Genomic DNA, 172716 nt, shown 5'->3' with positions numbered 1-172716 from the left:
GGGGGGGGTTGTTTGGGGGGGGGGGGGGGGGGGGTGGGTTGTTGGGGGGGGGGGGGGGGGGGGGGGGGCCCGGCGGGCCCGCCCCCCCCCACCCCGGCACGGGTCACATCGGTCGGACGTTGTCCGCCTGCGGCCCCTTCTGTCCCTGGGTCACGTCGAACTCGACCTTCTGGCCCTCGGTCAGCTCCCGGTAGCCACTGCTCGCGATGGCCGAGTAGTGGACGAAGACGTCCGGGCCCCCACCATCCTGTTCGATGAAGCCGAAGCCCTTTTCCGAGTTGAACCACTTCACGGTGCCGGTTGCCATGCGTTCTCTCTCCCTGTTCCAGGCGGGCGACCGCCGGCTCCACGCCGGTGGCCGCCCGATACCTTCCCGACAGTAACCGGTGAATAGCGGATTTGCCGGGCGAAGCGCCTCAGGGAGTGGCGGCGGAACGATCCGGGCGGTGCGGAGACGGCTCAGGGATGACCCGGAGCAGACCGCGCGCAGTGTGGGGAGAATCCCGATGTCCACACCGGCGGTCAGGCAATAGCGTACGAGGCATGGCAAACCAGTTGGCCCAGGTCGGAGAACTTCCCGTCGCCCTGTTGATGGCGGTGCTCGGGGTGGTCATGGTCTTCGACGCGGTCCCGCTGTTCGGCGTCCTCGTCCCCGGTGACGTGGCGATCCTGGCCGCTGTGGCGGTCGGCACTCCCCGTACCGGGCTGGCGACCTTCGTCGCCGTGGTCGTCGGGTGCCTGGCCGGATGGTCCCTGACCTTCCTCGTGGGCCGGCGGTGGGGCGCGGTTCTGCGCCGCAGCCGCGTCGGCGGTTGGGTCGGGGAGACCCGCTGGGCCACCGCGGAGGGCATCCTGCGCCGCAACGGCGGCCGGCTGGTGCTGGTCGCCCCGTTCCTGCCGGTGTTCAACGCGCTGCTGCCGCTCGCGGCCGGCGGCCTGAACATGTCCTACCCGCGCTTCCTCGGCTTCGCCTCGCTCGGTGCGGGCGCGTGGGCCGGGCTCTACCTGGCGGTGGGCACCGCGTCGCGGTCGCTGGCCGGGCTGCTGCCCGGTGGCGCCAGCCCGATGCTGATCACGATGGCCGGCGGCCTGGTGCTGGCCGCCCTGGTGCTGCTCGGCGTGCGGCGCCGGCTGCGTGAGGTCACACCCTGACCGTGCGGACACCGGTCCGGAGCGCCACGCGTTGTCGGATCCGTGCGGGGTGCGCCAGGCGCGGGCCCGGCGCACCCACGAGGGGCATCGCCGTGATCCGCGCCCGGCGGCGCGATCTGCCCCGGCCTCACCAGCCCCGGGCGCGCCACTCGGCCAGGTGCGGGCGTTCCGCGCCGAGCGTCGAGTCCCGGCCGTGGCCCGGATAGAACCAGGTTTCGTCCGGCAGCCGGCCGAACAGCTTGTGCTCCACGTCGTCGATGAGCGCCGCGAAGCGCTCGGGATCCTGGTCGGTGTTGCCGATGCCACCCGGGAAGAGACTGTCGCCGGTGAAGAGGTGCGGGGTGCCGGCCGGGTCGCGGTAGAGCAGCGCCACCGAACCCGGGGTGTGCCCCTTGATGTGGATGACCTCCAGCGTGCAGTCACCCACGGGCACGGTGTCCCCGTCGGCGAGGGTCTGCGCCTCGATCGGCAGCCCCTCCGCGTCGTCGGCGTGCACCAGCGCGCGGGCCCCGGTCTTGGCGACGACCTCCTCCAGCCCCACCCAGTGGTCCATGTGCTGGTGGGTGGTGACCACGGTGCGCAGCCCGCCGTCACCGACCAGCTCCAGCAGTCGGGGCGCTTCGTTGGCGGCGTCGATCAGCACCTGTTCGCCGGTGTGCCGACAGCGCAGCAGGTACGCGTTGTTGTCCATCGGGCCGACCGACACCTTGGTGATGGTCAGGGCGTCGAGTTCGCGTACGGCCGGCGGGCCGCCGGGGGTGACATCTCCGCTGTAGGTCATCGTCTTCCTAGATCCATTCCGGTGGGCGGGGCAGGTCACCGTCGGGGCTGACGGTCAGGGCGGTGCCGGTGCTGCGGCCGGTGAGCCAGGCGGCGAGTTCCGCTGCCGGACCGGTGACGACGGGCGCCCCCGCGCGCTCGCCCACCACCAGTTCGTGGCCGGCGCCGTCGAAGCGCAGCACCATCGATGGCGCGTCGTCGCGGTCGCCGAAGCCGGTGGCCACCTCGTGCAGCAGCCGGTGGCCGAAGGTCGGCGACCAGTCCGCCGGCCGGTAAGCGGCGGCCAGGTCGACGTGGTGGATCTCCAGCTCCCGGAGCCGTCCCCAGACCAGTAGCGCGGCCGGCCAGGGACCCCGTCGGGTCTCGACGGTGGCCGCCCAGGCCGACACCGGCATCGCCGCCACCGCCTCGGCGAACCGGTCCGCGCTGCGACGCAGGTCGTCCAGGTGCTCCTCGGGCGGGCGGGGCGCGCCGGCCTCGATGTCGGCGTCGCGGGCCTGCGCGCTGGCGTACATCGGGATCTGCTCGCCGGTGCGTGCCGAGGTGAGCAGGTTGGCGAAACCGTCGGCGTTGCGACACAGGTGGGCCAGGACGTGGCCGCGTGTCCAGCCGGGCAGCAGCGACGGCGCGGCCAGGTCGGTGGCGTCGAAACCGGCAGCCGTACGCACCAGCCGGGCGGTGGCGTCGGTCACGTCACCGGTGAGGAGAAGGGGGTCTGTCGGCACGTTCCGACCCTAGCCCTCCGGGCGTGCCGCGTCGCCGGGGAATTCACTTCCGGCCGGGCGCCGCCGGGCCTACCGTCTGCGGTGGTCGCGGCGCCGGAGTGGAGGAGGTGGCGTCGAGCATGAGCATCACGTTGACCGCCCTGGGCTGGGACGCCGAGCGGGCGGCGCATCTGCGACGTATCCGTACCGATCACCGTCCGGGTCGGGTGGCCCGGGTCGACCGTGGGGTCTGCACCGTGCTGACCGAGGCGGGGCCGGTGCGTGCCACCTCGGGCGGGGCGGTGCTGGTCGCCGCCGCGGGTGACCCCACCCGGCTGCCCGGGGTGGGGGACTGGGTGCTGCTCGGGCGCTGGCCCGACGCCCGGATCACCGTGGAGGCGGTGCTGCCCCGGCGTACCGCGTTGGTGCGGCGCACCGCCGGCAAGGACGCCGCCGGTCACCTGCTCGCCGCCAACCTGGACGTGGCGGCCGTGGTGGAGGCGGTGCACCCGGCGCCCGACGCCGCCCGCGTCGAGCGGCTGCTGGCGCTGGCCCACGAGTCCGGCGCCCGTCCGCTGGTGGTGCTGACCAAGACCGACCTGGCGGCCGACCCGGTCGCGGTGGCGCGGCAGCTCGCGGCGCTGGCTCCCGGCGTGCCGGTGCTGCCGGTCAGCGCCGAGCGCGGCACCGGGCTGGACCCGCTGCGCGCCGAGGTCGGCCCCGGCCGCACCCTCGGTCTGCTGGGACCCTCCGGTGCGGGCAAGTCGAGCCTGGTCAACCCGCTGGCCGGGGCGACGGTGATGCCCACCCAGGCGATCCGGCGGGTGGACGGCAAGGGCCGGCACACCACCACCTGGCGGGCGTTGGTGCCGCTGCCCGGCGGTGGGGCGGTGGTGGACACCCCCGGCGTCCGGGCGGTCGGTCTGCTCGACGGCGCGACCGGGCTCGACCGGGCCTTCGGCGACATCGCCGCGCTGGCGGTCGAGTGCCGCTACGGCGACTGCGGGCACGAGGCCGAGCCGGGGTGCGCCGTCCAGGATGCGCTGCGGACAGGTGAGCTGACCGCCCGGCGCTGGGAGAACTGGCGACGGCTGCACCGCGAGATCGCTCACGAGACCGGGCGGCGCGCCGCCCGCCGGCCCCGCCGTCGGGGCAGATTGTCGTAGGGCGGGTCTACAGTTGCCGGGGCGCTTTTCCGCGCCGGCACAACCGCTGGGGCGTACCCCGAAAATCGGGTTCGCCCAGAAAGCCGGGTTTGCCCGAAAGGTCGGGTTCATCCCTGAAAGCGGACAGATCTTCCTTCGTCATCCTCACCCGGGAGTACACGGACCGTGGCCGACCGTTTGATCATTCGTGGCGCACGCGAGCACAACCTGCGTGACGTCAGTCTCGACCTGCCCCGGGACGCCCTGATCGTGTTCACCGGGCTGTCCGGCTCGGGCAAGTCGAGCCTGGCCTTCGACACGATCTTCGCCGAGGGGCAGCGCCGCTACGTGGAGTCGCTGTCGTCGTACGCGCGGCAGTTCCTCGGCCAGATGGACAAGCCGGACGTCGACTTCATCGAGGGGTTGAGCCCGGCTGTCTCGATCGACCAGAAGTCGACCTCGCGCAACCCGCGCTCGACCGTCGGCACCATCACCGAGGTCTATGACTACCTGCGACTGCTCTTCGCCCGGGTCGGCGTGCCGCACTGCCCGGTCTGCGGCGAGCGGATCTCCAAGCAGAGCCCGCAGCAGATCGTCGACCGGGTCCTGGCGATGGCCGAGGGCACCCGTTTCATGGTGCTCGCCCCGGTGGTGCGCGGCCGCAAGGGCGAGTACGTCGACCTCTTCGCCGAGCTCCAGTCCAAGGGGTACGCCCGGGCCCGGGTCGACGGGGTGGTGCACCAGCTCACCGACCCGCCGAAGCTCAAGAAGCAGGAGAAGCACACCATCGAGGTGGTGATCGACCGGCTCAGCGTCAAGGCCGGCGCCAAGCAGCGGCTGACCGACTCGGTCGAGGCGGCGCTCGGGCTCTCCGGCGGTCTGGTGCTGCTGGACTTCGTCGACCTGGCCGAGGACGACCCGGACCGGGAACGCCGCTACTCCGAGCACCTGGCCTGCCCCAACGACCACCCGCTGGCGATCGAGGACCTGGAGCCCCGGGTCTTCTCCTTCAACGCGCCGTACGGCGCCTGCCCCGAGTGCACCGGCCTGGGCACCAAGAAGGAGGTCGACCCGGAGCTGGTCGTCCCGGACCCGGAGCGCAGCCTGCGCGAGGGTGCGATCCAGCCCTGGGCGACCGGGCACAACCTGGAGTACTTCCTGCGGTTGTTGGAGGCGCTGGGCGAGGCCGAGCACTTCACCGTCGACACGCCGTGGCGGGCGCTGCCGTCGCGGGCGCAGAAGACGATCCTGCACGGTTCCGACGACCAGGTGCACGTGCGCTACCGCAACAAGTACGGCCGGGAGCGCTCGTACTACACCGGCTTCGAGGGCGTGGTGCAGTGGATCGAGCGCCGGCACTCCGACACCGAGTCGGAGTGGTCCCGGGACAAGTACGAGGGGTACATGCGTGACGTGCCCTGTGCGGCCTGCGGCGGTGCCCGGCTCAAGCCCGAGGTGCTCGCCGTCACGCTGGCCGGGCGCAGCATCGCCGAGGTGTGCAACCTGTCCGTCGGCGAGTGCGCCGACCTGCTGGCCGGCATCGAGCTGACCGACCGGCAGAAGCTGATCGCCGAGCGGGTGCTCAAGGAGATCAACGCTCGGCTGCGCTTCCTGCTCGACGTCGGTCTGGACTACCTCTCCCTGGACCGGGCCGCCGGCACCCTCTCCGGTGGCGAGGCGCAGCGCATCCGGCTCGCCACCCAGATCGGGTCCGGCCTGGTCGGCGTGCTCTACGTGCTGGACGAGCCGTCGATCGGGCTGCACCAGCGCGACAACCACCGGCTGATCGAGACCCTGGTCCGGCTGCGCGGGCTGGGCAACACGCTGATCGTGGTCGAGCACGACGAGGACACCATCCGCACCGCCGACTGGATCGTGGACATCGGGCCCGGCGCGGGGGAGCACGGTGGGCAGATCGTGCACAGCGGCTCGGTGCCGGAGCTGCTGACGAACCCGGAGTCGATGACCGGGGCGTACCTCTCCGGACGTCGGGAGATCCCGCTCCCGGCCGGGCGCCGCCCGCAGACGCCGGGTCGGGAACTGGTGGTGCACGGTGCCCGCGAGCACAACCTGCGCAATCTCACGGTGAACTTCCCGCTGGGCCAGTTGATCGCCGTCACCGGCGTCAGCGGGTCGGGCAAGTCGACCCTGGTCAACGACATCCTCTACGCGGTGCTGGCCAACCAGATCAACGGCGCCCGGCTGGTGCCCGGCCGGCACACCCGCGTCGGCGGGCTGGAGCACGTGGACAAGGTCGTCGGGGTCGACCAGTCACCGATCGGTCGGACGCCGCGCTCGAACCCGGCGACCTACACCGGCGTCTGGGACCACGTGCGCAAGCTGTTCGCCGAGACCACCGAGGCCAAGGTCCGGGGGTACGGGCCGGGCCGGTTCTCGTTCAACGTCAAGGGCGGACGCTGCGAGGCGTGCTCCGGTGACGGCACCATCAAGATCGAGATGAACTTCCTGCCCGACGTGTACGTGCCGTGCGAGGTCTGCAAGGGCGCCCGGTACAACCGGGAGACCCTGGAGGTGCACTACAAGGGCAAGACCGTCTCTGACGTGCTGGAGATGCCGATCGAGGAGGCGGCGGAGTTCTTCTCCGCCATCCCGGCCATCCACCGGCACCTCAAGACGCTCGTCGACGTGGGCCTGGGCTACGTCCGGCTGGGCCAGCCGGCGCCGACCCTCTCCGGCGGTGAGGCGCAGCGGGTCAAGCTCGCCTCCGAGCTGCAGAAGCGGTCCACCGGGCGGACGGTGTACGTGCTCGACGAGCCCACCACCGGCCTGCACTTCGAGGACATCCGCAAGCTGCTGCTGGTGCTGGAGGGGCTGGTCGACAAGGGCAACACGGTGATCACCATCGAGCACAACCTCGACGTGATCAAGAGTGCCGACTGGCTGATCGACATGGGCCCGGAGGGCGGTCACCGGGGCGGCACGGTGCTCGCGACCGGCACCCCGGAGGAGGTCGCCGAGGTTACCGAGAGTCACACCGGGCAGTTCCTGCGGACCGTGCTCAAGCTCGACGGCACGGCCAAGGGCGCGACGGCGGCCACCGCCCGGGCCGCCAAGGCCAACGGTGCCAAGTCCACCGCCGCGAAGGCCACCGGGGCCAAGACGCGCGGTCGCAAGGCGGCCGCCGCCCGCTGATCCGCGAGGCCCGGCCGTCGCCCGTGGCGGCGGCCGGGCCCACCCGTTGGGGTACGCCCGAGTGGCCGATCGGGTGAACCACCGGGCAGAGTGGTGCGTGTCGAGAGACGTAGCCACGGATCATGCACGGTGGTAGCCGAAGAGAGAAGCGAGGCGGCATGAGTGACGATCAGGTGCTGGCCGGACCGGACACGCGTACCCGACGGAGCCTGCTGACCGGCGTGGGCGCGGTCGGCGCGGCGGTGGTGCTGGCCGGGTGCGGCGGCGGTGACGACTCCGGTGACGGCGCGGCCCCGACCAGCGGCGGACCTCAGGTCACCAACACCGGTGACCCCGGCGGCGGGGACCGTGAGGGGGCGCAGTCACTGGCCAGGACCGCCGACATCCCGGTCGGCGGCGGTGCGGTCTTCGCCGCGCAGGGCGTGGTGATCACCCAGCCCAGCGCCGGGGAGTTCAAGGGGTTCGACCCGATCTGCACGCACCAGGGCTGCCCGGTGTCGAACGTCGACGGCGGGACGATCAACTGCACCTGTCACGGCAGCAAGTTCTCCATCGAGGACGGCTCGGTCAAGGCCGGGCCGGCGACCACCGGCCTGCCGGCCAAGGAGGTCAAGGTCGACGGGGACCAGATCTCGCTGGCCTGACAGCGGGGCACACGGATACGGGCGCGACCGGGGCGAACTCGCCTCCGGCCGCGCCCGTCCGCGTCACTGCGCGTACGCGGACAGCTCCCACAGCGAGAAGCCGTACGTGGTGGCCCGGGTGAGCCCGTACACCCGCACGTAGCGGGCCTGTTGCGGGGCGAAGGTCAGCACGTCGGTGCCGCCGTCGCCGGCCGTGGTCGACCAGACCGTCCGCCAGGTGGCGCCGTCGTCGGAGACCTCGACGCGATACGACCGGGCGTACGCGGACTCCCAGGCCAGGGCCACCCGGCCGACCTGCCGCACCGAGCCCAGGTCCACCCGCAGCCACTGGTTGTCCGACCAGGAGCTGGCCCAGCGGGTGTTCAGGTCACCGTCGACGGCGCGGGCGGCGCCGTTGCCGAGCTGGCTGCTGGAGGCGGTCACCGGACGGCCGGTCGCCAGGTTGGTCACCGCGTCACCACGTCGGGCCGGGAACGACACCACCTGCTGGTAGGTGGGGCGGTTCTGCCAGGCGATGGTGGCGTGCTTGATACCGCCCAGCGGCGACTGGACGATCGCGTCCGCGCACCACTGGTCACCGGCGGCGCAGGTGGCGTCGCCCGGGTACGTCTGGGCGGCCGGGGTCGTCGACGCGGTGCGCAGCGTGTCCAGCAGCACCTGACGGCACGTACCCAGGTTGCCGGCGCCGCAGAAGGTCCGTCCGGGGCCGCCGGCGACCGGGTCACCGAGCACCGCCCGCAGGTCCTTGTCGACGTAGCCCCACCAGCCGTACTGGAACGCCGAGCCCTTGTGGGTCTGCGCGCTGTTCGCCGAGGACGGCAGGTTCGACACGTCGCCCTGTTGCAGGCCGGACGGGGACTCGTTGATCTGCATCGCGTTGATCACGGACTGGTAGAGGTCCGTGCCGAGCTGGTCGCGGAACATGCCCCGCACCAGCAGCGGCCACCAGGCGTCGAAGGTACGGATCGCCTCGGTGTGCTGGTACACCTTGGAGCCCTTGGCGGTCTCCACCCGCAGCGCGCCCGCCTGTCGCCAGGCCTTGAGCCGGGTGATCTCGGTGGCCAGGGCGCTGTCGGTGACCGGCTGGCTCTCCAGCACCCGGATCAGCTCGCCGAGCACCTCTGCGCCGCGCAGGTCGGTCAGCCCGGCCCGCTGCACCAGTTCGGTCAGCGAGGCCCGGTCGAACTTGCGGCCCGCCGAGATGGCCGCCTTCATCGGCTTGTCCAGCAGGTCACCCCGGTGTACGGCACCGAAGCTGAAGTTGCCGTCGGCGGCACCGAAGTCCTTGGCCTGCTTGTTGTTCCAGCTGATGTAGTAGTCCTGGTTGATCGACTGCGGGTGGGCCGAGCGCGGCGCGTACCGCGCGGTGCCGGTCGCCGGGTCGAAGTCCTGCCACTCGTAGGCCCGTTCGGCCTTCATCGGCAGATTCGGGTTGCTGCCGGCGGCCCGCACCGGGTTGAGCCCGGAGTTGAAGTACGCCGACTGGGTGGAGTTGACGTAGAACCAGTTGAAGGCGTACTCGACGTTGTTGGCGGAGGTGAGGAACGCCTCGGCGGAACCCATCTGGGTCGGGTCGTTGAACATCTGGAAGCCGATGGCCGAGTCGGCCTCACGACCGTAGGTGGAGCGCAGTTGGGTGAACGCGTGCGGCACCCCGCCCACCGTGCCGCGCCAGCCCACCAGGCCCAGCTTGGTACGCCAGGCGACCAGCTTGTACGACCCGGCCGCGGTGCCGTCGGCGACGGTCGGGGTCCACCGGTTGACCCGGGACAGCTCCTCCATCGCCAGGCACTGGCCCCGGAAGAGGTAGTGGTTGCTGGCCGGCGTCGGCGTTCCGCCGCCGGGCACGCAGAGCGGCACCGCGTACGTGTCGGTGATGTCGTGGATCGAGGAGGTGGCGCTCCACGCGTAGTCCTGGCCCCGGCCGAGCAGGACATAGAGGTTGAGTCCGGCGAAGGCGGCGCCCCGGGCGCTGATGCCCGGGCCCTGCAACTCCTGCACCATCAGCAGTTGCGGGGAGAAGTAGCCGGTCTGCGGCCCGAAGACGGCGATCGGATGTCCGGTGGCCGAGTGGGCGGCGGAGACCACGGCCGCGTTGGACATGCCCCGGTGCGCCGGGTCGATGGTCAGCCCGGAGAGCGCGGCGGCCAGTTCCGAGCTGCGGTTCGAGGTCGTGGCGGTGGTGGCGGAGCCGGTCTGGTCGGTGACGATCGGCTCGACCCGGGCCGACCCGGCGTCCGGCAGCACCACGCTGGGCGCGTTCGGCGCGGCGTCACCGTACGGGAAGCTCTGCCCGTCGTGCAGGGTCAGCACGGTCTCCGGGTCGTTCTGCCCCCGGAAGGCGTTCCACACCCGGTCGCCGTCGGTCGGACCGAACTTGGCCCGGGCCGCGATGCGGACCAGCGCCGACTGCATCTCGGTGCCGCCACCGCCGCCGAACAGGCCGCCGACGACCCCGGCGATGGCGATCAGGTCGGTCATCACGAAGGGCTTCGGTCCACCGGCGTTCGTGATCGCGTCGAGGTGACCGGTCAGCACGTACTCGCCGGGGCAGTTGCGGTTGGCCATGCAGGTCTGGATGTAGGCGTTGACCCCGGCGACGTACTCCTGCACGTCGGCGTAGAGCTGCTCGCCGCGTGTCCCACCCTTGCCGCGCAGGGCGTTCACCTGGGCCTGCAGGTCCGCCTCCGTGTACGGGGAGGTGCGCCACACGCTCTGCTCCAGCGCCCGGTTGCCCGGTGCGCCCCCGGCGAACGGGGTCAGCGTGCCCCGACCGACGTGCCGCAGCAGGTCCATCGTGAAGAGTCGGTCCTCGGCTCCGGCGTACCCGGCGCCGTACATGGTGCCGCCCCGGGTGGTGCCGGTGATGTGCGGGACACCGTTGGTCCGGTCGCGCACGATCCGCACGTCGGAACGCGGGGAGTAGTCGCGTTCGACCTGGCCGGGGGCGACGCCGAAGGAGGCGTCCCGGAAGAACGTGCTGACCTGGTCCTCGCGCAGCCCGGCGTAGCCGTAGACCAGGTTGGCGTACGTGTCGAGCTGGTCGGCGGAGTGCCGGGGCAGCGTGCCGAACGCCTGGTTGCCCAGGACCTCGACGAGGGTGGCGTTGCCGTTCTGGCCGGGCGGCAGGATCTCGGAGCACTCGCCGAGGCAGTAGTCGTTGCCGGCGAAGGCGCTGGCGACGTTCACGGCGAGGGTGGCGTCGGGGAGGGGGGTGGCGGTGGCGGGGGAGGACACGCCGACGAGCGCGGTGGCGACCGCGAGGGCGGCGGTCGCACCGGCGAGCAGCCGGCGGGTGGCGGGGTGAGCAGGCATGGCGATCCTCTGTGGACGGGGGACCATCGGGCGGGATCATTACGTGAAGAACATTCGGTTACTGGATGGTAGGGGTCGGCGCCCGAGATTGGAAGGCATCAATCACGACTCCCCGGTACGCCGACCCCGGACGGGCGGAGAAAGGGGCGAGTGGGGATGATCAGGGCTGTCGGGGGTGGCGACTAGTCTCGGAGTGTGGCTGATCCGTCGACCTACCGTCCCGCGCCGGGCACCATCCCCGAGGCGCCGGGGGTCTACCGCTTCTACGACGGCACCGGCCGGGTGATCTACGTCGGTAAGGCGCGGAGCCTACGCAGCCGGCTCAACTCCTACTTCGGCGACCTGTGGGGGCTGCACCAGCGCACCCAGCAGATGGTCACCACCGCCGAGTCGGTCGACTGGGTCACCGTCGGCACCGAGGTCGAGGCGCTCCAGCTCGAATACCTCTGGATCAAGCAGTACGACCCGAGGTTCAACGTCCGCTACCGCGACGACAAGTCGTACCCGTACCTGGCGGTCACCCTCGACGAGGAGTACCCACGGCTACAGGTGATGCGGGGCAGCAAGCGCAAGGGGGTGCGCTACTTCGGGCCGTACTCGCACGCCTGGGCGATCCGCGAGACCCTCGACCTGCTGCTACGGGTCTTCCCGGCGCGGACCTGCTCCGCCGGGGTGTTCAAACGGGCCGGGCAGGTGGGCCGTCCCTGCCTGCTCGGGTACATCGGCAAGTGTTCGGCGCCCTGCGTCGGCAGCGTCACCGCCGAACGGCACCGCGAGATCGTCGACGACTTCTGCGACTTCATGGCCGGTCGCACCGACTCCATGGTCCGCAAGCTGGAACGCGAGATGACCGAGGCCAGCGAGGCGCTGGAGTTCGAGCGGGCGGCCCGGCTGCGCGACGACGTCGCCGCCTTGCGCCGGGCGATGGAGAAGCAGACCGTGGTGCTCGGCGACGGCACCGACGCCGACGTGGTCGCGTTCGCCGACGACCCGCTGGAAGCCGCCGTGCAGGTCTTCCACGTACGCGGCGGCCGGGTACGCGGCCAGCGCGGCTGGGTGGTGGAGAAGACCGAGGACCTCAGCACCGGAGACCTGGTGCACCACTTCTGCACTCAGGTCTACGGCGGTGAGCAGGGCGAGACCGACGTCCCCCGTGAGCTGCTGGTGCCGGAGCTGCCCGCCGACGCCGAGGCCCTCGCCGACTGGCTCTCGCACCATCGGGGCAGCCGCGTGACCCTGCGGGTGCCGCAGCGCGGCGACAAGCGCACCCTGATGGAGACGGTCGAGCGCAACGCGAAGGACGCGTTGGCCCGGCACAAGCTCAAGCGGGCCGGCGACCTCACCACGCGGGGCAAAGCGCTCGACGAGATCAGTGACGCGCTCGCCATGCGGACCGCGCCGTTGCGCATCGAGTGCTTCGACATCTCGCAGATCCAGGGCACCGACGTGGTGGCCAGCATGGTCGTCTTCGAGGACGGCCTGCCCCGCAAGAGCGAGTACCGCCGCTTCATCATCCGGGGCGCCACCGACGACCTCTCCGCGATGTCCGAGGTGCTGCGCCGCCGTTTCGCCCGCTACCTCGACGCCCGCGCCGAGACCGGCGAGGCGGGTGCGGAGTCCGCCGTTGACCTTCCCGCCTCCGCTGAGGCGACGCGCGACGGGGCGGACCTGGGCGAGGCCGAGCCGGGGGTGGGTGTGTTGGTCGACCCGACGACCGGGCGGCCGCGCAGGTTCGCGTACCCGCCGCAGTTGGTGGTGGTCGACGGCGGCGCGCCGCAGGTGGCCGCCGCCGCCCAGGCCCTGGCCGAGATGGGCATCGACGACGTGGCGCTGTGCGGCCTGGCCAAGCGGCTGGAGGAGGTCTGGCTGCCCGACGACGACTTCCCGGTCATCCTGCCGCGCACCTCCGAGGGGCTGTACCTGCTCCAACGGGTACGCGACGAGGCGCACCGCTTCGCCATCACCTTCCACCGGCAGCGCCGCTCCAAGCGGATGACCACCTCCGCACTGGACAGTGTCCCCGGCCTCGGCGAAGTCCGTCGCAAGGCGCTGCTGCGCCACTTCGGCTCGCTCAAGCGACTCTCGGCCGCCACCGTGGACGAGATCACCGAGGTCCCCGGCGTCGGCCGCCGCACCGCCGAGGCGATCCTCACCGCCCTCGGTGCCACCGACAGTCAGGCCGGCACTGACTGATCCTCGCGGTCAGGTCCGACGCGACCGTCCCATCGAACCCCGCGCGGCAACCTCGTCGCCTCGCCGCCTTGTCGGCTCGGTGTGATCGAGGTCGAGGGCAGTTTCCGCCCGAACCTGTCGAGCACCAGGCTGGTCGCCCGCGTCGGTCGACGACCCGACCTTGCCGACGTGGTTCGGCACCGTAGCGCGTCGTCGTCGGCCTTGCCAGGTGAGGTCTCACGACTATCGAGCTGACTGCACCGACGGGTCACCCCTTCCGAGGGTGTGCACCGACGTGTCACCACTCCCGGCGGCGTGAGTGGTTCACCTCCGGTCCCCGCGTCCGACAGCAAGAACGGGTCAGCTCGAAAGGCGCCGACCTGGTCAGGCAGGAGAAGCTGCCGCACGCCAGGGAGGCAGGCTCACCGCTCCCGCCGACTGCCGAACAGTAGGCGCGTGAACAGCGGCGCGTTCAAGAGCGGCGAGCAGCGGGCGGGCGGCGGATCAGGTCGGGTCGGCCAGCACCGAGAGGATCTGCTCGCCGTACTTGGCCAGCTTGTTCTCGCCGACACCGCTGATCCGGGACAGCTCGTCCAGCGAGGACGGGGCGTCGGCGGCGATCTGCCGCAACGTGGCGTCGTGGAAGATGACGTAGGCGGGTACGCCCTGCTCCTTGGCACTGGTCGCGCGCCAGGCGCGCAGGCGCTCGAACTTACCGGCGGCCTCGGCCGGCAGTTCCGCGACCACGGTGGCCGCGCCCCGGGGCTTGGCCGTCTTCGCCGGCCGGGCCGGCTCCCGACGCATCATCACGGTACGTCGACGGCCGAGCACCTCGGCGCTGGCGTCGGTGAGCGCCAGGGTGCCGTAGTCGCCCTCGACGGCGAGCAGGCCCTCGGCGAGCAACTGGCGTACCACGCCCCGCCACGCCGCCTCGCTCAGATCGTCGCCGATGCCGAAGACGGTGAGCGAGTCGTGCCGGTGCTGGACGATCTTGTCGGTGCTCTTGCCCAGCAGGATGTCGACGCAGTGTCCGGCACCGAACCGCTGGTTGCGCTCCCGGTCCAGCCGGAACACCGTGGAGAGCAGCTTCTGCGCGGCGACCGTCCCGTCCCAGGACTCCGGCGGGGCCAGGCAGGTGTCACAGTTGCCGCAGTCACCGTCCAGGCGCTGCCCGAAGTAGTCGAGCAACTGCACCCGGCGGCAGCGGACCGTCTCGCAGAGCGCCAGCATCGCGTCGAGGTGCGCGGCGAGGTTACGTCGGTGGGCCAGGTCGCCCTCGGAGGTGTCGATCATCTTGCGTTGCTGGACGACGTCCTGGAGCCCGTACGCCAGCCAGGCGGTCGACGGCAGTCCGTCCCGGCCGGCGCGACCGGTCTCCTGGTAGTAGCCCTCCACCGACTTGGGCAGGTCGAGGTGGGCGACGAAGCGGACGTCCGGCTTGTCGATGCCCATGCCGAAGGCGATCGTCGCCACCATCACCACGCCGTCGGCGCGCAGGAACCGCTGCTGGTTGGCGGCGCGGGTCGCCGCGTCCAGACCGGCGTGGTACGGCAGTGCGTCGATGCCGTTGGCGGTGAGGAACTCGGCCGTCTTCTCCACCGAGGCGCGCGACAGGCAGTAGACGATGCCGGCCTCGCCCGGGTGCTCGTCGCGCAGCAGGGCGAGCAGTTGCTTGCGTGCCTCCCGCTTGGGCACGATCCGGTACTGGATGTTGGGCCGGTCGAAGCTGGCCACGAAGTGCCGCGCCTCGGTCAGGTTGAGCCGGGTGGCGATCTCCGTGCGGGTGGCACTGGTCGCGGTGGCGGTCAGCGCGATACGGGGTACGCCCGGCCAGCGCTCGTGCAGCATCGACAGGTTGAGGTAGTCCGGCCGGAAGTCGTGCCCCCACTGCGACACGCAGTGCGCCTCGTCGATGGCGAAGAGGCTGATCCGGCCCCGCTCCAGCAGGCTCAGCGTGGCCCGGCTGGCCAGCGCCTCCGGCGCGAGGTAGAGCAGGTCGATCTCCCCGGCGACGAACTCCGCCTCGACCAGTCGGCGGGTGTCCAGATCCAGCGTGGAGTTCAGGAACCCGGCCCGGACCCCGACGGCGGTCAACGCGTCGACCTGGTCCTGCATCAACGCGATCAACGGCGAGATCACCACCGCGACACCGTCCCGGACCAGCGCCGGAATCTGGTAGCAGAGCGACTTGCCGCCGCCGGTCGGCATCAGCACCAGCGCGTCCCCGCCGGCCACCACGTGCTCGATGACCTCCTGCTGGAAGCCGCGGAACGCGTCGTACCCGAAGACCCGCCGCAGCACGTCGAGCGTCGCTGTCACCTTTTCGCTGATGGGCGCGTCGGAGGTGGCCAGTTCGGTGACGCTCACGTCGGCGGGGGAGACCATCCGAGGATTCTACGAGCCACACCGCCTGCGGTACGGACCGCCGTTCCCCCGCCGACGTCGCGCGACTGGCCGGGCAGCACCCGGATCGTGGCAGTGCAGCTGGTCTCGCCCCGGCGTGTCGGCTAGCTGCGGTGCCACGTTGACGGCTGATGGGCTCAGTAGCTCGGGGGGACGGGGACGCGTTTGGCCCAGCGGACCTCGCCGTCGTCGTCGACGTGGCAGAAGGCCACCACCAGGCGGGTCGGGTCCTCCAGCGGCAGCGCGCGGGGTTCGAGACGGTACACCGCGATCAGGCTGCCGTCGCCGGTCGCGCGGGTGCCGATGGCGCCGACGTGCGGTGCGCTTCCCTGCGTACCGTCCGGCTCCTCGCGGGCGGCGGTGTCGGCCAGCCAGTCGTACCGGGCGGCCAGCACCTCGTACTCGGTGGACCAGCCGAATCCGGCGTCGCCGGCGGCGTCGTAGCCGCCCTCGGGGCGCAGCACCCGGGGCGGTGACTGTCGATCGTCCAGCAGCAAGACCTGGTAGGAGCCCTTGCGGGGCGGCCCGGACCAGCGCAGCCGCAGCACCACCGACTGCCGGTCGGGATCGCCGTGGACGCGGTCGGTCGCATGCGGCCAGCCGAGCGCGGCGGCGGCGCGTGCCACCCGGTCCGGTTCCGGCAGGCGGGCCTCGACGGTCACCGCGACCTGGTCACCGCCGTGTGCCCACTCACGTTCCCGTTCGACGAAACGATCCACCGTGGCCAGCACCGCGATCGTGACCGAGACAAGGGCCACCACCCAGCGCAGCCGCGCCCCGTGCCTCCCCATTTCCGGAGGATAACGGTCCCGGACGTCACGTGCCGTCAGTCAGCCGACACGAGCCGTGAAAGGAAGGGACCCTTTCTAACGCCTCGTGTATAGCAGGGGACCCCTCCTTACACTCCCGGGCCGGCGGCGGCGGTGCTGGTGGGACGGGTGCGGCGGTGCGCTCCGTCGGGTCGGGACCGGCGAGCTAGAGTCGGCGCTTGACCATGCCCGGTCGGCTCCGACCGCGGCGCCACGGCTTGGGGGTTGATGGGTGGGCGAGGCGCACACGACCGGTCACCACGGCGGCGTACCCGGTGAGCAGTCCGGGAGGGTGGCCGGCGATACGGACACCACCCTGGTCGTGGTCACCGGCCTCTCCGGTGGCGGGCGCAGCACCGTGGCCCGGGCCCTGGAGAACGTCGGCTTCTACGTGGTGGACAACCTGCCGCAGGCACTGCTGCTGGACATGGCCGAGCTGGCGGTGAAGGCCGGTGGCGCGGCCCGACGCACGGCGATGGTGCTGGACGTCCGCTCGCGTGCCTTCTCCACCGATCTGGCCGAGGCGATCCGGGAGTTGAAGGAGCGTGGCTACGCCCCCCGGGTGGTCTTCGTCGACGCCGACGACGAGGTGCTGATCCGGCGCTTCGAGAGCGTGCGGCGCTCACATCCGTTGCAGGGTGACGGGCGGCTCGCCGACGGCATCGCCGTCGAGCGGGGCCTGCTGGAGGAGGCCCGCGACCAGGCCGACGTGATCATCGACACCAGCCACCTCAACGTCAACCAGCTCCGCCGACGCATCGAGGAGCTGTTCGGCGGGGAGGACGCGCGGCGACTGCGGCTGACCGTGATCTCGTTCGGCTTCAAGTACGGCCTGCCGCCGGACGCCGACTTCGTGATGGACGCCCGGTTCCTGCCCAACCCGTACTGGGTGCCGGAGCTGCGTGAGCACACCGGGCGGGAGGAGGCGGTCAGCGCGTACGTGCTGAGCCAGGTGGGCGCCGACGCGTTCGTTGACGGGTACGCGGACCTGGTCGGCGCCACCACCGCCGGTTTCGAGCGGGAGGGCAAGCGGTACCTGACCGTGGCGGTCGGCTGCACCGGCGGCAAGCACCGGAGTGTGGCGATCGCCGAGGAACTGGCGGCCCGGCTGCGTCGTGCCGGGCTGGCCGCCAACGCACAGCATCGGGATCTGGGGCGCGAATGACGGTCCGGGTGGTGGCCTTCGGGGGCGGGCACGGCCTGTCCGTGTCGTTACGGGCGTTACGTCGCTGCGCCCCTGGGCTCGACCTCGACATCACGGCGGTGGTGACCGTCGGCGACGACGGCGGCTCCAGCGGACGGCTGCGCGCCGAGCGGGGCGGGTTGCCCCCCGGTGACCTGCGGCAGGCGCTGGTCGCGCTGGCCGGCGACCATCCGGCCACCCGACGCAGCGCCGGGCTCTTCCAGCACCGGTTCGGCCCGGCGACGCGCGGCCTGCCCGGTAAGGGTGACGGGTTGGGTGGACACGCGGTCGGCAACCTGGTGATCGCCGGGTTGATGGAGCAGCTCGGCGACCCGGTGGCGGCACTGGAGCACGCCGGGGCGATGCTCGGCGCGGTCGGGCGGGTGCTGCCGATGTCCTGCCAGCCGGTCGACATCGAGGCCCGGGTACGCGCCGCGGACCCCGGCCGCCCGGACGAGGTGTGCACGGTACGCGGCCAGCACCAGGTGGCGATCACCACGGGCCGGGTCGAGTCGGTGCGACTGACCCCGCAGGCGCCGGCGGCGTGCCCGCAGGCGGTCGCCGCGATCGGTGCCGCCGACTGGTTGATCTTCGGGCCGGGCAGCTGGTACACCAGCGTCCTGCCGCACCTGCTGGTGCCGCAGTTGGCCGCGGCGATCCTGGCCAGCCCGGCCCGACGCCTGGTCACGCTCAACCTGGCCGCCGAGAAGGAGACGCTCGGTCTCTCCGTCGCCGATCACCTGGCGGCGCTGCGCTGGTATCTGCCGGAGTTGACGGTCGACGTGGTGCTCGCCGACGCCAAGGCGGTCGGTGCCCCCGAGCCGGTCGACCGTGCGGCAGAATCCCTGGGAGCCCGATTGGTCCTCGCTCCCGTCGCGGTCGATGACGGCACTCCCCGGCATGATCCGGCCGCCCTGGGCGCCGCCCTGGTGCCCGTACTGGGCGCCGATCGTTAGACACGTACGTAATCTCCGGCGACACGCCGGAACGGGTCCGTGAGGGGACGCACAATGGCGATGACGGCTGCGGTCAAGGACGAGCTGAGTCGGGTCGACGTGCCCAAGCCCTGCTGCCGGCGGGCGGAGATGGCCGCGCTGTTGCGGTTCGCCGGTGGGCTGCACATCGTCTCCGGGCGGGTGGTGGTGGAGGCGGAACTCGACACCGGCGCGGTGGCCCGTCGGTTGCGGCGGGAGATCGCCGAGGTCTACGGCTATTCGAGCGAGATCCACGTACTGGCCTCCGGCGGGCTGCGCAAGGGCAGCCACTTCATCGTCCGGGTGGTCAAGGACGGCGAGGCCCTGGCCCGGCAGACCGGCCTGCTGGACGTGCGGGGTCGGCCGGTGCGCGGGTTGCCGCCGCACGTGGTCGCCGCCAACGTCTGCTGCGCGGTGTCCGCGTGGCGGGGTGCCTTCATGGCGCACGGCTCGCTGACCGAGCCGGGCCGCTCCAGCGCCCTGGAGATCACCTGTCCGGGGCCGGAGTCGGCGTTGGCGCTGGTCGGCGCCGCCCGCCGGATCGGCATCACCGCCAAACAGCGGGAGGTACGCGGCGTCGACCGGGTGGTGGTCAAGGACGGTGACGCGATCGCCGCGCTGCTCACCCGGGTCGGTGCCCACTCCAGTGTGCTGGCCTGGGAGGAGCGTCGGGTCCGCCGCGAGGTGCGGGCCACCGCCAACCGGCTGGCCAACTTCGACGACGCCAACCTGCGGCGCTCGGCGCGGGCTGCGGTGGCGGCGGCGGCCCGGGTGACCCGGGCCCTGGAGATCCTCGCCGAGGATGCGCCCGAGCACCTGACGTCGGCCGGTCGGCTGCGGTTGGAGCACCGGCAGGCGTCGCTGGAGGAGTTGGGCGCGTTGGCCGACCCGCCGTTGACCAAGGACGCCATCGCCGGGCGGATCCGCCGGCTGCTGGCGCTGGCCGACAAGCGGGCCCGTGACCTGGGCATCCCGGATACCGAAGCGGCCGTCACGCCCGACATGCTCGTGGTCTGATAGGACGGTGGGTCGTCCCGGCGCGGGCGGGCCGGCGAGGCGCGCCCTCGTCGCCGCGCGTCGTCGAGGCGGTACGGCGTCCGGCGGTGCGGGTGAGGGCAACCACCCGGCGCGGCACGGCTCGCCGCGCTCGGATATGGTCGCTGCGTACGGCAAGGGGGCCGGCACCGGCGCTCCCCGCCGAACCCACCGCCTCGGGGCGGTCAGGTCCCTCGGACCGCGGCGGGGTGGCCGAGATGAACCGTCAACGGCCGGCTCCAACGGTCGGCGCACATCACTTCGCCGGCCGAGGGTCTCCACGCCGGCGAACCAGAACGCGAGGAGATGGGACCTGTGACCATCCGGGTTGGCATCAACGGCTTCGGCCGGATCGGCCGTAACTTCTTCCGGGCAGTGCTGGCGTCCGGCGCTGACGTCGAGGTCGTGGCCGTCAACGACCTGACCGACAACGCGACGCTCGCTCACCTGCTCAAGTACGACAGCATTCTGGGTCGCCTCCCGCACGAGGTCAAGGCCACCGCTGACGAGATCACCGTCGGCGGCAAGACCATCAAGGCGTACGCCGAGCGTGACCCGGCCGCGCTGCCGTGGGGCGACCTGAACGTCGACGTCGTCATCGAGTCGACCGGCTTCTTCACCGACGCCACCAAGGCGAAGGCGCACGTCGACGGTGGGGCCAAGAAGGTCATCATCTCGGCGCCGGCCAAGAACGAAGACGTCACCGTGGTGATGGGTGTCAACCAGGACCAGTACGACCCGGCCAAGCACACCATCATCTCGAACGCCTCCTGCACCACGAACTGCCTCGCGCCGATGGCGAAGGTGCTGCACGACACGTTCGGCATCGAGCAGGGTCTGATGACCACGATCCACGCGTACACCCAGGACCAGAACCTGCAGGACGCGCCCCACTCCGACCTGCGTCGGGCCCGGGCCGCCGCGCTGAACATCGTGCCGACCTCGACCGGTGCCGCGAAGGCGATCGGCCTGGTGCTGCCGGAGCTCAAGGGCAAGCTGGACGGGTACGCGCTGCGGGTGCCGATCCCCACCGGCTCGGCCACCGACCTCACCGTGACCGTCGGTCGGGAGACCACGGTGGACGAGGTCAACGCCGCGCTGAAGGCCGCTGCCGAGGGTCCGCTCAAGGGCATCCTGGTCTACAACGAGGACCCGATCGTGTCGGCCGACATCGTCACCGACCCGGCGTCCTGCATCTTCGACGCGCCGCTGACCAAGGTGATCGGCAACCAGGTCAAGGTCGTCGGCTGGTACGACAACGAGTGGGGCTACTCGAACCGTCTGGTCGACCTGGTCAAGCTGGTCGGCAAGTCGCTGTGAGTGCGACCATCCGCAACCTCGACGACCTGCTCGCCGAGGGGGTGTCGGGTCGGCGCGTGCTGGTGCGCGCCGACCTGAACGTCCCGCTCGACAAGCAGACCGGTGAGATCACCGACGACGGTCGGATCCGGGCGGTGCTGCCGACGCTGGGCGCGCTGGTCTCCGCCGGCGCGAAGGTGGTCGTCTGCTCGCACCTGGGTCGGCCGAAGGGCGCACCGGACCCGCAGTTCAGCCTCACCCCGGTCGCCGGCCGGCTCGGTGAGCTGCTCGGCGCGCCGGTGCACTTCGCCGCCGACACGGTCGGCGAGTCGGCCCAGGCCACCGTGGCGGCGCTCGCCGACGGCGAGGTCGCGCTGCTGGAGAACCTGCGCTTCAACAAGGGTGAGACCAGCAAGGACGACGCCGAGCGCGGTGCCTTCGCCGACCAGCTCGCCGCGTTGGGCGACGCGTACGTCGACGACGCCTTCGGTGCGGTGCACCGCAAGCACGCCAGCGTGTACGACGTACCGGCGCGGCTGCCGCACGTCGCGGGTCGCCTGGTGCTGCGCGAGGTGGAGGTGCTCTCCACGCTCACCGGGTCGCCGGAGCGGCCGTACGTGGTGGTGCTGGGCGGTTCCAAGGTCTCCGACAAGCTCGCCGTGATCGAGGCGCTGCTGCCGACCGTGGACCGGCTGCTCATCGGTGGCGGCATGTGCTTCACGTTCCTCAAGGCGCAGGGTCACGAGGTGGGTACCTCGCTGCTCGAGAAGGACATGGTCGACACCTGCCGCAACCTGCTGGAGCGCGGCGAGGGCAAGATCATGCTCCCGGTCGACGTGGTGGCCGCGGACGCCTTCGCCCCGGACGCGGCGCACGACGTGGTGCCGGCCGACGGCATCCCCAGCCACCGGGTCGGGCTCGACATCGGTCCGGAGACCGTGGCCGGCTTCGCCGCGGCGCTGCGTACCGGTGCCCGGACGATCTTCTGGAACGGCCCGATGGGCGTGTTCGAGATGGCCGCGTTCGCGGGCGGCACCCGGGGGGTCGCCGAGGCGATCGCCGAGTCCGAGGCGTTCAGCGTGGTCGGTGGCGGTGACTCGGCGGCGGCGGTGCGGTCGCTCGGCCTGGACGAGAAGTCCTTCGGCCACATCTCCACCGGCGGCGGCGCCTCCCTGGAGTACCTGGAGGGCAAGACCCTCCCCGGCATCGCGGCCCTGGAGAACTGACTGATGGCAAGTGCTCCCCGCCGGCCGCTGATGGCCGGCAACTGGAAGATGAACCTCAACCACCTTGAGGCGAACCTGCTGGTGCAGAAGCTGGCGGCCAGCCTCAATGAGAAGCAGCTGACCGACGTGGAGACGGTGGTCCTGCCGCCCTTCACCGACCTGCGCACGGTGCAGACCGTGGTGGAGGGCGACAAGCTGCTCATCGGCTACGGCGCGCAGGATCTCTCGGCGCACGCCTCCGGCGCGTACACCGGTGAGATCGCCGGGTCGATGCTGGCGAAGCTGGGCTGCACCTACGTGGCGATCGGGCACTCCGAGCGGCGTGCCTACCACGACGAGGACGACGCCCTGGTCAACGCCAAGGTGCAGGCCGCGCTGGCCAACGGGCTCACCCCGATCCTCTGCGTGGGGGAGGGGCTGGACGTCCGCGAGCAGGGCGGGCACGTGGCGCACTGCGCCGACCAGCTCGACGCGGCTCTGAAGGGGCTCACCGCCGAGCAGGTCACCAAGGTCGTCGTCGCGTACGAGCCGGTCTGGGCGATCGGCACCGGCAAGACGGCGACCCCCGAGGATGCCCAGGAGGTGTGCGGCGCGGTGCGGTCCCGGCTCGCCGAGACCTTCGACCAGGCCACCGCGGACCAGGTCAGGGTCCTCTACGGCGGCTCGGTGAAGTCGTCGAACGTGGCCGCGATCATGGCGCAGCCGGACGTGGACGGTGCCCTGGTGGGTGGCGCCAGCCTGGACGCCGAGGAGTTCGCGAAGATCTGCCGGTTCCCGGAGCACATCACCGGCTGATCGCTCGCTATCCTTGACTCCGCCCGTCCGCCGGTCGGTGCCGCCGTGCCCGACCTGTCCGGGCGAGGATCGTAACGAGAGGACTGACCCCCGCCATGCCGATCTGGTTCGCCTACACGTTGATCGTGTTGCTGGTCATCACGAGCGTTCTGCTCGTCCTGCTGATTCTGCTGCACCGGGGCAAGGGCGGTGGGATGTCCAGCATGTTCGGCGGTGGGGTCAGTTCCAGCCTGGCCGGGTCGTCGGTGGCGGAGAAGAACCTCGATCGCTACACCGTCCTGGTGGGCATCGTCTGGTTCGCCTGCATCGTCGGGCTCGGGCTCTGGCTCCGGCTCGAAGTCGGCACGGGGGTCTGAGCCGCCTCTCCAGTCGTACAATCTGCGCGCGGTCCGTCACTCGACGGGCCGCGCGCAGTCCGTTACACCCGCTGCACCGCGTCGCCCGCCGTCCACCCCTCGACGGCGGTCCCCTCCGACGACAGGAGCGAGCGCCGTGTCGAACGGCCATGTCATCCGGGGCGCCCGGGTCGGGTCCGCGCCCCCACGCCATTCCGAACGCCATCAGCCGGTCCCGTGCCGGTCGGTGAGCTACTGGTGCCGTAACGGGCACCGCACCGACATCCGTCTCGTGGCCGAGGTGCAGGCGCCGCCGACCTGGGACTGCCCGCGCTGCGGGTTGCCGGCGGGGACGGACGCCCACGACCCGCCCGGCCGGGTACGCGCCGAGCCCTACAAGAGCCACCTGGCGTACGTGAAGGAGCGGCGTACCGAGGCGGAGGGGGAGGCGATCCTCGCCGAGGCCCTCGCGGCGCTGCGTCGCCGACGCGGCGCCCGCTGAATCCCGCTGTCTGCCGCAGGCACGGGGCTCGCGCTGAAAGTGTGAGGAAGGGTCCCCTGCTATGCACCAGGCGTTAGCAGGGGACCCTTCCTTGCACGCGTCAGCGCAGGCTGCGGAAGCGGGCGGGGAGATCGGCGGCGGCGGCGCGGTCCAGCAGCCAGAGGGTGCGGCTGGTGCCCTGGACACCGGCCGCCGGCACCTGCACCGGCCCGGCACCGGCCAGCGCCATGCCGACCGCCTGGGCCTTGTCGGAGCCACCGGCCACCAGCCACACCTCTTCGGCGGTGTTGATGGTCGGCAGGGTCAGGGTGGTCCGCACCGGCGGCGGCTTGGGGCTGCCCCGCACCGCGCTGACCGGACGGCTCTCGTAGTGCACCGGGTGCTCGGGGAAGACCGAGGCGACGTGCCCGTCCTCGCCCACGCCGAGCATCAGCACGTCGAAGTGGGGCAGGGCGGCGGTGCCGGGCCGGGCGGCCCGGGCCAGCTCGGCCGCGTAGCGGGCGGCGGCCTCCTCCGGGTCGGCGCCCGCGTCCGACGACGGCATCGGGTGGATCCGGTCCGGGTCGAGAGGCAGCGCGTCGAGGAGGGCCGCGCGGGCCTGCGTCTCGTTGCGGTCCGGGTCGCCGGCCGGCAGGAACCGTTCGTCGCCCCACCAGAAGTCCACCCGGGACCAGTCCACCGCGTCCTTGGCCGGCAGGGCGCCGACCGCCCGGTAGACCGCCGCCGCGATCCGCCCGCCGGTGAGCACCACCGCCGCCTGGCCCCGTTCGGCCTGCGCGTCGAGCAGCTTCACCACCAACCGTGCCGCGACGGCCTGCGCCAGCAGATCCGCGTCGGCGTGTACGGCGACACTCGCCTCAGTCATGCTGTCCTTCCGCGACCGCACCGGCGGTCGGTGTCGTGGTGGGGTATCCGGGCCGGACGGTCAGGAATCGGTGCTGGTGGAGCTGTGCGCGGTGACGCCCGCCTCGGCCCGCCGTGCGGTGCTCGGGTCCTTCCAGACGTGCACGCGTTGACCGGAGCGCCGGTCCAGGTTGGTCAGCCCGGCGAAGGCGCCGAGCGCCTCGGCGTACACCTGGTCGGAGCCGAGCCGGCGCAACTCCTCGGCCAGTTCGTCGCCGAGCGGCCGACGCACCAGCGGCAGCACCCGGTCCTCCTGGCCGGTCCGCCGGAAGACGGCCATGCTGTCGTCCCGGGTCAGCGTCAGCTCGTCGCCGTTGGCGCAGCGCAGCTGCACCTCGCGCATCCGGGGGAACTCCTTGGTCCGCTCCCAGCGCGGCTTGATGCCGAGTCGGCTGCGGAGCCAGCCCCGCATCAGCGCGGCCGTCGGGTCGGTCGGCGGTGCGACCACCGCCGCCTCGGTGAGCTGCGCCTCGGTGGTGTCGAAGGCACCGGCGACCAGGGTGCGCCACGGGGTGATCCGGGTCCAGGCGAGGTCGGTGTCGCCGGGGGCGTAGTCGCGCGCCCGCAGCCGCAGCGCCTCGATCGGGTCGGCGGCCTGGGCGGAGTCGGTGATCCGCCGGTCCGCGACCACACCGAGGAAGTCGGTGGCGATCTCGTCCGGCGGCTCGCCGTGCCACCAGGTGACCACCGGTACGTCCGGCACCAGCAGCGGCATCACGACGGACTCGGCGTGCAGCGCGAGGCGGCCGTACATCCGCATCACCACGGCCTCGCACGGGCCCAACCGGCCACCGACGACGATCTCCGCGTCGAGGCGGTTGCGGTCCCGGTCGACGTCGGAGCGGACCACCACGAGCAGCCGGCACGGGTGCGCGGCGGCGGCGATGGTGGCCGCCGCCTCGGCCTCGCGGACCCGCTTCTCGTCCACCACCACGATCAGGGTCAGGGCCATGCCGCTGGCCACGCCACCGGCACTGCGTCGTTCGGCGGCGAGCGCCTTCACCACCTCGTTGCCGGTGGTGTCCCACAATCCGATCAACGGAGCCTCCAGGTTCGCTCGCGGTGCCCGGTCACGCCCGCCGCCAGGCGCGGCCTTCGCGGGCCAGCATCTCGTCGGAGGCCCGGGGACCCCACTCACCGGACCGGTACGGCTCGGGCTTGCTGCCCTCCCAGGCGGCCACCAGCGGGTCCACCACGGCCCAGCTCTGTTCCACCTCGGCGGCGTCCGGGAAGAGCGTGCGGTCGCCGATCAGTACGTCCAGGACCAGACGCTCGTACGCCTCCGGGCTGGACTCGGTGAACGCCTCGCCGTACTGGAAGTCCATCGCGATGTCGCGGACCTCCATGGTGGTCCCCGGCACCTTGGAGCCGAACTTGAGCACCACGCCCTCGTCCGGTTGGACCCGGATGACGAGCTGGTTGTTGCCGAGCATCTCCATGTCGGCCGCGGTGAACGGCAGGTGCGGGGCCCGCTTGAACATCACCGCGACCTCGGTGACCCGTCGGGGCAGCCGCTTGCCGGCCCGGATGTAGAACGGCACCTCGGCCCAGCGGCGGTTCTGGATGCCCAGCCGCACCGCGACGTACGTCTCGGTGGTCGACGTCTGCGGGACGCCGTCCTCCTCCAGGTATCCCTTGGCCCGCTGGCCGCCGACCCAGCCGGGCAGGTACTGCCCGCGTACGGTGCCGTCGGCGACGTCGTGCGGCAGGGTGATCGCCTTGAGCACCTTGAGCTTCTCGGCCCGGATCTCGTCGGCGTCGAAGCTGGTCGGCTCCTCCATCGCGACCAGGGCGAGCAGTTGCAGCAGGTGGTTCTGCAGCACGTCGCGGGCGGTGCCGACGGAGTCGTAGAAGCCGGCCCGGGAGCCGATGCCGACGTCCTCGGCCATGGTGATCTGCACCGAGTCGACGTACTGCGAGTTCCACAGTGGCTCGAAGAGGCTGTTCGCGAACCGCAGCGCGAGGATGTTCTGGACCGTCTCCTTGCCCAGGTAGTGGTCGATGCGGAAGACGTCCTTGCGGGTGAACACGTCGTCGACCAGGTCGTTGAGCGCCTTGGCCGAGGGCAGGTCGTGCCCGAACGGCTTCTCCACCACGACCCGCCGCCAGCCGCCGCACTTCTCGTTGTCGGCCATGCCGGTGCGGGCGAGTTGCTTGAGCACCACCGGGAAGGCCGCCGGGGGGATGGAGAAGTAGAACGCCGCGTTGCCGTGGATGCCGTGGCTGTCGCGCAGCCCCTCCAGGCAGGAGGCGAGGTTGTCGAACGCGGTGTCGTCGTCGAACGAGCCGCCGACGAACTTGATGTTGTGCTCCAGCCGGGACCAGACCTCCTCCCGCCACGGGGTGCGGGAGTGTGCCTTGGCCGCCTCGCGGGCCAGCGAGGCGAAGTCGCCGTCGCGCCAGTCCCGCCGGGCGAAGCCGACGACCACGAAACCGGGCGGCAGCAGCCCCCGGTTGGCGAGGTCGTAGACCGCGGGCAGCAGCTTCTTCTGGGCCAGGTCACCGGTGACTCCGAAGATCACCAGAGCGCAGGGCTCCGGGATCCGCGGCAGCCGCCGGTCCTGCGGGTCGCGCAGCGGGTTCACGCCGCCTCCTCGCTCCGCTCGTCCACGTCGTCCATCGTCATGCCCGCAGCGACCCGACCGCGTCGATCAACCGGGTCAGGCCCGCCGACCGCTCGGTCAGGTGCAGGTGCAGTAGCGGGCGTCCACGACCGGCCAGGGCGCGCCGGTCGCCGGCGGCCTGCGCCGCCTGTCGTTCCCCGAAGGTGTACGGCTTGCCGGGTACCGGCAGATCAACTGTGACCGTACCGGTTATCTGAAGAAAGCTACCCGCCTGCGGGCCGCCCTTGTGGTATTGCCCGGTGGACTGCAGGTAACGGGGTCCCCAACCGAAGGTCACCGGTCGTCGGGTCAGTGCGGCCAGCAGTGGGCGCAGCCGTGCGGCGGCGGCCTCGGCGTGCGGGTCGAGGAAGGCGGTGACCGCCAGGTAGCCGTGGTCGCCGAGACCGGCGAGCAGGTGGCGCAGGGCGTCGGACAGGTCGTCCGGGGTGCCGGTCGGGGCGTACACCTGGATCGCGTCGGTGCTGGACGACGGCGTCGGCGTCGGGTCGGCCAGGGCCGCCTCGGTGTGCCGGGCGGACTCGGCGGCGTCGGGCCGGTCGGCCGGGTCGACACCGAGCACGGTGGCGGCGACGGCAGCGGCGTACTCCCAGGCCAGGAAGTGCGCGCCGAGGGGGCCGTTGACCGCCACGTCGGATGTGGTGCCACCGGTGGGCACCGCCGGAGCGGCGAGCGCGCCGCCGTAGCTGACGGTGAGCACGCCCGGCCCGGTCAGGCCGGGTTCGTCCGGGGACCCGACCGCCACCGGCAGGATGCCCTGGCCGTCCTTGCCGGTGGCACCGGCGAGCAGGTGCTCCACCCAGTCGCCCAGTCCCTCGACGCCGGTGCCGTCGGCGACCAGCGCGACCGTGTCCCGCCCCGTCGTCGCGGCGGCGGCCAGCGCGGCACCGAGCGTCAGGGCGGGGTTGTCCTGTGGGCGCGACAGCGAGGCCGCGAACGTGTCGGCCTGGTCGAGCAGGTCGGCCACCGGGACGCCGGCCAGCGCGCAGGGCACCAACCCGTACGCGCTCAGCGCCGAGGAGCCTCCGCTCACCGGCGGGTCGGCGGGCACGGTGATCGCCTCCCACTCGGCGGCGGCTGCCGCCAGCGGTGAACCCGGCTCGGTGACCACCACGACGTGTCGACCCGCCTCGGCCTCGCTCAGCCCCGCGTCGAGGAACGCCTGCCGGTAGGCGCGTCGGAGATCGTCCACCTCCGGCGTCGCCTCGGCGGCGCCGGTCAGGACCACGACGGTGCGGGCGAGCCGGTCGTCCAGGGCGGCCCGGATCCGGCCGGGGTCGGTGGTGTCGAGCACGGTCAGCGGGTGACCGGTGGTACGGGCGACGGCCTGCGCCGCGAGCGCGGTGCCGTCCATGCCGAGCAGCACCACGTGGTCGAGGTCGGCCAGTTCCGCCGCCAGTTCGGCGAGGCGGGGGAGCAGATCGGCCCCGCCGTCGCCCCGGCCGGCCGCCGCCCGGGGATCCCACAGGGGTGGGTCCTGGGCGGCCAGCCGGCCCGGGACGTCGGCGTCGACCAGAGCCTGCCGGGTCGAGGCCGGGGTGCTGCCGTCCACGGCCCGTGCGCCGTGCACGGTGAGACCTCCCGCCGACTCGGCGGGTGCGGCCAGCAGGTCACCCACGCCGCCACCCGGACGGGGCGGCGGCGCGGGGGACTTCTGGTCGCAGGGTCACGCATTGCCTCCGGCGCGCACGGCGGCGTCGGCGTTGTCGCTGGCGGCGTCGCTCGGGTGGCCGCTGCCCCGCCCGGCGGCGTCGAGCGACTTGCGGACACCGTCGAGCAGTTCGTTCCAGCTCGTCTCGAACTTCTCGACGCCCTCGCGCTCCAGCGTGTCGATCACGTCGGCCAGGTCCACACCGACCTCACCGAGGTCGGCGAAGACCTGCCGGGCGTCGTCGTACGCGCCGGTGACCGTGTCCGGCCGGGTCTCCCCGTGCTCGGCGTACGCGTGGACGACCGACTCCGGCATGGTGTTGACCGTGCCCGGCGCGATCAGTTCCTCGACGTAGATGACGTCCCGGTAGTCCGGGTTCTTCGTCGAGGTGGAAGCCCACAGCGGACGCTGCGGGTGCGCCCCGGCGGCGGCCAGCGCCTGCCACCGGTCACCGGAGAAGACCTCGGCGTACCGCTCGTAGGCCAGTCGGGCGTTGGCCACGGCCGCCTTGCCGCGCAGGGCCTTGGCCTGCTCCGAGCCGATCTTCTCCAGCCGCTTGTCCACCTCGCTGTCGACCCGGGAGACGAAGAACGAGGCCACCGACGTGATCGTGGACAGGTCGTGCCCGTTCGCCTTCGCCTGCTCCAGACCGGCGAGGAACGCCTCCATCACCTGCGAGTAGCGGTCCAACCCGAAGATCAGCGTCACGTTCACGCTGATCCCCTCGGCGAGCGCGGCGGTGATCGCCGGCAGGCCGGCCTCGGTCGCCGGGATCTTGATGAAGAGGTTGGGCCGGTCGACCAGCCACCACAGCGCCTTGGCCTCGGCGACCGTCTTCGCGCTCTCGTGGGCCAGGCGCGGGTCCACCTCGATGGAGACCCGGCCGTCGACGCCACCGCTGGCGTCGTACGACGGGCGCATCACGTCACAGGCCCACCGCACGTCGTACGTGGTGAGCATGCGGACGGCCTCTTCCACCTCGACGCCCCGGGTGGCCAGGTCACGAAGCTGCCAGTCGTACTCGTCGGCGTCGCTCAACGCCTTCGCGAAGATCGTCGGGTTGGTGGTCACCCCGACGACGTGCTTCTCCCGGCGGAGCTGGTCGAGCCCGCCGGAGCTCAGTCGTACCCGGGAAAGGTCGTCGAGCCACACCGCCACCTGCGCGGCGGAGAGCTCACCCAGCCTGTCGGTCGTCATTCACGCGCCTCCCTCAGTTGCCGGTCGTGAAACCGGTGATGTCACCGACCCGGGTCAGCGCCGCGTGCGCGGCGGCGACGATCCGGTCGGGGGTGAAGCCGAACTGTTCGAAGAGCACGGAGTGCGGGGCGCTCGCGCCGTAGTGCTCCAGGCTGACGCTCTCGCCGCAGTCACCGACGATGGCCCGCCAGGACATCGCGATGCCCGCCTCCACGCTCACCCGGGCCTTTACCCCGCGCGGCAGCACCGACTCCCGGTACGCCTCGTCCTGCGCGAAGAACCACTCCTGGCAGGGCATCGAGACGACCCGGGTGGGGGTGCCGTCGGCCTCCAGCCGCTCCCGCGCGGTCAGGCAGAGCTGCACCTCGGAACCGGTACCGACGATGATCACCTGAGGCTTGCCGTTGGACGCCTCGGCCAGCACGTAGCCGCCCTTGGCGGTCCCCTCGGCCCCGGCGACCTGCGTCCGGTCCAGCGTGGGCAGCGCCTGCCGGCTCAGTGCCAGCGCGGTGGGCCGGTCGGTGTGCTCCAGGGCCTGCCGCCAGGCCCACGCCGTCTCGTTGGCGTCGGCCGGCCGGACCACGTCCAGGCCGGGGATGGCCCGCAGCGCGGTCAGGTGCTCCACCGGCTGGTGGGTCGGTCCGTCCTCGCCGAGACCGATCGAGTCGTGCGTCCAGACGTAGACCACCGGCAGCTTCATCAGCGCGGCCAGCCGCACGGCGGGACGCATGTAGTCGCTGAAGACCAGGAACGTGCCGCCGTACGGGCGGGTGCCGCCGTGCAGGGCGATGCCGTTGAGGATGGCGCCCATGGCGTGCTCGCGGATGCCGAAGTGCAGCGTCCGGCCGTACTCGTGACCGGGGAACTCCTTGGTCGCGAACTGGCTGGGCACGAAGGAGGGCTCGCCCTTCATCGTGGTGTTGTTGCTCTCCGCCAGGTCGGCGGAGCCGCCCCAGAGCTCGGGCAGCACCGGCGCGAGCGCGGCGAGGACCTTGCCGGAGGCGGCCCGGGTGGCGATGCCCTTGGCGTCGGCGGGGAACTCCGGCAGCGCCTCGGTCCAGCCGTCGGGCAGGATCCGCCCGGCCAGCCGGTCGTAGAGGGCGCGGCGCTCGGGGTTGGCCTCGGACCAGGTGCCGAAGGCGGTGGTCCATTCCTGCTGGGCGGCGTCGCCGCGGGCGAGCGTCTTACGGGTGTGGGCGAGCAGTTCCTCGGTGACCTCGAACGATCCGGCCGGGTCGAAGCCGAGGATCTCCTTGGTGGCGGCCACCTCGTCGGCGCCCAACGCCGAGCCGTGGATCTTGCCGGTGTTCTGCTTGTTCGGCGCGGGCCAGCCGATGATGGTGCGCAGCCGCACGAACGACGGGCGGCCGGTCTCGGCCTTGGCGGCCAGCAGCGCCTGGTAAAGCTCGTCGACGTTCTCGTGGTAGTCGCCCTGGTCGGCGTCGCCGGTGCGCCAGTCGACCGTCTGCACGTGCCAGCCGTACGCCTCGTAGCGGGCCGCGACGTCCTCGCTCAGCGCGATCCGGGTGTCGTCCTCGATCGAGATCTCGTTGTCGTCGTAGATCACGCAGAGGTTGCCCAGCTGCTGGTGCCCCGCGAGCGCGCTGGCCTCGTGGGTGATGCCCTCCTCGATGTCACCGTCGGAGGCGATGCACCAGATGTGGTGGTCGAAGGCGGACTCGCCCGCCTCGGCCTCCGGGTCGAACAGGCCGCGCTCCCGGCGCGCCGCCATCGCCATGCCGACGGCGTTGCCCAGGCCCTGCCCGAGCGGGCCGGTGGTGGTCTCCACACCCGGGGTGTGCCCGTGCTCGGGGTGACCCGGAGTGAGCGAGCCCCACTGCCGCAGCGACTTGAGGTCCTCCAGGCTCAGCGGGTAGCCGGCGAGGAAGAGCTGGATGTAGAGCGTCAGGCTGGAGTGACCGGCGGAGAGCACGAAGCGGTCCCGGCCGGGCCAGTTCGGGTCGGCGGGATTGTGTCGCATCACCCGGTTGAACAGCAGGTACGCCGCGGGGGCGAGACTCATCGCGGTGCCCGGGTGGCCGTTGCCGGATTTCTCCACGGCGTCCATGGCCAGGACGCGGACGGTGTCCACGGCACGGCGGTCGAGGTCGGACCAGTCAAGTGCGGGGTGCGCAGGTCGGTTGGCAGCCACGGTGGTTTGTGCTCCTCGGCGAGATGGGCGGAACCCTCACAGGTGACCCTATCGAGCGCGGCTAAACGTGCGCCCGAGGATCTCAGCATGCTGGTCTGTACGTTTCCGTTCCGCCCGGCGGTTCAGTCGCGGGTGTGACGGCCCGCACCGTTACCGGGTCGCCCGGGCAGCCAAAACGACAACGCGTAGTGTGTGGGTCGGTGTGTGGACCCGAGACGGGTCCCCGCCGTCGTGACCTCCCCTGCCGAAGCCGGAAGGTGGCAATCCGTGAGCATGATCACCGAGCGCCCCGTCAGCAACCCTGCCGGGCAGACGCCGGTGCGCGTCACGGAGGAGGTGCCGGTCCGTTCGCGTGACCTGCGGACGGTGGTGGCGGCGTACGTGACGCTGACCAAGCCGCGGATCGTGGAGCTGCTGCTGGTCACCACGGTGCCGGCGATGATGCTCGCGCACGGCGGCATGCCGTCGCTGTGGCTGGTCGCGGTGGTGCTGGTCGGCGGGTCGCTCGCCGCGGGTGCGGCCAGCGTCCTGAACTGCTACATCGACCGGGACATCGACCAGGTGATGCGGCGCACCAAGCGTCGCCCGCTGCCGGCGCACACGGTGACGCCGCGTAACGCGCTGGTCTTCGGTCTGGTGCTGGCGGTGGTCTCGGTCGCGCTGATGGCGGCCTTCACCAACCTGCTCGCCGCCGGGCTGACGCTGGCGGCCATCGTCTACTACGACGTGGTCTACACGCTCTGGCTCAAGCGGACCACCACGGCGAACACCTTCTGGGGCGGCGCGTGCGGGGCGGCTCCGGTGCTGATCGGTTGGGCGGCGGTCACCGGGTCGCTGTCGCCGATCGCCTGGGCGTTGTTCGCGGTGGTCTTCTTCTGGCAGATGCCGCACTTCTATCCGCTGGCCATGAAGTACAAGGACGACTACGCCCGGGCGGGTATCCCGATGCTGCCGGTGGTGGCGTCGGTGCGGCGGGTCAACACCGAGATCGTGTTGTTCGCCTGGCTCACGGTGCTCACCTCGCTGGCCGTCTGGGCGCTGGGCCTGAGCCCGATCTACGGCGTGCCGACGCTGGTGGTGGGCGCGATCTTCCTGGTCGAGTCGCACAAGCTGGCCGGTCGGGCCAGCCGGGGCGAGCCGGTCAAGCCGATGCGGCTGTTCCACTGGTCCACCACGTACCTGACGATCGTCTTCGCCGCCGCCGCGCTCGACGCCCTGATCTGATGCAAGGAAGGGACTCTTCCTAACGCCTCGCGTATAGGAAGGGTCCCTTCCTAACAATCGGGCAAGGGCGAGCGAATGCGATTTGTCTGCTTTGTCGGACTATTGACAGCGACTTCGGTATCAATCTCGTCCGCCCGCGAGCGAGGGCATTGATGGCGATCTGCGGCGTCGATTAGGGCGTTTTGGCCGGATAAATTAGGTCAAAACTCCTGGGTGCTGTCGTAAACCAGCAGGTAATCGGTATCACAAAAGCCCGCCGGTTCTCGCACTTTCGCTTGCCTCTCTGCTTAGGCTTCGCGTTATGGCAGATGGTTCCGATACGACGCTGACGGCTGATCAGACCGCCTCCGGCGCGGCCCCGAGCGGGCTGGTCGCGGGTATCAAGTCGTTCGCCGCCGGACACGGCGGGGCGAAGGCGGTCATCGAGTACGTCGGCAAGCGTGGGGCGCGGATCGTCCTGGTGGGTTCGGACGGTGCGTGGGGCGACCAGTTCGCGGAGGACACCGGCGTCGCCCGGGATGCCTGCGCGGCGGCCGGCGTCGACGTGGAGAATGCCTGGGAGCGGGAGCTGATGGACCAGATGCGGCCCAGCAACGACCTCTGGCGTTCGATGGCCCGCCGCACCATGGCCCGCTAGATCAATCCGCACCAGAGACAGATAGAGATAGAGACAGATTGACTAACCACCACCAGTCGACCCGGGGGAAACCCCGGGTCGCTCTCGTCACCTGCACCGAACTGGCGGATCTGGAGCCGGACGACCGCCTCGTGGTCGGCCCGCTCGCCGCCCGTGGGGTCACCGCCGAGCCGGTCGTCTGGGACGACCCGGCCGTCGACTGGTCCGACTACGACCTGGCGATGCTCCGCTCGCCCTGGGACTACATGTCCCGCCGCGACGAGTTCGTCGCCTGGGCGACCCGGGTGCCCCGGCTGGCCAACCCGGCCGACGTGGTGCGCTGGAACACCGACAAGCGCTACCTCGACGAGCTGTCCGCCGCCGGTGTGCCGACGGTGCCCACCGCCTGGGTGCTCCCCGGCGAGCAGTGGCGACCGCCCGCCGACACGGGGGAGTACGTGATCAAGCCCTCGGTCAGCGCGGGCAGCCAGGACACCGGCCGCTACGACCTGGCCGACCCGGAACACCGGGACCTCGCCGTGGCCCACGTGCGCCGACTGGGCGCGGCCGGCCGGGTCGCCATGATCCAGCCGTACCTGCGCGCGGTGGACTCGGCCGGCGAGACCGCGCTGCTCTACTTCGCCGGTCCGGACGGGCCGGCGTTCAGCCACGCCATCCGCAAGGGCCCGATGCTCGCCGGGCCCGACCTCGGGGTGGGCGGCCTGTACCGGGCCGAGGAGATCAGCCCGCGTACCGCCGGACCCGACGAACTCGCGGTGGCGCAGCGGACCCTCGCGGCCGTGCCCGGTGGCCCGGAGCGCCTGCTCTACGCCCGGGTGGACCTGATCCCGGGCCCGGACGGCGCACCGGTGCTGGTGGAGTTGGAGTTGACCGAGCCGTCGCTGTTCCTCGGGCACGCCGAGGGTGCCGCCGAGCGGCTCGCGGAGGCGATCATCGCCCGGATGGGCTGATCGTCGGGTTCCGGCCGGTGACCTGTCGGCCGGAACCGGTGGGTCGTCGCCTCAGGCGTGCGCGGAGACCGGCTGCGCGGCCGGGACGGCGCTCTCGTCCGGCGCCGGGTCCACCGGGCGGCGCTCCCGGATCGACCAGAGCACCGCCAACGTCGACAGCCAGACCAGGCAGGAACCGAGCATGTGCGCGCCGACGAGCAGCACCGGCAGGTTGGTCAGGTACTGCACGATGCCGATCACGCCCTGCGCCAGTTCGACGGCGAGCAGCACCCCGGCGGCCCGCACGGCGCGGGCCGGCGCGCCGACCGCGCGGAGCGCCAGCCAGAGGCCGACGGTGAGACCGATCAGCAGGAAGACCAGGTCGGCGTGCACCTGGGAGATGGTCTGCGGATCGAGGCCGTTGCGGACGGCGTTCGCGTCGCCCGCGTGCGGGCCGCTACCGGTGACCGCCACGCCGACCACGATCACCGCCGCACTGACCACCACGGTCAGCCAGGTCAGGGTGCGCAGCGCGGAGGGCACGACCGGCACCTTCGGCCCGTCCGGCTCGGTCACCCGACGCCAGAGGGCGTACGCGACGAGCAGCAGCGCCATCGAGACCACGAAGTGGATGCCGACGACCGAGGGGTGCAACTGGGTGCGGACGGTGATCCCGCCGATCACCGCCTGCGCCACGATCCCGAGGACCACCGCCAGGGCCAGCGGCACCACCCCTCGGCGACGCGGCCGGTGCGCCAGCGCGGCCAGCAGCATGGCGCCCGCGATCAGCACCAGCACGAACGTGAGCAGCCGGTTGCCGAACTCGATCACCCCGTGCACGCCCATCTCGGCGGTGGTGGTGTACGAGTCGTCGGTGCACCGGGGCCAGGTGGGGCAGCCTAGTCCCGAGGCGGTGAGCCGGACCGCCCCGCCGGTGACGACGATCACCGTGTTCGCGACGATGTTGGCGTACGCGAGTCGGCGCAGCAGGGTGGTGGAGACCGAGAACCGGGCGGGTCGCTTCACGGAGCGAATCCTACGCACCGTAGTTGACGCTGATCGGGTGACTCCGCCCGCTCGGTGGCTCGGATCACCGGACCCCGCGTTTGCAGGCGTCTGGCGAATTACGTAACGTGGGCGTTGTGAAAAAGGCGGCAGGGTTCCCCGGGTACCCGCCGACGGCCGGTTCGGCCGCCGGTGGCCCGGTGCCGCCTGCCACGGAACTTCCGCCCAGCTCGGAAGTGGCGCCCGCCGCCGACCTGTCGACCCGGGACCGGGTCACCCAGTTGCTGCTGGAGCGTCGCGCCGCCACCGCCGCCCAACTCGGCGACGCGCTGGGGCTCAGCCCGGCGGCGATCCGTCGGCACCTGGACGCGATGCTCGCCGACGGCGACGTGGTCGCCCGTGAGCAGACCGTCCGCGGCCACCGGGGGCGGGGTCGCCCGGCCAAGGTGTTCCTGCTGACCGACGCCGCCCGCAGCCGCTGCGGCACCCACCACTACGACAACATGGCCACCGCGGCGCTGCGGTGGATCGCCCGTACCGGCGGCTCCCGCGCGGTGGAGGACTTCGCCGCCGAGCAGGTGGCCGCGCTGGAGGCGCGCTGTCAGGCCGCCCTGAGCGACGCCGGGGACGATCCGATGGCGCGTGCCGAGGCACTCGCCGCGGCGTTGACCGCCGAGGGATACGCTGCCAGTGCGTCCACGATCGCTTCCGGCGGCCAGCTCTGCCAGCACCACTGCCCGGTGGCGCACGTGGCCGCCGAGTTCCCTGCGTTGTGCGAGGCCGAGACCACGGTGATCTCTCGCCTGGTCGGCACCCACGTGCAGCGCCTGGCCACCATCGCGCACGGCGACGGGGTGTGCACCACGCACATTCCGGGCTCGTCGCCTGCCCAGTCCGGTAAGACCGTCACCACTGTGAGGACAGATAGATGACCGAGCAGATCGTCCAGCCCCTGACCCAGGAGGAGCAGCTCGCCGCCCTGGGCAACTACGAGTACGGCTGGGCCGACCCGGACGTCGCCGGGGCGGTCGCCCAGCGTGGCCTCAGCGAGGCGGTGGTGCGGGACATCTCGGCCAAGAAGAACGAGCCCGCGTGGATGCTCGACCTGCGGCTGAAGGGTCTGCGGCTGTTCGGGCGCAAGCCGATGCCGGCCTGGGGCGCCGACCTCACCGGGATCGACTTCGACAACATCAAGTACTTCGTGCGTTCCACCGAGAAGCAGGCCGCCAGCTGGGAGGACCTGCCGGAGGACATCAAGAACACCTACGACAAGCTGGGCATCCCGGAGGCGGAGAAGCAGCGTCTCGTCGCCGGTGTGGCCGCCCAGTACGAGTCCGAGGTGGTCTACCACAAGATCCGTGAGGACCTGGAGGAGCAGGGTGTCCTCTTCCTGGACACCGACACCGCCCTCAAGGAGCACGAGGACGTCTTCAAGGAGTACTTCGGCACGGTGATCCCGGTCGGCGACAACAAGTTCGCCGCCCTGAACACCTCCGTGTGGTCCGGCGGCTCGTTCATCTACGTGCCGAAGGGCGTGCACGTGGAGATCCCGCTGCAGGCGTACTTCCGGATCAACACCGAGAACATGGGCCAGTTCGAGCGGACGCTGATCATCGTCGACGAGGGCGCGTACGTGCACTACGTCGAGGGTTGCACCGCGCCGATCTACTCCTCGGACTCGCTGCACAGCGCCGTGGTGGAGATCATCGTCAAGAAGAACGCCCGGTGCCGTTACACGACCATCCAGAACTGGTCGAACAACGTCTACAACCTGGTCACCAAGCGCGCGGTCTGCCACGAGGGCGCGACCATGGAGTGGATCGACGGCAACATCGGCTCCAAGGTGACCATGAAGTACCCGGCGGTCTACATGACCGGCGAGCACGCCAAGGGCGAGGTGCTCTCGGTGGCCATGGCCGGCGAGGGCCAGCACCAGGACGCCGGCGCCAAGATGGTGCACGCCGCGCCGCACACCAGCAGCACGATCGTGTCGAAGTCCATCGCCCGGGGCGGCGGCCGGACCTCCTACCGGGGTCTGGTGCAGGTCCTGGAGGGCTCGCACAGCAGCGCCAGCACGGTCAAGTGCGACGCCCTGCTGGTGGACACCATCTCCCGCTCCGACACCTATCCGTACGTCGACATCCGCGAGGACGACGTGTCGATGGGGCACGAGGCGACCGTCTCCAAGGTCAGCGAGGACCAGCTCTTCTACCTGATGAGCCGGGGCCTGAGCGAGGACGAGGCGATGGCGATGATCGTGCGCGGCTTCATCGAGCCGATCGCCAAGGAACTGCCGATGGAGTACGCCCTGGAGCTCAACCGCCTGATCGAGCTGCAGATGGAGGGCGCGGTCGGCTGACCCGCCCACCGGCGGGCCGGCTCGCGTCGGCCCGCCACCCTCGCACCACAGACCGTCGTCGTGAGAACAGACCAAGGACGAGATGACTACCCAGGCTTCCGCGCCGCCGCCGAGCACCAAGTCGCAGGCGCTGCGCTCGTACGACGTCGCCGACTTCCCGGCCCTGACCGGCCTGGAGGAGGAATGGCGTTTCACCCCGCTCAAGCGGTTGCGCGGGCTGGTCGGTGACGGCCGCACCGCGACCGGCACGGTCCGGCACGAGTACGCCGACCTGCCCGAGGGCGTGACGGTGGAGCGCGTCGACCGGGACGACGAGCGGGTCGGCAGCGTGCTGACCCCGTTCGACCGGATCAGCGCGCTGGCGTACGGCGGTGCCGGCCAGGCGCTGCTGGTGCGGGTCGCCCGGGAGGCCGTCCCGGCCGGGCCGGTGACCGTACGGGTGGTCGGCGAGAGCGCCGAGGGGGTGGCCTTCGGGCACACCGTCGTGCAGGTGGAGCGCTTCGCCGAGGCGACCCTGGTGCTGGAGCACGTCGGTTCGGCGACGCTTGCCGACAACGTCGAGGTGACCGTGGCCGACGGCGCGAAGCTGACGCTGGTCACCGTCTCCGACTGGGCCGACGACGCGGTGCAGGCGCAGCACCTCAAGGTGAAGCTGGGCCGGGACGCCCGTGTGGTGCACGTCCAGGCCACGCTCGGCGGCGACCTGGTGCGCCAGTTCACCACCGTCGAGTACACCGACCGGGGCGGCGAGGCCGAGCTGTACGGCGTCTACTTCGCCGACTCCGGCCAGCACCTGGAGCACCGCCAGCTGGTCGACCACACCGTGCCGGACTGCCGCAGCTACGTCGGCTACCGGGGCGCGTTGCAGGGTGACAGCGCCCGGACGGTCTGGGTCGGCGACGTGCTGATCCGCGCCGAGGCGACCGGCACCGACACGTACGAGATCAACCGGAACCTGCTGCTCAGCGACGGTGCCCGGGCCGACTCCGTGCCGAACCTGGAGATCGAGACCGGCGAGATCGCCGGTGCCGGGCACGCGAGCGCCACCGGCCGCTTCGACGACGAGCAGCTGTTCTACCTGATGGCCCGGGGCATCCCGGCGGCCGAGGCCCGTCGCCTGGTGGTGCGCGGCTTCTTCGCCGAGCTGCTCAACAAGATCCCGGTCGAGGAGCTGCGCGAGCGGCTCGGGGAGACGATCGAGGCCCGCCTGACCAAGGCCGGCGCCTGATGATCCGTGTCTGCGCCGTCGAGGACGTGCCGAAGGGCACCGCGGTCAGCGCCGACGTCGACGGCACCGCGATCGCGCTCGTGCACGCCGAGGACGACGTGTTCTACGCCGTGCACGACGAGTGCTCGCACGCCGCGGTGGCCCTCTCCGAGGGGGAGGTGTCCGGCTGCACCCTGGAGTGCTGGCTGCACGGCTCCCGCTTCGACCTGCGTACCGGTGAGCCGAGCGGGCTGCCGGCGACCGAACCCGTACCCGTCTATCCCGTCGAAGTCCGCGACGGCGACATCTACGTCAGCCTGACGCCGAGTAATGGAGTGACCCGATAATGAGCACCTTGGAGATCCGTGACCTGCAGGTGTCGGTCAAGCTGCCCGAGGGTGAGCTCAAGCCGATCCTGGCCGGTGTCGACCTGACCGTGCGCTCCGGTGAGACGCACGCGATCATGGGCCCGAACGGCTCCGGCAAGTCGACCCTGGCGTACTCGATCGCCGGTCACCCGAAGTACGAGATCACCGGCGGGTCGGTCACCCTCGACGGCGTCGACGTGCTGGAACTCTCGGTCGACGAGCGGGCCCGCGCCGGTCTGTTCCTCGCCATGCAGTACCCGGTCGAGGTGCCCGGCGTGTCGGTGGCGAACTTCCTGCGGACGGCCAAGACCGCGCTGGACGGCGAGGCGCCGAAGCTGCGTACCTGGGGTGGCGAGCTGCGCGGTGCCATGGAGCGTCTGCACATGGACCCGGCCTTCGCCCAGCGCAACGTCAACGAGGGCTTCTCCGGCGGTGAGAAGAAGCGGCACGAGATCGTGCAGCTCGAACTGCTCAAGCCGAAGATCGCCATCCTCGACGAGACCGACTCCGGCCTCGACGTGGACGCGCTGCGCGTGGTGAGCGAGGGCGTCAACCGGGTCCGCGACACCGGTGACACCGGCCTGCTGCTGATCACCCACTACACCCGCATCCTGCGCTACATCAAGCCCGACTACGTGCACGTCTTCGTGGCCGGCCGGATCGTCGAGGAAGGCGGCCCGGAGCTGGCCGACAAGCTCGAGGAAGAGGGCTACGAGCGGTACGTCGCCGGGGCCGGGTCGGCGCGGGCCTGAGCCGAGGGAAGGGCCGGTCACCACGATGACCACCATCGCGATCCCGTCCGGGATGCCGCAGTACGACGACGTGCCCGGCTACGACGTGGCGGCGGTACGCGCCGACTTCCCGATCCTCGATCGGGAGGTCAACGGGCATCCGCTGGTCTACCTGGACAGCGCCAACACCTCGCACAAGCCGCGCCAGGTGCTCGCCGTGCTGGACGAGCACTACCGCCGGCACAACGCCAACGTGTCCCGGTCGGTGCACACCCTGGGCACCGAGGCGACCGAGGCGTACGAGGGGGCCCGGGCGAGGATCGCCGCGTTCGTCAACGCGCCGAGCGTGGACGAGGTGGTGTTCACCAAGAACTCCACCGAGGCGATCAACATCGTGGCGTACGCCTTCTCCAACGCCTCGCTGCGCGCCGACGGCGACCCGCGGTTCCGGCTCGGGCCCGGTGACGAGGTGGTGATCTCCGAGATGGAGCACCACTCGAACATCGTGCCGTGGCAGTTGCTCTGCGAGCGGACCGGTGCGACGCTGCGCTGGTTCCCGGTCACCGACAACGGCCGGCTGGACGAGTCGGGGCTGGCGGACCTGGTCAACGAGCGGACGAAGATCGTCTCGCTGGTGCACATGTCCAACATCCTCGGCACGGTCAACGCCACCTCGCGGATCACCGCGCGGGTGCGCGAGGTGGGTGCGCTGCTGATGCTGGACTGCTCGCAGTCGGTGCCGCACATGCCGATCGACGTGGTCGACCTGGACGCCGACTTCATCGTCTTCACCGGGCACAAGATGTGCGGCCCGACCGGCATCGGGGTGCTGTGGGGACGGGCCGAGCTGCTGGCGGCGATGCCGCCGGTCTTCGGTGGCGGTTCGATGATCGAGACGGTGTCGATGGAGGGCTCGACGTACGCGCCGCCGCCGGCCCGCTTCGAGGCGGGTACGCCGCCGATCGCCGAGGCGGTGGCGCTCGGTGCGGCCGTGGACTACCTGACCGGCCTCGGCATGCGGGCGATCCAGTGGCACGAGAAGCGGCTGACCGCGTACGCGTTGGACGCTCTGGCCACCGTGCCGGGCCTGCGGATCTTCGGTCCGGAGGTGCCGGTGGGTCGGGGTGGCACGATCTCGTTCGACCTGGCCGACGTGCACCCGCACGACGTGGGGCAGGTGCTCGACTCGCTCGGCGTGCAGGTGCGGGTCGGTCACCACTGCGCCCGCCCGGTCTGCCGGCGCTTCGGGGTGCCGGCGACGACGCGGGCCTCGTTCTACCTGTACACCACCACCGAGGAGATCGACGCCCTGGTCGCGGGTCTGGAACAGGTGCGGACGGTGTTCCGGTGAGCCGGGCCACGCCGGGCGAGTCGACGGGAGGTCGGCCCGATGCAGCTTGAGTCGCTCTACCAGGAGATCATCCTGGATCACTACAAGCACCCGCACGGCCGTGGCCTGCGGGACGCCGCCGACCCGGCGGCGCAGGTCGGCGAGGCGCACCACGTCAACCCGACCTGCGGCGACGAGGTGACCGTCCGGGTGGCCACCGACGGCACCGTGCTGCACGACGTGTCGTACGACGGCATGGGCTGCTCGATCAGCCAGGCGTCGGCGAGCGTGCTGCACGAGCTGCTGACCGGCCGCGACGCGGCGGCGGCGTTCGAGGTGCACGAGGCGTTCGTGGCGTTGGTGTCCGGCCGTGGCCAGGTCACGGCGGACGAGGAGGTGCTCGGCGACGGGGTGGCGTTCGAGGGTGTCGCCCGCTATCCCGCCCGGGTCAAGTGCGCGCTGTTGCCGTGGATGGCGTTCAAGGACGCCGCGGCACGCGCCGGTGTGGGCGCGAGCCCGACGGAGGTGAAGGCATGACCGAGGAAACCAGCACGCCGGAGAACGGGGGCGTGGCCACCGAGGCTGCCGCGCCGGTCGCGGCGACCGGCGGCAAGGCCGCCGCCGCCGACATCGAGGAGGCGATGAAGGACGTCGTCGACCCGGAGTTGGGCATCAACGTGGTCGACCTGGGCCTGGTGTACGGCGTCCACGTCGACGACGACAACGTCGCGACCCTGGACATGACGTTGACCTCGGCGGCCTGCCCGCTCACGGACGTGATCGAGGACCAGACCCGCCAGGCGCTGACCACCGGTCCGGGTGGTGGCCTGGTCAACGACATCCGGATCAACTGGGTCTGGCTGCCCCCGTGGGGGCCGGACAAGATCACCGACGAGGGGCGCGACCAGCTCCGCTCGCTCGGCTTCAACGTCTGACCTGACGACACGGCGCCCGGAGCCCGGCCGATGGCCGGAACTCCGGGCGCTGTCGTGTGTGCGCCGTGCCTTCTGTGGTGTCGGGCGGTGTGACCCGCCCGACGCGACAGTCAGGTCACAGGCTCAGCGTCCAACTGTCCAGGTAGCCGGTGTCGGCGCTGGCGGAGTCCTGGACCCGGAGCTTCCAGGCGCCGTCGGCGGCCTTGCCGGACAGGTCGCGGGTGTAGGTCTGGAAGATGTTGTCGGCGCTGCTGCCGGTGCGGTTGTGCAGCACGTACGCGGTGCCGTCCGGGGCGATCAGCGAGACGGTCAGGTCACCGATCCAGGTGTGGAAGATGCGCACCTCGACCGTGCTGGCCGCGCTGGCGGCGCGTCCGCACCCGTGGATGACGATCGTGCTCTCCACGGTGCTGTTGTCGTTGATCGGGTAGTCGGTGGCGTTGCCCTGGGTGCAGCCGGGCGGGCCGTTGACGGTGAGCGTGAAGGTGGCGCCCTGGGTGGTCTCCGGCCCGGTGCCCAGCACGGTCACCGTGTAGAGGCCGGGCACGGTGCCGGCGGCGGCGCTCAGGGTCAACGTGGCGGTGTCGCCGGAGGTGACCGTGGTCGGGCTGAAGCTCGCGGTCACTCCGGCCGGCAGGCCGCTGACGCCGAGCGCGATGCTGTGCGGAGTACCGACCGTGGTGGTGGTGCCGACCGTGGTCGTGGTGGAGCTGCCCGGGTCGACGGCACCGGCCGCCGGGGTGAGGGTGAGGGCGAAGTCCTGGGTGGGCGGCACGATGTTGCCGGTGTAGAGCAGCTTGTTCGGGGAGCCGACGCCCGGGTTGGTGACCACGTTGTCGGTGGCGTCGGCGACCAGCAGGTCGCGGATCTGCTGCGGGCTGTAGCCGGGGTTGGCGGCCACGGCCAGGGCGGCGGCGCCGGCCACGTGCGGGGAGGCCATCGAGGTGCCGTTGATGGTGTTGGTGGCGGTGTCGCTGCCGATCCAGGCCGAGGTGATCGTGCTGCCGGGGGCGAAGACGTCCAGGCAGGTGCCGAAGTTGGAGTAGCTGGCGCGGGCGTCGGTGCTGGTGGTCGCGCCGACGGTGATCGCCTCGGGGGTGCTGGCCGGCGAGTAGTTGCAGGCGTTGGCGCCGCTGTTGCCGGCGGCGACGGCGTACACCACGCCGTCGGCGATGGAGCGGGCGACCGCGTCGTTGGTGGCCTGGTCGCGGCCACCGCCGAGGCTCATGTTCGCCACCGCCGGCTCGCCCGGCTGGTGATCCGCGGTGACCCAGTCGATGCCGGCGATGACCTGCGCGTAGGTGCCGCCGCCGCCGTTGTCCAGCACCCGTACGCCGACCAGGGTCACGCCCTTGGCCACGCCGTACGCGGTGCCGCCGACCGTGCCGGCGACGTGGGTGCCGTGACCGTTGCCGTCGTCGGCGCTGCCGCCGTCGATGGCGTCGAAGCCGGAGACGGCACGCCCGCCGAAGTCGGTGTGGGAGAAGCGGATGCCGGTGTCGATGATGTACGCGGTGACGCCGGTGCCGTCGTTGGGGTAGGCGTAGCTGTTGTTCAGCGGCAGCGAGCGCTGGTCGATGCGGTCCAGTCCCCAGGACGGGGTGGGGGACTGGGTGCCGGCGATGCTGACGGTGCGGTTCTGCTGGACGTACTCGACGGACGGGTGGGCCGCCAGCCGCTTGGCCGCTCGTTCGGTCAGTCGGGCCTCGAAGCCGCGCAGGGCGTCCTGGTAGGTGCGGGCGATGCTGCCGCCGTGCCGCCCGGCGAGGGTCTTGGCGGTGGCCCCGACCTGTGCCCGGCTCACCGCCGAGTCCTTGAGCACGACGATGTACGAGTCGGCGACGGCGGCGGCGTCGCCGGCGTGCACGATCGCACCCTCCGCGGGGGCGGCCTGGGCAGGTGCGGCGACCGCCACCAGGGCGAGTGTGGCCGCGGCGGTGAGGGCGAGGCGCCAGGGACGCCGGGACGGCTGGGAGAGGAGCATCTCCCGCCTCCTTTCGATGCGCAGCCGGACCGTTTGTGACGGGCCGACCGGTGACCGTGGAACGGACTGACACAGATGGTAGGACCTCAACGCATCGAAGTTGAGAGATATAATTCGTCCCGCGAATCGCGTAGCATGGTGGATTTCAGCATCCACGATCTTGAATCATTTACCCGAAACAAGCCGGAAACGTCGGTCATTGGTGGGTGGCAGGGCTTGTCCGTTGTGGATGGTCTTCGACGTTCCGTGGTCAGGACTTGTTCCGGTTGGCGAGTCGGGTGTGTCCGCTACTGATCCACATGATTCGACCAGGAACGATTGTCGGGCGGCAATTCGTCGCGGGGGATGTTCGCAATTCGGTCCCATTGACGAGACGCGTGGATAGATGGCCGTGACGCGTCGGCCGGGACACCCGGTGGGAGCCGCCCGTAAATGCGTGGCACCCGTCGGGCGGGGGACGCAGGATGGCGGCGTGCGAACGTACCCGATGATGCCCCGCCCGGTTGCCGTGCCCGTCGCCACGGGCCGACAGCCGGTCGCGCCCGGGTCCCCGCCACCTGATCCGCTGTCGTGACCGGCGCGTTCCTGGCCGGCGTGGTCGCCGGCTACGGCGTCGCCATTCCGGTCGGCGCCATCGCGGTGCTCATCGTGGGGCTCACCGCCCGCACCTCGTTCCGGGTCGGTGCCTCCGCCGCGCTCGGGGTGGCCAGCGCCGACGGCCTCTACGCCGCGCTCGCGGCGTTCGGTGGCGCGGTCGTGGTCGGCTGGCTCGCCCCGCTCGCCACACCACTGCGGCTGGTCGCCGTCGCGGTGCTGCTCGCCCTCGCCGCACACGGCGCGTGGCAGGCGCTGCGCCCCACCGGCCCGACCCGGCCCGCCGTGGACGCCGACGACCGTCCGGCCCCCGGTGCCGTGCGGCGAGGGCTGGACACCCCACTGCGGGCGTACGCCGGCATCCTCGCGCTGACCCTGCTCAACCCGGCCACCGTCGTCTACTTCACCGCACTGGTGCTCGGTCGCGGCGGCCGGTACGGGTCCGGGGCCGGCGCGGCGACCCTCTTCACCCTCGGGGTGTTCCTGGCCTCGGCCAGTTGGCAACTGGTGATCGCGGCCGGTGGCACGCTGCTCGGCCGGACGCTCACCGGTGCGCGGGGACGCCTGGTCACGGCCCTGCTGTCGAGCGCCATCATCGCGGCACTCGCCGTCGCCCTGCTGATCGGCGGCTGACCCTCCGAACGGGACGGTCGACGGTGTGACGATCCGGTGACAGTCGCGTTGCGACCGGCGGCGGCGGTTCCCTTCCAGAGGATCTTCCCCTGTTCGGCTGATGTTCGTCCTCCGCCGTCCGGTTAGGGTCTGGCCCATCCATCGATCACTCGCGCTGCCCGTCGACCCGGACGGCGCGATGGGTCGCACCCCTCATCACCAGGGAGACGAGTTGAGGCGCTTCCGCACCCCTCGACCGGGCGGACGGTCCGGACACACCCGGTCACACCGACCCCGCCTGGCCGCCGTGCTGGCCATGGCATTGGTGGCGACGATGTCACCGATCCTGCTGACCTCCACCCCGGCCGCCGCCGCCCCCTCGGCCGACGGCCCGTGGCGCAAGGTGGACGGCACACCCGCCGCCACCAAAGCAGGCCGTCCGGCCGCCATCGAGGCGGCGCACCTGTCCGCCTACACACTGGACCGGGGCGGCATGCAGCGCCTGCTGGAGAGGGCACCGGCGGAGCAGCGCCGCGCGGCGGGCCAGCCCCAGCAGGTGGTGTCCCTGCCCGCCCCCGACGGGACCTTCCAGCGTTTCGCGCTGACGGAGTCGCCGGTGATGGAGCCGGAACTGGCCGCCGCCCACCCGGAGATCAGCACGTACGCCGGTACGGGCCTGGACGACCCGACCGCGACGATCCGCGCCGATCTCACTCCGCTCGGCTTCCACGCCTCGGTCCGGTCCGCTGACGGCGCGTGGTACATCGACCCCTACTACCACCGCGACCAGAGCCTGTACGCGAGCTACTTCGCCCGCGACCTGACGAACCAGAACGGTGAGTTCGTGGAGCGGGAGGACGTCGAGTCGGCGGCGCACCACCTGCACGACGAGATCGAGGAGGCGCACGACGAGCCGGTGGTCGGCCCACTGGTGACGCTGCGCACCTACCGTCTCGCGTTCGTCACCGACCCGTCGTACGCCACCTTCTTCGGCGTGGAGAACGTGACGGCCGCGAAGGTCACGCTGATCAACCGGGTGAACCAGATCTACGAGGACGAGACCGCGATCCGGCTCGTCCTGGTCAACGACACCGAGAAGACGAACCTGAACACCCCGGCGCTGGCCACCGAGCCGAACGGCCCCTGTGGCAGCGCCGGCTGCTACACCCCGGCGCAGCTGACCGGGTGCAGCAGCGGGCTGCTCAACCGCAACCGGATCGTGCTCGGCCAACTCGTCGGCGCGGGCAACTACGACGTCGGCCACATCGGTCTCGGACTGAGCGGCGGCGGCATCGCCGGCCTCGGCGTGGTCGGCGGTGACGGCAAGGCGCGCGGCTGCACCGGCCTGCCCAACCCGGTCGGCGACTACTTCGCCGTCGACTACGTGGCACACGAGATCGGGCACCAGTTCGCCGGCAACCACACCTTCAACGGCAACCAGTGGAACTGCTCGGGCGGCAACCGCAGCGCGGCCAACTCGTACGAGCCGGGCAGCGGTTCGTCGATCATGGCGTACGCGGGCATCTGCCAGCAGGACAACCTCCAGCCGCACACCGACCCGTACTGGTCGCACCGGACCTTCACCGAGATCACGAACTTCGTCACGTCGAGCCGGCCGGCGATCAACGAGGTGCAGACCGTCTCGTTGCGCGACTTCGACACCGCCGGTGACTCGTTCACCCTCGGCTACGGCGACGCGACCTCGGCGCCGATCGTGCGCGGGGCCAACTACACCACCGCCGGGATCAAGGCCGCCGTCGAGTCGATCGCGGGCTGGCCGGCCGGCGCGACGGTCACCGTGGCCGCCTTCGGGGGCAGCGGCACGCTCAACGACACCGGATTCCAGGTCACCTTCGGCGGCACCCTGGCCGCCACCGACGTGGCCCCGCTGACCCTGGGCGATCTCACCGGGGCCACCGGCTTCGTCGGCGAGACCGCCAAGGGCGGTGCCGTCGACAACGGCGGCCACCTGGTCGAGCAGACCACCAACCACGCCCCGGTGGTCACCGTGCCGGACGGTCTGACCATCCCGGTGCGTACGCCGTTCGCGCTCACCGGCAGCGCCACCGACGTCGACGGCGACACGCTGACCTACCTGTGGGAGCAGAACGACCGGGGTGGCAGCGCCGGCACCGCGCTGGTGAACAACACCAAGACCAACGGGCCGCTGTTCCGGGTCTTCGGCGAACCGGCGTGGGTGTCGCCCGAGGACGCCCTGAAGTACCACTCGCCGGGTCAGAACGCCGTCACCACCGACTCCACCCGGGTCTTCCCGGACCTCGCGCAGGTGCTGGTCGGCAACACCAACGCCCGTACGGGTGCCTGCCCCACCCCGCCGGCACCCCCGGCCAGCGGCAGCGCCTCCAACGTCCCGCCGGAGATCCTGGACTGCTACTCGGAGTTCCTGCCCACCCGGGACTGGGTCGGTGTGAACAACGACCGGACCCTGAACTTCAAGCTCACCGCCCGGGACGGTCGGCCGGGCGGGGGCGGGATCGGTAGTGCCGACGTCGCGCTGCGGCTGGCCCCGGACGCCGGACCGTTCCTGGTCACCTCGCAGGCCGAGGCCGCCGTGCTCGACGGTGGTACGGCCCAGACCGTCACCTGGGACGTCGCCGGCACCGACGTGGCGCCGGTGAACGTCGGCCACGTGAAGATCACGCTCTCGGTCAACGGTGGCGGGACCTTCCCGTACGTGCTGGCCCAGAGCACGCCGAACACCGGTAGTGCGACGGTGACCCTGCCGAACGTGGCGACCGACGAGGCACGGATCAGGATCGAGGCGGTCGGCAACGTCTTCTTCGCCGTCAACGACGCCGAGTTCGGCGTCCGCGCCGCCCCCGAGGTCTCCACCGACGCCCCGGCGGCGGGAGTCGACGTGCAGTACAGCGACGCCCTCTCGCCGACGGTGACCGTCCGGGCGACCGACGCCGACGGCGCCGGGTCGACGCTGACCGCGACCGCCACCGGTCTGCCGGCCGGTCTGGCGCTCACCGTCGCGGGCACCTCCGGAGCGGACACCCGCCCCGGCACCCGGAGCTGGACCGTCACCGGCACCACGTCGGCAGCCCCGGGCACGTATCCGGTCACCGTCACGGTGACCGACGGCACCGGGCTGGTCGGCAGCACCACGTTCACCGTCACCGTCAGCCCGGAGAACGCGGCCCTGACCTGGGCCGGTGACACCCTGGTCAGCACCGCGACCGCCGGTGCCGCCGGTCGGGCCCTGCTGCGGGCCGTGGTGCGGGACAGCTCCGTGCTGCCGTCGTCGGCCGACACCACCGGCGGCGACCTGCGTACCGCCACGGTGACCTTCACCGCGGGTGGGGCCACGCTCTGCACCGCCCGCGTGGACCTGGTCGCCCCGGCCACCACCACCGGTACGGCGGCCTGCACGGCGACCCTGCCGGCGGGCGCGCACACGGTGACCGCCACGGTCGGCGGCACCTACACCGGTGGCACCACCGCCACGGTGACGGTCGCGCGGTCCGACGGCGGATTCCTCACCGGGGGCGGCCACCTGACCGCCACCCGGTCGGCCGGCACCCACCCGGCGGACCGGGCGTCGAAGGTCTCGGTGAACCTGAACGCGAAGCCGGCCACCGCGAAGAAGGCGGCGTCGGGCCACGCGGAGATCACGTACCGCTCCGGCGGCACCGACTACAAGGTCCGGACCACCGCCGTCGACGGTCTCGGCATCACCTCGGCCGGTAGGTCGGCGTCGGTGCGCTACCAGGCCGGTCTCTACGACGGCCGGGGCAAGCTGGTGGCCGCCGGGCTGACGCTGGCGGTGATGGTGACCGACCGGGGCGCGCCGGGACGTCACGACACCGTCGGCATCACCCTCTGGCAGGGCGGCACCCTGGTCTTTTCGTCCGACTGGACGGGAGGCGGGACCGGCGAGGTGGCGCTGACCGGCGGCAACCTCACCGTGCACTGACCGGCGGGCAGGCCGGGGAGGCCCGTCCTCCCCGGCCTGTCGTCCGTCGATGGCTACCCCCGCAAGCGGCGGGTGAGCTCCACCACTCGCCGAAATATCCGCAGGTCGGGGCCGTATTGTCGCGAAGGTAATCCCGATTGCCAAGATAGGGAATCCCGGCGACAGGAGGACTCATGGCACGCACCCTCGACCTGCCCACCCCGCTCGTGTCCACCGAGTGGCTCGCCCAGCACCTCGACCACCCGGACCTGCGGATCCTCGACGCGACCGTGCACCTGGCCCCGCCGAGCGAGGCCGGTCAGGACTGGTCCCAGACGTCCGGTCGCCCCGAGTACCTGACCGCGCACATCCCGTCGGCGGCGTTCGCCGACATCATCGACGACCTCTCCGAGCCGGACGGCGGCTGGTTCACCAAGCCCTCTCCGGAGCGCTTCGCCGCGGCGGCGGGCCGACTGGGCATCGGCCCGGACACGGCGGTCGTGGTCTACGCGGCCAACGTCTTCTGGGCCACCCGGGTGTGGTGGCTGCTGCTCGCGAACGGCTTCGACAACGTGGCCGTCCTCGACGGCGGGTTCGGCAAGTGGACCGCCGAGGGCCGGCCGACCCGCGACGGCGAGGAGAGCTACCCGCCCGCGCAGTTCGTCGGCACGCCCCGGCCGGAACTCTTCGCCGATCTGGACGAGGTCAAGCAGGTGGTGGAGAACGTCAGCGGAGCCTGCCTGATCAACTCGCTGTCGCCCGAGGACCACCACGCCACCGAGACGATCAACTACGCCCGCCCCGGCCGGATCCCCGGCAGCCGCAACGTCTTCGTCGCCGCGCTGCTCGACCCGGCCGACGGGACCTTCCGGCCGGTGCCGGAGCTGCGGGAGATCTTCCAGGAGGTGCAGGCCCAGCCGGGCCGGAAGGTCACCTACTGCGGCGGAGGCATCGCGGCCACCGGCGACGCCCTGGCACTGCGCCTGATCGGGGAGACCGACGTGGCCGTGTACGACGGCTCCCTGCGCGAGTGGACCAGCGACCCGTCGCTGCCCGTCGAGGTCGGCTGAGCGCGTCCCACCCCCGTACGCCTTCCGGCCCGCCAGCGCGACAGCGCGGCGGGCCGGAGGGCTGTACGGCGTCTGACACGTCCCGGCTCAGCGGGACGGTGCCGACTGGTCCCGGCTCAGCGGGACGGTGTCGCCACGATCTGCCGCAGGGCGGCGCGCACGCCGCCGGTCCGGATCAGTCGCAGGGCCTCGACGTAGGCCTCGACGAACCGGGGGGAGTCCGCGAGAGCGCCGAAGAGCGACCGGTCCGCGATGAAGGCGGTCGGGTCGTCCCCGTTGCGCCGCGCGGCGGCCATCAGGCTGTCCCGACGCGGATCCACCACGTCGATCGGCTGGCCCTGCTCGTCGGTGCCCTCGGCGTACCGCGCCCAGGCCGCCACGACGGCGGCGCAGATGCCCACCGGCCCGCCGTCGGCGAGCTGCGCGGTCACCACGGGCAGCAGGAACTTCGGGATCCGGTCCGAGGTGTCGGCGCAGATCCGGGTCAACGGATCCTGGATCTCCGGGTTGCCGAAGCGCGCGACCACCGTGCGGCCGTACGCCCGGAAGTCGACCCCGGCGATCGGCTTGAGCGTCGGTACGGCCTCCTCGTCGATGTACCGCAGCAGCAGCGCCTGGACGTCCGGGTCGGTGATGGCCTCGTGCACGTACCGGTGCCCCAGCAGGAAACCGAAGTAGCAGAGCGCCTGGTGGGTGCCGTTCGCCAACCGCAGCTTCATCAGCTCGTACGGCTCGACGTCCCCGACGATGTCCACGCCGACGTCCTCCAGCGGTGGGCGGCCGGCGACGAAGGTGTCCTCCAGCACCCACTGGTGGAACGGCTCGGCGGTGACCGGCCAGCGGTCCCGGTAGCCGAAGGTCCGCTCCAGGTACGCCCGGTCGGCGTCCACGGTCGCCGGGGTCACCCGGTCCACCATCGAGTTCGGGAAGGAGACCTCCTGCGCCATCCACCGGGCCAGCTCGGGGTCCTTCATCCCGGCGAAGCCGAGGAACGCGGCGCGGGACACCACGCCGTTCTCCTGGATGTTGTCGCAGGACATCACGGTCAGCCCGCCCAGGCCCCGGGCGCGCCGCAGGCGCATCGCCTGGAGCACCAACCCGAACGGTGTCGCGTTCGGCACGTCGGCGTCCAGGTCCGCGCGGATCGGGGCGGAGTCGCCGGTGAACTCGCCGGTCACCTGGTCGATGCCGTACCCGCCCTCGGTGATGGTCAGCGACACCACGCGGGTGGCCGGGTCGGCGATGCGCTCCACGACGCCGGTCGGGTCCTGCGGGGCGTACCCGGTGCTCAGCAGCGAGCCGATCACCCGGTTGCGTCGGCTGCCGTCCGGCTCCTTCACCGTCAGCGTGTAGAGATGGTCCTGCGCGGCGAGCCGGTTGCGGGTGCCCTCGTCGGCGGGGCGGACGCCCACGCCGTGCACCGCCCAGTCCATGCCCTGCCCCCGGCGCATGAGTTCGTCGAGATACATCGCCTGGTGCGAGCGGTGGAAGTGCCCGACACCGAAGTGCACGATCCCGCCGCGCAGTGCCGCCCGGTCGTAGCGGGGCGCCTCGACCTCGCTGGGCAGCGAGGTCAGGCTCGCGTTGCTCAGTTCCCTCATCGCTCTTTCCGTCCTGTGGGCCGCAGCGCGGCCAGGTTGCCGCCGGAGATCCGGCAGATGTCGGCCGCGAGGTCCATCGCCTCGCGGGCAAGATCGCGCCACCGCGCCGCGTCCAGGTCGACGCCGTCCTCGGCGACGCCGCACACCAGGCGGGCGAGGGCGGCGTCGCCCGCGCCCATCGTGTCGACGACGGGTCCGGGTCGGTCCGGCACGGGTGCGGTCGCCACGACCCCGTCAGCCGTGTGCACCGACACGCCGTCGGCGGCCCGGGTCAGCACGACCACCCGTACCCCCGATCGCAGCAGCTCGGCCACGAACTGCTCGGGGTCCTCGACGTGCAGGTCGGCGATGTCCTGCAGGCTCAGCTTGACCACGTCGGCGACGGTGGCGAGCCGGCGGAGTCCCGACCGGTACGCCGGGACGTCCCGCACCAGCGTGGGCCGCACGTTGGGGTCGACGACGAAGGTCCGTCCGGTCCGGCGGACGACGTCGACGAGCGCCTGCACCTGGCCTAGGTCGTCCATCGGGTACGAGTTGACGACCAGGACGGCACCGCTGCCCATGGCCGCGACCTCCGCCTCCGGGTACGCGTACCGCCGGTTCTGGATCGCCTCGGAGAACTCGTAGGCCGGCTCTCCCGCCACCCGCCGGGACGTCGCTGTTCCGGTCGGCAGCGCGCAGGTCAGTGGCACCAGGGCGACGTCCTCGGCGGTGACCGCGTCCCGCAACCACGCGCCGAGGCGGTCGGCGGAGACCGGTGACACCAGTGCCGCCGGTGTCCCGAGCCGCCGTACGCCGACGGCGAGGTTGAGCCCGGCACCGCCGGGGTGGCGGGTACGGGTCCCGTCCTCGTGCTCGATGATGTCGGCGAGGAGGTCGCCCACCACGACCACGCCGGAGGGCGCCACCCCGGCTCCGGTCGACGCGGTCACTGGAGATTGGTGTGGTGGTAGCTCATCGTGGCGTCCGGGTCCGGCAGCGCCCGCATCAGCTCCAGCACCACGGAGTCGAGCAGGATCAGCGCCGACTGCTCGAAGAGCGTGCCGCCGAACTGTCGGCTGGCGTCCGCCGGCAGGACGATGGAACCGTCCGCGAGATCCCGCAGCGGGCTCTCCCGTTGGTGGGTCACCAGCAGCACCTTCGCGCCCTCCGCGCGGGCGATCCGTGCGAAGCCGACACTGACGGGGGTCTGCCCGCTGCCGGACACGATCACCAACGTGTCGCCCGACCGCACCGACGGCGCGGTGGCCTCGCCGACGACGTGCGCCGCCAGGCCGAGGTGCATGAAACGCATCGCGGCCATCTGCGCGGCGAGCCCGGAGCGGCCCTGCCCGGAGAAGAAGAGGCGGCCCTCGGCCACGCCGTCGAAGCAGGAGACGAACCGGTCGTACTCCTCGACGGGCAGCGCCGCGAGCACCGACCTCAGTTCGGTGCCGCTCAGGTGCCAGGAGTCGACAGGTCGACCTGTGCCCTGATCCATGCCGCTTCTCCTTCCGGGTCGGTGGCCTCGGTGACTCCCGAGCCGATCACGACGATGTCGGGGGCGACCTCCAGGGCGCGGGCCAGGTTGGCGCGCCCGATGCCGCCGGCCAGGGAGACGCGGAATCCGCGCGCCCGGCGCTGGGCCACCCGGTCGATGTGGTCCTCGTTGCCGAGACCGGCCCGCCGGGCGTCGGACGGGGAGTGCAGGGCCAGCCAGACGTCCTGCGGTGCGCGGCCGTCCAGCAGCGGCTCCACGTCCAGTTCGCCGTCGAGGATGGTGTCGAGCACCACCTCCCGCCCGTACCGTCGGGCCACCTCGTCGGTGTCGCGTCGGGTGGCGGGGGAGGCGTGCGCGAGCACGGTCATCATGGCGGCCCCGGCGGCGAAGACCATCTCGGCCTCCAGGCTGCCGCCGTCGGCCGTCTTGGTGTCGGCGAGCACCGGTGTGTCCGCGCCGAGTTCCCGGACGGTGCTGATGGCGGCGAGCCCGAAGCGCTTGAGCACGGGCGTGCCGACCTCGATGATGTCGAAATACCGGCCGACGCGCGGGATGAGCGCGAAGTGCTCCGGCGCGTCGATGGCGAGTTGCAGACGGACCGCCACGCCTAGCTCCTCGGCTCGGGAGTGTGCAGACCGGTGATCACCTTCAGCAGCGAGTCCGGGGTGAACGACGACGTCGGCTCGTCGGCCACGACCCGGCCGAGGCGCAGCACGACGATGCGGTCGGTCACCTGGAGCACGTGCGGCAGCGTGTGCGAGATGAAGATGACGCCCAGACCCCGTTCCCGGGCTCCCGCGATCACCTTCAGCACCTCGCCCGACTGCCGGGCGCCGAGGTGGTTGGTGGGCTCGTCCAGGATGATCACCTTGCGGGCCCAGGCGACGGCGCGGCCGATGGCGACGGCCTGCCGCTGCCCACCGGAGAGCTGGTTGACGTTGCGCCGTACGCCGGTGGTCAGGCCGATCCCGGCCCGCTCCAACTCCTCGTGCGCGACGCGGGCCATGGCCTTGTTGTCGAGGAATCCGAGCTTGCCGAGCAGCCCCGGCCGACGGCGTTCCCGGCCGAGGAAGACGTTGCCGCTGATGGTGAGGTCGGGGCAGAGGCCGGAGTCCTGGTACAGCGTCTCGATGCCGGCCTGGAGCGCGTCGTGCGGCGACTTCCACTCCTGTGCCACGCCGTCGAGATACACGCCGCCGGTGTCCGGCCGGTGCACGCCGGAGAGCACCTTCACCAGCGTCGACTTGCCGGCCCCGTTGTCGCCGACCAGACCGATGATCTCTCCGGCCCGCAGGGACAGGTTGACGTCGGTCAGCGCCCGGACGCTGCCGTAGGACTTGGTGACCTCGCGGGCCTCGTAGATGGGTGCGTCAGCCACGGCCGGCTCCCCTCCTGGTACGGATGTTGATCTGCTGGACCCCGACCGCGACGGCGATCAGGACGCCGATGACGACCTGCTGCCAGTTCGGTGCGACGCCGATCAGGATCAGGCCGCTGAGGACCGCCGTCGTGATGAGTGCGCCGAGCACGGTGCCGGACATCCGCCCGACGCCGCCCGCCAGGCTGGTGCCGCCGATGACCGCCGCGGCGATCGCCGCCAGCTCCTGGCCCTGGCCGGAGGTGGGCGAGCCCGAGCCGAGCCGGAAGTAGACGAACAACCCGGCCAGGCCGGCCATCAACCCGGCCAGCATGTACACCTTCAGCAGGTGCCGTTCGACGTTGATCCCGGCACCCCGCGCGGCGAATCCGTTCGACCCCACCGCGTACGTCCAGCGGCCGAACCGGGTGAAACTGAGCGTCAGCCACGCGACCGCCAGCACACCGAGCACGATGATCAGTGGGACGGTCAGCAGGTTGAGGTACTGCGTGTTGCCGAGCCGGATCACCTCGGCCGGGCCGCCGGCGATCTGGACGCCGCCGGTCAGCACCAGCGTCAGACCGGCGGCGGCACCCATGGTGGCCAGCGTGGCGATGAAGGGCGCCAACTTGGCCCGGGTGATCAGCAGCCCGTTGACCAGGCCGACCGCGAGACCGGTGGCGAGGGCCACCACCACGCCGACGGCGATGGTCGTGGCGGTGGCCGTTCCACCCTCGTTCAGGGATCTCATCGTCATCGCACAGGCCACGCCGCTCAATCCGAGCGTGGATCCGACCGACAGGTCGATGCCGCCGGTGATGATGACGTACGTCTGCCCGATCGCCAACAGCATGACCGGGGCCCAGTCCTGCAGGATGTTGGCGAAGGCGAACCGGCTGAAGAACAGCGGGTTCATCGCCGTGAAGAAGACCACCATGACGATGAGGACGCCGAGCAGGATCACGTCCTGCCGTAGCAGTGTCGCCATCAGGCGGCTGGCGCGCGTCTCGCTCGCCGCCTGTGTGGTGTCGGCCGTCATGGTGCTCCTCCTCCTGAGATCCGCATTCCCCTGATCGCCGCCGACTACTGGGTCGGGTACTGGTACTGCTCGGTCTCGGCCAGGTTGTCGTTGGTCATCACGACGTTCGTCATCACGACGTCCTTCTCGATGCTGTCGACGTTCTGGCCGCGGATCGTGTCCACCAGGTTCTGCAGGGCGAGCGCGGCCTGGTCGCCGGGCTTCTGGGCGACGAGAGCGCTGTAGATGCCGGCCTTGAGGTCGGCCACCTGGTTGTCGTACGCGTCGTAGCCGATGAGCTTGACCTGCTCGGCCTTGCCCGCGTTGCGCAGCGCCGCCACGGTGCCGGAGCCGGAGGTGCCGTCCACGGCGAAGATGCCCTTGAGGTTCGGGTGCTTCAGCAGGATCGTGTTGACCGCCGAGGTCGCCCTGGCCGGCTGGCTGTTGGCGTACTCCTTGCCGACGAGGGTGATGCCCGGGTACTTCTTCAGCTCCTCGGTGAAGCCCTCCTCGCGGAGCTGGTTGGTGGTCGCCGTCGGCGAGCCGGACATCAGGAAGACCTCTCCGGACTCCCCGATCTGCTCGGCCAGGGTCTGGGCCGCCTGCCGGCCGCCCTCACGGTTGTCACCGGTGATCGCCGAGGTGAGGTAGCTCTGGTCGGTGACCGTGGTGTCGACGGTGACGACCGGGATGTTCGCCGACTGCGCCTTGGTGACGCTGGGCTGCAGCGCGTCCGGGTCGGTGGGGACGAGGACGAGCCCGTCCACCTGCTGGGTGAGCATCGAGTCGACGAACGGGATCTGCGACTGGGGCGAGTACTCGTCCGGAGCGCCCTGCCACAGCAGCCTGATGCCCAGCTCCTGGGCCTTCGCCTCGGCGCCGACCTGCATCGCGCGGAAGAAGGGGTCGGAGGCGATGCCCGGGACGAACCCGATGGTCAACTGCTCCTCGCCGCCCTCCGCGGCGGAGTCGTTGCCACAGGCGGCCACCGAGAAGGCGAGCGCGCCGGCCATGGCTACACCGATTACTGTCCGGAATGTCCTCTTCATGCCACCAGATCCTTGTCGACTAGTCAGACCACATCAGGGGAGTTCCGCCTACCGTCGTCCTGCCGGGCCGTGTTGCGTCGTCGGGCATCCCCACCAGCACTTCATCAGATGCGCAACCGCTTGCGTACCGTGAAGATGGCGGAACTTTACCCCCGCGCAACCGCTTGCGCAAGGGCTTGCTTTTGGTTAGATTGAGCTCCTTCTCGCCGTGGTCCCGGCAGCCGTAGGACAGGTGGCGAGCCGGGGGAAAGGGTGCAAAACGAGTGGCGACGATGGCCGAGGTAGCACGGATCGCCGGAGTGTCGACGACGACCGTGTCGCACGTGCTCAACAAGACGCGCAAGGTCGCCCCGGAGACCGAGGAACTCGTGCGCAAGGCGCTGGAGTCGACCGGTTACCGGCACAACCTCGCCGCCCGGGCCCTGGCCACGCAGTCCACGGACACCATCGGGCTGGCGATGTCCGTGGTCACCAACCCGTACTTCGCCGCGCTCATCCGGGACATCGAGCGGCACCTGCGACGGGCCGGGTACACCCTGATCCTGGCCGACACCAACGACGACCCCGAGGTCGAGTTGGACGTGATCAACCACCTGCTGGCGCGGCGGGTGAGCGGCCTGATCGTGAATCCGCTCGAAGGCCACGGCGAACTCACCCAGTGCCTGCAGAAGCTGCTCGACGAACAGTTGCCGACGATCTTCCTCGACCGCCGGTCGACCCTGCCGGGCGACCAGGTCTACTCCGAGTGCCTGGATTCGATCCACCACCTCACGGCCCACCTGGCGGCGCAGGGGCACCACCGGATCGGCTACGTCCGGGGCGCCATGCGGGAGATGTCGGCCCAGGACCGGCTCGCCGGATACCAACGGGCCGTCGCAGAACTGGGGCTGGCGGACGACCCGGGGCTGGTCATCGCCGGTGAGTCCGACGAACGCACCACGGAGCAGCGCCTCGTCGAGCACCTCGCCTCGGACGAACCGGCCACCGCCCTGGTCGTCTCGAACAACCAGATGACCCTGGGCGCGCTCCGCGCCATCCGGCGTACCGGGTTGAAGGTGCCGCACGACATCGCCCTGGTCTGCTACGACGACTTCGAATGGGCCGACCTGTTCGACCCGCAGATCTCGGCGATGGCGCAGGACGCCGCCCGACTCGCCTCGACCGCCGTCGAACTCCTGCTCGCCCGGATCCGGCGACCGGACCGCGCCCCGCAGTCCGTGGTGGTGCCGGCCACCTTCCGGCACCGGGACTCGTGCGGCTGCGGCGCCGTGCCGCACCAGACACAGGGGAGCGTGGACAGTGTCCTGGCCGCCGGCTGACACCCTGACGCTCGGCGGACTCGCCGACCGCGCCCGGGCGATGTCGGCGGGCGTCGCCCGTACGCTCATCGGGATCGTCGGGCCGCCCGGCGCGGGCAAGAGCACCGTCGCGGAGGCCCTTGTCCGGCAGCTCGGCCCGGACGCCGTCCTGGTGCCGATGGACGGCTTCCACCTGAGCAACGAGGTCCTCGGCGCACTCGGCCGCGCCGACCGCAAGGGCGCTGCGGACACCTTCGACGCGGACGGCTACCTCGCCCTGCTCCGCCGGCTACGCGACCAGACCGACGAGGTCGTCTACGCGCCGACGTTCCGCCGCGACATCGAGGAGCCGATCGGTTCCAGCATCCCGGTGCCCCGCAGCACCCCGATCGTGGTCACCGAGGGCAACTACCTGCTGCTCGACTCGCATCCGTGGAAGTTCGTCCGCGACCTGCTCGACACCACCTGGTATCTGGAGGTGGCCGAGGAGGTCCGCCTCGACCGGCTCGTCGCCCGCCACGTCGCCTTCGGCAGGACACCCGACGCGGCCCGCGCCTGGGCACAGGGCAGCGACCAGGCCAACGCGGCGGTCATCGCCGAATCGCGCCGCTGCGCCGACCTGCTGGTCCACCTCGCGCCGAGCGACTGAGGGACCCGGCGCCGCCGATCCGCTTCCGCCGGACGGTACCGCCCCGTCCGTCTGCCGTAAGGTCGGGTGATGAGCAGCCGACCCGCCGCCGGGGGAGGCCGGTGGGTCGAGATCGACCCGGCCCGGACCGAACGCTGGGTGGCCGGCTTCGCCGACCGGCACGGTCCACCCACCACCACCGCGCAGGAGTACGGACTCCTGCTCACCGCCCCGGACGGTGCCACCGCCGAACTGCACACCCCACCGGGCTCGCCGGCCACCGCAGACCTGGACACCTTCGCGGCGGAGGCCGTCGTGTCCCGCCGGATCGGACTGCTGCTGGCGCGCAAGGGCGCGGTGGCGGTCGGCGTCGCGGAGGGGGAGAAGCTGCCGGTGCACAAGGTCGACACACGGTACGTGCAGGGGCGCACCGCCGCCGGTGGCTGGTCCCAGCAGCGGTTCGCCCGGCGGCGCGACAACCAGGCCAAGGCCGCCCTCGCCGACGCCGTCGACCTGGCGGCCCGGCTGCTGCTGCCGCAGGCCGAGCGGTTGGACGCGGTGGTCGCCGGTGGCGACCGGCGGGCCGTGGACACCGTGCTCGCCGAGCGCCGACTCGCCCCACTGGCCGCACTGCGTGCCGACCGGCTGCTCGACGTACCCGAGCCCCGGTACGCGGTGCTGCTGGCCGCGATCACCGCCGCCCGCGCCGTGCACATCCTGATCCGCGATCCTGCCTGAGCCGTCGTCACGTCGGACACGGACGGCCCCGGTCGACGCCCTTCCAGGCGTCGACCGGGGCCCGTCCGCACCGCGTCAGATCGCGCCGCTGAAGGTGTCGCAGGAGGCCGGGGTGCCGGACTCGTAGCCACGGTTGAACCAGCGCTTGCGGTCGGCCGAGGAGCCGTGCGTGAACTCCTCCGGGTTCACCGGCCGGTCGGCGCGCCGGGAGATGGCGTCGTCGCCGATGGCCTCGGCGGTGTCGATGGCCTCGGCGATGTCCTGCTCGGTGATGCTGGTGAAGATCTTCTGGCCGCGGTCGTCGGCGGTGCCGGTGGCGTTCTTGGCCCAGGCGCCGGCGAAGCAGTCGGCCTGCAACTCCAGGCGGACCGACAGGTCGTTGGCGTTGCCCGGGTCCCGCTGCTGCTGGCGGCGGACCTGCTCGTTGGTGCCGAGCAGGTTCTGCACGTGGTGACCGTACTCGTGGGCCAGCACGTACGGCTGGGCGAACTCACCGGTGGCGCCGAGCTGCGTGGCGAGCACCTCGTAGAAGGAGAGGTCGATGTAGACCAGCGAGTCGGCCGGGCAGTAGAACGGGCCGACGCCCGAGTCGGCCTGGCCGCACGCGGTGTTGACGGCCTGGTCGAAGAAGACGGTACGGGTCGGCCGGTACTGCTCGCCGAACGCCTCCGGTAGGGCGGTCCGCCAGTACGCCTGGATCGAGTTGACGTAGAGGCTGTTGCGGCAGTCGAGCTGCTCCAGGGCGTCCGGGGCCTCGCAGCGCTGCTCCAACGCGGTGTTGTCGCCCTGCTCGCCGCCGGTCATGGCGTTCAGCCCGAAGCCGCCGCCCACGAGCGCCACCAGCACGGCGATGACGATTCCGACGATGCCGCCGCGACCACCGCCGATCGGGATGGGGATGCCCAGCCCGCCGCCCCCTCCACCACCACCTCGCCGGTCCTCCACCTGGCTGGTGTCGATCCGCGCATTCTCGTTCAGCTCCATGATGACCCCGATCAGTCGGTGGCTCGCGGGCCGGAACCGGTCCGGACGGCGAATCGGTACCCGACGATCTTGGTCGGTAATCCGCGTTCGCCGTTCACCGGGGCCCGGTACAATCGACCCGTGCTGCTCTGCGAAGGCTGAACGCCCCGCGCCGACGGGTCACCATGATCCGCCGGCGCTTTCGTGTGCCCTGAGTCAGCCCTGCGGATCCCGAGAGCGAGTACCCCGACATGATCACTGCCAGCGGCCTGGAACTGCGCGCCGGCGCCCGGATCCTGCTGTCCGACACCACGCTGCGGGTGCAGCCGGGCGACCGGATCGGCCTGGTCGGCCGCAACGGTGCCGGCAAGACCACCACCCTCAAGGTGCTCGCCGGTGAGGGACAGCCGTACGCCGGACAGATCGACCGGCGCAGCGCCGTCGGCTACCTGCCACAGGACCCGCGTACCGGCGACCTGGAGGTCACCGGCCGCGACCGGGTGCTCTCCGCCCGGGGCCTGGACAAGTTGATGGCCGGGATGAAGGACCTGGAGGAGAAGCTCGCCGACGGCGGTGACGAGAAGCTGGTCCGTCGGTACGGCGCGCTGGAGGACCAGTTCGCCGCGCTCGGCGGGTACGCGGCCGAGGCCGAGGCGGCCCGGATCTGCGCGAACCTGGGGCTGCCCGACCGGGCGCTCGCCCAGACCATCGGCACCCTCTCCGGCGGTCAACGTCGGCGCATCGAGCTGGCCCGGATCCTGTTCCGCGACGCGGCCGACAACGGCGGCGGGATCCTGCTGCTCGACGAGCCCACCAACCACCTCGACGCCGACTCGATCACCTGGCTGCGCGGTTTCCTCGCCAACCACAAGGGCGGGCTGGTGGTGATCTCGCACGACGGGTCGCTGCTGGAGTCGGTGGTCAACAAGGTCTGGTTCCTCGACGCCACCCGGTCCGTGGTCGACGTCTACAACCTGGGCTGGAAGGCGTACCTGGAGGCGCGGGAGACCGACGAGCGGCGGCGGCGCCGGGAGCGGGCCAACGCCGAGAAGAAGGCCGGCGCCCTGATGGCCCAGGCGGACAAGATGCGGGCAAAGGCCACCAAGACGGTGGCCGCGCAGAACATGGCCCGGCGGGCCGAACGCCTGATGTCGGGCCTGGATGAGGTCCGCGTCGGCGACAAGGTGGCCAAGGTGCGTTTCCCCGCCCCGGCGCCGTGCGGCAAGACTCCGCTGACCGCGTCCGGCCTCTCCAAGTCGTACGGGTCGTTGGAGATCTTCACGGACGTGAACGTGGCGGTGGACCGGGGTTCCCGGGTGGCCATCCTCGGGCTCAACGGTGCCGGCAAGACCACGTTGCTGCGGATGCTCGGCGGGCTGTTGGAGCCGGACACCGGCGAGGTGCGGCCCGGCCACGGGCTGCGGCTGGGCTACTACGCGCAGGAGCACGAGACGCTGGACATCGAGCGGACCGTGCTGGAGAACATGCGGGCCGCCTCGACCGAGCAGACCGACACCGAGCTGCGCAAGATCCTCGGTGCGTTCCTCTTCTCCGGCGAGGACGTGGACAAGCCCGCCGGGGTGCTCTCCGGTGGCGAGAAGACCCGGCTGGCGCTGTCGACCCTGGTCTGCTCCGGCGCGAACGTGCTGCTGCTGGACGAGCCGACCAACAACCTCGACCCGGTCAGCCGCGAGCAGGTGCTCGACGCGATCGCCAACTACCCGGGCGCGATCGTCCTGGTCACCCACGACCCGGGCGCGGTGCTGGCGCTCAAGCCGGACCGGGCCATCCTGCTGCCCGACGGCGACGAGGACGCCTGGAGCGACGACCTGCTCGAACTGGTCGAGCTGGCCTGACCATTTGCACCGGGTGTAAGGAAGGGCCCCCTACTAACGCCTGATGTATAGGAAGGGTCCCCTCCTAACACGCGCGCCGACGTCAGCGGGCGAGGTCGAGCAGGTGACCGACGACGCCGGAGCTGGCCAGGATGACCACGCCGACGCCGATGAAGATCGCCGGCACCAGCCAGTGGCCGTTTCGTTCGACCAGCCGGGTCACCCTCGGGTGGCCGCCGGCGACGGTCGCGGTGCCGAGCAGGTCGAGCATGGCCGGCAGCGTACGGGCACCGGGCCGACCGGAGCATCACGGAGGCCGAGGGCGACTCCGGTGGCGGGCGGTGGCCGCCATCTATACCGGCGGTGAGGATCGGTGGCGGACGGTGGTGTCGGCGGCACCGTGCGTGTGGGTGGCGGCGGTTCGTCGAGGGCCAGCTCCGGGCCGGTCCGACGCGGTGTTCCGCAGTCGGGTCCCGGATGTCGTCACCTATCGGGAAGCTGACATTGCATAGCGTGTCGGTTGGCGAATAGTTGATATCTGGCGCATGATCGTTCGAGGCGGTCTAATAGGTGGGACCGTATCCGAACCGCACAGTCTGGGACGTGAGGACACAGCATGGCAGCCACTGGCACAGCCACCAGCACTGAGAAGGGTCGCCGGATCGTCGGAGCCGAGCGTCAGACGCTCGCCAAGGACCTCGTCAAGCGGTACACCGGAGGAGAGAGCATCCGTGCTCTCGCGGCCTCGACCGGCCGATCCTACGGGTTCATCCACCGCGTGCTCACCGAGTCCGGGGTGCAGCTGCGGCAGCGCGGCGGCGCCCGGCGCCGCAAGAAGGCGTGACCCGCCCGTCAGCGTCGTACACCACCACCGTGACCCGGGCCGCCCGGTGACCACCGAGGCGACCGGGGTCCGGCTGGAGTGTGACGGGCCGATCGCCACGGTCACGCTGTGTCGGCCCGAGGTGCTCAACGCGCAGACCCCGTCGATGTGGCGCGCGATGAGTGATTTCTCCCGAGACCTGCCCGGTGACGTACGTGTCGTGGTCGTCCGGGGTGAGGGGCGGGCGTTCTCCGCCGGCCTCGACCTGGCGGTCGTGAGCGCCACCGGGCCGGGCTCGTTCGCCGAGCTGGCCGCACTGCCGGAAGCGGAGTGCGCCGACCGGATCGCCGCCCTGCAGGGCGGCTTCACCTGGCTGCACCGACCGGACATCATCTCCGTCGCGGCCGTGCAGGGGCATGCCATGGGCGCCGGGTTCCAACTCGCCCTCGCCTGCGACCTGCGGGTGTTGGCGCAGGACGCGAAGCTGTCCATGGCCGAGGTCACGCTGGGTCTGGTGCCCGACCTGGCCGGCACGAAGCGTCTGGTCGAGTTGGTCGGCTACGCCCGTGCGCTGGAGATCTGCACCACCGCCCGGCGGATGGACGCCGCCGAGGCGGACCGGCTCGGCCTGGCCACCCTGGTGGTGCCGAACGCGGAGCTGGACGACGCGGTGCGCGACCTCACCGCCGGGCTGGTCGCCCACCAGCGCGACGCGGTGGTGGAGATCAAGGCACTACTCGCCGGTGCCTCCGGGCGGACCCACGCCGAGCAGCAGCGGGCCGAGCGGGAAGCACAGACCCGGCGGATCCGCGATCTCGCCGGGTACGCAGAATAGTAAGGACCGTTCGGGAAGATCCGGGTTACTCACGAGGTTGTCGTAGCTGTCGGGAGAATTGACCCGACGGCATCCTGAGGCCCTTTCCCGGAGGTGAGCGTGTCGAACCCGATGGCCGCCGGCGGCATGGGCGGTTGGAGCATGCTGCGGTCGATGCGCAACGGTGACGAGATCTCCAGTCACCGGTTGCAGCGCGGTGTCGCCCGGCGGATCGTGGCGTTCGCCCGGCCGTACCGTCGCGACATCGTCGTGTTCCTGCTGACCGTGGTCGTCGCGGCGGTGATCGGGGTGGCCACCCCGTTGCTCGCCGGCCAGGTCATCGACGCGATCACCCGGGGCGGCGACGAGGCCGGCGCACTGGTGATCCGGCTGGCGTTCTTCATCGCCGGCCTGGCCGTCGCCGACGCGATGCTCTCCCTCGCCCAGCGGTGGTATTCGGCACGCATCGGCGAGGGCATCATCCTCGACCTGCGCACCCGGGTCTACGACCACGTGCAGCGGATGCCGTTGCAGTTCTTCACCCGCACCCAGACCGGTGCGCTGGTCAGCCGGCTCAACAACGACGTGATGGGGGCCCAGCGGGCCTTCACCTCGACGCTCTCCGGCGTGGTCAGCAACGTGATCCAACTGCTGCTCACCGCCGCCGTGATGCTCACCCTCTCCTGGCAGATCACCGCGCTGTCGCTGGTACTGCTGCCGGTGTTCATCATCCCGGCCCGGCGGGTCGGCCGGCGGCTGGCCGAGATCACCCGCGAGTCGTACAACCTCGACGCCAAGATGAACGCGACCATGACGGAACGGTTCGGGGTCGCGGGCGCCCTGCTGGTGAAGCTCTTCGGTCGCCCCGATGCCGAGGCCGGCCGGTTCGCCGCTCGCGCCGAGCGGGTCCGCGACATCGGCATCACCTCCGCGATGTACTCGCGGACGTTCTTCGTGGCGATGCTGCTGGTCGCCTCGCTGGCCCAGGCGCTCACCTACGGGCTCGGCGGTTGGCTGGCGGTCACCGGCGAGGTCAGCGCCGGCACGGTCGTGACGCTCGCGTTGCTGCTCACCCGGCTCTACGGTCCGCTCACCGCGCTGAGCAACGTCCGGGTCGACGTGATGAGCGCGCTGGTCTCGTTCGACCGGGTCTTCGAGGTGCTCGACCTCGATCCGGCGATCAAGGAGCGGTCCGACGCGGTCCCGGTGCCCCGGGACGCGGGCCGGGTCGAGTTCCGCGACGTGCGCTTCCGTTACCCGAGCGCCGCCGAGATCTCCCTCGCGTCGCTGGAGGAGGTCGCCACGCTGGACCGTACGGTCAACGAGCCGGTGCTCAAGGGCGTCTCCTTCCGGGTCGATCCCGGGCAGATGGTCGCCCTGGTCGGGCCCTCCGGCGCGGGCAAGTCCACGCTGTCCATGCTGATCTCCCGCATCTACGACGTCACCGACGGTCAGGTGCTGGTCGGCGGTGTCGACGTCCGGGACGCCACCCTCGAATCGCTGCGGGACGAGATCGGTGTGGTCACCCAGGATTCGCACCTGTTCCACGAGACGATCGCCGAGAACCTGCGGTACGCCAAGCCGGACGCCACCGACGACCAACTCTGGGCGGCACTGGCCGGTGCACAGGTCGCCGATCTGGTCCGGTCGCTGCCCGACGGGCTCGACACCACCGTCGGCGAGCGCGGCTACCGCTTCTCCGGCGGTGAGAAGCAGCGCATCGCGATCGCCCGGCTGCTGCTCAAGGCACCGTCGATCGTGATCCTCGACGAGGCGACCGCGCACCTCGACTCGGAGAGCGAGGCGGCGGTGCAACGGGCGCTGTCGGTGGCGTTGACCGGGCGTACCGCCTTGGTGATCGCGCACCGGCTCTCCACGGTCCGCGACGCCGACCAGATCCTCGTCCTCGACGAGGGGCGCATCGTCGAGCGCGGTCGGCACGATGAACTGGTCGCCGTCGGTGGCCTCTACGCCGAGCTGTACCGCACCCAGTTCGCGGTGGCCGACTCGCCGACCCCGCACACCGACCAGGCCATGGTGGAGCCGGTGATCATCCCGTCGCGGGAGTACCTCGCCGACGAGGCGATGCCGCCCGCCGCCGCCAACTGACGGCGGTCACTCCCGGGTCGTCGCCTCGCGCAGTTCGGCGAAGGCGGCACCCAGCGTCTGCGGGGTGTAGTGCGCGTTCAGGCCGCTGGGGTTCGGCAGGACCCAGAGGTGGGCGCCGCCCAGCGGCTCGGGCTGCCGGCCGAAGGTGGCCTTCGGCCGCGCGAACCCGATCCGGTACGCGGTCACCCCGACGACCGCCACCCAGCGCGGCCGGTACGCGGCGACCTTGCCGGTCAGCTCCCGTGCCCCGTCGACCTGTTCGGCGGCGGACAGTTCGTCGGCGCGGGCGCTGGCCCGGGCCACCACGTTGGTGATGCCCAGTCCCAGTCCGGGCAGTTCGTCCTGCTCGCTGGGGTGCATCAGGCGTGGGGTGAACCCGCCCCGGTGCAGTGCCGGCCAGAACCGGTTGCCGGGGCGGGCGAAGTGCCATCCGGTCGCGGCCGACCAGAGCCCGGGGTTGATCCCGACGAACAGGACGTCCAATCCGGGGGCGACGACGTCCGGCAGCAGCCGGTCCACGGCCGCCGCCATCTCCTCCCGGGTCGGCCGGTACCCCCGATCCACGCTGTCGGTCCGCGCGGCGGGTCCGGGACCCGGCACCGCCGCGCCACGGACGCTTCGCGCCGGGCCGCCCTCTGCTTGCCCGTTCACCGGCCGCGCAGCGCCGCCTTCCGGTCGCCCGGTCTCCGGACGGGCGGGGCTGCCTTCCGGTCGCCTGGTCGCCGGACGGTCAGCGCCGCCCTTCGGTTGCCTGGTCACAGGCCGCGTAGCGCGCCGCCGTCGACCGGGATGGTGACCCCGGTCAGGTAGCTCGCGGCCGGGGAGAGCACGAACGCGGCCACCTTCCCGAACTCGTCGGGGTCACCGATGCGGCGCAGCGGGATGCCGGCCTCGGCTTCGGCGCGGGCATGTTCGGGGTCGCCGCTGGCGGCGAAGAGCTCCCGGTTGCGGTCGGTCATGATCCGCCCCGGCAGCAGCCCGACCACCCGTACGCCCCGGGGGCCGTACTCGTCGGCGACGTCCTTGGCCACCCCGGCCAGGCCGGGGCGCAGCCCGTTGGAGATGCCCAGCCCGGTGACCGGTCCTCGTACCGAGGTGGACAGCACCAGCGCGATGGCGCCTCCGTCGGGCAGCGCCCCGGCCACTGTCCGCACCGTCCGTACGCTGCCCAGGAAGATGGTCTCGAAGGCACGTCGCCACTGCTCGTCGTCGACCGAGGCGGCGCTGCCGGGGGTCGGTCCGCCCACCGAGACCAGCGCGCCGTCGAGTCGGCCGAAGTGCTCGTGGGCGGCGTGCACCAGCCGTTCGGGCGTGTCCGGGTCGGTGAGGTCGGCGGTGATGCCGACGGCGTGCTCCGGGCCGCCGAGATCGGCTGTGGCGGCGGCCACGGTGTCGGCGTTCCGGGCCGAGAGCACGACTCGGGCGCCGTCGGCGACCAGGCACCGCGCCGTGGCGTGACCGAGGCCGCGCGAGGCGCCGGTGAGCACGTACACCCGGTCGGTGAGTCCTAGATCCATGCCACCGATCCTGCCGCAGCCGGTGCGGGTCCGGCATCCCCGGGTCCGTCCGCTCGGCCGACCGCTGATGTTAGGAGGGGACCCCTGCTCTACCGCAGGCGTTAACAAGGTGCCCTTCCTTACCTCCGCAGGAGGTGTGTGCGGCCGGCGAGTTGGATCGCTACGGCGCCGTCGACGTAGGCGAGCGCGGGGGACCGGCGGGGGCGTGGCGCCCGGCGGCCGTCGTAGCGCAGGCTGACTTCGCGCACGGCGAGTTCCTCGGCGCCCAGCGGCGGCAGTTCGGCGCGGTCGCGGAGCGCGCGGGCCAGATCCCAGCCGTCGCGCAGGCCGCCGCCGGTGGGCCGGTCGGCGGCCCAGGTGAGGAAGGCCGACGGCCAGTGTGGGCCGAGTGCGGCGGTGAGCAGCGGCCAGTGTCGGGCGACCTCGCCGGCCCGCTTGCGGAGCAACGCCGCGCGGGCGGCGGCCAGCGGTGCGGGCGCGAACCCCGGTGGCGGTGCGCCACCGGCCACCAGCGCGGCCACCAGTCGTGCCTGCCGCTCGGCCAGCGTGCCACCCGGCGCGGGTGGCTCGGGGGCGTCGGTGCTCACGTCACCACCGGCAAGCCGCTGGCGGTGGCGATGGCGTCCAACTCGGCGCGCAGGTCGGCGGCGGGCGGGTAGTGCCCGTCGCGTTCCAGCATGACCGCCGGTGGCCGGTGTCGCGCGCACAGCTCGGCGAGCAGGTCGAGGACGTCCTGGCTGACCGGGTCGGTGTGGGTGTCGTGGTAGAAGCCGCCGTGGTCGGCGCCGCCGGCGACGTGTACGTACGCGACGCGGCCCAACGGCAGTCGGTCCAGCAGGGCGAGCGGGTCGGTGCCCCGGTTACGGGCGTTGGCGTGCACGTTGGCGATGTCGAGCAGCAGCAGGGCGTCGGTGCGGTCCAGGATCTCGGTGAGGAAGGTGGCCTCGTCGAGTTCGTCGTCCGGCCAGTCGAACAGCGCGGCGATCGGCTCCAGCGCGATCGGCACCGGCAGGTCGGCCCGGGCCCGGGCGACGTTGGCACAGACCACGTCGACCGCCTCGCGGGTACGGGGCAGCGGCAGCAGGTGTCCGGCCTCCAGCCCACCGGCCCGGACGAAGGCGATGTGCTCGCTGACCAGGGGTGCCGCCAGCAGTTCGGCGACCGCCGCCAGGTGGCCGACCCGGGCCGGCTCGACCGGATCGGTGCCGCCGAGGGAGAGCCGTACCCCGTGCGGCACCACGGTCACGCCGCGCCGTCGCAGCTCGACCAGCCCGTCCGGTGGGTCGGTGGGGGACACGCCCTCCGCGACCACCTCGACGAAGCGCAGGCCGGGCAGCTCCGCGACGAATCCGGCGATCTCCGGTCGCCAGCCGATGCCGACCCCGTACGGGCCGGTCATCCGCCGCACCCACCGCCGCCGCCACATCCGCCGCCGCCTCCACCACCGCAGCCACCGCCACTGTCGCTGGCGCCTGCGGTGCTGCCGCCGCCACAGGCGGTGGTGCCGCCGGTGCTGGTGGCCGCCTGGCGCTGGAGTTCGGCCTGCTGGGCGAAGGTGGGGTCCATGGCCCAGATCGTGGCGCTGCCGTAGAGGGCCACCGCCATGGCGGTGCCGGCAGCGCCGTAGGTGGCGTACGACGGGTTGCTGTGGGGCGCCAGGTGGTGGTTGCGCATGCGGAGGAGCCTCAGCGCCGCGTCGGCGGCCCGGGTCCGTCGGGGCACCAGGGCGAACAGCAGCGTGGTCACCACCAGGAGCCCGAGTACGACGGCCACGAGATACCAGACGGGCCGCCCGTTGGCCACGCCGGCGAAGATGCGCGCGATCCCGACCGCCGCCAGCACGGCCATCAGCAGCGGGCCGATCCGTAGGGCCGCCCGCTGCTCCGGGGTGACCAGCAACCCGTGCCGGTCCAGCCCCTCCCGGAGTTCGGTGAGCGCCCGGCTCACACACTCGGTCGTGATGACCTGGCGGGCGGGGCAGCGCTGGCTGGCGGCGTGGTGGACGGCGCGGTCGAGCGGGGTCGCGCCGGGCGGAAGGGGGGCGTCGACGGTCAGCCGGTGGTGCTGGTCCACCCCGATGACACCCTGGCCGCGCAGAGCGCCGATGGCGGTCCAGACCGCCAGGTTCTCGCCGCCGTTGAGGTAGGCGACCTGCTGCGGGCCGAGCTGGGCGGCGGGGGGCGCGGAGCGGCCGGACAGCAGCGCCCGGCGTTGGATCAGGGTGCCGACGACGAGGACGAGCGCCGCCGCCAGGTAGAGAAACAGGAAGGTACGGCTGGGAATGCCCCAGGTGTGGAAGTCCGCCACGGGATCCTTCATGGCCTGCTCCTGTCGCGCGAAGGGGACGCGTACTCATTGTGGAGCGCGGCTGCCACCGTGCCGAGGCCGGGGCGGTGGGGTTACCAGGCCGTTACCGATCGTTCAGGGGCGGCGCACGGCTTCCTCGACCAGGTCCAGGACGGGCCCGAGGTCACCGGCGGGTCGCCCCATGGCCAGGTGCAGGACCAGGCCGTCGTAGGCGAGTTCGAGGAAGCGGGCCAGCACGTCGATGGGTACGTCCTCGCGCAGCACCCCGGCCTCGCGTTGCCGGGACAGGCGGTCGCGGGTGGCCTCGGCGATGGCCGCCGACCGCTCGGCCCACCGTCTGGCGAAGGCCGGATCGGTGCGCAGGCGTCGGGAGACCTCCAGTTGACTGCCGAGCCATCCGGTGGTGTCCGGGGAGACCGCGCGGGCGAGCAGGTCCCGCATGACCTGGACCAGACCGTTGCGGGCGACCGTCTCCACCATCACCGCCGCGTCGTCCTCGGCGACGGCCAGGAAGAGCGAGTCCTTGTCCCGGAAGTGGTGGAAGATGGCCCCTCGGGACAGCCCGGTCGCCTCTTCGAGCCGGCGCACGGTGGCGCCCTCGTAGCCGTGCCGGGCGAAGCAGGCACGCGCGGCGGTGAGGATCTCGTGTCGGCGAGCGTCGAGCTGGTCCTGACTTACTCTGGGCACGTCTCGATCGTGTCAGCTCACCCGGGGTAACGCAAACCGTACGTACGGCTTGGATATGTGGTTCCGGTCGGGGCCAGTGCCGGTACGACATCACCGCGTAACCTCCGGCCCTGTCGGGCGGGTACCGAATTCCCGTAAGGTGCCCGAGTGCCGCTGCTCCTGCTGGATCTGGACAACACCCTGCTCGATCGAGCCGGGCCGTTCCGTACCTGGGCAGAGCGCTTCCTCGACGGCATCGGCGCGCCCGCGCATGACATCGAGTGGCTCTTGTCGATAGACGCCGACGGGTTGACCGACCGGTGGGACGTCGCGGACGCCATCCGGGACCGCTACCGGCTGCGGATCCCCTCCATCGACCTGGTCGAGGAGTTGCACGACGGCGTCGTGGAGTTCACCCGGCTCGATCCACTGGTCGCCTGCGCGCTGCGGATCGCCGACGACGCCGGCTGGATGCCGGTGGTGGTCACCAACGGTGCGGTCCGCCAGCAGGACACCAAGATCCGGCGGACCGGCCTGGACCGGTACGTGGCCGACTGGGTGATCTCCGAGGAGGCCGGGGTCAGCAAGCCCAACCCGCGGATCTTCGCGCTGGCCGCGCAGCGGGCCCGGATGCCGCTGCGCGGAGCCTGGGTGATCGGCGACGGCCCGGAGGCCGACATCGGTGGCGCCACCGCGGTCGGCCTGCCCAGCATCTGGCTGCATCGGGGCCGGCCGTGGACGGACGCCCGGTTCGCCCCGACGGTCACCGTCGACACCGTGATCGCCGCCATCGCCGCGATCATGGGTGCCACGGGTGGCGCTGCGGGGCGTACCCGCGCCTGACGCGGAAAACCGGTTGCCGCGCCGCGCCGACGCGACCAACATGGTCCGCGCATCGTGCTGCCGGGCCTGGGTCCGGTCGAGGAGAGGAGGTCGGTCATGGCCGTCTTCGCAGGTCAACTCCTGCCTCCATCCGCCTCGAACAAGGGACGACCAGCGCAGTGCGCGATCACGACTTCTCGGTGCCGGAGCATCGAGCCCGCGGCAAACGCCGCTTCGACGACGACGAACCACACTTCCTGAAGCGGGGGCGGCCGTCCGGCCCCGCCCCGACCGACCCGGACGACGGGCCCGACCCGGTGACCGGCGAGGTCTGGTCCTCCTGGGACGACGCGCTCCACGGTCCGCAACCCCACCCGGCGTGGCTGGTCACCGACCTGGCCGCGAAGGACACCGAACTCGGGGTGCTCAAGACCGGCAAGGAGGCCGACGTCCACCTGGTCCGCCGGGCCGTGCCGGAGACCGGCCGGTCCTGCCTGCTGGCCGCGAAGCGCTACCGCGATCCCCGGCACCGGCTCTTCCACCGCGACGCCGGATACCTCGAAGGCCGTCGGGTCCGCCGTTCCCGGGAGATGCGGGCGATGACCGGGCGGACCGCGTTCGGCCGGCAGATGATCGCCGGGCAGTGGGCGGCCGCCGAGTTCGCCGCCCTGGCCCGGCTCTGGGAGATCGGCGAACGGTACGGCACCGTCGCCGTGCCGTACCCGGTGCAGTTGCGCGGCACCGAGCTGATGCTGGAGTTCCTCGGTGACCCCGACCAGGGGCAGGCCGCGCCCCGGCTGGCCGAGCTGCGTCCCGAGTCGGGTGAGCTGCGCAGGCTGTGGGAGCAACTCGTCGACGCCCTGGTGGTGCTGGCCCGCGCCGGGTACGCCCACGGCGACCTGTCGCCGTACAACCTGTTGGTGCACGAGGGGCGGCTGGTCCTGATCGACCTGCCGCAGGTGGTCGACGTGGTGGCCAACCCGCAGGGGCGGGACTTCCTGGCCCGGGACGTCCGGGTCGTCGCCACCTGGTTCACCGCCCGTGGCCTGCCCTCGGAACCGGACGCCCTGACCGACATGCTGGCCCGCGAGGCCGGCCTGCGTTGACGGTCCGAACCCGGCCGTCGGCCGGGACGGACGACGGACTCCGGGTGGCGGTCCCGCCGCCACCCGGAGCCCGACAGGTGCCCTACTGGAGGTACCGCTCGACCTCGGGCACCGGGCGTGCGCCCTGGGCGTCGGGGTCGCCGTGTGCCTGCCGCGCGGCGCGCCGACGGCGGAGCAGGTCCCAGCACTGGTCGAGGGACTCCTCCAGCTCACGCAGCCGGGTACGGGCATCGTCGTCGGTGCCCGCCTCGTGGGCCTGCGCCTCGGCGCGCAGCCGGTGTTCCTCGTCGACCAGATCGGAGATCCGGCTCAGGATCGTCGTGTCGTCCATGCCCCTGAGCCTGGCACAGCGAGACGGGTCGTGCCCGCATTCTCCGGGCGGAGTCCGTCGGTGCGGTGCGGCCGATCGTCGCGCCCGCCGGCGACGCGTCGCCCGGTCACCGGACGGTCGCGCTCGGCTTTCTCACGAGGTCAGGCCGTCATGACAAAGATCACCTGGCAGACCGGCGGCCCGCCGACGCGTGGGATGAGCCGGTAGGTCTGTCGGCTGCCTCGCCCGGTCGGCAGAACCCCTTGTGGGCAGGGACGATGTGCCGTCAGTCGACGTCGGACGCCGACCCGTCGCGGACCGGGCCGGCTGTGGTCGGGCCGGACCACGATGTGCCCGGCCGCGATCTTCTTTGTGGACGGCGGGAATGCCGGCCATGAAGATTTCTCGTTGCGTGACTAGTACGGAGCGCTACGGCAATGTCATGCTCATCGCAATCGTGGCATTTCGAAGAGTAACGCCCCTCACCCCCGGGGCCCGTGCAACTGGGAGCCGACGACGTGAACTGCGCCCGAACCCGGAGACCGGCATCGATTCCCTTGCGGCACACGTTACCTAGTCTGCTGCGTGATCCGGCGAGCGCCCTCGTCGAGTTCGGCGAACGCTCGGCAGGTGAGGTGGTCCGGCTCAATCTCGGTTCGCTGCGCCCGTACCTGGTCACCCATCCTGAGCACCTGCAACGGGTCCTGCGCGAACGGTCCGACAACTACGTGCGCGCCGGCGACGGTCTGCAGTGGCGCCCGCTGAAACGCCTCTTCGGCGAGGGCATCCTCAGCGACGGCGAGTACTGGGCCGACAGCCGACAGATCCTCCAGCCGCTGTTCACCGCCCGTCGCATCGACGCGATGGTCGACCGTCTCGCCGTGGCGATCGAGGAGGCTGTCGACGAACTGGCGGAGCCGGCACGCACCGGTCGACCCGTGAACATGGGCACCGTACAGGCCCGAATCGTCTGCTCCGCGATCATGCGGGTCTTCTTCGCCGACCGGATCTCGGTGCCCGATGCGATGCGGATCATGCAGGCACAGGACGACATCGCCCGGTCGGTGATGCCGAGGATCCTGATGCCCTGGGCGCCGCTCGCCGCGCCCATGCCGGGTGACCGGACGTTCCGTCGGGCCGTGCAACTCATCGACGACCTGCTGTTGCCGACCGTGCGGGCCGCCCGCCACGAGACCGCCGACGACGCCGACGACATCATCAGCACGTTGTGGCGGGGCCGCACCGAGGGCGGTGGCCGACTCGACGAGCAGCAGGTCCGCAACGACACGGTGGCGATGGTGGCCACCACCACCGAGACCACGATCAGTGTGCTGACCTGGCTGTGGCCGCACATCGAGCGCAACCCCGAGATCGCTGCCCGGCTCTACGCCGAGATCGACGAGGTGGTCGGCGGCCAGCCGGTACGCCAGGAGCACCTGCGCGACCTGCGGTACACCCGGCAGGTGCTGGACGAGTTGCTCCGGCTCTATCCGATCGGCTGGCTCTTCCCCCGCAACGCGGTCGAGGAAGACGTCATCGGTGGGGTCCGGATCCCGGCCGGTTCCACTGTGGTGGTCAGCCCGCTGATCACCCACCGCATGTCGATGTTCTGGGAGCGACCCGAGGTCTTCGACCCGGACCGGTTCCGGCCGGAGCAGGCCCAGCAGCGGCACCGGTACACGCACTTCCCGTTCGGTGGTGGCCCCCACCAGTGCCTGGGCATGCACCTGTTCTATCTGGAGGCGATGCTGATCGTGGCCAGCCTGCTGAGCCGGTTCCGGTTCCGGCTGTGCCGGCCGGCCGTACCCGGCATCAAGGTGGCCGCCGCGTTGCGTCCCCTGGAGCCGGTCGAGGTGGTCCTGCGCCCCGTACAGGGTGTCGCGGCATGAGCTACCGGACCGAGGTGTCGCCGGGCGGCCCCGGGGACCAGATGACCGACGCCGCAGAACAGGGCCGGATCTGTGCCCTCGCTGCGAAGGGCCAGCGTGACCTGGCGGCGGTCGCCGCCGCGTACCCCGAACTGTTCCCGCCCCGGCCCTTCGACGCCACCCTGTTCGGCACCGTGGCCATGGCGATTGCCTTCGGCGCGCCGTGGTGCGACCTCGACCGGCTCCGGGTCACCAACCGGGCGGTGCTGTGGGGCTTCGCCATCGACTGGCTCGTCGACCACGAGGCCCACTCGCGCGACGAGATCGACCGGCTGACCGCCCGCTGCCTGGCGGTTGTCGACGGCGGTACGCCGGAGGAGGGCGACCAACTCGGTGCCTTCCTCGCCGAGTTGCGCGACGAACTCGCCGCCGTGCCGGCCTTCGCGCCGCACCGCGAGCGCTGGCGGGAGGAGACCCGCAAGGTGCTCGCCGCGATGGCCCGGGAGTGGGACTGGAAGCAGACGCCGGACACACTGCCCGGGTTCGCGGAGTACCTGGACAACGCCGCCAACCTGGCCTGCACCGTGGTCAACGTCGTGCACTGGATCCACGCCGACGACCCAGCGACCCTGGCGCACCTGGACGCGCTGCTCGCCGCGAGCGACCAGGTGCAGCGGATCCTGCGCCTGGTCAACGACCTCGGCAGCTACGAACGCGACCTGCGTTGGGGGGACCTCAACGCACTGCTGCTGGTGTCCCGCGCCGAGGTGGAGAAGCGGATCGCCGAGTTGGTCGCCGAGGCCCGGGACCAGCTCGCGGCGCTGCGCGTCGACTGCCCGGTGGCGGCCGACTACCTGTCCCGGCAGATCGGCTTCAGCAGCGGCTTCTACCGGTCCACCGACTTCTGGGGTACGCCGTGACGGCCGCCGGCGTGACCGCGTTGCCCGAGACGGCGCAGACCGTCGCCGACGCCGCCGCCGACCTGGTCGTGGACCTTGAGCGGGAACCGGCCGGGCGGGTGAGCGCCTCGGTCTACGAGACGGGTCGCCTGGTCGCCGACGCGCCGTGGCTCGGCGGTCATGGCCGGCGACTGACCTACCTGCTCGGCGAGCAGGGACCGGACGGCGCCTGGGGTCTGCCCGGTGGGTACGGCCTGGTGCCGACGGCGAGCGCGGTGGAGGCCATGGTCACCGTCCTCGGCCGGGACGAGCCGGCCGACCTCACCGGCCCACCACGGTCCACTCTGGAGGCCGCCGCCGCTCGAGGGCTGACCGCGCTGGCCCGGGGGCTGGGGGCCGGCGCGCCGTTGCCGGACACCCCGGCGGCCGATCTGATCGTGCCGGCGTTGACCGGTCGCATCGACACGCACCTGGCCCGGCTCCGCGACCGGGACACCCCGACACTGCTCGCCACCCATCCGCTGCCCCGGGTGGACCGGCGGCGCCTCGACGCGGTCTCCGCGCTGCTCGCCACCGACCGTCCGATGCCGCGCAAGCTCTGGCACGCCTACGAGGTGCTCGGACCGAACGCCGCCACCCGGGACGAGGTAGGTCCCGTCGACGGTGCGGTGGGCGCCTCGCCCGCCGCCACGGCCCGGTGGCTCAACCATCGGCGAACGCCGGACCGGGCCGCGCGGGCGTACCTGGACGAGGTGGTGGCCCGGTACGAGGGCCCGGTGCCGTGTTGCACCCCGATCACCGTGTTCGAACGGTCCTGGACGCTCGGCACGCTCATCCGGGCGGGCGTGCCGGTCCGACCGTCGCCCGCGCTGGTGGCCGGACTGGTCGCCGCGCTCGGCCCGGACGGTGCGGCGACCGGACCGGGGCTACCGGCCGACGCGGACACCACCTCGGCCACTCTGTACGCCCTGGCCCGGCTGGGCCGGCCGGTCGACCCGGCGAGTCTGTTCCGCTACGACCTCGGCAGCCACTTCTGCACCTGGCGCGGGGAGGACGGCGACTCGGTCACCACGAACGCGCACGTGCTGGAGGCGCTGGGCTGGCACGCCCGGCACACCCGTGAGGGAGCGAACCGGTACGGCGCCCGGGTCGCGGCCCTCGGTGGCTGGTTGCGCGAGGTGCAGCAGTCGGACGGTCACTGGACGGACCGCTGGCACGCCTCGCCCTACTACGCCACCTCCTGCGCCGCCCTGGCGCTGGCCGGGCACGCACCGCCGGAGGTCGCCGCGGAAGCCGTCGACCGGGCCGTCGGGTGGGTGCTCGCCACCCAGCGCGACGACGGGGGCTGGGGGCGATGGTCGACCACCACGGAGGAGACGGCGTACGCGGTGCACGTGCTGCTCGGCGCAGGCGGTCGGCGGCGGCCCGAGGCGGTGGCGGCGGCCGGTCTGGCGCTGCCACACCTGCAGGTCGGCGTCACCACCGACCCTCCACTGTGGCATGACAAGGACCTCTACACGCCGCTCCTCGTGGTGCGCGCGGCGGTCCTCGCGGCGCGGCGTCTGGCGCTCACCGAGGGCGCGGCACGCCGTGGCGGTAAGGGCCCCGCGGCCCCCCACCAGGGCATGATCACGAGCGCTTGAGTTGCAACGGTGACGCTGTTAGCGTGCGCCGGGGTCGGTGCGTGTGTCGCCCGCCTGACTGACCGATCAACTCGCTCCGGGCCAGGGACGGTGTAATGGGTTCCCGCAGTTCGAATCTGCGTACCAAGGTCGTGGCCCTGTTGGCCTCGCTGGTGGCACTCTGGAGCTTCACCGCCTGGGTGACCATCCGGGAGGGTGTCAACCTCGTCGGCGTGCAGGCCCTCGACGTCCGGGTGTTCGACCCCACCGAGCCGCTGCTGTTGCAGTTGCAGTTGGAACGCCGGACCTCGCTGGCCTACCTCGGGCGGCCCGAGGACCGCAGGCGCGGCGAACTCGTGCAGGTGCGTCAGCGTACCGACGAACTGGCCGCCGAGTTCGAGGAGTCGGCCGGGCACTGGCAGGTCGGCCTGCTCGGCAGCGACGCCCTGCAGCAACGGATCAGTGACCTGAACCGTAGGATCGCCGCGCTGTCGGACACCCGGGCCGCCGTGGACGACCGCAACATCGGCCGCAGCGAGGCCGGCGGTGCGTTCACCCGGGTGATCGAGTCGATCTATCAGGTCTACGACGAGTTGGGCAACCTCGACGACGACCAGGTCGCCGAGGACACCACCCAACTCATTCAGCTCAACCGGGCCCGGGAACTGCTGTCCCAGGAGGACGCCCTGCTCGCCGGGGTGCTGGCCGCCGGCCGGATCACCGTGAGCGAGCGCGCGGAGTTCACCCGGATCGTCGGTGCCCGCCACTTCGTCGCCGAGCAGGCGGTCGTCCGGCTGCCGCAGGCGGATCAGGCCCGTTACCAGCAGATGTCCTCCGGGCCCAACTTCCGCCGGCTGGCCGACCTGGAGAACCAGGTGATGCTGGCCGGCAACAACACGCGGCTGCCGTTCAGCGTCGAGGGGTGGACCGACGCCACCGGGCCGGCGCTGATCGAGATCGGCGACGTCGTGCTGGCCGGTGGTGACGACGTGGTCGAACGGGCCACCCCTGTGGCCGTCGGCGTCATCATCCGGTTGGTGCTCGCCGCCGGTCTCGGCCTGCTCGCCGTCATCGCCTCGGTGATCGTCTCGGTCACCACCGCGCGTGCCCTGGTGCAGCAACTGCAACGCCTGCGGGACGCCGCGTTCCAGCTCGCCAACGAACGACTGCCCGATGTGGTGGATCGGCTCGGCCGGGGCGAGCAGGTGGACGTGGCCAAGGAGGCGCCGCCGCTGCAGTTCGGTGACGACGAGATCGGCCAGGTGGGCAAGGCGTTCACCGTGGTGCAGGAGACGGCCATCCGGACCGCGGTGGAGCAGGCGGAACTGCGCCGCGCGGTACGCGACGTCTTCCTGAGCCTGGCCCGGCGTACCCAGGCCCTGGTGCACCGGCAGCTCACCCTGCTGGACTCGATGGAGCGCCGGGAGCAGGACGCGGAGGAACTGGAGGACCTGTTCCGCGTCGACCACCTGGCCACCCGGATGCGGCGTAACGCGGAGAACCTGATCGTGCTCTCCGGTTCCACGCCCGGCCGGGCCTGGCGCCGCAGCGTGCCGATGGTCGACGTGGTCCGTGGCGCGGTCGGTGAGGTCGAGGACTACACCCGCGTCCAGGTGCTTCCGATCAGCGGGGTGTCGCTGGCCGGGCGGGCCGTCGGTGACGTCATCCACCTGCTCGCCGAGCTGATCGAGAACGGGCTGTCGTTCTCGCCACCGCACACCACGGTGGAGGTGCGCGGGCAGCTGGTCGGCAACGGGTTCGCCCTCGAGATCGAGGACCGAGGACTCGGCATGACCGAGGAGGACCTGGCCGCCGCCAACCACCGCATCGTGGACCGCTCCGAGCTCAACCTCGCCGACGCGTCCCGGCTGGGCCTCTACGTGGTGAGCCGGCTGACCGATCGGCACGGGGTGCGGGTACACCTCAAGGAGTCGCCGTACGGCGGGACGACCGCCGTGGTGCTGATCCCGGGTGACCTGATCATCGTGGACGGCGCACAGCCGGCGGTGTCGCAGTCGACCACCCGGAGCAAGACCCCGGAACTGCCCGCCGACGCGGCCCCCACCCCGGACGAGCGGTCACCCGCACCGGTGGCGGTGGCGGCACCCACCGCACCCCGGACGGAGACCCGGGCGGCCGAACCGCTCGCGTCGTCCTCGGCGGAGCCCGCCGAGGAGAGCACGGGCCTGCCGACCAGGTCCCGCCGCCGGCCCGGTCAGTCCGCCCTGGACGGACCGACCATCCCGATCGAGGTGCCGGTGACCTCGGCACCGGGTGAGAGCCCGGCCCGGCCGCCACACCCGCCGGCCGACGGCGCGGTCGCGCCCGGTACGCCGGCGGGCCCGCCCGAGACGGCGGCGACCCCGCCCGAGCCGGGTACGTCGACGACGGCCGAGTCCGACCTGGGGCGTACCGAGTCGGGCCTGCCGGTCCGGGTACGGCAGGCCAGTCTCGCCCCGGCGCTGCGCGACGAGCCCGGGGCGGCCGACGCCGGCGAGGACGTGATCCGCGAACCAGAACAGGTTCGCCGCATGATGAGTTCGTACCAGACGGGCACCCGGCGCGGACGCTCCGACGCCGCTAGGTTGCTCGATGGGGGCCGGCGTGCCGAGGACGGGTCCGACGGCGCCGACCAACAGGCGACCTGATCCGTGTCGCTGGCCCGTCATACCAGGTCAGCGCTGATCAGGCCCAGATGAGCACGGCGAAGAGCCGGGGAGAAGAGGACGACGAAGTGGCGCAGAAGACGGCTTCGAGTGCCGACCTGACGTGGTTGCTGGACGACCTCGTCGGCCGGGTCAAGCAGGCCGAACATGCGGTGGCGCTGTCCGCCGACGGTCTGCTGATGGCCTCGTCGCAGGGGCTCAGCCGCGACGACGGCGAGCACCTGGCGGCGATGGCGGCCGGCATCCAGAGCCTGGCCCGCGGCGCGGGCAAGCGGTTCGGTGGCGGGCAGGTCCAGCAGACAATCATCGAGATGCAGTCGTCCTTCCTGTTCGTCACAGCCGCCGGCCGCAACGCCTGTCTCGCGGTGCTGGCCACCGAGGACGCCGACGTGGGTCTGATCGCCTACGAGATGGCGATGCTGGTCACCAGGGTCGGCAAGTACGTCGCGTCGCCGTCGCGGTCCGTCGAACAGACCGGCGGGGAGAAGTAACCCGGATGACGGTGCAGGGAGAGTCCGCGGACCACCAGTGGGTGGACGACCACGCCGGTCCGGTTGTCCGTCCGTACGCGGTGACCGGCGGCCGGGCCCGTCCGGTCACCGGCACGTTCGACCTGATCTCCCTGGTGACGGCGACCCGCACGGACGTCTCCCCGGAGATCGGGCTCGGCCCGGAACACCTGGCGATCGTCGGCCTGTGTCAGCGGATTCAGTCCGTGGCCGAGATCGCGGCACACCTGGACCTGCCGGTGGGCACCGTGCGGGTCCTGCTCGGCGATCTGGTGGCGCGCAGCCTGGTGCGGATTCGCGAGCCGCACACCACCGTCGGCATACCCGATCACAGCATTTTCGAGGCGGTTATCAATGGACTACGGGCACTCTGAGCGGCCGCCGGGAGCGGTCGCCCTGCCCACAGCGATCAAGATCCTGGTCGCCGGCGGCTTCGGGGTCGGCAAGACCACGCTGGTCGGGGCGGTCAGCGAGACGCGCCCGCTGCGGACCGAGGAGGTCCTGACCGAGACGGGGGTCGGCATCGACGACCTCTCCGGCGTCGAGGCGAAGCAGACCACCACGGTGGCGATGGACTTCGGCCGGATCACGGTCAGCGAGGACCTGGTGCTGTACCTGTTCGGCACACCGGGTCAGGACCGGTTCTGGTTCGTCTGGGACGAACTGGCGCTCGGTGCCATCGGCGCGGTGGTGCTGGCGGACACCCGCCGGCTGGCCGACTGCTTCCCCTCCATCGACTACTTCGAGGGGCGGGGTACGCCGTTCCTGGTCGCGGTGAACTGCTTCGAGGGGTCGCGCTCGTACCGCCTCGACGAGGTGCAGGCCGCGCTGAACCTCGATCCCGAGGTGCCGGTGCTGCTCTGCGACGCCCGCAACCGGGAGTCGGTCAAGGAGGTGCTGATCACCGTGGTGGAGCACGCGATGAAGATCCGGGAGGCCCGTGGTCGCGCCGTCGGGTGACGGCGGGCCCAGCGCCCTCGGTCGGACAAACGAAGGGCTCCCTCCCCGACGGGGAGGGAGCCCTTCGACGTTCGTCGCCTAGCTGGCGATCATGCGCCGCAGCACGTACTGCAGGATGCCGCCGTGCCGGTAGTAGTCCGCCTCACCCGGGGTGTCGATCCGCACCACCGCGTCGAACTCCACGCCGCTGTCGGTGGAGACCCGCACGGTACGCGGAGTCGAGCCGTCGTTGAGCGCGGTGACACCGGTGATGGTGAACGTCTCGGTGCCGCTCAGCCCCAGCGACTCGGCGCTCTCGCCGGTCGGGAACTGCAACGGCAGCACCCCCATGCCGATCAGGTTCGAGCGGTGGATCCGCTCGTACGACTCGGCGATGACCGCCTTGACGCCCAGCAGCATGGTGCCCTTGGCCGCCCAGTCCCGGGACGAGCCCGAGCCGTACTCCTTGCCGGCCAGGATGACCAGCGGGATGCCGGCCTCCTGGTAGGCCACCGAGGCGTCGTAGATCGAGGTCTGCTCGCCGGTGAGGTGGTTGACGGTGAAGCCGCCCTCCACCCCTGGGACGAGTTGGTTACGCAGCCGGATGTTGGCGAAGGTGCCCCGGATCATCACCTCGTGGTTGCCCCGGCGCGAGCCGTACGAGTTGAACTCGTGGCGCGGCACGCCGTGCCCGGCCAGGTACTCGCCGGCGGGGGAGTCGGCCTTGATGGAGCCGGCCGGGGAGATGTGGTCGGTGGTCACCGAGTCACCCAGCTTGGCCAGCACCCTGGCCGGACCGATGTCGGAGACCGTCTGCGGCTGCGGCGCCATCCCCTCGAAGTACGGGGGCTTGCGCACGTAGGTGGACTCGCCGTCCCAGGCGAAGGTGTCCCCGGTCGGGGTCGGCAGTGACTGCCAGCGCTCGTCACCGGCGAAGACGTCGGCGTACGCGGAGCTGAACCCGCCGGCACCGATCGCCGAGGCGATGACGTCCTGGATCTCGGCGCTGCTCGGCCAGATGTCGCGCAGGTAGACCGGCTGGCCCGTGTTGTCCTCGCCGATCGGCTCGTTGGCCAGGTCGATGTCCATCGTGCCGGCGAGGGCGTACGCCACCACCAGCGGCGGGGACGCCAGGTAGTTCATCTTGACGTCGGGGTTGATCCGGCCCTCGAAGTTGCGGTTGCCGGAGAGCACCGACACCACGGCCAGGTCGGCCTCGTTCACCGCTGCGGAGACCTCCTCCGGCAGCGGACCGGAGTTGCCGATGCAGGTGGTGCAGCCGTAGCCGACCAGGTGGAAGCCGAGCTTCTCCAGGTACGGCGTGAGGCCGGCCCGCTCGTAGTAGTCCATGACGACCTTCGAGCCCGGCGCGAGGGTGGTCTTCACCCACGGCTTGCGGTTCAGGCCCTTGTCCACCGCGTTGCGGGCGAGCAGCGCCGCCCCGATCATCACCTGCGGGTTGGAGGTGTTGGTGCAGGAGGTGATGGCGGCGATCACGACCGCGCCGTGGTCCAGCTCGTACTCGTTGCCGTCGGCGCCGGTGACCCGGATCGGGTTGCTGGCCCGCCCGCCGGAGCCGACCGCGGCGGTCGCCAGGTCACGCGGGGCATCGGCCGGGTCGTTGACCGCGTTGGCCGGGGCGTCGCTGGCCGGGAAGGACTCGGCGCTGGCCTCGTCCGCCGGGCCCGCCGTGCCGAAGGGCTTGTCCTGCTGCGGCACGCCGGGGCGGCGGCCCGGGTCGCCACCGGTCTCGTCGGCCGCGACGTAGTCGGTGAGCGCGGCGCGGAACAGCGTCTTGGCGCTGCCCAGCGGCACCCGGTCCTGGGGACGCTTGGGTCCGGCGAGCGAGGGCTCGATGGTGCCCAGGTCCAGCTCCAGCTGCTCGGAGTAGTGCGGCTCGGCAGACGGGTCGTGCCAGATGCCCTGCTCCTTGGCGTACGCCTCGACCAGCGCGACCTGCTGCGGGTCCCGGCCGGTCAGCTCCAGGTAGCGGATGGTCTCCGCGTCGATCGGGAAGATCGCTACGGTGGAGCCGTACTCCGGGGACATGTTGCCGATGGTGGCCCGGTTGGCCAGCGGCACGGCGCTCACGCCGGGGCCGTAGAACTCGACGAACTTGCCGACCACGCCGTGCTTGCGCAGCATCTCGGTGATGGTCAGCACCAGGTCGGTGGCGGTGGTGCCGGCCGGCATCTCGCCGGAGAGCTTGAAGCCCACCACGCGGGGGATCAGCATGCTGACCGGCTGGCCCAGCATGGCCGCCTCGGCCTCGATGCCGCCGACGCCCCAGCCGAGCACGCCCAGGCCGTTGACCATGGTGGTGTGCGAGTCGGTGCCGACGACGGTGTCCGGGTACGCCTGGCCACCGCGTTCCATGATCGTGCGTGCCAGGTACTCGATGTTGACCTGGTGCACGATGCCGGTGCCGGGCGGCACCACCTTGAACTCGTTGAACGCGCTCTGCCCCCAGCGCAGGAACTGGTAGCGCTCCTTGTTACGCGAGTACTCCAGCTCGACGTTGCGCTCGAAGGCGTCCTCACGGCCGAACAGGTCGGCGATGACCGAGTGGTCGATGACCAACTCGGCGGGGGCGAGCGGGTTCACCTTGGTGGGGTCGCCGCCGAGGTCCCGGACGGCCTCACGCATGGTGGCCAGGTCGACCACGCACGGTACGCCGGTGAAGTCCTGCATCAGCACCCGGGCCGGGGTGAACTGGATCTCGACGTTGGGGTCCGCGGTCGGGTCCCACGAACCGAGCTGACGGATGTGGTCGGCGGTGATGTTCGCGCCGTCCTCGGTCCGCAGCAGGTTCTCCAGCAGGATCTTCAGGCTGTAGGGGAGCCGTTCGTGGCCCTCCACCTGGCTGATCTTGAAAATCTCGTAGCTCGCGTCTCCGACGCGTAGCTGGGTCTTCGCACCGAAGGTGTCGAGGCTCGCCACGTCGTACTCCTTCACACCAGCGACCGTGAGTAGTCCTGAGCAGTCTGTCGCACCGGCCGGAGGGCCGCCGTGGTTAGGCAACACTTACCGCCGAATACGCGCTGTCAACAAAACCGTACGTCCGTCTTGCTATGAGTGCAACCCGTCGATCACGGAGTGGACGTTAGGAAGGGCCCCCTGCTATGCGCGAGGCGTTAGCAGGGGGCCCGTGCTTGCACCAGTGGCCGGCCCCCGTGTGGGGGGCCGGCCGTTGGGGTGTCAGTGGGTGGTGGCGTAGCCGCGGGTGGCGATCCAGTTGGCGAGGTCGTTGATGTGGAGGTCGTAGCGGGCGTGGTCGGGGTTGGCGGAGTCGGCGATGGTGACGGTGTTGCCGTTGTCGGTGTAGCCGGTGACGCTGATGTAGTGGCCGCCTTCGAAGCTGTGGGTGGTGCCGGTGGTGTCGGTGGTGGTGCCGGCGATGTTGGCGACGACGGCGCGGCCTTCGTCGATGGTGCGGACGATGTCGTCGCGGAGCTTGTCGGTCTGGTGGTTGTCGGCGGTGGGGGTGTTGATTTCGACGGACTTGTAGGCGTCCTTGCCGGTTTCGCGGTTGAGGACGGGGGTGATGTCGTTGATGCTGTCGGTGCCGTTCTCGGTGGTGCCCATCTGCGTGGCCATGGTGTGGACGTCGATGTTCTTGCCTTGGACGCTGAGGGCGTTGCGGGCGGCGGCGGGGCCGCAGTAGTAGAAGTTGGGCTGGGCTTCGTAGCGGACGTCGAGTTGACGTTCGCTGTGGCCCTTGCGGTCGGCCTGCACGACGGCGGCGGGCTGACCGGCCGGCGCGGCGTACGCGGTGGTGATGGGGCCGGCGATGGCGCCGCCGGTGAAGGCGAGGCCGGCAGCGGTCAGGGCGGCCTTGCGGAAGATAGCGGTACGCATGATGATCTGAACCTTTCGTCGGGGGTGCGCGCGGCCCACGTGGGGGTGTGCCGGGGCCGTGCGAAAGGGGGGATGTGCGGATCGGAACCGTCGGGGGCCGGGGGCCGCTCACGACGTCCGAGCCAGGTGTAACGCCGGGGGGTGCGGGGTCATTCCGACCCGGGTCCCGGGGGGTGCGGCGCCGGGGGAGGCGTCGCGGTCATGCCATGTACAACCCCCGGCCCGGCCCGATGATTCCGCGATCGCCGCGGCCACGGCCACCCGGCGGGCGGCCGGCAAACCGGACACGCGGGTACGAACCTCCGGGTCGGCCGCCCTGGCCCGCGCCGGCCCGCCCGACGTCCCGCACAGAGGGCGCGTTTCCGGCACATCGGAGCGGGAAAGCGCCCGGCTCGCGAGGAGGCCGTCGACTTTCAGGGGGAGCGCGTCGTGTGGCAGGAGAGCCGGTACATCGCCACCCGGGAGCGGCTGTCCCCGGTCGCCGGGGCGCCGCTCTGGTGCGACGCGCACGAATTCGGCCTCCGAGGTGACGGTGTCACCAATGACCAACCCGCGTTGTCCGCCCTGGTCGACCGGCTCGGCGAGGGGTACGCCGCCGACGGCCGGGCCCGGGTCATCTACTGCCCGCCGGGGATCTACTCGATCCGGGACGCGGGCACCGTCTGGCGCAGCGGTGTCTCACTGATCGGAGCCGGGCCGGGCGCGACCCGGTTCCTGCTGAGCAACGAGGGCAACCGGGCGGACCCGACGCCGTTGGCCTTCTGGACCACCGTGCAGCACGGTGCGGACCGGGACCGGCACATCGCCGACTGCACCTTCGCCGACTTCGAGATCGACGGCTCGGGTGTGGCCATGGCCGAGTACAGCTACCTCGCCAAGGGACTCGGTCTCCAGTACGTGGTGCGGGGCGTGTTCCGCAACCTCTACATCCACCACACCGGCGCCACCGGCCTGGGGTGCGACTTCCTGCAGGACAGCCTGATCGACGGTGTGGTGGTGGTCGGCTGCGGCCGGCTGGACAACGGCGAGGAGATGGGCGGCGCGGGCATCGGCATCGGCATCGGCGGCTGGGGCGAGGTGGAACGCTGCACGATCGCCAACTGCACCACCCTCGGCAACGGCACCAACGGGATCTTCCTGGAGTTGCAGAAGCCGTACTGGACGCCCCCGCGCGGCTACCGCATCATCGGCTGCCACAGCCAGGCCAACCGGTTCGGCATCTCCGACTGGGGTGCCGACGGGTTGATCGTCTCGGCCTGCACCATCACCGGCAACCTGGAGGCCGGCTTCGACGTCTCCGCCAACGGCACGGCGGGCATCGCCGGCCGGGGCGGCATCCTCAGCAACTGCGTGATCGACCGCAACGTCCGCGACGGGATCAGCATGGGAAACACCCCCGGGCCGTACGCCATCCGGGGCAACCGGATCAGTGGCAACGGCTGGTACGGCTATCACCAGCACGATCTGGGCGCCGGCTATCAGGGCCCGTCGTCGGACGTGGTGATCAGCGACAACGAGTTCTGGGACAACGGCCTGGACGCGATCCGGATCGACCGGCCGATGGTCGACGCGGCCGTCCTGGACAACCGGATCCGCAACAACGGCCGGCAGTGCGCCCCGGCGTCGACCGGCTCCGGCGAGTCGGTGCGCTACGCCCGTCGGGCGATGACCGACCGGTCGGCGAACTGGCCGACGAACGGGCACCGGGGCAAGGTGCTGCGGGTGGGCTCCCGGGTGGCGGTGGTGGTCGGCAACAGCGACACCGACCTGGACCTGGCCGAGCTGCGACCGGACGCGGCCACCGCGTGGAACGAGGACGTCCCGGAGCCGGGTACGGCGTACGAGTTGTCGGCGGCGGCTCCGGTGCGCGCCGGCATCGTCGTCAACGCGCATTTCGACTCCGCCTCGGTGCGCGGGAACCGGATCTGGGACAACCGTGAGGAGCCGACGCAGACGCACGGCCTGTGGATCACCGAGCGGGGCTCCTGCGTGTCCTGCCGGGTCGAGGAGAACGACCTCGCCGGCAATGCCGAGAGCGCGCTGCGGTTGGACAGCCCGCCGGTGGGCGGTCGATGGGACCGCAACCACGTGGAGATCGACTGAGCGGGTCTCAGGCCGCGTCGTCGGGTGCTGCGGCCTCGGCGTGGCGGTCACGCAGCCGGGCCCGGATCTCCTCGGGGGTGTACGCGCGCCGTCGCCGTTCCGCCCGGGCGATGACCACGCCGGAGGCCGCCACCCCGGCCAGTCCGGCCATCCCGAGGACCTTCCACCACCGCATTCCTTGCCGCATCCGCTTAGGGTAGTCCCCCATGAGCATCAGCCTGGACGAGGCGGTGGAGCTGACGCGTACCGGTGACGTGTGGGTCTTCCGCGGCCGCAGCGTGCCCGACCGTGCCATCCAGTCGATCACCAACAGCCCGGTCAACCACGTGGGTATGGCGGTCGTGCTGGACGACATGCCGCCGTTGATGTGGCACGCCGAGTTGGGCCGGTCGCTGCCGGACATGTGGACCGGCACCCACCAGCGCGGGGTGCAGTTGCACGACCTGCGCGACGCGGTCTGCGTCTGGGCCAACCGGTACGGCCAGCGGGCCTGGCTGCGTCAGCTCGACCCACCGGCGGACGCCGAGATGGAGGGGTCGGTGCTGCGGACCATCGCCCGGCTGGACGGCACGCCGTTCCCGTCGACCGCGCAGCTCGCCTGGCGGTGGGTGCGGGGACGGGTACCGGCGGTGCGGTTGCCGGCGGTGCGGTTGCCGGTGCCGCAGCGGCAGCGGGCGACCACCGCCCGCGAGCGGACCGTGGAGCGCGATCGGACACTGGAGACGGCGTACTGCGCCGAGGTCGTGGCGGTCACCTACGAGGCGATGGGCCTGCTGTCCCCGGGAAAGCGGCCGAACTGGTACGACCCGGGTCGGTTCTGGAGCGGTGACGACCTCGGCCTGCAGGGCGGTGCCCAGTTGGGCAGCGAGATCGAGGTACGCATCCCGACGCGCTGAGGTTTCGCCGACCGGCGCGGCGGCAATTGCATGCGACGTGAATGCTTCCACCGATCTCGACACGCTCACCGAGTTCTTCGACCGGTACGGCGTGGCCCTGACCGTCGGCGACCTGCCCGCGATCGCCGGTTGCTACGCACTGCCGGGGTTGGTGGTCGCCGACACGTACAGCTTCTCGTTCACCTCGCCGGCGGCGGTGGCGTTGTCCTTCGTGGGCGCCGCCCCCGACTACGCCGAGCGTGAGCTGGTGGCCGCGCACGCCGACATCGAGGAGGTGCAGCAGGTCTCCGCGCTGCTGACCGAGGTGGCGGTGCGCTGGGAGTTCCTGGACAGCCAGGGTCGGCAGGTGCCCGGTGAGCGATACCGCTATCTGCTGCGGGCCGCCGCGGAGGGTCCGGTCATCTGCACGGTCATCCGTACCGGCTGACCCGGGGTGCGGCGCGGTCGCCCGGTGCTCGGCCGTCCCGGGGACCGATCCGGCGGGTCGGACGATCCGCCCCCACCCGTTTCGTCCCCGCCTCCGTCGTGACTAGGCTGTCGCGTCGGTGCGACGAGGGGGGACCTCAATGGCAGTGCGGCCGTCGGGTGCCGAGACCACGGAGACGGCCCGTCGACGGGCGCTCCCTCGGATGATCGCCTCGGCCCCCTGGGTCGTGGTCTCGGTCGGTGTCGCGGTGCTGGCGGTGCTGCTGGTGGTCGCGGCGCTGGCCTTTCGTGGCCCGGAGCAGCCGTCGGCGTGGAAGCCGGGGCCGGCGATGACGCTGCCGGCACCGTCCACCTCGGATTCGGTCACGTCGGTCCCGTCCGCTCCGGAGCGGCTCAGCCCGGCGCCGGGCGGCTCCGCCACGTCCGCGTCACCCGCAGCGTCGGTGCTGCCGTCCCCGTCGTCGCGGACCGCGTCCCCGGCCGGACGGTCGGAGGCCAGCCGAGCGCCGGACCGACCGACGTCCGCCCCGCCGGGACCGCCCGTCGCCCAGGGAGCGCTCACCGCCACCTATCGGGTCAGCGGCGCGGTTGAACCGGATTCGTTCCGGGCGCAAATGGTGGTGCGCAACGGCACCGCCGAGTCGCGTGACTGGCAGGTCGAGTTGCGCTTCACCGGAGACGTCACCGGCATCCGGGCCTCCAGCGGGCCGGGCGTGTCGGTGAGCATCAAGGGTGGTGGATGGTACCTGCTCAGCGGGACGGTGCCGCTTGCCGCCGGGGCACAGCAGGCGGTGGATCTGCGGTTCAGCCGCACCGGTGGCGGTGAGTACCCCGCCCACTGTGTGGTCAACGGTTCCTCGTGCGCCCTGTGAGGACCGTACTGTTAGGACGGTTCGGTGTTTCCCTGGGGACTTTTCCCTTTCGCTAAAGATCGTTACGCTTGCCCGGCTGCCCGCTGAGGAGATTCATGTCCGGTATGCGTCGCGCTCCGCGTCATCTTTCATCCCCTGGCCCCGCCGTCGCGTCCTCTCCCTGGGTCCTGATGTCGATCGGCCTGCTCGCGATGGTGATGCTGTTCGTCATCGCGATCGGCGCGTACCGGGGGCCGGGTCCGGAGTTCGATCCCGTGCCGCCGGGAGCGGCCGCCGCCCCGCCCATTCCCGAGCGCGCGTCGTCGGCCGGGCGGGAGGCCGCGAGCCCACCGGCGCCGGCGGTGCCCGGGCTCTCGCCGCGCAAGACCGACCCGCCGAGCGAGGCCGGTACCCCCTCGCCGGTGCCGTCACGGCCGGGTCCGGCGACGCCGGAGCCGCCGCCGGTCGCGTCGGCGCCGCCGCGAAGCAGTGCGCCACCGGCGGCCAAGCCCGCGCCGTTGGAGGCGCGGTACCGGGTGATGGACACCTTCCAGGGTGGCTTCATCGCCGAGGTGCTGATCCGCAACACCTCGCGCGGCGATCTGGAATGGGTGGCGCGGGTGGAGTACGCGGGCGGCCGGGTGGTGACCGCGTGGCTGGAAGGGGTTCCGCAGGGCACGTTCACCGGGCGCCGGGGCACGTTGACCTATAGAAGTGGTCCCGACCTGTCGGCGGGTGCCTCGGTGGCGCTGCGCTTCCACATCGAGTACGCCGATTCGTCGCCGAGGAGCTGCTCCGTCTCGGGGCGTGCCTGTAGCCGTCGGTGACGTCCGGTCCGCCGATCGCGGACCGTCCTCGACCTCATCCTTGCGCAAGAGACTGCTCTGTTGCCGCCATGTTTGCAAGGCATTGCAGAATGTTTCGGCAAGGGCTAGCGTGCGGGCCAATCAGCAGCCAGAGGAAGGCCGTCGATGAAACCCCCGCCGTTGTCGCGTAAGGCCCTGCTCGCATTCGTCTTCCTGCTCACCCTGACGCTGGCCGGCGCGCCGGTCGCGGTTCCCGAGAGCGCCGCCGCCGGTCGGTCGGCGGCCGGGGCGCCCGGCGCCACCGGCGCCGTCACCTGGCCCACCGAGCCGTCCGCCGCCGCCCTGTTGACGGCGGGCACCGACGAGCGGGCGAGGGCGGAGCAGTTCTACTTCGTCCTGCCGGACCGGTTCGCCAACGGAGACCCGCGCAACGACCGGGGCGGTCTGACCGGCGACCGTCTGCGCACCGGTTACGACCCGACGGACAAGGGCTTCTACCAGGGCGGTGACCTCAAAGGACTGATCGACCGGCTCGACTACATCGAGGGGCTGGGCACCACCGCCATCTGGCTCGCACCGGTCTTCGCCAACCGCCCGGTGCAGGGCGAGGGCGACGACGCGTCGGCCGGCTACCACGGCTACTGGATCACCGACTTCACCCAGGTCGACCCGCACTTCGGCACCGCCGCCGACCTCAAGCGTCTGGTCCAGTCGGCGCACCGACGCGGCATCAAGGTCTACCTCGACGTGATCGTCAACCACACCGCGGACGTCATCAGCTACGCCGAGAACCGGCAGACCTACGTGGACAAGGCCACCACGCCGTACCGGGACGCGCAGGGTCGGCCGTTCGAGGACGCCAACTTCGCCGACGGCACCCGTCCCTTCCCCGAGGTGAACAGCCGGTCCTTCCCGTACACGCCGACGTTCCGCACCCCGGCGGACGCGACGGTCAAGGTGCCCTCCTGGCTCAACGACCCGACCATGTACCACAACCGGGGCGACTCCACCTTCGTCGGCGAGAACAGCGAGTACGGCGACTTCGTCGGTCTGGACGACCTGTGGACCGAGCGACCCGAGGTGGTCCGGGGCATGACCAAGATCTATGCCGACTGGGTGCGCTCCACTGGTGTGGACGGCTTCCGGCTGGACACCGTCAAGCACGTCAACATGGACTTCTGGCCGCAGTTCAGCCAGGGCGTCACCCAGGCCGCCGCCCGCGCCGGCAAGCCGGACTTCTTCATGTTCGGCGAGGTGTACAGCGCCGACCCGGAGATCGCCTCCCGCTACGTCCGACAGGGCGGCCTGCCGGCCACCCTGGACTTCGGCTTCCAGGAGGCGGCGCGTGGCTTCACCGCCGACGACGGCCCCGCCACGGCACTGGCCGACCTGTACGCCCGCGACGACCTGTACGCCGCCCGCAACACCGACGCCGGCCGGCTGCCCACCTTCCTCGGCAACCACGACATGGGCCGGATCGGCTCGTTCATCGCCGGCGGCGACACCGACCCCGCCACCCACCTGCGCCGCGACCAGCTCGCCCACGAACTGATGTTCCTCACCCGAGGCCAGCCCGTCGTCTACTCCGGCGACGAACAGGGCTTCACCGGCGCGGGCGGGGACAAGGACGCCCGACAGCCGATGTTCGCCTCCCGCACCGCCGACTACCTCGACGACGACCTGCTGGGCACCGACCGCACCCACGCCCAGGACCAGTTCGACCCGGCGCATCCGCTGTACCGGACCATCGCCGGGCTGGGCCAGCTGCGCCGGGCACACCCGGCGCTGCGCGACGGTGTACAGGTGACGCGCCACGCCGCCGACGGCCCGGGCGTCTTCGCCTTCTCCCGGTTCGACCCGCGTGACCGCACCGAGTACGTCGTCGCGGTCAACAATGCGCGGACCACGCAGACTGTCACCGTGGACACCTGGTCGGCCGGCACCCCCTTCACCGCGATCTACGGCGCATCCGGTCGGCGGGCCGCCGCCGCTGACGGCACGCTGACCCTGACCGTGCCCCCGCTCTCGGCGGTGGTGCACCGGGCCGGTCGGCCGGTCGCGGTGCCCGCCGCGAAGCCGGGTCTGACCATCACCACCCCGACGGGTACGCCGGTGGCCACCCGGGCCGAGGTGACCGCGCAGGTCAGCGGGGACCCGCTGGCCACCGTCACGACGGCGGCCCGGGTGGCGGGCGGCAGGTGGACACTGCTCGGCTCGGCGCACCGGGCGCCGTACACCGTGCACCACGACCTGACCGGGCTGGCCGCCGGCACGAGGATCGAGTACAAGGCGGCGGTCCGGGACGGCCGGGGCCGCACCGCCACCGCCCGCTCCACCGCCACCGTCGGCACCCCGCCGACCGGGTCGTCCCGCGACTGGCTGGTGGTGCACCACCACCGCCCGGACGGCGACTACGGCGACTGGGGCCTGTACGCCTGGGGCGACATCGATCCGGCGTACGCCACCGAGTGGCCGCAGGGCCGCCCGTTCGACGGCACCGACTCGTACGGGCGGTTCGCCTGGGTGAAGCTGAAGCCGGGGGCGAAGTCGGTCGGTTTCCTGGTGGTCGACGCGGACGGCAACAAGGACGTCGACAACGACCGGACGGTGGACGTGACGCGCACCGGGGAGGTCTGGGTCAAACAGGGTGATCCGGCCACCTACCCGAGCCGGGAGGAGGCCGCCGGCGCACCGGCACCCCCGGTCGAGGAGGGTGTGGCGGCGATCCACTACCACCGGCCGGACGGCGACTACGACGGCTGGGGACTGCACCTGTGGGACGGCGCGGCCACGCCCACCGACTGGGCCCGACCGTTGCCGCCGACCCGCGTCGACTCGTACGGCGCCGAGTTCCGGGTGCCGTTGGCCGAGGGCGCGACCGGGCTGAGCTACATCATCCACTCCGGGGACACCAAGGACCTGCCACAGGACCAGCGGCTCGACTTCGCCGAGTCCGGTCGGGAGGTCTGGCTGCTCGCGGCGACACCGGGGCGGCTGCTGCCGGCGACGACCACCGGCGACAGCGGCGGTGACACCGACATCACCCGGCAGGCGGCGCACTGGATCGACCGCAGCACCGTCGCCTGGCGGACCGGTCCCACCGACGGTCGGGCGTACGCGTTGGTGACCGCACCCGCCGGTGGGGTGCGCGTGGTCGACGGCGAACTGGTCGGCACGTACACCTCGGTGCCGTTGACCGCGCGCCGCAACGGGCTCACCGAGGCGCAGCGTGATCGGTTCCCGCACCTGTGGGACCGGCACGCCTTCACCCTGGATCAGCGGGACCTGGCGACGGTGCCGGCGGCGCTGCGCGGGCAGGTGCTGGTGACCGAGCGGGCCGCCGACGGCACTCTGCTCGGTGCCACCGGTGTGCAGCTGCCGGGGGTGCTCGACGACGTCTACGCCCCGGCCACCACCGCCCGCCTGGGCGCCACCTTCACCGGCGGCGTGCCCTCCCTGGCGGTCTGGGCACCGACCGCGCGGACGGTGTCGCTGGAGCTGTTCGACTCGCCGACCGCCACACCGCGCGTGGTGACGATGCGCCGCGACGACCGCACCGGGGTCTGGTCGGTGCGCGGGGCGCGGGACTGGGCCGGCCGCTACTACCGGTACCGGGTGCAGGCGTGGCAGCCGGCCGCCCAGCAGGTGGTGACCGCCTCGGTCACCGACCCGTACTCGGTGGCCCTGGCGGCGGACTCCACACACAGCCAGATCGCCGACCTGACCGACCCGAAGCTGGCGCCGACGGGTTGGTCGAGCCTGCGCAAACCGAGTGCGGTGGCCCCGGCCAAGGTGCAGATCTCCGAGCTGTCGGTGCGGGACTTCTCGATCGCCGACAGCACCGTGCCGGCCGACCGTCGCGGCACCTTCCTCGCCTTCACCGACCCGGGCACCGCCGGGATGCGGCACCTCAGGTCGATCGCCGCCGCCGGGGTGACCCACCTGCACCTGCTGCCGGTCTTCGACTTCGCCACCATCCCCGAGCGGCGTGCCGACCAGCGCCGCCCCGACTGCGACCTGGCCGCCGCGCCGCCGGACTCCGAACGGCAGCAGGAGTGCGTCGCGGCGGTGAAGGACACCGACGGCTACAACTGGGGCTACGACCCGCTGCACTACACCGTCCCGGAGGGCGGGTACGCCGTGGACCCGGACGGCACGCGCCGGACCGTGGAGTTCCGGCAGATGGTGGCCGGGGTCAACGGTGCGGGCCTGCGGGTGGTGCTGGACGTGGTCTACAACCACACCTCGGCCGCCGGCACCGACCCGCGCTCGGTGCTCGACCAGATCGTCCCGGGCTACTACCACCGGTTGCTCGACGACGGCGCGGTGGCCAATTCCACCTGCTGCGCGAACACGGCGCCCGAGCACGCCATGATGGGCAAGCTGGTGGTCGACTCGCTGGTCACCTGGGCCCGGGAGTACAAGGTCGACGGGTTCCGCTTCGACCTGATGGGCCACCACCCCAAGGCGAACATCCTGGCCGTCCGCGCCGCGCTCGACCGGCTGACCGTGGCCCGCGACGGTGTGGACGGCAGGAAGATCCTGCTCTACGGCGAGGGCTGGAACTTCGGCGAGGTGGCCGACGGCGCGCGGTTCGTGCAGGCGACCCAGGCGAACATGGCCGGCACCGGGATCGGCACGTTCAACGACCGGCTGCGTGACGCGGTGCGCGGTGGCGGCCCGTTCGACGAGAACCCGCGCCACCAGGGCTTCGCCTCCGGTCTGTTCACCGACCCCAACGGCGACCCGGTCAACGGCTCGGCGGCCGAGCAGCGTACCCGGCTGCTGCACCAGCACGACCTGGTCAAGGTCGGGCTGACCGGCAACCTGCGCGGCTACCGGTTCACCGACACCGGCGGCCGGGAGGTGACCGGGGCACAGGTGGACTACAACGGCTCGCCGGCCGGGTACACCGACGCGCCGGGTGAGGCGATCACGTACGTCGACGCGCACGACAACGAGATCCTGTACGACGCGTTGGCCTACAAGCTGCCGCAGGGCACCTCCGCCCCGGACCGGGCCCGGATGCAGGTGCTGGCGTTGAGCACGGTGGTGATGGGGCAGGGTGCCGGGTTCGTGACCACCGGCACCGAGCGGCTGCGATCGAAGTCGCTGGACCGCAACTCGTACAACTCGGGGGACTGGTTCAACCAGATCCGGTGGGACTGCACCCAGGGCAACGGGTTCGGCATCGGGTTGCCGCCGGCCGAGGACAACCGGGACAAGTGGCCGTACGCGCGGCCGCTGTTGGCCGATCCGGCGCTGGTGCCGGACTGCGCGGCGATCGCGCTGACCGACGCCCGGTACGCCGAACTGCTGCGGATCCGGTCCTCCACGCCGGTCTTCGGGCTGCCCACCGCGCAGGAGGTGCAACGACGGGTCGCCTTCCCGCTCTCCGGTCCGCAGGAGACGCCGGGGGTGCTCACCATGACCCTGGACGCGCGTGGTCTGGGCGGGGCGTGGCGGTCGGTGACGGTGGTCTTCAACGGCACACCGCAGGAGGCGACGCAGCGGGTCGACGCCCTGCGCGGGGCGGACGTGTCCCTGCACCCGGTGCTGCGGTCCTCGGCCGATCCGGTGCTGCGGAGCGCGGCGTTCGAGCGGAACAGCGGCACGTTCCGGGTGCCGGCGCGCAGCGTGGCGGTGTTCGTCACGCGGTGACACGTGGTCCGGCCCCGCCGGTCCGATCCGTGGATCGGTCCGACGGGGCCGGGTCGTCACCTCGGCGTGAGGATCAGCCGAAGCAGTTCGGAATCGCGGTGATGCTGCCGGCGCAGTTGGTCGGCTTGTTGGCGGTGATCGCGGACTTGTCGTCCACGTTGACCACGCCGATGAAGCTGAACACGCCGCCCGGCGCGAGGGTGGCGAAGTTGTGCGACACCTTCGTCCGCTCCAGGTCGATCTCGCCGGAGACGGTGAAGACGCCTCCACCGACACCCAGCGGGCCGACGGCCCGGTTGCCACTGATCTCGCTGTTGCGGAAGGTCGCCTCGCCGGTGCCGTTGAAGACACCGCCACCGAAGAAGCCGGCCTTGTTCTCGACGATCTTGCTGTCCGTGACGTTGGCGATGGCGGTGAAGCCGAGCGCCAGGCCGCCGCCGACACCGACGGTGGTGTTCTTGGCGACCTCGACGTGCGCCAGCTCCAGGGTGCTGTCGTCGCCCGCAGCGGCCACACCGGCACCGGCCAGGACCGCCGTGTTGTTGACGACCTTCGAGTGCTGCACGGTGGTGTTGCCCTCGATGTCGAGCAGGCCGCCGCCGAAGCCGAGCACCTCGTTGCCGGTGATCTCGGTCTTCTCGATCAGTGCGGTGCCGCCGTCGATGTCCTCGCGGAAGATGAAGGCGGCACCGTTGGCGACGCCGCCGCCGCCGATGATGGCGTCGTTGTTGACGATCCTCGACTCGGCCACCCGCAGCACGCTGGCGTTGAAGATGCCGCCGCCGTACAGGAACGCGGTGTTGTCGGCGACCGTGGTGTGGTGCAGGTCGGCCTTGCCGAAGTTGGCCAGGCCCCCACCGACTCCACCGGCCTGGTTGGCGACGATGTGCGTCTCGGAGAACGAGGCGGTGCCGCCGGGCTGCACGAGCACGCCGCCACCGTCGTTGGACTCCGGCTCCAGCAGCACCGAGGGAGCCGCCTTGGCCTGGGCGGCCTTGAGCGCGGCACCCTTCGGCGCGGCCTGCAGCAGCGGCAGGTACGCCTTCTTGGCCTCGGCGGCCTTGGTCGCCTCCACCGAGTTGGAGAATCGCGACCACACCGCCTCGGGGGTGTCCCCGCCGACGGGCAGTGCCCGGGTCTGGCCGTTCTTGATGGTCAGGCCCTTGACGGTCAGGTTTCCGCCGCGGCCCACGTTGAGGATGCGGAACTCCTCGGCCGTGGCGTCCCGGACGATCTTGGTGTCGTGCCCCTTGAGGACGACGTTCTCGGTGATGACCGGCAGGCCGTTGGGGCCGGTGCCGTCACCCAGGTCGGAACGGGTCAGTGTGTAGGTGCACCCCTTGGCGAGGTTGAGCACGCCGCCGTGGTTGTCGTTGGCGAAGACCAACGCCTGGATCAGCTTGTCGGAGTCGCAGGGCACCTCCTTCTCGCGGTCCTTGCGGTCGTCGCCACCACGGTCCTTGTCGTGGCCACCGCGGTCGTCGCGCTGGTCGCCACCGCGGTCCCGCTTCTTGCCCTCGTGCCCCTCGGCGGCGTCCGGGCCCCGGTCACTGTCGGAGCTGACCTGCTGGGCGGTGGACCAACGCAGACCGTCGGCGCTGACCGCGCCGGCGCCGATACCGACGGCGGCGATGCTGACCACGCCGGTGAGACCGGCGACGCCACTGGCGAGCCAGAAGGCGCGACGCCGCTTCGGCGCCACCTCCGGCTCCGCGGCGTTGTTCTTAGCTTGGTAGTTGGACATCGGAGCTCTCTGCCCTCTCGTCGTACCAGACAGGGTCGTCACACGCGGGTGAGCTTCCCCTGCTACAAATCGGTTGTAGCTCCCACATGCACCGTATGAGAGTGTTCCTCGCTTCGCGCCCATATCCGAGATAACCCCACATTGGGTACGGGCTGCGCGGGAGTGGTGCAAGCGCACTGAAGGGTGCAATCCGGGCCAAGTCCGTGGCGATCGGCCGCCGACGCCCGTCGGGGCGGGGACGCGACCCGGGCTCCTCCGCACGCGGCGGAGGAGCCCGTCTATGTGGTCGTGCTCTGGAATCACCCGTACGCAGAAGGAACGATCAGCCGAAGCAGCGCTCCGGCACGACCGGGCTGCCGGAGCAGTTGGTCGGTCGGTTGGCGGTCACCGCGGAGCTGCGGTCGATCCGCACGCCGTCGTTGGTGGTGTAGATGCCGCCGGGCGGCAGCACCGAGAAGTTGGCCTGGACCGTGGAGCGTTCCAACCGGACCTGGCCGCCGTCGTTGTAGATGCCGCCGGCCACCGAGTTCTGGCCGACCACCCGGTTGGCCACGATCGCGGTGTCCCGCACGACGGCGGTGCCCCCGTAGGTGGCCAGTCCGCCACCGTTGCGCTCGGCGACGTTGTCGGTGATCTCGCTCTGCGCGATCACCGCCGTACTCTCGGGTCCCACGCCCAGCCCGCCGGACGTGTCGTCGGCGGAGTTGCGGGCCACCAGGACCTTCTCCAACGCGAGCTGGCCGTCGCCCAGGGCGAGCAGGCCACCGCCGTCCTCGCCGCTGTGGTTGCCGACGACCCTGCTCTGGGTCAGCGTCGCGGTGCCCCGATAGGTGAGGACGCCACCGGCGTTGTCGGTGGCCCGGTTGTGCTCGATGGTGCTCTTCCAGACCCAGAGCGTGCCACCGGCGCCGGGGAGCCCGAGGCCGGGCACGCCGTTGCCGATGCCGCCGCCGGCGACCGCGCTGTTGTCCGTGATCGAGGATTCCTCGAGCCGGAACACCCCGGCGTTGAACACGCCGCCGCCGACACCACCGGCGCTGCTGGTCGCCACCCGGCTGTGGGCGACCCGTGCGGTGCCGAAGTTGGCGATCGCGCCGCCGTTGCCGCCGGCGTGGTGCAGCAGGAACTCGCTGTGCTCGACGTCGGCGCGGCCGCCCCGCTGCACGAGCAGGCCGGCGCCGTCGCCCGGCGCGACGTCGACGAGTGTGGCGTCGCCACCGGCACCCCGGGCGGCCTCGGTGGCCGAGGCACCCGTGGCGGCGGGGACCTTCGCGGCGGCCTTGGCGGCGGGGGCCTTCGTCGGCGTGGCCGCCTTCGCGCCCGCCTTCGCGCCCGCCTTCGCGTTCGTGCCGGCTCCTGCCTTCGCCGGCTTCGCGGCGGCCTTCGCGGAGAGCTCGACCTTCGCCCTCGACGCCGCGATCGGGTCAGCCTGGGTCAGCCCACCCTTGACGACGACGTTCTTCAGGGTCAGGTGACCGCTGCGGCCCACGTTGAGAATCCGGAACGGCTCGGCGTTCGCCGCCCGGACGATCGTGGTGTCGCGCCCGGCGAGCGTGACCGCCTGGGTGATCACCGGCAACCCGTTGGGGCCGGTGCCGTCGCCCACGTCGGAGCGGGTCAGCTCGTAGGTGCACCCCTTGGCCAGCTCCAGCGTGCCGCCGCGGTTGTCGTTGGCGTGCTCGATGGCCTGGATCAGTTTGTCGCTGTCGCAGGGCACCTCGTGTCCCCGCTCCTTGTCGTCGCGACGCTGCTCGCCGGAGGACGCCTCGCGGCCCTTGTGCTCCGCGCCGGTCCGGGCGGCCTTGTCATCGCCCCGACCGGCCTCCTCGTCGCCCCGGCCGTTCTCCCCGGTGGTCGGGCCGGGAGCCTCCGATTTCGGCGCGGCCGCGGGTTGGGCGTCCGAGGCGTTGTTGCGGTCCCCGGACTTCTGGTCCCGAGCGGCCACGCCGCCCAGGGCGGCCAGTCCGACCACCCCGGTGAGGCCGGCGACTCCGGCGGCCACCCATATCTTGCGTCGTCGTCGACCTGGCGGGACCGGAGGCGGCCCACCGTACGAAGTCAACTCGTCATTGGACATCAGAGCCTTCCGCCCTTTCCTCCTACCAGACTGACCCGCACCCGTACGAAGCAGCGCGAGTAGCTACAAACAGCCTGTAGCTTCTGATGACCACCGTATGAGAAGCATCTTCGCGAGGATGACTAATACGAAAAAACCCCATAACTGCCTCAGTTCGGGCGTGCGGCTGCCAATCGGGGGGAGTGGCACCGAAAGCGCCGGACAACCCGGGACATGACGAAGGGCGGGCCCTCCGCAGCGGCGAGCGTCCGCCACTGGAAAGGCCCGCCCTTCGGCGGGTCGTACGGGTCAGCCCGGCAGGCGGGGGCCCGCCTCGCGCTGCTCGGCCAGCCAGGTCTCCACCTCGTCGGCCCGGCGCGGCAGGCCGGCCGACAGGTTCACCGCACCGGCCGAGGTGACCAGGATGTCGTCCTCGATCCGGATGCCGACACCCCGCAGCTCCTCCGGCACCAGCTCGTCCTCCGGCTGGAAGTACAGCCCCGGCTCGACGGTGAGCACATACCCCTCGCCCAGCTCCCCGTCCCGGTACTTCTCCTTGCGCGCGTGGGAGCAGTCGTGCACGTCGATGCCGAGCATGTGCCCGAAGCCGTGCAGCGTCCACCGCCGGTACACGGTCGACGACTCGTCCATCGCCTCGTCCACACTCACCGGCAGCAGCCCCAGCTCGGCCAACCCCTCGGCGAGCACCCGCATGCAGGTCAGGTGGACGTCCTTGAACTTCACGCCCGGCTTGATGACGTCGATGCCGGCCTGCTGAGAGGCGTACACGATGTCGTAGACCTGGCGCTGCAACGGGGTGAACCGGCCGTCGACCGGGAGTACCCGGGTCACGTCGGCGGTGTAGAGGTGGTTCCCCTCCACGCCCATGTCCATCAGCAGCAGCTCACCCGGACGGGTGACACCGTGGTTGTGCACCCAGTGCAGGATCGTGGCGTGCTCGCCGGAGCCGACGATCGAGCCGTACCCGACGTCGTTGCCGTCGTGCCGGGCGCGTAGCGCGAAGACGCCCTCCAGCAGCCGCTCCGAGACGCCCCGGTCGGCCGGCAGCACCCGGGCCACGTCCTCGAAGCCGCGTACCGTCGCGTCGATCGCGTCCTGGAGCTGGGCGATCTCCCACTCGTCCTTGACCAGCTTCAACTCCGCCACGGCGATCGCGAGCTCCCGGTCGCGGGCCGGCTGACCGTCGGCCCGCGACCCGTCGTACGGGCGCACGGCCGAGTCCACCGAGGCGTCGAACCCGCGCAGCACCCGGGTCCGCGCCGGGGCCAGGTCGCCCAGCGTCGCCTCCAGCTCCGTCAGGTCGGCGGTGGGGAGCCCCAGCTCGGTCGACTTCTCCGCCAGCGTGTGCCGGCGGCCCACCCACAGCTCACCGTGGCGGCTGCGGAAGAACTCGTCGGTCTCGCGTGAGGAGCGGGGACGCATGAACAGGGTGGCGTCGTGCCCGGAGCCGTCGGGCCGCAGCACCAGGACCCCGTCCGGGTCGTAGTCCCCGGTCAGGTACGCGAAGTCGCTGCCCGGACGGAACCGGTACTCGGTGTCGTTGGCGCGGACCTTCTCGCCGCCGGTGGGGATCACCAGCGTCTCGCCGGGGAAGGCCGCGGAGAGCGCCGCGCGACGCTTGGCGTAGTTCGGTACCTCCGGTCGGGGGCCGACCGGCAGCCCGGTGTCCCGCCACCCCTGCCGCATGAACGACAGGAACGCCGGTGGGAAGTCCGGGTCGTGAGACTCCGTGCCGTCGGCCGGCTTGCCGTCGGTGCGCTCCTCGGTCATTCCCCGCTCCCTTCGCCGCATCGCTGGTGCCGACGGTACCCCGAAACCCGTTCCGGTCCAGAGGCCGGCAGTGCCGCGCCGCCCGATCCGGACGCGTGGAAAGATGACGGCCATGTGCGGACTCCTGGCCTTTTTCAGTGCCCGCGGCGACGCCGCCGCCCACCGCGACAACATCGCCGCAGCGCTGGAATGCCTGCACCACCGTGGCCCGGACGAGACCGGCGTCGAGGTGGTCGGGGACGCCTCCGGCCGGTACGCGGACGGGGTGTTCGCCCACAAACGGCTCGCGATCATCGACGTGGCGCTCAGCCACGAGCCGCTGCCCTACGCCGACGGCCGTTACCTGCTCACCTTCAACGGCGAGATCTACAACTACATCGAGCTGCGCGAGGAGCTGATCCGCGACTACGGGGCCCGGTTCGCCACCAACGGTGACGGCGAGGTGATCGTCGCCGGCTACCACTACTGGGGCGAGCAGGTGCTCACCCGGTTGCGTGGCATGTTCGCCTTCGTCATCTGGGACCGGCAGGAGCGCCGGGCGTTCGGCGCCCGCGACTACTACGGCATCAAGCCGCTGCACTACCTGGAGACCGCCGACGGGCTCTACCTCGCCTCGGAGAAGAAGGCCCTGCTGCCGTTCGCGCAGTCCGCGTACGCCGGGGACGCCGGGGTGGATACCGCGAACCTGAGCCACTACCTGACCCTGCAGTACGTCCCCGAGCCGGGCACCCTGCACCGGGGGATCAGCCGGATCGGCTCGGGTGAGTACCTCACCTGGACCCCGGGTGGCCGGATCGACGTGCGGCGCTGGTACCGGCCGGTGTTCCGGCCCGGCCCGGTCGCCGACGAGCAGAAGCTCTACCACGAGATCCGTGAGACGCTGCGCGAGAGCGTCCGCATGCACATGCGTTCGGACGTGCCGGTCGGGTCGTTCCTGTCCAGCGGCATCGACTCCACCGCCGTGGTGGCGTTGGCCCGCGAGTTCAACCCGAACATCCTCACCTTCACCGTCGGCTACGACGTGCCCGGATACTCGGAGATCGACGTCGCCCAGGAGTCGGCCCGCCACCTCGACGTGACCACGATCCCGACGAAGATCGGGCCGCAGGACATGATCGACGCGCTGCCGAAGATCGTCTGGCACCTGGACGACCCGGTCGCCGACCCGGCGCTGGTGCCGCTCTACTTCGTCGCCAAGAAGGCCGCCGAGCACGTCACCGTGGTGCTCTCCGGCGAGGGCGCGGACGAGTTCTTCGGCGGGTACACGATCTATCGTGAGCCGCTGTCGCTCAGCGGCGTCAACGGGCTGCCCGGCGGGGTCCAGAAGGGTCTGCGGGCGGTCTCCAAGGCCATCCCGCAGGGCGTCAAGGGTAAGAGCTTCCTGGAGCGCGGCACCACCCCGATCGAGGAGCGCTACTACGGCAACGCGCGGATGTTCACCGAGGAGGAGAAGCAGCACCTGCTGCGTCGCTACGACCCCTCGGTGCGCTACACCGACGTGACCGCGCCGATCTACGCCGAGTGCGCCGAGCTGGACGACGTCACCAAGATGCAGTACGTCGACCTCTACACCTGGCTGCGCGGGGACATCCTGGTCAAGGCCGACCGGATCTCCATGGCGCACTCGCTGGAGGTGCGGGTGCCCTTCCTCGACCGGGACGTGTTCGAGGTCGCGGCGAAGATCCCGGTCGACCTCAAGCTGCCGCCCCGCTCGGACGCCACCAAGTACGCCATGCGCCAGGCGTTGCAGGGTGTGGTGCCGCCGGCCATCGTCAACCGCAAGAAGTTGGGCTTCCCGACCCCGACCCGGGTCTGGCTGCGCGGCGAGATGTACGAGTGGGCCCGGCACGTGTTGAGCACCTCCGGCGCCGGAGACCTGCTCGACCTGTCGTACGCGCTGCGTCTGCTCGACGAGCACAAGCGCGAGGAGGCCGACCACTCCCGCAAGGTGTGGACGGTCCTGATCTTCTGCGTCTGGCACGCCATCTTCGTGGCCAAGACGCTGGACCCGGGCATCCAGCGCAACCAGTCCGCGCTGCTCACCAAGCCCGTCGTCGGCTCCATGGTGCGCTGACCCCGGACACGAACGAGCCCCCCTGCGGACATCCGCAGGGGGGCCGTTTCGCGTTCGACCGCGTCAGCGGGCGGAGCAGGTGGCCGTCGGTAGCGAGGTACTGCTACCGCTGGCCAGGAAGCCGAACGTCGTGCTGCCGTTGACGCCGAGACTTCCGTTGTAGGCGACGTTCGTCGCGGACACCGTCGACCCGGACGAGGTCTGGGTCGCGTTCCAGACCTGGCTGATCTGCTGGCCGCTCGGCCAGGTCCAGCTCGCGGTCCAGCCGTTGAGCGCCGCGGTGCCGTTGTTCCGAACCTCGACCTCGCCCTGGAAACCACCGGACCAGGTGCTGGTCACCCGCAGGGTGGCAGCGCAGCCACCGGTGCCGGGCGGCGGGGTGGTGGGCGGCGGCGTGGTGGGCGGCGGGGTGGTCGGCGGAGGCGTGGTGGGCGGCGGGGTGGTGGGCGGCGGGGTCGTGCCGCCACCGATCCCGGTCACCTCACCGTTGCCACCGTCGAAGGCCACGTCGGAGCAGCCGAAGAAGTTCTCCTGGCTGTCCGAGCGGACCCACCGCGAGTAGATGATGTGTCGGCCGGTCTTGTTGGCCGGCAGGGTCCCGGTGAAGTAGTAGTGGCCGTCGTTGGTGCCGACCGCGCCGCGCTGCGGCGGGTTGGTCACCGTCAGGAACGGCTGCTCCTCCAGGTCGCTCCAGGCCAGCGCCCGGGTCGGGCTCCAGCTGTTCTTGGTCACGTAGAAGTAGAACGTGCCCGGGTGGTGCGCCCAGTTGCTGTACCGGAACTCGATGGACCGGCCGGCGGTCAGGTGGGTGATCGGCCAGTCGTTACGGGCCAGGTCGAAGCCGCGGAAGCCGGTGGCGCCGCCGCTGCAGAGCTGGCCGTCGGGGATGAAGCCGGTGGTCCGCCCGTTGGCGTCCGAGCGCAGCACGCTGAACCAGTTGTACAGCGAGTTGGCACCGGACTGGGCGACCGCGGCGGAACAGGCCGGGTTCTGCGGCCGGATCTCCCCGGTGGGGGAGAGGCCGTCGCGCCAGCACAGGAACGTGCGGGCGCCCGGCGTCATCGCCGCGCCGTGCGCGGCGGCCGGGTCGGGGCTGGCCGTCACGGCGACGACCGCGCTCGCGGCGAGGGTGACGGCCGCGAAGAACATCGCGGCCAGACGAGGTCGGTGCACAGGTTCTCCTGACTCGCGGGGCACACCGTGCGGGGTGGCCCCGCCGAAGCGCGCGGGAGGATGAAAGCTCGCTCCCGCAGCTAGGGGCGAATGCGACGAAGCGGCGACGTGTGCACGGGGTCTATGCCCTCCCGGCACGATGCCGCCGGTGATATGTCGACGCGTACGTATGCCCTCGCGTCCATGACCCGGCGCCGATGACGCGCAGCCCCCGCGCCATCCGGCACCACCATCCCAGCACGCCGACGCGGTCGACGCAATAGCTGTTCCTCGATGTGCACGACGTCGGTTCGCGTCGGCCGGTACGCGCCAATACCGTGGCGTGCATGCCCGGCGGCGGATCGCTGTGCCAGCCTGGGCGGCAGCGGACGGCCGACGGAAGGGACCGGGATGGGATACGCAGTGGTGCTCGGTGAGGCGCTCGTCGACCTGCTCGACACCGAGAGCGAGGGTGGCCGCGTCTTCCGGCAGGCCGTCGGCGGCGGCCCGCTGAACGTCGCCGTCGGCGTCGCCCGCCTCGGCGGCGCGGTGCAGTTCGTCGGCTCGCTCGGCGACGACGTGCTCGCCGGGCGGATCCGCGACCTGCTGGCCGCCGAGCGGGTCGGCACGGCCGGGACGCTCACCGCCCCGGTGCCGACCACGTTGGCGGTCACCACCTTCTCCGGTCCGGAACCGGACTTCCGCTTCTACGGCGATCCGCCCTCCTACGCGGTGCTGACCGCCGACGACGTCGATGCGACCCTGGTCGAGGACGCCGACGTGCTCTACTGCGGGTCGATCGTGCTGCTGGCGCCGACCACCCTGGCCGCCGCCCGCCGGGCCTGGTCGCTGGCGCCCGGGCTGCGGGTGTTCGACCCCAACGTCCGTCCGCGACTGCTGGACGGCCCGCAGGCACTGGCCGAACTGCGCGGGGTGGTCGCCGAGTTCGCCGCCGGTGCGCACCTGGTCAAGTTGAGCACCGCCGACGCGGAACTGCTCTACCCCGGCCAGCCGGTGGAGTCGGTGGCGGCGTACCTGCGCGAGGTGGGCGCGGGCACCGTCGTGGTCACCCTGGGCCCCGAGGGCGCGGTGGTCGCCGCCGCCGGCGCCGATCCGGTACGCGTACCCGCGCCCAGGGTGCACGCGGTCGACGCCACCGGCGCGGGCGACTCGGTGATGGCCGCGCTCGTCGCCGACCTGCTCGTCGACGGCGAGCCCGCCGAGCCGGGCGGCTGGACCGAGCGGGTGGCCTTCGCGTTGCGCGTCGCCGGTCTCGTCTGCGAACGGCCGGGCGGGGCCGTGGCCATGCCGACCCGGGCGCAGGTCCGCGAGCGCTTCACCGGCTGAGAGCGCCGGGTCCACGGATCAGGCGGTGCCGTCCAGCTCGGCGTAGCCACGGCGGGCCGCGATCAGCGCCGGGCGGGCCGGGAAGGGTGCCTCGGCGGCGACCCGCTCCGGCGGTGCCCCGCCGGTGTGCCCGGCCCGGATCAGCCAGGCCATCTCGGCCAGCTGGGTGTGCTGTGCCCGGACGAACTCGGCGTCGACCGGCTCACCGTGCCCGGGCACCACGACCGTCGCCGGGGTGGTCCACCGCAGCAACTCGGCCACCGCGTCGGGCCACTGCAACGGGAAGGAGTCCTCGAACGCCGGTGGGCCGGACTGCTCCACCAGGTCCCCGGCGACCAGCACGTCGGCGTCGGGCACCTGCACCACCAGGTCGGCGTCGGTGTGGCCGTGCCCCGGATGCCGCAGCACCACCCGTCGGCCGCCGACGTCGAGGGTCGCCTCGGTCCGGACCGTACGGGTGGGTGCCAGCAGCGGCGTGTCGGCCAACTCGGCGGCCAGCCCCGCATGCGCGTCGCGCAGTTCCGCGTACGCCTGGCGGCGCAGCTCGTCCGGATCGCCGCTCATCACCTCGGCGGCGCGGTCGTGCGCCCACACCGGGCGGGGCGGGTCGGCGGCGAACGTGGCGTTGCCGAACCAGTGGTCGTAGTGGTGGTGGGTGTTGACGATCGTCAGCGGGTCACCGGTGACCGCCCGTACGGCGGCGGCCAACTCGGCGGCCTGCCGCGCGCTGGAGAGCGTGTCGACCAGCAGCGCCGCGCCGTCGCCGCACACCAGCGTGACGTTGACCGCGAGCAGGGGCTCGCACAGCACGTGCACCCGGTCGGCGACCTCGACGAAGCGGACCGTCACGACGGTCGGCCGGCGCGTTCGACGAACCGCTGCCGGTCGACCACGACCCGTTCCACCCGGCCCTCGGCCACCCGCTGCCCACCCTCGGTCACCTCGACGTCGAAGACCAGCCGGCGCCGGTCGACCGTGGTCAGGGTGGCCTGCGCCACCACCGTCCGGCCCACCGGCGTGGCGGCCAGGTGCGTCAACTCGACCCGGGTGCCCACGCTGGTCGCACCGGCGGGCAGGTGCGGCGCGCTCGCCGCCACCGTGGCCGCCTCGACCAGCGCCAGCACCCGGGGGGTGCCGAGCACCGGTACGTCACCGGAGCCGACCGCCTCGGCGGTGTCGGCGTCGGTGACGGTCAACTCGACCCGGGCGGACAGACCCGGCGTCAGGGCGAGATCCGACTGCACCTGCATGGCCACAGCGTAGGGGCTCGCCGCGCCCTCGGCGACGCGTGCCGTCGGATGGCCCCCGTCCGGCTCGGCCCGCAGCGCCGTGGGCGGCTCCGACACGGTGGCGCGGCACGCAGGTGGTCCTGCGTGGGGCGGCCCAGGGTACGCCGTTAACCTTGTCCGCGATGTCTGCCGTGACCGACCCCCAGCCCCCGGCCCCGACCGAGCCGTCCGCCTCACCCGACGGCGGTCGCCGCCGCGTGATCGCGATGTCGCTGTGGAGCGTCGCCTTCGTGGCGGGCTGGCTCGTCATCGGCCTGCCCACCGACCCGCTGTACGCGTTCTTCTGGATCTGGGCGGGGACCATCGCCTGGAACTCCGCCCGCCCGTGGCGCAGTCACCTGCGCTTCGCCCGGGACTGGGTGCCGGTGGTGCTGCTGCTGGTCGCCTACAACCTGTCCCGGGGCTTCGCCTACCACGACGGGACGGTGCCGCACGCGTACGAGCTGATCCTGGCGGACCGGTTGATGTTCGGCTGGGCCATGGACGGCCAGGTGCCCACCGTCTGGTTGCAGCAGCACCTGTACCACCCCGAGGTGCGGTGGTGGGACGTCCTGGTCAGCTGGGTGTACTTCTCGCACTTCGTGGCGGCACTGGCCGCCGCCACCGTGCTCTGGATGCGTGAGCGCAGCCGGTGGGCGGCCTTCATGCGGCGCTGGTTCTTCCTCTGCGCCACCGGCCTGGTCACCTATTTCCTGTACCCGGCCGCGCCGCCGTGGTGGGCGGCGCAGAACGGGCTGATCGAGGAGGTCGCCCGGATCTCCACCCGGGGCTGGCGGGCGTTCGGCATGCACGGCGCCGGCAACCTGCTCAACGCCGGGCAGCTCGCCTCGAACCCGGTGGCCGCGATGCCGTCGCTGCACACCGCGTTCGCGCTGTTCGTGGTGCTGTTCTTCATGAACACCGTGCGACGCCGGTGGTGGCCGCTGCTGCTGTCGTACCCGCTGGCGATGACCTTCACCCTGGTCTACAGCGGCGAGCACTACGTGATCGACGTGCTGGTCGGCTGGGCGTACGTCGGGATCACCTTCCTGGCGGTCGGCGCGGCCGAGCGGTGGTGGTCGCGCCGCAAGGCCCGCCGGGCCGCCGCCACCGACCCACCTCCGGACGACCGGGACGCACCGGCCGCACCACCGGTGGTCCCGGCCACCCACTGACCGGTCGTCGCGCGGGCCCGCGCCGGCCGCCCTAGGGGCCTGTGTCGAAGTCCCTGGCCGCCTCGGCTCGACCGAGGACTTCGACACAGGCCCTAGCCGCGACGGGCGGCCCGACCCCGGGCGGTCAGCTCCGCCGCCAGCGCCCAGGCGTCGGCGAGGTCACGGTCGACCGCCGCCGCGCCGGCCCCACCGGCGGTGTCCACGTGCACGGTCGCCAGGCCGAGCAGCCGCTGGATCGGGCCCTGCACCACCCGGACGCTCTGGAACCGGGCGTACGGCACCATCGTCAGTTGGCGGGTGAGCAGCCCGGACCGGACGGCGAAGACCTCGTCGGTCAGCCCCGCGCCGAGCACCTGACGGCTCAGCGGGTTCACCCAGCGGGCCCGGGTCGGCGGCGGGACCAGCGGCAACGACGCCAGGGTGACCCCAGGCAGCACCTCGGCGAGGATGATCTCGCCGGTCGCCAGGTCCCCCACGGGCAGCAGACGGTCCGGTCGGTTGCGCTGGTCGGCCTCGCCCGCGGCGTAGCCCGCCACCTCCAGGCGCATCCGCAGCCAGCCCTTCATCCGCCAGAGCAACGGCCAGGTCATCCCGACCGTCTGCACCCGGTGCAGCGGCACCGTCTGCACCCGCGTCTCCAGCAGGCCGTTGCGGATGCGCAGCCGGTCGGCGTCCCGCGCGAGCTGGAACCGCCAGTCGTCGAGCACCCGACGCACGGGTTGCAGCAGGATGCCCGCCATCGCGGTCAGCGTGCTCGCCACCGCGATGAACGACCACGATCCCTCGGACAGGAACTGCACGGTGACGAAGGCCACGCCGATCGGCAGCAGGAACGCCTGCGGGGTCAGCAACTGGCTGATCAGCAGGTCCCGGTTCTCGACCGCGTGCAACGGGCGTCCCGGCGGCGGGCCGGCCGTCCCGTCGTCCGCCGGTGCCGTCTCCTGGTCCGCCGACTCGCCCGACGCCACCGCGTCCGGACGGGCCGGGGCGACGGCCGGCCCGCCCGCGAGCGCCAGCAACCGCTGCCGCAACGCGGACGCCTCCGCGACGCTGAGGTACGCCAGCGGCGCCTCCGTCTTGCCGCCCCCGACCACCTCCAGCCGCAGTTCGGCCAGGCCGGTGAGCTGCGCCAGCAGCGGGCGGACCACCTCGACGGCCTGGAGCCGTTCCAGCGGAATGGCCCGGGTCCGTCGCCAGAGCAGCCCCTCGTGGATACGCAGTTCCCGGCCCACCACCTGGTAGCCCGTGTAGTACCAACTGATCACGGCCAGCACGGTCGCGCCGAGCGCGAGCACGATCACCATGGTCACGAACCACCCGAACCCGACCCGGGACAGCGTCGACCAGGACAGCCCGGCGATGACCACGGCCAGCGACTTCGCGCCGTGCAGCGCCGGGCTCAGCGGGTGCAGCCGCTGCCGCGCCTGCGCCGTGTCCGGCGCACCGCCGGGATACGGCGGGTAGGGCCCGCCGTGCGGGTAGGGCCCCCCGTGCGGGTACGGCGCCCCCTGCGGGGAGGACGCGCCCGGCTGGTGGGGCGTCCCGGGCGGATATGGCGGATATGGCGGGTACGGCTGGTGGGGCGTCGCGTGCGGGTACGGCGCACCGGCGACGACCGGTGGGGCAGGTGTCTCGGGCCGTGCCGGCGGCCCGCCCAGGGACTGCTCCGGCGGCGGCGCCGTGGGGGTGCCGGGCGGTCCCGGATGGGCGACCGGTGGCGCCACGTCGCCCGTACGGGGCTCGGGCCGGTCCGGTGCCGACCCGACCGGGCCCGTCACAGCCCTTCCGCCCGGTCCTCGCCCAGCGCGGTGAGCCGGTCACGCAGCCGGGACGCCTCGGCCGGCCGCAGACCCGGCACGCGGGCGTCACTGGCGGCCGCCGCAGTGTGCAACTGCACGGTCGCCAGGTCGAACGCGCGCTCCAACGGACCGGCGCTGACGTCGACGAACTGCATCCGGGAGTACGGCACGATGGACAGGCGGCGCACCAGCAGCCCGTGCCGGACCAGGAGATCGTCCTCACGTTCGGCGTAGCCCCAGGCGCGTACCGCGCGGACGATGGTCACCGCCCGCCAGACCGCGAACAGCAGCACGGCACCGAGCGCCGCGCCGAACGGCCAGGTGCCGCTGAGCGCCCAGCCGATGCCGATGCCCGCCGAGACGACGACCACCACGGCGGACAGCCGCAGCAGCTCCACCCAGATCAGGTCGGACGAGATCGACTGCCACCGTACGGTGTCCGGCCAGGGTTCGAGCGGCCCGGCCGATGCCGGGGCGTTCGGGGCGTCATCGCTCACTGAGCACGTCTTTCGTTCGCGACTGCGGGGCTCGCAAGCTCACTCCTCGCGCTCACCGAGCCGACCTTTCGTTCGCGACTGCGGGGCTCGCAAGCTCACTCCTCGCGCTCACCATCAAGTAGCCGTTGTACGCGTTCACTCTTCGAGCGTAGGCGATCCCGGGAGCGGGGTGACCTCGCGCAGGAAGCCCCGCGCGGTGAGGAAGTCGCCGAGTGAGGGACGGTGGAGGTCACAGGCGAGCCACGTCTTGCGTCGCTCGGGCGTGTGCAGGCGTGGGTTGTTCCAGCGCAGTGCCCACCCGGCGGAGGCGCGACATCCACGGGCCGAACAGATCAGAGCCTCGGCGGAGGTGTCGGAATCGTCCATCGCACCCAGTCTAGGGCGACGGGAATGAGTGAGCGCCGGGCGGCCACGGGGGAAGCCGCCCGGCGACGGAAGAATGGTACACACGCGGGGGCGGCATCTGTCCACTGGCGATCGGCGATTCGCCTGGCGGGCAACGGCGTGGCGGAAATCGGTCGCTCCCACAGTCGGTACTCAGTCGGGCATGCGAGGCTTGGTGACGCACACGCCGCTACGACCGAGCACGCTGTGGAGGACCGGTGGCCCAGCCGACCACGCCCGACGCTCCGACGCCGAACGGGGCAACGCCCCCGGCGGTCTCGCCGCCGACCACTCCGGCCCAGGACGCCACGCTGCTGGAGCGGGCGCTGTTCGAGATCAAGCGGGTGATCGTCGGGCAGGACCGGATGGTCGAACGGATGTTCGTGGCGCTGCTGGCCCGGGGACACTGCCTGCTGGAGGGCGTACCCGGAGTGGCCAAGACGCTCGCGGTGGAGACGCTCGCCCGCGTGGTCGGCGGGTCGTTCGCCCGGGTGCAGTTCACCCCGGACCTGGTGCCGGCCGACATCATGGGTACCCGGATCTATCGGCAGTCCAGCGAGAAGTTCGACGTCGAGCTGGGGCCGGTGTTCGTCAACTTCCTGCTCGCCGACGAGATCAACCGGGCGCCGGCGAAGGTGCAGTCGGCGCTGCTGGAGGTGATGAGCGAGCGTCAGGTCTCGATCGGCGGCGAGACGCACCGGGTGCCCAATCCGTTCCTGGTGATGGCGACGCAGAACCCGATCGAGCAGGAGGGCGTCTACCCGCTGCCGGAGGCGCAGCGGGACCGGTTCCTCATGAAGATCGTGGTGGGCTATCCCACCGACGCCGAGGAGCGGGAGATCGTCTACCGGATGGGGGTGTCCCCGCCCGAACCCACCGCCGTCTTCGACACCGCCGACCTGATCGCCCTGCAACAGAAGGCGGACCAGGTCTTCGTGCACAACGCGTTGGTCGACTACGCGGTCCGGCTGGTGCTGGCCACGCGTACGCCGGCCGAGCACGGCATGCCCGACGTGGCGCAACTGATTCAGTACGGTGCCAGCCCACGGGCCTCGCTCGGGTTGGTCCGGGCGACCCGGGCGCTGGCGCTGCTGCGGGGCCGGGACTACGCCCTGCCGCAGGACGTGCAGGACATCGCGCCGGACATCCTGCGTCACCGCCTGGTGCTCAGCTACGACGCGCTCGCCGACGACGTGCCCGCCGACCACGTGGTGCACCGGGTGATGTCGACCATCCCGCTGCCGTCGGTCGCGCCCCGGCAGCAGGCCACGCCACCGGGTGCGGTGGCGCCGACCTCGGGGTGGCCCGGGCAGCGGCCGTGACCCCGAGCACCCCTCCATCCCAGCAGCCACCGAACGTGGCGGACAACCGCTCCGGCGCGGTGCTGTCCCGCTTGCAGTTGATGGTCACCCGGAAGCTGGACGGGCTGTTGCAGGGCGACTACGCCGGTCTGCTGCCCGGCCCGGGCAGCGAGGCGGGGGAGTCGCGGGAGTACCGGCCCGGTGACGACGTCCGGCGGATGGACTGGCCGGTGACCGCGCGGACCACCACGGCGCACGTGCGGCGTACGGTGGCCGACCGGGAGTTGGAGACGTGGCTGGCGGTGGACCTCTCGGCCAGCCTGGACTTCGGCACCGGCCGGTGGCTCAAACGGGACGTGGTGGTGGCCGCCGTGGCGGCGATCACGCACCTGACCGTGCGGGGCGGCAACCGGATCGGTGCGGTGGTGGGCAGCGGCGGTGAGCGTCCCGCCGCCCGGCGGGGCTGGCGGGCGACGCCCGAGCCGGCCGGGCCGGGGCGTCTGGTCCGGCTGCCCGCCCGGTCCGGGCGCAAGGAGGCACAGGGCATGCTGCGCGCCATCGCCGGCACCCCGATCCAGCCGGGTCGGGGCGATCTCGGTGCGCTGATCGACATGCTCAACCGCCCGCCGCGGCGACGCGGTGTCGCGGTGGTCGTCTCCGACTTCCTCGCCCCGCCGGCCCAGTGGGCCCGGCCGCTGCGCAAGCTGCGGGTACGCCACGACGTGCTGGCGATCGAGGTGGTCGACCCGCGTGAGCTGGAACTGCCGGACGTGGGGGTGTTGCCGGTGGTGGACCCGGAGACCGGGGAACTGCACGAGGTGCAGACCGCCGACCCGAGCCTGCGGCACCGCTACGCGGCGGCCGCTGCCGCCCAGCGGGCGGAGATCTCCGCCGCGATGCGCGCGGCCGGCGCCGCGCACCTGCGACTTCGTACGGACCGAGACTGGCTGCTGGACATGGTGCGTTTCGTGGCCGCCCAGCGGCACGCCCGCACCCGGGGGACGACACGATGATCCGACTGCTCCAACCGTGGTGGCTGCTGGCGGTGCTGCCGGTGCTGGCCCTCGCCGCGTTGTACGTGTGGCGGCAGTTCCGCCGCCGCGAGTACGCGATGCGGTTCACCAACGTCGACCTGCTGCGGACCGTGGCGCCGAAGGGGTTGGGCTGGCGTCGGCACGTACCCGCGACCGCGTTCCTGCTGGCCCTGCTGGTGCTGGCCGGTGCGCTGGCCCGTCCGGCGATGGACACCCGGGAGCCGCTGGAGCGGGCCACGATCATGCTGGCCATCGACGTGTCGCTGTCGATGCAGGCGGACGACGTGGCGCCGAGCCGGCTGGAGGCCGCGCAGGAGGCGGCCAAGCAGTTCGTCGGGGAACTGCCCGAGAGCTACAACGTCGGGCTGGTGTCGTTCGCGAAGTCGGCCAACGTGCTGGTGCCGCCGACCAAGGACCGCCCGGCGGTGACCAGTGCCATCGACGGGCTGGTGCTGGCCGAGGCGACCGCCACCGGTGAGGCGGTCTTCACCTGCCTGGAGGCGATCCGCTCGGTGCCGGCCGACGGTGCGGCGGGTATCCCGCCGGCCCGGATCGTGCTGCTCTCCGACGGCTTCCGCACGGCCGGTCGGTCGGTGGAGGAGGCGGCTGCGGCGGCGCAGGCGGCGAACGTACCGGTCTCCACCATCGCCTTCGGCACCGACACAGGGCACGTGGACATCGGTGGGCAGTTGCAGCGGGTGCCGGTGGACCGGATGGCGTTGGCCGAGTTGGCCGAGACGACCGAGGGCTACTTCTACGAGGCGGCCACGGTCACCGAGCTCAAGCAGGTGTACCAGGACATGGGCAGCTCGATCGGTTTCCGGACCGAGGCGCGGGAGATCACCCAGTGGTACGCCGGCATCGCCCTGTTGCTGGCGCTCTGCGCCGGGGCGTTCAGCCTGCTCTGGTCGTCCCGGATGCTCTGACCGGCGCGGCCGTGCGGTCGGGTCGTGCGGTCAGTGGGTGCTGCTGGCCAGCACGAAGAGCACGGCCACCCAGACGGCGGCGAGGGTGAAGCCCAGCGGGGCGACGTAACGGCTCATGGAACGCTCCGGGTGGCGACGGCGGTCCGGGCGGGGTGGACCGCGTGGGGGTGGATCGAGGAGGCGCACACGAAGTCGTGACCGAACGGCTTCCGGGCGCACCCGCGCGTTCCGTCGCCCCGGCGGGTGGGCCGGGCGGTGGCGCAGGGGGTGCGTGGGGAGCGGGGCCAGATCAGGCGGAGCGGTGCTCAGCGTGACTGGCGGTCGGCCCGGCCACGACTGGGAGGATCGCTATCTCGCACAGCGATCACCTCCTGCGGTCGGGGTCCGGACGAGCGGTGCCGCCGGGCGGCCCGCAAACGCGATGATCGTACACCCGTGGTGGCGTACCGGCCCACTCGGCCGACCGCACCGGCGGCCCGGCTCCGATCGGCGCGGATGGTGCCGGTGTCGGGCGGGGCGGGTTAGTGATTACCGTGCGGTAGCGCCTAGTCTCCAACCCGCAGCGATCTTCCGGAGAGGACCCACCGTGTCTCGAACTGTGCTGGTTACCGGCGGCAACCGCGGAATCGGTCTGGCCATCGCCCAGGCGTTCGCCAAGCAGGGCGACCGGGTGGCGATCACCCACCGGGGCAGCGGGGCGCCGGAGGGGCTGTTCGGTGTGCGGTGCGACATCACCGACGCCGAGTCGGTCGACGCCGCGTTCAGCGCGGTCGAGGCGGAGTTGGGGCCGGTGGAGGTGCTGGTCGCCAACGCCGGTATCACCGACGACACGCTGCTGCTGCGGATGTCCGAGGAGCAGTTCACCCGGGTGCTGGACACCAACCTGACCGGTGCGTACCGCTGCGCCAAGCGCGCCTCGGGGAAGATGCTGCGGGCCAAGTGGGGACGCATGATCTTCGTCTCCTCGGTGGTCGGCCTCTCCGGCGGCGCCGGGCAGGTCAACTACGCGGCCAGCAAGGCCGGCCTGGTCGGGGTGGCCCGCTCGATCACCCGGGAGTTGGGCACCCGGAACATCACCGCCAACGTCGTCGCGCCCGGCTTCATCGAGACCGACATGACCGCGGGACTGAGCGCGGACCGCAAGGCGGAGATCCTCAAGTCGATCCCGGCCGGTCGGATGGCCGCGCCGGACGAGGTCGCCGCGGTGGTCACCTGGCTGGCCGGCGACGGCGCCGGGTACGTCTCCGGCGCGGTCATCCCGGTCGACGGCGGCCTCGGCATGGGCCACTGACCCTGAGCACGGAGGAATGAGTAATGTCCGGACTGCTGGCCGGTAAGCGGCTGCTCGTCACCGGCGTCATCACCGACGCCTCCATCGCCTTCTCGGTGGCGAAGCTCGCCCAGGAGAACGGCGCGCAGGTCGTGCTCACCGGGTACGGCCGGCTCTCGCTGGTGCAGCGGATCGCCAAGCGGCTGCCGGAGCCGGCGCCCGTCATCGAGTTGGACGTGACCGACCCCGCGCACCTGGCCGGGCTGGCCGACAAGGTCCGGGAGCACGTGGACGGGCTCGACGGGGTGGTGCACTCGATCGGGTTCGCCCCGCAGAGCTGCCTCGGCGGCGGCTTCCTCGACGCCTCCTGGGAGGACGTGGCGACCGCGCTGCACGTCTCCACGTACTCGTACAAGTCGCTCGCGACGGCGGCGCTGCCGCTGATGTCGCCGGGCGGCGCGGTGGTCGGCCTGACCTTCGACGCGACTCAGGCGTGGCCGGTCTACGACTGGATGGGCGTGGCCAAGGCCGGACTGGAGTCCGCCTCCCGCTACCTCGCCCTGCACCTGGGCAAGCAGGGCATCCGCAGCAACCTGGTCGCCGCCGGGCCGCTGCGCACCATGGCCGCCAAGTCGATCCCCGGCTTCGAGCAGTTCGAGGACGCCTGGTCCGAGCGGGCCCCGCTGGGCTGGAACCTGGCCGACCAGGAACCGGCCGCGCGCGCCTGTCTGGCGCTGCTGTCCGACTGGTTCCCGGCCACCACGGGCGAGATCGTGCACGTCGACGGCGGCTATCACGCCATCGGTGCCTAGGCATGTAAGGCATGTAAGGAAGGGTCCCCTGCTACCGCCTGCGGTATAGCAGGGGACCCTTCCTAACGTCCGGGACCCGGCGGCGTTACCGCCGGCGACCCGGGGGCGTTGCCGGGGCGCCGCCGGCCACCGGCAAGAATGGGTCCATGGCGTACGACGCGGTGGTCCTGCTCTCCTTCGGTGGCCCGGAGGGGCCGGACGACGTGCTGCCCTTCCTCCAGAACGTGACCCGGGGCCGGGGCGTGCCGCCGGAGCGGCTGGCCGAGGTGGCCGAGCACTACCAGCACTTCGGTGGGGTCTCGCCGATCAACCAGCAGTGTCGGGACCTGCTCGCGGCGATCCGCGCGGACTTCGCCGCCCACGATCTCGACCTGCCGGTCTACTGGGGCAACCGGAACTGGCACCCTATGCTCGCCGACACCGTGGCGCAGATGCGCGACGACGGCGTACGGCGGGCGCTGGCGTTCGTCACCAGCGCCTACGGCGGGTACTCCTCCTGCCGGCAGTACCAGGAGGACGTCACCGCCGCCCGGGCGGCGGTCGGTGCCGACGCGCCGGTGATCGAGAAGCTGCGCCAGTTCTGGGACCATCCCGGTTTCGTCGAGCCGCACGTCGACGCGGTACGCGAGGCCCTGACCCGGCTCGACCCGGCACGTCGGGACAGCACCCGGCTGGTCTTCACGGCCCACTCGGTGCCGACCTCGGCGGCCGACAGCGCCGGTCCGCACGGCGGCCGGTACACCGCCCAGCTCGCCGAGACGGCGCGGCTGGTGCACGCCGCAGCGGCCCCGGACCTGCCCTACGACCTGGTCTGGCAGAGCCGATCCGGCCCGCCGCACGTGCCGTGGCTGGAGCCGGACGTCAACGACCACCTGACCGCCCTCGCCGAGCAGGGTGTGACCGGCGTGGTGGTCAGCCCGATCGGGTTCGTCTCGGACCACCTGGAGGTGGTGTGGGACCTGGACACCGAGGCGTTGGACACCGCCAAGCAGCTCGGCCTGGACTTCGTCCGGGCCGCCACCCCCGGCGTCGACCCGCGCTACGTGACCATGGTGCGGGAACTGGTCCGGGAGCGGATCGACCCGGACGGCGCGCAGCTGCGCCGTCGCCTCGGCGAGCTGCCGATGTGGGACACCTGCCCCACGGTCTGCTGCGTCCCGCCGCGCCGTCCGTCCTGACCGCACCGACGGCCCGACACCCCAGGGATGATGACGATCATGCATGACCGTAAGCCCGTGCAGAGCTGGCTCACCGACATGGACGGTGTCCTGGTGCACGAGGGGCAGCCCGTGCCGGGCGCGCCGGAGTTCGTCAACCGGCTGCGTGCCTCCGGAAAGCCGTTCCTGGTGCTGACCAACAACTCGATCTACACCCCGCGCGATCTTCAGGCCCGGCTCGCCCGGATGGGGCTGGACGTGCCGGAGCAGGCGATCTGGTCGTCCGCCCTGGCCACCGCCCAGTTTCTGGCCGACCAGCGGCCGGGCGGCACCGCGTACGTGATCGGGGAGGCCGGGCTGACCACCGCCCTGCACGCGGTGGGCTACGTGCTCAGCGACTTCGCGCCCGACTACGTGGTGCTGGGGGAGACCCGCACCTACAGCTTCGAGGCGATCACCAAGGCGATCCGGTTGATCGACGACGGCGCGCGGTTCATCTGCACCAACCCCGATGCCACCGGCCCGTCGGTGGAGGGCGCGCTGCCGGCGGCCGGGTCGGTGGCCGCGATGATCTCGAAGGCGACCGGGGTGGAGCCGTACTTCGTCGGCAAGCCGAACCCGATGATGATGCGCTCGGCGTTGAACACGATCGACGCGCACTCGGAGAGCACCGCGATGATCGGCGACCGGATGGACACCGACATCCTCTGCGGCCTGGAGGCCGGGCTGGAGACGATCCTGGTGCTGACCGGGATCAGTACCCGCACCGAGGCGGAACGCTACCCGTACCGGCCGTCCCGGATCGTCGACTCGGTGGCCGACCTGATCGACGAGATCTGAGCCGGCGGGTCGGTCTCAGGGCCGCAGGGGAGCGTTGCAGGCGGCGACCAGGGCCTGCCGGCAGGCGGTGGTGAGCGGGCGCAGCGCGGCGTCGCGCTGCTGGGCCTCGTAGTTGTTGACCGCGCCGCCCGGTGCCGCGTGTCCGGCCAGTGCGAGCACCCGGTCGAGCACGGCGGCGCGGGCGAACAGCCGGCGGGAGCGTGGGTCGAATCCGGGCGGCAAGTCGGTGGTGCCGTCGGGGCGGCGCAGTGCCTCCAGGGCGCCGGCCAGTTCGGGGCGCCACTGGGCCACGTCGAGTCGGGTGAGCGCGGCGGTGGTGTCCGCCAGCGCGGCGGCCAGTTCCGCCTCGGCCTCGGCCGCGCCGGGGAGGGTGAGCGACGCCGCCGCGGCGTTGGGCGGCAGCGGGTAGACCCGCCAGAGCACCGTCTCGAAGGTGTCGCCGGAGCCGGACGTGTGCACGCGTACCTCGGGGATCAGGCCGAGCGTACCGGCGATCACCGCCTCGCCGACGACGAGCGCGGCACCGGCGAAGTCGCCGGGGCCGGGCAGCCCGCGTGGGTCGCCCGGGGCCGGCAGCACCAGCCGGATCTCGTCCGGCGAGAGCTTGGCCAGGGTGGGCAGGGCCTGCCGTAGCGGCACGTCCGTCCAGGTGCCGGGCGCGTCGGCGACGTGGTGCTCCTCGTCACCGGCGACCTCGTCGGCGACTTCGTCGAAGGGCACGAGCCCGGCGCGCCAGGCGCGCACCCAGGCAACGAACCGGCTCGACCGGCGCGGCGCGAGGATGGCCGCACCCGCAGCGGGGGTGGACATGCCGAAAGAGTACGTGCTGACGCCCACCCCTGTCTCGGCTGCCGCGCGCCCACCTCCTCGGCGCGCCGATCACGCGACCTCACCGCGTGATTTGTTGCCACACGCGGCTTTTGCAATGCATCGCACACTGTGGCCCGGACGGCGTGGCGGCGAGTCGGTGGCGGCGCGGGCCGGACCGGCGGTTAGCGTGATCGGATGGGGCGGCGGTATGGCGACGACGTGTTGGCGGGGGACTGGCGGCGGCGGAAGGTGACCCCGGAGGTCGACGCCGAGCCGGATCTGGTGGTCGAGGACGCCGACTCGGGCTTCTGCGGCGCGGTGGTCGGCTTCGACTCCGGCGCGGTCGTGCTGGAGGACCGGCACGGCAAACGGCGCAACTTCCCGTTGCTGCCGGCCGCGTTCCTGCTCGACGGTCGTCCGGTGACCCTGCGTCGACCGACCCGCGCCCCGGTGCCGGCCGCGCGTCGGCGTACCGCGTCCGGCTCGGTGGCGGTGGACGGGGTTCGCGCCCGGGTCGCCCGCGCCAGCCGGATCTGGGTCGAGGGCGTCCACGACGCCGCGTTGGTGGAGCGGATCTGGGGTGACGACCTGCGGATCGAGGGCGTGGTGGTGGAGCCGCTGGAGGGCGTCGACGCACTCGACGACCGGGTACGGGAGTTCGGTCCCGGACCCGACCGTCGGCTCGGTGTCCTCGTCGACCACCTGGTGCCCGGCTCCAAGGAGAGCCGGATCGTGGCCCGGGTGAACTCCCCGCACGTGCTGGTCACCGGGCATCCCTACGTCGACGTGTGGCAGGCGGTGAAGCCGTCGGCGCTGGGCATCGCGGCGTGGCCGGTGGTGCCGCCGGGACGCCCGTGGAAGGAGGGTGTCTGCGCCGCGCTCGGCGTCGCCGAGCCGGCCGACATGTGGCGGCACATCCTGTCCCGGGTGGACACCTTCGCCGACGTGGAGACCCCCCTGATCAACGCCATGGAACGCCTGATCGACTTCGTCACCGAGTGAGCCGGCCCGCCCCCGTCACGGGACGTCGTCTGGCGTGCGGGTGAACAGGAACGTGGCGATGTCCAGCGCGGCCGGGTGGCCGGCGGGATCGCGGTGGACGCGCAGGATCTCCCCGATCTCCGCGCCGCTGTGCCCGCGCCAGCGGTCCGGGCCGTCCGGGCGGTAGCGGCTGACCCGGTCGCCGCGCAGGGTGCCCACCAGGTCGCCGGTGGTGTGGTCCCAGGTGACGTCGAGTGCGGTGCCCATCCACCACCAGCGGCCGGTCAGCGCCGCCACCTCGGCCGGGGGCGGGGCGTCGGCGGGTCGCCACGGCCGGGCCGGTGCCGGTTCGGCGTCGAGGACCCGGGTCAGCACCTGGACGCCGAGCGGACTGATGCCGCCGGTGCGGAAGCCGTACGAGTTGGCGAAGCCGACCAGACCGGTCCGGCTGGACCGGTGCACCAGCAGCACGGCGACGTGGCCGGGCATCGAGCCGCCGTGCCCGACGTAGACGCGGTCGCCCTGGCGGGTGAGTTGGATGCCCAGCCCGTAGCCGCCGCGCCAGGAGTCGAGATCGCTGAGGAACACCGGGGCGCACATCTCGTCGAGGGTGTCCGGGGCCAGCACCGCGGGGTCGGGGTCGGCGAGGAACGCGGCCCACCGGGACAGGTCGGCCACGGTCGACCAGAGCTGCCCGGCGGGGGCCATCGCCCCGGTGTCGGTGTGCGGCTCCTCGCGGAGCGTGTCGTGCCACGGGTGCACCACGTACCCGGGGGCGTACGGCGTGGTGGCGGCGTACGTGGTGCGGTGCATGCCCAGCGGCGCCAGGATCCGTTCCCGCACCAGCTGGGCCCACCCGGTGCCGGTGATCCGTTGCAGCGCGCCGCCGAGCAGTCCGAAGGCCAGGTTCGAGTAGTGGTGGGTGCGGTACGCCGGCAGCGCGATCTTGGGAGCGCCGAAGTCGGCCAGCAGGGTGTGCAGGTCGACGCCCTCGCTCCGCTCCCACCACGGCCCGTCCGGCTCGCGTTGCAGCCCGCCCGCGTGCCCCAGCAGTTGGCGCAGGGTGATCGGTCCGGCGGCTCCGGCCTCGGGCAGGTGCCGTCGCAGCGGATCGTCCAGCGCCAGCCGTCCGGCGTCGCGCTCCTGCATGATCAGCACGGCGGTCATGGTCTTGGTGATCGAGCCGATCCGGTACTGCAGGTCGGCGTCCGGCCGGGGATGGTCACCGGCGGCGGCCAGGTACGCCAGTGTGCCGTCGCGCACCACGCCGACGACCAGCGACGGCACGTGGCCGGCGGACTGCGCGTCGGCCACCAGGGCGTCGACGTGCCGTACTGTTTCCGGACGCAGGGACACGAAGGCTCCTTCGAGGCGGTGGTCGGGCGCCTCCGATCATGACAGTTCGATGACACGTGCATTGTCATGTCACGATCAGTACGTGGATGCCGTGCTGTGGATCGTGCTGGGTGTGGTACTAGCGGTCGCTGAGATCTTCACGGCGACCCTGTTCTTGATCATGTTTGCGGTCGGTGCGTTCGCCGCCGCAGGCGCCGCCGCGTTCGGAGCGCCGGTGGCGATACAGGCTGTCGTCTTCGCCGTGGTGTCGGCGTTGACCGTGCTCGCGGCGCGGCCGGTCATCCAGCGGCACAAGCAGACCGCGATGGAGACCGGTGAGACCGCCTTCGGGGTGGAGGCGATCGAGGGTTCGTCGGCCCTGGTCCTGGAGCAGGTCGACGCCGCGCAGGGCATGGTGAAGATCGACGGCGAAGTGTGGAGCGCGCGGGCCTACGACGCCACGCAGGTTTTGGCACCCGGAGAACGGGTGCAGGTTATTCAGGTCAAGGGAGCGGTAGCCCTGGTCTGGCGGGACGTTGCGGCGCCCGGCGAGCTACCCGAAGCGGAGAGGTGAACGGATGGAACTAGTCATACCCGTCCTTTTGATAGCATTTGCTCTGATCTCGGTGATCACCCTGGCGAAGTCGGTGCGGATCGTGCCGCAGCAGCGTCAGGACGTGGTCGAGCGGCTCGGCCGGTACAAGCGGACGCTCAACCCCGGGCTGAACATCCTGGTGCCCTTCGTCGACGCGGTGCGGACGAAGGTGGACATGCGCGAGCAGGTGGTCAGCTTCCCGCCGCAGCCCGTGATCACCTCGGACAACCTGGTCGTCTCGATCGACACCGTGCTCTACTTCAAGGTCGTCGACTCGGTCCGGGCCACCTACGAGATCTCCAACTTCCTCCAGGCGATCGAGCAGCTCACCGTCACCACGCTGCGTAACGTGATCGGTTCGCTCGACCTGGAGCGCGCGCTGACCAGCCGTGAGGAGATCAACCGGCATCTCTCCGGGGTGCTGGACGAGACCACCGGCCGGTGGGGCATCAAGGTGACCCGGGTCGAGATCAAGGCGATCGAGCCGCCGCCGAGCATCCGCGACTCCATGGAGAAGCAGATGCGCGCCGAGCGGGACCGCCGTGCCGCGATCCTGAACGCCGAGGGTCACAAGCAGTCGCAGATCCTCTCGGCCGAGGGTGAGAAGCAGGCCGCGGTGCTGCGCGCCGACGGTGACCGGCAGGCCCGCATCCTGCAGGCCGAGGGTCAGGCCAAGGCGGTCCGGACGGTGTTCGATGCCATCCACCAGGCCAACCCGAGCCAGAAGGTGCTGGCCTATCAGTACCTCCAGGCCCTGCCGCAGATCGCCAACGGCACGGCCAACAAGGTGTGGATCGTGCCGGCCGAACTGACCAAGGCCCTGGAGGGTATGGGCGGCGCGCTCGGCGGGCTGAACCAGATGGTCGGCGACGCCCCCACCCAGCAGGCGTCCGCCGACGCCAGCGCGGTGGAGCGGGAGGCGGCCGAGGCCGCGCAGGCCGCCGCCCGGGCGGCCCAGGAGATCCACAACGAGGTACGCGTCGCCGAGGCGCAGGCCACCGGCGGCAGGGAGCCGCAGGGTCTGCCCGCACCCGAGCCGGTCTCCCCGGGGAGTCTGCTGAACGACCCGGCCGACCAGCGCGAGCGAGGCTGATCCGGAGTCGGTCCGGGCCGGGGTGACCCGGTCCGGATCGGCGTCCGGACAAATGCGAGAAACGCTCATGAGGCGCTCCGGTGCCTGCCACCATCGGTCCTAGGCGGGTGGTGACCAGGCATCGGGGCGCCTCGGCGTGTCCCGGCACCGCTCGTGGATGAGCGAGGTGACCGATGGATCCGCTGAAACGGTTGTGGTCCCCGCCGGACGTACCCGGGGCACACGACCCCGCCGGGCCGCTCGGCACCCGACGGACCGGTGGGGGCTTCGGCGTCCTGCCCTTCGTCGACGATCCGGGACCACCCGGACCGGCCACCAACGCGAGTTGGGCGTGGTCGCTGCGCCGCCTCGCCCGCGCCGCGGTCTGGCTGCTGCCCGGGTACGCGATCCTCTACGGCGCGGTGGCCATGGCCAGCGACGGCGGGGTGGGCAACGACCCGTACCCGGCCGACGGCCGCGCGGTGTACCTGATCGGCTGGGTCGCCGCGATCTGGCTCGGGCTGCTGGCCCTGCTCGGCCTGGCCGGCCTGCTCGCGGCCACCCGCAGTCGCCGCAGCGCCGTGGCCGGCCTGTTGGTCAGCATCGCCGGCACGGTGCTGATGCTGCCCTTCGCCGGGTTCGCCGAGGACACTCCGGTCTTCGGTGCGACCGCCCGGTCGCTGGTGCTGGTCGGCGCGACCTTCTACAGCGTCGGTTGGCTGCTCACCGGATGGGCGGTGGCGCGGTCGGGGATGTTCAGCATGGGCGACGGCACGATGCTGATGATCGCCAGCCCGCTGCTCGGCCTCGGCGGGGCACTGATCGGCTCCCTGCAGACCTTCGGGGCGATCTTCGTGCTGATCGCCGGCATCGGCATCGCCTACCGTTCCGGCCGGCTGCTGCCCCGGGAGATCCTGCGCGACGCCACCAGCGCCAGTGTCGCGACGGCAGGTCCGACCGGTGTGGGCCCGGCGGGCCCCGGCGGCCCCGGCCCGCTGGGCACGGCATGACCCCCGCCGTATGTAAGGAAGGGACCCTTCCTATACACGAGGCGTTAGTAGGGGGCCCTTCCTTGCGCCGGTCGTCTGCGTCGGGTGTCCGGTACGTCCGCATTTCTTCTGGCCAGTGGTGCTGGCCAGCGCAAAGACCGCTGGCATCTGGCCGTGAATTGGCTGACAACTGGGCCGATTCGGTGGTCGGAACGTGGCATTCGCGGCAATCCTGGTGACCATGGCCACCCCTACGCCACTGTCGCGACTGTTCACCGTCCTGCTGGCCGGCGGGCTCGTCGGCCTCGTCGTGGCGGGCCTCATGCTGCCGGTGAACCTGGTGTTCGGGCTGACCGCCAAGGCGGCACTGGGCAGCTACGCCGAACTGCCGGACGTGCTGCGGACCCCGGCCACCCCGCAGCGCTCCTACCTCTACGCCAACGACGGCAAGACGCTGATCACCACGTTCTACGACGTCAACCGGACGGACGTGACGCTGGACGAGATCGCGCCGGTGATGCGGCAGGCGATCGTGGCCGCCGAGGACCGGCGCTTCTATGACCACAGCGGGGTGGACCTGCGCGGCATGGCGCGCGCCCTGGTCACCAACGTCACCGAGGGCGGCACCGAGCAGGGTGGCTCGACGTTGACCATGCAGTACGTACGCAACGTGCTCAAGACCGACTCGACCCGCACCAGCGAGGAACAGGCCGCGGCCACCGAGCAGACCGTCGGGCGCAAGCTCCAGGAGATCCGGTACGCCAACGCGTTGGAACAGCGCCTCGGCAAGGACGAGATCCTCACCCGCTACCTGAACATCGCGTACTTCGGTTCCGGGGCGTACGGGATCGCCGCCGCCAGTGAGCGCTACTTCTCCAAGGTGCCGGCGGACCTGACCCTCGACGAGGCGGCACTGCTGGCCGGTCTGGTGCAGGCGCCCGAGGCGTACAGCCCGATCGACGGCGACGCCGACGCGGCGCTGGCCCGGCGCGCGTACGTGCTGGACTCCATGGTCGCGACCGCCGCGATCACCGCGGAGCAGGCCGCCGACGCCAAGGCCGAGGAGTTGGACCTGGACACCAGCGAGCAGGCCAACGGCTGTGCCGCCACCGCCGGTGGTCGGGACGGCTGGGGCTTCTTCTGCGACTACCTGCGCCGGTGGTGGATGGAGCAGCCGCAGTTCGGCGACACCCCCGCCGAGCGCGAGCAGGCGTTGCGCCGGGGCGGCTACACGGTGGTCACCTCGCTGGACCCGGAGATCCAGGCCACCGCGCAGGAGGAGGCCACCAGCGTCTACGGGTACGGCAATCCGCGCGCCCTGCCGATCGCGGCGGTCGAGCCCGGCACCGGCCGGGTGCTCGCCATGGCGGTCAACCGCCACTACAGCCTCGCGGAGAACCCGGACGGGCAGGCCAACTACCCGAACACGGTGAACCCGCTGATCTCCGGTGGACCTGGCGTGACCGGCTACCAGGGCGGCTCGACGTTCAAGCTGTTCACCATGCTCGCCGCGCTGGAGTCCGGCCGGACGCTGTCCACCGGGTACGACGCGCCGAGCCGGCTGCCCACCCGGTACCCCGGGGAGGGGGACAGCAGTTGCGACGGCCGGTGGTGCCCGGCCAACGCCAATCCGGCCTGGATGGACGGGTACCGGATGATGTGGGACGGCTTCGGCCGCTCCGTGAACACGTACTTCGTCTGGTTGGCCGAGCAGGTCGGGCCGGACAAGGTGGTGGAGATGGCGCAGCGCCTGGGCATCACGTTCCGCGCCGAGGCGGACGCGACCTTCGCCGACCAGCGTGCCGCCGACTGGGGCGCGTTCACCCTGGGGGTGTCCGCCACCACCCCGCTCGACGTGGCCAACGCGTACGCGACGGTGGCGGCGGAGGGGACGTACTGCGCCCCGCTGCCGGTGGTGTCGGTGACCGGCCCGGACGGTGCGCGACTGCCGGTGGGTGACCCCTCCTGCCGGCAGGTGCTCGACGCCGACGTGGCCCGGGCCGCCACGGACGCGGCCCGCTGCCCGGTGGGCCAGCAGTCCGCGTTCGGGCAGTGCAACGGCGGTACCGCCACGGCGGTGAACGGGATCCTGGACGGTCGGCCGGTGGCCGGCAAGACCGGCAGCTCCGACGGTGCCGCCACGGAGAGCTTCGTCGCGTACACCCCGCAGGTCGCCGTCGCCGGCATCGCGGCGAACCCGGACGACCCGAACGACTCGGTCGGTGCCACCGTGCAGTCCCGGGTGATCTCCGGGGTGGCCCGGATCATCGCCACGGCGGTCGACGGCGAGCCCGAGCAGGCGTTCACCGCGCCCAGCCGGGAGCTGGTGGGTACGCCGCGCCGGCCTGTCGAGCGGGATCCGGGCGTCGACCGCCGGACCGGCGACAATCCGCTGTCCGAGCTGCGTCGCTGGTTCCAGGGCCGGGGCTGATCTCCGCTGCATCTCGCGCGGGGCGTGCCGGCGCACGGTAGTGAAGTTAGGAAGGGTCCCCTGCTATACGCGAGGCGATAGGGACCCTTCCTTGCGCGCAGGCTCAGCGGCGCGGGCGGTACGTGCTGACGACGCTGGGCAGGCCGCGGCGGATGATGCCCGCCCAGTCGGTGTCGCCGCGCAGCATCGCGGCGGCGGTCTTGCGGGCCTGCTCGGTGGTGAAGTGCGGCGGCATCATCAGTTCGGCCGGGTCCACCAGGGCGTTGATCACCGTCGGACGGTCGGCGCGCAGCGCCCGGTCCCACGCCTGCGACACCTGGTCGGGGTGGTCGACGAGTTCGCCGCGCAACCCCAGCACCTCGCCCCACTGGTGGTAGGCGATGTCGGGCAGTTGCTGGCTGTCCGGGAACATCGGCGTGCCCTCGGTGGAGCGCTGCTCCCAGCTGACGAACGCCAGGTCCCGGTTGTTGAGGACCAGCACCACGAAGCGCGGGTCGGCCCAGCCGCGCCAGTACTTGGCCACGGTGATCAGCTCGTTGACGCCGTTCATCTGCATCGCGCCGTCACCGATCAGGGCGATCAGCGGACGGTCCGGGTGGGCGAACTTCGCCGCCAGGGCGTACGGCATCGCGCCGCCCATGGAGAGCAGGGTGCCGGAGAGGCTGGCCAGCATCCCGGGCCGGACCTGGAGGTGGCGCGCGTACCAGGCGGTGGCGGTGCCGCAGTCGACGGCGAGCATGACGTCGTCCGGCAGCCGGTCACTGAGGCTGGCGAAGAGCATCTGCGGGTTGACCGGGTCGGCCTGCTGCGCGGCCAGGTCCCGCTGGGCCTGTCGCCAGGCGGCGGTGGCGCCGGCGATGCTCTGCCGCCAGCGGGTCGGTCCCGGTCCCGGCCCGAGTTCGCGCAGCAGGGCCCGCAGGGTGGGTGCGGCGTCGCCGGTCAGGTTCACCTCGGTCGGGTAGCGCAGGCCGAGCTGGGTGCCGTCGATGTCGATCTGCACCGCGCGGGCCTGCCCGGGGGCCGGATAGAACTCCGAGTACGGCATGTTGCTGCCCACGATCAGCAGCCGGTCGCACTCCTTCATCAGCTGCCAGCTCGGGCGGGTGCCGAGCAGGCCGATGGCGCCGGTGACCCAGGGTTCCCGGTGGTCGACCGTGGTGAACCCGAGCAGCGCGGTGGCCACCCCGGCACCGAGCCGGTGGGCGATCTCGCGGACCTCGTTCTCGGCGCCGAGGGCGCCCTGCCCGACCAGCATGGCCACCCGCTCGCCGCTGCCCAGCACCTCGGCGGCGTGCCGGACGTCGGCCTCCGGCGGCACGGTCGGGCTGCTGCTCGGCACGCTGCTGGTGTGGTAGTAGCCGTGCGCGTGCGGCGGGTCGGGGACGGCGGCGAGGTCCTGCACGTCGAGCGGCAGCACCAGCGCGGTGACGGTACGCCGGGCCAGCGCGGTCCGGCAGGCCCGGTCGACCAGGTGGCGTACCTGGGAGGGGTGGTCGAGTTGGGCGAGGAAGGCCGCCGCGACGTCCTTGTAGAGCGCGAGCAGGTCCACTTCCTGGTAGTAGCCGCCGCCCTCGGCGGTGGTGGCGGTGTGCCCGACCAGCGCCACCACCGGCTGGTGGTCCAGCTTGGCGTCGTAGAGACCGTTGAGGGCGTGGATGGCACCCGGACCGCTGGTGACCAGCACGCAGCCGATCGGCCCGCCGCCGTACTTGACGTGGGCGGACGCGGCGAAGCCGGCGGTCTCCTCGTGGCGTACCTGGACGAACTGCGCCTGCTCGTCGGTGCGTTGCAGGGCGGAGGTCATGCCGTTGATGCCGTCACCGGGGAAGCCGAAGTACCGCCGCACACCCCAGCAGGCGAGCCGCTGCACGATGTGGTCGGCGACGGTGGCGTCCCGGGGTAGTGGCCACGGGTCCGCCGGTACGAGGGTGTGGTCTGCGCTCACCTGGTCCGCCTTTCCGGTCGGGCTCACCCCGCGAAGGGTGGGCCCGGCTTTCCCCGGCTTTCCAGGACAAAACCATGCATTCTTCGGGTACGCCGTCGAGGCGCCCGGCCGACCTACCCGGCTCTCGGGGGGCGGTAGGGCCGTGCGCCGGGGACGTCCGCCGGCAGTGATTCAGCGTTGGCTGACGATGACCCGGGCGGGGCCGTGATGGCCGAGGGCGACGCTCACCGCGTCGGCGGCCTCGATCACCGCGGTCGCCAGGGCCGCCTCCCGGGCGGCCAGGTTGATCGCGGAGAGCGGGCCGGAGATGGAGAGCGCGGCCACGATCTCGCCGGAGGCGTTGCGGATGGGCGCGGCGAGGCAGGCCCGACCGAGGGCGAGTTCCTCCTCCTCGGTCGAGTAGCCGCGCGACCCGCTCGTGGCCAGTTCGGCGTCGAGGCGGTCATGGTCGGTGATGGTGCGGTGGGTGAACCCGACCAGGTTCTCGCCCAGCAGCACCCGCCGCTGTGCCGGGTCGACGCCGAGCAGTAGTGCCTTGCCCAGGCCGGTGGCGTGCAGCGGGATCGACTGACCGATCAGCGAGAACGCCCGGGGTGCCGAGCGACCCTCGAAGTTGCCCAGGTAGAAGCCCTGGTCGTCGCGACGGATCGCGAGGTTGACGCCGAGACCGTGCTCGGCGGCGAGGTTCTGGGCGGTCTGGCGGGCGGCGCGGTAGACGGGGGACTGGTTGAGGGCCACACCGCCGAGGGTCACCGTCTTCGGACCCAACCGATAGAGGTTGGAGATCGGGTCGCGTTCCACCAGGCCGAGGGATTCCAGGGTGCTCAGCAGCCGGGACGCGGTGGAGACACCGAGCCCGGCCTGCCGCGCCACGTCGGTGACCCGCAACTCGGGGCGCCCGAGCAGGAAGGCGTCGAGGATCGCCACTGCTCGCAGGATGCTCTGATTCGATCCGTTGTCGGAAGTCACGTGCGTCCTCTGATATCGGGTTGCGGCATCGACACTGTAGCGGCCGGCCGGGCCAATCTCGGTTTCAGACCTGGGTATTTCGGCCCCGGATCCGGGCGGTCAACGCCAGTGACACCGGGACGTCGAAGGGCAGTGACGAGTGCCCCAGCGCCGACCGCGCGTGCCGCCCCCGGTCGCCGAAGACGTCCCGCAGCAGCTCCGAGGCGGTGTCGGCGACCGGGACGTGGTCGGTGAACGCGGGCGTGGCGTTGATCGCCACGGTGAGCGTCAACAACTGCTCCACGTCGTCGAGCGAACCGGCGGCGGCGCGCAGGGTGGCGAGCAGGTTCAGCGTCGCCTGGCGTACCGCCGCCTGCCCGTCCGGCACGCTCAGCTCGGCGCCGAGCTTGCCGGTGGGCAGCGGATGCCCCGGGCGGACCGGGCCGTGTCCGGAGAGGACGGCCAGGTCGCCGCTGACTACCACCGTGTCGTACGCCCCGGAGGCGGTACGGGCCGGTGGCAGCGTGATGCCGAGGTCGGCGAGGCGGCGCTCGGGGGAGGTGTCCTCGGTGCCGCTCATCCGCGCGTGCCCCAGTCCGTGCTGATCGCGGCGGCCCGCTCGGCACTGATCGCGCCCGCCGTCGGTGCCTCGGCGAGGTGCCGGATCAGCGTGACCGTCCGGTCCCGGACCGCCTCGAAGAGTTTGCGGCCCTTCTCGACGTCGTGCTTGGCCGGGTCGCCGAGCGCGCCGTTGGTGCTGAACTCGGCCAGCGACCGGGGCGTGAACCCGCCGACGGCCCGGTCCGGGATGGCCTGGCCGCGCAGCAGCTCGTGTGCCGAGGGCAGCAGGGGAGCGGGGCCGCCCAGTTCCTCGGTCACCACCACGTCCGGCACCAGGTGCAGCGCCAGGCTCGTCTCCACCTCGCAGGCGTGGCCGTACATCTCGGACTGGGCGATGTCCACCACCACGTCGCGGCCCATCATCGACCAGTGGACCACCGCCACGGTGTGCCCGGTGCGCTGCTTGTACTCGGTCAGGAAGGCGGGCAGGAAGGCCAGGTTCCCGCCGTGGCCGTTCATGATGACGAACCGTTCCAGGCCGTGCCGGGCCAGGCTGGACAGGTAGTCCTCCAGCAGCGAGCAGAGGGTGCTCACCCGGGCGGTCAGGGTGCCGGGGAAGTCCATGTGGTGCGGGGAGAAGCCGACCGGGATCGGTGGCGTCATCAGGGCCGTACCGTCGGCGGCGGCGACCACCTCCTCGGCCAGCCGTTCCGCGATCCGGTAGTCGATGCCGGCCTTCAGGGCGGGGCCGTGCTGCTCGGTGGCGCCGAACGGGATGACACCGACGGTGGCCGTGGTCAGCGCCTCGCGTACCTGCGGCCAGGTCATGTGGTGGAGTCGGTAGTCGTTGATCACGGTGCTCCTTCGTCGGTGTGCGGGACGTCGGCCGGGAACGGGTGCGGGGCGAAGACGTTGGGTGAGCCGCCGGTGTGCAGGAACAGCCACGAGCCGGGACGGTCGTCGGCGAGCAGCGCCGCCATCGCCTTGCTGTTGTAGGTCAGGTCGAGGAACGCGCCGCTGGCCCGCGCGGTGGCCCGTTGTGCGGCGACGGCCGCCTCGGTGGGCACCCCGTGGCCGCCCCCGAGCTGGCCGTCGGTGACCTCCAGGTCCACCTCGTCGAGCAGGGCGGCGGGCAGCCCGACCCGGTCGAGCGCGGCGGCTGCCCGGTCGCGGACCAGTGCCCGCAGCTGGGCCGCCGGGGCGAGCGCCGAGGCGACCACCAGGCCGACCGTGGCACGGCGGGCGGCCAGCGCGGCCAGGACGCCGCCGGCGGTGTTGCCGGCCCCACCGGCGAGCATGATCCGGTCCGGTGGCCGGTCGGCGAGGGTGTCGGCGAGTTCGTCGACGGCGGCGGTGGTGGCCAGCGCGCAGAGCGTGCTTCCGGGCGCGGTCCGCACGTCGATGACGGCGGTCGTCGCCCCGGTCGTGCGGCCCTGCTCGGCGATGGCGGTCATGGTCTGCGCCTGGACGGGATCGAAGGCGTCGGTGGTGCGTACCCAGTGCAGGCGGGCCCCGGCCAGCTCGTAGAGCACCTGGTTGCGGCTGGGTTCGGCCGGTGGTTCGCCGCGCAGCACGAGGTGCACGTCGAGGCCGGCGGCGCGGGCGGCGGCGGCCACCACCCGGCAGAGGTTGGAGTGCGGTCCGGCCGAGGTGACGACCGTGTCGGCGCCGGCCTCGCGGGCCTGGCCGAGCAGGACGTCGACCTGACGGACCTTGTTGCCGCCGAAGGCGAACCCGCCGTGCTCCTCGGCGATCACGACGGGGTTGCCGGCCGGGTGCAGGCGGGGCGCCGGCCAGCAGGTGACCGGCCAGCGGTGGATCCCGACGCGGGGCAGGGCCCGCACGGTGTCGGTCAGCCGGGGGTCCAGGCGACCCCAGGAGGGTGCACTGCCGCCCATGGTCAGAACCGCTCGTACTGCTGGTAGAGGGCGCCCACCGACTCCCCGGCCCGGACCCGCTGCCGGATCTCCGTCTCGGTGCGGACCGTCGCCTCGGCCTCGACGAGCACGTCCATCGCGATCGCGCGGGGGACGACGACGACCCCGTCGCTGTCGCCGACGATGATGTCGCCCGGGTGCACGGGGACGCCGCCGCAGACCACCGGGGACTGCATGTCGACGACGTTCCAGCGGCCCTTCGCGTCGCGGGCGCTGCGGAACCGGTTGAAGACCGGGAACTTCAGCGGCAGGATCGCGCCGGTGTCGCGGACACCGCCGTCGATGACGGCGCCAACAGCGCCGCGCGCCATGGCGCCGTTGGTCAGCAACTCGCCCCAGTGGCCGACCGTCCGGTCACCGGCGCAGTCGAAGACCGCGACCTCGCCTGCGGAGAGCTCGTCGATCATCCGGGCACCCAGGCGTACGGAACGGTCGGTGCTTCGTTCGGGGCGGCCCAGCGCGGTGAAGGCCACGCCCGCCACCGCCATGTCGGTGGTCAGCGGCAGCACATCGGTCATCACCTGGTGCCACAGCCCGGCATCGTCCAGCGCGTCGGCGATCGCCGCCACGTAGAGCTTGCCGAAGCGGCGGCAGATCTCCTCGACCGGCGGGGTTTCCATCGAACTCCATTCATTGATTGGAACGTGGTTGCACGGACAGTACATGACGTTCCATTCTCAGAACATCCCTTGCAGCCTGTGGAATGGGCTGGTAGGAATCCCTGCAACAGGTTGCGCTGGCTGCATCCGAGCCGACCGAACCGCGAGAGACGGAGAGACGATGTTGAGAGCGGCAGTCGTGGGGATGGGCTGGATGGGTCAGCTCCACGCCGGGATCTACCACCAGCACCCGGGGGTCGACCTGGTCGGTCTGGTCGAGCCCGATCCCGCTGCGGAACAGCCGCTCCGCGACCGGTTCGGCGTACCCGTGCACCGCGACGTCGAGGAGCTGCTCGACCGGGTCGACGTGGTCAGCGTCTGCACCCCGGACCACCTGCACCCGCAGACCACCATCCCGTTCCTGCGGGCCGGGGTACGGGTGCTGGTCGAGAAGCCGCTGGCCACCAGCTCGGCGGACGCGCAGAAGATCCTCGACGCCCGACCCGACCCGCACGCCCTCTCGGTCGGTCACATCCTGCGCTTCGACCCCCGCGTGGTCCGCGCCCGCGAGCTGGTCCGCTCCGGTGAGCTCGGTCCCCTGTGGCACGTCGACGTCTGGCGCGACACCACCCGCACGGTGGCCGTACGCCCCTCGGAACGCACCAGCGTGGCGTGGTTCCTCGGCATCCACGACGCCGACCTGGTCCGCTTCGTCACCGGACTGACCGCGGTCCGGGTGTCCGCCCTCGGCCGGGCCGTGCTCTCCGCCCACGCCGACGCCGTCTACGCGACCGTCCGCTACGACGGTGACGTCATCGGCTCGATGGAGAACAACTGGACGCTGCCCGACGGGCGACCCAACCGGGCGTTGGCCGGGCTGCGGGTGGTCGGTGAGCACGGCTCCGTCGAGATCGACCTCGGCCACGTCGACCTGCTGCACGCCACCTCCGACGGCGCGGTCAACGGCGACACCCGCAACTGGCCCAGCCGCGCCGCCACCGGCGTGTCCAACATCCGTACCGAGGTGGAGGAGTTCGTCCGGGCGGCTGCCGAGGGCGCACCCGCGCCGGTGCCCGGTGAGGAGGGCCTCGCCGCCGTCCGGGTGGTCGAGATGATCCACGCCTCGCTGGCCGCCGACGGCGCGCCGGTCGGTGCCGGAGACGCCCGGTGACCGCCGATGTCCGATCCTGGCTCGGTGGCCGGTACACCGACCCGGCCGCCGCGCGCTACCGGGTGCGCAGCCCGGTCGACGGCGAGGTCGTGGCCGAGGTGCACCGCGCCGGGCCGGACACGGTGGACGAGGCCGTCCGGGCGGCGTCGGCGGCGGTCGTCGCCGACCGGCGCAGCAGCCCGTACGCGCGCCGCGACCGCTGCCTGGCCGTCGCCGACCGGCTGATCGCCCGGCGCGAGGAGATCGCCGCCCTGGTCACCGCCGAGACCGGCCGCACCTATCAGGGCACGCTGGCCGAGGTGGACAAGGCCGCCGAGGGCTTCCGGCTGGCCGGCGAGGAGGCGATCCGGTTGGCCGGGCGTACGCCGCCGGTCGCCGCCACCGACAAACTGGTGACCACCCGCTGGCGGCCGACCGGGGTGTGGGCCGTGATCACCCCCTGGAACTTCCCGGTGAACATCCCGGTCGAGTACCTCGGACCGCTGGTGGCCACCGGCAACGCCGCCGTCTGGAAACCGGCACCGACCACGGTGGCCTCGGCCGACCTGGTGCTGCGGTGCATGGTCGAGGCGGGCCTGCCCGAGGGGCAGGTGACCCTGGTCGCCACGGACGACACCGCCGTGGCCGAGTACCTGGTGGGTCACCCGCGCGTGGTGGGGGTCGGGTTGACCGGCAGCACCGCCACCGGCACGGCGGTGGGCCGGCGGGCCGCCGGTAAACGGCTCCTGCTCGAACTGGGCGGCAACGGCCCGATCATCGTCTTCGCCGACGCCGACCTGGCGCACGCCGCCGACGCGATCGCCGTGTCCTGCTTCACCGCGTCGGGCCAGATCTGCAGCGCCGGTGGCCGGGTGCTGGCCGACGCGCGGATCGCCGGTCCGCTGGCCGAGGCGGTCGCCGCCCGTGCCGGTGACTACCCGACCGGCGACCCGTACGCCCCGACCACCGTGCTCGGGCCGGTCCACCTGCCCGCGCTGGCCACCCGCTTCGAGGAACAGGTCGGCGCGGCGGCCGGCGCCGGCGCCCGGGTGCTCAGCGGCGGCCGGCACCTGTCCGGCTTCCCCACCGGGCAGTACCTGCCGGCCACCGTGGTCGGCGACGTCGCGGTGGACGCGGCACTGAGCCGGCAGGAGTCCTTCGCGCCGGTCGCCCCGATCGTCCCGCTGCCCGCGTCGGAGCTGGTCGCCGAGGCCAACCGGAGCGGGTACGGGCTCTCCACCGCCGTGTTCACCGCCGACCTGGGCCGGGCCCTGGACGCCCTCGACGACCTGGAGTTCGGCAGCGTCGTCGTCAACGACCGCTCCACCTACTGGGAGCTGCACCTGCCCTTCGGCGGATGGGAGGGCAAGGACTCCGGGACCGGCCGGGTGGGTGTCCCCGCCGTCGTCCGCGCCGTCTGCCAGCAGCAGACCCTCTCCCTGTCCCGCCCGTGACCCCGCCCAGCGGCAGAACCGGAAGGTGGTGACCCTTTGATCAACTACACGGTCCGGAGACTCCTGCTCGCCCTGGTCATCCTGTGGGGCGCGCTCACCCTGGTCTTCGCGGTGGTCCGGCTGGTGCCCGGTGACCCGGTCAGCGTCATCCTCGGCCCCGACGCCACCGCCGAGGAGGTCGCCGACGCCCGCCGGGAACTCGGCCTGGAACGCAACGTCGTGATCCAGTACGCCAGCTTCCTCGGCCGGGTGACCCAGCTCGACTTCGGACAGTCCTTCCGGCACAACCGGGACGCCTTCGAGATGGTCATCGAGCGACTGCCCGCCACCGTCACCCTGGCCCTCACCGCGATCTGCATCGCACTGGTGGCCAGCTTCCTGCTCGGCATCGCCGCGGCGCTGCGTCCGCGTGGTCTCGCCGACCGGGCGATCTCGGTGCTGTCGCTGATCGGCCAGTCGCTGCCCAGCTTCTGGGTCGGCATCATCCTGCTGCTGATCTTCGCCCGGCAGCTCGGATGGCTGCCCAGCGCCGGCAACAGCACGCCGCAGCACCTGATCCTGCCGGCGGTCACGCTGGCACTCCCCTTCACCAGCATCCTGGTCCGGCTGATCCGGTCCGGGCTGTTGGAGGTCCTCGGCGAGGGCTACATCCAGACCGCCCGCTCCAAGGGCCTGCGGGAGAGCGTGGTGCTCTTCCGCCACGCGCTGCGCAACATGTTGATCCCGGTGGTCACCGTCGCCGGGCTCCAACTCGGCGCGCTGCTGGGCGGCACGGTCGTGGTCGAGGAGGTCTTCTCCTGGCCCGGCCTGGGACGGCTGCTCGTGGACGCGATCGGTAACCGGGACTACACCGTGATCCAGGCCGCCATCGCCTTCGTCACCACCGCGTTCGTCCTGGTGAACCTGGTCGTGGACCTGCTCTACGCGTACATCGATCCTCGCGTGCGGGTGGTGAACTGATGGCTGACGCAACCTCGACCACGGCGCTGCGGACCCGGTCCCGGCGTCGCCCACCGGCCCTGTTGTTCTGGTCCTGTCTGGGCGTCATCGGCCTGGCCGTGCTGGCCGGCACGCTCGGCCCGCTGCTGGTGCCGTTCGACGTCACCGAGACCAACCTCGCCGACCGGCTGCAACCACCGGGCGCCGTGCTCTCCGACGGTTCCCGGGCCTGGTTCGGCACCGACGACGTCGGACGCGGCATGCTCAGCCAGATCCTCATCGGCGCCCAGGTCTCTCTGCTGGTGGGGGTGGCGACCCTGCTGATCTCGGGCCTGTTCGGCACCGCGGTCGGCATCGTCGCCGGCTTCGTCGGCGGATGGGTGGACGGCCTGCTCATGCGGCTGGCCGACATCCAGCTCGCCTTCCCCTCCATCCTGTTGGCCATCCTGATCGCGGCCCTGCTCGGGCCCAGCCTGGTCAACGTCATCGCGGTGCTGGCGGTGACCATCTGGGTGATCTTCGCCCGGGTGGCCAGGGCACAGACCATGGCCGTCCGCAACCGCGAGTACGTCGACGCCAGCCGGGTGCTCGGCGCTCGACCGCTCTTCCTGATCTGGCGGTGCATCCTGCCCGCCTGTGCCGCGCCACTGCTGGTGGTCGCCACCGTCGAACTCGGCATGGTGATCATCACCGAGGCGGCCCTGAGCTTCCTCGGGCTCGGCACTCCGACCGCGACCCCGAGTTGGGGGTTGACCATCGCCAACGGCCGCGGCTACGTGGCCGACGCGTGGTGGATCTCCACCCTGCCCGGTATCGCGCTCTCCCTGCTCGTCGTCGCCTGCGGGGTGGTTGGCGACGAACTCCGCGACCGGCTCGATCCACACCTGAAGCACCGGTGAGGTCGCGGCCGACCCTTCACGAGCGAACGATGGAGGAGACAATGACATGGACAAGCAGAGCACGTCGGTCCCTGGTGGCCGGCCTGCTCGCGATGACCGTCGTCGGTGCCGGGGCCGCCTGCGGCGGTGGTTCCGGTGACGGCGACCAGGACCAGACCCTGCGGGTCGGGATGCCGATCCGGATGCTCTCGGTCGACCCGCACGGCACCGCCATCTCCGACCGCAGCACCCTGACCCTGGCCCTGCACCTGTTCGACCCCCTGGTCGCCTCCTCGGACGGCGAGATCACCGGCCGACTGGCCGAGAGCTGGGAGAACGTCAACGACACCACCACCCGGTTCACCCTGCGTCAGGGCGTGACCTTCCACGACGGGTCGCCGCTGACCAGCGCCGACGTCAAGGCGTCGCTGGACCGGCTCTTCGCGGCGAGCACCGCCCTGGCACCGCTGTTCGCCACCATCGAGGAGGTCAAGGCCCCCGACGAGCAGACCGTCGAGATCATCACCAGCCGGGCCACCGGCTCGCTGCTGACCAATCTCTCGATGGCGTACATCGGCAGCAAGGCCCAGATCGAGTCGGGCGAGATCGAGAGCCGCCCGGTCGGCACCGGCGCGTTCAAGTTGGAGGACTTCCGCTCCGGCGAGCGGGCCCACATGGTGGCCAACGAGTCCTACTGGGACGGCGCGCCCAAGTACGAGCGGCTGGAGTTCCAGGAGATCTCCGAGGACGCCGCCCGGCTCACCGCGCTGCGCACCGGCGAGATCGACGTGACGTACGCGTTGCCGCCGGACCAGCTCAGCCAGGTACGCGGATTCGACCAGGTCACCGTGGAGAGCGGACCGAGCGCCACGTTCTATGTGATCTGGCTGAACAACGCCCGCAAGCCGTTGGACGACCCCAAGGTCCGGCAGGCGTTGTGGCACGCGGTCGACTTCTCCTCCATCCAGGAGAACCTGTTCGGCGAGAGCGCCGTCCTGGCCAAGGCGCCGGTGCCGCAGCCGGTGTTCGGCGCGGCGCAGTTGCCCGGCTACACCTACGACCCGCAGCGGGCCCGGCAACTGCTGGCGGAGGCGGGCTACCCGAACGGCTTCAGCACCAGCATCCAGTGGAGCGCGAACTGCTGCGCCAACATCCGCCCGCTGGTCCAGTCGATCCTCAGCGCCTGGAAGGAGGTCGGCGTGAACGTGGAGATGCAGGAGAAGGAAGCCGGGCAGTGGCTCGACGACCTGCTGGCGCTCGACTGGGACATGAACATCCAGGACGGCGTCGTGGTCACCCAGGACGCGGAGTTCGTGCTCGGCCGGCTCTACACCTGCGCCGCCAAGCGACTCGGCTACTGCAACGAGGAGTACGACCGGGTCATCGCCGACGCCTCCGCGGAACTGGACCCGCAGGAGCGGCAACGCAAGCTCCAGCGGGCACAGGAAATCCTCTGGGCCGACGCACCCGGCGCCTGGCCGTTCGAACTCACCGCCTCGGCCGCCTGGCGTGACCGGGTCAGCGGCTTCGGTCCGCCGCCGACCAACGTGCCCGACTTCCGTGGTGTCTCGCTGAACTGACCGCACCGGCCGGGTGCACCGGCCGACGAGGAGGACCTGATGTCCCTGCTGTCCCTGCACGACGTCGTCGTCGAGTTCGACTCCCGGGTGGGACCGGTGCGGGCTCTGGACGGGGTCAGCCTGGACGTCGCCGAGGGGGAGACGCTCGCCCTGCTGGGCGAGTCCGGCAGCGGCAAGAGCGTCACCGCGCAGGCCATCCTCGGCCTGCTGCCCCGGCCCGCCGGCCGGATCGCCGCGGGCCGGATCACCTTCGACGGTACGGAGCTGACCACGGCCTCGGCACGGCGGATGCGCGCCGTACGCGGTGGCGAGATCAGCATGGTCTTCCAGGATCCGCTCTCCTCGCTCAACCCGGTGCACCCGATCGGTCGGCAGATCGGTGAGACGCTGCGGGTGCACCGGGGCCTGTCCAAGGCCAAGGCCCGTGCGGAGGCGCTCGATCTGATGCGCCGGGTCGGCATCCCCGACCCGGCGCGCCGGATCGACGACTACCCGCACCAGCTCTCCGGCGGGATGCGGCAACGCATCATGATCGCCATCGCGATCGCGCTGCGCCCGCGCCTGATCATCGCCGACGAGCCGACCACCGCGCTCGACGTCACCGTCCAGGCGCAGATCCTGCAACTGCTGTCCGAGCTGCAACGCGACTACCGGATGGCACTCATCCTGATCAGTCACGACCTCGGCGTGGTGGCCGCGCACGCCAGCCGCATCGCGGTCATGTACGCCGGGCGCATCGTCGAGACCGGCCCGCTGCGCCAGGTGTACGAGAACCCGGCCCACCCTTACACCCGCAGCCTGCTCCAGTCGGTGCCGACGCTCACCGCGCCCACCGCACGACTCACCCCGATCCCGGGTACGCCGCCGTCGCCGGAGGCCCTGCCGCCCGGCTGCCCGTTCCACCCCCGGTGCGCGTGGCGGGTCGACCTGTGCACGCAGCAGCGGCCCACGCTGGAGGTGCTGCCCACCGTCGACGGCCCGGGACGCGCCGCGGCCTGCCACCGTTCCGAGGAGGTACGCGACGATGCCTGACCCCACCGCGCCCGCCCTGCTGGAGGTCGAGGACCTCCGGGTGCACTATCCGATCCGGTCCAGCGTGCTGCGTCGCACGGTCGGTCACGTCCGCGCCGTCGACGGCGTCTCCTTCCGGATCGGGGCCGGCGAGACCCTGGCGCTGGTCGGTGAGTCGGGCTGCGGGAAGACCTCCACCGCCCGCGCCCTGATCGGTCTGGAACGCGCCACCGCTGGCACCATCCGCTTCGACGGCCGGGACCTGAGCCTTCTCAGCGCGGCCGAACGGCGCCAGCTCACCCGCCGGGTGCAGTACGTCTTCCAGGACCCGTACGCCTCGTTGAATCCCCGGCTCACCGTCCGGGAGATCCTCCGCGAGGGCTGGTTGATCCACCGTGATCTGGTACCGCGCCGCGACCAGGCCGACGAGGTCGTCCGGTTGCTGGAGCAGGTGGGGCTGACCGCCGCGCACGCCGACCGGTACCCGCACCAGTTCTCCGGCGGGCAGCGGCAGCGCATCGGGATCGCCCGGGCGCTGTCCATGCGGCCCGCCCTGATCATCTGCGACGAGCCGGTCTCCGCGCTGGACGTGTCGATCCAGGCGCAGATCCTCAACCTCCTCGCCGACCTGCGCGCCGAGATGGGACTCTCCTACCTGTTCATCTCGCACGACCTGCACGTGGTGCGCCACGTCAGCGACCAGGTCGCGGTGATGTACCTCGGCACCGTCGTCGAGCAGGGCCCGACGCGGGAGGTCTTCGAGTCGCCGACCCACCCGTACACCCAGGCGCTGCTCTCCGCCGCGCCCGACCCGTTCCCGTGGCGGCAGCAGGGTCCGGAGCCGATCGTGCTCTCCGGGGACCTGCCCTCCCCGGCGGACCCGCCCTCCGGTTGTCCGTTCCGCACCCGCTGCTGGCTGGCCCGACCGGAGTGCGCCGAGCACCGGCCGCCGCTGGTGGGGGAGCGGCACCAGTGGGCCTGCCCGGTCGTGTCCGCTCCGGCGGTCTCCCGATGAGCAGACGCGTCCTGGTCACCGGTGCCGCCGGGGCGATCGGCACCGCCCTGGTCGCCGCCTTCCTGGCCCGGGGCTGGCGGGTCGCCGCTCTGGACCGGCGGCAGCCGGAGCCGGCGGTTGCTGCGGGGCCCGGAGCACCGGTCGCCGAGTCCCCGACCACGGACGGGCCGACCTGGCTGACCGCCGACGTGACCGACGCGGCGGCCGTCGAGGCCGCCGTCGAGCGGCTCCGCGCCGACTGGGGTGGACTCGACGTGCTGGTCAACAACGCCGCGGTCGGTCCGCCCCGGGCGCCGGTGGGCCGGGAGACGGCCGCGCACCTGCGCACCGTGCTGGAGGTGAACCTCGTCGCTCCACTCGCCCTGGTCCAGGCCACGTTGCCCCTGCTCACCGCCGGTGACGCGCCCGCCGTCGTGCAGCTCTCCTCGATCGGCGGGTCCCGGGCGTTCCGGGGCAACGCCGCGTACGTGGCCAGCAAGGGCGGCCTGGAGGCGATGACCCGCGCTCTGGCGCTGGACCTGGCCGGACGCGGCATCCGGGTCAACGCGGTCGCCCCGGCGATGGTGCGTACCCCGGGTTGGGACGACGCCGGCCCGGAGGAGGTCGCCCGGCGCGCCGGCCTCGTCCCCCTCGGTCGCGCGGGCACCCTCGCGGAGGTCGCCGACGCGGTGGGCTTCCTCGCCGGTCCGGAGTCCGGCTACATCACCGGGGTGGTGCTGCCGGTCGACGGTGGCCTTAGCGTTCAGGCGTACAGCCCGGTGGAGGAACCCGGGGTCGCCGCAACTCTAGAACCGTCCGGCGGGGACGCCTGATGCGGATCTCCACGCTGGCCCGGATGCTGCCGCACCCGGAGACGGTCTGCGTCGGCGCGGACGGACACCTCTACGCCGGACTCGCCCTCGGCAGCCCGCAGGGGCGTGGCCCGATCGTGCGGATCGACCCCGACGACGGCACCGCGCAGCGGTTCACCGACACCGGCGGACGCATCCTCGGGCTCGCCCGCGCCGAGGACGGCCTCGTCGGGTGCGACGTGGCCCGCGCGGAACTGGTCCGGATCTCCTCCGACGGCACGGTCACCGCCCGCATCGGCACCGCCGACGGCCGGCGGCTGCTCCGCCCGAACGGCTGCGTCGTCGATGCCGCCGGAGGTGTCTGGTTCACCGACTCCGGCACCGCCACGGCCGGCGAACCGACCGGCTCGGTCTGTTACGCGGCACCGGGGGAGAGCGACACGTGCCGGGTCGCCGCCGCCGACCTGGTCTATCCGAACGGCATCGGGATGAGTCCCGACGGCGGCACCCTGTACGTCTCCCTGACCCGGGACGACACCCTGCTCGCCTTCGACGTGGCGGGCCCCGGCCGGCTCTCCGGCCGCCGGACGGTCGCCATCGGCGGTGCGCTGTCCGCCGGGCCGGACGGGCTCACCGTCGCCCCCGACGGGACCTGCTACCTGGCCGTCACCCGGGGCTCCCGGGTCGTCCGGATCACGCCCGACGGCCGGGTCGACACGCTGATCGAGGCACCCGACCTGCTGCGGATGCCGTCCCACGCGGCGCTGCACGGTGATCGGCTGCTGGTGCCCTCGCTGTTCGGCGACACCATCACCGCAGTCGACCTCGCGCCGAGCGGGGTGTCGGCCGAGTAGGGTCGGCACGTGGTCGTGCACCGGTTGAGCAGAGGTGAGGCACGGCGGATCGCGGTGCACGCGCAACTGCTCGCGGCACCGCGCCCGACCGATCTGGTGGCGGTCGTCGAGCGCCTGACGTTCCTCCAGATCGACCCGACGGCGGCCGTCGCGCCGAGTGCGGACCTGGTGCTGTGGAGCCGGATCGGCTCCACCTACGACCCTGCCGACCTGATCCGGGCCGTCGAGACCGATCGGACCCTCGTGGAGACGGTCGCCTACATCCGCTCGCCCCGCGACCTGCCCGCCGTGATCGCCGAGACACGCGGTGCCGAGATGCACCCGACCATCGGGGAGTGGCTGCACGGCAACGAGCCGTTCCGCCGCGACATCCTGGCGTTGCTGGCGGAGTCGGGTCCGCTGCTGTCCCGGGACATCCCCGACACCAGCGTCGTGCCGTGGCCGTCGTCGGGGTGGACCAACAACCGCAACGTGACGAAGATGCTCGAAGCCCTGGCGCTGCACGGACACATCGCGATCTCCGGTCGGAAGGGACGGCAGCGCTACTGGGATCTCCCCGCCCGGGTCTACGCCGTCGAGCTGCCCGAACTCGATCACGGTCACGCCGTCCGGCTCCGCAACGAGCGCCGACTCGCGGCCCTCGGCATCGCCCGGTCCACCGGACCACAGATCCCGGGTGAGCCGCCGTACGTCGGTGACGTGGGAGAGGAGGCCGTCGTCGAGGGCGTACCCGGCACCTGGCGGGTCGACCCGGCGTACGTCGGGCTGCCCTTCGAGGGGCGTACGGCGTTGCTCTCCCCCTTCGACCGGCTGATCCACGACCGGGTACGCACCGAGCAGCTCTTCGACTTCGAGTACATCCTGGAGATGTACAAGCCCAGGGAGAAGCGCCGGTGGGGCTACTTCGCCCTGCCCGTCCTCCATCACGACCGGCTCGTCGGCAAGCTGGACGCGACCGCCGACCGCAAGAGCGGCCGACTCGTGGTCAACGCCGTCCACGAGGACGTCCCCTTCACCGCCGCGATGACCGCCGATGTCCACGCCGAGATCGAGAGCCTCGCCGCGTGGCTCGGACTCACCGTCAGCCGGCCCTAGACGCGGTCGGGTGTTCGTGTGGGTCATTGGGAGGTCACCTGACCGAGGCGGGGCGCGACGAATCGCCGCAGCGGTAGGGCGATGAGCAGTGCGACCGCGACCAGGAGGCCGCTGACCCACACCGGGCCGAGGTCGCCAGCATCGGCCCTCAGGGTCGCTGCGGCGAGGACAGGCCCGCCGGCAGCACCGATGTTGAGCGCCGCGGTCGCGTACGACCCTCCCATGGTGGGTGCGCCTGCCGCCTCGTAGAGCACCCGGGTGATCAGGGTGCTGCCCACCGCGAAGGAGAGCGTGCCCTGCACGAACGCGAGGAGCAGGAGTGCTGCGGGCTGGGCGGCCAGGACCGCCAACGCGACCCAGCCGAGCATCAACAACGGGCCACCACCTGCGATCACGATGCCGGGGTGCTGGTCGGAGAGCCGTCCTGCCAGGTTGACGCCGACGAAGGACCCGACCCCGAACAGCACCAGTACGACCGGGACCCACAGCTCGCCGAAGCCGGCGGTGTCGGTCACGATCGGTGCCAGGAAGGTGAACGTGGCGAAGGTGGCGGCGTTGACCAGGGCACCGAGCAGCATGACCAGAAGCAGCCTCGGCATTGCGAGCTGGGCGATCTCGTCCCGAAGGGATGAGCCCGCCTGAGTGCCCCGAGGTGTCTTCCCCGCATCGGACGGGATGCCTTTGATGACGCCGACGGCGGCGGGAAGGCAGAGCAGTGCGATCGTCCAGAAGGTCGCACGCCAGCCGAGTAACGTGCCGAGCAGCGCACCGCCGGGAACTCCGGCGATGGTCGCCACCGTCGTACCCGAAAGCAGCACCGACAGGGCACGCCCCAACTGATCGGGCGCGACGTACGCGGCGACCGTGCTCAGTGCCACGGCCAGGAAGCCCGCGTTGGCCAGAGCGGCGAGCACGCGGGTGACCAGCAGAACCGCGAAACTCGCGGTGAGCGCGCCCACGACGTGGGTCACGGCGAAGAGCAGCACGAAGGTCAGCAGGCTGGCCCGGGCCGGCCAGCGACGCGCGACCACCGCCATCAGCGGCGCGCCGACGATCATCCCGACAGCGAACGCCGAGGTCAGAAGCCCGGCGGCGCCGACCGACACGTGGAGACTCGCGGCGACGTCCGGCACCAGACCGGCGAGCATGAACTCCGAGGTGCCCATGGCGAAGACCGCCACGGCAAGCAGGTAGAGCGGGAGAGGCATCGAGGGCTCCGAGGTGAGCGAGAAGGAGTAGAGACGTCTCGTCACCGCAGCCAGCGCCCAGGGCGTGCGCAGACCTTTCCCGTGCGGCGAAGACCGCTGGGAAGCGAACTACGAACTCAACGGTTCAGGGAGCTGACGGCGTGACCGAAAGCCCCCACCGTGGATGCCTCAGGGCTCGACATGCCCGCACCCTACTCACCACCACCGGTCGTCATGCAACCGTATTTCGGGGGCCAGCGTCGTCATCCTCGTGCCCAGCTACGTGTCGTACTCGCCGAGGTCCCACGGCGGGCTGAACGCCATGTAGTCGCCCGGCTCGACGGTTACCCACCAGGTGTCGTCGTCCTGCTCCGGCGCCCGGGGGATCAGCCCGAAGGTGGTGCCGTACCGGTCGACCGAGAAGGGCGCGACCTCGATGCGGCCGAAGGTGACCGGGCCGAGCGCGGCCAACCGTGCCTCGTACGCCGCCCGCCGCGCCTCGCGGTCCATCAGCGCCCTCGGGCCGAAGGCGTCGATCCTCGCCTCCAGGAACCGCCCGTCGCCGTCGAAGAGATAGAGGGCGACGAACTCCTGGCCGTCATCGTTGCCGTGGGTGCCCGGCTCGAACGGAGTGGTGAGGAAGAACTGCCGGCCGTCGCCGGTGTGCCCCACGTGCTCGGCGTGGTAGTCGTCATGGTCGATGGCCAGGCGGCTCGGTGGTCCGGCGTCCATCCGGCGGGTCCTCTCGCGTCCACGGGTGAGCCGCAGCGGTCACCCCGGCCACATGATGGCCTCAGGGTGCGACACGATCGCCGAAGCGACCGCACGACGAGGTCGACGTCGGGCCGGTGCGGCAGCTTCTATGCTGCGGCTCATGCGCATCGTGTTCGTCGCCGCGCCACTGCAGGGCCACGTCCTGCCACTGATCCCGCTCGCGGCGGCCTGTCGCGACGCCGGCCACGACGTGATCGTGGCGAGTGGGGGCTTCCCACCCGATCTCCGCGGCCTGCGCACGGCCGACATCGGAGCCTCCTTCAGCCTGCCGCGAAGCGCGATCCGGGTCGCGCTACGCCATCCGGGCATCGCTCGCGCCGAGCTGCGCGGCACGGCCGGCCACGCCATGGTCGGCGAACTCTTCGGTCGTGCCAACGTGGCACTGGTCGACCCGCTGTTGGCCCTGGCCGAGCGGGAACGCCCTGACCTGATCGTCTACGAGCCGCTGGGCGAGGCCGGTGCCATCGTGGCCGGACGACTCTCCATCCCGTCGGTGCTCCAGGAGAACACCCTCTGGTCGGCCACCGACCTGTTTCGGGCGGTGACCACCAGTACGGCGCTGGCCAAGCAGGAGATCCCCGGCCCCGATCTGACCATCGCCGTCACGCCGCCGAGCCTCCGCGACGCCCCGACCGGGAAGGTGGTCATGATGCGGCCGGTTCCCTTCTCGGGCGGTGGTCCGGTTCCGGACTGGCTGCTCACCTCCGGCGACCGGCCCCGCATCCTGGTCAGCCGCAGCACCCTGAAAGGCCCGAACGACGGTGACCCCGGCCCAGCGATCGTCAGGGTGGCCGCACAGGTCGACGCCGAGTTCGTGCTTGTACGCCCGGTGAGCACGCGCCACCTGCCGCCCAACGTGCGGACAGCCGACCGCGTACCCCTCGACCGGGTGCTGCCGACGGCGGCGGGCTTCGTCCACCACTCCGGCGCGGGCAGCGTGCTCGGCGGCCTGGCTGCGGGCGTACCGCAACTGACCACCCCCGGAGCGGGCGATCGCAGATACAACGCCGACCTGCTGGCCCGGCGAGGTGCCGGCCTGGCCGTCGAGGCGAAGGTGATCAGCGCGGCCGACCTGACCCGGCTGCTGACCGACGAGGCACTGCGCGTCGCCGCACAGCAGGTCGCGGCGGAGATCGCCGCAATGCCCGCGCCGACCGCAGTGGTCCCCGTGCTGGAAGAGGTCGCCGGTGGCTGACAGATCCCGGACCGTCTATGGATTCGGGTCCGCTGACGGCTCACAATCTGTTATGGACTGTCGCGTGGGTTCGACGTAGCCGGCCCGGGCGGCAGGGGAGACAGCGAGCGGGCCGCCGACCACCGTCCAGCACACCGGCCGACAACGGGAGGCCACCGTGGCGTACCCCCGGCACCCCGACGAGGCGGGCGGCCTGCCGTCGCATCCCTTCACCGTTCCAGGGCCGGCGGCAGCGTACCCCCGCATGCCGCCGCCGACGCGCCGCAAGAACCAGAACGTGGTGGTGTGGATCGTCGGGGCTGTCGTGTGTCTGCTGCTCCTCTGCTGCGGGATCGGCGTGGGCGGCGTGCTGCTGTACACCTTCCGGTCAAACCAGGTCGCGGAGAGCGCCGCGAGCCCGACGACGCCGCAGGCGTCCACCGCCGCGCCGACGACCACACCGCCGTCCTCAGGTGCCGCGCCCGCCCTGCCCGACACCTTCGAGACGATCACCGAGGGGCAGTGGAAACGGGTGGCCGAGCGGCCGGACGATCACAGCGGCCGGACGTTGGTCGTGTACGGCCAGATCACCCAGTTCGACGATGCCACCGGTAAGGACAGGTTCCGTGCGCTGGTGGGCGCGCGGAGAACGACCGACGACGGTGGCTACGACACGAACACGCTGCTGTACGGCGATCCGAAGGTGCTCGGCGACATCGCTGCGGACGACGAGTTCCAGGCGAAGGTGACGGTGCTGAAGGCGTACACGTACCAGTCGTTGGTGGGCCCTACCAGGGTGCCGCTGCTTCTGGTGCACTCGTTACGGGTGTTGTAGCCGACCGAGGGGCGTGGCGGTCACCTCGGTCCCGTCATGGGGTGCTCCCGCCGCAGTGACCGGAGGGCGAGGCGTTCGACGTCGGCCCAGGTGGGGGTGGCGTGCCCGTAGCCGGGGACCGGGCGGCGCTGCGGCCCGAAGAAGTACTGGTGGGCGACGGCGCCCCGGATGGCGGAGTGCACCTCGGGGTGGTCGTCCACGAAGTGGGTGAGGCCGAGGTCGAGGCAGTGCCCGCGTTTGTCGGCGCGGGCGCGACAGAACCGGACCCGGTCGCGGCCGATCCCGGTGTGCCGGTAGAAGTCGTGGGCGTCGAGCCAGCGCAGCGTACGGGCCTGGACGCGCGGGCCGCACTTGGAGACCAGCCAGACCCGGCCGCCGAAGCGGGGGACGAGGCGGGCGATCGTGTCGAGGGCGCCGGGCACCTCCGGGGTGGCCAGCATGGTGGCCTCGTCGCCGGTGAAGAAGGCGGTGTCACCACCGCCGGGATGGCGGGATCCGTCGATGACGACTCGGCCGATGTCGATGCCGAGCCGGGGCACATGATCGTTCATGCCACCCAGGATGGGGGCCGGAGAACCAGGGCAGAACTATCGATCGGCGACTGTTCTATAGTCGCATGCTATGAATGGGCGGGACCTGCTGGAAGCCGACGCACTGCGGTCGTTCGCGGTCTTCGCCGAGCACCGCAACTTCACCGCCGCCGCTGCGGCGCTGCACATCAGCCAGCCCTCGCTGCACGTGAAGATCCGCAAACTGGCCGCCGCACTCGGCGTGGACCTCTACGAGCGGGACGGCCGGCGGCTGACCTTGACCGCCGCCGGGGAACGCCTCGCCGCGTACGCGCTGGACACCCGTCACCGCACCGACGAGTTCCTGCGGGAACTGCACCAGGACGCGGCGCCCACCATGACCATCGCGGCCGGTCGCGGCGCGCTGCGCTGGGTGATCGCCGAGCCGATCCGGTGGATCGGCCGCCAGGGCCGCCGGGTGCACGTGATCACCGCGGACCGGGACGCCGCCCTCGCCGCGATCTCCGCCGGTCGCGCCGACCTCGCCGTGGTCGCGCACGATCCACCGGGACGGCAGTACGAGTCGACGCAGATCGCCGCGTACCGGCAGGTGCTCGTGATCGACGACGGACACCCGCTGGCCGAGCGGCGGCAGGTCCGACTCCGTGACCTCGACGGGCTGGACCTCGTCGTACCCCCGGCCGGGCGCGCGCACCGGCGGGCGCTGGACCGTGCGCTACTCGACGCGGACGTCACCTGGCAGGTCGCCGCCGAGGTCGACGGCTGGGACCTGCTCGTGCACCTGGCCGCGCTCGGTGTCGGTGCCACCGTCGTCAACGGGTGCGTGGAACTCCCCGACGGTCTGCGCGCCGTACCCGTGCACGGCCTGCCGACGATCCGCTACTGGGCGGCCTGGCGCCCGCAACGCGAGCCGGTCGTACGGGACCTGCTCGACCTACTCGGGGCACGACCGTGACCGACCGCACCACCGCGACCAGCAAGTTCCTGGCGTACGTACTGCGTCACCAGCCGGCCGCCATCGGGATCACGCTCGACTCCGCCGGATGGGTGGAGGTGGACGTGCTGCTCGCCGCGTTGGCCCACCACGGTCGGCCGATCAACGGTGCGTTGCTGGCCCGGCTGACCGGCGACACCGACAAACAGCGGTTCGAGATCCGTGACGGGCGGATCCGCGCCGCCCAGGGCCACACCGTCCCGGTCGACCTGTGCCTGGCACCGGAACCGCCTCCGCCGCTGCTCTACCACGGCACCGTCGCCCGCTTCCTGCCCGGCATCCGCGCCGACGGCCTCCGGCCGCGCGGCCGTACCCACGTGCACCTCTCCGCAGACCGGCAGACCGCCGCGACGGTCGGTGCCCGGCGCGGCGAGCCGATCGTCCTCACCGTCGACGCCGCCGGCATGCATGCGGCCGGCAACGTGTTCCACCGGGCCGCCAGCGGCGTCTGGCTCACCACCCACGTCCCACCCGACCGGATCACCGTCGTCGGATGACGCGGTACGCCGGTGCGGAGGACCGTGACGGGTCCGGCAGAATCGGCGGGTGCCCGTCCACCTGATCACCGACCCGGACGACGAGCGGATCGGCGACTACCGTGCGCTGACCGACGTCGAGCTGCGGACCCGCTGGGAGCCCCCGCACGGCCTGTTCATCGCCGAGGGTGAGCTGGTGCTGCGCCGGGCGTTGCGGGCCGGGTACCCGGCCCGGTCGTACCTGGTCGACGCCAAGCGGGTCGACCAACTCGCCGACCTGGACACCGGAGACGCCCCGGTCTACGCCGCCAGCCAGGACGTGCTGCGTGAGGCCACCGGGTTCCACGTGCACCGGGGGGTCCTCGCGTCGTTCCGGCGTACGCCGTTGCCGAGCGCGGCCGAGGTGCTCGCGACCGCCCGCCGGGTGGTGATCCTGGAGGACGTGAACAACCATACGAATCTCGGGGCGATCTTCCGGGCGGTCGCCGCGCTCGGGGTGGACGCGGTGCTGCTCTCGCCGTCCTGCGCCGACCCGCTCTACCGGCGCAGCGTCCGGGTCAGCATGGGGGAGGTCTTCGCCGTGCCGTACGCGAAGCTGGAGCCCTGGCCGGCGGCGCTGGACGAGGTGCGGTCGGCCGGGTTCACCGTGCTGGCGATGACGCCGGCCCCGGACGCGGTGCCGATCCAGCGGCTCACGCCGGAACAACGGGCCCGCGCCGCGTTGCTGCTCGGGGCGGAGGGGGCCGGGTTGACGTCGGATGCGATGGCGGCCAGCGACGTACGGGTGGTGATCCCGATGCGGCGCGGCGTGGACTCGCTCAACGTGGCCGCCGCCACCGCCGTGGCCTGCTGGGAGTTGGGCCGCGACGACGCCTGACCGTCGAGGTTCGGGCCGACCTGCGGGTACCGTTTCGCCCGTGTTCCCTACCGTCCGTGAGGTCCTCGCGCTGGACCCGGTCCGCCACGGTGCGCCGCGCCTGGTCGCCGGGGAGGCGGGGCTGGACCGGCCGGTGCGCTGGGTGCACGTGGCCGAGGTGCCGGACATCGCCACCCTGCTGCGGGGTGGCGAACTGGTGCTGACCACCGGCATCGGACTGCCCGGCGAGGACGCCGGGCTGCGCGCCTTCATCGGGGATCTCGCCGGGGTCGGCGTCTCCGGGCTGGTGGTGGAGCTGGGGCGCCGGTACCACACCGGGGTGCCCCGGGTCATGGCCGCCGCCGCCGAACGGGCCGGAATGCCGTTGGTGGAGCTGCGCCGGGCCACCCCGTTCGTCCGGGTCACCGAGGCGGTGCACGCACTCATCGTGGACGCGCAGCTCACCGAGTTGCGGGCGGCGGAGGAGATCCACCAGCGGTTCACCGAGCTGTCGGTGGAGGGCGCCGACCCGGGCGAGGTGGTCCGGCAGGCCGCTGAGCTGTCCGGCTGCCCGGTGGTGTTGGAGAACCTCTCCCGGCAGGTGCTCGCGTACGACCCGGCGCGGGAGAACGCCGAACTGCTGCTCGACCGGTGGGAGCAGCACTCGCGGCGGATCCGGCCGGCCGGGCGTACGGTCTACGACCCGGACAGCGGCTGGCTGGTGACCATGGTCGGCGCCCGGGGCGAGGACTGGGGTCGGCTGCTGCTGCGCTGGCCGGGCGGCGGCGAGTGGAACTCGGCGCGGGACGCGGTGACCGGCGCGATCTCGCCGCCCACCCGGCTGACCATCCTGGTCGAGCGGGCCGCGTCGACGCTGGCGCTGGGCCGGCTGATCCGGCGGGACGCCGAGGGACTGGAACGGCAGATCCACCGCACCCTGCTCACCGCGTTGCTGGACCGCTCGCGGCCGGTGGACGAGGTGGCCCTGCGAGCTCGGGGCCTCGGGCTGGTCCTGGAACGCCGGCACCTGGTCGGGGTGGTGGTCCGGCATCGGGCCGACGAGCCGGACAGCGGCTCGACCGGGACCGGTGACGGCGACGAGCCCGGCCCGGCCCGGCTGCGGGACCTGGCCGAGGCGGTGGGCCAGGCGGTGCGGGAGGCAAACCTGACCGGCCTGACCAGTGCCGTGGACGACCAGGCGGTGGGGGCGCTGCTGGCCCTGCCGGACCCGGCGGCGGAAGAGCGGGCGCTTGCCTCCTTCGCCGCCGCGCTGCGCCGGACCCGCCCCGAGTCGAGACCGTCCGATCCGGCTGCCACCCGGGCTGTCGGAGGCGGGAAGGGAGCCGAACCGGGCCGAGGTGCCGGTGGCGGCAAGGGGGCCGAGTCGGCTCGGGCGGCGGGTGGAGCCAAGAGCGCCGAGCCGGGCCGGGGGGCGGGTGGCGGCAAGAGCGCCGAGCCGGGCCGGGACACCGGCGGGCTCATCATCGCGGCCGGCTCCGGGGTGAGCAGCCTGCGCGAGGCGGGCCGGTCGCTGATCGAGGCCCGGCAGGTCGCCGAGGCCGCCCGCAACGACCGCCGGGACCTACCGATCTTCCGGTTGCCGCATGTCGGGCTCGCCGGGCTGCTGCACCTGCTGCGCGACGAGCCGCGCCTGCAGACCTTCGTCGAACGCGAGCTCGGGGCACTGCTGGCGTACGACGCCCGGCACCCGCGTGAACACCTGCTCGGCACGCTGCGGGCGTACCTGGAGCAGGGCCGCAACAAGTCGGCGGCGGCTGCGGCGGCCCACCTGTCCCGGCCGGCGTTCTACGAGCGGCTGGCCCGCATCGGCCGCATCCTCGACGTCGACCTCGACTCCGTCGACGCCTGTCTCTCCCTGCACGTCGCCCTGCTGGCCCTGGACGCCATCCGCACCTCCTGACCCCCGCCGCCCCCCGCCTCACCGTGCTCCCCCCGCCTCGCCGTGCCCCGCCCGCCTCACCGTGCCCCGCCCGTGTCCGCCGCGTCGATCATGGAGTCGTGGCGGGAACAAAAGCCGTCTACATGTCGATATCGACTACCACTAGTCCATGATCGCCGGGCACGGCGCCGGGCACGGGCACGGCATGGGGGTCGGGGTGGGGGTGGGGCGCTTGCGGTGGGGGTGTGCGGCACCGGCTCGCCTGACGGCCGTCACTCGCTCAGCGAGTGCAGGGCCTTGGTGTAGGCGGGCGGGACGTAGCTGGGGCCGCCGCCGGGGGTGAAGACGTCGGAGGTGGCGGCCGTGGCCCACGCGCTGTCCGGTACGGCGGCGACCAGCGTGCGGACGACCGGGGCGTCCCGCCAGTCCGGCTGCTGGGCGAGCAGGCTCAGTGCCACCACCGACTCCTCCACCTCGCCGACGCACTCGAACGGCTTGTGCCCGTCCACGCCGAGCAGTTCCCGGTAGCCGGGGATCTGCGACTCGTCGGCGAGCAGGTCACCGCCGAAGATGTGGGTGATCCGCTCCCGGGACATGAACGGTGCCAGGGCCAGGAAGACGAACCGGCACTTGGGGCAGTCGCGGCACCAGCGCTCGCTGGCGTCGCGCAGCTTGAACGCCGCGTTGCAGCTGGTCACCACGTCGTCGTACCGGTCGATGGTGGCGAACAGTCGGGCGATGTGCAGCTCCGACAGCGGGCGCAGCAGGGAGAAGTACGGTTCGGTGAGCCCGGCGTGCTCGGCCAGCGCCGCCCGGAGCAGCCCCTCGGCCTCGACGCCCTTGGACCACTGGTGGTTGACCTCGTGGCCGTTCCAGACGAGGTTCGGGTCGGAGGCGGAGCGCTCGTTGGACATGACCACCGGTCCGAGCCCGTGCAGCACGGCGGTGGCGACCGCGATCAGCGAGTTGATCGCGGTGACCGGGATGTGCCCGTTGCGGGCGCCGGCGGCGTTCAGCTCGAACAGCACCGGGTCGAGGCGTCGCCGGGCGGCCAGCGGGGTGAGTCCGGAGGCCGCGTTCACCGCGTTGATCACGTGGTTCGGGTTGACCGAGAAGGGGACCGGGTCCAGGCCGGCGCGACGCATCGCCTCCAGGCTGACGATCGAGTCCTTGCCGCCGCCGACCGCGCTGAGCGGTCGACGGTCCGAGTTGTCGTACTCGCCGACGGCGGCGACCCGGCCCTCCGGGATCACCGGGGACAGGTCGAGCACGTACGGCAACTGGTTGCGGTAGGCGTACTCGGCCAGGCCCTTGGTGTAGACGGCGGTGACGAACCCGGCGGCGGCCGGGCCCAGCGGCGCCGGCAGCACCAGCTGCCCCGGCGCGGCGGCCTTGTAGTAGCTGACGCCGGCCACGACGTGCAGCAGCTCCAGCACCCGGCCGAGCGCCGCCACGGCGGCGTCCGACGGTGACTCCTCCGGCACCGGAAGCGTGATCACCTCGGTGAACCGTTGCTCGCCGTCGGGCCCGGTCAGGGCGTAGTCGAACAACGCCTCCCCGGTCGAGAGATCGATCGAGTAGGACGGGAAGGTGAACGCGTCCATCCGCGCCAGCTGCGTATTGGGCACACGCCATACTAGGCCCTGGTTCGTCCGGCCGTGCCCGGCTCCGCCGGACCCCGCACGTGCCCCGTTGCCGTCGCACCCGAGGAGAAGCTGTGCGCCTGTCTGACCTGCGCGGACGTACCGTCGCCGTCTGGGGGGCGGGTCGGGAGGGACGAGCCGCGGTGATCGCGATCGCCGCCCACGGCCCGGCCGACCTCGTCGCCGTCGACGACAGCGCCAACTTCCTCTCGCTGCCCTGGGAGGGGCCGCTGGCGGAGGCGGCCCCGCTGGTCACCGGCGAGGAGGGCTTCGCCCGGTTGGCCGCCGTCGACGTGGTGGTCCGGTCGCCGGGTGTGCCGCAGACCCACCCGTGGCTGGTGGAGCTGCGTCGCCAGGGTGCCACCGTCACCCAGGGCACCTCGCTCTGGATGGCCGACCACGGCCCGCGCACCGTCGGGGTGACCGGCAGCAAGGGCAAGAGCACCACGTCGAGCCTGATCCACCACCTGCTGACGGCGGTGGACCGGCCGAACGTCTTCGGCGGAAACATCGGCGTGCCGACGCTGGACCTGCCCGAGGCCGAGCTGTACGTGCTGGAACTCTCCAGCTACCAATGCAGCGACCTGACCGACTCGCCCCGGGTCGCGGTGGTCACCGCCCTGTTCCCGGAGCACCTCGACGCGCACGGCGGTGAGCGGGAGTACTACCGGGACAAGCTCAACCTGCTGGCGTACGGGCCGAACACCGTGGTCGTCAACGGTGGCGACCCCCGGCTGCTCGTCGAGTTGGGCGACCGCGCGGCGGTCCGCGCCGGCACCGCCGAGTCGGTGAACGTGGCCGCCGGCCCGGACGGTACGCCCTGGTTCCACCGGGTCGACCAGCCGCTGTTCCCCCGGGCGGTGCTGCCGCTGGTCGGCCGGCACAACGAGGGCAACCTCTGCGTGGCGCTGGCCGTGCTCGACGCCCTCGGCGTGGACCTGGTCGACCGTAAGGACACCCTGGCCGTGGCCGTCGCCGGCTTCCAGGGGCTGGCCCACCGGTTGACCGAGATCGTCGACCCGTCCGGCCTGACCTTCGTCGACGACACGCTGGCGACCAGCCCGTACGCGGCCATGCACGCCATCGACGCGTACGACGGGCGGCCGTTGACCGTGATCGTCGGTGGTGCCGACCGGGGCGTGGACTACACCCCGCTGCGCGAGCACCTGGCCGAGCGGGAGCTGACCGTGATCGGCATCCCGGACAGCGGAGCGCGCATCGTCGAGGCGTTGGACGGGCTGCCGAAGGTGCGCACCGAACTGGTCGAGGACCTGGCCGACGCGGTCCAGTTGGCCCGGCAGGTCACACCGGCCGGTGGCGTGGTCCTGCTCTCCCCGGCCGCGCCCAGCTACGGTCGGTTCCGCAACTTCGAGCACCGCTCGGAGGTGTTCGCCGAGGCGATCCGCGCCACCGCCCCGGTCTGACCGCCCTACCGGGTCAGGACCTCGTGGACGGTCGCTGGACCAGCGTGGTGTGCAGCGTACGCATGGAACGGATGGCCGAGCGGATCTCCTGGAGGTACCGGCCGGGGGTGAGGGTGGGCTCGGGCAGGCGGGTCAGGTCTGGCCGGGCGGGGTCCACTCCGACGGTGTCGATCTCGCAGCCGTACGGCACGGCCAGGGTGCGCAGCGCGTCGCAGTGCTGGAACGGTACGTAGATCGGTGCGGTGACCAGCAGGACCGGCTCGCCGGGGGAGAGCCGGGCGTGTTCGGCCCAGAACCGCTGCGTGTCGGCGGTGTGCGCGCGTCGTCGCTGCGGCTCGCTCGACGGGGCGGCCAGCACCCGCACCGGCGGTAGCCCGGCCGGTCGGTAGGTCCGTGACGACCAGGAGTGGTGCGGATGTCCGGCGTCGACCCCGTCGGTGGCGTCCGGTCCACGCAGCCCGAAGGTGCGCCGGACCGCCGCGTCGAGCACGTCGACCTCGGTGTCTCCGCCGGCCACGTCGGCGTCGGCGAGTGTCCGGCGTTCCGTCTCGGACAGTGGCCGGAAGCTGCCCAGCACGGCCACCTCGCCGGTGACGTCGACCCGGTCCCGCAGCAGGTGGGCGGCGTAGGTCACCCGGCGCAGGCAGGCGTGGGCCAGGCCGCCCAATACCACCAGGTGCGCGTACCGGGTGCGGGCCGGTGGGCGGGGACGGACCAGACCGAGCGTGTCCGCGGCGGTCAGGATCCGGGCGCGGCGCTGCGCGTCGAGGTCGGGTTCGCGGGCCTCGGGCCGCTCCCGACCCGCGCGGAAGTCCCAGTGCGCGGCGGAGAACTCGTCGAGCGCGGCCAGCACGGCACCGAGGTCACCGGCGGGCCATCGGCCGTCGAAGTCGGCGACCAGTTCCCGCATCGGCGTGCTGTCGACCCAGCGGCTGATGCCGTCGGTGATCGCGGCGACCGGGTCGGTGGGGTCGCTGCACGGCAGCGGGACGGGATCGCGTGTGCCGGTGGGTGGCGGCGGTCCGGCGGCGGGGGGTGACGCGGCCACGGGCGGTGGGACGGGACGCTCGGGCACGGATCGGATCGTACCGGCCGACGGCCCGGCACGGCGGTCGAGCGGCCCGCAGGGGCGGTGTGACGTGGGCCGGGTCGTTCACGGCGGTGGTCTGGACGGTCGCTCGCGGCGGCGGTACGGCCGTTTGCCCTGTCGTTCCTGCCCGCGGTGGCCCTGCACGTCCAGGCATACCGGCGGAGTGCTGGCGGAAAACGTGGGCCGGTGCCCGAGCCGGCGACCGGAAGCGTGGTCGACACCGCCGTAGACGACGGAAAGCGTTGACGTTCTGTCAGCGGCTGCCGACCACCGGGCGACACGTTGGCTCTTGTCCGGGCAGCGACGGTGGTGACACCGTCGCGGTGACCGCGAACCGAAGGGTGCGACGATGACCGACGACCTGCTGGCCCGGCACCGGGCCGTGCTCCCGTCCTGGATGCCCCTCTACTACGCCGAGCCGATCGAAATCGTCTCCGGCGAGGGCCGCCGGGTCACCGACGCGCAGGGGCGCACCTACCTGGACTTCTTCGGCGGGGTGCTGACGAACATGATCGGCTACGACATCGCCGAGATCCGCGAGGCGGTGCAGCGGCAACTGTCCACCGGGATCGTGCACACCTCGACGCTCTATCTGATCCGACAGCAGGTCGAGTTGGCCGAGAAGATCGCCCGGCTCTCCGGGATACCGGACGCCCGGGTCTTCTTCACCAACTCCGGCAGCGAGGCCAACGAGGCCGCGCTGCTGATGGCCACCAACTACCGTCGCTCGCACCAGATCCTCGCGGTCCGCAACAGCTACCACGGCCGCACGTACGCGACGATGGGCGCCACCGGCAACCGGGGCTGGTCGGCCAGCGCGCTCAACCCGCTCCAGGTGGCCTGGCTGCACTCCGGTGAGCGGCTGCGTGGCCTGCTCGCCCGACTGCCCGAGGGCGACCGGGTCGACGCGGCGGTGGAGGACCTGCGCGAGGTGCTCGCCACCCAGACCTCCGGCGACGTGGCCTGCCTGATCGCCGAGCCGATCCAGGGCGTCGGCGGGTTCGTGCACGGGCCGGACGGCCTGTTCGCCGGATGGAAGAAGGTCCTCGACGAGCACGGCATCCTGCTGATCTCCGACGAGGTGCAGACCGGCTGGGGGCGCACCGGGGAGCACTTCTGGGGCTACCAGGCCCACGGTGTCACCCCCGACCTGCTCACCTTCGCCAAGGGCGTCGGCAACGGGTTCGCACTGGCCGGGGTGGTCGGCCGGGCGGAGGTGCTGGAGTCGGTGCCCGCGATCAGCTTCTCCACCTACGGCGGCAACCCACTGAGCACCGCCGCCGGCAACGCCGTCCTGGACTACCTGCTCGACCACGACCTCCAGGCCAACGCCGCCCGGGTCGGCGCGATCCTCGGCGACGGCCTGCGCGCCGCGGTGGCCGGTCTCGACCAGGTCGCCGAGGTACGCGGCAAGGGCCTGATGCTCGCCGTGGAGTTCGTCCGGCCGGGCACCGACGAGCCGGACCCGGCGCTGACCGGGCGGGTGTTCGAGGCGTGCCGGCAGGGTGGGCTGCTCGTCGGCAAGGGCGGGTTGTACGGCAACGTGCTGCGGATGGGGCCGCCGTTGACGCTCACCGAGGAGGAGGCCCGCGAGGGGCTGGCCGTCCTGGTCGAGGCGATCCGGGCCGCCAGCAGCGGGGAGGTTGACCAGTGAGCGCGAGCGCGAGGAGTGAGCCGGTTCTGCGAGCCCCGCAGTCGCGAACGGAAGGTGGTGCAGTGAGCGCGAGGAGTGAGCCGGTTCTGCGAGCCCCGCAGTCGCGAACGGAGGGCGGTGCCCTGAAGCTGATCGGGCACTTCGTGGACGGCAGGCGGGTCAGCGGCACCTCCACGCGGCGGGGGGACGTGTTCGACCCGGCCACCGGTCGGCGTACCGCAGAGGTGGAGCTGGCCTCCGCCGCGGACGTGGCGGTGGCCGTCGAGGCGGCCGCGCGCGCCGCGCGGACCTGGCGGGACGCGTCGCTGGCGAAGCGGTCGGCGGTGCTGTTCGCCTTCCGGGAGCTGGTCAACGCCCGCCGGGACCGGCTCGCCGAGGTGATCACCGCCGAGCACGGCAAGGTGCTCGCCGACGCCGCCGGGGAGGTGCAGCGCGGCCTGGAGGTCATCGAGTACGCGTGCGGCATCCCGTCGGCGCTGCGCGGCGGTTTCAGCGAGAACGTCTCCACCGAGGTCGACTCGTACAGCCTGCGGCAGCCGCTCGGGGTGGTCGCGGTGATCAGCCCGTTCAACTTTCCGGTGATGGTGCCGCTGTGGTTCGTGCCGGTGGCGGTCGCCGCCGGCAACGCGGTGGTGCTCAAGCCGAGCGAGAAGGACCCGAGCGCGGCGCTGCTGCTGGCGGAGTGGTTCGCCGAGGCGGGCCTGCCCGACGGGGTGCTGAACGTGGTCAACGGTGACGCCGAGGCCGTGGACGCGTTGCTGGACCACCCGACGGTCAAGGCGGTGTCCTTCGTCGGTTCCACGCCGGTGGCACGGCACGTCTACCAGCGCGGCACCACCGCCGGTAAGCGGGTGCAGGCGCTCGGCGGCGCGAAGAACCACATGGTGGTGCTGCCCGACGCGGATCTAGACCTGGCCGCCGACGCGGCGGTCAACGCCGGGTTCGGGTCGGCGGGGGAGCGGTGCATGGCGATCTCGGCGCTGGTCGCGGTGGAGCCGGTCGCCGACGACCTGGTGGCCCGGATCGCGCAGCGGATGGCCGGGTTGCGTACCGGTGACGGGCGGCGCGGGTGCGACATGGGTCCGCTGGTCACCGCCGCGCACGCGGACCGGGTCCGGTCCTACGTCGAGGCGGGGGTGGCGGCCGGTGCGGTGGCGGTGGTCGACGGCCGGGACGTGACGCCCGACGGCGACCCGGACGGCTTCTGGCTGGGCCCGACGCTGTTCGACCGGGTCACCCCGGACATGTCGATCTACACCGACGAGATCTTCGGCCCGGTCCTCTCGGTGTTGCGCGTGGGCTCGTACGACGAGGCGGTCGAGCTGGTCAACGCCAGCCCGTACGGCAACGGCACGGCGATCTTCACCAACGACGGCGGTGCGGCCCGCCGCTACCAGCACGAGGTGGAGGCGGGCATGGTCGGTGTCAACGTGCCGATCCCGGTGCCGATGGCGTACTACTCGTTCGGCGGCTGGAAGGCGTCCCTCTTCGGTGACCTGCACGCGCACGGCGCCGACGGGGTGGCGTTCTTCACCCGGGGCAAGGTGGTCACCAGCAGGTGGTTGGACCCCCGCCACGGTGGGGTCAACCTCGGCTTCCCCACCCAGACCTGAGCAGGCGCAGGACGCCCGCCCCGGCCAGGTAGGCCACCAGGGCGGCGACCGGCAGGCCGAGCGGCTCGGGTGCGGTCTTGGCGGTGGCGCTGTTGGCCACCAGGGCGTACCCGACGGCGGCGAAACCGGCGACGGTCAGGACGCCCCGCACGGCGACCCGTCGTGGGTGCGGCCGTCCGTCTTCCGGCGGGCGGTCCGCATCGGCGTCGGGTCGGCCCGGTGCCGGGGTGGCGGGCCCGTTCCGGCGACTCGCGGTGGAGCGGCCGGTGCGGGCCTCGATCGGGCCGAAGACCGCGACCAGTGCGGCGAGGACCACGGTGAGCAGCAGTACCCAGGGCAGACGCCAGGCCAGCCAGGCGGCCGACCCGGCTGGTGGGGTGGGCAGGACACCGAGCCGGTCCAGCGCGCCGACCAGCAGGATCACCGCGCTCAGGTGCCACAGGAAGACGGTGAGTACGACCGAGTTGACGGCGATCACGGCCTGCCAGGGGCGGCTGCGGTGCAGCCAGCGCTCGGCCCGCTCGCGCAGCAGCAGGATCAGCCCGAGCTGGGCGGTGGCCACGGCCAGCAACGCGACGCTCGGCGGAGCCGCGTTGTCCAGTCGATGTCCGGGCAGGTTGATCATGCTGACCGGGTACGGGCCCACGGCGGTGAGCAGCACCGCGACGCCGAGACCGGCGGCGGTCAGCACCACGGCGGCACGGCGGGACATCGGCAGGCAGCGGGTCCACCGGCTGCCCGCGCCGGACCCGGCCGGGTCGCAGTGCCCCCGGCGGGCGTCGTACCAGGCGAAACCGACCTGGTGTACGGCCAGCCAGCCGAGCAGGTAGTTGGGCAGTGCCGCCGTCTCGTACCCGATCGCCCGCCCGAGGTCTCCGGCAGCCACGAGCAGCGCCATCACCACCGGTACGGCCAGTCCGAAACGGCGGTGCAACGCGTACATGAGCGGGGTCAGCGGCACCACGACGAGATAGGCGGCGAGGAACCACAGCGGGATCGTGGCGAACCAGACGACGGTGCGGACCATGCTCGGCTCGACCCCGACCAGCCGGGCCACCACCGCGCCCCCGGCCAACACCAGCACCAGCACACTGGTCGGACGCAGCAGCCGGGCGCTGCGCCCGAGCAGCCACCCACCGGCGTCTCCGCCACGATCCCGGTGCGCGGTCAGCGAGGCGGCGTTGGCGTAGCCGCCGACCAGGAAGAACACCGGCATCACCTGGACCGCCCAGGTCAGCGGGTAGGCCCACGGGATCGCGGGCAGGGCGGAGTGACCGTCGGGCTGCCCGTGCTCGTCGTAGCCGATCGTCGCGACCGCCCAGTGCCCGAGGACGACCATCATGATCGCCACGGCCCGCAGCAGATCGAGGTAGCGCTCGCGGTCGGCCGGCGTCCGTGCGGCGAGTCGGGCCAGGCGGCGCATGGTCCGAGGGTATGCGCCCGTGAAGCGGAGCGGGCGGCCGATCGCCGTCGTGGAGGGCATCGCCGAGACTGGGACGATGAGACGCGTGGAGGGCACACCGGTCACTCTCAGCCCGCACGATCCGCACTGGGCGGTGCTGTTCGCGCAGGAACGGGTCGCCCTGGAAACCGTTCTCAGGCGGTGGCTGGTGGGGTCGGTCGAGCACATCGGCTCGACATCGATTCCCGGCCTGGCGGCAAAACCGATCATCGACATGATGGCGCCGGTACGCAGCCTGTCGGAGGCGGTTGCGGCGATCGAAGTGGTGACCGCTCTCGGCTACCGCAACGGTGTGCACCGCCCGGAGGAAGCGCACTATTTCTTCAAGCCGGCGACCGACAACTGGTGGGAGCGCACCTGTCAGCTCCACCTCACCGAGCCGACCTCACTGCTCTGGCGGCGACGCATCGCGTTCCGCGACGCGCTGCGGGGGCGTGTGGACTACCGGTCCCGGTACGAGCAGCTCAAGCGCGATCTCGCGCGGGCGCACGGCGCCGACCTGGCAGCCTATGCGCGCAACAAGGACGACTTCGTCAACGAGGTCCTCGGCGTCCGTGACAGGACGCAAGCGCCAGCCGTCGACTACCCGGACCGGTGACTCGGGGAGTCCGGCAGGATCTCGCCATCGGCCCTCTGCCGGCGGTTCAGAGTGTCCTCCCGGCCGCCTTTGCTCTGCTTCAACCAGCGCAACGAATTCGAGCCGATCATGTGGCGTGGGTTGAAGCAGAGCAAAGGAGGCGAAGGAGGGTCAGGTGGCCGCGCCTGCGGTGATCGGATGGCCGATAGCAAATGGCGCAGATCAATGAGTGTCGCCAATGTGCGCGAATGCGGGGCAACGTGCTCCCGCTGCCGGCCGGGGTGGCCGGGGTGGCCAAGGCCGACGGTGGCGCGGGGGTCAGGTGGGTGGCGGGACCAGGCGGGCGTGCAGGGCGGTCGGGTCGGTCACCTCGGGCAGTTCGCGGGCGGCCAGCCAGGCCGCGGCGGCGGCGCCGTCCCCGGCCGGTCGGACCGGGGCGTACGGCCAGCGTCGTCGGGCCTCGGCGTGGACGGCGGCGGCCAGCGGGGTGTCGCCGGTCAGCAGCCCGCCGCCGAGCACCAGGACGTCGGTGTCGTCGGCCGCTCGGATCCGGCCGACCGTGTCGGCGAGGTGGGTGCCGGCCGTGTCGAGCAGTGCGACCCCGGTCGGTTCGCCGGCGGCGGCGGCGTCGAGCACCAGCGGGGCGAGGCGGGAGAGCTCCACCGGTGGGCGACGTGTGGCGGCCTGCACGACCGCGTCGACGGTGTCGCGGGGGCGGGCCGCGATCTCGGCAGATCCGGTCAGTTCGGTGAGCACCCGTCGGCCGAGGTCGCCCGGGTCGATGCCGCTGTCGAGGGCGGTGAGCAGTCGGCGTACCGCCTGTCGTCCGAGCCAGAAGCCGGAGCCGGCGTCGCCGAGCAGCCAGCCGTGTCCGTCGGCGACGCGGTCCAGGCGTAGGTCGCGGACCCTGGCGGCGATGGCGCCGGTGCCGGCCACGAGGACGGTGCCCCGAGGGGCGGCGGTGGCGGAGGCGTACGCGATGAGGGCGTCGCCGTGCACCGCGTACGGGCAGCGGAGGCCGGCGGTCCGCCAGGCATCGGCGAAGGCGGCGCGCCCGGCGGGGTCGGCCTGGAGGCGGCCCGCTCCGGCGAGGCCGATGGCGCCGGCGCGTACCCGGGTCGGGTCGATGCCGGCGAGTGCCGCGCGCAGGGCGGTCAGGAGCTCCCCGGCGGCGCGGGTGGCGCCGTGGCTCGTGGGGTTGCCGCCGCCGGCTCGGCCGGTGCCGAGACGGCCGCCGTCGAGGGTTACGGCGAGCGCCCGGGTGGACGTGCCGCCGACATCGAGGCCGATCACGACGGTGTCGGACATCGGCATCCAACCTCCTTGATCGATCTGCGTTCATGCTGGTCGCGGTGCCTCTCCGGGGCAAGAGGCGGATCCGGGCCCGGACAGTGCGTCAGGTAACAGTTTGAAAACTTCGCCCACGGTCTTGACACGGAGGTGGCTTCAGTAAGAACTTTTACCACTATCAGTTAACAGTCTTTTCCGAAAGGCGTCCCATGGTTGATCACGAGGCGGACACCTCCGCGGGCACCGCGGTGGCCGACGCCGACCGGGTTGACCGGCGGGGCGCCATCGGCGTCGCCTCGGGCGGGATACTCGCTCGGGTGCGCAGCGGGTCAGACGAGCTGACCGGCGCGCTGCGCCGGGTCGCCGAGCACGTCCTCAGCGACCCGGAGGCGGCGGCGCGGGCCACCATCGTCGAGCTGGCCGAGCGCAGTGGCACGTCACCGGCCACGGTCACCCGGTTCTGCCGGGCGATGGGCTTCGACGGCTACGCCGACCTGCGGTTGGGCATCGCCTCCGAGACCGGCCGGGCCCGCTCGGCCGGGTGGACCGTCGACATCGGACGCGAGATCCAGCCCAGCGACCCGCTGGACCGGGTCCTGGAACAGATCATGGCGGCCGACACCCGGGCCATGCACGACACCGCCGCGCTGCTCGACCTCGACGAGGTGGAACGGGCCGCGAACGCCATCGCCGGGGCCAGCCGGGTCAACATCTTCGGTGCCAGCGGCAGTGCCCTGGTCGGCGAGGAGATGCAGTTCAGCCTGCACCGCATCGGGGTGGCCGCCTGGGCGTGGAACGACGTGCACTCCGGGCTCGCCTCCGCCGCGCTGCTGCGCCCGGGCGACGTCGCGCTGGGCATCTCGCACAGCGGCCAGACCCGGGAGGCCATCGAGATGGTGGCCGAGGGCGGCAGCCGGGGCGCGACCACCATCGCGCTGACCGGGTTCCGTCGCTCGCCGCTGGCCGAACTGGCCGACGTCGTGCTGCTGACCGCCAGCCACGCCACCACGTTCCGTCCGGACGCGCTGTCGGCCCGGCATCCGCAGCTGGTCGTCCTCGACCTGCTCTACATCGCGGTCGCCCAGCGCACCCACGACCGCGCACACGCGGCCTTCCGGCGTACCGCCCAGGCCGTCGACGGGCACAAGGCCGCGAGGGGAGCCAGCGCATGATCAGCGCCCAGGGGTACGCGGACGCCGTCCGCCCCGTTCTCGACCGTCTCGTCGACCGGGGGCACGAACCGCTCGGCCGGGCCGCCGACCTGATCGCCGGCAGCCTGCGTGACGGTGGGGTGCTCCAGGCGTTCGGGGCCGGGCACTCGGAGGCGTTCGCGGCCGAGCTGGTGGCCCGGGCCGGCGGGCTGGTGCCCACCAACCGGCTCACCCTGCACGACCTGGTGCTGCACGGCGACGCCCCGCGCGACGTGCTCGCCGACCCGAAGCTGGAGCGCGACCCGGCCATCGCCCACCAGCTCTACGAGATCGCCGCGCCGCAGCCGCAGGACGTGTTCGTGGTGGCGTCCCAGTCCGGCATCAACGGCTCGGTGGTCGAACTGGCCCTGCTGGTCACCGGTCGCGGTCACCCGTTGATCGCGGTCACCTCGGTCGAGCACACCGGACGGGTCGCTCCGCGCCACCCGTCGGGCCGGCGGCTCGTCGATCTCGCCGACGTCGTGCTGGACAACGGCGCGCCGTACGGTGACGCACTGCTGCCGCTCGAGGGCGGCGGCGCGGTCTGTGCGGTCTCCTCGGTCACCTCGGCGCTGCTGGCGCAGCTGCTGACCGCGGAGGTCGTACGACGGTTCCACCAGGCCGGAGAGGCACCCCCTATCTACCTCTCCGCCAACGTCCCCGGTGGGGACGAGCACAACCTCGCCCTCGAGTCGCGGTACGCCGGTCGTCTCCGGCGCACCGCCTGACCCGACACCACAAGGAGAGTCAGAGATGTCCGTTTCCCCCGATCTGAACCGCCGGACCCTGCTGCGCCGCGCGGCCGCCGCGGGCCTCCTGGTGACCCCGGCCGCGGGTCTGCTCAGCGCCTGCGCGGGCAGCACGCCCAGCGAGAACACCGACAACGCCGGGGAGAAGAGCACCGACAACCCCTTCGGCGTGCAGGCTGACAGCGCCGTGAAGGTGGTCATCTTCAACGGTGGGCTCGGTGACGCCTGGGCGAAGGAAGACCAGGCGATCTTCAACGCCAAGCACCCGAACATCACCGTCAACATGAGCTCCACCCAGAAGATCAAGACCGAAGAGCAGCCCAAGATGGCGACGCAGCCGAGCGACGTCGTGATGAACTCGGGCGCCGACATGATGGACATCAGCACCCTGGTCAACGAGGGCGCCATCGAGCCGCTGGACGACCTGCTCGCCGCCCCGGCCTGGGAGGGCGGGGGCACCGTCGCCGACACCCTGCTGCCCGGCACCGTCGCCGACGGCACCTTCCAGAGCAAGTTCTACGTGGTCAACATCGCCTACACGGTCTGGGGTAACTGGTACAACTCGGCCCTGTTCGACCGGGAGGGCTGGGCCCCGCCGAAGACCTTCGACGAGTTCTTCGCGCTCGCTCCGAAGATCAAGGCCAAGGGCATGTCGCCGTACGTCTACGACGCCGTGCACGGCTACTACCCGCGCTGGGCGCTGATGGCCACGGTCTGGAAGTCGGCCGGCAAGCAGGCGGTCATCGACATCGACAACCTCAAGGAGAACGCCTGGCGGGCCGACGGCATCCTGCCTGCCCTGGAGGTGTGGGAGAAGCTGGTCAAGGACAAGCTGGTGCTCCCGGGCAAGCTCGACCACACCCAGTCGCAGCAGGCCTGGCTCGACGGCAAGGCGGCCTTCATCCAGGTCGGCACCTGGCTCAAGAACGAGATGGCGGCGACCATCCCGCCGGGCTTCGAGATGAAGATCTCCGACTACTGGGGCCTGGGTGCCACCGACAAGGCGCCCAACGACGTCTACGCCGGTGCCGGCGAGGGCATCGTGGTGCCGAGCAAGGCCCCGAACAAGGCGGCGGCCAAGGAGTTCCTGCGGGCCGTGCTCTCCAAGGCCGGTTCGGCGAAGTTCGCCGAGCTGACCAAGTCCCTCGCCTCCACCACCGGCTCCGGCGACAACGTCCAGGACTCGGCGCTGGCCAGCGCCAACGACCTGATGAAGAACGCGCCCAAGGACCTGGTCTCGATCAAGTTCTGGAACTTCTACGCGGACCTGGACAAGGAGAGCCAGAACCTCTCCCAGGAGCTGATGGCCGGCCGGCTCACCGCCGCGCAGTTCGTCGACAAGATGCAGGCCGCCGCCGACAAGGTGGCCAAGGACTCGTCCATCACCAAGCAGACCCGCGACGCGTGACACCCGCCGGACCCAACCGAACGAGGAAGTGAGAGACATGCGGCACGGTGTTGGCCGTTTCGTCACGGGTTTCCTGGCACTGCCGGTCGGCCTCTACGTCTTCTACGTGGTGTGGCCCTTCCTGCAGGCCGCCGGGTACTCGCTGACCGACTGGGGAGGCTACTCCGACAGGCAGCAGTTCGTCGGGCTGGACAACTACATCCGGCTGTTCTCCGACGAGCTGATCAGGAAGGCGTTCTGGCACAACGTCTTCTTCCTGATCACCGTGCCGCTGTTCACCATCGCGCTGGCCCTGTTCCTCGCGTTCCTGCTCAACGTGGGCGGACGCGAGGACAAGGCCGGCATCCGGGGCGTCTTCGGCTCCGGGTTCTACAAGGTGATCTTCTTCTTCCCGCAGGTGCTCTCCCTGGTCGTCATCGCGGTGATGTGGCAGCAGATCTACCGCGCCGACAGCCAGGGCCTGATCAACGGCCTCCTGATGAAGATCGGGCTGGTCAGCGAAGAAGACCCGATCACCTTCATGTACGACCCGGAGCCCTTCCTCGGCGTACCGGCGGTGTTGTGGTGGTTGTTGCTGATCGCGGTCTGGAGCGGCGCCGGTTTCTACATGGTGCTGTTCTCGGCGGCCATGCAGTCGATCCCGAAGGACGTCTACGAGGCGGCCATCCTCGACGGCGCGGGACGCTTCCACACCTTCTTCCGGATCACCCTGCCGCTGCTGCGGGACACCGTCTCGGTGGCCTGGGTCTACCTGGGCTTCATCGCCCTGGACATGTACGCCCTGGTCTTCGTGATGACGCCCAGCCAGGGCGGACCCAACCACGCCAGCGAGATCTTCGCGTCGGTGCTGAACTTCACCGCCTTCCAGAAGGGCCAGTTCGGCTACGCCTGCGCCATGGGCGTGGCGCTGGCGATCTTCACGATCCTGCTGGCCGCGCTCCAGCTCCGGATCACCCGTCGTGAGCGGATCGAGTACTGAGGAGACCTGGACGATGAGCACGGTGACCCACACCCCGGGTGGCCAGGCCGGGCCCGACCAGGCCCCGCCGCCGGGACGTACGCCGGCCGAACGCGCCGCCGTCGGTGGCGGTCGTGCCGGGGCACGGTTCTTCAACGGCTTCTCGCATCTGTTCCTCGCCGTCTGGGCGATCATGGTGTTCTACCCGCTGCTGTGGGTGGTGATGTCGGCGCTCAAGACCGACTCGGAGGTGATCCGCAAGCCGCTGTCGCTCATCCCGGAGCAGTTGCAGTGGCACAACTTCGGTCGGGCCTGGACCGAGGGGCACATCGGCGAGTTCTTCCTCAACACCGTGCTGGTGTTGACCGGCAGCGTCTTCCTCACCATGCTGCTCGGCTCGATGGCCGCCTACGTGCTCGCCCGCTACGAGTTCCCCGGCAACCGGCTGATCTACTACATGTTCCTGTCCGGTCTGACCCTGCCGATCTACCTCGCCGCGGTGCCGCTGTTCAAGGGCGTCTACAACACCGGTGTGGCGCTGCCGTTCCTCGGCCCGAACAAGCACCTGATGCTGATCCTGGTCTACGTGGCGTGGTCGCTGGCGTTCACCGTCTTCTTCATGCACTCGTTCTTCCGGACGCTGCCCAACGCGATCGCGGAGGCGGGCATGGTCGACGGGGCTTCGCACAGCCGGCTCTTCTTCAGCGTGATGCTGCCGATGGCCAAGCCCGGCCTGATCAGCATCGGCATCTTCAACGTGCTCGGCCAGTGGAACCAGTGGTACCTGCCGACCCTGCTCATGCAGTCGGTGGCCGGCGAGCCGAAGAACCAGGTCATCTCCCAGGGGCTGATCGAGCTGTCGGTCAACCAGGGCTACCGCTCCGACTGGTCCGGCCTGTTCGCCGGGGTGACGATGGCGATGCTGCCGGTGCTCATCGTCTATATCGTCTTCCAGCGCCAGGTGCAGTCCGGCCTCACCGCCGGCGTCAGCAAGTAGCGCACACCGTCCGCCCCCGGCCCACCGGTCGGGGGCGGACTTGACCTCGACGTCGGTTGAGGTTGCACGATGCCCTCTCGGTCTACCGAGGGAGCAACCGTGATCGACCCCGCCGCCAGCATCCGGATCGCCCGACCGTCCCGTGACCTCGCGGTCGCGGAGCACTTCTATCGCGACGGGCTCGGCCTGCACGTGCTCTGGCGAGGGCAGGGCGGTCCCGGCGAGCACGACCTGATCATGCTGGGCTGGCCGGAAGCCTCCTGGCACCTGGAACTGGTCGGCGGCCCGCACCTGGCGGTCCGACCGACACCGGGCCCCGAGGACCTGCTCGTGATCTACCTCGGCGAAGCTCCCGACGAGAAGCTCGTCCCCCGACTCGAATCCGCCGGTGGTCGCCGGGTCTCCCAGGGCGCCTACTGGGACCGGTGGGGGATCACCGTCGAGGATCCGGACGGCTACCGCCTCGTGCTGTCCCACCGCTCGTGGTCGAACGCCGACTGACTCTGCTCCTGCCCGCGGGGGTGTCGTACCCGGGCGGAAGAATGCTGTTCGTGCTGGTGGCGGTGGTGCCCGACGAGCGGGGCGGGGGAGTGCTGCAACCCCTCGACCCGGCGGGCGCCGCCGTGGGGCAGCCGGAGCCGACCGCCGACCTGGCCGCCGCGGTGGCCGCCCGGGAGCGGGCCGACTCGCCGCGCTGGGTCTGGGCCTGCGGCACCACCCTTTATCCGGCGCTGCTGCGGGCCGGTGTCCGCGTCGCTCGCTGCCACGACGTGGAGCTGACCGAGGCGTTGCTGCTCGGCTACGCCGGCCGCTTCGGTGAGCCCCGCGCGTTGGCGGCGGCGTGGGCGCGGTTGACCGGCGCGCCGGTGCCGGCCGATCCGCCGCCGCGCGTGGCCGCCCCGCCGGGCGGTGGGCAGGGCGCGCTCTTCGACGCCGTGCCCGGGCCGCCGGGTCCGGGCATCACGGCGTTGACCGGGGTGTACGCCGATCAACTCGACCGGATCGCGGCGACCGGGGCACCGGGGCGGTTCCGGCTGTTGGTGGCGGCCGAGTCGGCCGGTGCGCTGATCGGGCCCGAGATGGGTGCGGCTGGCCTGCCCTGGCGCGCTGACGTGCACGACGCGATCCTGACCGAGCTGCTCGGGGAGCCGTCACCGGTGGGCGGGCCGCCCCGCCGACTGGCCGAGTTGGCGGCGCGGATCGCCGAGGCGTTCGGCGTACGGCAGGTGCACGCGGACAGCCCGGCGGAACTGCTGCGGGCGTTCGCGCGGGCCGGGGTGGAGCTGCCGAACACGCGGGCCTGGGTGCTGCGGGGAGTGGACCATCCGGCGGTGCCGCTGGTGCTGGAGTACAAGGAGCTCTATCGGATCTGGACGGCGCACGGGCGGGCCTGGCGGGACGCGTGGGTCCGCGAGGGGCGGTTCCAGCCGGAGTACGTTCCCGGTGGAGTGGTGTCGGGCCGGTGGGCGACCCGTGGTGGTGGCGCGTTGCAGATCCCGAAGGTGATCCGTCGTGCGGTGGTGGCCGACCCGGGGTGGCGGTTCGTGGTGGCCGACGCGGGGCAGTTGGAGCCTCGGGTGCTGGCGGCGGTCTCCGGCGACACCCGGCTGGCGGCGGCGGGTGCCACCGGTGACCTGTACGCTGCGCTGGCCCGGGACGCGTTCGGTGGTGACCGGGGTCGGGCCAAGCTCGCCCTGCTGGGGGCGATGTACGGGCAGACCGGTGGTGCGGCGGTGCCGGCCCTGGCGGTGCTGCGGCGCAACTACCCGACCGCGTTCGGTCATGTCGAGGCGGCGGCCCGCACCGGTGAGGCGGGTGGGCTGGTGCGGTCGTGGTTGGGGCGTACCTGTCCGCCGGGGACGGCCGGGTTCGGCGCGGGTGACGACGGGCCGTCCGACCCGGATGCGGCCGGTGACCCGCAGTCGCCCCGGGCCCGGGCGGCCCGGTCCCGTGGGAGGTTCACCCGCAACTTCGTCATCCAGGCCACCGCCGCCGAGTGGGCCTCGACGCTGCTCGCGGTGCTGCGGGGCGAGTTGGCCGGCACCGAGGCCGAGTTGGTCTTCTTCCAGCACGACGAGGTGATCGTGCACTGCCCGGCCGCGCAGGCCGAGCGGGTCGCCGAAGCGGTCGACCGGGCCGGGCGGCGGGCCACCGCTCTGTTGTTCGGCGAGACCGCGGTGCGGTTCCCGTTGGACCTGTCGGTGGTGGAGTGTTACGCCGACGCGGCGTGAGCGGCGCGCGGCGGGCCGGGGTGAGGCCGTCGACGTCCGGTCGGCGTCGATGGTGGGCGTGACGCGTGGACGGGGCGGCTTCCCGGGCTCGCCGTGCTCGTCGGCGCAGGTCGCGTCGCGCAGAGTTCACCCTGATTTCGGCTGCCGGGCATTGTGCAAATGAGCCGGTTGACCGTGTCTGACCTGCGGTTTCTTCCGCGCGTTCGGTGTGCCACCCTGGTGCCTCCAACTTGACCACTCCGGTCGGGGAGGTGGCGATGCCGGGGAGGCGGAATGGCCAGACGCGTCTATGTGCACATCGGTGCCCCGAAGACGGGCAGCACCTTCGTGCAGAACGTGCTCTGGAGCAACCAGAACGTGTTGCGCAAGGCCGGGATCCTGCTGCCGGGCAGCGCGGTGGCGCACGACCAGGCGATGGCGGATCTGCGTGCGGCGCACTGGCGTGACGCCGGGGTGTACTGGACGTGGGACCGGCTGGCCGAGAAGGCGCGCCGGTGGTCCGGCGACGTGATCATCAGCAACGAGGGGCTGGGTGCGGCGACCGGTGCGCAGGCGGCCCGGGCGATCGAGAGCCTGCAACCCGCCGAGGTGCACGTGATCGCGGCCGGGCGGGACCTGTGGCGGACCTTCCCGTCGACCTGGCAGCAGAGCATCCGGGCGCGCAGCACCTGGCGCTTCGACGGTTTCCTGCGGGCCGTCGAGGCGGGCCGCTTCGACACCTTCTGGGACAACTACACCGCGCCCCGGATGCTGCGCCGCTGGGGGGACCTGGTGCCGGCAGCGCAGCGGCACCTGGTGGTCGTGCCGCCGCCCGGTGCCCCGCGAGACCTGCTCTGGCACCGTTTCGCCGGGGTGCTGGGCATCCCGGACGGCCTGTGCGAGCTGACCGCACCGACCTCGAATCCCTCCCTGGGTGCTGCGGAGAGCGAGTTGCTGCGCCGGGTCAACCAGGCGCTGGGGGACAGACATCCGCTGCGGACGCCGTACCAGAAGGTGGTGCAGCGGCACCTGGTCGACGCGGTGCTCAAGGAGCGCGCCAACGACCTGCGGTTCGGTGTCGGCCTGGACCGGGCTGCGTGGGTGTGCGACCTCGCCGAGCAGCAGATCGCGGAGATCCGGGACTATCCGTGCACGGTGGTCGGTGATCTGGACGAGTTGCGGCCCACCGAGATGGAGCGGACGGTCAGTCCCGACGAGTTGGACGACGGGCAGTTGCTCGACGTGGCGATCGAGACGATCGTCGCGATGCTCGGGCATGCCGATTCTCTCGGTCGGCGGGCCGAGGGCCAGGCCGACGAGATGCTGTCGCGGCTCAAGGCGCGAGCCGCCGGTGGCGTCAAGCGCCGTCTTCGGCTGGCCGGTCGCCGGTCCTAGGTCGGGCGTTTCACAGGAACTGGCCGGTCTGCGGCGGGCCAGACGCGAGCGACCGGCGACCCGTCGGCGGGTCGCCGGTCGTCACTCCTCGTGCCGGTCAGGCTCCTGCGGCCGACTTGAGGTCGGCGGCCCGG

The 172716-nt window shown here is 71.9% G+C and carries 150 protein-coding genes; 92 read left to right on the top strand and 58 right to left on the bottom strand.

All coding sequences use genetic code 11. The features are described 5' to 3' along the window. Window positions 1-103: 103 nt before the first annotated feature. Window positions 104-307, bottom strand: a complete 204-nt coding sequence (locus ACFYTT_RS18745; RefSeq protein WP_111219891.1) for a cold-shock protein — start codon at window positions 305-307, stop codon at window positions 104-106. A 236-nt stretch (window positions 308-543) separates the two neighbouring features. On the opposite strand from ACFYTT_RS18745, the gene ACFYTT_RS18740 reads away from it, so the two are divergent. Further along, entirely contained in the window at window positions 544-1152 is a 609-nt protein-coding gene (locus ACFYTT_RS18740) for a DedA family protein (RefSeq protein ID WP_131057880.1), read from the top strand. A 127-nt stretch (window positions 1153-1279) separates the two neighbouring features. On the opposite strand, the gene ACFYTT_RS18735 is transcribed toward ACFYTT_RS18740, so the two are convergent. Both ACFYTT_RS18735 and ACFYTT_RS18730 read right to left on the bottom strand, forming a co-directional pair. After that, window positions 1280-1933: an MBL fold metallo-hydrolase gene (locus ACFYTT_RS18735; RefSeq protein ID WP_131057794.1), complete on the bottom strand. Its 654-nt coding sequence runs from the start codon at window positions 1931-1933 to the stop codon at window positions 1280-1282. 7 nt (window positions 1934-1940) lie between these two features. Next, complete coding sequence (locus tag ACFYTT_RS18730) at window positions 1941-2657, bottom strand: maleylpyruvate isomerase family mycothiol-dependent enzyme (RefSeq protein WP_387260664.1); 717 nt, start codon at window positions 2655-2657, stop codon at window positions 1941-1943. A gap of 119 nt (window positions 2658-2776) precedes the next feature. Here ACFYTT_RS18730 and rsgA point away from each other — a divergent pair, with 119 nt between their 5' ends. The 3 genes from rsgA (at window position 2777) to ACFYTT_RS18715 (ending at window position 7578) form a co-directional block, all read left to right on the top strand. After that, entirely contained in the window at window positions 2777-3802 is a 1026-nt protein-coding gene (gene rsgA / locus ACFYTT_RS18725) for a ribosome small subunit-dependent GTPase A (protein WP_387260662.1), read from the top strand. Window positions 3803-3967: 165 nt separating this feature from the next. Further along, window positions 3968-6934, top strand: coding sequence for an excinuclease ABC subunit UvrA (uvrA, locus tag ACFYTT_RS18720; RefSeq protein WP_176094641.1), 2967 nt, complete (start codon window positions 3968-3970; stop codon window positions 6932-6934). Between the two features lie 158 nt (window positions 6935-7092). Continuing rightward, window positions 7093-7578, top strand: a complete 486-nt coding sequence (locus tag ACFYTT_RS18715) for a Rieske (2Fe-2S) protein (RefSeq protein ID WP_131052183.1) — start codon at window positions 7093-7095, stop codon at window positions 7576-7578. A 63-nt stretch (window positions 7579-7641) separates the two neighbouring features. On the opposite strand, the gene ACFYTT_RS18710 is transcribed toward ACFYTT_RS18715, so the two are convergent. Continuing rightward, a complete protein-coding gene (locus tag ACFYTT_RS18710) occupies window positions 7642-10893 on the bottom strand; it encodes a penicillin acylase family protein (protein ID WP_387260659.1) in 3252 nt (1083 codons plus the stop codon). Window positions 10894-11088: 195 nt separating this feature from the next. Here ACFYTT_RS18710 and uvrC point away from each other — a divergent pair, with 195 nt between their 5' ends. Further along, the gene (uvrC, locus tag ACFYTT_RS18705; protein ID WP_131052181.1) at window positions 11089-13086 is read left to right on the top strand and encodes an excinuclease ABC subunit UvrC; all 1998 of its coding nucleotides are present in this window, start codon (window positions 11089-11091) and stop codon (window positions 13084-13086) included. Between the two features lie 483 nt (window positions 13087-13569). Here uvrC and recQ read toward each other — a convergent pair whose 3' ends face one another. Then, window positions 13570-15450 (bottom strand): DNA helicase RecQ, encoded by a 1881-nt coding sequence (gene recQ / locus ACFYTT_RS18700; RefSeq protein WP_387260655.1) that lies wholly within the window; start codon window positions 15448-15450, stop codon window positions 13570-13572. A 155-nt stretch (window positions 15451-15605) separates the two neighbouring features. After that, window positions 15606-16259 (bottom strand): hypothetical protein, encoded by a 654-nt coding sequence (locus tag ACFYTT_RS18695; protein WP_387260652.1) that lies wholly within the window; start codon window positions 16257-16259, stop codon window positions 15606-15608. Window positions 16260-16569: 310 nt separating this feature from the next. Between ACFYTT_RS18695 and rapZ the strand changes: the two genes are divergently transcribed. The 8 genes from rapZ (at window position 16570) to ACFYTT_RS18655 (ending at window position 23626) form a co-directional block, all read left to right on the top strand. Beyond that, the gene (gene rapZ, locus ACFYTT_RS18690) at window positions 16570-17442 is read left to right on the top strand and encodes an RNase adapter RapZ (RefSeq protein WP_387261005.1); all 873 of its coding nucleotides are present in this window, start codon (window positions 16570-16572) and stop codon (window positions 17440-17442) included. Continuing rightward, complete coding sequence (gene yvcK / locus ACFYTT_RS18685; RefSeq protein ID WP_131052179.1) at window positions 17439-18416, top strand: uridine diphosphate-N-acetylglucosamine-binding protein YvcK; 978 nt, start codon at window positions 17439-17441, stop codon at window positions 18414-18416. Before rapZ ends, yvcK begins: the two co-directional genes overlap by 4 nt. A 54-nt stretch (window positions 18417-18470) precedes the next feature. Continuing rightward, entirely contained in the window at window positions 18471-19451 is a 981-nt protein-coding gene (whiA, locus tag ACFYTT_RS18680) for a DNA-binding protein WhiA (protein ID WP_131052178.1), read from the top strand. A gap of 333 nt (window positions 19452-19784) precedes the next feature. Further along, complete coding sequence (gap, locus tag ACFYTT_RS18675) at window positions 19785-20789, top strand: type I glyceraldehyde-3-phosphate dehydrogenase (protein WP_131052177.1); 1005 nt, start codon at window positions 19785-19787, stop codon at window positions 20787-20789. Beyond that, entirely contained in the window at window positions 20786-21994 is a 1209-nt protein-coding gene (locus ACFYTT_RS18670; RefSeq protein ID WP_217706037.1) for a phosphoglycerate kinase, read from the top strand. The genes gap and ACFYTT_RS18670 overlap by 4 nt, the downstream gene beginning before the upstream one ends. Before the next feature lie 3 nt (window positions 21995-21997). Beyond that, complete coding sequence (gene tpiA / locus ACFYTT_RS18665; RefSeq protein ID WP_176094637.1) at window positions 21998-22789, top strand: triose-phosphate isomerase; 792 nt, start codon at window positions 21998-22000, stop codon at window positions 22787-22789. A gap of 95 nt (window positions 22790-22884) precedes the next feature. Next, entirely contained in the window at window positions 22885-23145 is a 261-nt protein-coding gene (secG, locus tag ACFYTT_RS18660) for a preprotein translocase subunit SecG (RefSeq protein ID WP_131052175.1), read from the top strand. A 136-nt stretch (window positions 23146-23281) separates the two neighbouring features. Next, window positions 23282-23626 (top strand): RNA polymerase-binding protein RbpA, encoded by a 345-nt coding sequence (locus ACFYTT_RS18655; protein WP_131052174.1) that lies wholly within the window; start codon window positions 23282-23284, stop codon window positions 23624-23626. Between the two features lie 100 nt (window positions 23627-23726). Here the strand turns inward: ACFYTT_RS18655 and pgl are convergent, their stop codons facing one another. Genes pgl through tkt form a run of 6 tightly spaced genes read right to left on the bottom strand, consistent with a single transcriptional unit; the run spans window position 23727 to window position 32150 of the window. After that, the gene (pgl, locus tag ACFYTT_RS18650) at window positions 23727-24491 is read right to left on the bottom strand and encodes a 6-phosphogluconolactonase (protein WP_131052173.1); all 765 of its coding nucleotides are present in this window, start codon (window positions 24489-24491) and stop codon (window positions 23727-23729) included. A 60-nt stretch (window positions 24492-24551) separates the two neighbouring features. Next, on the bottom strand, window positions 24552-25568 hold the full coding sequence (locus ACFYTT_RS18645; protein ID WP_131052172.1) for a glucose-6-phosphate dehydrogenase assembly protein OpcA: 1017 nt from the start codon (window positions 25566-25568) through the stop codon (window positions 24552-24554). A 31-nt stretch (window positions 25569-25599) separates the two neighbouring features. Further along, a complete protein-coding gene (gene zwf / locus ACFYTT_RS18640; RefSeq protein WP_131052171.1) occupies window positions 25600-27114 on the bottom strand; it encodes a glucose-6-phosphate dehydrogenase in 1515 nt (504 codons plus the stop codon). 37 nt (window positions 27115-27151) lie between these two features. Further along, window positions 27152-28768, bottom strand: coding sequence for a glucose-6-phosphate isomerase (locus ACFYTT_RS18635; RefSeq protein ID WP_387260643.1), 1617 nt, complete (start codon window positions 28766-28768; stop codon window positions 27152-27154). A gap of 48 nt (window positions 28769-28816) precedes the next feature. Beyond that, window positions 28817-29998 carry a transaldolase gene (tal, locus tag ACFYTT_RS18630; RefSeq protein WP_131054973.1) on the bottom strand — a complete coding sequence of 394 codons (1182 nt, stop codon included), beginning with the start codon at window positions 29996-29998 and terminating at the stop codon, window positions 28817-28819. 13 nt (window positions 29999-30011) lie between these two features. Beyond that, complete coding sequence (gene tkt / locus ACFYTT_RS18625; protein WP_387260640.1) at window positions 30012-32150, bottom strand: transketolase; 2139 nt, start codon at window positions 32148-32150, stop codon at window positions 30012-30014. 267 nt (window positions 32151-32417) lie between these two features. On the opposite strand from tkt, the gene ACFYTT_RS18620 reads away from it, so the two are divergent. From ACFYTT_RS18620 to ACFYTT_RS18610, 3 genes are all read left to right on the top strand, one after another. Then, on the top strand, window positions 32418-33374 hold the full coding sequence (locus tag ACFYTT_RS18620; RefSeq protein ID WP_131054971.1) for a heme o synthase: 957 nt from the start codon (window positions 32418-32420) through the stop codon (window positions 33372-33374). Between the two features lie 301 nt (window positions 33375-33675). Then, complete coding sequence (locus tag ACFYTT_RS18615; RefSeq protein WP_387260637.1) at window positions 33676-34011, top strand: hypothetical protein; 336 nt, start codon at window positions 33676-33678, stop codon at window positions 34009-34011. Between the two features lie 38 nt (window positions 34012-34049). Next, entirely contained in the window at window positions 34050-34961 is a 912-nt protein-coding gene (locus ACFYTT_RS18610) for a RimK family alpha-L-glutamate ligase (RefSeq protein WP_131054969.1), read from the top strand. 51 nt (window positions 34962-35012) lie between these two features. On the opposite strand, the gene ACFYTT_RS18605 is transcribed toward ACFYTT_RS18610, so the two are convergent. Next, the gene (locus tag ACFYTT_RS18605) at window positions 35013-35984 is read right to left on the bottom strand and encodes a heme A synthase (RefSeq protein ID WP_176094634.1); all 972 of its coding nucleotides are present in this window, start codon (window positions 35982-35984) and stop codon (window positions 35013-35015) included. Window positions 35985-36082: 98 nt separating this feature from the next. On the opposite strand from ACFYTT_RS18605, the gene ACFYTT_RS18600 reads away from it, so the two are divergent. The 8 genes from ACFYTT_RS18600 (at window position 36083) to ACFYTT_RS18565 (ending at window position 42875) form a co-directional block, all read left to right on the top strand. After that, a complete protein-coding gene (locus tag ACFYTT_RS18600; RefSeq protein ID WP_387260634.1) occupies window positions 36083-36877 on the top strand; it encodes a helix-turn-helix transcriptional regulator in 795 nt (264 codons plus the stop codon). Next, entirely contained in the window at window positions 36874-38304 is a 1431-nt protein-coding gene (gene sufB / locus ACFYTT_RS18595; protein WP_117227176.1) for a Fe-S cluster assembly protein SufB, read from the top strand. The genes ACFYTT_RS18600 and sufB overlap by 4 nt, the downstream gene beginning before the upstream one ends. Window positions 38305-38386: 82 nt before the next feature. After that, window positions 38387-39532 (top strand): Fe-S cluster assembly protein SufD, encoded by a 1146-nt coding sequence (gene sufD, locus ACFYTT_RS18590; protein ID WP_131054270.1) that lies wholly within the window; start codon window positions 38387-38389, stop codon window positions 39530-39532. After that, window positions 39532-39858 carry a non-heme iron oxygenase ferredoxin subunit gene (locus ACFYTT_RS18585; RefSeq protein WP_131054271.1) on the top strand — a complete coding sequence of 109 codons (327 nt, stop codon included), beginning with the start codon at window positions 39532-39534 and terminating at the stop codon, window positions 39856-39858. Before sufD ends, ACFYTT_RS18585 begins: the two co-directional genes overlap by 1 nt. Beyond that, entirely contained in the window at window positions 39858-40631 is a 774-nt protein-coding gene (sufC, locus tag ACFYTT_RS18580) for a Fe-S cluster assembly ATPase SufC (RefSeq protein ID WP_131054272.1), read from the top strand. Before ACFYTT_RS18585 ends, sufC begins: the two co-directional genes overlap by 1 nt. Window positions 40632-40656: 25 nt before the next feature. Further along, window positions 40657-41961, top strand: a complete 1305-nt coding sequence (locus ACFYTT_RS18575) for a cysteine desulfurase (protein WP_387260629.1) — start codon at window positions 40657-40659, stop codon at window positions 41959-41961. A gap of 39 nt (window positions 41962-42000) precedes the next feature. Beyond that, window positions 42001-42477, top strand: a complete 477-nt coding sequence (gene sufU / locus ACFYTT_RS18570; protein ID WP_131054274.1) for a Fe-S cluster assembly sulfur transfer protein SufU — start codon at window positions 42001-42003, stop codon at window positions 42475-42477. Beyond that, window positions 42474-42875, top strand: coding sequence for a metal-sulfur cluster assembly factor (locus tag ACFYTT_RS18565; RefSeq protein ID WP_131054275.1), 402 nt, complete (start codon window positions 42474-42476; stop codon window positions 42873-42875). The genes sufU and ACFYTT_RS18565 overlap by 4 nt, the downstream gene beginning before the upstream one ends. A 115-nt stretch (window positions 42876-42990) precedes the next feature. Here the strand turns inward: ACFYTT_RS18565 and ACFYTT_RS18560 are convergent, their stop codons facing one another. Beyond that, window positions 42991-44859, bottom strand: coding sequence for a S8 family peptidase (locus ACFYTT_RS18560; RefSeq protein WP_176094632.1), 1869 nt, complete (start codon window positions 44857-44859; stop codon window positions 42991-42993). Between the two features lie 570 nt (window positions 44860-45429). On the opposite strand from ACFYTT_RS18560, the gene ACFYTT_RS18555 reads away from it, so the two are divergent. The 3 genes from ACFYTT_RS18555 (at window position 45430) to ACFYTT_RS18545 (ending at window position 51054) form a co-directional block, all read left to right on the top strand. Beyond that, on the top strand, window positions 45430-46086 hold the full coding sequence (locus ACFYTT_RS18555) for a LysE family transporter (protein ID WP_387260625.1): 657 nt from the start codon (window positions 45430-45432) through the stop codon (window positions 46084-46086). Window positions 46087-46399: 313 nt separating this feature from the next. Further along, window positions 46400-50005 carry a M12 family metallo-peptidase gene (locus ACFYTT_RS18550; RefSeq protein ID WP_387260622.1) on the top strand — a complete coding sequence of 1202 codons (3606 nt, stop codon included), beginning with the start codon at window positions 46400-46402 and terminating at the stop codon, window positions 50003-50005. Window positions 50006-50178: 173 nt separating this feature from the next. Further along, window positions 50179-51054 (top strand): sulfurtransferase, encoded by an 876-nt coding sequence (locus ACFYTT_RS18545; RefSeq protein WP_176094629.1) that lies wholly within the window; start codon window positions 50179-50181, stop codon window positions 51052-51054. A 116-nt stretch (window positions 51055-51170) separates the two neighbouring features. Here the strand turns inward: ACFYTT_RS18545 and ACFYTT_RS18540 are convergent, their stop codons facing one another. From ACFYTT_RS18540 to ACFYTT_RS18510, 7 genes are read right to left on the bottom strand one after another with little or no spacing between them, the layout of a single operon-like run. After that, entirely contained in the window at window positions 51171-52655 is a 1485-nt protein-coding gene (locus ACFYTT_RS18540; protein ID WP_131052848.1) for a mannitol dehydrogenase family protein, read from the bottom strand. Continuing rightward, window positions 52652-53587, bottom strand: coding sequence for a PfkB family carbohydrate kinase (locus tag ACFYTT_RS18535; protein ID WP_387260618.1), 936 nt, complete (start codon window positions 53585-53587; stop codon window positions 52652-52654). The genes ACFYTT_RS18540 and ACFYTT_RS18535 overlap by 4 nt, the downstream gene beginning before the upstream one ends. Then, window positions 53584-54135 carry an SIS domain-containing protein gene (locus ACFYTT_RS18530; RefSeq protein ID WP_131052846.1) on the bottom strand — a complete coding sequence of 184 codons (552 nt, stop codon included), beginning with the start codon at window positions 54133-54135 and terminating at the stop codon, window positions 53584-53586. The genes ACFYTT_RS18535 and ACFYTT_RS18530 overlap by 4 nt, the downstream gene beginning before the upstream one ends. Further along, window positions 54093-54740, bottom strand: coding sequence for an orotidine 5'-phosphate decarboxylase / HUMPS family protein (locus tag ACFYTT_RS18525; protein WP_387260614.1), 648 nt, complete (start codon window positions 54738-54740; stop codon window positions 54093-54095). Before ACFYTT_RS18525 ends, ACFYTT_RS18530 begins: the two co-directional genes overlap by 43 nt. Before the next feature lie 2 nt (window positions 54741-54742). Further along, the gene (locus ACFYTT_RS18520; RefSeq protein WP_131052844.1) at window positions 54743-55513 is read right to left on the bottom strand and encodes an ATP-binding cassette domain-containing protein; all 771 of its coding nucleotides are present in this window, start codon (window positions 55511-55513) and stop codon (window positions 54743-54745) included. Continuing rightward, on the bottom strand, window positions 55506-56531 hold the full coding sequence (locus ACFYTT_RS18515; protein ID WP_357217422.1) for an ABC transporter permease: 1026 nt from the start codon (window positions 56529-56531) through the stop codon (window positions 55506-55508). The genes ACFYTT_RS18520 and ACFYTT_RS18515 overlap by 8 nt, the downstream gene beginning before the upstream one ends. A 44-nt stretch (window positions 56532-56575) precedes the next feature. Beyond that, window positions 56576-57559: an ABC transporter substrate-binding protein gene (locus tag ACFYTT_RS18510; protein WP_131052842.1), complete on the bottom strand. Its 984-nt coding sequence runs from the start codon at window positions 57557-57559 to the stop codon at window positions 56576-56578. Between the two features lie 272 nt (window positions 57560-57831). Here ACFYTT_RS18510 and ACFYTT_RS18505 point away from each other — a divergent pair, with 272 nt between their 5' ends. From ACFYTT_RS18505 to ACFYTT_RS18495, 3 genes are all read left to right on the top strand, one after another. After that, entirely contained in the window at window positions 57832-58878 is a 1047-nt protein-coding gene (locus ACFYTT_RS18505) for a LacI family DNA-binding transcriptional regulator (RefSeq protein WP_131052841.1), read from the top strand. Then, on the top strand, window positions 58859-59506 hold the full coding sequence (locus ACFYTT_RS18500) for a nucleoside/nucleotide kinase family protein (RefSeq protein WP_387260609.1): 648 nt from the start codon (window positions 58859-58861) through the stop codon (window positions 59504-59506). Before ACFYTT_RS18505 ends, ACFYTT_RS18500 begins: the two co-directional genes overlap by 20 nt. Before the next feature lie 69 nt (window positions 59507-59575). Next, complete coding sequence (locus tag ACFYTT_RS18495) at window positions 59576-60223, top strand: acVLRF1 family peptidyl-tRNA hydrolase (protein ID WP_303393496.1); 648 nt, start codon at window positions 59576-59578, stop codon at window positions 60221-60223. 75 nt (window positions 60224-60298) lie between these two features. Here the strand turns inward: ACFYTT_RS18495 and ACFYTT_RS18490 are convergent, their stop codons facing one another. Further along, window positions 60299-61207 carry a neutral zinc metallopeptidase gene (locus ACFYTT_RS18490; protein WP_131052839.1) on the bottom strand — a complete coding sequence of 303 codons (909 nt, stop codon included), beginning with the start codon at window positions 61205-61207 and terminating at the stop codon, window positions 60299-60301. A 230-nt stretch (window positions 61208-61437) separates the two neighbouring features. Here ACFYTT_RS18490 and ACFYTT_RS18485 point away from each other — a divergent pair, with 230 nt between their 5' ends. Next, a complete protein-coding gene (locus ACFYTT_RS18485) occupies window positions 61438-63042 on the top strand; it encodes an ABC-F family ATP-binding cassette domain-containing protein (protein ID WP_131052838.1) in 1605 nt (534 codons plus the stop codon). A gap of 82 nt (window positions 63043-63124) precedes the next feature. Here the strand turns inward: ACFYTT_RS18485 and ACFYTT_RS18480 are convergent, their stop codons facing one another. Continuing rightward, a complete protein-coding gene (locus tag ACFYTT_RS18480) occupies window positions 63125-63292 on the bottom strand; it encodes a hypothetical protein (RefSeq protein ID WP_387260604.1) in 168 nt (55 codons plus the stop codon). 345 nt (window positions 63293-63637) lie between these two features. Here ACFYTT_RS18480 and ACFYTT_RS18475 point away from each other — a divergent pair, with 345 nt between their 5' ends. The 3 genes from ACFYTT_RS18475 (at window position 63638) to ACFYTT_RS18465 (ending at window position 66767) form a co-directional block, all read left to right on the top strand. Continuing rightward, window positions 63638-63865, top strand: a complete 228-nt coding sequence (locus tag ACFYTT_RS18475; protein ID WP_007072022.1) for a helix-turn-helix domain-containing protein — start codon at window positions 63638-63640, stop codon at window positions 63863-63865. Between the two features lie 46 nt (window positions 63866-63911). Further along, window positions 63912-64679 carry an enoyl-CoA hydratase/isomerase family protein gene (locus ACFYTT_RS18470; protein WP_387260601.1) on the top strand — a complete coding sequence of 256 codons (768 nt, stop codon included), beginning with the start codon at window positions 63912-63914 and terminating at the stop codon, window positions 64677-64679. Between the two features lie 111 nt (window positions 64680-64790). Then, window positions 64791-66767 (top strand): ABC transporter ATP-binding protein, encoded by a 1977-nt coding sequence (locus tag ACFYTT_RS18465; protein ID WP_176095928.1) that lies wholly within the window; start codon window positions 64791-64793, stop codon window positions 66765-66767. A 6-nt stretch (window positions 66768-66773) separates the two neighbouring features. Here ACFYTT_RS18465 and mug read toward each other — a convergent pair whose 3' ends face one another. From mug to ACFYTT_RS18435, 6 genes are all read right to left on the bottom strand, one after another. Then, window positions 66774-67298, bottom strand: coding sequence for a G/U mismatch-specific DNA glycosylase (gene mug / locus ACFYTT_RS18460; RefSeq protein WP_387261002.1), 525 nt, complete (start codon window positions 67296-67298; stop codon window positions 66774-66776). A gap of 224 nt (window positions 67299-67522) precedes the next feature. Beyond that, window positions 67523-68284: an SDR family oxidoreductase gene (locus ACFYTT_RS18455; protein ID WP_387260597.1), complete on the bottom strand. Its 762-nt coding sequence runs from the start codon at window positions 68282-68284 to the stop codon at window positions 67523-67525. 119 nt (window positions 68285-68403) lie between these two features. Beyond that, window positions 68404-68871, bottom strand: a complete 468-nt coding sequence (locus ACFYTT_RS18450; protein WP_387260595.1) for a hypothetical protein — start codon at window positions 68869-68871, stop codon at window positions 68404-68406. Next, window positions 68868-69683 carry a DUF692 domain-containing protein gene (locus ACFYTT_RS18445; protein ID WP_387260592.1) on the bottom strand — a complete coding sequence of 272 codons (816 nt, stop codon included), beginning with the start codon at window positions 69681-69683 and terminating at the stop codon, window positions 68868-68870. Before ACFYTT_RS18445 ends, ACFYTT_RS18450 begins: the two co-directional genes overlap by 4 nt. Beyond that, window positions 69680-70603 (bottom strand): TIGR04222 domain-containing membrane protein, encoded by a 924-nt coding sequence (locus tag ACFYTT_RS18440; protein ID WP_387260589.1) that lies wholly within the window; start codon window positions 70601-70603, stop codon window positions 69680-69682. The genes ACFYTT_RS18445 and ACFYTT_RS18440 overlap by 4 nt, the downstream gene beginning before the upstream one ends. A gap of 102 nt (window positions 70604-70705) precedes the next feature. Next, window positions 70706-71278, bottom strand: coding sequence for a TetR/AcrR family transcriptional regulator (locus ACFYTT_RS18435; RefSeq protein ID WP_131054879.1), 573 nt, complete (start codon window positions 71276-71278; stop codon window positions 70706-70708). 147 nt (window positions 71279-71425) lie between these two features. On the opposite strand from ACFYTT_RS18435, the gene ACFYTT_RS18430 reads away from it, so the two are divergent. Both ACFYTT_RS18430 and ACFYTT_RS18425 read left to right on the top strand, forming a co-directional pair. Continuing rightward, window positions 71426-72100, top strand: coding sequence for an HAD family hydrolase (locus ACFYTT_RS18430; protein WP_131054878.1), 675 nt, complete (start codon window positions 71426-71428; stop codon window positions 72098-72100). Window positions 72101-72258: 158 nt separating this feature from the next. Continuing rightward, on the top strand, window positions 72259-73185 hold the full coding sequence (locus ACFYTT_RS18425; RefSeq protein WP_176094618.1) for a serine protein kinase RIO: 927 nt from the start codon (window positions 72259-72261) through the stop codon (window positions 73183-73185). 82 nt (window positions 73186-73267) lie between these two features. On the opposite strand, the gene ACFYTT_RS18420 is transcribed toward ACFYTT_RS18425, so the two are convergent. After that, complete coding sequence (locus ACFYTT_RS18420; RefSeq protein WP_131054876.1) at window positions 73268-73516, bottom strand: DUF2630 family protein; 249 nt, start codon at window positions 73514-73516, stop codon at window positions 73268-73270. Between the two features lie 530 nt (window positions 73517-74046). Between ACFYTT_RS18420 and ACFYTT_RS18415 the strand changes: the two genes are divergently transcribed. The 7 genes from ACFYTT_RS18415 to ACFYTT_RS18385 all read left to right on the top strand — a co-directional run bounded on the left by ACFYTT_RS18415 (window position 74047) and on the right by ACFYTT_RS18385 (window position 82019). After that, entirely contained in the window at window positions 74047-75384 is a 1338-nt protein-coding gene (locus ACFYTT_RS18415; RefSeq protein ID WP_387260999.1) for a cytochrome P450, read from the top strand. After that, window positions 75381-76283 carry a terpene synthase family protein gene (locus ACFYTT_RS18410; protein ID WP_387260584.1) on the top strand — a complete coding sequence of 301 codons (903 nt, stop codon included), beginning with the start codon at window positions 75381-75383 and terminating at the stop codon, window positions 76281-76283. Before ACFYTT_RS18415 ends, ACFYTT_RS18410 begins: the two co-directional genes overlap by 4 nt. Next, window positions 76280-77905, top strand: a complete 1626-nt coding sequence (locus ACFYTT_RS18405; protein WP_387260580.1) for a prenyltransferase/squalene oxidase repeat-containing protein — start codon at window positions 76280-76282, stop codon at window positions 77903-77905. Before ACFYTT_RS18410 ends, ACFYTT_RS18405 begins: the two co-directional genes overlap by 4 nt. Before the next feature lie 95 nt (window positions 77906-78000). After that, window positions 78001-80532, top strand: coding sequence for a nitrate- and nitrite sensing domain-containing protein (locus ACFYTT_RS18400; RefSeq protein WP_357217468.1), 2532 nt, complete (start codon window positions 78001-78003; stop codon window positions 80530-80532). Between the two features lie 47 nt (window positions 80533-80579). Next, entirely contained in the window at window positions 80580-81041 is a 462-nt protein-coding gene (locus ACFYTT_RS18395; protein WP_201272410.1) for a roadblock/LC7 domain-containing protein, read from the top strand. 5 nt (window positions 81042-81046) lie between these two features. Then, window positions 81047-81433 (top strand): DUF742 domain-containing protein, encoded by a 387-nt coding sequence (locus ACFYTT_RS18390; RefSeq protein ID WP_131054129.1) that lies wholly within the window; start codon window positions 81047-81049, stop codon window positions 81431-81433. Beyond that, window positions 81414-82019, top strand: coding sequence for an ATP/GTP-binding protein (locus ACFYTT_RS18385; RefSeq protein ID WP_176094616.1), 606 nt, complete (start codon window positions 81414-81416; stop codon window positions 82017-82019). Before ACFYTT_RS18390 ends, ACFYTT_RS18385 begins: the two co-directional genes overlap by 20 nt. Before the next feature lie 78 nt (window positions 82020-82097). Here ACFYTT_RS18385 and ACFYTT_RS18380 read toward each other — a convergent pair whose 3' ends face one another. Together ACFYTT_RS18380 and ACFYTT_RS18375 are read right to left on the bottom strand one after the other, a co-directional pair. After that, the gene (locus ACFYTT_RS18380) at window positions 82098-84953 is read right to left on the bottom strand and encodes an aconitate hydratase (RefSeq protein WP_131054127.1); all 2856 of its coding nucleotides are present in this window, start codon (window positions 84951-84953) and stop codon (window positions 82098-82100) included. A 243-nt stretch (window positions 84954-85196) separates the two neighbouring features. Further along, window positions 85197-85856 carry a C39 family peptidase gene (locus ACFYTT_RS18375; RefSeq protein WP_387260574.1) on the bottom strand — a complete coding sequence of 220 codons (660 nt, stop codon included), beginning with the start codon at window positions 85854-85856 and terminating at the stop codon, window positions 85197-85199. A 429-nt stretch (window positions 85857-86285) separates the two neighbouring features. Between ACFYTT_RS18375 and ACFYTT_RS18370 the strand changes: the two genes are divergently transcribed. After that, the gene (locus ACFYTT_RS18370) at window positions 86286-87959 is read left to right on the top strand and encodes a right-handed parallel beta-helix repeat-containing protein (protein ID WP_387260571.1); all 1674 of its coding nucleotides are present in this window, start codon (window positions 86286-86288) and stop codon (window positions 87957-87959) included. Between the two features lie 7 nt (window positions 87960-87966). On the opposite strand, the gene ACFYTT_RS18365 is transcribed toward ACFYTT_RS18370, so the two are convergent. Continuing rightward, window positions 87967-88146, bottom strand: coding sequence for a hypothetical protein (locus tag ACFYTT_RS18365; protein ID WP_176092180.1), 180 nt, complete (start codon window positions 88144-88146; stop codon window positions 87967-87969). 19 nt (window positions 88147-88165) lie between these two features. On the opposite strand from ACFYTT_RS18365, the gene ACFYTT_RS18360 reads away from it, so the two are divergent. The 5 genes from ACFYTT_RS18360 to pulA all read left to right on the top strand — a co-directional run bounded on the left by ACFYTT_RS18360 (window position 88166) and on the right by pulA (window position 96599). Further along, a complete protein-coding gene (locus tag ACFYTT_RS18360) occupies window positions 88166-88855 on the top strand; it encodes a hypothetical protein (protein WP_387260568.1) in 690 nt (229 codons plus the stop codon). A 37-nt stretch (window positions 88856-88892) separates the two neighbouring features. Continuing rightward, window positions 88893-89282, top strand: coding sequence for a hypothetical protein (locus ACFYTT_RS18355; protein ID WP_131056378.1), 390 nt, complete (start codon window positions 88893-88895; stop codon window positions 89280-89282). A gap of 139 nt (window positions 89283-89421) precedes the next feature. Beyond that, complete coding sequence (locus ACFYTT_RS18350) at window positions 89422-90153, top strand: hypothetical protein (RefSeq protein WP_357218346.1); 732 nt, start codon at window positions 89422-89424, stop codon at window positions 90151-90153. 170 nt (window positions 90154-90323) lie between these two features. Next, window positions 90324-90959 (top strand): cellulose binding domain-containing protein, encoded by a 636-nt coding sequence (locus tag ACFYTT_RS18345; RefSeq protein WP_176094612.1) that lies wholly within the window; start codon window positions 90324-90326, stop codon window positions 90957-90959. A 144-nt stretch (window positions 90960-91103) separates the two neighbouring features. Beyond that, entirely contained in the window at window positions 91104-96599 is a 5496-nt protein-coding gene (gene pulA / locus ACFYTT_RS18340; RefSeq protein WP_387260563.1) for a pullulanase-type alpha-1,6-glucosidase, read from the top strand. 73 nt (window positions 96600-96672) lie between these two features. Here pulA and ACFYTT_RS18335 read toward each other — a convergent pair whose 3' ends face one another. The 3 genes from ACFYTT_RS18335 to ACFYTT_RS18325 form a co-directional block, all read right to left on the bottom strand. Next, window positions 96673-98343 carry a hypothetical protein gene (locus ACFYTT_RS18335; protein ID WP_131054736.1) on the bottom strand — a complete coding sequence of 557 codons (1671 nt, stop codon included), beginning with the start codon at window positions 98341-98343 and terminating at the stop codon, window positions 96673-96675. Window positions 98344-98665: 322 nt separating this feature from the next. Further along, entirely contained in the window at window positions 98666-100420 is a 1755-nt protein-coding gene (locus ACFYTT_RS18330; RefSeq protein WP_387260559.1) for a right-handed parallel beta-helix repeat-containing protein, read from the bottom strand. 288 nt (window positions 100421-100708) lie between these two features. After that, complete coding sequence (locus ACFYTT_RS18325) at window positions 100709-102190, bottom strand: aminopeptidase P family protein (RefSeq protein WP_387260556.1); 1482 nt, start codon at window positions 102188-102190, stop codon at window positions 100709-100711. A gap of 112 nt (window positions 102191-102302) precedes the next feature. Between ACFYTT_RS18325 and asnB the strand changes: the two genes are divergently transcribed. Next, window positions 102303-104264, top strand: a complete 1962-nt coding sequence (gene asnB / locus ACFYTT_RS18320; RefSeq protein WP_131056236.1) for an asparagine synthase (glutamine-hydrolyzing) — start codon at window positions 102303-102305, stop codon at window positions 104262-104264. A 63-nt stretch (window positions 104265-104327) separates the two neighbouring features. Here the strand turns inward: asnB and ACFYTT_RS18315 are convergent, their stop codons facing one another. After that, complete coding sequence (locus ACFYTT_RS18315; protein WP_387260996.1) at window positions 104328-105413, bottom strand: lytic polysaccharide monooxygenase; 1086 nt, start codon at window positions 105411-105413, stop codon at window positions 104328-104330. 414 nt (window positions 105414-105827) lie between these two features. Between ACFYTT_RS18315 and ACFYTT_RS18310 the strand changes: the two genes are divergently transcribed. Continuing rightward, window positions 105828-106763 (top strand): carbohydrate kinase, encoded by a 936-nt coding sequence (locus ACFYTT_RS18310; protein ID WP_176094609.1) that lies wholly within the window; start codon window positions 105828-105830, stop codon window positions 106761-106763. Window positions 106764-106781: 18 nt separating this feature from the next. Here ACFYTT_RS18310 and ACFYTT_RS18305 read toward each other — a convergent pair whose 3' ends face one another. Continuing rightward, window positions 106782-107612, bottom strand: coding sequence for an MBL fold metallo-hydrolase (locus ACFYTT_RS18305; RefSeq protein WP_387260552.1), 831 nt, complete (start codon window positions 107610-107612; stop codon window positions 106782-106784). After that, window positions 107609-108013, bottom strand: coding sequence for a thioesterase family protein (locus ACFYTT_RS18300; RefSeq protein ID WP_387260549.1), 405 nt, complete (start codon window positions 108011-108013; stop codon window positions 107609-107611). The genes ACFYTT_RS18305 and ACFYTT_RS18300 overlap by 4 nt, the downstream gene beginning before the upstream one ends. Window positions 108014-108174: 161 nt before the next feature. Here ACFYTT_RS18300 and ACFYTT_RS18295 point away from each other — a divergent pair, with 161 nt between their 5' ends. Further along, on the top strand, window positions 108175-109206 hold the full coding sequence (locus ACFYTT_RS18295) for a phosphatase PAP2 family protein (protein WP_176094606.1): 1032 nt from the start codon (window positions 108175-108177) through the stop codon (window positions 109204-109206). Between the two features lie 92 nt (window positions 109207-109298). On the opposite strand, the gene ACFYTT_RS18290 is transcribed toward ACFYTT_RS18295, so the two are convergent. From ACFYTT_RS18290 to ACFYTT_RS18280, 3 genes are all read right to left on the bottom strand, one after another. Then, window positions 109299-110618, bottom strand: a complete 1320-nt coding sequence (locus ACFYTT_RS18290; RefSeq protein ID WP_254877069.1) for a PH domain-containing protein — start codon at window positions 110616-110618, stop codon at window positions 109299-109301. A 362-nt stretch (window positions 110619-110980) separates the two neighbouring features. Beyond that, complete coding sequence (locus tag ACFYTT_RS18285) at window positions 110981-111502, bottom strand: PH domain-containing protein (protein WP_131057178.1); 522 nt, start codon at window positions 111500-111502, stop codon at window positions 110981-110983. A gap of 135 nt (window positions 111503-111637) precedes the next feature. Next, a complete protein-coding gene (locus ACFYTT_RS18280) occupies window positions 111638-111868 on the bottom strand; it encodes a hypothetical protein (protein ID WP_357218361.1) in 231 nt (76 codons plus the stop codon). A 236-nt stretch (window positions 111869-112104) separates the two neighbouring features. On the opposite strand from ACFYTT_RS18280, the gene ACFYTT_RS18275 reads away from it, so the two are divergent. Genes ACFYTT_RS18275 through ACFYTT_RS18265 form a run of 3 tightly spaced genes read left to right on the top strand, consistent with a single transcriptional unit; the run spans window position 112105 to window position 115147 of the window. Further along, window positions 112105-113208: a MoxR family ATPase gene (locus ACFYTT_RS18275; RefSeq protein WP_131057174.1), complete on the top strand. Its 1104-nt coding sequence runs from the start codon at window positions 112105-112107 to the stop codon at window positions 113206-113208. Next, window positions 113187-114200: a DUF58 domain-containing protein gene (locus tag ACFYTT_RS18270; protein WP_357218365.1), complete on the top strand. Its 1014-nt coding sequence runs from the start codon at window positions 113187-113189 to the stop codon at window positions 114198-114200. The genes ACFYTT_RS18275 and ACFYTT_RS18270 overlap by 22 nt, the downstream gene beginning before the upstream one ends. Further along, window positions 114197-115147 (top strand): VWA domain-containing protein, encoded by a 951-nt coding sequence (locus tag ACFYTT_RS18265; protein ID WP_131054927.1) that lies wholly within the window; start codon window positions 114197-114199, stop codon window positions 115145-115147. The genes ACFYTT_RS18270 and ACFYTT_RS18265 overlap by 4 nt, the downstream gene beginning before the upstream one ends. Window positions 115148-115177: 30 nt before the next feature. On the opposite strand, the gene ACFYTT_RS18260 is transcribed toward ACFYTT_RS18265, so the two are convergent. Continuing rightward, complete coding sequence (locus tag ACFYTT_RS18260) at window positions 115178-115333, bottom strand: hypothetical protein (protein ID WP_161595013.1); 156 nt, start codon at window positions 115331-115333, stop codon at window positions 115178-115180. Window positions 115334-115733: 400 nt separating this feature from the next. Here ACFYTT_RS18260 and fabG point away from each other — a divergent pair, with 400 nt between their 5' ends. The 4 genes from fabG (at window position 115734) to ACFYTT_RS18240 (ending at window position 119226) form a co-directional block, all read left to right on the top strand. Next, window positions 115734-116438 carry a 3-oxoacyl-ACP reductase FabG gene (gene fabG / locus ACFYTT_RS18255; protein WP_357218369.1) on the top strand — a complete coding sequence of 235 codons (705 nt, stop codon included), beginning with the start codon at window positions 115734-115736 and terminating at the stop codon, window positions 116436-116438. Window positions 116439-116461: 23 nt separating this feature from the next. Continuing rightward, window positions 116462-117229 (top strand): enoyl-ACP reductase FabI, encoded by a 768-nt coding sequence (fabI, locus tag ACFYTT_RS18250; RefSeq protein WP_131054929.1) that lies wholly within the window; start codon window positions 116462-116464, stop codon window positions 117227-117229. A 146-nt stretch (window positions 117230-117375) separates the two neighbouring features. After that, a complete protein-coding gene (locus ACFYTT_RS18245; RefSeq protein WP_387260542.1) occupies window positions 117376-118407 on the top strand; it encodes a ferrochelatase in 1032 nt (343 codons plus the stop codon). A 39-nt stretch (window positions 118408-118446) separates the two neighbouring features. Continuing rightward, entirely contained in the window at window positions 118447-119226 is a 780-nt protein-coding gene (locus ACFYTT_RS18240; RefSeq protein ID WP_131054931.1) for an HAD-IIA family hydrolase, read from the top strand. Between the two features lie 15 nt (window positions 119227-119241). Here the strand turns inward: ACFYTT_RS18240 and ACFYTT_RS18235 are convergent, their stop codons facing one another. Further along, entirely contained in the window at window positions 119242-120036 is a 795-nt protein-coding gene (locus ACFYTT_RS18235; RefSeq protein WP_131054932.1) for a hypothetical protein, read from the bottom strand. Between the two features lie 195 nt (window positions 120037-120231). Here ACFYTT_RS18235 and ACFYTT_RS18230 point away from each other — a divergent pair, with 195 nt between their 5' ends. Further along, window positions 120232-121038, top strand: coding sequence for a DUF3097 domain-containing protein (locus ACFYTT_RS18230; protein WP_131054933.1), 807 nt, complete (start codon window positions 120232-120234; stop codon window positions 121036-121038). 15 nt (window positions 121039-121053) lie between these two features. Here ACFYTT_RS18230 and ACFYTT_RS18225 read toward each other — a convergent pair whose 3' ends face one another. Further along, entirely contained in the window at window positions 121054-122373 is a 1320-nt protein-coding gene (locus ACFYTT_RS18225) for a serine hydrolase domain-containing protein (RefSeq protein WP_387260537.1), read from the bottom strand. A gap of 82 nt (window positions 122374-122455) precedes the next feature. On the opposite strand from ACFYTT_RS18225, the gene ACFYTT_RS18220 reads away from it, so the two are divergent. The 4 genes from ACFYTT_RS18220 to ACFYTT_RS18205 all read left to right on the top strand — a co-directional run bounded on the left by ACFYTT_RS18220 (window position 122456) and on the right by ACFYTT_RS18205 (window position 127439). Then, complete coding sequence (locus tag ACFYTT_RS18220) at window positions 122456-122926, top strand: NfeD family protein (RefSeq protein ID WP_131057656.1); 471 nt, start codon at window positions 122456-122458, stop codon at window positions 122924-122926. Between the two features lie 4 nt (window positions 122927-122930). Then, complete coding sequence (locus ACFYTT_RS18215; RefSeq protein ID WP_176094600.1) at window positions 122931-124040, top strand: SPFH domain-containing protein; 1110 nt, start codon at window positions 122931-122933, stop codon at window positions 124038-124040. A gap of 173 nt (window positions 124041-124213) precedes the next feature. After that, window positions 124214-125029 carry a hypothetical protein gene (locus ACFYTT_RS18210; RefSeq protein WP_387260534.1) on the top strand — a complete coding sequence of 272 codons (816 nt, stop codon included), beginning with the start codon at window positions 124214-124216 and terminating at the stop codon, window positions 125027-125029. Between the two features lie 220 nt (window positions 125030-125249). Then, window positions 125250-127439 (top strand): transglycosylase domain-containing protein, encoded by a 2190-nt coding sequence (locus ACFYTT_RS18205; protein WP_387260993.1) that lies wholly within the window; start codon window positions 125250-125252, stop codon window positions 127437-127439. A gap of 103 nt (window positions 127440-127542) precedes the next feature. On the opposite strand, the gene ACFYTT_RS18200 is transcribed toward ACFYTT_RS18205, so the two are convergent. The 6 genes from ACFYTT_RS18200 to ACFYTT_RS18175 form a co-directional block, all read right to left on the bottom strand. Continuing rightward, window positions 127543-129384 carry a thiamine pyrophosphate-requiring protein gene (locus ACFYTT_RS18200; protein WP_131054795.1) on the bottom strand — a complete coding sequence of 614 codons (1842 nt, stop codon included), beginning with the start codon at window positions 129382-129384 and terminating at the stop codon, window positions 127543-127545. A gap of 171 nt (window positions 129385-129555) precedes the next feature. After that, window positions 129556-130353 (bottom strand): IclR family transcriptional regulator, encoded by a 798-nt coding sequence (locus ACFYTT_RS18195; RefSeq protein ID WP_131054796.1) that lies wholly within the window; start codon window positions 130351-130353, stop codon window positions 129556-129558. A 64-nt stretch (window positions 130354-130417) separates the two neighbouring features. Continuing rightward, complete coding sequence (locus tag ACFYTT_RS18190; RefSeq protein ID WP_131054797.1) at window positions 130418-130912, bottom strand: RidA family protein; 495 nt, start codon at window positions 130910-130912, stop codon at window positions 130418-130420. Further along, window positions 130909-131748 (bottom strand): creatininase family protein, encoded by an 840-nt coding sequence (locus tag ACFYTT_RS18185; RefSeq protein ID WP_176094598.1) that lies wholly within the window; start codon window positions 131746-131748, stop codon window positions 130909-130911. Before ACFYTT_RS18185 ends, ACFYTT_RS18190 begins: the two co-directional genes overlap by 4 nt. Continuing rightward, entirely contained in the window at window positions 131745-132791 is a 1047-nt protein-coding gene (locus tag ACFYTT_RS18180) for a pyridoxal-phosphate dependent enzyme (protein ID WP_176094597.1), read from the bottom strand. The genes ACFYTT_RS18185 and ACFYTT_RS18180 overlap by 4 nt, the downstream gene beginning before the upstream one ends. Window positions 132792-132793: 2 nt before the next feature. After that, window positions 132794-133450 (bottom strand): RraA family protein, encoded by a 657-nt coding sequence (locus ACFYTT_RS18175; protein ID WP_161595072.1) that lies wholly within the window; start codon window positions 133448-133450, stop codon window positions 132794-132796. 160 nt (window positions 133451-133610) lie between these two features. On the opposite strand from ACFYTT_RS18175, the gene ACFYTT_RS18170 reads away from it, so the two are divergent. The 10 genes from ACFYTT_RS18170 to ACFYTT_RS18125 are packed head-to-tail and all read left to right on the top strand — an operon-like array spanning window position 133611 to window position 144196. After that, window positions 133611-134600 carry a Gfo/Idh/MocA family protein gene (locus tag ACFYTT_RS18170; protein ID WP_161595071.1) on the top strand — a complete coding sequence of 330 codons (990 nt, stop codon included), beginning with the start codon at window positions 133611-133613 and terminating at the stop codon, window positions 134598-134600. Next, on the top strand, window positions 134597-136033 hold the full coding sequence (locus ACFYTT_RS18165) for an aldehyde dehydrogenase family protein (protein WP_387260527.1): 1437 nt from the start codon (window positions 134597-134599) through the stop codon (window positions 136031-136033). Before ACFYTT_RS18170 ends, ACFYTT_RS18165 begins: the two co-directional genes overlap by 4 nt. Before the next feature lie 36 nt (window positions 136034-136069). Then, window positions 136070-136993 (top strand): nickel ABC transporter permease, encoded by a 924-nt coding sequence (gene nikB, locus ACFYTT_RS18160; protein ID WP_131051982.1) that lies wholly within the window; start codon window positions 136070-136072, stop codon window positions 136991-136993. Beyond that, the gene (locus tag ACFYTT_RS18155) at window positions 136993-137871 is read left to right on the top strand and encodes an ABC transporter permease (RefSeq protein ID WP_131051981.1); all 879 of its coding nucleotides are present in this window, start codon (window positions 136993-136995) and stop codon (window positions 137869-137871) included. The genes nikB and ACFYTT_RS18155 overlap by 1 nt, the downstream gene beginning before the upstream one ends. A gap of 41 nt (window positions 137872-137912) precedes the next feature. Further along, a complete protein-coding gene (locus tag ACFYTT_RS18150; RefSeq protein ID WP_161594912.1) occupies window positions 137913-139430 on the top strand; it encodes an ABC transporter substrate-binding protein in 1518 nt (505 codons plus the stop codon). Window positions 139431-139469: 39 nt separating this feature from the next. After that, on the top strand, window positions 139470-140462 hold the full coding sequence (locus tag ACFYTT_RS18145; RefSeq protein WP_176094595.1) for an ABC transporter ATP-binding protein: 993 nt from the start codon (window positions 139470-139472) through the stop codon (window positions 140460-140462). Beyond that, window positions 140455-141456 (top strand): oligopeptide/dipeptide ABC transporter ATP-binding protein, encoded by a 1002-nt coding sequence (locus ACFYTT_RS18140; RefSeq protein ID WP_357218408.1) that lies wholly within the window; start codon window positions 140455-140457, stop codon window positions 141454-141456. Before ACFYTT_RS18145 ends, ACFYTT_RS18140 begins: the two co-directional genes overlap by 8 nt. After that, a complete protein-coding gene (locus ACFYTT_RS18135; RefSeq protein ID WP_131051977.1) occupies window positions 141453-142268 on the top strand; it encodes an SDR family NAD(P)-dependent oxidoreductase in 816 nt (271 codons plus the stop codon). Before ACFYTT_RS18140 ends, ACFYTT_RS18135 begins: the two co-directional genes overlap by 4 nt. Next, the gene (locus ACFYTT_RS18130) at window positions 142268-143101 is read left to right on the top strand and encodes an SMP-30/gluconolactonase/LRE family protein (RefSeq protein ID WP_387260521.1); all 834 of its coding nucleotides are present in this window, start codon (window positions 142268-142270) and stop codon (window positions 143099-143101) included. Before ACFYTT_RS18135 ends, ACFYTT_RS18130 begins: the two co-directional genes overlap by 1 nt. Before the next feature lie 9 nt (window positions 143102-143110). Next, complete coding sequence (locus tag ACFYTT_RS18125) at window positions 143111-144196, top strand: DNA glycosylase AlkZ-like family protein (RefSeq protein ID WP_387260518.1); 1086 nt, start codon at window positions 143111-143113, stop codon at window positions 144194-144196. A gap of 23 nt (window positions 144197-144219) precedes the next feature. Here the strand turns inward: ACFYTT_RS18125 and ACFYTT_RS18120 are convergent, their stop codons facing one another. Together ACFYTT_RS18120 and ACFYTT_RS18115 are read right to left on the bottom strand one after the other, a co-directional pair. After that, window positions 144220-145404, bottom strand: a complete 1185-nt coding sequence (locus ACFYTT_RS18120; RefSeq protein ID WP_131051974.1) for a Cmx/CmrA family chloramphenicol efflux MFS transporter — start codon at window positions 145402-145404, stop codon at window positions 144220-144222. Window positions 145405-145662: 258 nt separating this feature from the next. Then, the gene (locus ACFYTT_RS18115) at window positions 145663-146115 is read right to left on the bottom strand and encodes a hypothetical protein (RefSeq protein WP_131051973.1); all 453 of its coding nucleotides are present in this window, start codon (window positions 146113-146115) and stop codon (window positions 145663-145665) included. Between the two features lie 142 nt (window positions 146116-146257). Here ACFYTT_RS18115 and ACFYTT_RS18110 point away from each other — a divergent pair, with 142 nt between their 5' ends. Then, complete coding sequence (locus ACFYTT_RS18110; RefSeq protein WP_357218419.1) at window positions 146258-147352, top strand: glycosyltransferase; 1095 nt, start codon at window positions 146258-146260, stop codon at window positions 147350-147352. A gap of 244 nt (window positions 147353-147596) precedes the next feature. Then, window positions 147597-148166, top strand: a complete 570-nt coding sequence (locus tag ACFYTT_RS18105; RefSeq protein ID WP_387260516.1) for a hypothetical protein — start codon at window positions 147597-147599, stop codon at window positions 148164-148166. 20 nt (window positions 148167-148186) lie between these two features. Here the strand turns inward: ACFYTT_RS18105 and ACFYTT_RS18100 are convergent, their stop codons facing one another. Beyond that, window positions 148187-148717, bottom strand: coding sequence for a hypothetical protein (locus ACFYTT_RS18100; RefSeq protein WP_387260513.1), 531 nt, complete (start codon window positions 148715-148717; stop codon window positions 148187-148189). Between the two features lie 70 nt (window positions 148718-148787). Between ACFYTT_RS18100 and ACFYTT_RS18095 the strand changes: the two genes are divergently transcribed. From ACFYTT_RS18095 to ACFYTT_RS18080, 4 genes are read left to right on the top strand one after another with little or no spacing between them, the layout of a single operon-like run. Beyond that, the gene (locus tag ACFYTT_RS18095; RefSeq protein WP_387260510.1) at window positions 148788-149651 is read left to right on the top strand and encodes a LysR family transcriptional regulator; all 864 of its coding nucleotides are present in this window, start codon (window positions 148788-148790) and stop codon (window positions 149649-149651) included. Continuing rightward, on the top strand, window positions 149648-150187 hold the full coding sequence (locus ACFYTT_RS18090) for an RNA 2'-phosphotransferase (protein ID WP_387260508.1): 540 nt from the start codon (window positions 149648-149650) through the stop codon (window positions 150185-150187). The genes ACFYTT_RS18095 and ACFYTT_RS18090 overlap by 4 nt, the downstream gene beginning before the upstream one ends. 49 nt (window positions 150188-150236) lie before the next feature. After that, on the top strand, window positions 150237-151043 hold the full coding sequence (locus ACFYTT_RS18085) for an RNA methyltransferase (protein WP_201272305.1): 807 nt from the start codon (window positions 150237-150239) through the stop codon (window positions 151041-151043). Between the two features lie 40 nt (window positions 151044-151083). Continuing rightward, complete coding sequence (locus ACFYTT_RS18080) at window positions 151084-152943, top strand: PucR family transcriptional regulator (protein ID WP_387260504.1); 1860 nt, start codon at window positions 151084-151086, stop codon at window positions 152941-152943. Window positions 152944-153194: 251 nt separating this feature from the next. Here the strand turns inward: ACFYTT_RS18080 and ACFYTT_RS18075 are convergent, their stop codons facing one another. Then, window positions 153195-154550 (bottom strand): hypothetical protein, encoded by a 1356-nt coding sequence (locus ACFYTT_RS18075; RefSeq protein ID WP_387260501.1) that lies wholly within the window; start codon window positions 154548-154550, stop codon window positions 153195-153197. Window positions 154551-154639: 89 nt separating this feature from the next. Between ACFYTT_RS18075 and murD the strand changes: the two genes are divergently transcribed. After that, the gene (murD, locus tag ACFYTT_RS18070) at window positions 154640-155989 is read left to right on the top strand and encodes a UDP-N-acetylmuramoyl-L-alanine--D-glutamate ligase (protein ID WP_387260498.1); all 1350 of its coding nucleotides are present in this window, start codon (window positions 154640-154642) and stop codon (window positions 155987-155989) included. Window positions 155990-156002: 13 nt separating this feature from the next. On the opposite strand, the gene ACFYTT_RS18065 is transcribed toward murD, so the two are convergent. Then, window positions 156003-157064, bottom strand: a complete 1062-nt coding sequence (locus ACFYTT_RS18065) for a hypothetical protein (protein WP_387260495.1) — start codon at window positions 157062-157064, stop codon at window positions 156003-156005. 364 nt (window positions 157065-157428) lie between these two features. On the opposite strand from ACFYTT_RS18065, the gene ACFYTT_RS18060 reads away from it, so the two are divergent. Both ACFYTT_RS18060 and ACFYTT_RS18055 read left to right on the top strand, forming a co-directional pair. Beyond that, complete coding sequence (locus ACFYTT_RS18060; protein ID WP_357218442.1) at window positions 157429-158733, top strand: aspartate aminotransferase family protein; 1305 nt, start codon at window positions 157429-157431, stop codon at window positions 158731-158733. A 122-nt stretch (window positions 158734-158855) separates the two neighbouring features. After that, entirely contained in the window at window positions 158856-160346 is a 1491-nt protein-coding gene (locus ACFYTT_RS18055; RefSeq protein WP_387260990.1) for a CoA-acylating methylmalonate-semialdehyde dehydrogenase, read from the top strand. On the opposite strand, the gene ACFYTT_RS18050 is transcribed toward ACFYTT_RS18055, so the two are convergent. Beyond that, the gene (locus tag ACFYTT_RS18050) at window positions 160318-161769 is read right to left on the bottom strand and encodes an acyltransferase (RefSeq protein ID WP_387260491.1); all 1452 of its coding nucleotides are present in this window, start codon (window positions 161767-161769) and stop codon (window positions 160318-160320) included. The two genes, ACFYTT_RS18055 and ACFYTT_RS18050, sit on opposite strands and share 29 nt — an antisense overlap. Before the next feature lie 76 nt (window positions 161770-161845). On the opposite strand from ACFYTT_RS18050, the gene ACFYTT_RS18045 reads away from it, so the two are divergent. Further along, window positions 161846-162406: a GrpB family protein gene (locus tag ACFYTT_RS18045; RefSeq protein ID WP_387260488.1), complete on the top strand. Its 561-nt coding sequence runs from the start codon at window positions 161846-161848 to the stop codon at window positions 162404-162406. A 297-nt stretch (window positions 162407-162703) separates the two neighbouring features. Here ACFYTT_RS18045 and ACFYTT_RS18040 read toward each other — a convergent pair whose 3' ends face one another. After that, window positions 162704-163693, bottom strand: coding sequence for an N-acetylglucosamine kinase (locus ACFYTT_RS18040; RefSeq protein WP_387260987.1), 990 nt, complete (start codon window positions 163691-163693; stop codon window positions 162704-162706). A 191-nt stretch (window positions 163694-163884) separates the two neighbouring features. On the opposite strand from ACFYTT_RS18040, the gene ACFYTT_RS18035 reads away from it, so the two are divergent. From ACFYTT_RS18035 to ACFYTT_RS18000, 8 genes are all read left to right on the top strand, one after another. Continuing rightward, a complete protein-coding gene (locus tag ACFYTT_RS18035) occupies window positions 163885-164847 on the top strand; it encodes a MurR/RpiR family transcriptional regulator (protein ID WP_131055506.1) in 963 nt (320 codons plus the stop codon). After that, window positions 164844-165593, top strand: a complete 750-nt coding sequence (locus ACFYTT_RS18030; protein ID WP_387260485.1) for a sugar isomerase domain-containing protein — start codon at window positions 164844-164846, stop codon at window positions 165591-165593. The genes ACFYTT_RS18035 and ACFYTT_RS18030 overlap by 4 nt, the downstream gene beginning before the upstream one ends. Before the next feature lie 25 nt (window positions 165594-165618). Further along, window positions 165619-167022 (top strand): N-acetylglucosamine/diacetylchitobiose ABC transporter substrate-binding protein, encoded by a 1404-nt coding sequence (ngcE, locus tag ACFYTT_RS18025; protein WP_131055511.1) that lies wholly within the window; start codon window positions 165619-165621, stop codon window positions 167020-167022. A 37-nt stretch (window positions 167023-167059) separates the two neighbouring features. Further along, window positions 167060-168001, top strand: coding sequence for a carbohydrate ABC transporter permease (locus ACFYTT_RS18020; RefSeq protein ID WP_131055513.1), 942 nt, complete (start codon window positions 167060-167062; stop codon window positions 167999-168001). Between the two features lie 13 nt (window positions 168002-168014). Then, window positions 168015-168977, top strand: coding sequence for a carbohydrate ABC transporter permease (locus tag ACFYTT_RS18015; RefSeq protein ID WP_131055515.1), 963 nt, complete (start codon window positions 168015-168017; stop codon window positions 168975-168977). A 102-nt stretch (window positions 168978-169079) separates the two neighbouring features. Next, complete coding sequence (locus tag ACFYTT_RS18010) at window positions 169080-169478, top strand: VOC family protein (RefSeq protein WP_387260984.1); 399 nt, start codon at window positions 169080-169082, stop codon at window positions 169476-169478. 41 nt (window positions 169479-169519) lie between these two features. After that, window positions 169520-171208, top strand: coding sequence for a bifunctional 3'-5' exonuclease/DNA polymerase (locus ACFYTT_RS18005; protein WP_387260480.1), 1689 nt, complete (start codon window positions 169520-169522; stop codon window positions 171206-171208). A 273-nt stretch (window positions 171209-171481) separates the two neighbouring features. Beyond that, window positions 171482-172582, top strand: a complete 1101-nt coding sequence (locus tag ACFYTT_RS18000; RefSeq protein ID WP_387260477.1) for a hypothetical protein — start codon at window positions 171482-171484, stop codon at window positions 172580-172582. Window positions 172583-172716: the final 134 nt, after the last annotated feature.

Origin of the sequence: Micromonospora sp. NPDC003816 (genome assembly GCF_042874705.1) — a bacterium.
Classification (GTDB): Bacteria; Actinomycetota; Actinomycetes; order Mycobacteriales; family Micromonosporaceae; genus Micromonospora.
The sequence above is the reverse complement of the archived record's forward strand: the minus strand, read 5'-3'. Positions and strand labels throughout refer to the sequence as shown.

Coding starts and splice junctions, on each gene's coding strand:
- ACFYTT_RS18745 (WP_111219891.1), bottom strand. CDS start 307: ATGGCAACCGGCACCGTGAAGTGGTTCAACTCGGAAAAGGGCTTCGGC.
- ACFYTT_RS18740 (WP_131057880.1), top strand. CDS start 544: ATGGCAAACCAGTTGGCCCAGGTCGGAGAACTTCCCGTCGCCCTGTTG.
- ACFYTT_RS18735 (WP_131057794.1), bottom strand. CDS start 1,933: ATGACCTACAGCGGAGATGTCACCCCCGGCGGCCCGCCGGCCGTACGC.
- rsgA (WP_387260662.1), top strand. CDS start 2,777: ATGAGCATCACGTTGACCGCCCTGGGCTGGGACGCCGAGCGGGCGGCG.
- ACFYTT_RS18715 (WP_131052183.1), top strand. CDS start 7,093: ATGAGTGACGATCAGGTGCTGGCCGGACCGGACACGCGTACCCGACGG.
- ACFYTT_RS18710 (WP_387260659.1), bottom strand. CDS start 10,893: ATGCCTGCTCACCCCGCCACCCGCCGGCTGCTCGCCGGTGCGACCGCC.
- recQ (WP_387260655.1), bottom strand. CDS start 15,450: ATGGTCTCCCCCGCCGACGTGAGCGTCACCGAACTGGCCACCTCCGAC.
- ACFYTT_RS18695 (WP_387260652.1), bottom strand. CDS start 16,259: ATGGGGAGGCACGGGGCGCGGCTGCGCTGGGTGGTGGCCCTTGTCTCG.
- yvcK (WP_131052179.1), top strand. CDS start 17,439: ATGACGGTCCGGGTGGTGGCCTTCGGGGGCGGGCACGGCCTGTCCGTG.
- whiA (WP_131052178.1), top strand. CDS start 18,471: ATGGCGATGACGGCTGCGGTCAAGGACGAGCTGAGTCGGGTCGACGTG.
- tpiA (WP_176094637.1), top strand. CDS start 21,998: ATGGCAAGTGCTCCCCGCCGGCCGCTGATGGCCGGCAACTGGAAGATG.
- secG (WP_131052175.1), top strand. CDS start 22,885: ATGCCGATCTGGTTCGCCTACACGTTGATCGTGTTGCTGGTCATCACG.
- pgl (WP_131052173.1), bottom strand. CDS start 24,491: ATGACTGAGGCGAGTGTCGCCGTACACGCCGACGCGGATCTGCTGGCG.
- tal (WP_131054973.1), bottom strand. CDS start 29,998: ATGACGACCGACAGGCTGGGTGAGCTCTCCGCCGCGCAGGTGGCGGTG.
- ACFYTT_RS18615 (WP_387260637.1), top strand. CDS start 33,676: ATGGCAGATGGTTCCGATACGACGCTGACGGCTGATCAGACCGCCTCC.
- sufB (WP_117227176.1), top strand. CDS start 36,874: ATGACCGAGCAGATCGTCCAGCCCCTGACCCAGGAGGAGCAGCTCGCC.
- sufD (WP_131054270.1), top strand. CDS start 38,387: ATGACTACCCAGGCTTCCGCGCCGCCGCCGAGCACCAAGTCGCAGGCG.
- ACFYTT_RS18585 (WP_131054271.1), top strand. CDS start 39,532: ATGATCCGTGTCTGCGCCGTCGAGGACGTGCCGAAGGGCACCGCGGTC.
- sufC (WP_131054272.1), top strand. CDS start 39,858: ATGAGCACCTTGGAGATCCGTGACCTGCAGGTGTCGGTCAAGCTGCCC.
- ACFYTT_RS18575 (WP_387260629.1), top strand. CDS start 40,657: ATGACCACCATCGCGATCCCGTCCGGGATGCCGCAGTACGACGACGTG.
- sufU (WP_131054274.1), top strand. CDS start 42,001: ATGCAGCTTGAGTCGCTCTACCAGGAGATCATCCTGGATCACTACAAG.
- ACFYTT_RS18565 (WP_131054275.1), top strand. CDS start 42,474: ATGACCGAGGAAACCAGCACGCCGGAGAACGGGGGCGTGGCCACCGAG.
- ACFYTT_RS18560 (WP_176094632.1), bottom strand. CDS start 44,859: ATGCTCCTCTCCCAGCCGTCCCGGCGTCCCTGGCGCCTCGCCCTCACC.
- ACFYTT_RS18550 (WP_387260622.1), top strand. CDS start 46,400: ATGTCACCGATCCTGCTGACCTCCACCCCGGCCGCCGCCGCCCCCTCG.
- ACFYTT_RS18545 (WP_176094629.1), top strand. CDS start 50,179: ATGGCACGCACCCTCGACCTGCCCACCCCGCTCGTGTCCACCGAGTGG.
- ACFYTT_RS18540 (WP_131052848.1), bottom strand. CDS start 52,655: ATGAGGGAACTGAGCAACGCGAGCCTGACCTCGCTGCCCAGCGAGGTC.
- ACFYTT_RS18530 (WP_131052846.1), bottom strand. CDS start 54,135: ATGGATCAGGGCACAGGTCGACCTGTCGACTCCTGGCACCTGAGCGGC.
- ACFYTT_RS18515 (WP_357217422.1), bottom strand. CDS start 56,531: ATGACGGCCGACACCACACAGGCGGCGAGCGAGACGCGCGCCAGCCGC.
- ACFYTT_RS18510 (WP_131052842.1), bottom strand. CDS start 57,559: ATGAAGAGGACATTCCGGACAGTAATCGGTGTAGCCATGGCCGGCGCG.
- ACFYTT_RS18505 (WP_131052841.1), top strand. CDS start 57,832: ATGGCCGAGGTAGCACGGATCGCCGGAGTGTCGACGACGACCGTGTCG.
- ACFYTT_RS18495 (WP_303393496.1), top strand. CDS start 59,576: ATGAGCAGCCGACCCGCCGCCGGGGGAGGCCGGTGGGTCGAGATCGAC.
- ACFYTT_RS18490 (WP_131052839.1), bottom strand. CDS start 61,207: ATGGAGCTGAACGAGAATGCGCGGATCGACACCAGCCAGGTGGAGGAC.
- ACFYTT_RS18485 (WP_131052838.1), top strand. CDS start 61,438: ATGATCACTGCCAGCGGCCTGGAACTGCGCGCCGGCGCCCGGATCCTG.
- ACFYTT_RS18480 (WP_387260604.1), bottom strand. CDS start 63,292: ATGCTCGACCTGCTCGGCACCGCGACCGTCGCCGGCGGCCACCCGAGG.
- ACFYTT_RS18475 (WP_007072022.1), top strand. CDS start 63,638: ATGGCAGCCACTGGCACAGCCACCAGCACTGAGAAGGGTCGCCGGATC.
- ACFYTT_RS18465 (WP_176095928.1), top strand. CDS start 64,791: ATGGCCGCCGGCGGCATGGGCGGTTGGAGCATGCTGCGGTCGATGCGC.
- mug (WP_387261002.1), bottom strand. CDS start 67,298: ATGGCGGCGGCCGTGGACCGGCTGCTGCCGGACGTCGTCGCCCCCGGA.
- ACFYTT_RS18455 (WP_387260597.1), bottom strand. CDS start 68,284: ATGGATCTAGGACTCACCGACCGGGTGTACGTGCTCACCGGCGCCTCG.
- ACFYTT_RS18445 (WP_387260592.1), bottom strand. CDS start 69,683: ATGACCGGCCCGTACGGGGTCGGCATCGGCTGGCGACCGGAGATCGCC.
- ACFYTT_RS18440 (WP_387260589.1), bottom strand. CDS start 70,603: ATGAAGGATCCCGTGGCGGACTTCCACACCTGGGGCATTCCCAGCCGT.
- ACFYTT_RS18420 (WP_131054876.1), bottom strand. CDS start 73,516: ATGGACGACACGACGATCCTGAGCCGGATCTCCGATCTGGTCGACGAG.
- ACFYTT_RS18410 (WP_387260584.1), top strand. CDS start 75,381: ATGAGCTACCGGACCGAGGTGTCGCCGGGCGGCCCCGGGGACCAGATG.
- ACFYTT_RS18400 (WP_357217468.1), top strand. CDS start 78,001: ATGGGTTCCCGCAGTTCGAATCTGCGTACCAAGGTCGTGGCCCTGTTG.
- ACFYTT_RS18395 (WP_201272410.1), top strand. CDS start 80,580: ATGAGCACGGCGAAGAGCCGGGGAGAAGAGGACGACGAAGTGGCGCAG.
- ACFYTT_RS18390 (WP_131054129.1), top strand. CDS start 81,047: ATGACGGTGCAGGGAGAGTCCGCGGACCACCAGTGGGTGGACGACCAC.
- ACFYTT_RS18385 (WP_176094616.1), top strand. CDS start 81,414: ATGGACTACGGGCACTCTGAGCGGCCGCCGGGAGCGGTCGCCCTGCCC.
- ACFYTT_RS18375 (WP_387260574.1), bottom strand. CDS start 85,856: ATGCGTACCGCTATCTTCCGCAAGGCCGCCCTGACCGCTGCCGGCCTC.
- ACFYTT_RS18365 (WP_176092180.1), bottom strand. CDS start 88,146: ATGCGGCAAGGAATGCGGTGGTGGAAGGTCCTCGGGATGGCCGGACTG.
- ACFYTT_RS18360 (WP_387260568.1), top strand. CDS start 88,166: ATGAGCATCAGCCTGGACGAGGCGGTGGAGCTGACGCGTACCGGTGAC.
- ACFYTT_RS18350 (WP_357218346.1), top strand. CDS start 89,422: ATGGCAGTGCGGCCGTCGGGTGCCGAGACCACGGAGACGGCCCGTCGA.
- ACFYTT_RS18345 (WP_176094612.1), top strand. CDS start 90,324: ATGTCGATCGGCCTGCTCGCGATGGTGATGCTGTTCGTCATCGCGATC.
- pulA (WP_387260563.1), top strand. CDS start 91,104: ATGAAACCCCCGCCGTTGTCGCGTAAGGCCCTGCTCGCATTCGTCTTC.
- ACFYTT_RS18335 (WP_131054736.1), bottom strand. CDS start 98,343: ATGTCCAACTACCAAGCTAAGAACAACGCCGCGGAGCCGGAGGTGGCG.
- ACFYTT_RS18330 (WP_387260559.1), bottom strand. CDS start 100,420: ATGTCCAATGACGAGTTGACTTCGTACGGTGGGCCGCCTCCGGTCCCG.
- ACFYTT_RS18325 (WP_387260556.1), bottom strand. CDS start 102,190: ATGACCGAGGAGCGCACCGACGGCAAGCCGGCCGACGGCACGGAGTCT.
- asnB (WP_131056236.1), top strand. CDS start 102,303: ATGTGCGGACTCCTGGCCTTTTTCAGTGCCCGCGGCGACGCCGCCGCC.
- ACFYTT_RS18315 (WP_387260996.1), bottom strand. CDS start 105,413: ATGTTCTTCGCGGCCGTCACCCTCGCCGCGAGCGCGGTCGTCGCCGTG.
- ACFYTT_RS18310 (WP_176094609.1), top strand. CDS start 105,828: ATGGGATACGCAGTGGTGCTCGGTGAGGCGCTCGTCGACCTGCTCGAC.
- ACFYTT_RS18300 (WP_387260549.1), bottom strand. CDS start 108,013: ATGCAGGTGCAGTCGGATCTCGCCCTGACGCCGGGTCTGTCCGCCCGG.
- ACFYTT_RS18295 (WP_176094606.1), top strand. CDS start 108,175: ATGTCTGCCGTGACCGACCCCCAGCCCCCGGCCCCGACCGAGCCGTCC.
- ACFYTT_RS18280 (WP_357218361.1), bottom strand. CDS start 111,868: ATGGACGATTCCGACACCTCCGCCGAGGCTCTGATCTGTTCGGCCCGT.
- ACFYTT_RS18265 (WP_131054927.1), top strand. CDS start 114,197: ATGATCCGACTGCTCCAACCGTGGTGGCTGCTGGCGGTGCTGCCGGTG.
- fabI (WP_131054929.1), top strand. CDS start 116,462: ATGTCCGGACTGCTGGCCGGTAAGCGGCTGCTCGTCACCGGCGTCATC.
- ACFYTT_RS18245 (WP_387260542.1), top strand. CDS start 117,376: ATGGCGTACGACGCGGTGGTCCTGCTCTCCTTCGGTGGCCCGGAGGGG.
- ACFYTT_RS18240 (WP_131054931.1), top strand. CDS start 118,447: ATGCATGACCGTAAGCCCGTGCAGAGCTGGCTCACCGACATGGACGGT.
- ACFYTT_RS18235 (WP_131054932.1), bottom strand. CDS start 120,036: ATGTCCACCCCCGCTGCGGGTGCGGCCATCCTCGCGCCGCGCCGGTCG.
- ACFYTT_RS18230 (WP_131054933.1), top strand. CDS start 120,232: ATGGGGCGGCGGTATGGCGACGACGTGTTGGCGGGGGACTGGCGGCGG.
- ACFYTT_RS18215 (WP_176094600.1), top strand. CDS start 122,931: ATGGAACTAGTCATACCCGTCCTTTTGATAGCATTTGCTCTGATCTCG.
- ACFYTT_RS18210 (WP_387260534.1), top strand. CDS start 124,214: ATGGATCCGCTGAAACGGTTGTGGTCCCCGCCGGACGTACCCGGGGCA.
- ACFYTT_RS18205 (WP_387260993.1), top strand. CDS start 125,250: ATGGCCACCCCTACGCCACTGTCGCGACTGTTCACCGTCCTGCTGGCC.
- ACFYTT_RS18190 (WP_131054797.1), bottom strand. CDS start 130,912: ATGAGCGGCACCGAGGACACCTCCCCCGAGCGCCGCCTCGCCGACCTC.
- ACFYTT_RS18180 (WP_176094597.1), bottom strand. CDS start 132,791: ATGGGCGGCAGTGCACCCTCCTGGGGTCGCCTGGACCCCCGGCTGACC.
- ACFYTT_RS18175 (WP_161595072.1), bottom strand. CDS start 133,450: ATGGAAACCCCGCCGGTCGAGGAGATCTGCCGCCGCTTCGGCAAGCTC.
- ACFYTT_RS18170 (WP_161595071.1), top strand. CDS start 133,611: ATGTTGAGAGCGGCAGTCGTGGGGATGGGCTGGATGGGTCAGCTCCAC.
- ACFYTT_RS18155 (WP_131051981.1), top strand. CDS start 136,993: ATGGCTGACGCAACCTCGACCACGGCGCTGCGGACCCGGTCCCGGCGT.
- ACFYTT_RS18150 (WP_161594912.1), top strand. CDS start 137,913: ATGACATGGACAAGCAGAGCACGTCGGTCCCTGGTGGCCGGCCTGCTC.
- ACFYTT_RS18145 (WP_176094595.1), top strand. CDS start 139,470: ATGTCCCTGCTGTCCCTGCACGACGTCGTCGTCGAGTTCGACTCCCGG.
- ACFYTT_RS18140 (WP_357218408.1), top strand. CDS start 140,455: ATGCCTGACCCCACCGCGCCCGCCCTGCTGGAGGTCGAGGACCTCCGG.
- ACFYTT_RS18135 (WP_131051977.1), top strand. CDS start 141,453: ATGAGCAGACGCGTCCTGGTCACCGGTGCCGCCGGGGCGATCGGCACC.
- ACFYTT_RS18130 (WP_387260521.1), top strand. CDS start 142,268: ATGCGGATCTCCACGCTGGCCCGGATGCTGCCGCACCCGGAGACGGTC.
- ACFYTT_RS18120 (WP_131051974.1), bottom strand. CDS start 145,404: ATGCCTCTCCCGCTCTACCTGCTTGCCGTGGCGGTCTTCGCCATGGGC.
- ACFYTT_RS18115 (WP_131051973.1), bottom strand. CDS start 146,115: ATGGACGCCGGACCACCGAGCCGCCTGGCCATCGACCATGACGACTAC.
- ACFYTT_RS18110 (WP_357218419.1), top strand. CDS start 146,258: ATGCGCATCGTGTTCGTCGCCGCGCCACTGCAGGGCCACGTCCTGCCA.
- ACFYTT_RS18105 (WP_387260516.1), top strand. CDS start 147,597: ATGCCGCCGCCGACGCGCCGCAAGAACCAGAACGTGGTGGTGTGGATC.
- ACFYTT_RS18100 (WP_387260513.1), bottom strand. CDS start 148,717: ATGAACGATCATGTGCCCCGGCTCGGCATCGACATCGGCCGAGTCGTC.
- ACFYTT_RS18095 (WP_387260510.1), top strand. CDS start 148,788: ATGAATGGGCGGGACCTGCTGGAAGCCGACGCACTGCGGTCGTTCGCG.
- ACFYTT_RS18060 (WP_357218442.1), top strand. CDS start 157,429: ATGACCGACGACCTGCTGGCCCGGCACCGGGCCGTGCTCCCGTCCTGG.
- ACFYTT_RS18050 (WP_387260491.1), bottom strand. CDS start 161,769: ATGCGCCGCCTGGCCCGACTCGCCGCACGGACGCCGGCCGACCGCGAG.
- ACFYTT_RS18045 (WP_387260488.1), top strand. CDS start 161,846: ATGAGACGCGTGGAGGGCACACCGGTCACTCTCAGCCCGCACGATCCG.
- ACFYTT_RS18040 (WP_387260987.1), bottom strand. CDS start 163,693: ATGTCCGACACCGTCGTGATCGGCCTCGATGTCGGCGGCACGTCCACC.
- ACFYTT_RS18035 (WP_131055506.1), top strand. CDS start 163,885: ATGGTTGATCACGAGGCGGACACCTCCGCGGGCACCGCGGTGGCCGAC.
- ACFYTT_RS18030 (WP_387260485.1), top strand. CDS start 164,844: ATGATCAGCGCCCAGGGGTACGCGGACGCCGTCCGCCCCGTTCTCGAC.
- ngcE (WP_131055511.1), top strand. CDS start 165,619: ATGTCCGTTTCCCCCGATCTGAACCGCCGGACCCTGCTGCGCCGCGCG.
- ACFYTT_RS18020 (WP_131055513.1), top strand. CDS start 167,060: ATGCGGCACGGTGTTGGCCGTTTCGTCACGGGTTTCCTGGCACTGCCG.
- ACFYTT_RS18015 (WP_131055515.1), top strand. CDS start 168,015: ATGAGCACGGTGACCCACACCCCGGGTGGCCAGGCCGGGCCCGACCAG.
- ACFYTT_RS18005 (WP_387260480.1), top strand. CDS start 169,520: ATGCTGTTCGTGCTGGTGGCGGTGGTGCCCGACGAGCGGGGCGGGGGA.
- ACFYTT_RS18000 (WP_387260477.1), top strand. CDS start 171,482: ATGGCCAGACGCGTCTATGTGCACATCGGTGCCCCGAAGACGGGCAGC.